Origin of the sequence: Actinomadura madurae (assembly GCF_047130825.1) — a bacterium.
GTDB lineage: Bacteria > Actinomycetota > Actinomycetes > Streptosporangiales > Streptosporangiaceae > Spirillospora > Spirillospora madurae.
Genome location: NZ_CP083237.1, coordinates 9,994,704 through 10,217,610, shown reverse-complemented (window position 1 = coordinate 10,217,610; position 222,907 = coordinate 9,994,704). Strand labels below are relative to the sequence as shown.

The window sequence follows — 222,907 nt, the reverse complement described above, 5'->3', positions numbered from 1 at the left end:
TCCACCCGGGTCATGCCGGTCCGCCCGGCGCGACCGCGGCGAGGAACGCGCGGGCCCGGCGGCGCAGGCCGGCGAGGTCGCCGCCGCGCGGCGCGTCCCCGCACAGCGGCGAGCCGACGCCGACCGCGACGGCGCCGCGCCGCAGGTACTCGGCGGCCTCGGCCTCCCCGACCCCGCCGACCGGAACGAACGGGACGTCCGGGAACGGGTCGCGCAGCGCGGTGAGATAGCCGGGCCCGTGCGCCGCCGCGGGGAACAGCTTGACGGCGGTCGCGCCCGCGGCGGTGGCCGCGGCCACCTCGGTCGGGGTCAGGGCTCCGGCGAGCACGGGAAGGCCGAGCCGCAGCGCCTCGTCGACACCGGCGCCGAGCGCGGGCGTGACGGCGTACTCGGCGCCCGCGTCGCGGGCACGGCGCGCGTCGTCCACGGTCAGCACCGTGCCCGCGCCGAGCCGCGCGGTGCCGGCGGCCTTGCCGGCGACCTCCTCGATGACGCGCAGGGCGCCGGCGCCGCTCAGCGACACCTCGATCAGCGCGACGCCCTCCTCGGCGAGGGTGAGGGCGGTGCGGGCGGCCGCCGCGGGGTCCGGGCCCCGGACGATGGCGACCAGCCGGCGCCGCCGCAGTTCCCCGGCGATCGTGTTCACCATTCCGCGTGTCCTCCGTCCGGGTGCCGCCAGACCGGCGGGCGCCACCGGTGCCCGACCTCGTCGGCGCGCCGCACCGCGTCCTCGTCGATCTCGATGCCCAGGCCCGGCGCGTCCCAGCGCTCGATCGAGCCGTCCACGAACGCGAACGGCGACCGGTCGACCAGGTAGTCCAGCACGTCGGCGCCGGTGTTGTAGTGGATGCCGATGCTCTGCTCCTGGATCAGGAAGTTCGGGGTCGCGAACGCCACCTGGAGGCTCGCGGCGAGCGACAGCGGGCCGAGCGGGCAGTGCGGCGCGAACAGCGCCCCGTACACCTCGGCGAGCGACGCGATCCGCCGCACCTCGGAGATCCCCCCGGCGTGCGACAGGTCGGGCTGGACGACCGCGACCCCGGCCTGCAGCGCGGGCAGGAAGTCGGCGCGGGAGAACAGCCGCTCGCCGCACGCGATCGGGGTGGTGGTGGACGCGACGACGTCGCCGAGCCGGTGGGTGTGCTCCGGCAGCACCGGCTCCTCCACGAACAGCGGGCGGTACGGCTCCAGCAGCGGGATGAGCCGCCGCGCGGCGGGCACCGTGATCCGACCGTGGAAGTCGACGGCGAAGTCGGCGCCGTCCCCGATCGCCTCCCGCACGGCCGCGGCCCGCCGGACGACCGCGTCGATCTGCGCGGGCGGCGGCAGCGCCCCGATCCGCCCGGAGGCGTTGATCTTCACGGCGGTCAGCCCGGCGGCGATCTTCGCGGCGGCCTCCTCGCCGACCTCGCCGGGCTCGTCCCCGCCGATCCAGCCGTACACCCGGACCCGGTCGCGGACCGCGCCGCCGAGCAGCTGGTGCGCCGGGACGCCGAGCGAGCGGCCGAGGATGTCCCACAGCGCCTGGTCGAGGCCGGCCACGGCGCTGGACAGCACCGGGCCGCCCCGGTAGAACGCCGCCTTGGTCATGGTCTGCCACAGGTCCTCGACGCGGCGGGGGTCGGCGCCGAGCAGCAGGTCCGCCAGCTCGTGCACGGCGGCGCGGGTCGTCTCGGCCCGGCCCTCCACGACCGGCTCGCCCCAGCCGACGAGGCCGTCGTCGGTCTCCACCCGGCAGAACAGCCAGCGCGGCGGGACGAGGAACGTCTCCACTCGTGTGATCTTCATGCGGATCCCTTGGTGATGCTCCAGCCGCCGTCCACCTGCAACGAGACGCCGGTGACGAACGAGGCGTCCGGGCCGGCGAGGAAGGCGATCGCCGCCGCGACCTCGTCCGGGCGGCCGAGGCGTCCCGCCGCGGTCTCGGCGGCGCTGCGGCGCCGGTCCTCCTCGCCGATCCCGTCCCACTGCGCGGTCAGGACCGGGCCGGGCAGCACGGCGTTCACCCGGACGCGCGGCCCGTACTCGACGGCGAGCTGGCGGGTCAGCCCGGTCAGCCCCGCCTTGGCGGCGGCGTACGCCGGGCGTCCCGGCAGCCCGAACGAGGCGTGCACGGACGAGACGATCACGACGGCGGCGTGGTCGCCGGCGCGCAGGTCGTCCAGGGTCGCGCGGACGCCGAGGAACGTGCCGGTGAGGGTGACGTCGAGCTGGGCCCGCCAGGACTCCAGCGAGATCTCGTCCGCCGCGCCCGGGTCGTAGCGCAGGGCGTTCGACACGAGGACGTTCACCGGGCCGAGGCCGGCGCGGCACGCGCGGACGGCGCGGTCCCAGTCGGCGGGGTCGCTCACGTCGCAGCGCAGCCCGAGCGCCGCCGCACCGTCCGCGGACAGCGCGGCGGCCACCTCGTCCACCTGCGCGGACACGTCGAGGAGCGCGACCGCGTATCCGTCGGCGGCGAGGCGGCGGGCGGTGGCCGCGCCGATCCCCCGCGCGGCGCCGGTGACGACGGCGACCGGGCGCGCGGCGGCGGTCACGGCGTCCCTCCGGCCTCGCCGGTCCGCTCCACCGCCACCCTGACGGCGAGCGCGGTGGCCGCGCCGGGCGCGAGCGTCTCCCACGGCCCGAGCGCCTCGCACTCGACGATCCGGGCGGGAGGCGCCAGCCCGCCGAGGTGCTCCAGCGGGCGGTCGAGGGGATGCTCCATCCACACCTCCGCGCGCGAGCCTCCGTCGGGGTACGGGGCGTCAGGGTGCACGTCGAACTCCATGGTCAGGTGATGCCCGGCCCGCGAGTAGGCCAGCCGCCCGGCCGCGTGCGGGAAGCCGAGCTTGCCGACCGTGTCCTGCGCGGGAACCTCCACCGTGTCCGGACGTGGCCGCGTCCAAGCGGGCGCGGCCGTGCCGACCGCGAGCTCGACCGGTTCGCGGAAGCCCGGCTCCACCGCGACTTGGACCGTTCCACCTCCCGGGTACTGGGTGACGTTCCACACCGCCCACCGCACCGGCACGGACGACGCGTTCACGGCCGAGACGCGCAGGTCGTAGCCGGCCTCGCCGGCGCGCAGCCGGATCTCGCGGCGCAGCCGCAGCCCGGTCCGCGGATCGTGCTCGCTCTCCAGCGCCACCGTCGCGTCCCCGGAGCCCGGTCCGACCTCGGCCTCGTAAGGGCCGGAGTCGAGCACCGGGTCGGGCGGCCCGGCCCACTCCCCCGGCGACGACCAGCCCTGCGGCGCGGGCCAGGTCTTGTCGCCGCCGTAGTTGCGCCAGTTCGCCATCGGGCCCGAGGTGCGTTCCGGCCGGTGCCCGCCGACCGGGTGCAGCCGGCCGTCCAGGAGCGCGGGATTGCGCCACAGCAGTTCCTCGCCGTCGTGGACGAGGCTCAGCAGGCGCCCGCCCAGCGCCGGGACGATCCCGAGCCGCAGCGTCCCGTTGTCGAGCCACACGACCTCGTACGGTCCGGACGCGTCGGTCTCGACGTCCACGGCCCCGTCCGCCGCACCGCTCGCGGCCGTCACCGCGGCGCGTCCGGGACGAGCACGACCTTGCCCTCGCTCGCGCCCGCGGCCAGCGCGTACGCCTCGTCCGCCCGCGACAGCGGGTAGACGCCGCTGACGGCCTTCTCCGGCCGCAGCCCCCACCCGACGAGGTTGCGCGCCAGCTCGCTCATCGCCGGCAGCGAGGTCACCCAGGACGCGTGGATCGTGAGCTGCTTGTGCAGGAGGGTGTCGGAGACCTCGGTGTGCAGGTCGCCGCCCTCGCCCACCAGCGACACGTGCCCCCACTCGGCCGCCGCCTCCAGGGCGAGGCTCCGGCCCGGCCGCGTCCCCGAGCAGTCGATCGTCACGGCCGCGCCGCCGCGCCCGGTCAGGTCCGCGACCGCCTGCACGGCGCCGTCATCGGGAGGCAGGGTCGCGTCGAACACGCCGAGCGCACCGGCCCACGTGCGGCGCGCCTCGGACGGCTCGACGCCGACGACCTTCCGGGCCCCCATGCCGCGCCCGACCATCCCGGCGGCCAGCCCCACCGGGCCGAGCCCGACCACCAGCAGGTCGGTGTCGCCGCTGACCCCGGCGCGGCGCAGCCCCTCGTAGGCGGTGCCGAACCCGCAGGCGATCAGCGCGCCGTCGACGTAGGACAGCTCGTCCGGCAGCGGCACGCAGGTCCGCTCCTCGGCGAGCAGGTACGGGGCGTGCCCGCCGTCCCGCTGCCACCCGTAGGACTCGCGGCCGAAGCCGCAGCTGATGTAGTGGCCGCGGCGGCAGTTGTCGCAGAGCCCGCAGCCCACGATGTGGTACACGATGACGCGGTCGCCAACGCCGAACCGCCGCACCCCCGGCCCGGCGGCCACGATCCGGCCGGACGGCTCGTGCCCGGCGATCACTCCCCGGTAGGCGGGACCGTCCACACCGCGGTACCCCTTGTAGCCCCGGTAGATGTAGCCGATGTCGCTGCCGCAGATGCCGGACGCGCCGACCTCGATCAGCACCTGGCCGTGGCCGGGCTCCGGCACGGGGTACTCGCGCAGCACGGCCGTGGAGTCACCGGGCAGGAAGACACCCTCCATGGTCTCCACATTCCCCCTCTCAGGCCGCGGCCGCGGCGGCGCGCCCGCGCCGCGCGACCACCACGTTGATCAGTACGGCGCCGACGATGATCACGCCGCGCACCACGTTCTGCAGGAAGGAGTCCACGCCGAGCAGCACCAGCCCGTTGCCGATCACGGTGATGAACACGACGCCGAGCAGGGTGCCGAGCATCCCGCCGCGGCCTCCGGCCAGCGCGGTGCCGCCGATCACCACCGCCGCGATCACGTCGAACTCCAGCCCGGCCGCCGCGCCGCCGCTGCCGGAGCCGAGCCGGGACGCCAGCAGGATCCCGGTGACCGCCGACAGCAGCCCGGTCGTGGCGAACAGCAGGACCCGGATCCGGGTGAGGTCGATGCCCGCCAGCCGCGCCGCGGCGGCGTTGCCGCCGATCGTGTAGACCGACCGCCCGTAGGCGGTGAACCGGGCGATGTAGGCGAACACCCCGAACAGCACCAGCATCACGATCGCCGAGGTCGGGATCCCGGCGACGTCCCCGCCGAGCACGTCGAACACGCCGCTGTCCGGCAGCGTCACCGGCAGCGCGTCGGTGAGGTAGAGCCCGAGGCCGCCGAGGACGCTCCACAGGCCGAGCGTCGTGATGAACGACGGCACGTCGAACACCGCGCGCAGCCAGCCCGCGGCCGCGCCCCACAGCACGCCGAGGAGCAGGGTCACCACGATCGCGCCGCCGGTGCCGAGGCCCCACTCGGTGGCGCCCTTGGCGACCAGCACCGAGGAGAACGCCGTCGCCGGCCCGATGCTGATGTCGATCTCCCCGGCGATGATGACCAGCGTGACGCCCCAGGCGGCGATGCCGACGGTGGCGGCGTCCCGCAGGATGCCGAGCTGGTTGTGCACCGTCAGGAACCCCGCGGCGGAACTCGCGAGCGCCACGTACAGCACGACGACCGCGACCAGCAGGCCGATCTCGTTCAGCTGGTGCGACCGGCCGTTCAGCAGGCGCCCCGCGACGCCGGTCATGCGCGTCCCGCCGGGCGGCGGGACGGTCCGGGTGGTGTTCATGGTCTCTCCTCGTCTTTCGGGCGGGTCTGTCAGGCGGCCATCGCGGCGGACAGGACGGCGTCCACGGTCACCTCGTCGCCGGTGAACTCGGCGGCGACCGTCCCTTCGCGCAGGGCGATGACGCGGTCGCACACCAGCGGAAGCTCCTCCAGCTCGCCGGACACGAACAGCACGGCGGCGCCCTTGGCGGCCAGCTCCCGGACCAGCCGGTAGATGCCCTCCTTGGCCTCCACGTCCACGCCGCGGGTCGGCTCGTCCAGCAGCAGGATCCGGCTGCCCGCGTGCAGCCAGCGGCCGATCACGGCCTTCTGCTGGTTGCCGCCGCTCAGCACGCCGATCGGGGTGCGGGCGGACGTGGTGGCGATCGACAGCCGCTCGATCAGCCCGCGCGCGGCCCGGTCGATCCTGGCCGGCACCACGGACGTGCCGCTGCTCACCGCCCGGAAGTCCGAGATCACCATGTTCTCCCCGACGCCGAGCAGCGGGACGATCGCCTCGCTCTTGCGGTCCTCCGGCGTCAGCCCGACGCCGCGGCGCTTCATGCCGGCCGCGGTCACCCGCGGCACCTCCCGGCCGTCGACCCGGACGGTCCCGGCGGCGGCCGGCTCGAACCCGGCGACCGCCCGCAGCACCTCGGTGCGGCCCGACCCCATCAGCCCTGCGAGCCCGAGGATCTCGCCCGGGTACAGGTCGAAGGAGACGTCGGCGACCTTCGGCGGGACGCTCAGCCCCGACACCGACAGCAGCGGCGTGGCGCCATGGTCCACGGCACGGGCCTGCGGCCGGACCGCCCCCTCGTACGCCGAGCCGAGCATCATCGCGACGGCGTCCTCGGTGGAGGTGGTCGCCATGTCGACGGTCCCGACGACCTCCCCGTCCCGCATGACCGTCGCGGTCCGGGCGATCCGCCGGATCTCGTCGAGCCGGTGGCTGACGTAGAGCACCGCGACGCCGCCCTCGGCGATCCGCCGGACGGCCTCCAGGACGGTGTCCACCTCGGCCGCGGCCAGCGCGCTGGTCGGCTCGTCCAGGATCAGCAGCCGCGGCTCCCGGCGCACCGCCCGGCAGATCTCCACCAGCTGCTGCTCGGCCAGCGGCAGCGTGCCGACCTGCGCGTCCGGGGCGATGCCGAGGCCGAGCCGGTCGAAGATCTCCCGGGCCGCGCGGCGCATCGCGGGATGGTCGACCCGCCCCGCCGCCCGCGGCCACGTCCCGAGGAACAGGTTCTCCGCCGCCGTCATCCCCGGCACCAGACTCAGCTCCTGGTGGACGGTCTGCACCCCGAGCCGGTTCGCGTGCCGGACGCCGCCGTCGAGCGGTACGCCGGCGATCTCCACGGTGCCCGCGTCGGGGCGCTCGACCCCCGACAGCACCTTGATCAGGGTGGACTTGCCGGCGCCGTTGCGGCCGAGGAGCGCGCGGACCTCTCCCGCCGCGATCTCCAGGCTCGCGCCCGTCAGCGCGCGGACGCCGGGGTAGTGCTTGGTGACGTCGCCGACGCGTACCAGCGGGGTGCTCATGCGGCTCCTTCTGTCGGGGTTACGGGATGCCATCGGAGTGCTCCTGGAGCCAGCGCGCCCCGTCCTTCGGGCCGAGGTAGGGGTCGATCGGGGCGGGGATGACGAACCGGCCGCTCGGCCGGCCCGCCAGCACGTCCCGGGCGGCCCGGCCGGCCAGCCGCCCGACCTTGATCCCGGAGATGTCGGCGACGCCCTTCAGGACCCGCCCGTCCTGGAGCTTCTTGGCGGCGTCGACCGACATGTCGCCGCCGAACACGGCGGTCCTGCCGGTCCTGCCGCGCGCCTCGACGGCCTGCACCGCGCCCAGCATCTGCGACCCGGCCTCGCCATAGAAGGCGTCGATGTCGGGGTGGGCGGTCAGCATCTGCTCGCCGCGCTCGACGGCCTCGTCCAGCTGGAGGCCCTGCTGGTTCGCCACGATCCTGGCGCCGGGCACCTTCGCCTTGAGCGCCTTCTCGAAGCCCTGGCGGCGCTGGATGCAGACCTCGAACTGCTCGCAGTTGATCACGGCGACCTTCGGGGCGCGGATCCCGGCGGACAGGAAGTGGGCGGCCATCTGGTCGCCGCTGATCCGGCCGAACTCGGCGGGGTCGCCGAGCACGAACGCGTGCACGTACCTGCGCGCCTGGGCGTCCTCGATGCAGGTGTTGTAGCAGATCACCGGGACGCCGCTCTCCTTGGCCAGGCGCAGCGCCGGGATCGACGCCGTCGCCGAGGCCGGGGACACGATGAGCGCGTCGACCTTCGCCGAGCTCATCGTGTTGATGAACGAGCTCTCCTTGGCCGCGTCCGACTGGATGTTGGTCTGGACGAGCTGCGGGTCCCGGTCCCCGTGGCCGAGCGTCGAGCGCAGCCCGCGCTCCACGCCCGCGTAGTAGCCCTCGGCGTTCAGGTAGACGACGCCGATCCGCCCGTGCTCGCCCACCCTGCCGCAGGCGGCGGTGACCGCCAGGACCGCCGCGACCGCCAGGAGCAAAGCCATCGGACGGCGGCGCTCGGCATGTTTCATCGACGTTCTCCTCGTTCGGCGACCTGCTGAGCTTGTCTAACGCGCCGGACCGGGTACTGTCAATATTAATTCATAATTTATGATTACTAGGTGACGGCTAGGGTACTCGGCGGGCGAACGAAAGAGGGGGGCTTCCGTGGTGCGCTACTCGGAGCGGGGTCTGCACGGCCAGACGGTGCGGGAGATCGCGCGCCGCATCCTCGGCGGGGAGCTCGGCCCCGGCGACACGATCGACGTGGCGGCGCTCGGCGAGGAGCTGAACGTCAGCCTGACCGCGATGCGCGAGGCGCTGAAGGTGCTGGCGGCGAAGGGCCTGGTCGCCTCGCGGCAGAAGCGCGGCACGTTCGTGCGCCCGCGCTCCGACTGGAGCCTCCTCGACCCCGACGTCATCCGCTGGCAGTTCGCCGACCGCGACGACCAGGCGTTCCTGCAGAACCTGGCCGAGGTGCGGGGCATCATCGAGCCCCAGGCGGTCCGCTACGCGGCCCTGCGCCGCACCCCCGACGACCTCGCCGCCCTCGACGCCGCCCTCGACGCCATGAAGGCCGCCGACGGCGACCTGGCCCGCGCCGTCCAAGCCGACCTGGACTTCCACCGGGCCCTGCTGACCGCGACCCACAACGAACTGCTGGAGCGGATGGAGGTCGTGATCGAGGTCGGCCTCGCCGAACGCGACCGCCTCGTGCACGGCGTCCGCCCCCACGACGACCCGGTCCCGAGCCACCGCGCGGTGCTCGACGCCGTCCGCGGCGCCGACCCGGACCGCGCGGAGAAGGCCATGCACGACCTTCTCTCCAAGGCCGCGCGCGACCTCGACACCCTCACCGCCGACTGACGGCCGCCTTCACCCCGCGTCCGCGGCGGCTCCCGACGTCAGGGAGACGGCGTGGTGGTCGAGGAACAGCCGGGCGATCAGGTCGCCGCGCGAACCGCTGCCCGACTTGGCGAAGATCGACTTCAGGTGGTCCTGGACGGTGTACGACGACACGTGCAGCCGGTTGGCGATCTGCTTGGTCGACAGGCCCTTGGCCACCAGCTCGGTGACCCTGCGCTCGCTGTCGGTGAAGCCGTAGGCGTCGACCATCATGGGCGCCATCTCGGCGGGGCGAGCGGCTTCCAGCATCACCGCGACCCGCGGTTCCGGGCCGTCGTCCAGCAGCGAGCCCCGGACGATCAGCCACCGGCCGGCCCGGGTGCGGGCCCGGGCCCTGGCCGGCCGGGCACCGGCCGGCGCGGGTGCCGCACCCGGTGCCGGGGCGAAGAGGGAACGCGCCTGGCGGGCGACGGAGGAGATCACCAGTGGCAGCCGAGCGCCCTCCCTGCCGCCGGTGCCCAGCTCGTCCAGCAGGTGTTCCGCCGTCCTGTTGGACATGCGCACGCCGTCATCGGCGTCGAGGACCAGCAGGCCGACGTCGTCGTCACCGGCCCGCGCGTCGCCGAGCAGCAGGCCGCGCCGCAGTCCATCGGTGATCACGTCGGCGATCGACGCCGCGAACTCCACCTCGGCCGGGGAGAAGTACGGGCGGCCTGCCTCCCGGAACACGGTCAGCTGGCCCCAGGTCCCGGTGCCGTCGGCGAGCACCACCCGCAACTCGTCGGAGAATCCCCCGGGGCGGCGGATCTCCCGCTGACGCGGGCTGCGGTCGAGGTCGCCGGCGGTGGCGTCGCTCAGGCTCCCGGCCGGGCGGGCGGCACGGGCGAGCCGCGCCCAGGTGTTGAAGTCCGGCTCACGCACCTCGATCTCCACGAGCCTGAGCAGCTCGGCCGCGGGCAGGCCGTTCTCCACGAACTCCGCGGTCGGGAGCATGGTCGCCGGGTCGGTCGTCATCAGGCAGGTGCCCTCGGCGGGCACGGCCCGGGCCAGGGCATCGCCGACGGCCCGCGCGAACTCCGGCACCGGCAACCCGCGGTGAACCAGCCTGACGATCTCGTCACGGACGCGCGCGTGCGCCGCCGATGTGTGGGCCACGACCGGGATCCTATGGCGATCGACGGCGTCATCCCAGAAATCTGGGATACACCCTGGCTTCACGATCCCGGATGCTGGGCGAACGCGTCAGCATCCGCGGCTTCCCGGCCGCACAAGGAAGGACCGGAACCGTGAGCAAGACCGTGTTGTACATGTCGATGTCGGTGGACGGGTTCATCGCCGGACCGAACGTGGCGAAGGGCAACGGGCTCGGCGACGGAGGCCATCGGCTGCACGAGTGGTTCCTGCCCGATGCCGACGCCGCGCGCCGGAAAGGCGACCACCTGACGGGTGTGAACCGTGAAGTGATGGACGAGGTCTCGGCCACCGGGGCGGTCGTCGTCGGCCGCCGGACGTTCGAGCTCGCCGGCGGCTGGGGCGGCGACCACCACGACGGCGTGCCGATCTTCGTGCTGAGCCGCCGTGAGCCCGATCCGGAGTCGCGATGGCCCGGAGTCACCTATGTCGGAGACGTCACGGCCGCGATGAGCATGGCCAAGGACGCGGCCGGCGGCAAGGACGTGCTCGTCCACGGGGCCCGCACCGCTCGGCTCGCACTTGCCGCAGGCGTCCTGGACGAGCTGCAGATTCACCTGGTCCCGGTGCTGCTCGGGCAGGGGGAACCGCTCTTCGAGGACATGCCGCCCGACCACATCGAGCTCGAACTGCTCCGTGCCGTGGACGGGTCGGGTGTCGCGCACCTGCGGTACCGCGTGAGGACGGAGGGCTGAGGCGATGGCGATCATCCGGCTGTACATGACCATGTCCCTGGACGGCTACGTCACCGGGCCGCAGGACAGCATGGAGAACCCGATGGGCATCGGCGGGTTCCGCCTCTTCAACTGGCTCGACCGGCGCAACGACCCGGGACCGAGCGGACAGGTCCACGCCGAGGCGATGGCCACCCGCGCCGTCATCTCCGGTCGCCGCACCTACGAACACGCAGGCCGCTGGCAGGGCGACCATCACGACGGGGTCCCGATCTTCGTCCTGACCCGGGACGTCCCGGACGACCCGCCGCCGGGCAGCGTCCGCTATGTCACCGATGCCGACGAGTGCGCCGCACAGGCCCGCGCGGCGGCCGGAGACGGCGAGGTGCTGGTGCACGGTGCGGGGGCGGCGCAGGCGCTGCTGCGGGCCGGGCAGCTCGACGAACTGGAGCTGCACGTCGTACCGGTCCTGCTCGGGCAGGGGCGAAGGCTGTTCGACGATCTGCCCGCCGAGCACATCGAGCTCGACCCGGTCCGCCGCTTGACCACTCCGCAGGGCGAGGACCCCGCACGGCACGTCACGCACATGCGCTACCACGTCCGCCGTCCGTGACCCAGAGCTCAGCGGGTCAGGACGACCTTGAGCGCGCCGGTGTGGGCGGCGTCGGAGAACACCTCGTAAGCCTTGGGGAACTCCTCAAGGGTGAAGGTGTGGGTGACGAACGCGGCGGCGTCGAGCTGCCGGCCGGCGACCAGGCGCAGCAGGGTCGGGGTGGAGAAGGTGTCCACCAGGCCCGTGGTGATGGTGATGTCCCGGATCCACTGCTCCTCCAGGTGCAGCGCCGCCGGAGCGCCGTGCACGACGTCCCTGCCCGCTCTGATGCGGCGCTAGCCGCCGGACCGGTCGTCCTCGATGACGGTGCGGATCCGGCTCCACGCGTGTTCGGCATCGGTATCGGGGGCGGGTTCGAACACGAGCACGCCGTCGCCGAGATCGAGGGTGAGGACCGGAACGCCCGCCTCGCTGAGCATCGGCTCGGTCACCTCCACCCCGTACGGTGCCTCCAGGACGCTCAGCTCGCCCTCACCATGCGGATCGAACATCAGCAGCCCGGGTGCCACCCACAGGGCACCGCGGACCAGCGCGTTCTCCGGCACGGCGACCCGGTCATAGGGCAGCGGCCCGCACAACCGGCCGATCAGGCAGAGACGGGGACGGCGGCCCGCGGTCAGCTCGGCGACGATCTCGTCGGTGCTGCCGAGGCTGGGCGGGACGACGTAGAACGCGAGCCCGGGTCGCGGCCCCGCCAGTTCCCGGCGGTAGGACCGCAACGACGGAGTCCTGCGAAACAGCCGCTCGGCCATAGGCCGTAGGAACATGCCGCCCGTGAATCCCAGTGCACCCGCGATGCCGACCGCTACAGCCAAGGACACCCGGACAGCCTAACCGTCGCCCGGGAAGGCACGAACCGGCTGCAATTCGGGTGGCCTACTTCTCCTTCCATTTCACGGAGGACGGTGTCCGGGTCGGCCTCCTCGGAAGGTTCGCGGGTCAGCGCCGGCGTGGATGCGCGCCGAAGGAGTAGCGGCCGGAGGCCAGCTCGACGACGAGGACCTGGGCCTCGGGAAGGACGTCGATGATCTCGATGCCCTCGCGTGCGGCGAGAGCTTCGCCGCCTTCACGGACACCGCCGGGATCGGCGGTCGGGATGTGCAGGGTGGCCGAGGCTCCGGGCGGGATGGCGGCCTCCAGACGGAGTTCGCCGTCCTCGATCGACCAGCCGCAGGAGACGTCCCCCAGCGGGGTCGCCTGCCGGGCGCGGGCCCACGTAGGTGTGCCGCCGATCCGCGGCCGGAGCAGCAGACGCTCGTAGGCGACCGAGCCGGGGCGCTGGTCGATGCCGGCGACGCCGCCGTAGAGCCAGTCGCCGATCGAGCCGAGGCTGTAGTGGTTGAAGGAGTTCATCTCGGGCGACTGGAATCCGCGGTCCTCGGTCCAGCCGTCCCAGCGCTCCCAGATCGTGGTGGCGCCGTGCCGGATCGAGTAGAGCCAGGACGGAAAGCTGTCCTGGTGCAGCAGCGCGTAGGCCAGGTCGGCGCGACCGTGCTCGGCCAGCGTCGGGCACAGCAGCGCGACGCCGACGAACCCCGTGGTCAGGTGCCGGTCGCGGGCCTCGATGTCGGCCGCGAGGTGCCGGACGGCCGCGGGAACGAGCCGGTCCGGCATGAGCTCGAACGCCAGCGCGAGGAGGTAGGCGGTCTGCGTTCCGCCCTCGACGCGCCCGTCGGAGGTGTCGACGAAGGCGTCCACGAACGCCTCGCGGATGTCGGCGTGCAGGGCACCGTGGCGTTCGGCGTCGGCGTCCTCGCCGAGCACCTCGGCCGCCTGCGCGACGATCCGCGCGCTGCGTGCGAAGTACGCGGTGGCCAGCAGGTCCCGCGGCGTCGTCGCGTCCACCTGGAGCCAGTCGCCGTAGTGGTTGCCGACCCGGTGCCGCCACACCAGGTCGGGGTTGTGCCGATGGATGTAGTCCACCCACGCCTTCATGGCGGGATACGACCGCTCCAGCACGCGGCGGTCGCCGTAGGTGCGGTACAGGTGCCAGGGGATGATGACGCCGCCGTCGCCCCAGGCCGGGGCCCCTTCGCGCTCGACGCAGACCTTGGGGGCGACGTCGGGGAAGGCGCCGCCGGCGTCCTGGGCGTCCACCACGTCCCGCATCCAGCGGGCGAAGAACGCGGCCACATCGGCGTTGCGGCACGCGGTGGGCAGGAACACCTGGGCGTCGGCGAGCCAGCCGAGCCGCTCGTCGCGCTGCGGGCAGTCGGTCGGGACGGCGACGAAGTTGCCGCGCTGCCCCCAGACGATGTTGGCGTGGAGGCGGTTCACTGCCTCGTCCGAGCAGGCGAACTCGCCGGTGAACGGGGTGTCGCTGTGCAGCACCCGCCCGGTCACGTCCTCCGGCGCCAGGTCGCCGGGGTACCCGGTGATCTCGGCGTACCGGAACCCGTGGAAGGTGAACGTCGGCTCGAACACCTCCACCGGCTCGCCCGCGGCGACGTAGACGCCGGTGGCCTCGGCGGTGCGGAGGTTCTCGACGTACAGTTCCCCGTCGTCGAGCATCTCGGCGTGCCGGAGCCGGATGCGGCGCCCGCGTTCGGCGCCCCGGACGGTGAGCCGTACCCGCCCGACCATGTTCTGGCCGAAGTCGACGATCAGGCGGTCGCCGGGCCTCGCGTCGATCGACCGGGGCGCCAGCTCCTCGGTGACGCGGACGGGAGGGTCGGGGACGGCGCACAGCACCTCCGTGGATCGGTCGAGGACGACGGCCGGGGCCCAGATGCCGTCGTCGTATCCGGGCGCGTCCCAGCCGGGGAGAGCGTCACGGGCGTCCACGTACTCCCCCATGAGCAGGTCGGCGTACTTGATGGCGCCGTCGCGCTCCCGCCAGCCGCCGTCCGTGCCGATCCAGCGCCGTGACCCGTCCGGGAAATCGAGCAGGACCTGGACGATGAGCTGCGGCGCCTGCCCGTAGTGGAGGGCCTGGTGACGGGAGTCGAACCCGACGTACCCGCTCCACCAGCCGTCCGCGAGCACGGCGCCCAGCACGTTCTCGCCGTTCCTCAGCAGGCCGGTGACGTCGTACGTCTGGTAGAGGACGCGGCTGTGATACTCGGTCCAGCCCGGCGCCAGCTCGGCATCACCGACGCGATGCCCGTTCACCCTCAACTGGTAGAGGCCGCGCGCGGAGCAGTGGGCGCGCGCCCGTACCGGCATCCGTCCGTCCAGGTCGAAGGAGCGCCGCAGGTGGGACAGGGGCGCCAGGTGCCGGGTGCGGTCGGTACGGCCGCCGCTCTCGGGGCCGCCGGGCGGTTCCACCACGCCCGCCGCCTTCGGGTCCCTTCCGATCCACGCGGCACGCCATTCGCCGGCATGCATCAGACCGGTCTCGAACCAGGATTCCGCCTTCCCCGCCTGTGACTCCTGGGAATCCCAGACCTCGACGCGCCAGTGGTACCGGGTGGAGGACTGAAGCGGCGGACCGTCATACGGGACCAAGACGCCGTCAGCGGACTCGCGGCGGCCGGTGTCCCAGACAAGCCGTTCCGCATCGTCGAGGTCCCGGCGCTGGAGCGCCACGGTCAACCTGTAGGTGGTCTGCCCGTCTCCCCTGCGGGACGACCGCAGTTTCCAGGAAAGGCGCGGAGACGCCTCGTCCAGGCCCATCGGCGTTTCCAGATGCTCGCAGGTGAGCCCGTAAGGTTCCAGCACTGCGGCGGTCGTCCCATCGGAACCGGTCATCCCTTCAACCCCCGGCGAAGCCCTTGATGCTGTGGCGTTGCATAGCAAGCCCCAGCATGATCAGCGCGAACGTCCACCGCGACCACCGTGCCGGCCGGCCGGTCCGGCGCGGCCGACCGTTTCCTTCCCGACCTTCTGCGCCGTCTCCCCGCCCTTCGCCAGATGATCCGCGTGGCGATCTAGGCAGGAATCCTGCGCGAAGGCACCCCGTCCGGATAGCCCGATACCGGCCTGCACTAGCACGATGTTCGCTTCCGGGCCCGGCGCTAGAGTGTGGGGCCCATGAGCGAAGTGCCAGTTCAAGAGGCCAAAGGGCTCGCCTACATTACCGACGGCTCAGTGGCCTACGCCGGGCGCCATTTCCACGAGACGGGGCACCCCGTGCACACGCACAGCTTCGTCGAGGTCGCCGTCGTCACCGGCGGGCACGGCGTGCACAGATCGCTCACGGGCCGCATGGACGTGAAGGTCGGGGACGCCATCCTGCTGCGCCCCGGAGTCTGGCACGGGTACGAGGACTGCCAAGGGCTCAACCTGTACAACTGCTGCTTCAGCAGCGACCTCCTCCAGCGCGAGTTCGCCTGGACACGCGAAGACCCGCTCCTCGGCTACCTGCTGTGGACGGGCCCCAATTCAGTGCAGCGCCGGGGCATCCTGACCACCCGCCTGGATCCGCAGGCGCTCAAGACATGCGCGGTCCATCTGGACGAGCTGGCCGAGCTGAGAGGCCGCCCAATGGACCGGCACCGGGCGGACATCATCGGACGGCTCTCACTGTTCCTCGGCCACCTGGCGCGAGCCGTCGCGAAAGAAGTCGGAGACGTTCCCGGCGTGGAGGCCCGCACCCACCCGGCCGTCCTGGACGCCATGCGCCTGCTGGAGTCACGGCTCGCCCACAAATGGACCCTCGACGAACTCGCCGAAGAACTGCACCTGACGCCCCGCTACATCATCCGCCTGTTCAGGGCGGCCACCGGCCTGCCGCCCATGGCCTATCTCGCGCAGCACCGCGTTGAGAGGGCGGCCTACCTTCTGCTGCACACCGACCAGCCGATCACGCAGATCGGCCGCGCCGTCGGCTGGGCCGACCAGAACTATTTCGCCCGCAGATTCAAAGCCCACTACGGTCTCACGGCCAGCACCTACCGGAAACGATTCACCCACCCTTCAGTCCTGCTCTGAACGACCGCGGCAGTACACGGTGATCCCCCGGGTGCGGCGCCGACACTGAGCCCGTTCAGCGGCACGCCCTGGAGCGGCAGCCGGTCGGCAACCGTGCCGAACAAGCAGGTCACGCCGGTGCGCGCGGAGCCCCCGAGCAGCGTCCGTGTGCGCGCAGGACCGGTCAGGAATCAAGAAGCGCCGCTCGCCGCCCGTGCGTAGCGTGATTCTCGTAAGGGCGCAGGCAGCGCATTAGCTCCGAACAAAAGGAGACAGGAAATGAAGGCGAACGTCAGCGCGATCCTCCTCGCCGTCCGGGATATGGACCGGGCCAAGGAGTTCTACACCCAGGGGCTCGGCTGGAAGGTCCAGAATGACTGGGGAATCTCGGTCTTCTTCGAAACGGACGGGGCCACCCCGGTCGGCTTCTACGGCCGCGAGGGGCTGGCCGAACAGGTGGGCACCAGCCCCGAGGGCAGCGGCTTCAGCGGGTTGGTCCTCACCTACGTCGTCCGCAGTGAGGCACGCGTCGACGAGGTCCTCGAAGAGGCGCGGAAGGCCGGCGCCACGATCCTCAAGCCCGCCGGCAAGCTGCCGTGGGGCGGGTACGGCGGCTCCTTCGCGGACCCGGACGGATACATCTGGAACCTCGCCTACAGCGACCAGAAGGCCGACCAGCCCTACGCGGAATAACCACCGAGTAGCTGTTCCGCTACCCGTCCCCGAGGTCTGCGGTCAGCCCGTAATGATCGCTCGCCTGGACACCGCCGACCGGATGGACGAACACGCGCCGGCAGTCGTCGATGGGGAGCGTCGGCCCGCCCGTGCAGGCCACAGCGCCCGAGCACGTAGTCGATCCGGCGGAACGGCCAATCTCCGTCCTCCATCAGCGGGTTGTCCGGGGCGTAGGTGACCCCCGGTTCGCCGGGGTGGATCCGGTCCCAGGCATCTCGGTAACAGACGCTCGTGTTCTGCAGAGAACGGCGTCCCGTCCAGAATCGCACGCTGGCCGCGTCGGGCGCCGCGTCGAGGCCTCCGGCGAGCACGACGTGCATGTCGCGTCCGTCCAGCATGGTCTCGATGAGCCGTGCGGCGGCGACGGCCCGCAGTTCGCGCTCGTACTCCATGTCCAGCCGCCAGCTGGGGAAATGGTTGACGAGCAGCAGCGGTCCAGCCGGGTCCGGTGCCATGACCTGGGCGCCCAGGGTGGTGCAGGCGAACCCCGCCGTCCGAGGCGTGAGGTCGAGGTCGGCCTCGCGGACGCCGTCGAACGGCCATCGGCTCCCGATCCTGTCCCCGCGCGTTCCCCAGAGGTTCATGGTCATCACCCGCATGGGCGGTTCGTTACCCGGTCTGCGAGCGGTCACGCGGGCGGTTCGGGGTGGTGGCAGACTGCGCGGCATGAGTGGATCGGATCCCAAGGCCGACCTTCGGCTCTATCTGCAGGCCGGGCGGGACGCCCTGCTGTGGAAGCTCGAGGGGCTCTCGGAGTACGACGTCCGCCGTCCGGTGATGCCGACCGGCACCAACCTGCTGGGGCTGGTCAAGCATGTGGCCAGCATGGAGCTGATCTACTTCGGTGACACGTTCGGGCGGCCGTCCGGCGAGGCCATGCCCTGGTTCGCCGAGGGCGCCGAGACGAACGCGGACATGTGGGCGACGGCCGACGAGTCGCGTGCGGAAGTCATCGGGCTGTACCGCCGGGCGTGGGCGCACTCCGACGCCACGATCGGCGCGCTGGCGCTGGACGCGATCGGCCGGGTGCCGCACTGGCCGGACGAGCGGAGCGAGACCACGCTGCACCGGATCATGGTGCACATGATCGCCGAGACCGACCGGCATGCCGGTCACGCCGACATCGTCCGGGAACTGATCGACGGATCCGTGGGCTTGCGGCCCGCCAACGACAACATGCCGTCCAGTGACAAGGCCTGGTGGGAGGACTACCGGGCTCGGCTGGAACGCGTGGCGCGGGAGGCGGGCACGGGCTGACGCGCGTGGGTCGTTCGGCCCGGCCTCACTGGCGGAGGTCGATGCCCAGTGCGCGGGCCGCCGTCGCGGCGATTGTCGCCAGGGTCGAGGCGTCCGGGGCGGTACCGGTCGGGAGTCGCTGGTTGTAGTGCAGGACGGGGACGAACTCCCGCGTGTGGAAGGGGTGGCCGATCGTCGGGTCGTTGCCGTGGTCGCCGGTGACGATCAGGTGATCGTCGGGGCCCACGATCGCGAGGAGGGAGGCCAGTCCGGTGTCGACCTCCTCCAGGAGGGATCCGAACCGGCGCGCGTCCTGCTGGTGCCCGGCCAGGTCCGTTTCCTGGACGTTCGCCACGACCAGGGCGTCGGCCGTGCGGGCGAGGGCCTTGGCGGTCTGTGCGAGGACTTCTCCGGTCTCGACGGCCGGCCGGTGCTCGGCGGACGGGCACGTGATGATGTCGGCGGCCTTGCCGACGAGGGTCACCGGCAGGCCCGCCGCGGCGGCGCGCGAGGGGAGCTGCCGGGCGTGGTCGATCTCCACGGCCAGGTGGGCGACCCGGAGGCCGTCGTTGACGTAGAAGCCCGAGGCGGGCGTGTCCAGGCCCGCCGTCCCGCCCGCGCCGGACCGGACGGCGCGCGGGAGCGGCGCGGGGCCGTGGCCGCCGACCGCGATCACCCGGGCCGTCGGGGCCACCGCCCGGACCGTCCGCGCGATGGCCAGGACCGCCTCGAACGGAAGGTCGTCGAGGCGGGCGCTGACGTTCCAGCCGAGGCCCGGGTCGGCTTCGAGGTTGTCGCCGACGACGGCACTCCCGTCGACGAGGAGGACGGGGAGGTCGTCCAGCGGACGTGCCGTGTGCCCGGCCGCGCGCAGTGCGGCGGCGACCGTGTCGATGTGGTCGGAGAACAGGGCGAGGGCCGTCCCGCTCATGTCGGTGCCCATCATCGTCTGGTGTCCGCTGAAGGTGTCCGCGCCCGGGTATCCGAGGGCGGCCCGTCCCGCGGACGCCCCGGCGGCGACGGGGAAGGCCAGGCTCTCGTGCGGATGCAGCAGCCCGAGTCCCAGGGCGCCGAGCGTGGGAAGGCGCGGTGTTCCGCCGGCGGTGTCCAGGACGTGGCCGAGGGTGTGCGCGGCGGCGTCGCCGGCGCGCAGGGCGGACGCGTCCGGCATGGCGCCGATGCCGAGGCCGTCGACCACGAGGACGGCGACGCGCGTCACCAGGGCCTCCCGTGCGAGTCCGCCAGGCCGAGGAGCCGGGGCCTGCCCGAGGAGACCCCGCGCAGGGCGCCGACCGAGCTGCGGGTGACGAAGATCTGGGTGCGGAAGGCGAGGACGGCGGTGTCGCCGACGCGCAGAGGCGACCCGGAGGGCGGGGCGCCCAGAAGGCGGTAGTAGTCGATGTTCTCGGGCGGAGCGGGTTCGACGGGGAGGGTGAACGGCTCGCCGGTACTGGGGAACACGAGGGCCTCGGACGGCCGGCCCCGGGGGTAGAAGCCGCCGCCGAAGACCGCGGGCCGGCCGTCCGGGAGGATGTGCGCGATCTCGGAGACGTACACCATCGCGGGCAGTTCGGGCTGGGTGAGGTCGGTGGCGTGCAGCGGGGTCGTCGCCGTGAGCGCGTGACCGGGCTCCCCGTGGGTGGCCCCGTGCGCGGCCAGCACCGGGATGCTGGCGGCGGCCGTCGCGCTGGGCGCGCTGACGACGCTGACGGGCGACCCGGCCGCGGCGAGACGGGACCTGGCGGTCAGGAGCGTCTGGAGGTTCGGAGTGGGTGCGATGGCCGCGGACGGCTCGTCGTAGAGCAGGCAGGGGAACGAGGTGACGCCGTCGAGGGTCACGGCGTCCATGCCCTCTACCTCGGCGGCGAACTTCTCCACATCGTCCAGGGGCACGCCGCCCTCCTGCCCCGGGTAGAACCGGTCGGTGGCGGCGACCACCCGGGCCAGCAGCGGCTGCGTGATCCCGAGGTGCTCCGCGGCGGCGGACACCGCGCGGGCCTGGTCGGCTCCGAAGACGGTGACGTACGAAGGGCGCCGGGCCAGCACGTCCCGCATGGCGCCGACCGGAAGCTGGACGAGGTGGCCGACGTTGCCCAGCCCCGCCCCGGCGTCCTGGATCGCCCGGACGCCGCGCAGGTCGATGGCCGCGGCGAGCGGGAGATGCTCGGCCACCGTCCGGATCACGTGCGGGTTGCGCCCCACCTGCTTGAACACCGGCCACAGCCGGACGTCGTGGGCGGCGGCGACCGCGGCGAGCGCCGCGGCGTTGGCGGCGACCGCGTCCAGGTCGATCAGGTAGGTGTCGGGCGGGATGCGGCCGGTGCGGTGGAGTCCCGCGGCGGCCTCCACGAGCCGCGGGTTGCGGGCCAGCGTCGCGGTCAGGAACACCGCGCCTCCCGCAGCGCGTCGGCCAGGATCGTGAGGACGAGGTCCGCGCCCGCCCGCATCGGGTTGATCCGGATCGTCCAGTCGGCCAGCTCCGGGGTGCCGGCGAGGAAGGTCCCGGAGAGCCGGTAGAAGAGCGGGGCGATCTCGTAGCGGGAGTTCGCCCCGACCGGGTAGGGAGCGGCCCCGAGCCGTGCGGCCCCCTCGATGACCCGCCGGGCCACGGGGGCGTCCAGCCGGACGAGCACGCACCGGTCCTGCGCGTTGGCGACGCGGACCTGGGCGACCCCGGGCACCTCGCCGGCCTCCAGCCGCTCGGCGATCTCGGTGACGACCGCGGACTGCACCGCCCACAGCACGGGGACGTGGGTCAAAGCGCGCAGGGCGTCGAGCGCCTGCGGCCCCTGCACCTGGCCGCCGCCCGAGTAGTTGAGGGCGTGCACGGTGTCGACGAGATCGCGCGAGCCGACGACCAGCCCGACGCCTTCGGGGCCGAGCAGCTTGAACAGCGACAGTGCCGACGCCTCCGCGCCCATCTCGACACCGGTCCGGGGGACGCGGAACGCCGCGTAGTTGTCGTCGACCAGCGCCCGGACGCCCACGGCCGCGTACCGGGCGATCACGTCGGCCGGGTCGTAGTGATCGCCGGGGCTCTGCCGGGAATGCTGGATGTAGACGCAGGTGGCCGCCGCCTCGGCGGGAGAGGTGTTGAAGTCGGTCTCGACCAGGTCGAGCCCCATGGACCGGAAGGTCGCCGCGGTCGTCGGGTAGACGGGCGAGGTGTGCACGATCAGGCGGTCGCCCGGTATGACGGCCGCGGCGAGCATGGCCCTGATCGCGCCGCTGCCCGCGCCCTGGACGAGGGCCGCCGCGGGGGCGCCGAGGAAGTCGGCCAGCACGTCCTCCGTCCGGCGGGTGGCGTCGGGCCGTCCCCACTGCGGCGTCACCCCGACGTCCGCGGAGAACAGCCGGTGCCCGTCGAAATGGGCCGCCACGCACTCCAGCAGCCGGAACTGCCGGGCGATCGCCTCGTCCAGGGGGACGGTGGGCAGCGGGTGGGTCTCGCGCAGCTCCGGCGCGGTCATCGGGCCTCCCCCGAGGTCAGGAACCGGACGGGATTGTCGTGCAGGATCAGGCGCAGGGTCGTCTCGTCGACGCCCGCCGCCGCGAGCCGGGGGGCGAACGACCGCAGGACGGTGCCGTAACCGCCGCCGCCGTGCGCCGTCAGGTAGCCGGCGCGGGAGACGTCCGCGCTGAGCAGGAGCCGGTCGGCGTGGCCGGCGCCGATCAGGTCGAGCGCCCGCCGGAGCCGGACGTCGTCGCTCTGGTAGGAGGCCTTGCCGACCGTGTCGAAGGCGACGTACGCGCCGGCTTCGGCGATCTTGCGGTGTGTCCGAGCGTCGTCCAGGAGGTCCTGGTGGCCGATGCTGATCCGGCCGGGAGGCAGGCCCTCTGCGGTCAGCACGTCGAGCTGCGCGAGCCCGCCGCGGCCGAGGTGGGCGTGCGTGGCGAGCGGCAGGCCCGAGCGGAGGGCGGCGCGGGCGGCGGCCCGCAGGCAGCGCTCCTCGTCCCCCGCGGGCGTCCGGCCGGTCGTGCCGATCTCGCCGATCACGCCCGGCCGGACGGCGGTGCCGTCCAGCCCGTTCTCGATCTCGTCGAGCAGCCGGCGGGCCAGGTCCGCGACGCTCGATCCGGCGACGTAGGACGGGTGGAACGCGGCGTGGTAGAACCCGGTCGCCGCCACCACCGCCACGCCGGACCGCTCGCTGATCCGGACGAGCGCGGCGGCGTCCCGTCCCATGCCGAGGCAGGTCAGCTCCACGACGGCCGCGAGGCCGTGCGACCGCCGCAGCTCCGCCAGCTCACCGGCGACCTTCGCCTCCTCGTCGAGGAGTGCCGCGGGATCCGGTGCCCGCCCCGCGGGCCCGCGCAGGTCGACGCGCAGATGCTCGTGGGCGAGCACCGGTCCGTCCGGTACTGGGACCTCCCCGAGTACGGTCCTCAGCCTCATGTCATCCCTTCAGCGGAGTGAACAGGTCGAGCCAGTGCAGGACGTTCAGGGCGATCCCGGCGACGACGACCGCGGCCGGGCCCGCCGCGAGCCGGACGATCGGGCGTCCGAGCGACTCGTTCAGCAGGTAGAGCCCGCCGACGAGGGCGATGCCGAGCCCGCCGCCCATCTTCGCGGCGGCGGCGATCGCGCCGAACAGGATCGCGATCTCCAGGGTCTTGCCGATCGCGTTGCGCAGATGGTCCGAGGCGTCCCGGATCGACGGGAGCATCGCCAGGCCCTTGCCGATGTAGGACAGGGCCAGGATCTCCAGCGTGAGCAGCACGGCGCCGCCCACGGCGGCCACCGCCACGTTGGGCGCGAGGTAGGCCAGCGGATAGATGAAGGTGAAACCCACGATCTGGTAGGCGCCGCTCGCCAGCGCGGTCGTCGCGATGAGGGGCAGGAAGCCGAACGCCCGGTAGAAGTCGACCTGCGCGGCCTCCCCGTAGTCGCCCTTGGCCACCAGGAAGCTCGTCGCCTCGCCGCCGCCGAAGATGTGCAGGTTCACCATCGCGGCGAGGGCGGCGCCGAGCAGCGCGAACCACGGCAGGTGGCGGCGGAGCCGCTCGGCGTTCGCGCCGAACAGCGACGCGACCGGGTCGCCAGCGGGCTTGCCGTCCGCCGGAATGGTCGCGGCCCCGGGCGCGTCCGCTTTCTCCGCGGCGCCCGCGGCCCGGGCCGTGCGCCGCTCCCGGAGGTCCTTGGCCAGGGAGAACCCGAGCAGCATCAGCACGCCCGCGGCCATCGCCAGCGCGCCGGGGAACTGGTCCGGCCAGACTTTCATGGACAGCACCACGATGGCGATCTCCACGACGAAGCAGGCGATGCCGTGCACCCGGCCGAACTGGGTCGCGATCGCGATCACCGGGAACAGCAGGAACATGAACAGGATCGGCGTCGCCATCTCCTGCATCGCGGTGAGGAAGTCCACCGGCAGGTCATGTGCCGCGTTGTTCGCCCCGGACAGCCCGAAGACGACCAGCGCCCCCCAGGCCCCGCCGAGGATGGGCGCCAGCCAGCGCCGCGGCGCGAAGAGGCCGAGGATGTCGGTCGGCAGGAACAGCAGCCAAGGGTTCAGCACCCCGGTCGACAGGGCCATCGGGGCGCCGAGCCCGAAGACGAACCCGGCCGACAGACCGAACGACACCGCGGTCATCTCGCCGCGGTTGGTGTTGCCCCGGATGAAGTCCAGCAGGAAGGGGCGGACGCCGTCGTTGAAGACGGCGAGCGCCATGTTCGAGACCAGCGCGGTGAGCGCGCAGACGGCGACGACGGTGAGGGCCTGCGGCACGGAGAAGTCGAGCTTGTCCGCCGCGGCGTAGGAGAGGGCATAGGGCATGGCTGCCTCCGAGGGGAAGGATCAGGACGGGCCGATCACCCGTTCCGCCGCCGTTCGCCGATGGCGCCGGCCAGGACCGGGACGACCTGGTCGGCCTGGTCGATCGAGAAGCCGAAGGCGACCTTGCCGTCGGCGAGCGCGGCCTCGGCGTCGGCCGCGGTGGCCTGGCCTCGGCCGAAGGTGAAGCACCGGGCGGCGCCGAGCAGCCCGACGAGCACGCCGAGGGAGCCCCCGGCCCCGGTGTGGCACGTTCCGACGTAGTAGTCGGCCCGCCCCGTCATCAGGCGCGTGGCGGCGTCCATGTCGTTGGTCACGACGACGTCGAAGCCGCCGATCTCCTCCAGCCGCCTCGCCACGTCGGCCTTGCCGACGCCGCCCACCAGGATCGTCGTCATCGTGTCGCCTCCCGTTGTCCGAGCAGGGCCAGGTGCAGGGCGAGGAAGCGCACCTCCTGCTCGGGCAGGCCGGTGCCCAGCACCGACCGGGCCCGTGCGGCCAGCGCCCTCGCCCGTTCCACCGCGTCCGGATGGCCTTCCAGTTCTGCCCGGACGGTCTCGTCCGCGGGGAAGTCGCTCAGTGCCGCGCCGTCGCGGGCTCGTTGCAGGGCCATCAGCAGATGGCTGACCAGCGTTCCGGCGCTGTCCTCGGTGACCGCGCCGCCCCCCGCGTCGAGCGCGTGGAGCTCGTCCCGTACAAACCGGCAGATGTCCGGCGCGGCCTGACCGGTCCGTTCGAAGATGTCGAGCCGCTCCGCCAGCAGCCGATCCATGGTGGTCTCCTTCAGTACGAGGGCAGCCGGTCGCCGGTCAGGACGGCCTGCTGCGTGCGGGTCACGAGATCGGCCGAGATGCGGCCGCGGATCGCCTCCAGCGCCGGGGAGTCGTCGGCGCGGACGGCCAGGACCGCGCTGGAGTTGCGGTCCGCGAGGTCCGCGGACGTCAGCTCGTCGAACGGGATGGTCGTGCAGTCCTCGTCGATGTGCTGGTGGACCTCGTCCAGGTTCCACACCGAGGCGTCCACCTCGCCCCGGCGGAACAGCTCGCCCAGCTGCATGTAGGAGGTCTCGACGTACCGGACGGACCTCCCGGAGAAGACCAGCCGGGTGAGCTCCTGCTGGTCGGCCGAGCTGGTGTCGACCGCCACGGCCAGGTCCGGATCGTCCAGCGACACCCCGGCCCGGAGCAGCACCCCGTGCGCGCCGACGTACGTCCGCGGGCCGAGGTCGGCGAGCCTGGCGAGGGGGAAGCCCTCGCCGAACTCCTCGAACGCCAGCCGGGACACCGCGATCAGGTCGACCTTCCCGTCCATGAGCGCGTCGAGCCGCGCCTGCGCCCCGCGCATGAACGTCAGCGCGAACGGGATCCCGGCGTCCTCGAACGCCGCCCGCAGCCCCGTCGCGAGCCCTTCGTACCGGCGCGAGTACGGCAGCGGCATCGCGGCGAGCATCGTCCCGAGCCCGGCCAGCTGCCACAGCCCGGCCCGGTCGACCTCGCGGAGGTAGGTGCCGAGGTGCCCGCGCGCCTCCGTACGCACGGCACCGGTGGTCTCCAGCAGCTGCAAGGCCGCCTGCACCGTGCCGTTGCCGACCCCGAGCCGCTGCGCGTAGTCGCGGATCCTCGGCAGCCGCGAGTCCGGCTGCTGGTTGAGCAGCTCCGCCGCCAGCCGCCGAGCCGCCAGCCCGTTCCGCGTCAGGAACCGTGCGTCCAACATGGCTCGGAACAATATCCAGGATCCTGTACATGCACAAGAGGCGCTGGGACGATGCCGACGACGGGGTCCGTCAGGAGGGTGGTTCGTAGCGGGCGGCCAGGGCGGTGGCGCGCTTGTGCAGGGAGGTGCGCAGCCACTCCGGGGCCAGGGCTTCGGCGCTGGTGGCGAGCTGCCACAGCGCCCATTCGGCGTGCCTCGGGTCCTGGAAGGTCACCTTCAGCCGCAACCGGCCGTCGGCGCCGGTCTCTTCGGCGAGGACGGCCAGCGCGGTGTCCAGCAACTCCTCCCGCCGTGCCGGGTCCAGCCGGACCAGGACGGCGACCTGGTCGCCGCCGGTCCGGAACCGCGTGCTGCGTTCCTGCCAGGCCCGGTCCAGATCGATCCGGTCCGGCCGCTGGGCGGGTTCGCGGAGCTCCTCGGCGGCCACGACGCGGGACAGCCGGTAGGTGCGGTCCTCGCCCGATCTCGTGGCCAGCAGGTAGCCCTGGTCGCGCACGGTGACCAGGCCGACCGGGTCGACCGTGCGCCACCGCGGCGCCTGGCCCGTGGCCGCGTAGTGGATGCGCAGCCGGTGCCCGGCGAGCACCGCGCGCCGGATCTCGGCCATCACCGCGTCGGGCGCCTCCTCGGCGGCCACGCGGCGGGCGAGCAGATCGGTCTCCGGGTCGATGAGCAGCCGTTCCGCCGCGCCGACGGCGGTGTCCCGGTGGCTCTCGGGCAGGGCGTCGACCACCTTGAGCATGGCCGAGGCGAGCGCCGAGCCGAGGCCGAACGCCTGCGCGCCGCGCCGCGATCCGGCGATCAGCAGGGCGAGGGCCTCGTCGTGGTTCAGTCCGGTGAGCCGCGTCTGGAAACCGGGCAGCAGCGAGAACCCGCCGTGCCGGCCGCGTTCGGCGTAGACGGGGACCCCGGCCGCGGACAGCGCCTCGATGTCGCGCAGCACGGTGCGGGTGGACACCTCCAACTCGCGGGCGAGCGCGGCCGCCGGCAGCCGGCCGTGCCGGCGGAGCAGCAGCACCAGCGAGACCAGCCGGTCGGCGCGCACGCGGAAACCGTACCGAAATACGTGACACAGGATGTCGTGATTAGTTGCGAGGCTTCCATCACCGCGACGTCAACGGATGGAGCTGATGTGACCATAGAGCGAACGGCGGTCAACCCGTGGACCTGGTCGATCGAGATGGGGTACAACCAGGGCGAGATCGTCTCCGGGCACGCCCGGACCCTGTACTGCGCCGGGCAGACCGCGATGAGCGGCGACGGCGAGCCCCTGCATGCCGGCGACATGGCGGCGCAGCTGGCGCTGAGCCTCGACAACCTTGAGGCCCTTCTCGGCAAGGCGGGGATGTCCCTCGGCGACCTCGTCCGGCTCAACGTCTACACCACGGACGTCGACCTGCTCTTCCAGCACTACGCGGTGCTGGCGTCGCGGCTGGGCGCCGCCGGGGCGGCACCGGCCACCACGATGCTCGGGGTGACGCGGCTGGCGATCCCGACCCTGATGGTCGAACTGGAAGGAACCGCCGTCTCCGGACGCGACCTCGCCTGACCCGACCTCGCGGCCTCCGCCGGTGCGGGGGCCGCGAGCGGTCAGGCGACCCTGGCCTCGGTCTCCAGTCGCACGCCGATGTTCGGCGGCGTGAGGAGCGCGTTGTCCACCGTGCAGACTTCGACGGCCGCCAGGAGCGCGTCGGCGTCCCCCTCGGAGAGCCGGGTGGGAGGCCGCAGCCGCAGATCGATGCGCGAGACCCGGGCGGGAACTCCCGGCCCCATCACGTAGCCGGCGGTGACCTCCAGCCCGGTGGCCGGCAGGCCGCGCCGCGCCAGGAATCGCCGCGCGTAGTACGCCGCGCGGGCGGCGAGTGACGCCACGAACAGCTCGACCGGCGTCGGGCCGATGTCCATGCCTCCGGCGCCGTACGGCTGGTCCACATGGATCACGTGGTCGCGGACGAGCACCGCGAACGCGTCGTTCTCTCGGTGGACCACCAGCATCTCGCCCATCAGGGCCACCTCCTCCCGCTACCGGTTCCTTTCCGCCCCAGTGTCGGCGGCGGACGTTTGCGCAGGTAGAGCCAAAGGTCCCTTCCTTCAGGACAGCTGGACATGAGGTACCTCACCCTGGGCAGACAGTCCCTGCCGGCCGCGGCGTACATGGCTGAGGGGTAGAGGGGTGACCGCAGATGGCGCATGTCGAGGTGGTGGAGACCTCGTCGCTGGGCGACCGCAGCTACCTGGCCCACGACGGGCACGTGGCACTGGTCGTCGACCCGCAGCGCGACATCGACCGCTTCCTGGCCCTGGCCGGACGGCTCGACGTCCGAATCACCCACGTGGCCGAGACCCACCTGCACAACGACTACGTCTCAGGCGGTCTGGCGCTGGCCAAGGCGACCGGTGCGACCTACCTGCTCGCCTCCGACGAGGACGTCCGGTTCGACCGGACGGGCATCGGCGACGGAGACGAGGTCGCCGCCTCCGACGCGCTGGTCCTGCGGGGCGTGGCCACCCCGGGGCACACCTTCCATCACCTGTCCTACGTCCTGTCCGGTCCGGGCGGGCCCGAAGGGGTCTTCACCGGCGGCTCGCTGCTGTTCGGCACCACCGGCCGCACCGACCTGCTCGGCGCCGAGCACGCCCACGACCTGGCCCGCCGGCAGCACGCCTCGGCACGGCGCCTGGCCGACCTGCTGCCCGACGGCGCGCAGGTCTGGCCCACCCACGGATTCGGGAGCTTCTGCTCGGCGAGCCAGTCCGACGCCGCGTCCTCGACCATCGGCCGGGAAAGGCGGACCAACCCGGTCCTGCGGCTGGAAGCCGACGACTTCGTCACCCGGACCCTCGACGGGCTGGACGCCTACCCCGCCTATTACGCCCACATGGGGGTCCGAAACCGCGCCGGCGCCGACCTGATCGACCTCACCCCCGCCCAGGCCGCCGACCCCGCCGAACTGCGGAACCGCATCGCCGCCGGGGAATGGGTCGTGGACCTGCGCTCCCGCAAGGCGTTCGCCCAGCGGCACCTGGCCGGGACGCTCAGCTTCGGCCTGGACGGATCGATGGCCACCTGGCTCGGCTGGCTGGCTCCCTGGGGCGAAGCCCTCACCCTGCTCGGCGACAGCCCCGGCCAGCTCGCCGACGCCCAGCGGGAACTGGCGCGCATCGGCATCGACCGGCCGGTCGCCGCCACACCCGGCACGCCCGAGCAGTGGGCAGGGGGCGACACCGCACGGCTGGAGGCCACGCCCGTCGCATCGTTCGCCGACCTCGCGGCGGCCCGCTCCGGCCGCGTCCTCGACCATCTGCCCCCGCCGGACGTCGTGCTGGACGTCCGCCTGCCCGGCGAGTGGAGGGACGGGCACATCGACGGCGCCGTCCACATACCGCTGCCCGAGCTGGCCCGCCGAGTGGACGAGATACCCGAAGGAACCGTCTGGGTGCACTGCGCCTCCGGCTACCGGGCCGCCGCCGCCGGCAGCCTGCTCCAGCGCGCCGGACGCCGGACCGTCCAGATCGACGACGCCTACTCCGGCGCCGCCACCGCTGGCCTCGCCGAGCCTCGATGACCGGCGACAGGACGCGAGCGACCCCCGCGAGGCCGTGGGCCGAAGGTCCCTTGTTCGCGGGACGCTCGGCACTGACCCGCGAGCGGTCAGGGACGGAAGGGTGGAGGGGAGCGAGGGAGGTCACGATGTGGGTCATGCCCGAACAGCGTTCCGTCGTCGTCGGCGTCGACGGATCCCCGAACTCCATGGCCGCGCTGCGGCGTGCCGCCCGGGAGGCCGGCGACCGCCACGCGCGGCTGGACGTCGTCCGCGTCCTGGAGCCGGACGGCGCACCCATGCGGCGCGCCCTGCGCACCTTCCGGGAGTGGCTGCGGCTCCGCCGCCTGGCCGCCCGCCCGGTCCCCCGCGCAAGGCACATGACCACCCGGCTCCGCATCGTCCACGGGCGGCCGGGCGAGGCGCTGGCCGAGGCCGCCGAGCACGCCGAACTGCTGGTGATCGGCGCCCGCGCGCACTCCGAGCACGGCAACCCGCTCGGCGGCGACACCGTCCCGGTCGTCCGGGCGAAGGCGCGGTGCGAGGTCGTGATCTGCGCGGACCACACCGCCGCCACGAGCGAGAGCCGCTGAGGCGCGGCGGAGGCCGGGGAGGAGCACCATGCGAAGCAGAACCGCCGGGGCCGTCATGACCGGCGAGACCAGCGGCAGGCCGGTGGAGGGAGCGGACCTCGCCGAGACCCACATCGGCATCGTCTTCTTCGTCGGCGACCGCGCCTACAAGCTCAAGAAGCCCGTGAACCTGGGATTCCTGGACTTCAGCACCCGTGAGCTGCGCGAACGCGCGTGCCAGGAGGAGGTCCGGCTGAACCGGCGGTTCTCCTCCGACGTCTATCTCGGCGTCGCCGACGTGCACGGACCCGGCGGCGACGTCTGCGACCACCTGGTGGTGATGCGGCGGATGCCCGCCGACCGGCGGCTGTCCACCCTGGTCCCGGCCGGCGCGCCCGTCGAGGACGCGCTCCGGGACGTCGCCCGGACCCTGGCCGCCTGGCACGCCAAGGCACCGCGCGGGCCCGGCATCTCGGCCCAGGAGACCCGGGACGCCGTCCGCGGCCGCTGGCAGGACAGCTTCGATCAGGTCCGGTTCTTCCACGGCCGCGTGCTGGACGCCGAGGCCGCCGCCGAGACCGAAGAGCTGGCGAAGGATTTCCTCGCCGGCCGGAAGGCCCTGTTCGACGCGCGCATCGACGACGGCCGCGTGGTCGACGGCCACGGCGACCTGCTGGCGGGCGACATCTTCTGCCTGGACGACGGGCCCCGCATCCTCGACTGCCTGGAGTTCGACGAGAAGCTCCGCTCTCTGGACGGCCTCGACGACGCCGCGTTCCTGGCCATGGACCTCGAACGCCTCGGTGCCTCGAAGCTCGCCGAACGCTTCATGGACTGGTACGCCGACTTCGCCGCCGACCCCGCGCCGGCGTCTCTGCGCCACCACTACGTGGCCTACCGCGCGTTCGTCCGCGCCAAGGTCGCCTGCCTGCGGCAGGCCCAGGGCGCCCCGGACGCGGCCGGGGAGGCGCGCGCCTACGCCGAGGTCGCGCTGCGCCACCTGCGCGCCGGGCGGGTGGGGCTGATCCTGGTGGGAGGGCTCCCCGGCACCGGGAAGACCACCCTCGCCGGCGAGCTGGCCGACCGGCTCGGATGCTCGCTGCTCAGCAGCGACCGCGTCCGCAAGGAGCTCGCCGGGCTGGCACCAACCGAATCGGCCGCCGCCTCATACGGCGACGGCATCTACAGCGCGGAATGGACCCGCCGCACCTATCGCGAGCTGGCCGAGCGCGCCACCCGGCTCCTCCGCATGGGTGAGACGGTCATCCTGGACGCCTCCTGGACCTCGCAGGAGAGCCGCGACCTCCTCGCCGTCGTGGCGGAGCGGGAACACGCCCACCTCACGGCCCTGCGCTGCGAAGCTCCGGCGTCCGTGTGCGCCGAGCGCATCCGGACCCGTCCGCGCGGCAGCTCCGACGCCGACGCCGAGGTCGCCGCCGCGATGCGCGCGCACGCCGCGCCGTGGGAGGTGTCGACCCCCGTCGACACCGCGGGCGCCCTGGCCGCCGCGGTCGACGCGGCCCTCGCCGCCGTCCGCCCGCACGGCGCCGAGCACCTCTGGCCGCACCCCCCCTACATGGCCCCCGGCTGAGACGGTTCCTGCCCGGCCGCTCGCACGATCTGCCGGACGACCGAGACGGCTCGCGCCAGGTGCGGTTCCGTGCGGTCGGTCCGGTGGGCGATCGCGAGGTCGACCTGGGCGGAGGGCCGTACCAGGGGCCGGAAGACGACACCGTCCAGCGCCAGGACCGCCACCGGTTCGGGGACGACGGCCACCCCGAGGCCGCCCGCGACGAGGGTGATCAGGGTGGAGGTCTCACCGACCTCGTGCCGGATCCGGGGCTCGACGCCGGCGTCGCGGAAGAGCCCGAGCACGACGTCGTACATCACCGAGCGGCGGTCCGCGGAATGCACGATGAGATCGGCGTCCGCCAGGTCCGTGACCCCCACCCGGAGAAGGGCGGCCCCGGGGTGGTCGGCGGGGACGGCGACGACCAGCCGGTCCCGGCGCAGCGGCAGGACGGTGAGCGAGAGGTCGGCGATCGGCGGACGCAACAGCGCCAGGTCGATCTCGCCCGTCCGCAGCGCGGCGACCTGGTCGGGCACCAGCATCTCGCCGCGGAAGGAGAAGTCGACCCCGGGCAGCTCCTGGGAGAGGCCGCGGGAGAGCGCGGGCAGCAGGCTGTAGGTCGCCGACCCGACGCAGCCGACGGCGAGATGCCCGACCGCTCCGGCCGCGACCCGGCGGGCCTCGTGCGCGGCCTCGTCCACCTCGCCGAGGATCTGGCGGGCGCGCGCCAGGTAGGCGCGCCCCGCGTCGGTGAGGTCGACCCGGCGCGTACTCCGGTGGAGCAGCTCCACGCCGAGCTCGGCCTCCAGCCTGCGGATCGCCTGCGACAGCGGCGGCTGGGCCATGGTGAGCCGTTCGGCGGCGCGCCCGAAGTGCAGCTCCTCGGCGACTGCGACGAAGTACCGCAGGTGACGCAGATCCATATCGTGAGCATATTAATCAGAGCGGATACTGATACTTCACTGTATCAGGGCAGGTCTCTAGCCTCGATGTCATGACCTCCTACCTGTATTCCGCCGTCCGGACGCCGTTCGGGCGGTTCAACGGCGCGCTGGCCGGTGTCCGGCCGGACGACCTCGCGGCCGGCGTGATCACCGCGGTGCTGGACCGGGCGCCCCGGCTGGATCCGGCCGACATCGGCGAGGTCGTCTGGGGCAACGCCAACGGCGCGGGCGAGGAGAACCGCAACGTCGGCAGGATGGCCGCGCTGCTGGCCGGCCTGCCGACCAGCGTGCCGGGCACGACCGTCAACCGGCTGTGCGGCTCAAGCCTCGACGCGGCGATGATGGGCTCCCGGACGATCGAGACGGGCGACGCGGGCATCGTCCTGGCCGGCGGGGTGGAGTCGATGACCCGGGCGCCGTGGGTGCTGCCGAAGCCCGCCAAGGGCTTCCCGCCCGGCGACCTCGCCGCGGTCTCGACCACGCTCGGCTGGCGGCTGGTGAACCCGCGGATGCCGAAGGAGTGGACCGTCTCGCTCGGCGAGGCCAACGAGCAGCTCCAGGAGAAGTACGGCATCGGCCGGGAGCGTCAGGACGCGTTCGCGCTGCGCTCCCACCGGCTCGCGGCGGCCGCCTGGGACGAGGGCTTCTACGACGACCTGGTGGTCCCCGCAGGCGAGCTGAAGCGCGACGAGGGCATCCGGGCCGACACCTCGCCGGAGAAGCTGGCCGGTCTGAAGCCGAGCTTCCGGCCGGACGGCACGATCACCGCGGGCAACGCCTCACCGCTCAGCGATGGCGCGGCCGCGCTGCTGCTCGGCTCGGCCAGGGCCGCCGACCGGATCGGCCTCGACCCGGTCGCGCGCATCGCCGGGCGAGGCGCGTTCGCGCTCGACCCGCAGGACTTCGGCTACGCGCCCGTCGAGGCGGCGAACCGCGCCCTCGCGCGGGCCGGGATCGGCTGGGACGAGGTCGGCGCGGTGGAGCTGAACGAGGCCTTCGCCGTGCAGTCGCTGGCCTGCGTCGACTCCTGGGGCATCGACCCGGAGATCGTCAACACCCGGGGCGGCGCGATCGCGATCGGGCACCCGCTCGGAGCCAGCGGCGCCCGCGTCCTCGGCACGCTCGCGAAGGTGCTCCGCGAGAGCGGCGACCGCTGGGGCGTCGCCGCGATCTGCATCGGCGTCGGGCAGGGCCTGGCGGTCGTCCTGGAGAACATGGAGGCGGGAGCGTGAGCCGCGCGGAGATCTTCGACAGCGTCGACGAGGCCGTCCGGGGGATCGAGGACGGCGCCACCGTGCTGGTCGGCGGCTTCGGCTTCGCCGGCATGCCGTTCGACCTCATCGACGGGTTGATCCGGCAGGGCGCGAAGGACCTGACCATCGTCTCCAACAACGCCGGCAACGGGGACGTGGGGCTGGCCGCGCTGCTCAAGGCCGGGCGCGTGCGCAAGGTGCTCTGCTCGTTCCCCCGGCAGAGCGACTCCCACGTCTTCGACGAGCTCTACCGGGCCGGCAGGATCGAGCTGGAGGTCGTGCCGCAGGGCAACCTCGCCGAGCGGATGCGCGCCGCCGGCGCGGGCATCGGCGCCTTCTACTGCCCGACCGGCGTGGGCACGCCGCTGGCCGAGGGCAAGGAGACCCGGACGATCGACGGCCGCGTCCACGTCCTGGAGTACCCGATCAAGGGCGACGTGGCGCTGATCAGCGCCCACCGCGCCGACACGATGGGCAACCTGGTCTACCGCAAGACCGCCCGCAACTTCGCCCCCGTCATGGCCACGGCCGCGACCACCACCATCGTGCAGGTGGGCGGGGTGGTCGCCGCGGGCGGCATCGACCCGGAGACGGTCGTCACACCCGGCATCTTCGTCGACCGCGTGGTGCGGGTCGAGGAACGGCACTACACCGTCCAAGGAGCGCGCTGACCATGTCCCACACCACAGGGCCCCTCTCCCCGGACGAGCTGGCCGCGATCGTCGCGCGCGACATTCCGGCCGGCTCCTACGTCAACCTCGGCATCGGCCGCCCCACCAAGGTCGCCGACCATCTCCCCGAGGGCTCGGGCGTCGTGCTGCACACCGAGAACGGCATGCTCAACATGGGCCCCGCCGCGACCGGCGAGCAGATCGACCCCGATCTCACCAACGCAGGCAAGGTCCCGGTGACCGAACTGCCCGGCGCTTCCTACTTCCACCACGCCGACTCGTTCGCCATGATGCGCGGCGGCCACCTCGACGTGTGCGTGCTGGGCGCGTTCCAGGTCTCGGCCACCGGCGACCTCGCCAACTGGAGCACCGGCGCCCCCGACGCCATCCCGGCCGTCGGCGGCGCGATGGACCTGGCCATCGGCGCCAAGCAGGTCTTCGTGATGATGACCCTCTTCGACAAGAAGGGCCGGTCCAAACTGGTGCCCGAGTGCACCTACCCGCTGACCGGCGTCGCCTGCGTCGGCCGGGTCTACACCGACGTCGCCGTCATCGACGTCGGCCCGGACGGAGCGTCGGTCCGCGAGACCTTCGGCGTCACGCTCGACGAGCTCCGCGACCGGCTGCCCGTCCCCCTCAAGGGGGCCTGACGCACGGTCTCAGCGGCACGGTTTCAGCGGCACGTCGCCGTCATCGCGCCGGGCCTCGCCGAGGAGAGCGGCACCGGCGTGAACATCGGCGGCTCGTCGGACGGCTCCAGCGCGGTCGGCCCGTAGAGCCAGTCCACGAACGAGTAGTCGTAGGTGTCGCGTTCCCGCAGCAGGACGTTGCGCCGCTCCCGCGGCGTCCCGTCGAGGTGCCACAGCTCGCCCCAGGCGCGCGAGGTGGTGAGGACGCGCCGGCAGTGCTCGGGCCGCACGGCCTGGTAGGCGGCGAGGACGGCCGGCCAGTCCACCGCCCCGTCCGCGCCGCGCCGCCGGGCGACGTGCTCGCCGAGCACCCAGCCGTCCTCGAGCGCCATGATCGCGCCCTGGGCGATGTACTGCAGCGGGGGGTGCGCGGCGTCGCCGAGCAGCGCGATGCGGCCGTCCACCCAGGTCATGATGGGGTCGCGGTCGTACATCCGCCACCACTTGCCCTGCCACATGTGGGGCAGCCCGCCGCGGACGAAGTCGCAGGCCCGCTCGAACGCCGCGTCCAGCTCGTCCGGCGTGCCCCAGTCCCGCTCGCCGGCGCGCGCCTTCGGCGACTCGAAGACGGCGACCTGGTTGAGCAGTTCGCCGCCGCGCAGCCCGTAGTGGACGAAGTGGCAGCGCGGCCCGACGTACACGACGACCTCGCTGAGGTCGACGCCCGCCGCGCGGCCGCTCGACGTGGGCACGGTGCCGCGGTAGGCGACGTACGCCGACGACACCGGCCGGTCGTCGGCGACCAGCTCCCGCGCGACCGAGTGCAGCCCGTCGGCGGCGATGACCACCGCGGCCTCCTCGGTGTGACCGTCGGCGAGCGTCACGCGGGCGCCGCGGGGGGTGTTGCCGTAGGCGACCGCCCGCCGCGACGTCACCAGGTCGACCCCGGCGCTCTCGCAGGCGCGCAGCAGCATGGCGTGCAGGTCGCTGCGGTGGATGACCAGGTACGGGTGGCCGTAGCGCCGCTCCAGGTCGCGCAGGTCGAGCCGGGTCAGCTCCGCGCCGTCGACGGCGTCGCGCATGACCATCGCGTCCGGCGGCACGCCGAGGCTCCTCGCCTCGTCCAGCAGGCCGTAGTCGTCGAGGATGCGCGTGCAGTTGGGGGCGAGCTGGATGCCGGCGCCCACCTCGCCGAAGTCGGCGGCCTTCTCCAGCACGCGGACGGCGAGCCCGCGGCGGGCCAGGGCGTACGCGGCCCCGAGCCCGCCGATCCCGCCACCGACGACGATCGCGTCCATACGGAGATCGTGCTGGCCGGCACGCTATGAAGAACAGGGATTTCTGTTCTCCAGAACGAGGCCGGATGGTCGTGTCAGGGCTTGCGGCCGACACCGCCGAGGGCCCAGACCGCCCGGGGCTCCATCTCGCGCTCGGCCGCGTCGGGACGCCACTTGTTCAGCGGGACCAGGCCGGGGGGCAGCAGCTCCAGGTCCCGCACGAACTCCGCGACCTCCGCCGCGGTGCGCAGGTTGGAGCGCCTGGTCGCGCCGCGGACCGTCTTCTTCTCCTGGTAGAGCGCGGCGAGCCGGGCGGTCGTGTCGGGGGCGAGGTCGCTGATGGCGTGCGTGAGCAGCAGGTGGCTGCCGGACGGCACCCGCGCCAGGAGCCCCTGGACGATGTGGTCGGCGACGTCGTCCTCCGGGATCACCGCAAGGATCGAGTGCAGGACGAGTCCGACCGGCTCGTCCAGCTTGATCGTCGAGGTGACGATCGGGGCGTCCATCAGGGCGTCGGGGTCGCGGGCGTCGGCCGCCAGGATCCGGGCCGGTCCGCCGATGCCGAACACCGAGGCGGCGTGGGCCGCCACGACGGGGTCGTTGTCCACGCAGACCAGCCGGTAGCCCGGGGCGATCTTCTGGAGGATCTGGTCGACGCTGCCCTGGGTGGGCAGCCCGCAGCCCACGTCGATGAACTGCCGCAGGCCCTCGTCGACGAGCGCGGTCACCGCGCGGCGCAGGAACCGGCGCGACTGCAGGGCGACGGCCCTCAGATCCGGTGCGATCCGCAGCGCCTGCTCGGCGAACTCGCGGTCCACGGCGAAGTGATCCTTGCCGCCCGTGAGGTAGTCGAGGATGCGCGCCTCGTTGGGGATCTCCGGGTGAAAGCCGGCGTGTGCGTCGGACCAGCGCGAGGACATTGCCCGAAGGTAGCGCTTCCCCCGGGCCGCGGGTGATTGATTCCGGCGTATCGCCGGGACGGCCGCGGTCCTCCGCCGGGTCCGCGCCTGTTCGGCGGCCGCCGCGAGCACAATCGGCCCAGGTGGCGAGAGCCCTGTCCCGTCCGGTGGGACGTCGCGTCCGCGCTTCCGGCGTGTCGCTTGACATCTCCGTGACGAGGGATGACTATGCGCTTAGTCAGGCACGTCGCGCCGACCCCAGGGGGACTCATGCGCACCGGAATCGTGGTGACCGCCCGGCCGGGTGTCGAGGAACTCGCCGTGCTGGCCGAGGAGCTGGGGTTCAGCAGCTTCTGGGTGTACGACACGCCCATGGTCAACGGGGACCCGTTCATCTCGCTCGGTCTGTGCGCGAAGGCGACGCGTCGCATCAAGCTGGGGATCGGGGTCACCTCCCCGGCGCTGCGCTCGTCTCCGGCCGCGGCCGCCGCCGTGGCGAGCCTGAACGCGATCGCTCCGGGCCGCGTGATCTGCGGGATCGGCACCGGCAACACGGCACGGCGGACCCTCGGCATGCTCCCGACGAAGATGGCGGAGCTGGAGGCCTTCACCGCCTCGATGCAGGATCTCACCGCCGGGCGGGAGACCGGGTACACCGAGGGCGACCTCACGCGGACGATCAAGTTCCTGCACGTCGGGCCGTACGTGAACGTCACCGACCCGGTGGAGTTCGTGGTGGCCGCCTTCGGGGCCAAGGCCGCGCAGATCGCCGGGCGCCGCGGCACGGGAGTGATCTCCTTCGGGGTGCTCGCCCCGGAGGCGTGGACCGCGTTCGACGCGGCGCGCCGGGAGGCCGCGCGCGAGGCCGGCCGGCCCGAGGAGGCCGAGTCCTACGTGATGACCTCGCTGCACCTGCTCGGCGAGGGCGAGGACCGCCACGGCGACCTGGCCAGGGACAAGATGGGGCACATCGCCATGGCCCTGCTGACGTTCGCCGCCGACAACCCGTCGTTCGCCGGGTCGCTGGAACCGGCGGAGACCGACGCCATGCGGCGGCTGCTGGAGCGGCGCGGCACGGCGGCGGACGACCCGGGCCGGCACGCCACGCTCTACCGCAACTACCTGGGCCGCATCGACCCCGAGGACCGCGATCTGATCGTCCCGTCGCTGATCGACAAGCTGGCGCTGGTCGGTACCCGCCCGGAGCTGCGCGAGCGCATCGCCGGTCTGGAGAAGGCGGGCATCGACGAGATCGTCATCCAGCCCGTGGTCGATCCGGAGGCGGAGATGCGCGAGCTGGCCGGTTTGCAGGCCTGAGCGGGCTCGACCCGCGGCGGCTCCGGCGGCCCGGCTCAGGTCCGGGGAAGCCGGACGGTGACCACCGCGCCGCCGAGCGGGCCGCCGTTGGCGGCGGTGACCGTCCCGCGGTGTGCGGCGATCACCGCGTGGACGATGGACAGGCCGAGCCCGGCTCCGCGGGAGCCGCGGGCGTCGTCGCCGCGGGTGAACCGGGTGAACGCCGCGGTCGCCATGCCGTCCGGGAACCCCGGCCCGTCGTCGGCCACCTCGACCGTCGTACCGTCCCCGCCGGTCCGGACCTCGACGCGGACGTTCCGCGCTCCGGCCGCGGCGCTGTTGCCCGCGAGGTTGGCCAGAACCTGGCGGAGCCGCTCCGGGTCGGCCTCGACGACGACCGGGTCGCCGGACGCCTCGATGGCCAGCCCGTGCAGCCCGCCGAGCCGCCGGGCCTCCTCGGCGGCGAGGTCGAGCAGGTCCACCGGCTCCGTCCGGACGATCGGCGAACCGGCCCGTGCGCGGGCCAGCAGCAGCAGGTCCTCGGCCAGCCGGGCCAGCCGGTCGGTCTCGCCGAGCGCGGCCCGCAGGGACTGCCGGACCTCCTCCCCCGGCCCGGCCGCGCCGGCGAGCTCCAGCTCGCCGCGGATCACCGCGATCGGGGTGCGCAGCTCGTGGCTGGCGTCGTCGACGAACGCGCGCTCGCGCGCGGCGGCCGCCTGGAGCCGGGCGAGCATGTCGTTGAGGGTGCGGGCGAGACGGGCGATCTCGTCGTCGCCGTCCGGCACCGGCAGCCGCCGCTCGGCCTCCAGGGACGAGATGTCGGACGCCTCGCGGGTCAGCGCGTCCACCGGCCGCAGCGCGGTCCGGACGACGGCCCGCGCGGCGAGCGCGAGCAGGAGGACCAGCAGCGGCGCCGCGACGAACAGGACGAGCTGCAGCCGGTCGCGGGCCGCGTGCACCGGCCCGGCCGGCACGCCGACCACGAGCACCCGGCCCTCCGGGACGAGGCGCCGCGCCAGCACCCGCGCGGAGCCGCTGCCGGAGCGGGAGCCGAGCGGCACCGTCCGGGTGGTCGGCACGGGCTCGCGCACGCCGCGGACCTCCCCCGGGTCGAGCAGCCGGCCGCGCAGCGCGGCCGAACCCGCGATCAAGCGCCCGTCGGCGGAGTAGAGCTGCGCCATCGGGTCGCCGCCCAGCTCGGTCAGGTCACCGGCGCGCACCGCGGCGGCCAGATCGTCCGCGCGGGTGCGCAGCCCGGAGTCCAGCGCGGCCCACAGCTGCCGGTCGAGGGCCGTGTACAGCAGGAGCAGAGCGATCGCCAGAGCCGCGCCCGCGCCCACCGCGGAGACCAGCGTCACGCGGGCGCGCAGCGAACCGGGTGCAAGCCGCATCCTCGACCTCCCGGCCTCGATCCTCTCACCTGCGTCGTCGCCGGTGGACGGCCTCTCATGCCCTTCTCATCCAATGCCTCGCAGGCTGGGCACCGGGCAGCCGTATCCGGTCGCCCCGGTGGCTTCGACCAGGACGGAGGAACGCCGGTATCGACGAGGTTCGGATGACGTCCCCGGGCGGTTCTAGGCTGGCGGGCATGAGGCTGCTCGTCGTCGAGGACGACCCCGGCATGGCGGCGCTGCTGGTCCGCGGCCTGCGCCGGGAGGGGTACGCGGTCGACGCCGTGGCCGGCGGGCAGGACGCGCTGTGGAGCGTCCGGGAGAACGACTACGACGGCGTCGTCCTCGACGCCATGATCCCGCCGCCGGACGGCTTCGAGGTCTGCCGCCGCATGCGGGCCGAGGGACGCTGGGCGCCGGTGCTGATGCTCACCGCCCGCGACACGGTGCCCGACCGGGTCCGCGGCCTCGACGCCGGGGCGGACGACTACCTCACCAAGCCGTTCGCGCTCGCCGAGCTCCTCGCCCGGCTGCGCGCCCTGACCCGCCGCGACCCCCTCGAACGCCCGGCCGTGCTCCACGCCGGCGACCTGGTCCTGGATCCCGGCACCCGGACGGTGCGGCGCGGCGGCACCGGCATACGGCTGTCCCCGAAGGAGTTCGCGCTCCTGCACGAGTTCATGCGGCGGCCCGGCGACGTGCTGAGCCGCACCCACCTCATCGAGCACGTCTGGGACTTCGCCTACGACGGCGGCTCCAACGTCGTCGACGTCTACGTCCGCTACCTGCGCGACAAGGTCGACCGTCCGTTCGGGCGCGACACGATCCAGACCGTCCGGGGCGCCGGCTACCGCCTCGCCCCCGACGCCTGACGCTCTCATCTTTCTCTCATCCGGCGCTCGGCACCCTGAATGCGACCGGCACGTCCGGCCCCCCGGACCCGAGAAGGAGACGTCATGAAACGGCTCGCCGCCCCTACGGCACCCGACCACCCGCTGTACAGCCCTCCGGCTTACGGGTACCCGGCCTACGGGTATCCGGCGGAGAGCCGGCCCGTCTACGGCCCGCCCGAACCCCGCGGCCACGCGCCGCTCGCCGCCGCACCGGCCGCGCGCGGCCCCAGGCTCCTGCGCCGGTTCCGCTGGACGGGTGTCCTGCTGACCGGCGTCGCCCTCTACGTGGCCGTCCTCGCCGCGCTGGTCGCAACGCAGGATCCCGTCTATGTGCCGTCGCTGCTGCTCATCGGCGCCGCCCTCGTCCCGGTCACCTTCACCACCTTCGTCGGCGACATCGGCATGCGCACCACCCTGCCGTTCTCGCGCGTCGCCGCCGCGGCGGTGCTCGGCGGGGTCGTCGGCACCGTGCTCGCGGGCCCGCTGGAGTTCGAGACCGCCCGCGCGTTCGGCTCGCTCCCCACCGCGTTCATCGGGTTGATCGAGGAGTCGGCCAAGCTCGCCGTCCCCGCCCTCATCATCGCCCGCCGTCCCGGCCGCACCATCGACGGCCTGGTCCTCGGCGTCGCCGTCGGCAGCGGCTTCGCGGCCCTGGAGACCATGGGGTACGCCTTCGTCACCCTGCTCGGCACGCACGGCGACCTGCTGTCGGTGACCCACATCCTCCTCACCCGCGCGCTGGCCGAGCCCGGCGGGCACGCCGCCTGGACCGGCCTCGCCACCGCCGCCCTTGTCGCCGTGCGGAACAGCCGGCACCGCGGCGTCGCGCTGCTGCGCTTCGGGCTCGTCTTCGCCGGGGTGGTCACCATGCACGCCCTCTGGGACGCCAGCGCGGGCGGGAACGCCTACCTCGTCATCGGCGGCGTGAGCCTCGCCGCGCTTCTCCTGGTCACCTGGATCCTGAACCACAACGAGCGCACACGCGCGGGACGATGAGGGGAGTGCCGGCGCTAGTCGTCGGGCCACGTCGGCGCGGTGCTCGGGGCGCGGAGAACGATCCTGGTCGCGGAGTCCGTCGTGAGGGAGAACTCGACGAGCTGCTCGCCACGGTCGTTGCGGTACATCTCGGCCTCCACGCGCACATCGTCGGCGACGTCCGCGACCAGAACCTCGACGTCCGTGCCGAGCAGCGGGGTCCAGGTGTTCGGCCGGACGATCTGGAGTTCGCTCATCCCCTCACCATGCCGCGTCCTGGGCGCCGGCGGCGATCTTCCTGTACATCGTCACGACGCATGCGCCGCCGAGCCCCGTGGCCCCCAGAGGGTGGCCCTTGGAGATGAGAGCCGCCGGACGGGTTCACCACCCACGCACCGCCGTAGTCGGTCGCCCCCTCGTCGATGAGCGCGCCGCCCCCTCTCCGCCATGGAGCGCATGACCCCGCTCGGCCGGGCCGGCTCCCCGCGGGAAGCGGCCGGCGCCGTCTCCCTGCTGTGCGTTCCGGAGTCCGACTACATCACCGGCCAGACCCTCGTCTGCGACGGCGGATTCACCATGTGACGCCCCGCCTGTGGACCTGTGCGGGCGGTTCGGGGGACCGTAAGGACTGGGAGGTCTTCAATGCACGACGTGGTGCTGCGGGGCGGGAGCGTCCATGACGGGCTGGGCACGGAGCCCCGGACGGCCGATGTCGCGATCGACGGGGACCGGGTCGTGGCCGTGGGCCGGGGCGTGGGCGCGGCGCGCCGGGTCATCGACGTCGGCGGGCTGATGGTGGCGCCGGGGTTCATCGACGCCCATTCCCACTCCGACATGGTCCCTGTACTGCCTGAGCCGCAACCGTTCAAGCTGTTCCAAGGGGTGACGACCGAGATCGTGGGCAACTGCGGGCTCTCGTTCGCCCCGCTGACCGAGCGGGCGCTGCCGGAGGCGCGGACCAAGTTGAGCAACCTGTCCGGCGGCGCGGAACCACGCGTGCGGAAGTTCGGGGACTATCTCGACGAGATCGAGGCGGCGGGGCTCACGAACCACATGGCCGCCATGGTCGGCCACGGCATGCTGTGGATGTCCGTGGCCGGCATGGAGCCGCGGCTCCCCGCGGGCGGCCTGGAAGAGATGTCCCGTCTGGCGGACGAGTCCTTCGCCGCGGGAGCGGTCGGCCTGTCGAGCGGTCTCATCTACACCCCCGGCGCCTACGCCGCCACCGGCGAGCTCGTGGCGCTGGCCACGGTGGCGCACCGGTGGAACCGCGTCTACGCCACGCACATGCGGGACGAGGGCGAGGCCCTCCTGGCCGCGCTCGACGAGGCGATCGAGGTCGCGTCCCGCGCGCAGGTTCGTCTGCAGGTCTCGCACTGCAAGGCCGCAGGCCGGGCCAGTCACGGGAAGGCACGACTACTGCTAGACAAGCTGCACGGCGCGCGCGTCGCCGGAGTGGACGTCCGCGGGGACCAGTACCCGTACCTGGCCGGCGGCACCGGGCTGGCCGCGCTGCTTCCCGCCGCCGCGCACGCCGGCGGTGTCGCCGCGCTGCGCGCCCGCCTGCGCGATCCGGACGAGCGGCGGCGCCTGCGAGAGGCGGCCGAGGACCCGTCCACCACGGCCGGCGTCGGGCTCTGGCGGTCGGCGGCACCGTCGGACATCCTCGTCACGGCCCACGCCGACGCGAAACTCGTGGGCAGGACGCTGGAGCGGCTCGCCGGCGGCCTCGACCCGTGGGACGTCCTGTGCGCCATGGTCGACGCCGACCCGGGCGCCGCCATGGTGATCACGCTCATGGCGGAGGACGACGTGCGCACGATCATGGCCGACCCGCTGATCGCCGTCGGGAGCGACAACGGCGTCCCGGGAGACTACGGGCATCCCCGCACGTGGGGGTCCTTCCCGCGCTTCCTCGGCGCCTACGTCCGCGAGCTGGGCGTCGTGTCATGGCCGGAGGCCGTGCGCAAGATGACGTCCGCGACGGCGCGGCAGTTCGGCCTGGCGGGGCGCGGGTGGCTCGGCCCCGGCGCGATCGCCGACGTCGCCGTCTTCGACCCCGGGACCGTGGGCCACGGCGGAACCTACGAGGACCCCGCGGTCACTCCCGACGGCATCCCGTACGTGCTCCTCGCCGGACGCGTCGTCGTGGACGACTCGGCCTTCTGCGGCGAGCGGCACGGGCGGGTGCTCAGAGCCGGGTGCCGCCAAGGGCGCGGCACCCGGCGCGCCGTCAGCGGTGAGTGAACACCGGAACCCAGGACCCGTCCCGGTCCGACCTGCGGTACCCGGTGAGAGGGGTGATCTTGCCCCTCAGGTCGACCAGGAGCAGCCGGTTGCGGAACTCGTGCTTGCCCGTGCACTTCCGCGGGTCGCAGCCGATCGCGAACAGCCGCTGATCGTCCGCCCAGGCCTTGGCCTGCTCGATCGGGAGCACCGCCGCCTTCTTCCCGGTGACCACGTTCGTGATGGTGACGGCCGGGCCGGGCCTCGGACCGTCCGTGGGCAGCAGGGTGCCGTTCGGGGACAGGCCGGCCTCTTCGTCGTCCCAGTAGTCGGCCTCGTGCGCGGGCGCCGGCCGCCGCTCACCGGACGGGGTGAAGAAGACCTTGGTCGGCACGGTCGCGGTGGGCGCCCAGATCAGGGTTCCGTCCCGGCTCCACCCCAGGTCCTGCCGGGCGTTCGGATTGTCGCGCAGGGGCGGCATGGGGTGGAACGCGCCCGGCCTGGACGCGCTTTCGGCGAGGTAGTAGCCGGTTCTGGGAGACGCGCCCGGATCGGCCTGGACGTCGGGGTTCTTGTCATAGGCGGTCATTAGCAGCCGGCGACCGTCGGGCGACCAGGCCGCTCCGCCGACGGGGTGGTCGACCGGGATCCAGTCGGTGACCTTCTGCGTCCTCATGTCGAGCACCCCGACCCTGGTCGTGGGGAGGGGCCCTTGCAGGACGGCCGCCCGCGCCATGCCGGGGGCGACGCTGACGTACGCCCAGCGGGTCCGCTCGTATGTACCGGTCGACGGGTTGTACAGGTGCCACGTGCGTTCGAGCGTCCGCCGGCCGTCGTCCGTGTGCGTGCGGAAGGTGAAGTAGGCGGCCACGGCCGTGTGCCCGGCGGCGACGAGGTGGCGCGGGAAAGCGCTGCCCGGATCCGTGCGCAGCGTCGTGTCCGACGACAGGGCCACCGGTTCGAACGCGGGTGCCGAGGGCCGGTGCCGCTGGGCCGGGCCGCCGGCGGAGGAGACGACGGCCACGGCCGCCGCACCGACGAGGAGCGCGGTCGCCCCTCCCGTCAGCGCCATCCTGAGCGGACGGCGCCGGGGGCGTGCGCGCAGCGCCCGGTCGGCCAGGTCGGCGGGGACGCGCGCCTCCGCGGCCCAGTCCTCGCACGCGCTCTTGACGATCGGCTCCGCCTTCATCGCCCGACCTCCTCGGCCAGTTCGGATTCGTTCAGTTCGGGAGCCAGCCGGCGCAGGCGCGCGAGCGAGCGGTGGGTCGTGCTGCGCACCGTGCCGATGCTGCATCCGAGGATCTGCGCCACCTCCGCCTCGGGCCGGTCCTCCAGGAAGCGGAGCGCCAGCACCATCCGCTGCCGGGGAGTGAGGCGGGCCAGGGCGCCGCGGACGGCGAGCTTCAGATCGACCGCCGATATGTCGTCCCGTGCGATCTCCTCGGGCAGAACCCCCCGCTGCGTCTCGCGCTGCTTCCACTTGAGCCGCCGGAAGCTGGCCTGCTGCCGGTACATCACCCGCCGTACGTAGGCCTCCGGGTTCTCCACGGCGGTCCAGCGAGCGGCCGTCTTCGCCAGGGCGATCTGCAGGACGTCCTCCGCCGCGTGCTGGTCGCCCCCGGCGAGCAGGTACGCCAGGCGCATCAGCGCCGCCGATCTCGATGTCACGAACTCACGGAAATGTCGCTCTGTGGCGGCATCCATCGTCACCTCCGAAATGATGTCGTCTCTGAGACGCCTCCGGAGGCTCGCCACTATGCCTGCGCCGCGGAACTTTCCGCGGGCGTGTTCAGAAGTGCGACGGGTCGCGGAGGGTGGCCTCGGCGCCGCCGTCCACGTAGATGACCTGGCCGGTCATGTGGGTGTTGACCGTGGAGACCAGCCAGCGGAGCGCCTCGGCGATCACCTCCGGTCCGGCGTGGCCGTTCAGCGGCATCGGGACGGCCTCGTTCATGATCTCCAGCATGGCCTCGTCCTCGAACAGCGGCCTGGTCATCGGCGTCCTGACGACGCCCGGCGCGATCGCGTTCAGCGGGATGCCCGCGCCCGCCCACTCGGGGGTGGTGCAGGCGCGGCGCAGCCACTGGGCGAGGGCCGACTTCGACGACGGGTACAGCAGGCCGCCGGCGCCGCTCTCCTCGATCTTCGCCGCCGCCGCGATCGCCGCCGGCTCGTCGCGGTCGAGGCAGGCGCGGACGACGTCGCCGTCCACCGGGTGCGTGCCGGAGATCGAGGCGACCACCGCGGCGCGCGGCGCCTCGGCCTCCGCGAGGAGGGGACGCAGCCCCTCCAGCAGGTCGACGGCGCCGAAGAAGTTCACCTTGACCGGCGTGACGGTGAAGTCGGAGACGCCGGCGCAGGCCACGGCGGCGTCGAGCCGCCCGCCCGCCTTCTCCAGCGTCTCCTCGACCGCGCGCGCCCGGCCGTCCGGGACGCCGAGGTCGGCGCACACGTCGGTGCGGTGCAGGTCGATGCCGATGACGGTGTCGCCCGCTTCCCGGAGAATCTCGGTGAGGGCCTTGCCGATGCCGGAGGCCGCGCCGCTGACGGCGATGGTGCGTGCCATGGCGGCACGGTAGCCGCGGCCCGGGCGCGTACGACTGGACCGTCCCGATCACCGGGAGGTCCCCCGTTCCTCCCGCTGAGCGGGAGTCGCGCGGCGCGCCCGCCCGGAGTGCGGCTGTGATCGTGGGATGGCGGCACGGAGACCGGTCGCGCTGGTGACAGAGGCGAGCCGGGGCATCGGCCGGCGGACGGCGCTCGCGCTCGCCGCCGCCGGGCACGACGTCGCGTTCACCGCGCGGACCGTCGACGAGGGGACGGGCCGGGTCCCTCCCCGGCACGGCCTGGCGGAGGCGATCCCCGTCCCCGGGAGCCTGGCGCGGACACGGGCGGAGATCGAGGCGCTCGGGGCGCGGGCCCTCCCCGTCCGGATGGACCTGCTCGACCGCGGGAGCGTCACCGCCGCGGCCCGGACGGTCCTGGACGCGTGGGGGCGGGTGGACGTCCTGGTCAACAACGCGATGGCACATGTCGCGGGCACCCACGAGCGGTTCCTGGACCTGGACCTGACCGTCGCCGAGCGAACGGTCACCGGCAACTACCTGAACCAGATCGCGCTCCTGCAGGTCGTGCTTCCGGCGATGCTCGACCACGGCGCCGGGACGATCGTCGACCTGTGCTCGGGGTCGGCGGCCAGCGACCCGCCGGGCCCTCCCGGCGAGGGCGGGTGGGGCGTCGCGTACTCGGCGTCCAAGGCGGCGTTCGGTCGGCTCGCCGGAGCGATCAACGCCGAGTGCCTCGGGCGCGGGATCCGGGCCTTCAACCTCGACCCGGGCTTCGTCGTCACCGAGGCCGGCGCGGCGCGCGGCGGGCTCGGCCCCCTGCGGGAGAAGGGGTTCGAGCCGACACCCGAGGAGGTGCCGGCGGCGGCCGTCGTCTGGCTCGTCACGGATCCCGCCGCGGACGAATACCTCGGCCGCGTCATCCGGGCACCCAAGCTCGTCACCGACCTGGGCCTGCTCCAATAGCCACACTTCTGCGAATTCGCACCGTCCGTCGCAGGGGCCGTATGTGGCCACGCTGATGGTCATCTTCCCCCCGCGGTGATACGAGTGACGTGATTGACAACGTTGTCGTACACCGGACGGTGCGCAGTGCGATCCCGCCATTCCCTCACCCGCAGAAGTGTTCTCACCGCCACGGCGGGCCTGGTCGCCGCAGGCGCGATCCCGGCGCCCGCCCACGCGGAACGGCTCTCCCCCGGCCGTCCGAAGGACTGGCGCCCGGTGGCCAGGGACGTGCGCCGCGAAATGCTGCACACGTGGAACTCTTACAAGCGGCTCGCCTGGGGCCACGATCACCTGCTGCCGGTGAGCGGCGGGCACAGCGAATTCTTCGACCAAGAGCATCCCGTGGGGCTGACCATTGTCGAGGCCCTCGACACGCTCTACCTGATGGAGCTGGACGACGAACTGGCCGAGGGCGTCGCCTGGGTGAAGGAGAATCTCGATTTCTCCGCCGTCAACGCCGATGTCCAGGTTTTCGAGACCAATATCCGGATGGTGGGCGGCCTGCTGTCCGGCTACCTGGCCACCGGTGAGCGGGCGCTGCTCCGGCACGCCAAGCAGATCGCCGACATCCTCATGCCCTGCTTCGACCGGTCGCCGACCGGCATCCCGTACCGCTTCGTCAACCCGAGCACGGGCGAGATCAGCGGGGCGACCAACCCGCTGGCGGAGGTCGGCACCATCATCACCGAGTTCGGCACGCTCTCCCGGCTGACCGGCGACCGCAGGTACCACCGGGCGGCCAGGAAGGCGATGAAGGCCGTCATCGAGCGGCGTTCCGACCTGGACCTCCTCGGCACGGAGATCAATGTCGAGACCGGGGAGTGGGTCAACGACACCGCGACCGTCCACCCGCCGGTCGACTCGTTCTACGAGTACGTCTGGGACGCCTGGGATCTGTTCGGCGACACCGAGTTCCGCGACCTGTACCGGATGCTGACCCGGGCCATCATCAAGCACGAGGCCACCACCATCAACGGTCACGTGTGGTTCGCCCAGGTCGACAAGGACGACGCCGAGCAGGTCACGGCCGAGCAGTCCGAACTCGGCTCGTTCTACGCCGGCCTTCTCGGCCAGAGCGGCCATCGGCGGCTCGGCGACGCCTACCTCGCCTCGTGGACCTCGGTGCTCGACCGGTTCCCGGTGCTTCCCGAGGGCTATGACCCCACGTCCGGTGCCGCGACCGCGAAGGGCAACCAGCTGCGGCCCGAGTACGTCGACTCCTGTTTCAACCTGTGGCTGGTCGAAGGGCCGGGCCGGCACGCGTCGGAGCGGTACCGAAAGCTCGCGTACGACTACTACCTGCGGCAGAAGAAGCACTCCCGCGTCCCGAACGGGTGGACCATCATCGACGACGTCACCACCTCGCCCGTGAAGCACGGCGATCTCACGTCGGGTTACTGGTGGTCGGAGCAGATGAAGTACTGGTACCTCATGTTCGCCAAGGCCCCGCGCTTCGACTACCGGAACAACTACCTCTCCACGGAGGGCAACGCTTTCCGCGGACTTCGCCGACGCTGAGGCTTACCCTTACCGGCATGTCGTTCGCCGCTCTGCCCTCGGTCGCGTCCTGGCGGCACGAGGGGGCTCGCGCAGGGTTCGAGGTCGCGTTCTTCTCCGTCGACGCTCGTGGTGCCCGGGTCACGGGCACCACGGCGGCGACGGAGGACGGCGTGTCCTGGGTCGTGGACTACGCGATCCAGCTGGACACCTCGTGGCTGACCAGGTCCGCGCGGATCACCGGGCGCAGCGGCGGCTCCGCCACCGTCACGGAGATCGAGGCCGACGGTGCGGGGAACTGGCGGATCGGCGGGGTCGCCGCACCCCACTTGCAGGGGTGCCTCGACCTGGACCTGGAGGCGTCGGCGATGACCAACACCTTCCCGGTGCACCGGTTGCGCTTCCCCGACGAGCGGCCGGTCGACGCACCGGCGGCCTACGTCCGCGCGGTCGGGCTGGACGTGGACCGTCTGGAACAGACCTACTCCCGTTCCAGCGAAGAGCACTACGACTACGCCGCACCCGTCTTCGACTTCGCCTGCCGCCTGGTCTACGACCGGCACGGCCTCATCCTCGACTACCCCGGCATCGCCACCCGTATCCAGTGACCCGACGGCACGCATGACCCGCCCGGAACGGGCGGCTCAGGCCAGAGCCGCCCCGAAGCGGACGGCGTCCGCGGGGATCCCGCCCTGGCCCGGGACGAAGAGCAGGGGCGTCCCGGACGTGCCCGGCCACGGGATTCCATGCACGGCGCCCTTGCCGTAGGTCACGTCATCGGGGGTCGCGACGAGCACCTGGCCGTAACGGCTGGAGAGCGCGGCGCCGAAATGGTCCCCGGCCTGCGGGACCTGTCCGATGCTCTCCTGGGTGAGGGAGACGTCGCCGTTTCCGGGCGCGCTCGCCGCCTCGCCGAAGATCTGCACTCTGCCGGCGTCCGCGGCGGTGCCGACGTCCTCACGGGGGACGCCGACCACCAGCGGCTCGCCGAGGCCGTCCCGCCACGGACCGCCGAGTTCGAGCACGGACCCGAACTGGTCCCCGGTCTCGGCGGTCCCGGCGACATCGGCGCTGTCCTGGGTGACGCTCCACCGCTGGGGCAGCGGCAGTTCGTCGTCGTCCGTGGCGAACAGGTGGACCATCCCGGCGTCGCCCGCCGAGCCGATGTCCTCCAGCGGGACGCCGACCGCCAGCGTGACGTGCGACGGACCGTCGTGCTCGCAGAATGAATCGAGCGCGAGGCGGGCACCGAACTGGTCGCCGGGTTCCGTGGCGCCGTCCACTCCCGGAGAGTCCTGCGTCAGGGGCGTGTCGCTGCTCAGATCTCTGGCCAGATGCACCATGCCGGCATCCCGGTCGCCGCTCAGATCCTCGCCCGGCGCCCCCACGACCAGCGTGTAGCCCTCGACGCCGGTGACGCTGCAACTGAAGCCGCCGGGCCCCTGGAACAGTTCGACCGCGGCGCCGAACCCGTCACCGGCCTCCACGCCGCCGCCGATGCCCGGGCTGTCCTGCGTGAGCGCGGCGACGGTCGCGACGTCGCCGGTGTCCCCGTCGAACGTCACGACGCCCGCGGCGCCGGCGTCCGCGACGCTCCCCACGTCCTCGCCGGGCACGCCGAACGCGAGCGCGGGGGCGGGCCGGAAGTCGCCGCTGGTCCTGTTGACGGCGAGCCCGGCGCCGAACCGGTCACCCGCTTCGGGGCCGCCGGGTATGCCGTGGGTGCCCTGCCGGAGCACGATCCCCGCGCGGCCGCCGCCCAGCCCGTCGGCCGATCCGAAGATCACCTGGATGATCCCCGCGTCATCGGCATCGCCGGCGGACTCCGAGGGCACGCCCACCACGAGATCGGTGCGGTCGTCGAAGTCGACGTCCATCGTCCGGATGACGGCGCCGAACCCGTCGCCGGACTCGGGGCTCTCGCCGACCCCCGGCCCTCCCTGCGCCAGCACGGCCCGCTCACCCGTCCCCGGATCGCCCTCCGCGCCGTAGAGCACGGTGATCCGCCCGGCCCCCGGCACTCCCCCCACGGCGGCATCGGGGTCACCGACCACGACGTCGCCGCACCGGTCCCCGTTGAAGTCGGGGCCCTGCGGGGTGCACGCCGCCGCCCGGCCGGGCACTCCCGCGACCGCCGCTCCGGGCGCCGCCACCACCGTCACCGCCGCGACCGCCAACGCCGCGGTCACCACTGCCAGCCCGTCGCGTCCCACCGGGATCCCCGTTCGCTCGGTGACATCCGTCACATGGGTGACGGGCCAGGAGGCGAAGCGGTTTACGCGATCTCGGTCCGTGGCGCGGTCACGTGGCCGTGCCGTGCAGGACGACGTCGCCGGGCGGGTCGGTCCCGAACACCACGTCGCCGTGGAAGCTGGCCCGACCGGATGACCCGTCCAAGGTGAAGACCGCGTGGTCGAAGCCGCTGCCGTCGAACCGGGTCGTGCCGTGGAACTGAGCGCCGGCGAAGTCGGCGTAGTCGGCTTCGCAGCCGCTGAAGTCCAGGTCGACGAACGTGGCACCGCAGAGCCACACGTCCATGCCCTTCCACTGACCGGGGCCGGGCCGGAGCCGTTCGGCGAGCGTCCGCTGCGCTTCCCGCCGCAGCCGCAGCAGCGCGTCCTGCTCGGGTGCGCGGCCGTCCACGCGCAGGTCGAACGGGAGGGGGATCCGCAGGAAAGCGCACAAAGTGGCCACGACGCGCTGCCGCACCTCGGGCCGGTCGTCACCGAGCCGGGCCAGGATCTGGAGCCCGGCCGACCGGACCTCCGGGTCGGGGTCGGCGAGCTGCCCGGTGTACGGCGCCACCGAGGCGTCCGGCACCAGGTCCGCGGCGCCGTCCCGCGCCCCGGCCGTGACCGGTCGCGTGGTCCAGCCGAGCGGCCACACCGACTCGCCGTCACCGGTGTCGCCGCCCCAATACGCCCCGGTGAGGTCGACCGCGGGCTGGTCGAGGTGGGCGCGTCCGGCGAATCGCGCACCGGCGAACGTCGCCGCCGCGCCGAAGCGGGCGTAGTGGAACCAGGCGGGGCCGTCGAAGCGGACGTCGCGGAACGACGCGTCGCCGAGGAACCGGGCGCCGTCGCCGCCCTCCTCCCAGTCCTGGTAGTCCTCGATGAGCACCGCGACGGGCCAGTTCGGGTCGTCCTCGTTCGGCTCCTCCCACGGCGCCGGATCGATCTCCTCGACCGTCTCCCAGGCCTCGTCGTCGTCCCACCAGGTGTCGGCGCCCCGGCCGAACCAGGCCGTCCCGGAGAACACCGCGCCGGTGAAGTCCGCCCGCCGGCGGAACCGCGCCCGGCCGAACTCCGCGTCGCCGCCGAAACGCGCCCCGGTGAAGACGGCGTCGCCGTAGAAGACCGCGCGCTGGAACGCGGCGTCTGCGAACGCCGCGCCGGCGAAGACCGCGGTGCCGTGGAAGCGGGTGTCGGCGAACTCGGCGGCGTCGAGCCGGCAGCCGCTGAAGTCGGCATCGCCGAGCGTGCAGCCCGACAGGTCCACGCTGATGTCGTCCCAGGGAGCGGGGCCACCGGCGCGCAGCCGGTCGATGAGCGGTTGCAGCACCGCGTGGCGCTCCCCGGCCGCGGCACCGTCCGCCGGCGGGGTGCGCAGCCATGAGCAGACGGCGTCCGTGACCGGTTGCCGCCGCTCGGGATCGGTCTCCGCGTGCGCGATCAGCGCGTCGACCTCCGCGCGTCGCGTGCCCGGCGCGGCGGCTTCGAGCCGGCCGAGTGCCGCCCTGTAGGCGGCCGAAGGCTCCTCCACGGCCAGAGCCTAGCGGCGGCGGCCGCCCGGAGGGGCCGTTCCGCCATTCGCCCGCGGGGCCTAGAGGCGCAGGCGGTAGCCGGTGCCGCGGACCGTCTCGAAGCGGTCGGCCCCGAGCTTGCGGCGCAGATAGCGGACGTAGACGTCCACCACGTTGGAGCCGGGATCGAAGTCGAAGCCCCACACGTGCGCCAGCATCTGCTCGCGGGTCAGCACCTGGTCGGGGTTGCGGCAGAACATCTCGGCGAGGGCGAACTCCCGGGAGGTCAGCTCGACGGTCCGGCCCGGCACGTGGGCCCGGCGGGTGCGCAGGTCCAGCACGAGGTCGCCGACCCGCAGCAGCGTCGGCTCGCGCGCCCCGTCGGCGCGCAGCCGCAGCCGCACCCGGGCGAGGAGCTCGGCGAAGGCGAACGGTTTCGCGATGTAGTCGTCGGCGCCGCCCTCCAGCCCCGCGACGGTGTCGGCCACCCCGTCGCGGGCGGTGAGGATGATGACCGGGAGCGTGACGCGCTCCTCGCGGAGCCGGCGCAGGACGGTGAACCCGTCGCGCAGCGGCAGGCCGACGTCCAGGATCATCAGGTTGAACGCGCCGCCGCGGGCCAGCTCGTAGGCGGTGATCCCGTCGGCCGCCACGGCGGTGCGGAAGCCGGCGCCGCCGAGGCCCTTCTCCAGGAACGAGGTGATGCGCGGCTCGTCCTCGGCGATCAGGATCCGGCCCATGCGGCCTCCTCCCTGGGCTCGGCGTCCAGGGCGAGCGGCTCGCCCTGCGGGATGCACAGGGGCAGCTCCAGGACGAAGCGGGCGCCCCCGCCGGCCGGGTGCTCGACCCGGGCGCCGCCGCCGTGGGCGCGGGCGATCGAGGCGACGATGGCCAGCCCGAGGCCGGCGCCCTCGGTCGGCCGGGGGCCCGGCACGCCGCGGACGAACCGGCCGAAGATGCGCGCGGCGTCCTCCTCCGCCACGCCCGGACCGGTGTCGCGGACCCACAGCGTCACCACCGAGCCGTGCACCGCCGAGCCGACCTCGATGGTGTCGTCCGGGACGGTGTGCTGGACGGCGTTGGCGGCCAGCTGCATGAGCGCCTGGGTGAGCCGCTGCCGGTCGGCGATGACCCGCACTTCCGCCACCTCGCCCACCCGCCACCGCCGCGCGCCCAGCCCGCGCGCCTTGGCGACCGTCTCGACCGTGAGGTCGGCCAGGTCGACCTCGGACTGGGTGAGGAAGTCCGAGCGCTCGGCCTTGGCCAGGATCAGCAGGTCGTCGACGATGCGGTTCATCCGGTCGAGCTCGTCGATGAGCAGCTCGCGCGTCTCGGCGCGCTCGCCGGGGTCGTCGCCCATCAGCTCCAGATGGCCCCGGATCACCGTCAGCGGCGTGCGCAGCTCGTGCCCCGCGTCGTCGACGAACCGGCGCTGCGCGGCGAAGGACGCCTCCAGCCGGTCGAGCATCACGTTGAACGTCGAGGCCAGGGCGGAGACGTCGTCGGTGCCGCGCACCTCCAGCCGCCGGGCCAGGTCGGACGCGCCGATCCGCTCCGCCGTCCGGCGCACCATCCGGATCGGCGCCAGCACCCGCCCCGCGATCAGCCAGCCGGCCAGCCCGGCGACGGCGAGCGCGCCGAACGCGGTGACGGCGAGGACCCGCGTCGTCTCGGCCACCTCGTCCCGCTGCGCGTCGCGGAACTCGGCGACGACCAGGGCGGCGCGGGCGGGGTCGCCCTTCATCCGCACCGGGATGGCGGCGTACCGGACGCGTCCCGCCGCGCTGTCCGCCCACCCGTGGACGGGCCGGTCCGCGCCGGCGACCCGGGCGATGAACGCGGCGTCGTGGTCGAGCCTGGCGGGCGGCGGGTAGGGGCTGCGGCGGTCGGCGCGGCCGTCGACGACGGTGAAGAACGTCTCGCCGTCGTCCGGGAGGTTGTGCCCCAGGTAGCCGGTGAGCAGCGCGCGGACGTCCCGGACCGGGCGTCCGGTCGCCGGGTCGGCGCCGTTGTGGGCGTACTCGCGCAGCTTCTCGGCCTCGTGCCCCAGTTCGGCGGCGATCCGGTCGTCCAGGCGGGCCGACAGCACCGACCAGGTGACCGACACCGACCCGCCGAGCGCCAGCGCGACCAGCAGCAGCATCCAGCCGACGATGCGGGCGCGGGCGCTCAGGCCGCGGCGGACCTCCCGCGCGCCCTCAGTCGTCGGCATCGCGGTCATCGGCCTCCACCTCCACCTCGTCATCGTCGTCGCTGGCCGGCGGCACCGGCGACGGGGCCGCCCGGACGTCCTGCCGCGGCGCGGGGCGGGCGGAGCGGGCGGGATCGGCGGGCCCGGCGGGCCCGGCGGGCCCGGCGGGCGCCCTCGCCGGGCGGGAGGCGGCCGGGGCACGGCCGCGGGACGCGGGCGGCGGGGACACCTGGACGGTGTCGCCGAGCCGCGGCGGATGCGAGTTCTGGGCGTGGGCGAATCCGGCGGCGAGGCCGAGGGTGGCCATGGCCGCCGCCGTCATGCCGGCGATCGCCGCGCGGGTGGCCATGGGGCAACTATCTCCCGGTGGCCCGCCGCTCACGACGCCGCGGCGATGAGAACCCTCTCATCGTGTGCGGATGAAAGTGCTCTCATGGTCATCTCATGGTGATCTCACCGGGCGGGGGGAGTCTCCCCTGAGCAGGAATCCGCCGTCCAGAGGGGTAACCGTGCGCACTGACGTCATCTACGGCCTGGCCGTGGACCTGGTCGCGATCACGATCCTCGCGCACCTGATCTACTTCTACCGGCACTACCGGCGGGACCTGCGGCTCGCCTACGTCTCGGTCAACGCCGGCGTCTTCACGGTCGTGACGCTGCTGCTCGTCCAGCGGGCGGACCTCGCGATCGGCTTCGGCCTGTTCGGGGTGCTGTCGATCATCCGGCTGCGGTCCAGCGCGCTGACCCAGGAGGAGGTCGGCTACTACTTCGTCTCGCTCGCCCTCGGCCTGGTCAACGGCCTGGCGGCCCAGGCCCCGTGGGTGGCGCTCCCGCTGGACGCGGTGCTGCTCGGCGTCATGTACGTGGCGGACCATCCCCGGTTGCCGCCCCGCACGGTGCAGCGCGTCGTGACGCTGGACGTCGTGCACCCCCACGAGGGGGCGCTGCGCGCCGACCTGGAGAACCGGCTCGGCGGCACGCTGCTGCGGCACTCGGTGATCGAGGTCGACTACGTCCGGGACATCACGGTGGTGGACGTGCGCTTCCTGCCCCGCGCCCCGCGGCGCGAGACCGTCCGCGTGCCGGCCACCAGGGCCTCCGGCCCGGAGGACTCGCTGCCGGGGAGCACCACGTGACGGACACCGCCGCGCTGATCGGCGCCGCCGCGGCGCGCCTGCCCGCCATCGGGCTCGACGGCGTGCTGGCCCGGTCGGCGCTGCAGCTCCGCATGGACCGCAAGTACATCCTCCCGGCGCGGCTGGCGCCCGAACTGCTCGACAGGATCGCCGGGACGCACGCGGTGCTGGAGATCGGCGGGCTGCGCACGTTCCGGTACACCTCGACCTACTTCGACACCCCCGGCCTGCTCACCTACCGGCAGCACGTGCAGGACCGGCGCCGGCGGTTCAAGATCCGCACCCGGACGTACCTGGACAGCGACGAGTGCATGTTCGAGGTGAAGGTGAACGGGGCGCGCGATGCCACCGACAAGCGCCGGATGCCGTACGACCCGGCCTGCCGCACGCGGATCACGCCGCCCGCCGAGGACTTCCTCTGGGAGACGCTGCTGGCCGCCTACCGGATGAACCCGCCCGCCCCCCTGGTCTCCTCGGCGACCACGTCGTACCGGCGGCTGACGCTCGCCCAGCGCCGCGGCACCGGGCGCGTCACGCTCGACTTCGGGCTCGTCTGCACCCGGCCGGGCGCGCGGGCTTGGGGCCGCGACGACTGGCTGCTGGTGGAGTCCAAGTCGGCGGCGGTGGACGCCCCGGCCGACCGGCTGCTGCGCCGGATGGGCGCCCGCCCGGTCAGGATCAGCAAGTACTGCCTGGCGGTGGCCGTCCTGTACCCGGGGGCGGTCGCCAACCCGTGGCACCGCGTCCTGCGCCGCTGCTTCGACCCCGCCGACGCCGTCTTCGACCCCGCCGGGCACGCGCTGGACCCCGCCGGCCCCGCCTGCGGCCGCGGCGCCGGCGGGTCGCCCGCCGGCGTCACGCCGGGCCGCTGACCTGCGCCTCCACGAGAGCGTCCCCGGCGGCCGTCCGGTAGTACAGGACGGATCGCCCGGCGCGGCGGCGGTCGACCAGGCGGGCGTCGCGCAGCACCTTGAGATGGCGGCCGACCGAGCCGAGGCCCTGGCCGGTCAGCGCGACGAGCTGAGTGGTGCTCAGCGGCGTCGCGAGGTGGACGAGGACGCTCGCGCGTGCCGGCCCGAGGAGCCGTCCGAGCGCTTCGGGGACGGCGGTGCCGCCCGCGCCGGCCAGCGGTGCCGCGCAGGGGTAGACGATCACGTACCGGTCGGGGTCGGGCTCTTCCCAGGCCACCCACCCCAGGCGCGGCGTGACCGGGACGAAGAGCAGCTGCGCCCCGGAGATGTCGCGCGGCGGGAAGTCGTGCGCGGTGATCTGCAGGCGGCCGTCACCGAGCCACCGCATCCCCGGGCGCATGTCGTCCAGCGCGGCGGCCCAGCCGCCCCGGCTCAGCTGCCCGGCCCGCGCGACCGCGTCGGCCTCGAGGAGGCGGCGGCGGCGTTCCCAGTCGGGCTCGACGGCGTGCGTCCAGACCCACTCCAGCAGGGCGGCGATCCGCTCGGGCACGTCGGGGCGGCGCAGCTCGGCGGGCAGCGGGTGCCCGAGCGAGACCTCCAGGTCGGCGAGCGCCCGCTCGGCAGGGGTCCGGCGGATGGTCGCGAGCTCCTCGTGGAACTCCGGCGAGCCCGTGCCCGGATGCGGCGGGGTGAGGAAGTCGGCGCTCCACTTGGTCCGGGCGCCGAGGGCCGCCTCCAGCAGCGCGGCGGTGACCGGCTCCCGCCGGAGGACCTGCCGGTACGCGGCCAGATGGGCGTCGAACCAGGCCCGCTCCCCCGGATGCGCCGCGGTCCCCGCGTGCAGGGCCCGCAGGCAGGCGGTCGTCTCCGCCAGGGCCGAGACGACGAACCGCCCGCCCGCGAGGGTGTCCGCGTTGATCAGCCACCACGACCCCATGTTTCGCCTCCCTGCGAAACATTAACGGCCGCCCGGCGCCGGGCCGGAGCCTTTCGATCATGCGCACGTATCGGGAGCTCTTCCGCGCACCGGAGTACACGCCGCTCTTCGCGTCGTTCACGGTGCACGTGTCCGCCCAGACCATCGGCGCGCTGGCGCTCGGCACGCTCGTGTACGACGCGACCCGGTCGCCGCTGCTCTCGGCGCTCAGCATGTTCGGGGGCTCGTTCGCCCAGATGGTCGGCGCGCTGACCCTCCTGTCCGCCGCCGACCGCCTGCCGCCCCGGAACGCGCTCGCCTGCATGGCCCTGGTCTTCGCCGCGGGCACGGCCGCGATGGCGGTCCCCGGGCTCCCGGTGGCGGTCCTGCTGGTCATCGTGCTGGCCCTCGGCCTGGTCGCCTCGCTCGGCGCCGGCGTCCGCTACAGCCTGCTGAGCGAGATCCTTCCCCGCGAGGGCCAGATCCTCGGCCGCTCGGTCCTGAACATGTCCGCCGGGACCATGCAGATCTGCGGCTTCGCCATCGGCGGCGTGCTGGTCGCGACGTTCTCGTCCCGGGGCACCCTCCTCACCGGGGCCGTCCTCTACCTCCTCTCCGGGGTCCTGGTGCTCGCCGGCCTGAGCCGGCGCCCGCCCCGCGCCACCGGCCGCCCGAGCGTCGCGCAGACCTGGCACGGCAACGTCCGGCTGCTCTCGTCCGCCCCGCGCCGCGCGACCTTCCTGGCGATGTGGGTGCCGAACGGGCTGATCGTCGGCTGCGAGGCGCTCTTCGTCTCCTACTCCCCGGACCACGCGGGCCTCCTGCTCACCGCGGGCGCCGCCGGCATGCTGATCGGCGACACCGCGGCGGGCCGCTTCGTCCCGCACCACCTGCGCGAACGTCTGGGCACACCACTGCTCCTGCTGCTGGCGGCGCCCTATCTGGTCTTCGCGGGCGGGCCGCCGCTCCCCATCGGCGTGGCGGCCGTCCTGCTCGCCTCCGTCGGCTATGCCTCCACCCTGCTGTTCCAGGACCGCCTCATGGCCCTGACGCCGGTCTCCATGCACGGCCACGCCCTGGCTCTGCACGCGTCCGGCATGCTCGCCATGCAGGGCGTGGGCGCGGCGCTGGGGGGCGGCGTCGCCCAGCTCACCTCCCCCGCGCTCGCCATGGCGATCATGGCCGCCGCCTCGGTGACCGTCACCCTCGCCCTCGCCTCCGGCCTGCGTCCTCTCCCCCGCCCCCAGCCCGCGCGGTGAGGGGGCTACTCCTGAAAGCCCCGGGCGAGGGCGCGCAGGGACGTGTCGAGCAGATCGCCGAGGTCGCTTCCGGGGCGCCGGAGCCACTGCTCGTAGGCGGCGACGGCGGCGCCGAGGCAGGTGGCCGCGACCGCCTGCGGCATCAGGTCGTCCACGGGACGTCCGAGGCGGGCGGCGGCGAACCCGGCGACGACGGCGCGCCAGTCCGCGTAGCGGAGGGTCGAGTGCGCCTGGAGCGCGGGGACCTGGAGGATCAGCGTCATCCGCAGCCGGTGCCAGGGGACCTCGGCCGGGTCGAGCCGGTTGAACTCCACGATCGCCTCGCGCAGCGCGTCCATCATCGGGGCCCGCGGCGGCCAGGCGGCGAACCGCTCGCGCATGCGCTCCAGCTCGCCCTCGAAGTCCCCCCAGACCACGTCGTTCTTCGAGCCGTAGTACCGGAAGAAGGTGCGGCGGCCGATGCCGGCGGCGGACGCGATGTCGTCGACGGTCGTCTCCTCGAAGCCGCGCTCGTCGAAGAGCCGCAGCGCGACGCGCTCCAGCTCGCCGCGGGACGTGCGCGGCCGGCGGCCGACGCGGGGCGCGGACGGTCCCGTCACCGGGCCCCCTTCCTTTCGGCACTCGGTGCCATTATTGTGGCGGCCACGACACGCGATCGTGCGTGCACGATTTTCAGGGAGTCTCCCATGAGCGACGCTTCCCAGACCGCGACCGCGTCCACGGCCCCCGCCGAGGACGAGACCGCGACCGGCCCGGAACTCGTCGAGGAGGACCTGCTCGTCGAGGAGGTCTCGATCGACGGCATGTGCGGCGTCTACTGACCCGCCGATGGACCGGACACCCGCCGCGAGCGACTTCGACCTGGACGCCGCCTGGGACCTGCATCCCCAGGTGGCGGTGCGGCCGGAGCCGTTCGGGGCGCTGCTCTACCACTACGGCACGCGGCGGCTGTCGTTCCTGAAGGACCGCAGGCTGCTGGACGCCGTCCGCGCCCTGGGCGACCAGCCCCGGGCCCGGGACGCCCTGCTCGGGGCCGGCGTGCCCGAGGACGATCTCGGCCGGTACCGGACCGCGCTGTCCACGCTGGCGTCCTCCGACATGCTCGTCCCGCGGCCTTGAGCCGTCCCCCCGAAGGAGCCGTTCTTTTGAAGGAGCAGGCATGGTGACCAGCACCGCGACGGCACCCCGCCCGTCCGCCGGCCGCCTGGTGGACCACTTCCAGCACGGGCTCCAGGCCCCGATCTGCCTGACGTGGGAGCTGACGTACGCGTGCAACCTGGCGTGCGTCCACTGCCTGTCCAGCTCGGGCCGCCGGGACCCGCGGGAGCTGACCACCGCCGAGGCGAAGGGCGTCATCGACGAGCTGCAGCGGATGCAGGTCTTCTACGTCAACATCGGCGGCGGCGAGCCCACGGTCCGGTCCGACTTCTGGGAGCTGGTCGACTACGCCACCGAGCGCGGCGTCGGCGTGAAGTTCTCCACCAACGGCGTGAAGATCACGCCGGAGGTGGCGGCGAGGCTGGCCCGCAGCGACTACGTGGACGTCCAGATCTCGCTGGACGGCGCGACGGCGGACGTCAACGACGCGGTCCGCGGCGGCGGCTCCTACGCCACCGCGATCCGCGCGATGGAGAACCTGCACGAGGCCGGGTTCCGCGAGTTCAAGGTGTCGGTCGTGGTGACCCGCCACAACGCCGGGCAGCTGGACGCGTTCAAGGCGATCGCCGACCGGTACGGCGCGCAGCTGCGGCTGACGAGGCTCCGGCCGTCCGGACGCGGCGCCGACGTGTGGGACGAGCTGCACCCCACCGCGGCGCAGCAGGAGGACCTGTACCACTGGCTGGTCGAGCACGGCGAGCGCGTCCTGACCGGGGACTCCTTCTTCCACCTGTCGGCGTTCGGGTCGGCGCTGCCGGGGCTGAACCTGTGCGGCGCGGGCCGGGTGGTGTGCCTGATCGACCCGGTCGGCGACGTGTACGCCTGCCCCTTCGCCATCCATGACCGGTTCCTGGCGGGCAACGTGCGGGACGAGGGCGGCTTCGCCACGGTCTGGCGGGAGTCGGAGCTGTTCACCGAGCTGCGGCGGCCCGACACCGGCGGCGCCTGCACGCGCTGCTCCGCCTACGACGCCTGCCGGGGCGGCTGCATGGCGGCCAAGTTCTTCACCGGGCTGCCGCTGGACGGTCCCGACCCCGAGTGCGTCAAGGGACACGGCGAGGCGGCGCTGCGGTCGGCGGACCGCAGCGGGGCGCCGCGCCCGAGCGGCGACCACTCCCACACCGGGCCGGTGCGGGCCCGGCCGGTCGCGCTCGGCATGCCCGCGATGCCCGCTTCCGGGCGCCCGGACCGCTTCTGCGACGAGAGCCCGCTGGCCGGGCACGACACAAGAGGACGATCATGAGCGGTGGCTGGTTCGAGACGGTCGTCGAGGCGCAGCGACGAGCGAAGCGGCGTCTCCCGAGGTCGGTGTACAGCGCGCTGCTGGCGGGCTCCGAGCGTGGGGTGTCCTACGACGACAACACGAAGGCGTTCGGCGAGCTGGGGTTCGCCCCGCACGTGGCCGGCCTGTCGGCCAAGCGCGACATGGAGACCACCGTCCTCGGCCAGCAGATCTCGCTGCCGGTGATCATCTCCCCGACCGGCGTCCAGGCCGTGCACCCCGAGGGCGAGGTGGCGGTGGCGCGGGCCGCCGCCGCGCGCGGGACGGCGATGGGGCTCAGCTCGTTCGCGAGCAAGCCGCTGGACGAGGTCGTCGCGGCCAACCCCCAGGTGTTCTTCCAGATGTACTGGATGGGCACTAAGGACGAGATGGCCCGGCGGATGGAGCAGGCGCGCGCGGCGGGGGCGAAGGGCCTCATCGCCACGCTCGACTGGTCGTTCTCCCACAGCCGCGACTGGGGCAGCCCGTGGATCCCCGAGCGCCTCGACCTCAAGGCCATGGCGAAGCTCGCGCCGCAGGCGGTGACGCGCCCCCGCTGGCTCTACGAGTACGCCAAGACCAGGCGCCTGCCCGACCTCACCACGCCGAACCTCGCCGATCCGGGAGCGGAGCCCCCGACGTTCTTCGGCGCCTACGGGCAGTGGATGCAGACCCCTCCCCCGTCATGGGAGGACGTCCGCTGGCTGCGCGAGCAGTGGGAGGGGCCGTTCATGCTCAAGGGCGTGTGCCGGGTCGACGACGCCCTGCGCGCGGTGGACGCCGGGGTGAGCGCGATCTCGGTGTCCAACCACGGCGGCAACAACCTCGACGGGACGCCCGCGCCGATCCGCGCGCTGCCCGCCGTCGCGGACGCGGTGGGCGGCCAGGCCGAGGTCCTGCTCGACGGCGGCGTCCGGCGCGGCGGCGACGTGGTCAAGGCGCTGGCCCTCGGCGCGAAGGCCGTCATGATCGGGCGCGCCTACCTGTGGGGCCTCGCCGCGAACGGGCAGGCCGGCGTGGAGAACGTGCTCGACATCCTGCGCGCCGGGATCGACTCGTCCCTGCTGGCACTGGGCCGCTCGTCCGTCCACGAGCTGACGCCCGGCGACGTGCTCGTCCCGCCGGGGTTCACGCGGACGCTCGGCGCCGTGGAGGAACCGCGGCCGTGAGCGCGGCGGGGCGCCCGGTCGCGGTGGTCACCGGCGCCGCCCGCGGCATCGGCGCGGCGGTCGCCGGCGCGCTCGCCTCCGCGGGCTACGACCTCGTGCTCGGCGACGTCCCGTCCCCCGACGCGGTCGAGGGTCTCGGCTACCCGCTGGCCGGCGCCCGCGACCTCGCCGAGGTGGAGGAGCGCTGCCGGGGCCTCGGCGCGGGCGTCGCGGCGCTGCCCTGCGACGTCCGGTCGCTCTCGGACACGGCGCGGCTCGTGGACGCCGCGGACGGCCGGCTCGTCGCCGCCGTGGCCGTCGCCGGGATCATCGGCGCCGAGGGGCCCGCCTGGGAGCTGGCCCCGGCCGACCTCGACCGCGACCTGTCGGTCAACCTGCACGGGGTGGCCAACCTCGCCCGCGCGGCCGTGCCGCGCCTGCTGCGCGCCCCGCGCGGCCGGGGGCGCTTCGTCGCCGTCGTCTCCTCCGCCGGGGAGCGGGGGCTGCCACGGCTGGCGTCCTACGTCGCCGCGAAGCACGCGGCGCTCGGGTACGTCCGCGCGCTGGCGGCCGACCTCGGGCCGAGCGGCGTCACGGCCAACGCGGTCCTGCCCGGCGGCACCGCCACCGCGCTGCTCGACCGCACCGCCGGCGTCTACGGGCTCTCCGGCGCCGGCGAGCTGGCCCGGCACCAGCGGCTGGGCCGGCTGCTCGACCCCGCCGAGATCGCCTCGGCGGTGGTGTGGCTGTGCTCGGACGGCGCATCGGCGACCACCGGTGCGGCCCTCCACGTCGACGGCGGTTTCACCGGATGAGCCGCCCGCTCGTCGACGCGACATGGCCGGAGGCGCAGAGGCCGGGCCGGGTACTGCTCGTCCCAGCGGGCTCCCTCGAACAGCACGGGCCGCACCTGCCGCTGGACACCGACACCCGCATCGCCTCCGCCGTCGCGGCGCACGCCCACCGGGCCCGCCCGGCGGCCGACCTCGGCCCCGCCCTCCCCTACGGCGCCAGCGGCGAGCACGCCGGCTTCCCCGGCACGCTCAGCATCGGCACCGAGGCCCTCGCGCGGCAGGTCACCGAACTGGCGCGGGACGCGTCCCGGCACTGGCCCGCCCTGCTGATCGTCAACGGGCACGGCGGCAACGTCGACGCCCTCCGGCAGGCGGCCGAGCTGTGCTCCCGGGAGGGGCGGCGGCTCCTCGTCCACCACCTGGACGTCCGCGGCGGCGACGCGCACGCCGGGCGCACCGAGACCTCGCTCCTCCTGCATCTGGCGCCCGAGGCGGTCCGCCTGGACCTCGCCGAGAAGGGGGCCACCGAGGCGCTGCCCGCCCTCATGCCCAGGCTGCGGGCGGGCGGGGTGCGCGCGGTCAGCCCCAACGGCGTCCTCGGCGACCCGGCCGGCGCGAGCGCCGCCGAGGGCGCGCGCCTCTTCCAAGCCCTGACCCGGTCACTTCTCGACAGGCTCGACGATGAACTCGGCTAAGACCCCGATGCCCGCCGGCTTCCGGCTCCGTCCTGATCCGGGCCTGGCACCCCTTGAGGACGGGCGCGTCCTGCTGGGCGGCGCGCCCGCGCGCATCGTCCGGCTGACCCCGGACGGCGCCGGCCTCGTCCGGAGGTGGAGCGACGGCGCCCCGGTAGGACCCGGCCGCGGCGGCGGGCTCCTCGCCCGGCGGCTCGTGCAGGCGGGCATGATGCACCCGATCCCGCCGGAACGGGCGGCCGACCCGGCCGAGGTGACGGTCGTCGTGCCCGCCTACGGGCGAGCCGAGCAGCTCGCCGGATGCCTGGCCGGGCTGGGACCGGGCCACCCGGTCATCGTGGTGGACGACGGCTCCCCCGATCCCCGGCCCATCGCCGAGGCGGCGGCCCGGGCGGGCGCCCGGCTGATCCGCCGCGACGCGAACGGCGGGGCGGGCGCGGCCCGCAACACCGGCGCACGCGCGGCCCGGACGCCCTTCATCGCGTTCGTCGACTCCGACTGCGTGCCCGAGCCCGGCTGGCTCGGGGCGCTGCTGCCGCACTTCGCCGACCCGGCCGTCGCGGCGGTCGCGCCCCGCATCACCTCGCACGTCACCGGCTCCGGGGTGCTGGCCCGCTACGAGGCCGAGGGCTCGGCCCTGGACATGGGCGCCGCGGAGAGCATCGTCCGGCCCCGCTCGGCCGTCTCCTACGTGCCGAGCGCCGCCCTGGTCGTCCGGCGCGCCGCGTTCGGGACGGGCTTCGACGAGGGCATGCGCGTCGGCGAGGACGTCGACTTCGTGTGGCGGCTCGCGGACGAGGGCCACCACGTCCGCTACGTCCCCGGGTCCGTGGTGGCCCACCGGCACCGGACGCGGCTGCGGGCCTGGCTCGCCCGCAGGCACGACTACGGGACGTCGGCCGCGCCGCTGGCGATCCGGCATCCCGAGGAGCTTCCCGCGCTGACCATGTCCGGCTGGAGCGCGCTGGCCTGGGGCCTCGCGGCGGCCGGCTCCCCCGTGGCCGGGCTCGCCGTCACCGCGGGCGGCACGGCGCTGCTGGCCCGCAAGTTCGCCGCCTGGACGGACCGGCCGTGGCCGCTGGCGGTCCGCATGGCGTCCGGCGGCACCCTCGCGGCCGGGGAGGTCCTCGGCCGCACGGTGACCCGGACGTGGTGGCCGCTGGCCGTCCCGGTCGGCGTCGCCGTCCCGCGCCTGCGCCTCCCCCTCGCGGCGGCCGTCCTCGGGCCCGCCGCCGCCGCGCTCCGCCGCCAGGGCGGCTCGTCCCTCGGCCCCCTGACGTGGACGGGCCTGCGCGTCCTGGACGAGTTCGCCTACGGCCTCGGCGTCTGGCGCGGCTGCGTCGAGGAACGCACCGTCGCCCCGCTCCTCCCGCGGCTGTGGTGGACGTCCAAGGACGGGCTCGGTTCCCGCTCCGGGTGAGCCCGCCCGGACGGCTCCGCGGCGCGCGGGACACCGGTAGCGTCGGGGCCATGCGGCTTCATGTGGGGTGCGCGATGTGGGCGCACGCGCGGTGGCAGGGGCGCTTCGTGCCGCCGTCGCTGCCGCCGGGCGAGCGGCTCAGGGCCTATGCGAGCTGGTGCGACGCGGTGGAGGGGAACACGACCTTCTACGCGACGCCGTCGCGCGCCACGGTGGAGTCGTGGGCGGAGCAGACCTCCGAAGACTTCCGCTTCGTGCTCAAGCTGCCGAAGCAGGTCACGCACGAGGGCCGGCTCGCCAGGGGCGGCGAGGAACTGCGGACGTTCCTGCACGCGATCGAGCCCCTGCGGTCACGGGCGCACGCCCTCTGGGTGCAGCTGCCCGCCTCGTTCGGCCCCGGAGACCTCGGGACGCTGGCCGGCTTCCTGCACGGGCTCCCCGCGGAGCACAGGTACGCGGTCGAGGTGCGGCATCGCGCGTTCTTCGAGGACGCGGGGTGCGTCCGCGACCTCGAACGGGTGCTCTCGCGGGCGGGGGCCGAGTGGGTGCCGTTCGACACGACCGTGTTCTTCCAGAGCCCTCCGACCAGTGACGCCGAACGCGACGCGTGGACGAAGAAGCCGCGCGTGCCGCGCCGTTCGGCGGCTCTGACGGACCGTCCGATCGTCCGCTACCTCGGACGGGACGACACCGGGCGCACCGTCGAGGGCTGGCGGTTCTGGGTCGGCCGGGTCACCGAGTGGCTGCGGGAGGAACGCTCGCCGACCGTGTTCGTCCACACCCCGGACAACGCCGACGCGCTCGACCTCGCCCGCCGCTTCCACGCCGAGGTGAGGGCCCGCGTGCCGGAGCTGGAACCGCTGCCGGAACCCGTCCCGGCCGAGCCGCCCACGCTCTTCTGACGGGCGGCCGCTGAGCGCGCCGCGGCTCGGTCAGTCGCGCGGATCCAGCATCGCCTGGGTCGCCTCGTCGACGATGTCGCGCATGGCCCGCTCGGCGGCGTCCGCGTCGCCGGACTGGACGGCCTGCGCCACCTCCGCGTGCCAGCGGATCGCGATCGGCTCGGGATGCGCGGGCATCAGGTGGTGGTGGGTGCGGCCGGCCAGGACGGCGGCGACCACGCCGCTCAGCGCGCCGATCATCTCGTTGCCGGACGCCTCCAGGAGCGTCCGGTGGAAGAGGATGTCCGCGGTCAGGTAGGCCTCCAGGTCGCCGGACTTGCCGTGCACGGCCATCTCCATGACGGCGCCGGTCAGCGTCCCGCACTGCGCGGGGGTCGCGCGGCGGGCGGCCAGGGCGGCGGCCATCGGCTCCAGCCCGCGGCGCAACTCCCCGAGCGAGCGCAGCTGCTCTTCCCGCCCGTCGCCGTCGAGCCGCCATCCGATGATCTGCGGGTCGAAGAGGTTCCAGCCCTGCCGCGGGGCGACCGTGACGCCGACCCGGCGGCGACTGGTCACCATGCCCATCGACTCCAGGACCCGGATCGCCTCCCGGACCACCGACCGGGACACCCCGAGCCGGGACTCCAGCTGCTCGATCCGCAGCACCTCGCCCGCGGGCAGCGCTCCGGACGTGATCAGCGTGCCGAGCGTGTCGAGGACGCTGCCGTGCAGTCCGGTCTGCGGGGTCTCCGTCATGCCCCAATCATCACACGAAGCGAGGGCAGGTCCCGATAAAGATATGTTTTTTCCGCTCCATCTCTTGTTAAGAGCAGGTCATAAGCGTCACACTCGGGCGACCATCGTCATTTGCACCGCTCCCAGGAGGATGACGCCATGCACCCGATCGTGCTGGCCGCAGAGCCGGCCGCGTCGAGCGGGCGGCTGGTGCCGGCCGCGCTCGCCGGCATCGCGCTGATCGTCGTACTGATCACCTACTTCAAGGTGCACCCGTTCCTGAGCCTCACGCTCGGCTCGGTGCTGGTCGGCGCCATCGCGGGCCTGCCGATGGCCGACACCATCGAGGGGTTCGGCAAGGGGTTCGGCGACACGGCGGCCGGCGTCGGCGCGCTCATCGCGCTCGGCGCGATGTTCGGCAAGCTGCTGGCCGACTCCGGCGGCGCGGACCAGATCGTCGACACCATCGTCGGGCGGTCCGGGCGCAGGTTCCTGCCGTGGGCGATGGCCCTCGTCGGCGCGCTGATCGGCCTGCCGATGTTCTTCGAGATCGGCCTGGTCCTGCTGATGCCGGTCATCTACCTGGTGGCGCGGCGCTCCGGGCTGTCGATCATCGCGGTCGGCATCCCCGCCCTGGCCGGCCTGTCGGCCATGCACGGGCTCGTCCCGCCGCACCCCGGCCCGCTCGTCGCCATCGACGCCCTCAAGGCCGACCTCGGCATCACGCTCGGCCTCGGCGTGCTGGTCGCGCTGCCGACCATCGCGCTGTCCGGCCCCGTCTTCGCCCGGTACGCGTCCCGCTGGGTGGACGTGGCTCCGCCGCAGATGTACGTCACCGGCGCCGCGGACGACGAGGAAGAGGTCGCGAAGGGCGAGGGCCGGCGGCGCCCGTCGTTCGCCGTCACCCTGCTCACCGTGCTGCTCCCCGTCGTCCTGATGATGGGCAAGGCGTTCGCCGACATCCTGCTGGACGAGGGCGACCGCGTCCGGACCGTCCTGGACAACCTCGGCACGCCACTGGTCGCGCTGCTCATCGCGGTCGTCGTCGCGATGTTCACCCTCGGCCTCGGCGCCGGCATGAACCGGCAGTCGATCACCACCTCGGTCACCGAGTCGCTGCCGCCCATCGCCGGGATCCTGCTGATCGTCGCGGCGGGCGGCGGCTTCAAGCAGACGCTCATCGACACCGGGATCGGCGACCTCGTCGCCGACTGGGTCAAGGACAGCGGGCTCTCCGTGCTGTTCCTGGCCTGGGTGGTCGCCGTCCTCATCCGGCTCGCCACCGGGTCGGCGACCGTGGCCACGGTGACCGCGGCCGGCATCCTCGCGCCGCTGGTCAGCGGCCTGGACAGCGGAGAGACGTCGCTGCTCGTCCTCGCCATCGGGGCCGGCTCGCTGTTCTTCTCCCACGTCAACGACGCCGGATTCTGGCTGGTCAAGGAGTATTTCGGGCTCACCGTCGGGCAGAACATCAAGACGTGGTCGCTGATGGAGACCGTGATCTCGGTGTGCGGCCTGGTGTTCGTCCTCCTGCTGAACCTGGTGGTGTAGATGACCTATCCCGACGCCCGCTACTTCGCAGACGCCGGCGAGGCGAGCGCGACGCTGCGTCCCGCGGACGCGCCGCCCGACCTGCTCGTCGGCGCGGCGGACGACGACCGCGTCCACCGCGGTACGCAGGTCCACTACCTCGCGACGGGCGGCACCACGAACGGCGCTTTCGGGCTCTACCGGTGGGAGATGGGGCCGCGGCCCTCCGGCCCGATGCCGCACTTCCACCGGACGATCACCGAGTCGTTCCACATCCTGTCCGGGACCGTCCGGCTGCACGACGGGACGGGCTGGAAGGACGCCCGTCCGGGCGACTTCCAGTTCGTCCCCGAGGGCGGCGTGCACGGTTTCCGCAACGAGTCGGGCGAGCCGGCGTCGATGCTCCTGCTGTTCACCCCGGGCGCGCCGCGCGAGGCGTACTTCGAGGAGCTGGCGGAGATCGCCGCCACCGGACGGCAGCTCGGCGACGACGAATGGACCGACCTCTACCGGCGCCACGACCAGTACATGGTGTGACCGCGGGGGGCGCCTGGGTGGGCGTCCCCCGGGCGGCGCTACCGGCCGGCCTTGGCGGCCTTACCGGGTTTACCGGCCTTGGCGCGCGCCTTCGCCTTGCCCTGCTTCTTCTTCGCCGGGGCGGAGGCGGCCTTGGCCTGCTTGGCGTTCTTCTTCTTCGCGTCCGGCCCCTTCTTGGCCTTCTTCCCGCCGTTCTTCGCCTTCTTCGGCCGGGGCGGCTCGACGGCGACGGACACCACCGGGGCCGGCTCGGCGGCGGCCTGCACCTCGGCGGCCTGCACCTCGGCGGCCGGGGCGCTCGCGGCGACCCGGGTCCGGAACGTCTGACCGGACCGGAACCGCGGCACCTGCGCGGCGGGCACCTCGACCGGAAGGCCGGTCCGCGGGTTGCGGGCGCTGCGCGCGGGCCGCGACAGCCGGTCGAACGTCCCGAAGCCGGTCACGATGACGCGCTCCCCGGCGGACACCCGGTCCATCACGGTGTCGAACACGGCGTCCACGTGCCGGCGGGCGGCGGCCTCATCGCCCCCCGCGCGTTCCGCCACGGCCCTGACCAGTTCGGTGCGGTTCATTCGCCATGCCCTTCACTCCGGCGACAGGTAGGGGCAAGGGTAGCCGCGCCGGCGCCGTCCGGACGGTCATCCCCCGATGAAGCCCTTGGACTTCAGCCAGGTCTCGGCGACCTTCTCGGGCTGCTCGCCCTCGATGTCGACCTTGCCGTTCAGCTCCTGCAGGACCGGGTCCGTGAGCTCCGCGGCGATCGGATTCGCGATCTCGCCGATGGCGGGCGCGTCCTTGTAGACCTGCTCCCGGACGGTGAGCGCCGGGTTGTAGACGGGGAAGAACCTCTTGTCGTCCGGGACGGAGGTCAGCCCCAGCGCCTTGATGCGCCCGTCCGTCGTCGCCACCTCACCGAAGGCGCAGGGCCTCCCCTTCCCGATCGCGTCGTAGATCGCGCCCTCGGCGAGCGTCGCGACGGCGGGCTTCGGCAGCGTGAACCCGTAGGCCTTCTGCAGGCCGGGCCACCCGTCGCTGCGTCCCGCGAACTCGCTGGCGACGCAGGTCGACGCCTTGGCCGGGTCGCGCTTCGCCAGCGCCGCGTAGTCGGACAGGTTCGCGATCCCGAGCTGCCGCATCGTGGTCGTCTTCACCGCGATCGCGTAGGTGTTGTTGGCGGGCGCCGCGTCCAGCCACCTGATCTTGTTCTTGGCGAGGTCCTGCTCGGCGACGGCCTTGTACTGCCCGGCGGGATCGCCGATCGGCTCGGTCTCCTTGAGGTAGTTGATCCAGGCCGTCCCCGTGTACTCCCAGTACATGTCGATGCCGCCGGACGTCAGCGCGGCGCGGGTCGTGTTGCTGCCCTGCAGCCCGCACTTCTCGTTGACCGTCGCGCCCGCCGAGCGCAGCGCGAGCGCGGTGACCTGGCAGAGGACGAGCTGCTCGGTGAACTCCTTGGACCCGACGGTGACGGTGACGCCGTCCAGCGAGTTGCCCTCGGCCAGGCTGCCCGCCTCGGCGTCGGTGCCGCTGGAGCTGAAGCATCCCGCGGTGAGGGCGACGGCGGCGAGGGAGGCGGCGGCGGCGGGGAGCGTGCGCATGGTGACTCCTCAAGGTGATTCAGATCCCGCGCGGGCGCAGGACGTACTCGGCGATGCCGATGAGCCAGTCGGCCGCCATAGCGAGGACGGCCGTCAGGATGCTGCCGGTGAGCAGGATCGGGGTCCGGTTCAGCGAGATGCCCGTGTTGATGAGCTCCCCGAGACCGCCCGCGTTGGTGAACGCGGCCAGCGTCGCGCTGCCCACGTTGAGGATCACCGCGACGCGGACGCTGGCGAGGATCACGGGGACGGCCAGCGGCAGCTCCACGCGGAACAGCACCGCCGTCCTCGACAGCCCGATGCCGCGCCCGGCGTCGACGAGCGAGCGGTCGACGCCCCGCAGGCCGACCATCGTGTTGCGCAGCACCGGCAGGGCCGACACGAGGATGAGCGCGATCACCGCCTTCTGGAACCCGATGCCGACCGTGACGGCGAGCAGGACGAGCACCCCGATGGACGGGACCGCCTGCCCCACGTTCGCGAGCGCCAGGAACGGCGCGGACAGCCGCCGCAGCCGCGGCCGGGTCAGCAGCACGCCGAGCGGGATCGCGATCGCCAGCACGAGCGCCGTCGACACCGCGACCAGCTTGACGTGCTGGACCGTCTGGCCGGCGATCTCCGACCGGTTGATGGAGCGGCGCTCGATCGCGTCCAGGTCCAGGCCGCGCACGTACACGTAGAGCGCCACCGACACGACGACGAGGAACAGCGGCGTCACGAGCAGCCCGGCGAGCGAGCGGCCGTCCGTCTCCGTCCGCTCCGGCACCGCCGTGACGGTCATGGCTTCCGCTCCGGCGCCTGCCGCACGATCGCCGACCAGGAGACGGTGCCCGCCGCGCGCCCGTCCCCGTCCAGGACCGTCGCGGTCTCCGCACCCGCCCGCAGCATCGCGTCCAGCGCCTCGTACAGGGACTGGTCGGCCCGGACGGTCGCGCCGCCGGCGTGGCCCTCGACGGGTTTCAGCTCGACGGACCCGACCTCCACGAGCCGCAGCCGCCGCATCGCGGCCCCCGCGCCCACGAACTCCGCGACGAACGCCTCCGCCGGCTCGGCGAGGATCGCCGCGGGCGTGTCGTACTGGACGAGCCTCGCCCCCTGCCCGAGCATCGCGATGCGGTCGCCGAGCTTGAGCGCCTCCGTGAGGTCGTGGGTGACGAGGACGATCGTCTTGCCGATCCGCGCCTGCAGTTCGAGGAACGCGTCCTGCAACCGCTCCCTCGTGATCGGGTCGAGGGCGCCGAACGGCTCGTCCATCAGCATCGCCGGCGGGTCCGCGGCCAGCGCGCGGGCGACCCCGACGCGCTGCTGCTGCCCGCCCGACAGCTCCTTCGGATAGCGTCCGCGATAGGTGCCGGGGTCGAGGCCGACCATGTCGAGCAGCTCGTCGACGCGGGCGCGCGCCCGCTTCTTGTCCCAGCCGAGCGTCCGCGGGATCAGGCCGACGTTGGCGGCGATCGTCATGTGCGGGAACAGCCCGACCTGCTGGATGACGTAGCCGATGCGGCGCCGCAGCCCGTCCGGGTCGACCCGGGTGACGTCCTCGCCGCCGAGCAGGATCCGGCCCGACGTCGGCTCGATGAGCCGGTTGATCAGGCGCAGCGTCGTCGTCTTGCCGCAGCCGGACGGGCCGAGCAGCACGACGATCTCCCCCTCCCGGACGCCGAGCGTGAGATCCTCGACGGCCGCGGCGTCCTGCCCCGGGTACCGCTTGCTCACCCCCTCCAGCCGGATCATCTCCGTCATCGCAGCCCCCTGGAGGTGGTGAACCGGGACAGCACGACGAACAGCACGTCCAGCACGAGCGCCAGGACGGCGACGCCGAGTGTGCCCGCGACCGTGTCGTTCAGGGCGTTGGCGCCGCCGATGCGCGACAGCCCGCCGAAGATCAGCTCCCCCAGCCCCGGCCCGGCGACCGCCGCCGCGATCGCCGCGATCGCCACCGTCATGATCGTCGCGACCCGGACCCCGGTGAGCACCACCGGCCAGGCCAGCGGCAGCCTGATCCGCAGCATCCGGCTCGCCCGGCTCATCCCCATCCCCCGCGCCGCCTCCTCGACCGCGCTCGGCACGCCTTCGAGACCGGTGATCGTGTTACGCAGGATCGGGAACACCGCGTAGAGCGTCAACGCGGTGATCGTCGGGGCCAGCCCCAGCCCGAACACCGGGATGAGCAGCCCGAACAGCGCCAATGAAGGAACGGTCAGCATCGTCCCGGTGACCCCGAGCGCGAGCCCCTTCGCCCGGGGCCGCCCCTCGACGGCGGCCCCGAGCCCGATCCCGATCACGGCCGCGATCGCCACGGCGATCAGGACCACCTCGGCATGCTCGGCCATCATCACGCCGATCGTGGGCCAGCGGTCGGCCAGGTACTCGGAGAAGCTCACCGCCGCCTCCCGCCACCGCACCGCGCGGCGGGAGCGCGGACATGACTCTCGTGTCCCATACCACCAGAGGCTGCCTACGGATGATCAGCAAAACAACCCCAGATCCCCGAACCCCACCCCCGCCGGCAAAGCCACCCTTCAGGGCTGACAGCCGACGAACACCGCCAACGCGTACGCTCCACACGACCACTGAAGGAGTACCCGCAGAGCACCGAGCCCGCGGCACCTGGTACACGGTCCAGCCCGGAGAACAGCGTGTTCGGCAAGGCCCGGCTACGGATTTTCCTTGGGCCGCGGCTGGGCAAGGGGGTGATCGGCAGTCGACACTGGTGACGGTCACCCCCTGAGAGGAGCACCGAGGTGTCGTACGCCTTCGATCCGGAACTCGCGCCATGGATCGCGACGATCCCGCATCTTTCGATCGCCGACGTTCAGCAGATCCGCCGGAACGAAGCGGAGTTGTTCGCGGGAGCAGCGAAATACGAGCCGCCGGTTCCGGTCGAGACCCGCGATATCACGGTGCCGGGGCCGCAGGGCGCACCCGAGGTCCAGGTACGCATCTTCGCCCCGGTCGAACGGTTCGACGACCTGCCGGGCCTCGTCTACTTCCACGGAGGCGGGTTCGTCATCGGTAGCGTCGACATGTCCCAGGACGACACCACCGCCATCGCGGCCGAGGTCGGCGCCGTGGTCTTGTCCGTCGAGTACCGGCTCGCCCCCGAACACCCGTTCCCGGCCGGCCTGGAGGACTGCTACGCCGTGCTGACCTGGGCGGCCGCGCACACGGCCGACCTCGGGATCGACCCGGATCTGCTAGCGGTGGGCGGCGAAAGCGCCGGCGCCGGGCTCGCCGCAGCGGTCTCCCTGTTGGCGCGCGACCGTGGCGGCCCGGCACTCTGCTTCCAGCTTCTCGGCATTCCGGACCTGGACGACCGGCTCGACACCCCGTCCATGCGCGCCTTCACCGACACGCCGATCTGGCATCGACCCAACGCCGAACTGAGCTGGGATCACTACCTCGGCAAGGAGGTCCGCGGCACCGACGGCGTCTCCCCCTACGCTGCTCCGGCCCGCGCCGAAGACCTGACCGGGCTACCGCCCGCCTACATCACGACCTGCGAGTTCGACCCGCTCCGCGACGAGGGCCTGAACTACGCGCAGCGACTCATCCAGGCAGGCGTCGCGACCGAGTTGCACCACTACCCCGGCACCTTCCACGGCTCCACCAGGATCAAGGAGGCGGGCGTGTCCAAGCGCATGCGCGCCGACCGCTTGGACGCCATCCGCCGCGCCCTGCATCCCACCCACTAGAGCTCTAGAACGAGACGGGAGCCGCGGGCGCGCGACACGCAGATCATCATGAAGCCGCCGTCCGCGCGCTCCTCCTCGGTCAGGACGGAGTCGCGATGTTCCGGCTCCCCGTCGAGAACGGGCGTCTCACACGTCCCGCACGTCCCTTCGCGGCAGGACGACAGGACGTTGACGCCCGCCTTCTCCACGGTCTCCAGAATCGATCGTCCAGGTTCGATCCGCAGCGTCCGGCCGCTCAACGCGAGCTCGACCTCGAAGGCCTCGTCCACTCCCTCGACGGGCTTCGGTGAGAACCGTTCAGTGCGCAGCGCACCGACCCCGAGTGCAGCGCACCGCTCCTCGGCCGCGGCCAGCATGGGTTCCGGACCGCAGCAGTACACGAGCGCCTCGTCCGTCCAGTCACGCAGCGCGCCCTCAAGGTCGAGCAGCCCGAACTGATCCTGCGGACATATCTCGACCCGGTCGCCATAAAGGCTCAGCTCGTCCAGGAAAGCCATGGCAGAGCGCCGCCGCCCACCATAGAGAAGCCGCCACTCGGCCCCCGCCGCCTCCGCTGCCGCCACCATCGGAATCATCGGCGTGATCCCGATACCTCCAGCCAGGAACAGATAGCGCGGCGCTTCCTCAAAACGGAAATGATTCCGCGGCCCCCGCACAATGAGCCGATCCCCCACCCGAACCCGCTCGTGGACGAACGTGGACCCGGGCCCCTCCTTCAACACACCGATGCGCCACGCCCCCGCATCACCCGGATCCCCGCACAACGAGTACTGCCGGACAAGCCCGTCCCCCAACACCAGATCAATATGCGCCCCAGGCTCCCACAACGGCAGCCCCCCGTCCCCCACCGCACAAAGCGTCAACCCCACAACCCCATCAGCAAGAACCTTCTTGCCCTCCACAGAAACCCGGATATCACTCTCCACAACCGCCACCTCCCAAAACCCAATCACTTACACACGCAACGCCATTACGCAGGGCGTGCAGGGCCGCACCGCCATCGCCCCACCACCACGCAACCGCGACCACCTCAACCCGCCACTCCACCGGCCGCCCTTGGCACCGCCTCCCCCGCACACCTCGCCAACCAATCCTCCTGACACGACTCGCGCGAGGCACCACCCAACACAGCCGCCACGCACGGGCCGATGATCTCGACAGCGAGGACCTTGCGGCGGGCGGCAAGGCGGCGCAGGGGCATTCCCAGGCGGGTCGTAGAAGCCGTCCGGGGGGACGGGCAAGCACCGTCCGGTGTGAGGAAGTCGAAGATGACGACACGCAGGCCGCGGCAGGCCTGCCCTCCCTGACATCGGCCTCGTCGAGATGACGCCCCCGAGACCGAAACCGTCCACGAGACGCCAGCGGCCGAACAGTTTCGCGCGACAACCCCACCGGCACACCCCAGACACCCCGTCGAGCACCCCCGGCAGGCCCAGAATGCAATGCCCACAACACGCCGCCGACAACCCGGGGCAGTCGGCACCACGGGCCGCGCCGTGCTGAACACAGCGGCCAGGCGTGGCTCCGCGAGGACCATCCATCGACCAAAGACTGCGGCGTGCAACCACCCCGCCGTCGCCCGCCCTGGCAGCGTGCGACCACCCGCCATCGCCCGCCGTGGCGGCGGGCGGCCGGGTACTGGGCGAGTGGAGCGGCTTCGGCAGGGTCGGGCGAGTGGGCGTCGGTGCCGCAAAGGCGCTCGTCGCGACCGTTCGCTTGGCGCTGGCCAAGGTTGGGCGGGAGCACCCGAGTGCAGTTGGCTCCTTCTGCCCCAGATCGGGCGGCCGCAGGCCTGCCGATGGCCCGTGATCTCCGAACGCATGCCGGGACGGCGACATTTGCGTGGTTACCGCCGCGCCAACCTGCTGAACCTGCCAACGGCTCGGTGCCATACGACCCGGCGTAAGACACCCGGCTTGAACCACCGAGGCCGCCGTCCACCACCAGCGCATCGGAACACCGCATGCCATCGCCTTGAGCACGTTGACGTCTAATCACCTCAGCTACCTGCTCCGCCGTAGATCTACGCAACGCCGGGCCACCGCCGGGTAGCGCCGACTCGTGTCAGCGTCATGGCTGGTAACCGCCCACCAGTGCCAGGGCACCGGGGCGGCCTAATCACGACGATCGTTCGTGGTCGGAGGCTCAGTCAGCACCGCTTCCGCAGAATGGAAGAACCCACGCCGGGCTTCGCTCGTCCCGGCGAGGATCGCAGGAACCGCTTCCGTCCATGTGACCGCACGGCCCCCTCCGGCCCTCGGGATGGACGCGGCCCACTGGCTTCCCAGGGCCGCGTCTATCCCGCACGGGCTACTCCCAGACCATGGCCGCGCTTCCCTCACCTGGTCATCCCGCTTCCACGAGCCAGCGTCAGGCCCGCGCGAAGAACACGCAGGCAATCGGCCGTGTCTGCGGCCCCGCCGTCGCCGGAACCATGGCTTCGAGGACTTGCTCGATAGCAACTCCGGACATCATCAGCTCCAGACGCCAGCAGCCCTAGACGCCAGCAGCCCTGGACACCACCGCCCTGGACACCACCGCCCTGGACACCACCGCCCTGGACACCACCAGCCTGGACACCACCAGCTCTGGACGTCTCAGCTCTGGACGTCTCAGCTCTGGACGTCTCAGCTCTGGACGTCAGCGGCCCTGGACGTCAGCGGCCGCGGAAGGGCGAGGTGGGAATAGCCGCAAGCCAGGTCGTCGCGCTGCGGGAGCTGTCCGAGGCGGCCGCGGAAGGTGACGCGGTACGCCGACGGCGACACCCGACCGCAGCCAGATGCCGCGGCAGCGAGGCCGCCGTCCCGAACCCGGCCCGCTCGGCGACTCCGGACATCTGTCCTCGGCGGGTCAGTCTTCTACCGTTCCGGGCATGCGATGATCACGGGCGCTGACCTGCACGGCTGTCCGGGCCGGCGACTCCGTCTTCCGATCCACAGCCACCGCCGCGACACCGACGGTGCCCGCGTCATGGCCAAGGAACCGCGTCCACGCCGCCACACCCGCCAGCGATAGATCCAGCAGCACATCCACCAACCGCCCGCTCGTGCGTACCCATCCGCCCTCCACCCGGCGGCGGACGGTCGACCGCTCACATGTTCGGAGGCAGGGTGTGCCTCGCGAGGACGATCCGAACGAGAGCACGTATCACCTACACGGCCAGCAGCCTGGGTGGTGGCGGCGACTCGGGACGACGGGGGACGGCCGCGGCACCGGGGGCGGCCCGGGGGCGGCGGCCGCCCGCGCCGCAGCCGGCTGGCGTGGATGCCCACGGGACCAACGCGCTGAGCAGCGGCCGGGATGTTGGAGCAGGCGCAACCGGCCTCGGCACACCACCCCGGTCATTGCGCCGTGCCGTCACGGATCTGGACCAGGATGCCCACGGATCCAGGGTCGAGGCATCGTCCGTTCGGACGCCTACCGGACGGCATCGGCCAGTCTGCTGACGTCCTTTGGGAACCAACGCCAGCCTGGCGACGACCTGCAGCGCAGCTAGGCTTGCGGCGCCCAGCACGCTGGGCTGCGCGTCCAGTACGCGTGGGCTGGGGGCAGGCGCAAAGGTGGCGGGGTTCTGGCCACGCATTGGACGGCCGGACAGTACACCGCTCACACGTTCGGAGGAGGGGTGCGTCGCGAGGACGATCCGAACTAGAGCACCTAGCGCTTACACACGGATTTGGACCAGGACGGCCACGGATCCAGGGGCCGGGCATCGTGGTTCGGACGCCTACCGGGTGGCATCGGCCAGTGTGTTGACATCCCTTGGGAAACGACGTCGGCCCGGTGACGGCCTGCAGTGCAGCCCGGGTGCAGCGTCCAGTACGGGTGGGCTGCGGCGCCCAGTACGGCGATGGTCGGGGTGCGGGCGCAAGTTGACGGGGAGGCGAGGTGCGTCGCGAGGATGATTCGAACGAGAGCACGTCTCGCCTGCACGCGGATTTGAAGCAGGATGGCCACGGAGGCGGGGTTCGGGGCTGTTTGATCGAAGTGACACTCCAGATCCGCCGAGCGGATCGGCTATTGGAAGGAACATCGGTATGGATGATCGGGACGTGTCGGCACTGATACGGAAGATCTGCCTAGCGCTGCCTGAAACGACGGAGAAGCCGTTCGGCGGTCACACCGCGCCCTCCTATCGGGTTCGCGACAAGCTCTTCGTGATGACCTCCGAGGACGGGCTCTCCATGACGTTCAAGGCCGGACCCGGCGTTCAGGAGGCGCTCGTGGCGGAGGCCCCGGAACGGTTCTTCGTCCCGAAGTACGTGGGTGCACGGGGCTGGGTCGGGGCGCGGCTCGACGTCGACCAGGACTGGGACGAGATGGCCGAGCTCATCGAGGACAGCTACCGCCTCATCGCACCGAAACGCCTGGTCAACCTCCTCGACCGTGACTAGCCCGGCGCCGGGCTCCGTTGCCTTCACCTCGCCGGCGTCGCAGGAGTGCCAGGCGGGCGGCCACGTGGTCCATGGTGGCGTCGTCAGCTTTCCAGCCGCGCTGGAGTAATGCCGTCAGGAGAGCCTCCAGATAGGGCGCTGGGCGGGTCAGGAAGTTCTTGCTCACGGGGATGACGTCCCAGCCCGCCTCCTTGGCGAGCCAGCGCCGGCGCTCGGTGTCGTGGGCACGGGCTTCGCGGCCGGTGTGGTGCCTTTCGCCGTCATATTCCAGGCCGACTCGGTATTCCGGGTAGCCCAGGTCGATGTACCACCAGTGACCGCGGGGCCCCATCACTTGTACCTGTGTCTTCGGCGGCGGGAATCCGGCCTCCACTACGGCGACGCGGGTCCAGCTCTCGCCGGGGGACGCCGCGCCTCGATCGCCGAGCCGGACGATCTGGCGCAGCCGCTTGTTGCCGCGATACCCCGGAAGGGTCCGGGCCATCGCGGTGAGTTCGCCGGGGTCCACTCCGCGCCGGAGGAATTGATCGAGGGCCGCGACAGCCTCATAGCGAGGAAGCCATCGCGCACAGTCCAGTGCGGTGCGGGCAAGGCACGTGACGCGTACATCGGATCTCTCCACGACATGGTCGGCCGGAAGTGCCGCGTTCTCGGCGGTGAACGCAGGCACGCCGGAGTCGGTCCCGGGTGATCGGGGAGTGATGAGCTCGACGTCCCAGTCGGCTTCGTTCACTCCCGGAGGTAATACGTCGAGGCCCCATATCCACGCGGCCGTACGGCGCGCGATGACGACGTCGTCCGGGAGGAGGCCGCTCAACGCGGCGGCGCGAGCCGTGAGGGAGGCGCCCTTCACGGGGACGAAGTACGCGCCGGGGCCGACGGGGACGATGCCGGCCGCCGTTCGCTTCCAGGTCAGGCTGAAGCCGTTCATGTGAACCGATGATGCCCGCCGGGGCGGTCACCGCGACGAGCGCTGCAAGAATGTGGATAACTTTGAGTTTCCGCAGGTCAGAGCCAAATGGCTCGCGGGGTGTCACCCCGGGGATTCCGCCGGGGTGCCGCCGCGGCCTCCCGTCGTGGAGACCGCGCCCGTCGCCCAGGCGCCGATGCGCTTGATCAAGCCAGGGGTGGCGGCCGTCTCGGCGTGCCCGAAGGCGGGCTCGATCCACAACTCCCTCGGGTCGGCCGCGGCGCCGAACAACTGACGTCCGTGTTCGAGGGGGAAGAAAGGGTCCGCGTCCCCGTGGACGACGAGGAGCGGCACCGGCGCGATCCGGCCGACGACCTCGTGCGGCGCCTCTGGCACTGGGTCCCATCCGTTCGGCGCGATCCGTGTCCCCCGCGCCAGCCGGACCGCCATCCGGCCCACCCGCCGCTCGATCACCCAGTGCACGCGCCGCATCGGAACCGTCCCGCGGTAGTACCAGCGTGCGGGCGCGCTGACCGAGACCACCGCGTCGACCCCACCGTGCAACGCGGCATGCCGGACGACGATTGCGCCACCCATGGAGAAGCCTGTCAGGACGACCCGTTCGTACCCGCGTCGGCGTGCCGCCGCGACCGCCGCGTCGACGTCGAGCACCTCCCGGTCACCGACCGTGGATCGTCCGCCCGACCTGCCGTGCCCGCGGAAGTCGAGCCCGATCACGCCACCGTGCCGGTTGAGGGCGCCCGCGATCCGGCGGAGTGCGGGCTGCCTCCACGAGCACGTGAACCCGTGCGCGAGGACGAAGCACACATTTCCGTCACCCCTGATGTGACCTGCGTCGATTCGCACGCCGTCCGCGGTGTAGAGGGTGAGGGGTTCGGGAATCACCACGCCTCCATGATCGTCCATCACGTCCTCGCCGATTTTTTCACTCCCACCCGTCGGAGAATCGGCCCGCCGAGCGATGGAGGGATATGAACCACCCGGGACGACTCCAGCCCGACCCGGGGCCGGCGCTGCTCGATCTCTACGACGAGGCCCTGCCCGAGGTCTACGGCTACCTGCTGTCCCGGTGCGGTCGGCGGGCGCTGGCCGAGGACCTGACGGCGGACACCTTCCTGGCCGCGGTAGAGGCCGTGCGGAAGGAGCCCCCGCCTGTGCTGTCCGTCGCCTGGCTGGTCGGCGTGGCGCGACACAAGCTGGCCGACCACTGGCGGCGGGCGGCACGGGAGCAACGCGGCCTTCAGGCGATGGACGGGGGCGCCTCAGACGCCACGGAGGACCCATGGGACGAGCGCGTGGACGCACTCCTCGCCCGGGAGGTCCTCGAACAGCTGGGGCCCCACCATCGCGCCGCGCTGACGCTCCGCTACCTGGACGGGCTCCCAGTCCCCCAGGTCGCCGAGCATCTCGGCCGGACGCTCCACGCCACCGAGGCCCTGCTGACACGGGCCCGGACGGCCTTCAGGCACGCCTACAACGATCACTGTTCACCAGGAAGACCGAGACCCGGAGACCGCGGAAAGGAGGGCCACGATGACTGATCCGCTGGAGGCTCTCCGTACACCGGTCGTCCCCGTCGATCCGGACCCGGCCTTCGCAGCGCGCCTGCGCGAACGTCTGCGGCGCGCGCTGCTTCAACCCACGGGAGACACCATGACCACGAGCACCGTCCAGGAGTCGGAGGCCCGAGTTCGAACGCTGACCCCGTACCTGTGCGTTGACGACGGGCAGCATGCCCTGCGCTGGTACGCCGACGCGTTCGGTGCGGAGCTCCACAGCGAACCGACGATGATGGAGGACGGGCGGGTCGGCCATGCCGAGCTCGCCATCGGCGACTCCGTGCTGATGCTCGCCGACGAGTGGCCCGAGCTGGGTCTGCTGGGCCCGAAGGCCCGCGGCGGCCCCAGCCAATCGCTCTACCTGTCGGTCCCGGACGTCGACATCGTCTTCTCCCGCGCCGTCGAGATGGGCGCCGCCCCCGACCGTCCCGTGGCCGACTACCCCTACGGCCGGAACGGCGTCGTCATCGACCCGTTCGGGCACCGCTGGATGATCTCAAGCCCTCCCCCCGCCGCCACGCGAACGTAGGCACCGCGATGTCAGCCATGCCTGGCTCTGGACCGAGCGGGGGCGCTGCCCAGGGGCGCGGGCTGACCTGCGGGCCGGAGCCGCAGCGGTGGAACCGCAGAGCAGAGTCCAGACTGGCCGGAACGTGGAGCGAGGGCGCCGACCAGAGGCGCGGACTGCGGCTCGGGGCTGAACTACCGGCCAGAGGCACGGTCCAGCGGCACCGACCAGGCCCCCGCGGGCCAGAAACACAGAAAACGGCTCAGGGCCGTACCACAGGCCGGAGGCGCCGGCCAGCGGCACCGGCCAAGCCCTGCCGACCGGAGGCACGGAAAAGCGGCTCGGGCTGAACTACCGGCCGGAGGCGCGGGGCCGCGGGCCGGCCAGGCGCCCGCGGGCCAGAGGCGCGGAAAGGGCTCAGGGCTGAGCTACGCGCCGGAGGCGTGGGCGGGGGTTTGGGGCTGGCCCGGGGCCGGAGGCGTGGGCAAGGGAGTTGGCTGGTTACGCGGGGTAGGGGCTCGGGGCCCAGTTGCGGGGTGGGTGGGGGTGGGTAGGTAGGGGATGTGGGTGGAGGGCTGGTTCTTCGGTGGGCTCGGGCGTCGGAGTGGCTGGTATGGACGGCGACGAGCGTGCGTCTCGGCTGAGGGCGCGGCGGGGCGGTGAGCGCCGTGCCGCCGAGGCCGACGGGGCTGGGGCGCGTGCGGAGCAGAGGCGCGAGGCCGAGGAGTACGCGCGCCAAGCGATGGTCTCCTCGGCGCGTGCCCACGATCGGGCCGCTTCCCTGCTGGAGGGGATGGCCGCCGCACATCCCGAGGAGGCGGAGCTGCATCTCCAGTCGGCCGCTCGCCATCGTAAGTGGGCGGAGAACGACAGGGAGCTGGCGCGGAAGTACGCGCCGCGCGGCGGCGGCCCGGACGCATTGTGATGGTTGACCTCCACTACAACGCGGAGTTGCCGGCGTCCTGGTTGATCCCCAACGGGCTCCGCTAAGCAATCGAGCGGCGACTCCTGCTGGAGCGCATGCTGGTGACGACGAGGGCGGTGGGGGCGGCGCGGATTCCGCGGGTACGGGGAAGAATGGGGGCATGACCGTCGATGCGGAGACTTTGGCCACGGCTCGCCGTTCGTTGCACGGGGTCGCGGAGCTCGTACTGGCAGGGCCCCAATACCGGCAAAGCGGGACGATACGGCTGCGTGTCGTGCCGGGCGGGTTCGGGACGGTCCAGGCCCCCGACCTGCGGGTGAACGAGACCGAGCTGGTGTGCGGCGACCGTGAGGTGCCCTTGAACGGGGCCACCTGCCGCGAGCTGGGCGCGGCTGTCAGTGTTGAGGCAGGGGGTGTTGGAGACCTGTACAAGGATGGCAGCGGTGTCGGTCTGGACGAGGTCCTGGGAGTCGACGCGGAGGCGGCGCATCAGATCGTCCGGGCATTCGGGCAAGGACAGGAGGCTCTGACCAGGTTCGCGCCGGACATCACTCCCGTGCTCTGGCCGGAACACTTCGATCTGGGCATCGCGGTCGATGCCGTCAATTACGGAGTGTCGCCCGGAGATGAACAGGTGACCGAGCCCTACGCGTATGTCGGCCCGTGGGAGCCGCGGCACGGGGAGTTCTGGAACACCGCCTTCGGTGCCGCGCGGCCCTTGCGTGTCCTGCCCGGTGCCACGGCTCTGCTGGACTTCTTCATGGAGGGCCGAGACCGCGCGATCCGCGACGCGTGACTTCCCAGGGCGCCCCGGTGTCGTGAGCCTGTTAACGGACCTCGCACTTTGTACCGTCGGTGCGGGGCTGCGTTGAGCTCAAGGGTGAAAGCGTGGAGGTGAGGCAAGTCCTGGCGTCACCCCGGCACGATCTTCGAGACCGCGTGGGGCCTCGCGTCGTCCCGGGCCGGGCAATGCCGGCGGCTGGAGTCAGCGGGTTATGGCGGCCGCGCGGAGGTGGCCGTCACCGGCGCCGAAGTAGACCACCCCGCCGGACACCACCGCGTTGGGGTCGCGGCCGTCCGCCAACCTGACCTTCCCCAGGGAGGCGCCGTCACCGGCGTTCAGGAGGTGCAGTTCGCCGGTCTTCGTGCTGACGTATGCCGTCCCTGACGAGACGGTGGGCGACGAGCTCACCTGGGGAAGGTCGCGCCGCCACATCATCGCGCCGGTCTTCGCGTTGAACGCGACCGCCTGCCCGGCATCTCCCTGGGAGTCGGCGTTGCCGCTGACGTAGAGAACCCCATCGGACAGCACGGGCAGCCACGAGTCTGAGAAGTCGCGGAGGCCGGTTGGGGTGTTCCACAACAATGCCCCGTTACCCGGGTCGCGGGCCGAGACGGTGCCGTCCTCACCGATCGCGTAGATGACGCCGCCGGTCACGGTGAGCGACTCCGGCCGGCTGCGGATGTCGCCGGAGAAGGGGGCCTTCCACAGCCGCTCGCCGGTGTCGGCGTTCAGCGCGTGGAGTTGCGGGCCCGGCTCGTCGTAGGTGCTCGCGACGTAGTAGACGACGTTCCCGTGGGCGGTCATCTCCCAGACGATCCCGGCTTCGTGGCTCCACGCCTTCTTGCCGGTGCCGGTGTCCAGCGCGTACACCGACGTCTTCTCCTCATCGGACGTCCGGTGGAAGAGGTACATGTGCCGGCCGGACACCGCTTCGCCGAGCAGCAGCGTGCCGCCGTGGGACTCCCACAGCCGGCGGCCGGAACCGGCGTCCAGCGCGAACACGCGGCCGCTGTCGCTGTCGCGGGAGGAGTCGGTGTAGGCGCTGACGTAGATCCTGTCTCCAGCGATGATCAGGGAGTTGCCGCCGCCCCACGCCCGGTCGCGTTTCCAGCGGGCTTCGCCGGTCCGGGCGTCCACGGCGTGGATGACTCCGCCACCGTCGCCGAAATACACCGTCCCGTCCTTGACCTGCGGTGGCCAGGCCGTGTCTCCCCCGTAGGACCACAACTGCTTCAAGACCGGCGGGCTGGGCTCAGCGCCACGATCGGTGCGGCCTGCCCGGTCGGCGTCCGGATCTCCACCGGTGAGGAGCAGCGTGGTGGCGACGCTGACGAGGACGGTGACGGCGGCGAGTCCCGCCAGGGCACGCCTCCGAGTGAGCAGCCGCCGGGGAGCGGGTGCCTGAGGCGGGCCCTGGTACGGCGCCGTCACGACGGCGGTGGGAGTGGGGGGCGGGGCGACCGTGCGGGTGATCTCGGCCGTCAGCGGTTCGGGCAGCCAGCCGGCCGGCCACGCCCGCGACGCGCGGCCCAGTTCCGCGACCAGGTCGGGGACGGTGGGACGCCTGCCAGGGTCCTTGTCCAGGCAGCGTGCCACGACGTCCGCCAGCCCGGACGGCACGCCGGTGAGGTCGGGGTCCCCGTGGACGATCCGGTAGTTCAGGGCGTGCACCGAGCCGCCGCGGAACGGTGCGGTCCCGGTCGCCGCGTACGCCAGGACGGCGCCGAGGGAGAAGACGTCGCTCGCCGGGCCGACCGCGCCGCCCCGCAACTGCTCGGGGGACATGAAGCCGGGCGTGCCGACCATCGCCCCCGTCACCGTCAGCCGCGTGCTCTCGGACGCCAGCGCGATCCCGAAGTCGATCAGGCGCGGGCCGTCCGCCGCCAGCAGCACGTTCGACGGCTTGAGGTCGCGGTGCACCACACCCGCCGCGTGCACGCCCTCCAGCGCCTCCGCGAGCGCGGCGCCCAAAGCCCGGACCGTCCCGTCCGGCAGGGCGCCGTGCGCGTCGAGCGCGGCCTTCAGCGACAGCCCCGGCACGTACTCGGAGGCCAGCCACGGCGGCGCCCCGCCCGGGTCGGCGTCCACCACGGCGGCGGTGAAGGGACCGCTCACGCGGCGGGCCGCCTCGACCTCCCGGACGAACCGGCGCCGGAACCCCGGATCCTCCGCCAGCTCGGCCCGCACCGCCTTCACCGCGATCGCGCGGCCCCCCGGCGACGACGCCAGGAAGACCTGACCCATCCCGCCGCCGCCGAGCCGCCCGACGAGCCGGTACGGCCCGAGCCGCTCCGGGTCGCCCGCCTCCAGCGGCGCGTACACCTCCCCGCGCCCCATCAGCGGGCGTCCGAGAGCACGCGCAGGACGTCGTCTTCCTCGACATAGAGTCGACCGTCGATGACGCCCGGACTCCCGCCCACGTGCTCCTTCCACAGGCGGGTGCCGTTGCGGGCGTCCAGGGCGTAGAGGTTCCCGGCGTCCTCGTCGTCGCCGTCGCCGTCGCCGAAGAGCACCGTCCCGTTCTCGACCGACAGCAGATGGGCCTCGTCCACTCCCGGCTTGTGCCGCCACAGCGGCTTGCCGGTGTCGGCGGCGAAGGCGCACACGTAACCGTCGTTCTCGAAGTAGGCGACGCCGTCCGCGATGATCGGGGCGCCGGCTCCGCCGGCGATGGCGGGGTCCCAGGAGGCGCCCTCGAAGCCCTGCTTCCACGCGTACCGGCCCGTCGCGGCGTTCACCGCGTGCAGGGAACCGTCCCGGACGCCGAAGTAGACGGTGCCGTTCGCGGCGACGGGCGATGACGCGAGCCGGTCCCCGGCCTCGATGCGCCAGAGGTCCGCGCCGGTCTCCGCATCCACCGCGCGCAGGGTGCCGTCACTGATCACCGCGAAGACGACTCCTCCGGAGACGACCGGCCCCTGCTTCGAGAAGCCCTTGTAGGTGTTGGTCCACGTCTCCCGCCCGGTTCGGGCGTCGCGCGCGATCAGCCGGACGTCCGACGCGTAGAGCTTTTCTCCGACCACCTCGATCGACGGATGGATGCCGTGGTCCTTCCACTTCCACAGTTCCTCGCCGCTGCCGGCGTCCCGGGCGTAGGTGTACTCTCCGGCGCCGTAGTACACCGCCGAATCGGTGGCCCCCAGGAACAGCGGGCCCGTCGGGACGTCGCCCAGGGAGTGCGCGTACTTCCAGCGCAGCCGGCCGTTCTCGCCGTTCAGGGCGTACAGGCCGCCCTTCTGGTCGTCGATGTACGCTGTGCCTCCGACCACTTGCGCCAGATGCATGCCCTCCTCCAACGGGAAGGTCCACAGCTCCTTGCGCCGCGGCGGCCCGGCGGCCTCGGCCTCCCCGTCGTCACCCGACAGCCGGACGGTGAGGACGACCGCCGCGACGACGAGCGCGACCGCCCCCGCGCCGGCCACGGCGGCCAGGATCCGGCGCCGCGCGGGGCCAGGCGCCCGCGTCCGTCCCACTGGAACAGGCGACACGCGCGCACCGGGCGAGTCCGGCGGGGCGGCGGCGGACGGGGCGGAAGCGGGCGGGGGCGGAAGCGGCGCGGACCTGATGCGGAGGACATCCGCGGCCACCGGGGCGGGCAGCCAGCCCGCCTCCGTGAAGAAGCCCGCGGCCTGCCCTGTCCCCGGCATCCGGCTCAACTCCCCGACCAGGTCGGGGACGGTGGGACGCCGGGCGGGGTCCCTGGCCATGCAGCGGGCGGCGACGTCCGCCAGCGCGGTCGGCACACCGGTCAGCTCCGGTTCCTCGTGGACGACCCGGTAGTTCAGGGCGTCGGCGTGCCCTGCCCCGAACGGGCCGGTGCCGGTCACCGCGAACACCAGCACGGCGCCGAGGGCGAAGACGTCGCCGGCGGCGGTGACCTCGTCGTCCACGAGTTGCTCGGGGGCGATGAAACCGGGCGTGCCGATGACCATGCCGGTCTCGGTGAGCTCGGTGGCCTCGGCCGCCCGCGCGATCCCGAAGTCGATCACGCGCGGGCCGTCCGCCGCCAGCAGCACGTTCGACGGCTTGAGGTCGCGGTGCACCACACCCGCCGCGTGCACGCTCTCCAGCGCCTCCGCCAGCGCGGCGCCCAGCGCGAGCACCGTTCCCTCCGGCCAGGCGCCGTGCGCGGCCACCGCCGCCTCCAGAGAGACCCCGGGCACGTACTCGGTGGCCAGCCACGGCGGCCTCCCCTCGGGGTCGGCGTCGACCACGGCGGCGGTGAAGAAGCCGCTCACCTGGCGGGCCGCCTCGACCTCCCGGACGAACCGGCGCCGGAACCCCGGATCCTCCACCAGTTCGGCGCGCACCGCCTTCACGGCGACCGCGCGCCCGCCCGGCGACAGGGCGAGGAACACCGTGCCCATCCCGCCGCCGCCGAGCCGCCCGACGATCCGATACCGCCCGAGACACCCCGGGTCGCCCGCCCGTACCGGCGCGACACCGCTCACTCGGCTCCCTCCCCGGCCGCGGTGCCGAGACCCGGCGGGGCCGTGCCCGGCATCAGGCGCATGATCATAAGTGTGGTTCTCCATCATCGACGGGGCATGGGGCGGCTCGCATCCAAATAGACGGTTCTGTTCGACAGAGAGTTCGCTCGCACCCTGACGCAGTAGGGGCCCGCGCCATGACGGAGCACGGCGACCCCGGAGCGGCGGGCCTCGTCCAGCCCGATGCCGAGATCGTTGCGCAGCTGGACGGGCGTGAACGCCGGCACCCGGCCGAGGTTCACGAATGCGGGCGACGGAATCAACGGGCGAGGCGCCGCCGCCGGATGATGGCTGTGGCAAGGATCACGAACGCCTCGCGCACACCGCACCCGGCCGTCACCACATGCCGCGCCCTGCACATCTTGTGGCGACCTCTTCATGATCGGCATATGCGGGGCGTGTGTAAGGATCGGGTTATTCCGGTTCTGGGGAGGGTGCTGTGCGGGTCGGTGTGTTGCTGAACGATCGTGGCGGCGCGGACGCGCTCGCCAAGCTGGCGGACGATGTGCGGCGGGCGGCGGACGACGGGTTCCCCTCGGCGTGGCTGTCGCACATCTTCGGGCTGGACGCGCTGACCGCGCTGGCCGTGGCGGGGCGCGAGGTGCCGGGGATCGAGCTGGGGACCGCCGTGGTGCCGACGTATCCGCGGCACCCGGCGGCCATGGCGCAGCAGGCGCGCACGACCGCCCTGGCGCTGCAGGGGCGGCTGACGCTCGGCATCGGGCTGTCCCACAAGATCGTGATCGAGGACATGTACGGGTACGATTTCGGCCGGCCGCTCCGGCACATGGACGAGTACCTGTCGGTGCTGGCGCCTTTGCTGAACGGGGAGAACGCCGCGTTCACCGGTGAGACGGTGACGGGGAACATCGGGCTGAGCGTCCAGAACGAGGGGCGCGTGCCCCTGCTGCTCGCCGCGCTCGGGCCGAAGATGCTGAAGCTGGCGGCGGAACGCGCGGACGGGACGGTGCTGTGGATGACCGGTCCGGTGACCGTGCGCGACCACATCGCGCCGACCATCACGGCGGCGGCCCAGGCGGCCGGACGGGACGCGCCGCGGATCGTGTGCAGCCTCCCGCTGTGCGTGACCGGCGACGTGGAGCGGGCGAGGGAGCAGGCCGCGAAGACGTTCGAGGTGTACGGGACGCTGCCGTCCTACCGGGCGATGATGGACCGGGAGGGCGCCGAGGGGCCCGGCGACCTGGCGGTCGTCGGGGACGAGGACGCGGTCGCGGCGAAGTTGGAGGAGCTGGCGAAGGCCGGCGTCACCGATTTCGTCGCCGGCGAGTACATGCCGGGCGACGACCGCAGGCGCACCCGGGAGTTCCTCAAGACCGTCACGGGGCGATGAGCTCGTAGAGGTTGCCGCTGGAGTCGGAGAAGAAGAGGCCGCGTCCGCCCAGCGGGTGGTCGTCGTCGACGCGGCCGCTGTCCGGGTGGGCGGGGTCGTCGCCGTAGGGGATCTCGCGGGCGTCGAGGCGGTCCCGGACGGTGTCGAAGGTGGCGGCGTCCACGTCGAAGGCCAGGTGGTGGCCCTGCGGGTAGGCGACGGTCATGAAGTCGAGGGTGAGCCCGTCGTTCACGCGGATCGGGACGAAGTGCCGCGCGTGGGGGTGGACGCCGGTGTAGCGCAGGCCCATCACGGTGGCGAAGAAGCGGGCGGCCTCGTCGTTGTCGGCGGCGGTCACGATCGTGTGGTTGAGCGTGATCGTCATTCGGGGGTTCCTTCCTTGAGGGCTCCGTGGAGGAAGACGTCGAGGTAGGCCTCGACCGGCAGGGGGTCGGGCGTCTCGGGGCCGCCGGGCGGGCGGGAGCGCGTGAAGAGCAGGCCCATGAACAGGCTCGCGATCTGCTCGGCGGGCAGGCGCAGCCGGTCGCGTTCCGGTTCGAACAGGTCGGCGAGGGCGTCGCGGGTGCGGGTCATCGCGTTCTCGCGGCCGGCGCCGGGATGCTCGCGGCCGCCGGGCAGGCCGCGGTTGCCGCGTCCGGTGGCGTGCAGCGCGCCGATGACCAGGCCCATGCGGGTGAGGTAGGCCTCCACCGCGGCGGCGGCCTCGGCGAGCCGGGCGGGCAGCGGCTGGTCGAGCGGGATCGCCTCGATCTCCGCGAGGACGTGCTCGCCCCGGAGCGCCTCGGCGACGCACGCGTCCAGCAGTTCCTCCTTGTCGGCGAACACCCGGAAGATCGTGGCCTCGCCGATCCCGGCCGCGCGGGCGATCTGCCCGGTCGTGACGGCGGTGCCGTGCTCGGCGACCAGCGGCAACGCGGTCCGGACGATCATTTCGCGGCGCTCGGCGGGGCTCATCCCGGGAGCGCGCCGCCGTCTCTTCGGCTCCATGCACGCCAAGCTACGGAGTGAGCACTCACTCCGTCAACTTCGAAGTGAGTACTCACTCCGGAGATTCCGACAGACCCGCACTCATGGGCTGATACCGTTGCGATGCTGCGCGCCTGGAGCGAAGTCCGGTGTGAACCCGGCGCTGTCCCGCAACTGTGGTGCCCTTCCGAGTGGCCGAGCCAGGTCGCCTCCTCGCGCGCCGACGACCATCGACCCCGTGGAAGGGCGATCCGTCCTGAGCGGGCCGCGGCTTCCCGCAGCATGGAGGCTCCAGTGAGACCCGTACGCACCCTCGGCGCGGTGATGGCGATCGGCGCCGTCATGTTCGCCTCCGCATGCGGCGGCGACGACGCGACGTCCGGGGACGGGACGACGTCCGCCGAGCAGTCCGTCACCGTCCAGGCCGGGAACGGCGCGGTGACGGTGCCGGCCAGGCCGAAGCGGATCGTCTCCCTCTCCCCCACCCACACCGAGACGCTGTTCGCGATCGGTGCCGGGCCGCAGGTGGTGGCGGTGGACGAGTACTCCAACCACCCGGCGAACGCGCCCAAGACGAAGCTGTCCGGCTTCAAGCCGAACGCCGAGGCGATCATCGCCTACAAGCCGGACCTCGTCGTCCTGTCGGACGACCTGAACGGCGTGGTCAAGGCGCTGGAGAAGGTCAAGGTGCCGGTCCTGCTGGAGCCGGCGGCGACGAAGCTGGACGACGCCTACGACGAGATCACCGACCTCGGGCAGGCCACCGGCCACACCGCCGAGGCGAAGAAGGTCACCGACGACATGCGCGCCTCGATCCAGCGGACGGTCGCCGCGTCGTCCAAGGCCAAGGGCCTCACCTACTACCACGAGCTCGACCAGCAGCTGCACTCGGTGACGTCCCAGACGTTCGTGGGCCAGGTGTACGGGCTGTTCGGCCTGCAGAACATCGCCGACAAGGCGGGCAAGGCGTCCGGCGGGTACCCTCAGCTGTCCCGCGAGTACCTGCTCAAGCAGGACCCGGACCTGATCTTCCTGGCCGACACCAAGTGCTGCGGGCAGAACGCCGCCGCCCTCGCCAAGCGCCCCGGCTGGTCGGACCTGGAGGCCGTCAAGGGCGAGGGCGTGGTCGAGCTCGACGACGACATCGCCTCCCGCTGGGGTCCCCGCCTGCCCGAGTTCGTGAAGGCGATCGGCGACGCCGCCCAGAAGGTCCAGTGACCGGGAACGCCCGCCCGTGAGCAAGGCCCGCTCCGGAGACGCCCCTGACGACCAGACCAAGACGTCTGCGCGACGCGGGCCGGGCTCGGACGCCCCGACCGACGAGGCCGGGACGTCCGAGCCCCGCGGGCACACGAAGAACGCTCCAAACGACGAGACCGTCGAGGCCGAGACCGGGGCGCCCTCTCAGCAGGGGGATCTTTCGGACGCCGGGGCCGGTGTGATCGGGTGGCGCGGGTGGAAGGCGCGGCGCGGGCGGAGGGAGGCGCGGCAGCAGGCCAGGTTGCGGCCGTTGCCACTTGCGGTGGCGGTCGGGCTGCTGGTGGCGGCGCTGCTGGCCGGGGTGCTGGTCGGGGCGGCCGGGCTGCCGGTGGCGGGGGTGCTGAAGGCCCTCGCCGACAAGATTCCGTTCGTGCACGTCGACTCGGGGTTCGGGGTGATCGACGAGAACGTGCTGTTCCAGCTGCGCGTGCCGCGGGCGCTGATGGCGGCGCTGGCCGGCGGGATGCTGGCGGTGGCGGGCGCCGGGTACCAGGGGGTGTTCCGCAACCCGCTCGCCGACCCGTACCTGCTCGGCGCGGCGGCCGGCGCGGGGGTCGGCGCGACGCTGGTGATCGTGCTGGTGCCGGGCGACCCCGGGTACGGGGTGCCGCTGGCCGCGTTCGCCGGCGCCATGGGCGGGGTGTTCCTGGCGTACACGCTCGGCAGCGTCGCGGCGGGGCGCGGGAACGGGGCGGCCACGCTGGTGCTGGCGGGGGTGGCGGTGTCGTCCTTCCTGGCGGCGGTGCAGACGTTCGTCCAGCAGATGAAGGCCCAGGAGCTGCAGCGGATCTTCTCGTGGATCCTCGGCGGCGTCGGGACGGCCGACTGGCACCAGCTCGGGCTCGTGGCCCCGTACGCGCTGGTGTCGACGGTCGTGCTGCTCGCGCACGGCCGGCTGCTGGACGTGCTGAGCGTCGGGGACGAGGAGGCGGCGTCGCTCGGGCTGTCGGCGGCGCGGGTGCGGCTGACGGTGCTGGTGGCGGCGTCGCTGGCGACGGCGTCCGCGGTCGCGGTGAGCGGGCTGATCGCGTTCGTCGGCATCGTCGTCCCGCACATCGTGCGGCGGCTGGCGGGCGGCTCGTACCGGATCGTGCTGCCGCTGTCGCTGCTCGGCGGGGCGGCGTTCCTGGAAGCGGCGGACCTGGTTGCGCGGACGGTGATCAAGCCGGGGGAGCTGCCGCTGGGCGTCGTGACGGCGTTCGTCGGCGGGCCGTTCTTCGTCGTGGTGCTGCGCGCGTCCCGCAGGCAGGTGGACACGTGACGGTCGCGGTGCGGGGCCTGGACGTCGCGCTCGGCGGGCGGCCGGTGCTGGAGGGGGTGTCGCTGGACGTCCCCGCCGGGTCGTGGACGGCGGTCATCGGGCCGAACGGCGCGGGGAAGTCGACGCTGCTGCGCGCGGTCCTCGGGCTCGTCCCGTCCCGTGGCGGGATCGCCCTCGCGGGCGCGGACCTGCAGACGCTCAAGCCGAGGCAGCGTGCCCGGCTGGTCGCCTACGCCCCGCAGAGCCCGCACCTCCCGGTCGGCATGACGGTGTTCGACTACGCCCTGCTGGGCCGCTCCCCCTACATCCCGCATCTCGGGCGGGAGAGCGCGCGCGACCGGGCCATCACCGGCGAGGTGCTCGGCAGGCTGGACCTCACCGCCTTCTCCGCCCGCCCGCTGGACCATCTGTCGGGCGGGGAGCGGCAGCGCGTGGTGCTGGCCCGCGCGCTCGCCCAGCAGGCCTCGGTGCTCCTGCTGGACGAGCCGACGACCGCGCTGGACATCGGCCATCAGCAGCAGGTGCTGGAGCTGATCGACCAGCTGCGGCTGTCCGACGAGCTGACCGTCGTGACCACGATCCACGACCTGACCCTGGCGGGGCAGTACGCCGACGGCCTGGTCCTGCTGTCGGGCGGGCGGGTCGCCGCGGCGGGACGGCCCGAGCAGGTCCTCACCCGCGCGACCGTCGAGGAGCATTTCGGCGCGCGCGTGCACGTCACGTCCGGTCCGGGCGGCCGGCCGATCCTGTCACTGGAGCGTCCGTGAACATCGAGACGGTGTGGCGCGAGGAGGACGGCGCGCGGCTCGCCATGACCGTGTGGCGGCCGGGCCCCGGGCACCGGATGATCTCCTCGGCGATGCTCGGCGGCGGCATCGGCCCGGCCCGCTGGGTGCTGAACGCGCAGGTGCCGGGCGCCTACGCGCGGACGGATCCCGTCGCGCACCTGGCCGAGCTGGCGGCGTCGCAGGGGCTGGACGGCCGGGGCGCCGGGATGCTCACGGCGGCGCCGGTGGCGCGCACCGTGCGGCGCGACGACGAGGGGGTGAGCGTGTCGGCGACGGTCGGGCTGCGCGTCCCGACCTGGGCCGCCGCGCCCGCCGGGACGGCCGATCCCGAGCTGGCGCCGCTCACGACGGACGGCGCGTCCGAGCCCGCCCCCGCCCCCGGGACCGTCAACATCGTGGTCGGCGTGCCCGTGCCGATGAGCGACGCGGCGCTGGTGAACGCGGTCGTCACCGCCACGGAGGCCAAGACGCAGGCACTGCTCGAAGCGGGGTTCCCGTGCACGGGAACGGCGTCCGACGCGATCTGCGTCGTGGTCACGACCGGCGGGCAGGAGGAGATCTTCGCGGGGCCGCGCTCGACGTGGGGGGCGAGGATCGCCCGCGCCGTGCACGCCGCCGTGCGCGCCGGGGCCCTCGACTACGCCCGGCTCCTGGCGGGCGAGGACTAGAGGACCGGCACCGGCCGCCGTACCACCCCGGTGCGGTACGGCGGCCGGTCTCAGGGCCAGTGCAGTGTGGGGTTGGCCTCACCTCCTACATGTGCGTCCTCCGACCGGCGTGACCGTCAGCCGGCATAGGGAAGGCGATGTCCGCTGTATCCGTTGTGGCCGTTGTGGCGGAGCGGGTCGGTGGCGAGCGGGTCGCCCCCGATGTCCAGCAGGGACCCGTTCATCGGCGGCAGGGCGTGCAGCCCCGTCGGCGGCTCCCGGTCGACGGGCGGGCGCGGGCCGGGCTCGGGGCGCCCGTCGGCCGTCGCGGTGAGCGCGTCGACGCGGCGGCGGGCGCGGTCGGCCTCGGCGCGGGCGGCGTCGCGTTCGGCGGTCAGCGCCCGGACCGCGGCGCGCAGCTCGTCGGCGGTGCGGGTGAGCTGCCAGGTGTGCTGTTCGAGCTCGCGGGCCCGCGCCTGGATCTGGTCCCGGTCGGCGACGGCCTGCCCCCGCTTGGCCTCGGCGTCCCGGACGGCCGAGCGCAGGTCCTCGGCGGCGCGGGTGGCGGCGTCGGCCTCGACGCGCTGCCCCTCGACGAGGGTCTCGGCCTCCGACAGCCGCCCGTGCAGCGCGACCAGCTCCGCGCGGGCGCTCTCCAGGGAGGCGAGCAGCTCGCCCTCCCGGGAGGCCATCCGGTCGCGTTCGCGCTCGGCGGCGAGGCGGGCCGCGCGGTCGCCGTCGGCGCCGTCCTTGGCCTCCTGGCGCTCCTGCCGCGCGGCGTCCAGTTCGGCGGCGAGGCGCTGGGCCTCCGCGCGCGCGGACGCGGCCTCCTGCTCGGCGGCCTCCGCCCGGGCCCGCGCGGTGGCGGTCTCCCGCCACGCCAGCTGGGCCTGCTGGTGGGACTCGTCGCGCTCCCGCTGCGCGATCGCGACCTGCCCGGCGGCCTCGGCGCGGACGTCGGCGAGCCGCCGCTCGACGCCGGCGACGCTCAGCTCGGACATCAGCGACCCGGCGAGCCGGTCGGCGAGGCCCTCCAGCCGGTCGACCATCTCCCACGTCCAGGCGACCTGGCCGGTGAGGCCGGGAGACTCCAGGCCGCGTTCGCGGCTCGCCAGCGCGGCCTTCTCGCACGCGCCGTCCCCGTCCTGGCAGTAGCGGACGGTGCGGGCGCCGCGCACCGGCTGCGGCACGGGCCGTCCGCAGCCGGCGCACGGCCAGACCGCGACCGGGTCACCGAGGCGTGCGATCCCGGCGCGGTCGTCTTCGGCGGCCGGCGGCTGCCCCGCGCCGGCCCGGGTGGTCGGGTCGGCCGGCGGGTCGGCCTGCCGCGCGGGCGAGCGGGCGGCGTCCGACGCGGCCTGGAGCAGCGCCGCGGCGTCGGCGGACGCCCGCGCCGCGTCCACTCCCTCGACCTGGCCGCCGGAGGGCGCGGGGTCGCCCTCGGCGTAGGCGGCCGGGTCGGTGATGACGGGAAGGTCGGTCTGCGTCGTGGCGGCGGGGGTCGGGGCGACGTTGTCGATCGGGGCGACCTTCTGGTCTTCCATGTGCCGTGGTACGCACGAACACCGGGAGGCGTTCGACGTTTCCGGCAACGACTTGCGGCCCGTTCGCCCCGCAGGGCTCAGCCGGCGTGTTCCCGCAGGTAGTCCTCCCGAACGCGGCGGCGGCTGAGTTTGCCGGACGGGGTGCGCGGCAGCGTCTCGCGGAACTCCACGCGCCGCGGGTGCTTGAGTTTCGACAGGCGCGGCCCGCAGTGCGCGAGGAGTTCGGCGGCGAGGGCGTCACCGGGCTCGGCGTCCTCGGCCGGTTCGACGAGCGCGACGGCGCTCTGCCCCCAGTCCTCGTCCGGGACGCCGATGACGACGACGTCGCCGACCGCCGGATGCTGCAGCAGAGCCGACTCGATCTCGGCCGGGTAGATGTTCACCCCGCCGGAGATGATCAGGTCGGTGCGGCGGTCGCTCATGTAGAGCCAGCCGTCCTCGTCGAGGTGGCCGAGGTCGCCGGGGGTGTAGTACTCGCCCCGCATGCTGGAGGCGGTCTTGTCCGGGTCGCCGTGGTACTCGAACCCGGGCTGGCCGGTCGCGTAGATCAGCCCGGTCTCCCCCGGCGGCAGCTCGGCGCCCTCCGGGTCGAGGATCTTGATCTGGACGCCGTCGACCGGGCATCCGACCGTCCCGGGGCGGGCGAGCCAGTCGTGCGGCCTCGCGACGACGACGGGGCCGCTCTCGGTGGAGCCGTAGTACTCGTAGAGGACGGGCCCCCACCAGTCCATCATCCGCTGCTTGGTCTCCACGGGGACCGGCGCGGCGCTGTGGAACACCTGCCGCAGCGACGACACGTCGTAGCGGGCGCGGACGTCGTCCGGCAGGGCCAGCATCCGGTGGAACATCGTCGGCACCATGAAGGTGTTGGTGACGCCGTGCCGCTGGATCAGCTCCAGGGTGTGCTCGGGACGGAACTGCGGGGCGACGACGACGGCGTGCCCGAGGTTCAGCGCCATCATCGCGTGGACGCACGGCGCGGAGTGGTAGAGGGGCCCGATGGCGAGGTGGACCTCGTCGCCGGGTCCGAGGCCCAGATGGCGCATCAGCGTCTGCCGCATGACCTCGATGAGCATCTCGGGCGGGATGTCGAGCAGCGGCCGCCGGACGCCCTTCGGGCGTCCCGTCGTCCCGGACGTGTAGAGCATGATCGAGCCCATCCGCCGTTCGGCGGGCGGGCCGGCGCCGGCCGAGGCGCACAGCGAGGCCGTCGAGCGGAACCCCTCGGCGGGGTCGACGCTGAGGCGCCCGCCGGCCGGAATGCCCGCCTCCTCGGCGGCGCCCGAGACCGCGCCGGCGAGCGCGCTCTCGGTGATGACGGCCTTGGCGCCGCTGTCGGCCAGGATGTAGCCGATCTCGGGCGCGGTCAGGTGGCGGCTCGCCGGGACGAGGTAGAGCCCCGACTGCGTGGCGGCGAGCAGGACGGTGAGGAACTCGGGCCGGTTGCCGAGGACGGTCGCCAGGGCGTCGCCGGGCCGCAGGCCGAGGCCGTCCAGCGCGTTGGAGAGCCGGTTCACCTCGGCGTGCAGCTCGCCGTAGGTCATCGGCACGCCCGGAGCCAGCACGGCGGCACGATCGGGGTGGTTGCGCGCGATCTCGTAGAAGCCGACGCCCTCAACGCCCATGAGGCTCTCCTTTTGTCCGGTCCAGGCGGCCCTTTGTCCGATCCATGGGGTGACCCGCGTCCATCTGACCTATGTTGCTGGCGGCCCGTCAAGAGGGCGGGCCCCGTGCCCGCCGGGCGGCGGATCGCCCGTCTCGGTCGGCGAAGCCGCTGACCGCGACCGTGCGGCTACGTATCATGTGATCTCAAGTGCCGGGGGGCCGAAGAAACGAGACCTACGCGGCGATGGGGCGTGATGACGGGACCGCACGGCGACGGCGACCGGTCACGGCCTCCGGCACGCCGGGACGGCTTACCGGGCTGGCTCCGCCGGCTGCTCCAGGTGCTGGTCCTCGACCTGGTCTCCACCGTGGTCATCAGCCTCGGAGTGACGCTCGTCCACGGCGCGTTCTGGCTCAACGCGGCGATCTCGCTGCTGGTCATCGCGGCGGTGACGGCGGGCCTGTTCGCCTTCTACCCCGACCACGCGCACGCCGTCATGGAGCGTGTGTCGAAGACGCTGAAGTGGGGCGGCGCGGCGCTGGCGTGGGGGGTCGCCGGGGCCGCGGCGATGGCGCTGGTCCTGCTCGCCGGCGTCGGCGTCCACCGGCTGGGTGAGCGGACGGGCGCGTGCGGGCAGCCGCTCGAACTGCGGGTGCTGACCGCCCCGGAGACGCTCACGCCGCTGCGCGCCGCGGCCGCCGAGTTCGCCAACGACGGCCGGGACGACCGCGGCTGCCGCAAGTACAGCGTCACCGTGGTCCCCGAGACGGGGCCGGTCCCGCTGTACGACGGGTTCCGGCTGCTGTGGCGGCGCAGCGAGCCCGCCGACGAGCGGCACAGCGACGCCCAGCAGCTCTTCGGCCCGCAGCCCGACATCTGGGTCCCGTCGTCGACGGCCGAGTACGACTTCGTCCCGAAGGGCGCGGGCCAAGCCGGGGCGGCGGAAGCGGGGGCGGCGCAGGCGGGCGCGGCGAAGGGGGATCCCGTCTTCCGCCCGCGCGGGACGCTCGGGACGTCGCCGCTCGTGCTGGCGCTGTTCACCAAGGCCCACGAGTCCGTCGCCGACCCGATCGCGGCGCCCATCGCGACGGACACGGCGGCGCTGCTGCGGCGGTTCGCGGACGCCGGGGTGAAGCTGCGCGCGATCGCCCGCCCCATCCCCGAGACGTCGGCGGCGGCGCTCGCGGTCACCCCCGCGCTGTACGACGCGACGCCGGACGGCGACGACCGGGAGGACGAGCGGTTCGCCGAGCCCGCCGACCTCGTGGCGCCGGACGCGGTGTCGCTGCTGTGCCGGTTCCGCCAGCAGGCCGCCGCGCAGGCGTCCGAGCCGCCGGACGACATCGCCGTCGCCGTCCCCGAGCAGGTGCTGCACGACTACGACATGGGCCGCCCGCTCGGCGACCGCTGCGGCGCCGTCGACGCGGACGCGTACGCGGCGTGGCGGCTGCACCCGTACTACGCGACCGACCTGCCGACGCTCGACTACCCGTTCGTCCAGGTCCGCTGGCGCGGCCAGGACACGCGTGAGCGGGACGCCGCGGTCGCCGGGTTCCGCCGCTGGCTCCAACGCAACCCCTTGACGGCGCAGGGCTTCCGGGACGAGCGCGGCGTGATCCCGCCCGCGAACGAGGGCGACGCCGGGCACCACTACCTGTCGCGGCTCCAGAGCGTGGTCGGCAACCGGGTGATGCCGCCCGTCGTGGGGCTGCAACCGGCGGAGGGCGTCCAGCGGACGCTCGACCGCATCGGCGCCGCCCGCCCGAGGATCCCGGTGTCGCTGATGCTGGACGTGTCCGGGTCGATGGGCGGCGCGACCCAGGGCCGCGACGGCTCGCGCCTCGCCCGCGGGACGTCGTTCCTGCGCAGCCTGGTGACGCAGTTGCAGAGCAACGACCGCGTGGGCCTCCAGGTGTCGTCGTCGACGGCGCCGGCCGGCAGGCGGGAGACGTTCGGGAACGTTCCCCCGGACCCGGCGTCGCCGGACCAGAAGAACGAGGTGGCGAGCCGGCTGCAGGCGGTCGCGTCCGGCGGCGCCGACCAGCCGCTCAGCGACGCGATCGCGGCGGCCGACGTCGGGTCGGGCAGGCAGAACCTCATCCTCGTCACCGACGGGCAGTCCCCCGCGACCAACCCCGGCATCGGCTCCCGCGCGGAATGGCTGTCGGGCCAGTTCCGCGACCGGCACCCGGGACTGCGCCTGACGGTCGTGCTGACCGGCCCGGCGGCGTGCGGCTCCTCGCCCGTGCGGCAGATCGTGGACGCGTTCGGCCCGGACGGCGGGCGGTGCGTGCGGCTGACCGACGCGCCCGAGGCCGAGCAGGCGGCCGAGCTCCTGTCGGAGCTGCGATGAGGGGACGGCGGTTCCTGCCGAGGGGCCGGCGGGCGTGGGTCAGCGCCGCCGCCGGGGCCGCGCTGGTGCTGGTCGCGGGCCTCGTGCTCTTCCTGTGGCCGGACCCGTCCTACCGGGCGATCGAGGGCGGCTGCGACCGCTCGGAGCTGCTGGTCGCCGGCGGCACCGACGTCAGCCTGAAGAACCAGCGCCGGGCGCTGATCCGGCAGTGGAACGAGAGCCGCTATCCGGGCGGCCGCCCGCACCCGCACGCGACGCTCGTGGAGGTGTCGGAGTCCACCGACCTCCAGCACAGCCAGCTCAAGGCGGTCCAGGAGTCGGGCGGCTGCGCCTACGACGTCCTGATCATGGACAACACGTGGACGGCGCAGTTCGCGGGCGGCGGCTACCTGCGGCCGCTCGACGACATCGAGAACCGGGACGACTTCTTCCCGGCCGCGCTGCGGACGGGCGAGTACGACGGCGAGCAGTACGCCGTCCCGTTCAACGTGGACGTCGGCCTCCTCTACCACTGGGAGGGCGTGACGCCGCCGGCGGCCTGGCCGGGACTGCTGTCCGCCGATGTCGCGATGCAGCTCGCCGACTACGAGGGCCTCACCGTGAACGCGCTGGAGGCGGTGTGGAACGACGGCGCCGCCGGGCGCCTGACGGGCGCGGGCCGCCCGGACGAGGACGATCTGCGCGACGCGGTGTACCCGGCGCTCACCCGGCTCGCGCCGCGGGCGCACGGGTCGCTCGCGCCCTCCCGCCAGTACGGCGAGCTGGAGAGCATCGAGGCGTTCGCGTCGGGGACGAAACTGATGCGCAACTGGCCGTACGCGTTCTCGGTGCTCGCGTCCGAGCCCCGCATGCGGGACGGCACGCGCCTGCGGTTCGGGGTGACCGCGCTGCCCGGCCGGACCGTGCTCGGCGGGCAGAACCTCGCGGTGTCCACGTTCTCCCCCAACCCCGATGACGCGGCCGATCTGGTGGCGTTCCTGAGCGGGACGGGCAGCCAGCGCCTGCTGTTCTCGTGCGGCGGGTTCGCGCCCGGCCGCTACTCGGCGCTCGGCCTGTCGCCGGGCCGCAGCTCGCCCGCCGACGTGGGAGTACGGACGTGCTCGTCCCTGACCGGGGAGCCGCTCGGCCCCGGCGAGACCGACGTGCCCGACGCGGCGCAGCTCACCCAGCTCGGCCGGGCCGTGGTGACCGCGCTCGGCCGGGCCGAGCCGCGTCCGGTGACCCCGCACTACAGCACGTTCAGCGGCACGTTCCGCGGCTGCGTCCAGAAGATCTTCGACCAGGCGGGGACGGACGCCGGGACGTTCGCGCGGGCGATCGAGCGCTCCCTGGACGGGCGCACGGCGTCCTGCTGACGGGCGCCGTCCGGCTTCGCTAGTGGGCCCCTTCGAACGCCGCGCGGGCCATGCCGTGCAGGAGGTCGCCCATCGCGTCGCGGTCGAGCCCGGCGGCGCTGCGCGGGGTGGAGTTGAGCAGGCCGAAGCACGCGTGGACGGCCGCGCGGGTCCGGTCGTCCGGCAGGCCGGGGCTGAGGCGGCGCAGGACCCGGACCCATTCCTCGACGTAGGCGCGCTGGAGCCGGCGGATCCGGTGCCGCTGCGGTTCGGGGACGTTGTCCAGCTCCCGCTCGTGCACGGTGATCAGCGCGGGGTTGTCGAGGGAGAAGGCGATGTGCCAGCGCAGCAGCGCGTCCAGGGCCCGCCGGGGATCGGGGTCGGCGGCGCGGCGGGCGCCCTCGGCGAGCAGCCGCTCGCTGATGTCGAGGAGCATCTCGGCGAGCACCGCCTCCTTGCCGCTGAAGTGCCGGTAGAGGGCGGGCCCGGTGAGCCCGACGGCGCGGCCGAGGTCGCCGATGGAGGCCCCGTGGAAGCCGCGGCGCGCGAACAGCTCGGCGGCGGCGCCGAGGATCTCGGCGCGCCGCGGGTTCGGCGGGCCGGCGGGCTCCGCGGCCGCTGGGGAGGTCATGCCGGCCAGTCTAGACTAGAGTTGTTAACGGACGTTAACATCGGCATTGTTAATGAGCGTTAACCGGGAAGGGGGGTCATGAGCGGACCCGAGATCGGCACCCGCGCCGACGTCGCGGGCGAGGCGTTCAAGGCGAGCGCCGCCCACAACGAGGCCCTCGCCGCGGAGTTGCGCGACCGCATCGACCGGGCGGGGCGCGGCGGGCCGGAGCGGGCCCGCGAGCGGCACGTCGCGCGCGGGAAGCTGCTCCCCCGCGACCGGGTCGACACGCTCCTCGATCCCGGCTCGCCCTTCCTGGAGCTGTCGCCGCTGGCCGCGAACGGCATGTACGGGGACGAGGCGCGGGGCGCGGGCATCATCACCGGCGTCGGGCGGGTCTCCGGCCGCGAATGCGTCGTCGTCGCCAACGACGCGACGGTCAAGGGCGGCACGTACTACCCGATCACGGTGAAGAAGCATCTGCGCGCGCAGGAGGTGGCGCTGCACAACCGGCTCCCCTGCGTCTACCTGGTCGACTCCGGGGGCGCGTTCCTGCCCCGGCAGGACGAGGTGTTCCCCGACCGCGAGCACTTCGGTCGCATCTTCTACAACCAGGCCACGATGTCGGGGCGGGGCATCCCGCAGATCGCCGCGGTGCTGGGGTCGTGCACGGCGGGCGGCGCCTACGTCCCGGCGATGAGCGACGAGGCGGTCATCGTCCGCGGCCAGGGGACGATCTTCCTCGGCGGCCCGCCGCTGGTGAAGGCCGCGACCGGCGAGGTCGTGACGGCCGAGGAGCTGGGCGGCGGCGAGCTGCACTCCCGCACGTCCGGGGTGACCGACCATCTCGCCGACGACGACGCGCACGCGCTGCGGATCGTCCGCGACATCGTCGGCACGCTGGGGCCGCGCGAGCCCCGGCCCTGGGACGTCGCGCCGCCGGAGGAGCCGGCCGCCGACCCGGCTGAGCTGTACGGGATCGTCCCGCCCGACTCGCGCACCCCCTTCGACGTGCGCGAGGTCATCGCCCGGATCGTGGACGGCAGCCGCTTCCAGGAGTTCAAGAAGGAGTACGGCGCCACCCTCGTCACCGGCTTCGCGCGGATCCACGGGCATCCGGTGGGGATCGTCGCGAACAACGGGATCCTGTTCAGCGAGTCGGCGCAGAAGGGCGCGCACTTCATCGAGCTGTGCGACCGGCGCAGCGTTCCGCTGGTGTTCCTGCAGAACATCACCGGGTTCATGGTCGGGCGCGAGTACGAGGCGGGCGGCATCGCCAAGCACGGCGCCAAGATGGTCACCGCCGTCGCGTGCGCCCGCGTCCCGAAGTTCACCGTCGTGATCGGCGGCTCGTTCGGCGCCGGGAACTACGCGATGTGCGGGCGGGCGTACTCGCCGCGCTTCCTGTGGATGTGGCCGAACGCCCGCATCTCGGTGATGGGCGGCGAGCAGGCGGCGAGCGTCCTCGCGACCGTCCGGCGCGACCAGCTGGAGGCGCGCGGCGAGGAGTGGTCCGCGCAGGACGAGGAAGGGTTCAAGGCGCCGATCCGCGAGCAGTACGAGGCGCAGGGGAACCCGTACTACTCGACGGCGCGGCTCTGGGACGACGGAGTGATCGACCCGCTCGACACCCGGCGCGTGCTGGGGCTCGGGCTGTCGGTCGCGGCCAACGCACCGCTGGAGCCGGTCGGCTACGGCGTCTTCCGGATGTGAGGGTGTTGATGTTCGACAGCGTCCTGGTCGCCAACCGCGGGGAGATCGCCGTCCGCGTCTTCCGCACGCTGCGGCGGCTCGGCGTCCGGTCGGTGGCCGTCCACACCGACGCCGACGCCCGGTCGCGGCACGTGCGGGAGGCGGACGAGGCGTTCCGCATCCCGTCGTACCTGGACATCGAGGCGGTGGTCTCGGCCGCGCGGACGGCCGGGGCGTCGGCCGTCCACCCCGGGTACGGGTTCCTGGCCGAGAACACGGCCTTCGCGCGGGCCTGCGGCGAGGCCGGCCTGGTGTTCATCGGTCCGCCGGCGGAGGCCATCGAGGCGATGGGCGACAAGATCCGCGCCAAGCGGACGGTCGCGGCGGCCGGCGTCCCGGTCGTCCCCGGACGGGACGAACCCGGCCTGTCCGACGCGGAGCTGAAGTCCGCCGCGCTGGAGGTCGGGCTGCCGGTGCTGCTCAAGCCGTCGGCCGGCGGCGGCGGGAAGGGCATGCGGCTCGTCCGGGACGCGGCCGACCTGCCGGAGGCCATCGCGTCCGCCCGCCGCGAGGCGCGCGGCTCGTTCGGCGACGACACGCTGCTCGCCGAGCGGTTCGTCGAGAACCCGCGGCACATCGAGATCCAGGTCTTCGCCGACGCGCACGGGAACGCGGTCCATCTGGGCGAGCGCGAGTGCAGCCTGCAGCGCCGCCACCAGAAGATCATCGAGGAGGCGCCGTCACCGCTGCTGGGGCCCCCGGCCCGGGAGCGCATGGGCGCCGCCGCCGTCGCCGCCGCGCGTGCCGTCGGGTACGTGGGCGCGGGGACGGTCGAGTACATCGTCTCCGCCGACCGCCCGGACGAGTTCTTCTTCATGGAGATGAACACCCGGCTCCAGGTCGAGCACCCCGTCACGGAGCTGGTCACGGGCCTCGACCTGGTCGAGCTCCAACTCCGGGTGGCCGCGGGCGAGCCGCTGCCGTTCGCGCAGGACGACGTCCGCCTGGACGGCCACTCCATCGAGGCGCGCGTCTACGCCGAGGATCCGGCGCGGGGGTTCCTGCCGACGGGCGGGCGCGTGCTGTCGCTGACCGAGCCCGACGGCGTCCGCGTCGATTCCGGCCTCGACGCCGGGACGGAGGTCGGGGGCTCCTACGACCCCATGCTCGCCAAGGTCGTCGTGCACGGCGCCGACCGCGCCGAGGCCCTGCACCGCCTCGACCGCGCGCTCGCCGGGTACACGCTGCTGGGCGTCCCGACGAACGTCGCGTTCCTGCGGGCCCTGCTCCGGCACCCGGCCGTCGTGTCGGGCGAGCTCGACACGGGGCTGGTCGAGCGATCCCTGGACGACCTGCTCTCGGGCACGGCCGTCCCGCCGGAGGTGCTCGCCGCCGCGGCGCTGGAGCGGATGCTCGCCCTCGAATCCGGCGACGACCCGTGGGACGTCCCGGACGGCTGGCGTCCCGGCGCGCACGCGTGGGCGCCGTGGATCATCACCCCGTCCGGCGGCGACCCGGTGGAGGTCCGCGTGCAGGGGCGGGCCGCGTCCGCCCGCGTCGCCGTCGGCGGCGACCCGCCGGTCGACGCGTCACTGACCAGGCCCTTCACGCTGACCTACGGTGGAAGGACGACCTCGTTCGAGGCCGCCCACGACGGGCGGACGCTGTGGCTCGGCCGGGACGGGCACGCGTGGGCGTTGAGCGAGCACGTCCGCGCCGAGGGCGGCGCCGCCGCGGGCGCCACGGGCGACGGGGTGCTGCGCAGCCCGATGCCGGGGACGGTCCTGGCCGTCAAGGCGGCCGAGGGCGACCACGTCGACGCCGGGCAGCCGCTGGTGGTCGTCGAGGCGATGAAGATGGAGCACACGGTCACCGCGCCGCTCGCCGGCGTCGTGGCGAAGCTGCCGGTCCGCGCGGGCGCGCAGGTCGCCCTGGACGCGGTGCTGGCCGTGATCGAGGAGGCGTGAGGATGCCGGTACCGCTGCCCGGCCTTCCCGAGCGGGTCACGATCTACGAGGTCGGGCCCCGGGACGGGCTGCAGAACGAGAAGGCGGTCGTCCCCGCCGGGGTCAAGTCGGAGTTCGTGACCCGGCTCGCGGACGCGGGCCTGCGCACGATCGAGACCACGAGCTTCGTCCACCCCAAGTGGGTGCCGCAGCTCGCGGACGCCGAGGAGCTGCTGGGCGTCCTGCCGCGCTCGCCCGAGCTGCGCTACCCGGTCCTCGTCCCGAACGAGCGGGGCCTGGACCGGGCGCTCGCCAACGGCGTCACCGAGATCGCGATCTTCGGCAGCGCGACCGAGACGTTCGCGCGCCGCAACCTGAACCGCACCGTGGACGAGTCGCTCGCGATGTTCGCCCCCGTCGTCGAGCGGGCCCGCGCCGAAGGGCTCTGGGTGCGCGCCTACGTGTCGATGGCGTTCGGCGACCCGTGGGAAGGCGACGTCCCGATCGAGCAGGTCGTCTCCGTGGCGTCCCGCATGATGGACATGGGCTGCTCGCAGCTCAGCATCGGCGACACCATCGGCGTCGGCACGCCCGGCCACGTCACCGCGCTCATCGAGGCCTTCGCCGCGGCGGGCATCGGCACCGACCGGCTCGCCGTCCACTTCCACGACACCTACGGGCAGGCGCTCGCCAACACCCTCGCCGCGCTCCACGCGGGCGTCACCGTCGTGGACGCGTCGGCGGGCGGCCTCGGCGGCTGCCCGTACGCGGAGAGCGCCACCGGCAACCTGCCCACCGAGGACCTCGTCTGGATGCTGGACGGACTCGGCGTCGAGACGGGCGTCGACCTGGCCGCGCTCGTCGCCACGAGCCGCTGGATGGCCGGCCACCTGGGCCGGCCCAGCCCGTCCCGCGTGGTCCAAGCACTGTCACCGTCACCGGATTCGGAGTAGCCCAGATGATCGACTTCACGCTCACCGACGAGCAGGAGGAGCTGCGGCGCACGGTCGAGCGGTTCGCCCGCGAGACGGTCGCCCCGGTGATCGGCGACCTGTACGAGCGCGGCGAGTTCCCGTACGAGATCGTCGCCGCCATGGGCAAGATGGGGCTGTTCGGGCTGCCGTTCCCCGAGGAGCACGGCGGCATGGGCGGCGACTACTTCGCCCTCTGCCTCGCCCTGGAGGAGCTGGCGCGCGTCGACTCCTCGGTGGCGATCACACTGGAGGCCGGGGTGTCGCTCGGCGCGATGCCGATCTACCGGTTCGGTTCGGCGGAGCAGAAGGAGCGGTGGCTGCCGCAGCTCACGTCCGGGGAGAAGCTGGCGGGCTTCGGGCTGACGGAGCCGGGCGGCGGGTCGGACGTGCCCGGCGGCATGCGCACCACGGCGCGGCTGGACGGCGACTCGTGGGTGATCAACGGCTCGAAGGCGTTCATCACCAACTCCGGCACCGACATCACCGCGTTCGTGACCGTCACCGCGTTCACCGGCGACGGCGAGATCTCCACGATCATCGTCCCGAACGGCACCCCGGGCTTCACCGTCGGGCGCAAGTACTCGAAGGTCGGCTGGTCGGCGTCCGACACCCGCGAGCTGTCGTTCGACGACGTCCGGGTGCCGGCGGAGAACCTGGTCGGCGAGCGGGGCCGGGGCTACGCCCAGTTCCTGCGCATCCTGGACGAGGGCCGCATCGCGATCGCCGCCCTGTCGGTCGGCCTCGCCCAGGGGTGCGTGGACGAGTGCCTGCGCTACGTCCACGAGCGGCAGGCGTTCGGCAAGGAGATCGGCCGCTACCAGGCCATGCAGTTCAAGATCGCCGACATGGAGCTGCGCGCGCACACCTCCCGCCTCGCCTACTACGCCGCCGCGGCGAAGATGCTGGCGGGCGAGCCGTTCAAGAAGGAGGCGGCGATCGCCAAGCTGGCCGCCTCGAACGCCGCCATGGACAACGCCCGCGACGCCACCCAGATCTTCGGCGGCTACGGCTTCATGAACGAGTACCCCGTCGGCCGCTTCTACCGCGACGCGAAGATCCTCGAAGTGGGCGAGGGCACCTCGGAGGTCCAGCGCATGCTGATCGCCCGCGCCCTCGGCCTCCCCCCGTCCTGACCCGGGCCGGGGGCGCCGGGCCCGGAGGCCCGGCGCCCGCCGGCCGCGCCCTCAGCGGATCTTGGAGAAGTCGATCACCTTCGTCTCCTGGTCGCCGATGACGAAGGCCATCGTCTGGCCGATCCGGAAGTTGCTGAAGCCCTTGCCGATCTCGGCGTCGAGCAGCTTTCCGCTCCGCAGGTCGTAGAGGGTCATGCTCGAGGACATCATCCCAGGGGCCCGGTAGAGGACGAACCGGTCGCCGATCACGTTCTGGTCGATGAGGTGCTCCGTGAGCAGCAGCCGCCCGGCCTTCCCGTCCCTGCGCTGGACCGCGTTCTGCATGGGCTTACCGTGGTAGCCGGTGTCCGTCGGCCTGCCGAGGCACCAGGTCACCCCGCACGACCACGAGCCCTTGAACGGCGCGAGGACGGCCTTGCGCCGCTCCCCCGTCCGCACGTTCCACAGGTCCCGGTAGCGGATGCTCCCGGCCTTGTCCGCGACCGTACCCGGCAAGCCGAGCCAGGGCCAGGAGACGACCCGGAACCCCGTGCTGCCCGCGATCTTCGCGGCCGGTCCGCCCGCCAGGGGCACCCGGTACACGCCCTGATCGGTCTCCCAGATCACGGTCCCGTCCTCGATGAACAGGCCGGACGTCGGCGACCCCGCCTCAGCGATCTTGCGCGCCGGGCCGCCCGCCAGCGGGGCGGTCCAGATCTCCGTCACCGTGCGGCCGCCGGTCCTGCGGGCCAGGCCCCAGGCCACCTGGTCGTCTCCCACGGCGAAGGCCGCGTCATAGGACTTCGGCCCCTTCGGAGGGACGATCCGGGTGATGACGTCCGCCTTGCCGGTCTTGAGGTCGTACGCCCACACCCGGTCGATGATCCCGGACGCCGAGGTGGTCGTCCCGATCAGCCGGTGGCCGTCCAGCAGCGTGAGCGGGTCCAGCGGACGCCCGTTGGGCAGTCTCCGCGGCACCGTGCGCACGGCGTCCGGCCACCGGTCGCTCACCTTCACGGGCGGGCCGAGTTCGGCGGCGGTCACCGGCCTCAGCTTCCCGGGCCCGGCGGCGGGCGGCGGATCGTCGCCGGAGCGCAGCACCGCGCCGGCCGCGCTCGTCCCGCCGAGGACCATCGCGACGGCGAGCGCGGCTGCCGAGACCCGGCGGCGCGCCCTCCTGCGGTGCCCCGCCTCCACCTGTTCCAGCAGTCCCGGCGGGACGGTCGGGGCCTCGTCCGCCGCGGTCGCCAGGGTGCCGCGCAGCGCCCGGCTGAACTCATCGGCCATGGTGTCCTCCCGGCGTCGGCGCGGCGGCCGGACGCCAGTCCGCGCGAAGCTTGTCGAGTGCGCGGGCGGCCTGGCTGCGCACCGTCCCGCGCGATATGCCGAGCGTCCCGGCGATCTCCTCGTCGGACAGGTCCTCGTAGTAGCGCAGCACCAGCACCGCGCGCTGCCGCGGCGGCAGGAGGGTGAGCGACTCCCATAGCCGCGGGTCGTGCTCGGCCCTGTCCAGGCCCGGGTCGTCGTAGCGCCGCTCGGGGACGCGGCCGACCAGCTGCTCGCGTCTTCTCCGCCGCCAGGCGCTGATGTGCTGCCGCGCCATGATCTTCCGGACGTAGCCTTCGGGGTCGCTCTTGTTCGCGACCCGGCCCCACGCGCCGCGCAACCTGATCAGCCCTTCCTGCAAGAGGTCCGCCGCGTCATGGGCGTTGCCGGTGAGCACATAGCCGTAACGCAGCAAGGCCTGGGCACGGGTCGCCACGAATTCCTCGTATGTCACGCCGTCGTCGTCCACGAAGCCGTCCCTTCCATCACTCCGAGGACGCCCGGCGCTCCCGATCTGTTGCACGGCCGGGCGGATCGGGGTCAGGTGCGGCAGGCGGTGAACGTGGTGAGGTCGGAGAGGTCGCGGCGGGTGACGATGGCGAAGCGGCGGCGCAGTTCGCGCTCGACGCGGTCGAGCTGGTCGTCCGGCAGGGCGAGGCGGCGGGCGAGCCTGGACGACCCCTTGCCGCCGTGCTCGGCGATCACGACACGTCCTCCGGGGCGCGTGACGCGGCGGAGCTCGTCCAGTCCGGCCTCAAGGCAGGGCCAGATCCCGACGTTGTTGACCGAGACGACGCAGTCGAACTCGGCGTCGCCGAAGCCGGTGTCGGCGGCGGTGCCGAGGCGCAGGTCCGCCCGCGGCGCGTGTTTCAGGGCCATCCTCCGCATCTGCGGGGACGGGTCCACGCCGCACACCCGCCCGGTGGCGGTGCGAGCCAGGCGGCGCGTCAACGCTCCCGGCCCGTACCCGACCTCCAGGACGTCCTCTCCCGGCCGGACGTCGAGCAGGGCGGCCACCTCGTCCTGCCTGTTCATCCGGAACATGACGCGTCCGGCGAGGTGCCCGCGCAGCCCGCTCGGCAGGACGAAGGGCGATCGGGTGGCCTTGCCCGTCGTCCACGGTCTCGGTTCCACACCCGGGGTGTTCCCCGGCGTGGAGCCCGGAATCCGTCCCGGACGAGGCCGCGCGCGGTAGGGTCGGCGAATGCTGCTGCGCGCGTACGGGATCGCCCGGTCGCTGGTCGTGTACTACGGCATTCCAGGGAAGCACCGGCGCGCGAAGCGCCTCTACGGTGAGTTTCTCGGTGCCGGCGACGTCGCGTTCGACGTCGGCGCGCACGTGGGCGGGCGCGTGCGCGTGTGGCGCGGCCTGGGGGCGCGCGTGATCGCGGTGGAACCGCAGCCCGACTGCCTGCGCGTCCTGCGGCTGTTCTTCGGCCGTGACCACGAGGTCACCATCGTGCCGGGGGCCGTCGGGGCCAAGCCGGGGCGGGCGCAGCTCGCGATGTCGACGGCCACGCCGACGGTCTCGTCCATGTCGCCCGGCTGGATCACGTCGGTGACCCGGGACGACAGCTTCGCCCGCGTCCGCTGGGACCGCTCGATCGAGGTCGGGGTGACGACGCTGGACGACCTCATCGCGGCGCACGGCGTCCCGGCCTTCTGCAAGATCGACGTCGAGGGCTTCGAGGCGGACGTGCTGGCGGGCCTCACCCGGCCGCTGCCCGCCCTGTCGTTCGAGTACGTCCCGTCGGCGCACGACGCGTCCATGGAGGCGCTGCGCCTGGTGGAACGGCTCGGCGACTACGTCTACAACTACTCCCCCATCGAGACGATGCGGTTCGCGAGCCCGCGCTGGCTGGAGGCGGGGGAGCTGCGGCGGCAGCTCGAACGGATCCGTCCCCGCGGCCGGTCCGGCGACGTCTACGCTCGCCTCCGGACCGGCGGGGACCGTCCCTCAGCCTGACGCCTTCACTGACCGTTCTCCTTCGCGACCGCCTCGCGCACGGCCGGGACGATCTCCTGCGCCCAGCGCGCGAGGGACACCGGGTCCTGCGTCCCGCCCCCGGGCGAGAACAGGATGAAGCCCGACGCGCCGTGCTCCAGCACCGCCCCGGTCAGCTCCTCGACCCACTGGTCGGCGGACCCGCCGGTCCACCGGCCGTCGCGGTTCCGGGTGGCGGGCCGCGGCAGGTCGGTGATGCGTCCGGGGAGATTGAAGACCGTGCGGACCTCGCCCGGGTCGCGGCCGGCGGCGGCGGCCGCCTCGTCGATGATCGGCCGGGACGTCCGGTAGCGCTCGCTGAGCCAGTCCGCCGCGTGGCCGGGGAGCCAGCCGTCGGCCACCCGCCCGGTCGCGGCCAGGGACTTCGCGCCGACCGACCCCGTCCACACCGGGGGTGCGGGGACCGGGGCGGGCTCGATCTCGTCCACCCGGTAGTGGCGTCCGTGGAAGGTCACCGGCGGGCCGCCGCCCGACAGCTTCCTGACCAGGACGATCGCCTCCTCGAAGGCCTCCACGGCATCCGACGGCGAGAGCTTGGGGACTCCCATGTCGGAGATCCGGTCCCACAGGCCGCCCGCGCCCATGCCGAGGACGACCCGCCCGCCGGACAGCGCCGACAGGGTCGTCACCATCCGCGCGAGCATGGGGGCCGGACGGGTCGGCAGGTTGGTGACGTTGGCGAAGCCCGCCAGGTGCTCCGTGCGCCCGAGGATGAACCCGAGCGAGGCGTAGGTGTCCAGGCGGGTGCCGATGTAGGGGTGGTCCGACAGGGAGAAGATGTCGAGCCCGTCCTGGTCGGCCTGCCGGGCCAGTCGCAGCAGCTCGGGACCGTCGTCGATCCCGCTGTGCGCGCCGAAGCCGAAGATGATGTCGCGTACCGGCATCGCTCCTCCTCTCATTCGGAGCCGGCCGTGCCGAACAGCTCGGCGAAGCGGCCGGTGAACAGGTCGGCGCCCTTGTACTCGACCACCGTCGCGGTCGGGACGACCGACGGGCCGTCGGGCGTGGGCAGCTGGCCGACGCCTCCGCGCGGGCCGAGCGGGAGCAGGATCATGGGGTCGGCCGCCGCCCGGTAGACCGCCGCCGGCCGCTCGCCGCGCAGCTGCGCCGTGATGTTCCGCGCCACGACCTCGGCGTGCTGCATCGCGTACCCGGCTCGCTTGGTCTCGGCCAGGTCGGTGATGTCGCCGACCGCGTAGACGTGGTCGTGCCCGCTGACGTTCAGGTTCTCGGTGACGGGGACGTGGCCCCGCGCCGTCCGGGCCGTGAGCCGGCCGTCGGCGAGGTAGCCGCTGTTGACGTCCACGCCGTGGGCGCGGAACCAGATGTCGGCGGTGATCTCCTCGCCGCCGGCGGTGGTCACGGTGAAGGTCTCGGCCCGGCCGCTCTCGACCGCCGGCGGCGCCGTCAGGGCCGTGCCCAGCCGCAGCCGGACGCCGAGTTCACCGAGCTGGCGGTGCAGGTCCTCGCGCATCGCGTCCTCGAAGCCGGGGAGCACCTCCCCGGCCGGGTCGATGATCGTCACCTGCTTGCCCGGCCACACCTCCTTGATCTCCCCCGCCAGCTCCAGCCCGACCGCCCCGGCACCGGCGATCAGCACCCGGTCGGCGCCGGCCAGCTCCTTGTGCGTGCGGCGCAGGTCGTCCAGAGCCTCGCCGGTCGAATGGGCGGCGGGCTTGGCCGGGTAGGCGTAGCTGGAGCCGGTCGCCAGGACCAGGTAGTCAGCGTCGACCCGCCGCCCGGAGGCCAGCGTGACGCCTCCGGGGTCGGCGGAGACCGCGCGGTCCCGGATCACCGTCCCCCTGGCGAGCAGCCGGTCATAGGGAAAGAACATGTTCCCCGCCCAGTCGGGCCGGGTGAGCGCCCGCAGCGCTCCGGACGCGTTGGCGAACGCGTCCCGTGGATCGATGAGGATGACGTCGGCCTCGGCGTCCAGCGCCTTGGCGACCGCCGCTCCCCCGTAGCCACCGCCGATGACCGCAACCGTACGGCTCATGGTGCACACTCCGAAAGGCAAGGTTGAGTTCGTAGTACGAACCATATTAGTTCGTACTACGAACTGCAACCTTCGGTCTCCGGGAATGCGGTCTCACCGCGTGCGGGCGGCTCCTTCGTCGGGCTCCGCGAACACCACCGGGACCTCGTTGTCCGTCACGACGCGGCCGAGCAGACCGGCGAGCGCGTCACGCTCGGCGTCACTGAACCCCACCGGGAGCTTGTCGATCCGCCGGCAGGTCTCGTCGTAGAACGCGTCCACGAGCTTGGCGCCCTGCGCGGTCAGCGCGACCCGGACGGCGCGCATGTCCTCGGGGTCCGCCTCCCGCCGGACCAGGCCGTTGCGCTCGGTGCGGTCCACCAGGCCGGTGAGGCTCGACTTGGCCAGCCCGAGCATCGCCCCCAGCTCGCTCATCCCGCGCGGCCGCGCCATCAGCACGCACATCAGCTGCCCCTGCTGCGCGGTGATGCCGTACTCCCGCGCCGACTCGGCATAGACGGCGTTCACCAGGAAGGCGCCCCGCACCAGCGCGGAGACGACTCCGATCTGCTCATCATCCTGCTTGCCCACGCGACCAGCATACCCCCGCGACCTTCGAAAATTCGTGCAACGAACTACCTGCCTACCCCTCTCACCCTCCGGCCGCGGCGCCAGCACCCTCCCATAGCTTGACAGCTAACTACATTAGCTTTACATTGAAGCTAACGACATTAGCCACCGCCTGGGAGGGCCCCATGAGCGCCGTCACCGCTCCCGCCACGTCCACCGCCGTCCGCACCGCGCGCCGCGTCGCCTGGTCCGCCGGCGCCCTCTTCTGGACGGCCTTCGCCGTCCTCGAAGGCGTCAACCACGGCTGGCTCGCCGCGGCCTTCGCCCTCGCCTTCTTCATAGCCCCGGACCTGACCTTCCTCGCGGGCCTGCGGGACGCTCACACCACCGAGCGCGGCCAGCTTCCGGCCCGCGCGGTGCCGTACTACAACGCCGCGCACCGCGCGCTGGTCCCGTTCGCCCTGATGATCGCCTACGCCGTCGGGCCCATCTTCTGGCCGCCGATCTTCGCGGGCCTGTGCGGCTGGATGGCCCACATCGCGCTCGACCGGGCCCTCGGCTACGGCCTCCGCGGCAAGGATGGCTTCCAGAGGTCCTGACCTGGGAGGATCGGTCCGTGAGCTACGACGAGAAGCTGGCCGAGCGCGTACGGGACATCCTTCAGGACCGCCCTGGCCTGACGCAGAAGCGGATGTTCGGCGGGATCGCGTGGCTGGTGGACGGCAACATGTCCGTCGTCGTCCGAAGCGAGGGCGACCTGATGGTGCGGGTCGCTCCCGAGGACCATGACGCGATGCTCGCCGAACCCGGCGCCGCCACCATGGTCATGCGCGGCCGCCCGCTCCGCGGCTGGATCACGGTGGCCCCGGACGCCTGCGCCACCCCGTCCGCCCTCACCACCTGGGTGGAACGCGGCCTCGCCTACGCCACGACGCTGCCCCCGAAGTAGCGCCACGCTCCGGCACTGCGCAGATCGTGCCGCCGACCGCACCCCGGTCACAGGCGGGTCACAGGTCCTGGCTCCGTGCTGTGACCGTCCGCCGGATAGAAATCGCGGCGGAAGGTGAGTCCGGATGGGCCACCTTGCGCCGGTTTCTTCGGTTCTGGGAGCTGTGCGTATCGCGGCCCATCACTTTCGTCGATCGAGAGGATGGGTGTGATCATGAGCCCCGATTCGCGTGGTGTCGACCGGCGGCGGCTGCTCGGGTGGGGCGGGCTGGCGGCCGCCGGCGCGGTGGCGGCCGGCGCGTCGCTGGGTGCCGCCCGGCCCGGCCACGCCGACCCTGCCCCGACCGGCGGCGACATCCCGCCGGACACCCGGCCCGGCGGGGCCTACGACCGGTACGTGGCGCGGCTGGCCGCCGAGGACCGGTTCTCCGGCGTGGTGATGCTGTCGCACAAGGGCCGGACGGTGCTGTCCCGCAGCTACGGCATGGCCGACAAGGAGAAGGGGATCCGTAACCACGAGGGCGTCGCGGTCAACCTCTCCTCGGGGATCCAGCCGTTCCTCTCGGTGGCCGTCCTGCAATTGGCGCAGCAAGGCAAGGTGGGCCTGGCGGACACGGTCGGCGCCCACCTGACGGGCTTCGCCAGGGACATCGCCGAGCAGGTGACCATCCACCATCTGCTCACCACGACCTCCGGTCTCAACGCCCCGGAGCTGGATCTGCAACGCGTCTTCCACAGCAAGGAGGAAGTGCACGAGTTCAACCGGCAGTGGACACGGCAGGCGGAGCTGGCGGCCCCTCCCGGCACGGACAACCAGGCCCACACCAACGGCGCCGGCGCCGGGCTCTCCATCGCCGCGCAGATCGTGGAGGCGGTGACCGGCACCACGTACTGGGATTATGTGCACGAGCACGTCTTCAGGCGCTGCGGCATGACCGGCTCGGCGTTCTACACCAGGCCGCAGTGGCTCACGGACGAGCACATCGCACACTCGTACATGCGGCAGGCCGACGGCAGCCGGGTGGACGCCGTCCGCAACCTGGACAAGGGCAGCATCCACCCGGCCATCCAAGGCAAGAACCCCGGCCGCGCCTTCATCGGCTATGCCACGGACGACGGCTTCGCCACCGCGCCGGACCTCGTCCGGTTCGTGCAGGCGCTTTATGACGGCACCGTCCTGGACAAGCCCTACGCCGACCTGCTGACCGGTGCAAAGTTCCCCCGGGCGGCGGCCGGGAACGGCACCCCACTCCCCCGACCGTCGTTCACGGGGTACACGGGGCCGATCAAGATCATCGCCGGGCAGTGGCTGTTCGGGCGCGGCGGCGGCACCGGCGGCAGCACCGCCAACTGGAACGTCTACCCGGACAGCGGCTGGGTCGGCGTCGTCCTCAGCAACTACGACGACGTGCCGATCCAGGAGATCACCCAGCAGGAGCTGCGGGCCATCACCGGCCAGAGCTGACGCGGGGTGAAGGTCGACCTTCAGGCAACCGTCGCGTCCGTTCGGACATCGAAGTGATCGTAGAACCGCGGGTGGATCTCACGGTCGGAGGAAAGCGGAGGCAGCGTGATCATCAGGGACTTGCACGGCCTGGTCGGCACGATCACCGGCGTGGTGCTCATCACGGTGGCCGCCCTGCCGTTGGCCGCGCTGGCGGTGTGGGTCCTGGCGCGCCGCCGGAGCCTCACCGGCACGCGGGCGCGAGCGTGGAAGACGTCGCTGGCCGATGTCGGCATCGTCTACGGGACGCTGCCGTGGGTGTGGATGATCATGTTGCCGGGGGGCCGGGCGGGCGACGTCCCCGGCCGGGTGAGCCTGGTGCCGCTCCGGGACCTGGTCTCCATGTCGACCACCCAGGTCATCGGCAACCTGCTGGTGTTCGCAGCGCTGGGATTCTTCGCCCCGCTGCGCTTCCGGGCGCTGGCGTCGCTTCCGCGGATCCTGGTGCTCGGGGCGGCCGGCTCCGCCCTGGTCGAGACCGCGCAATACGTCCTGCGACTGGACCGGGTGTCCTCGGTGGACGACATCCTGCTCAACGCCGCGGGCGCCGGTCTGACCGCCCTGGCGTCACGCCACTGGTGGCGCACCACGGCCAACGCGTCGTCAGACCGACTCCCACCGACCCCGAAGCCGCACGAAGGAACCCCGGGCAATGCCGTTGTCAGGACTCCGAGTCGAACACACCGGCCTTAACGTCCGCGAGCAGCGAAGCCCACGCGGACGGCGCGATGGAGAGCATCGGCCCGTCAGCATCCTTGGAGTCACGCAGCGCCACACCATGCCCGCTCATCGGGGCCGCCTCGACGCACTGACCCTCGCTGCCTTCGCTGTAAGTACTCTTCCGCCATATCAGAGCGGCCTCAGCTTCACTGGAGCCGCTCTGTCGCCATCCCATGCTGGCATTCGCCTGATCGGTCATATCTTTGACCTTAGCTTCTCGATCAGTTCTAGTGAATCCTCCACGGACAGCGAGGATTTCAACAGTTGCACGTAAGACCAATCGTACCGACGCACGTCCTTGTCCGCCTCCAGGTACCACCCTGCGGTGAGGTTCTCGACCAGCACGACTGAAAGATCACGCGTGCTGATAACGCTGAAAGATCCATTGATGCCAGCATGCGCCCCGGCGGAGAACGGGAGCACCCGGACGGTGACGTGCCCCAGTCGCGACGCCTCGATCAGGTGGCCTAGCTGGGCCTCCATTGTCGCTTCTCCTCCGATCCGCTGCCTGAGGGCCGCTTCACTGACTATCGCGTTGAACTGCGGCGGGCGCGGTTTCGAGAGAACCTCCTGTCGCCGGAGCCTCACCGCCGTCATGGCGTCCACCTCCACCGATTCCCCTTGCGAGCCCCCGACTTGCATGATCGCGCGAGCGTAGGCCTCGGTCTGCAAGAGTCCGGGAATTAGATGGAGCTGGAAGCTCTTGATGGAGTTGGCCTCACTTTCGAGACCGATATAGTCGACCGTGCTCGACAGAAGCCTTCCCTCGTAGCGATGCCACCACCCCTTCTCCGCCACGTGTTCGGCTAAGTCGAAGAGACACTCCCGATCTCGAGAATCGGTAACCTCGTAGCGGTCGAGCATGTGCTCCAAGGCGGGGCGGCGGATGCCGCGCTTGCCTGTTTCAAGCTTGCTCAGGGAGGAGGGGGTCCGGTGCAACAAGCGCGCCGCCCCCTGAAGCGTGAGGCCTCTCTCCTCACGGAGAGCGCGCAGCCGCTGGCCGAGCTTGCGGCTTCGCATGGTCGGGCGCTGCGGGTTGTCCATGGCGTAATCATTACCTGACGTTGAGTGACCATGGGGCGACGTCCGTCAAGTTGGCCAAAGTGACTCAGTCAAAAGTGACTCGGGCCATCGTGCCCGGGGACCTGGGGACGAGACGCGCGAACGTATCGCTCGCCACAGATCGTCCTGCCCACCCTCTTCGGTGACGACGACCGAGAGGAACGAGCGATGACGGTGCCGACGGTGAGGTTCGACGCGCTTCTGCTGCCGGGCGTGGAGCGGGCGGCTGGGCACGCGCGCCGGTGGCTGAGGGACATCCTGGACGGGCACCCGTGCTTGGACGACGCGTCGCTCTGCCTGAGCGAGCTGGTGACGAACGCCCTGCGGTACACCGACTCGGGGCGCGGCGGTCAGATCCTTGTGGAGGTGAGCCACTCGGACCTGTCCGTTCGCATCGAGGTCGTGGACGACGGCGGCGCCGCGACCGTCCCGCACCTCGCCGGGCCGGGCGAGACGGCGATCGGCGGCCGGGGCCTCCGCATCGTCGCCTTCCTCTCCGGCGGCTGGGGCGTCGTTCGGCGCGCGAGGGGCCACTCCGTGTGGTTCGAGATCGGCCGCGGCTGAGGGCCCGACGGCTCAGCGGGCGCTCGGCCGGTTCGAGGGCGAGGGGCTCTCGGTCTGCTCGCGGATCAGGGCGAGGGTGCAGGCCCGTTCGTGGCGGGCACCGATGCGCTCGAACCGCCGGGCCGCGTCCGTGAGCTCGCCGACGTCGCGGTGGAGGCGCCCGGAGGCGCGGGTGAGGCAGGCGGCGGCCCACGCGTTCTCCGCGGCGGCGTCCAAGGCGGCGGCCAGGCGGCTCGGGGCGTCCGGCAGGCCGGCGGCGACGGCGAGTTCGGCCCCGGCCGCGCGGGCGTAGCCCCGGTACCAGTCCTGGGGCGGGAAGGCGGCGAACGCCTGCTCCACCAGGGCCGGAGCGTCGCGGGACCGCCCGGACCGCAGGGCGGTGCGGGCGTCGACGAACGCCGCGTAGGAGGCCAGGTAGCGGGACCGGGCGTCTCCGGCGATCCGCTCCGCGCGGGCGCGCCACAACGGGAGACCGTCCTCGTCGCCGAGCAGCCCGTGGGCCAGGGCGACGGCGGCGACCGAGGGCGCCATCCAGGCGAGCGGGCCCCCGGCGTGTTCGCAGACGTCCCACAGCGTCGCGGCGCGGGACAGTGCCCCGTCGAGGTCGCCCATGAGGACCAGCGCCTGGACGAGGGTGCTCATCGCGACCGGCGACCGGGTGCCGATGAGGTCGTCGGACGCGGCGAGGCCGACCGCCGACAGCGCCGCGCGCAGGTCGCCGGCCGCGACGGCGCAGGCGGTGGCCATGTGGTAGGTGTCGGTGATCTCCGGGGCGGAGCTCGGGACGTCGCGCGGCATCGCCGGAAGCAGGCCCAGGCGTTCGGTGGCGATCCGGTGCGCCTCCCGGAACCGGCCCGTGGTCAGGGCGGCGATGCCGGACGCGTCCAGCGCGGCCGACAGCAGGACCGGGTCGCGGGTGGTCCGGGCGGAGGCCAGCGCCTCCTCGGCCAGGGAGGGGTCCGGGGTCACCTTCTCGGCGCCGTGGTTCCACGCCCTGGCGGCGGCGACATGCGCGGCCACGATCGGGTCGCGGGCGTTCCCCGCGGCGACGGCCCGGGCCAGCAGGTCCCGCAGGCGCTCGTGGGGGATCTCGGTGTCGAATCCGGACGGGTGCCGCTCGGCGGTCACCACGGCGAACGCGAGGGTGACCGCCTCGCCGTCGCCGTCGCCCGCCCTGCGGGACTGCTCCGCCGACTCCAGGAGGAGATCGAAGGCCCGGCCGGTCTCGATCAGGGCGTGCGCGGCGTCCGCGGCGTCCCGAAGGTCGAGGGCCGCCTCGTCCGGCGCGGGCGCCCGCCGGGCCGCCTCCTGGTAGTGGCCGGGTGCCTCGCCGAGGAACCGGCGTGCGTAGGTGAGATGTCCGAGGGACCGGGCGAGGCGGTGCGGCACGTCCGCACGGCCGGGCGGCGCGTCTGCGAGCGCCGCGCGCAGGTCGGCGGCGACGGCGTCGAAGCGGTCGCGCCAGTCGCCGTCCAGCAGGGCCTCCAACTCGGCGGCGGTGTCGGCGGCCCACCGCAGGTACCGTCTCCGGACGGCCTCATGCGCGGCACCGGCGGCCAGCCGCTCCGCGGCGAACGCGCGGACCGTCTCCAGCATGCGCCACCGGCCCTCCGCGGTGCGGACCACGAGGCTCTTGTCGACCAGCCGCCCGAGCAGGTCCGCGGCCGTCCCCGCCCCGAGGTCCGGGACGACGGCCCCCACGGCCGCCAGGTCGAACCCGCCGACGAACACCGAGAGGCACTCGAACAGCATCTTCTCGTCGTCGGTCAGCAGGTCGTGGCTCCAGCGGATGACCCCGCGCAGGGACCGGTGCCGCTCCACCGGCCCGCGGCCTCCGGTCAGCAGCCGCAGCACATCGTCCAGTGCCGCCAGCAGTCCGGTCGTCCCGAGGGACGCGGCGCGCGCCGCGGCGAGCTCGATCGCCAGCGGCATCCCGTCCAGCCGGCGACAGATCTCGGCGACGTCGGCGCGGGCGGCGGTGAATCCCGGATCGGCCGCCGCGGCGCGGTCCAGGAACAGCCGTTCGGCGTCGGAGTCCACCGGGAGCGGGCGGACGGGGACGGTCCGCTCGCCCTGCACGCCGATGCGCTCACGGGCGGTGGCCAGGACGGTCACGGTCGGGCATGCCGTGAGCAGCCGCTCGACGAAGCCGGCGGCCGCGTCGAGGAGATGCTCGCAGTTGTCCAGGACCAGCAGCGTCCGGCCCCGGGCGAGGCGGCGGGCGATGATGTCGTCCAATGACCGGCCGGGCCGCTGGGTCACGCCGAGCGCGGACGCCACCGCCTGCGTGACCAGCGCCTCGCCGACCGGCACGAGGTCGACGAAGGCACCGCCGAGCGGGAACGCGGGCGCTGCCGCCTCGGCGGCCACCGCCGCCAGCCGCGTCTTGCCGACCCCGCCGGTGCCGAGGAGGGTCACCAGCCGCTCCTTCTCCAGCAGGGCGAGCACCGTCGCGATCTCCTCGGCACGTCCGAAGAACGCGGTCCGTGCGGCCGGCAGGCCGGCGACGTGCCCCGGCGGAGGCGTGCCGCGCCGCGCCTCCTCCGCCAGCTCCCAGCGGTCGGCCACGCCGTACTTGCGCAGGAGCGAGGAGATGTGGCTCTCGACGGTCCGGACCGAGATGTGGAACCTGCCGGCGATCTGGACGTTCGACAGCCGCTCGGCGAGCGCCGCGAGGACCTCCGCCTCACGTTTCGACACCTGGACCGGACGATGAGGAGTCACCACGCCAGTTTCCCCGACCCCGGAGCCGTGACGGCCCTGCGAGCCACCGCGGTCGTTGCCGGAACCGCAAGTTCTCGTGCCAGGTCATCCCGCGTCTGGCAAGACTGGGCAGGTCAGGAAGGAGACCACCGTGCCCAGCACCACGCGCGGCAAGCGCCGCGGCGACACCCCGCCGCCCAGGACCGGGAACGACGAGGCCGAGACCTTGCGCGGATTTCTCGACTATCTGAGAACATCGATCGCCGCGAAGGTCGAGGGGGCGCCCGAACCGCAGGTGCGAACGGCCGCGGTGCCGTCGGGCACGAACCTGCTCGGCCTGCTCAACCACCTGACCTTCGTCGAGCGCTCGATGTTCCTCGGCGACAGGGTCACGAACTGGCAGGCGACGTTCCAGGCCGCGTCCACCGACAGCGTGGCCGACGTCGTCGCCCGCTACCGGGAGGCGGTCGAGCGCGCGAACGACGTGCTCGACGGGTGCGCCGACCTCGGGGCCCCGGTCCCCCGGCCGGCGTCCGGGAAGCCCGCCCCCAGCGTCCGCTGGGCGCTCACCCACATGATCGAGGAGACCGGCCGCCACGCGGGCCACGCGGACATCCTCCGCGAGCTGATCGACGGCGCGACCGGACGCTGACACCCCCGCACGCCAGGTCTCCAGGGCCTCAGACGGCCGACGGCGCCTGGTCGAGGTCGATGACCCGGGCGAGGGCGGTCGCGGTGGCGAGGGTCGCTCCGCCGGAGTCGGTGAGTAACGCCTCCAGATGGGCCAGGTCGCCGTCGCGGCGGACGACGCGCCCGCGGCCGAACACCCAGCCCGGACGAGCCGGACGCTGGAACTCGGTCTTCAGTTCGAGCGTGGACTGGAACTGGCCGGGCCCGAGCGTGGCCAGTAACGCGGGTCCGACTGTGTCGTAGAGCATCGCGGCGAGGAACGCCCCCAGGACATTGCCCACGGGATTGGTGAAGTCCTCGGAGGCGTTGAACGCGAGCTCGACGGTGCCCCGAGGATCCGCTTCCAGGATCTCCATCCCCAGCGTGGCCGCCGCGCGAGGCAAGGGCGCCCTGCCCTCGACGGCGTCCCAGAACGGCCCGGAGCGTTCACTCGTCGGTTCGTCGTTCATTCGGTCCCTTTCTTGCCGAAGTACCAGGGTGGGGCGGGGCGCCGCACGCGCTTTGGACGTATTCGGCCGGCCGCGGCGTTCCCTCCGTCACGGCCGCGCGGATCGTCTCGCCCGGCCGCCGAGACCACCGAGACCGTCGACGATGACGTCGGCGAGGAACCGCGCGTGTTTCCCGTCGGGATCCAGGTCGGGGTCGAAGATGCACACCTCGGCTCCGACCGCGTCACCGGCCAGCTCCGCGAGGAGTACGGTCAGCTGCCGGGCGTCGAGACCGCCGGGGGCGGGGCTGTCGACGGCGGGCATGAAGGCCGGGTCGAGGACGTCCACGTCGACATGGAGCCAGTACCCGTCGAGTCCTTCGGCGGCGAGCGTGCTGCGGATCCGGTCCAGCGCGGCGGCGGGATCGGCGATCCACCGGCTCGCCGGGACCACGGTGCCGAGGACGCCGCGCACCTCGTTGATCGCGTCGTCGTCATCCCGGCAGCCGACGTGGACGACGTGCTCGGGGGCGAAGTACGGGGCCAGTCCCTCGATGTCGGACACCGCCGGGTAATGCAGGCCGACGGCGGCCGCGAGGTCCTCGCCGGCGACGCTCGCGCAGGCCTCCGAGTTTCCGGGATGGCGGAAGTCGGTGTGCCCGTCGATGTGGACGAGACCGTGGCGGCCCGTGCGGGACAGCGCGACCCCGGCGCCTATCAGGACGCTGCAGTCGCCTCCGAGGACGAGCGGGGCTCCCCCGCCGGCGATGATCGACTCGATGCGGTCGCCCAGCCGGACCGCGTGGTCGACGAGCGCGTCCTCATTGCGCACCCTCCCCGTCCCGGCGCGCCAGTCGTCGACGTAGCGGCCCGCGAGGACGGTCCCGGCGTCCTGCGCTCCCTCGTCCAGGAGCCGGCGATGGAGGCCGGCCTCGCGCAGGGCCTCCGGCGCCTTGGCGCATCCGGGGACGCTCGTCGGTTGCGGCGGGCGCAAGCCGAGGTTCGTCGGCGCGGCCAGAATCGAGAGGGTCATCGGTCCTCCCCGGTCAGGCGTCCTGTGAGCCATTCCATTGCCATCGGCCCCACACCTCCCGGGACGGGCCTGCCGGTCACGGGATCGAACGGCACGTCCACCCATGCCACGACGTCTTCGCACAGGTAGGTGTGGTAGTCGCCGATCGCGGGCGAGTCGAGGTACTGGCTACCGCCGTGGCTGGTCCTCGCGTCCACGTACACGACGAGCGCGGGCGCCGCGTCCTCGCGTGCGAACAGCGCGTCCACCAGTTCGGGGAACTTCCGCCGGAAGGGCGTCCTGTTGCGCCACATGGAGACGGTCCCGCAATAGCCGTGCTCGCGCAGCTCGCCTTCGAGGTCTGTCCATGGCGGCATTCGGTCTCCTGACTTCCCGGTCAGATAACCTGCGAGGAAGTTAGGCGGTTATCCGGAGCAGTGTCAACCAGTGACTCACTTTACCGGTTAGGGCCTCGGAGGCAGAGCGTGCGAGAGCTTCCCCCGTCGATGCGCCTCACCATCGACTTCCTCAACACCGTCGACGTCGAGGAGGGCACCGACATCCTCGGCGACGGTCCGGCCGCGCTGGCGGACTGGCTGGTCGAGAAAGAACTGTGCCGCTCCAGACCGACACTGACGGCGGCGGACGTCACGGCGGCGACGGACCTGAGACGCGGCCTGCGCGCGCTGGCACTGGCCAACACCGGGGAACCGGTCGCCACAGATGACGTCCATGCCGCCCAGAAGGTTCTCGCCACGCTGCCCTTCGAGATGCGCCTCCCGGTCGACACCGCGACCGGCCCCGTCTTCACCACGACGTCCGACGACGTCCTGTCCGACGCTCTGGGACAGATCGCCACCGCCTACCACGCCGCCGCGATCCGGGGCGACTGGTCGCGCGTGCGGCGCTGCCCGGCATCCGACTGCGCCTGGGTCTTCTGGGACTCCTCCAAGAACGCGTCCAGGCGATGGTGCTCCATGCGCGTCTGCGGCAACCGAGCAAAAACCCGAGCCTTCGCCGAACGCAACAAACCCACCCCCACCTGAGCGGGTCGCCGTACCTTCGAGGTCGAGCGGAAAGGCACCGGAGCGTCGGCCATCCTGAGACGGGTTGTACTGTGTTCCGGGCACTTGGGAAGCTTTGCCGCGAACGAGCCGGCAACGTCCGGCGCAGTCTCCACATCGTCACTTTCGCGGCCGTTGCCCGTTGCATCACGTCTTGCGACGTATCACCGCATATCCCTTTCTCGCGTGGCGCATGGCGTTGCACCTTAGATCGACAAATATGTATCCCTTCCGGTATTGCCCGATCACTGCGCGGCAGGCACCCTGGATACTCGCGCCACTGCACTCCCACTCGGAACACCTGGCGCACCAAAAGGGACATTGGGTACATATAGCCCACTACTCCCTTTGCTCGGGCGGCGGCCGATACTACCCGGTATAACCGACACGCCCGACCCGACTGCGCTACACATGGACGCGCCAGGCGGATCAATCGCCTCAAAACCGTGGGTCGACACGAAGGACCACCACTATGCCCGATGAATGCGCGCAGACCAAAACACCTGATCCCGATCCAAATATCAACGATTTGGAGTGGCGCCGAAGTTGCTCTAATGACTCAAACTGCCTCGAGATAGCTTCAACGCCTTCAGGCGAGATCTTGGTACGAGTCTCCACAAACTCCTCTGTTGTCCTCCGCTTCACCCAGGCGACGTTCTCGCAATTCATAAAGAAAATAAAAACTCACACATCCTGACCGGACATCAACCCGGCCGCCGGCGGCTCGCCGGAGTTCCACTCATCGGCCAATTGAGATATCCGAAGCATGGACTCGTCCGCCGAAAGCGAGATCGACCTCAACGCGTCCCAGCACATTCGGTACATGTGGGTGATGCTGTCGTCCTGCAGTTCGGCCATCGTCGATAGATTGTCTATATAGACGACATCGGGGAATTTCACGTCGTAGGTCGGAGCGAACTCCAGAAGCGTGAAGGTTTCCGAGAAGACGGGCTCCCTGGGCTTGTCCAGTGGAAGAACGTGGATCTGCACGTGCGGCAGGGCCGCCAGCTCCAGCAGACTCGCCAGCTGCCGTCTCATAACACCTCGATCGCCGATGAGCCGCAGCAGGACGGACTCATCGATCACGGCGGAGATGGCGAGCGGTCGCTCCCGATGCAGCAGTTGCCGGCGGCGCATCCGCAACTCCAGGCGTCGCGCGACCTCGCGGGGGGTGGAAACGGCGATCACCCGTCCGCTCTCCAAGACGGCGTGCGCGTACTCCTCGTCCTGGAGAAGCCCCGGGACTGCGTACGCCGTGAAGGTCATGGCCACCCGAGCCTCGTCCTCCAGCGCCACATAGGCACCGAATTTCTCGGAAAGCACATCACGGTACTCGGCCCACCACCCCGGTTGCGTCGCCGACTGAGCGAGGGCCAGGACCTCGCCCATGTGCGCTTCGTCCACTCCGTACAACTCAAGGAGCAGGCGCACGTCAGAGACACGGACACCGATACGGGCTGTCTCTATCCGGCTTAGTTTGGAGGACGACCAATCGAGTCGTGCCGCGGTCTCCTCGACCGTGTCGCCGAGTCGCTCTCTCAGACGTCGCAACTCGGCGCCGAGCCGGCGTCGGCGGACGGTCGGCGCTGCTGCCACCTTGCCTCCCAGCGGATCGGGTTCGGCCTCCCACGGCCCGGACAGTCACCGTCGAGCAAGTTGCACTGCAAGGATACGTCTACAAAACGGGAGTAACCAGACCTCGCTGGAGCCGATCCTCTCCCTCTGACATCATCGGATCTCCCGTGGTCCTAACAACTTTCCCCATGGATACACAAGCGAGCCTCGACGATGCATCTGGCCATGCACCTTGCATCAAGCACGGAAAGGCCGCAAACTACAAATGGTCGCTCTTCTCTCCGGCGACCGACCTTCGTCGCACCATCCGGGTCCCCCCGAATCCGAATGGTCTGCGCGATCATGTCCCCCGGGACGACTCGTCTCGGCACGGACGCATTCCGGCTGTTGATTCGCGCGGCCGATCCTCCCGAGTCCGATCCGGGATGCGGGGGGGCACCGGCATACCGGCCGCGCGGGATTGGGGGCGCTCGGTGAGCAGCAACCCTGTGCACAGGAGCATTCTCGTCGTCGATCTGGAGAACTCGACGGCGGCACTTCGCACGAATCCGGTCAAGCAGGAGCTGCGGAGCCAGATCTACGGGCACCTACGGAAAGCCATGGCGAACACCGGGATCGACGATCGGTGGTGTGACCGGTTCGAGGATCGTGGAGACGGTGTTCTCGCCCTGTTCCATCCCGTCGATGAGTTGCCAAAAACATACCTGCTGTCAAGACTGATCCCGGGCCTCGCCCAGCAACTCATCGACTACAACCGGTCCCTCCCGGAAGCCGAACTGCCCAGCCGGAGCATGCGCATGCGGGCCGTGCTGCACGCGGGGGAAGTGCACCGGGACGAGAACGGGCCGTTCGGGGAGGCCATCGATCTGGCGTGCCGGTTACTGGATGCCCAGCGGGTGAAGAAGTGCCTCCGCACGAGCCTGTCGCCTCTCGTGCTCGTGGTCTCGGAGGACATCTACTGGGGCATCGTGCGCCATGGGTACGACGGGATCTGTCCCGCGTCGTACAAGTCGGGGCTCCGCGTCTTGGTCGGCGATCGGCGGCGGCAGGGCTACGTCCACGTGCCGCCGGCGCCGGACGCGGAGGGGAAGCGGTCCATGGCCGTGGCTTGAGTCAGGCAGGGCGGGCTTCCAGGACGGTGAAGGCGGGGGCTTGGGCGGGGGTGCCGGTGGGGCGGAGGCCGGCATCGTGGAAGAGCCGCTCGTACTGGGAGCGGGTGCGTTGCAGGCCGCCGCTGGTCATCGCGAGCACTTCGAGGTCGAGCCACTTCATGCGGGACGGGGCACGGACTCGAAGAAGTCGCCGCCGGCCATCCGGCAGCGGCCCGCCGCGACGGCCTGGCCGATGGGGCCGGCGTCGACGTCCACGATCGTCTCGCCGTGGGCGAACTCGCAGGCGGCGACGACGGGGGCGATGAACCGGCCGGGCCGCCACGCTGACCGCCTGGGAGACCCAGCCGCGCGTGAGCAGGCCCAGATGGTGTGGAGTTTCTCTCGCCGGGGGCGATGAGTTTCGGGCGGGACGCGGGTCGGCCCTCGTGGAGCGCGAGGGAGGTTGTGATGTCAGGTCCGTCACACTTCGTTGACCTCGATCGCGATTGAGGTCGGAGGGTGAGGGACGTGGAGCAGGGCGGATTTGTCGGACCCCGCTGGAATACTCCCGGAGAGCGCCAAGTTTAATGGTTCGCGAAAGTGTCAGTCGCTGCAGTATTTTGCGACGGTATCCCCTGAGACGTGCCCGACGGCCCCCGCGTGCCCGCATGCGGGGCTTGACGATTGGATGAGAGTTGACCGCTCCCGCATCTCCAAAGATGGCGGACGGCCCACTGAAGGAACCCGCCGCCGGCGATGGTCTCGACCGCGGCGTGCTCGCGGTCGCCGGTGTCGTCGTCCTCGGCGCGATCATGTCGATCCTGGACGTGACCGTCGTCAATGTGGCCATCAACGACCTGGCGAAAGAGTTCAACACCCCCCTGGCGACCATCCAGTGGGTCGCGACGGGCTACACGCTGGCACTGGCCACGGTGATCCCGATCACCGGATGGGCCTCCGCGCGGTTCGGCACCAAGCGGCTGTACATGATCTCGATCGGGCTGTTCGTGATCGGCTCGATGCTGGCCGGGATCGCCTGGTCTGCGGAGTCGCTGATCGCGTTCCGGGTGCTGCAGGGCCTCGGCGGCGGCATGATCATGCCGGCCGGCATGACGATCCTCACCCAGGCGGCGGGGCCGCAGCGGGTCGGCCAGGTGATGAGCATCGTCGGCGTGCCGATGCTGCTCGGCCCGATCCTCGGCCCGATCCTGGGCGGCTACCTCGTCGACGACGTCTCGTGGCGCTGGATCTTCTTCATCAACCTGCCGATCGGGATCGTCGCGCTGCTGCTGTCGGCGCGGATCCTCAAGCGGGACGAGCCGAAGCCGGCCGAGCGGCTGGACTTCATCGGCCTGCTGCTGCTGTCCCCCGGCCTGGCCACGCTGATCTACGGGGTGGCCCGGGGCGCCGAGATGAAGGACTTCCTGAAGACCGAGCCGCTGGCGTTCACTGTCGTCGGCACCGTGCTGGTCCTCGGCTTCGTCGTCCGGGCGCTGAACGCCCGGAACCCGCTGATCGACCTGCGGCTGCTGAAGCGGCGCTCGGTGGCGGCGGCGTCCGGCACGATGGTGCTGTTCATGATCGCGTTCATGGGCGCGATGCTGCTGCTGCCGCTGTACTACCAGATCGTGCGCGGCGAGGGCGCCCTGCAGTCCGGCCTGCTGCTGGCCCCGCAGGGCCTCGGCGCGATGGTCACGATGCCGATCGGCGGGAAGCTCACCGACCGGATCGGCCCCGGCCGGGTCGTGCTCGTCGGCATGGTGGTCGTGGTGCTGTCGGTGTCGGGCTTCGCCGCGATCCTCGAGGCCGACACGTCCTACTGGGCGCTGGGCGGGGCGCTGTTCGTGATGGGCCTCGGCATGGGCATGACGATGATGCCGACCATGGCGGCCGCGATCCAGACGCTCGTCCACGACGAGGTGCCGCGCGCGAGCACGATGCTGAACATCATCCAGCAGGTGTCGTCCTCCATCGGCACCGCGATGATCTCGGTGCTGCTGGCCAACCGGCTGGCGTCCGAGCTGGGCGGCGGGGCCGGCGGTGAGATCGGCAGCACCGAGAAGGTGCCGCCGGCGATCATGGAGAAGATCGCCGGGCCGATGGCCGACGCGTTCCAGCACACCTACTGGTACTCGGCGGGGCTGCTGCTCCTGGCCTTCCTGCCGGCGCTGCTGCTGCCGCGCAGAAAGCCGGAGACCGCGGGCGTCGACGCGCCCATGCCGATGCACTGAGCCGTCTCCCGGCGTCCGGACGACGCCGGGAAGGGCCGTTGAGAACGTCTCTGGCGCGTTCCACGCCCCGGCCGGACCCCTGGGGGACCCGGCCGGGGTTTCGCCTTCCTGGGCGCTCTCAGGACTTGGCAGCGGCCCAGTACTCGTCCTTCAGCAGCCGCTTGTAGAGCTTGCCGGTCGGGTGGCGCGGCAGCTCGGCACGGAAGTCGACCGAGCGCGGGCACTTGTAGTGGGCGAGCTGGTCGCGGCAGTACGCGATCAGCTCCGCTTCGAGCGCGGGGCCCGCGTCGTCCATGGACAGGGGCTGGACGACCGCCTTGACCGCCTCCCCCATCTCCGCGTCCGGGACGCCGAACACCGCCACGTCGGCGACCTTCGGGTGGACCGCGAGGACGTTCTCGGCCTCCTGCGGGTAGATGTTCACCCCGCCGCTGATGATCATGTAGGCGCGGCGGTCGGTGAGGTGGAGGAAGCCGTCCCCGTCCACGTAGCCGACGTCGCCGAGGGTCGTCCAGCCGTGTCCCCACGGGTCGCGGGACGCGGCGGTCTTCTCCTCGTCGGCGTGGTACTCGAACGTGGGGCCCTTGCCGAAGTAGAGCGTCCCGGACTCCCCCGGCGGAAGCTCGCGGCCGTTCTCGTCGCAGACGTGGACCTCACCCAGGATGGGGCGGCCGACGGTGCCCTTGTGGGCCAGCCAGTCCTCGGAGTTGGTGTAGACGAAGCAGTTGCCCTCGGTACCGGCGTAGTACTCGTGCAGGATCGGCCCCCACCAGTCGATCATCTGCTCCTTGACGGGGACGGGGCAGGGCGCGGCGGCGTGGACGGCGGCGCGCAGCGACGACACGTCGTAACGGGCGCGCGTCTCCTCCGGGAGCTTGAGCATCCGGATGAACATGGTCGGCACCCACTGGCTGTGCGTGACGCGGTACTTCTCGATCGTCGCGAGAGCCTGCTCGGGGTCGAACTTCTCCATCACCACGACGGTCGAGCCGCACCTGTGGAAGACGAGCGAGTAGCGCAGCGGCGCGGCGTGGTAGAGCGGCGCCGGGGACAAGTACACCGAGTCGGCGTCGGCCTGGAACAGGCCGGTGATGAGCATGTAGAGGGCCCCTGGCTCGCCCATGGGCGCCAGCGACAGCGGCGGTTTCACGCCCTTGGGGCGGCCCGTGGTGCCGGACGAGTAGAGCATGTCCGAGCCCTCGCACTCGTCCTCGACGGGCGTGGCGGGGTGGCCCGCCACGCGCTCCTCGTAGGACTCGTAGCCGGGAGCCGTGCCGCCGAGCATGAGGCGCAGCGGCACGTCCGGCGGGGTCTGCGCGGCGGCCTCCATCGACGCGCTGGTGATGAAGGCCTTGGCCTCGCAGTTGTCCACGATGTAGGCGAGCTCCTCGTGCTGGAGCCGCGAGCTGATGGCGGTGTAGTAGAGCCCGGAGCGCTGTGCCGCCCAGGCGATGGCCAGGTAGAGCGGATGGTTCTCCAGCATGAACGCGATGTGGTCCCCCGGGCGCAGCCCCTCCGCGCGGAGCAGCTGCGCGAGCCGGTTGGACTCCTCGTTCAGTTCCCGGAAGGTGACGACCCGCCCGGAGCCCGCCATGATCACGGCGGGCTTGTCGGGCGTCTGAGCTGCGATCTGCCCCAGGTGCATGGCCGCAACCTACCGGGCCGGACCACCTAATGGAATCACATTCGGTTTCTGGGGTGGGTCACACGAGCATGTGGTCGAAGTCACCGTCCTTCGCTCCGCCCACGAACGCCTCCACCTCCTCGCGCGTGTAGACGAGGATCGCTCCCTCAGGGTCCCTGGAGTTGCGCACTGCGATCTCCCCGTTGGGGAGTTCGGCCATCTCGACACAGTTGCCGGACGGGTTGCTCCGCCGGCTCTTCTGCCAGACGAGCGCGCTGCGCCGGACGTCCGACATGTGGTGGCCGTCCATCTTTGCCCCCTCTAGGCGTCTCGGCCTCCCTCGTCGGGAGACCGGCGATCTCGCCCCACCCCACACAATGGTACGAGATGCACGTGCATTCGTTCTTGCATTGGTTCATGCAGACGGTCTTGCATCTGCACGGCTTGGGGAGCAAGATAGCGAACGCTCACCGGTGACAACCCCGCACGCCTCTGAGGTTTGACCATGACCGTTGACCAGGCAGACGAAGTCGCAGTCCCCGCCGCCATGGGGCGTGGCCGGCCGCGGCACGCCTCGGACGTCCACGCGCCCTGGCCGGACGCGCCGCCGATGACGATCGGCCCGAACGTCCCCGCGCCGGCCGCGAGCGTCCCGGCCACCGCGCCCGGGCTCGCCGGGCTCTGGCCGGCCCCGCACGCGGGCCCCCCGCGCACCGCGCGGCGCGTGCTGCCCGCCGAGATCACAGCGCCGCGGTCGGCGCGCGAGTTCACCCAGGTCACGCTGGACGCGTGGGGCCTCACCGGCGACGCGGGCGACGTGGTCGTCGCGGTGTCGGAGCTGGTGACCAACGCGCTCCGGCACGGCCTGGAGGGGCTCCCCCAGCCGCTGCCGCTGTGCCCCATCCAGCTCGTCCTGATCGGGCACCCGCGCCGGCTGCTCGTCTCGGTGACCGACCCGGGCGCCCGCGCGCCCGAGCCCGCCCCGAGCGACCCGGGCCGGTTCGTCGAGGGCGGCCGCGGGCTCCTCGTGGTCGGCGCGATCAGCGACGCCTGGGGCTGGGCGCGGCTCGCGACGGGCGGCAAGGCCGTCTGGGCGGCCTTCGACCTGCGGGTCAGCTCTCCAGAGCCGCGGGAAGCGCCGGCTGGGCGGGCACCGGCCGCGCCGGATTCTCCAGCTCGCTGAGGAAGTCCTGGGCCCACCGGTCCACGTCGTGCTCGATGACGCGGCGGCGCATGGAGCGCATCCGCCGGGCCTGCTCCGCGGGCTCGGCGTGCAGCGCGTCCAGCAGCGTGCCCTTGAGGCCGTCGATGTCGTAGGGATTGACCTGGAACGCTCCGCGCTTCAGCTCGGCCGCGGCGCCGGTGAACTCGCTGAGCACGAGCGCGCCGCGCAGGTCCCTGCGGCAGGCGACGTACTCCTTGGCCACGAGGTTCATGCCGTCGCGCAGCGGGGTCACCACCATCACGTCCGCGGCCAGGTAGAGCGCGGTCAGCTCGGGTCGGTCATACGAGCTGTGCAGATAGTGGATGACCGGAAACCCGATCTCGCCGTGTTCCCCGTTGATCCGCCCCACCAGCTGCTCGATCTCCTCCCGGAGCAGCTGGTACTGCTCGACGCGCTCCCGGCTCGGCGTCGCGATCTGCACGAAGACGGCCTGGCCCGGCTTGATGTGGCCGTCCTCGAACAGCTCCCCGAAGGCCTGGAGCCGCTGGGTGATGCCCTTGGTGTAGTCCAGCCGGTCGACGCCGAGCAGGACGGTCGCGTCGCCGAGGTCGGTGCGGATCTCCTGCGCGCGCTCCCGCACGTCCTCGCGCCCCACCAGGTCGTGCAGCTCGCCCACGTCCACCGAGATGGGGAACGCGCGGGCGCGCACGACCCGGTCGTCCCAGAAGACGTCCTGCTTGACGTAGCGGGCGTCGAGGAGCCGGCGGCAGAGGCGCACGAAGTTGGCCGCCGCGCCCGGGAGCTGGAAGCCGACCAGGTCGGCGCCGAGCAGCCCCTCCAGGATGCGCCGCCGCCACGGCAGCTGCCAGAACAGCTCCACCGGCGGGAACGGGATGTGGAGGAAGAAGCCGATCCGCAGGTCGGGACGCAGCTCGCGCAGCATCCGCGGGACGAGCTGGAGCTGGTAGTCCTGCACCCAGACGATCGCGTCCTTGGCGGCGACCTTCGCCGCGGCCTCGGCGAACCGCTGGTTGACGCGCACGTAGGCGTCCCACATCGCCCGGTCGTAGACCGGCGTGGCCACGACGTCGTGGTAGAGCGGCCAGAGCGTGGCGTTGGAGAAGCCCTCGTAGTAGAGCCGCACCTCGTCGGCGGACTGCGCGATGGGGTGCAGCGCCATGCCGTCCTCCTCGAACGGCTCCAGCTCCTCGTCGGGCGCGCCCGTCCACCCGATCCACGTGCCCTTCCTGCGCCGCATCACCGGGGCGATCGCGCTGACCAGGCCGCCGGGACTGCGCCTCCACCGGGGGACGCCGTCGGCGCCGACGTTCCGGTCCACCGGCAGCCGGTTGGCCACCACCACGAATTCACTACCGCTCGACACCTGCGACCCGCCTCTCCAGGAACTCTCAGCGATCACTCATGCCCAGAAACGGTCATCGGGAACATTGTGTCATTTCGACGCAAAGGACCCGGTATCCGCAAAGGCGGATGTCAGGCGGGCGGGGCGGCGGCACGGGCGTATTGGAGCGGGCCATAATCCTTTCCCGGCAGGTGACCGCTGTCGAGCCCGCTGTCACGGCGGCCACCCGGACACCGAAAAAGTTACCCAGATCACACCGCGGCAGGCCCCCGCACGCGCGAGCGGCGGAGACCTGTTGATCACGCGTTGACGGACGCCCGGCCGGAGGCGCTCTCGGGGCGGCGCCCCCAGAGGACGGCGTCCAGGGAGAAGCGCCCGGCGCCCGTGAGGGTGAAGAGCAGCGCGGCGGCGGCGAGGACGAGCACGTACTCGTACCCGCCCTCCTGGGAGAACAGGCCCTTGCCCATGTGGACGTACCAGAACGCGCCCGCCATGTTCAGCGCGATGAGCACGCCGGCGACCGGCACCAGGACGCCGGCGACGAGCGCGGCGCCCCCGAGCAGCTCGACCCAGGTGGCGTAGCCGGCGGCGAGTCCGGGCAGCGGGATGCCGAGGTGGTCGAAGGACCGGGCGACCTCGGCGTGCCCGGTCTCGGCGAGCTTCTGCCAGCCGTGCGCGATGAAGATCACGCCGACCGCGAGCCGGCCGATGAGCAGCCCGGCGTCGGGGAGCGCGGGAGGGCGGCGAGTCGGGAGCATGCCTCGTCTCCTTCACGTGGGGGGTCCCATGGAACCGGCGGAGCGCCGGCCGAAATGATTCAAATTCAGACCATCTAGAAACTTCAAGGGTGTTTTCATGCCAACTAGAATCACCGCATGGACGATGCCGGGGCCCCGCTCGAACCGCGCGAGCTGCGCGCCTGGATGGCCTTCCTGGCGGCGGGCCACCTGATCGAGCACGAGGTCGAGCGGCAGCTCAAGCGGGACGGCGGGCTGTCCCACCCCGAGTTCGAGGTGCTGCTCAGGCTGTCGGCCGCCGAGGGCGAGCGGATGCGCATGTCCGACCTCGCGCGCGAGGTGATGGTCTCCAAGAGCCGGCTCACCTACCAGGTCACCCAGCTCGAACGGGCCGGGCTCGTCAAGCGGACGGCCTGCGAGTCCGACCGCCGGTCGGTGTGGGCGGAGCTGACGGACGCGGGCACCGCCGCCCTCGCCGCGGTCCGTCCCGGGCACCGCGAGGTCGTCCGCGAGGTGCTGATCGAGGTGCTGACGCCGGAGGAGATCGACCTGCTGGGCGACGCGCTCAGCCGCGTCGCCGGGCGGCTGCGGGAGCGGTGAGCGCGCGGCTCGGCTACCGTGATCGGCCTGAGCCGCGACGGAGCACACGACCGGCGGGAGCGCGACGATGCGGGACTTCGGGGGGATCGTCGAGGCCGCGCCCGCGCGGACCGTCCGGCCCGAGTCGGCGGACGAGGCCGCGGCCGCCGTCCGCGACGCCGCCGCGCGGAACCTCGACATGGTGCCGCGGGGCCTCGGGCACTCCACGTACGGCCAGTCGCTGACGGCCGGCGTCTCCCTCGACCTGCGCGGCCTCGCGGGCGTCCGGGTGACCGGCGCCGACCGGGCGGTCGCCGGCGCCGGGGCCACCTGGCGCGAGGTCCTCGCCGCGACGCTTCCGCTCGGGCTCACCCCTCCCGTGCTGACCGACCATCTGGACGTGACGGTCGGCGGGACGGTCTCCGCGGCCGGCGTCGGCGGGACGTCCCACCGGCACGGCACGCAGGCGGACAACGTCCTCGACCTGGACGTCGTGGTGGACGGCGAGCCCGTGACCTGCTCCCCCGCCGTCCGGCCGGAGGTCTTCGACGCCGTCCGCGCCGGGCTCGGGCGGCACGGCGTCATCACCGGGGCGACGCTGCGGCTCGTCCCGGCACCGGAGCGGGTGCTGTCCTGCACGGTTCCGTGCCGGGACGCGGCCGACCTGCTCCGCGTCCAGCGCGAGGTACAGGCCGAGCACATCTCAGGGCAGGTCAAGCCATCGGACGGCGGCTGGGTGTTCGAGGCCAAGGCCGTCCTGTACGGGGACGAGGGCGAGCCGCCGCCCGGCACCACCGAGACCGAGGAGCTCTCCTACCTCGACTTCTGCGACCGCCTGCGCCCCGACGTCGAGGAGCTGATCGCGCTCGGCGAGTGGGCGCGGCCGCATCCCTGGGGCATGGTCTTCCTGCCCGGCTCAGCCGCCGCCTCCGTCATCACGGCGACGCTCGCGGGCATGACCACGGCGGACCTCGGCCTCAGCGGGGTGATCCTGGTCAAGGCGCTGCGGGTCGGGCACGTCCCGATGCTGGCCGCGCCGGAGGACCCCGTCCTGTTCAGCCTGCTGCGCACCGCGTCGCCGGGCTGCGCGCCCGTCCCGGACATGCTCGCGGCGAACCGGGCGCTGCTCGACCGCGCCACCGCCGCCGGCGGCACCCGCTACGCCGTGGACTCCGTCCCGGCGGGGTAGGCGGACTGGAAGGCCAGGCGCCGGTCGGCACCCGCGGCGAGCCGGTCGCAGACGTCGTCCAGGTCCATGAAGACCTGCCACTTCTCCTGCCCGGACACGGCGGCGAGGACGTCCACGAGCCGCTGCTCCAGGTCGGGGACGCGCTTGGCCTTCCACACATTGTCGGCGAGGCTGACCAGCAGGTCGCCGACGCCGATGTCCGGCCCGTCCCAGGACGCGTGGGTGCGCGCGAAGCGGGCCAGCCGCTCCTCGACGCCCCGCTCGCGCAGGAGGGCGTGGCCCGCCCGCTCGTGCTCGGCGCCCGGGCCGGTCAGCTCGGCCGGGTGCAGCGCCTTGCCGATGTCGTGGGTGGCCGCGCCGAACAGCACCGCCTCCGCGTCGACGGCGAGGGCCGGGTAACGGTCGGCCGCCCAGGCGACCAGGTCGGCGGCCACGTCGTGGACGGCGCGCAGGTGCGCCGCGAGGCGCGGCGGGGCGCCGAGGTCCTCCAGGAGGCGGGCGGCCCGCTCCGGCAGCGGGCGCGGGCCCGGGTCGGTCAGCGCGCGTCTCAGGCCGTCGGACGTCATGCGCGGTCGCCCGCGCTCACAGTGCCAGGGCGAGGACCTCGGCGCCGGGGAGGGCGGCGACGGCCTTGCCGGGGAGGAGGATCTTGGACTTGCGCAGGCCGCTGCCGATGACGACGTGCGGAGCGGCGGCGACGGCCTCGTCCACCAGGATCGGCCAGCCCTCCGGGAGGCCGACCGGGGTGATGCCGCCGTACTCCATGCCGGTGAGCGTGGTGGCGTCGGCCATCGGCGCGAACGACGCCTTCCGGGCGCCGAGGTGCTTGCGGACGACGCCGTTCACGTCCGCGCGGCCGGTCGCGAGGATCATGCACGCGGCGTAGGTGACCTCGCCGCCCCGCTTCGCGGCGACGACCACGCAGTTCGCGCTGGCGTCGAGGGGCACGCCGTAGCGCTCGCAGAACGCGGCGGTGTCGGCGAGCTCCGGGTCGATCTCGGCGGCCTCCGCGCCCGGCAGCCCGCCGATCGCGGCGGCGACCGGATCGGCCAGCAGGTCGCGCCGGCCGTCCGCCGGTTGCCAGTCGAGCGTGCCCACCATGTCTCCGTCCCCTCTCGTGATCCCGGTCTCCACCCTGCCACGCCCTTGACGCCAATGCCCGTGGCGTGGTCCAGTGGCTGAGCCACTGGACCTCTGGAGGTAGCGTGCCGTCCACACCGATCCCCCGCGACACGGTCGTCGACTCGCTCGTCGACCGGCTGCGCGACGACGTGCTGAGCGGCCGCTACCCGCCGGGCTCCTACCTGCCCCCCGAACGCGACCTCGCCGCCGGCTACGCGGTGACCCGCACGTCGCTGAAGCACGCGATCGTCCGGCTCGCGCAGGCGGGGCTGCTGGAGACGCGGCACGGCGTCGGGACCCGGGTCCGCGACTACGAGCGGCTCGGCGGTCCCGAGCTGCTGCCGATGCTGGTCAGCACGGTCGGGCCGGCGTGGATGGCGGAGATCTTCGAGGTGCGCCGCGAGGTCGGCGCGCAGGTGGCGGCCAAGGCGGCGGCCAACGCGACCGGCGAGCACCGGGCCCGGCTGCGGGACCTGGCCGCGCAGGTCCGGGACGCCGCCGACGGCGACGCGGCCCAGCTCGCCGAGTGCGAGATCCACCGGGTCATCGCGGCGGCCACCGGCAACCGGGTGTACGGCTTCATGGTCAACGCCCTGCTGAACGCCTACCTCGCCGTCCGGGACGGTTTCGCGCACGCCTTCAAGGACCCCGCCGCGGCGGCCGGCAGGCTCGCCCCCCTCATCGACGCCCTGTGCGACGGCGACGCGGACCGGGCGCGCGCCGCGGCGACCGCCTACTTCACCGAGACCGAAGCGATCATGACGGGCCGACGATGACCGAGAGCGTGACGAAAGCCGGCCGGAGCACGGTGTTCCGAGAGGTGATGGAGGGGGTTCTGCGGGTCGCGGGCGAGGACGCCGAGCGCCCGATGCGGCTCGAACTCGAGGCCACTCTGCCCGAGGTCCTCCGGCCCTGGGGGGACGTGGAAGGCGAGCTGACCGGGCGCGTGCACGTCCCCGGCTTGGCGGACGACCGTGCGGCGGTGGGGACGCTGCGCGTGGCGCCGATCGCCGCGCGCCGGATCCGCTACACGCTGGAGTTCACGGCGGACGGCGGCCGCAGGATGCGCCTGGACGGCTGGAAGACCGTCAGCGCGCGGCGGCCCGTCCGGTCGATGACGGTCCTGCCGCTCACGGTGACCGGCGCGGACGGGACCGTGGCCGGCGAGGCGCGGCTGCGCTTCGACGTCCGGCGGGACCTCGTGCGCTTCCTCCGCGGCTTCCGCTTCCCGGGCCCCGATCCGATGCGGTCGCGCTGGCGGGGGCAGGCCGGGCGGCTGGAGGTCTGGTACACGACGCTGACCGACCCGGCGACCGGCACGGGCTTCTGGATCCACCACGAGCTGGTCGCGCCGGACGAGGGCGAGGCGCGGGCGCACGGCTGGGCCGCCGTCTTCCCGCCCGGCGAGCAGCCCGTGCTCGCGCGGTTCGGCCCGCACGGGTGGAGCCGTCCCGCTGACGCCGCGTTCGCGGCCGGGCCCGTCGCGCAGACCGGCGGCGGGCTCACCGGCTCGGCGGGCGCGATCACCTGGGATCTGCGCGAGTCGGGCGGCGGGCGGCCGCTGTTCACGTTCCCGCGCTGGGCGTGGGCGTCGGAGCTGCTGCCCGCCGCGCAGATCGTCCCGAAGCCCGCGGCGGCCTACGACGGCGAGGTGCGGTTCGGCGACCGCGTCCTCGCCCTGGACGGCGCGCCCGGCGCGTCCGCCCGCATCTACGGGCACGGGAACGCGCGGCGCTGGGCGTGGCTGCACGCCGACCTCGGCGGCGGCGACGTGTGCGAGATCGTGGCGGCCGTCTCGACGCGCCCGGGGATGAACCGGCTGCCACCGCTGCCGTTCGTCCGGCTCCGGGTGGACGGCGCCGACCTGCCCTCCGGCGACCCGCTGCTCGCGGCGCTCCGGCTGCGCGCCGACGTCCGCCTGCCCACCTGGACGGTCCGCGGCCGCATCGGCGACCGGGGCCTGCACGTGACGGTGACGCTGCCGCCGGAGGAGACCGTGCCGGTCGACTACGACGACCCGGACGGCGCCCCGGCGGTCTGCCACAACTCCGAGCGCGCCCATGTCCGGATCGTCCTGGCCCGGCGGTCCGGGGACGGCTGGGAGACCGAGCGCGAGTGGCGGCTCGACGGCACCGGGCACGCGGAGGTGGGGCTGCGATGAACGCGATGACCGGGACGGTCGCGGCGCTGCTCGGCATCGAGGACGCCGACGACCTGGCCCGCGTCGCGGCCCGCGCGGAGGCCCTCGGCCGGGCGCTGCCCGCCCCCGCGCGGCTCGGGCTGCGCGCCGGGGCGGGCACGCTGGACGCGCTGTCGCGCCTCGCCACCGGGCACCCCCTGGAGGCCCTGGACGCCGACCGCCGGGACGCGTTCTGCGCGCTCCTGACGTCCCGCGAGCCGGGGGCCCGGCTCGTCGAGACGCTGAAGATCCCGCTGCTGCTCGCCGCCGGCACCGAGCTTCTGCCGCCGCCCCGGGCCGCGGGCGACCCGCGCCCGGACGCGCCGCTGGACTGCACGCCGTCCGCGGACTGGCCGTCCTGCTCGACCGCCGACGCCGTCGTCATCGGGTCGGGGGCGGGCGGGGCGATGGCCGCGCGGACCCTCGCCCGGCGCGGCATGTCGGTCCTCGTCCTGGAGGAGGGGCGGCGCTTCACGGTGGCCGAGTTCCGCGACCGGCCGCCGCTCGACCGGTTCCTCGACCTGTACCGGGACGGCGGCTCGGCCGTCGCGCTCGGCCGCCCGCCCGTGCTGCTGCCCGAGGGCAGGGCCGTCGGCGGGACGACCGTCGTCAACAGCGGCACCTGCTACCGGACGCCGGACCGCGTCCTCCGGCGGTGGGCGGGGCTGGGCGTCCCGGTCGACGGCTTCGGCGCCCACCTCGACGAGGTGGAGGCCACCCTGCGGGTCACGCGGCAGCCGGTCGCGCCGCTCGGCCGGAACGGGCTGCTCGCCCTGGAAGGCGCGGAGCGGCTCGGCTGGCGGGCCGCGCCGCTGCGCCGCAACGCCCCGGACTGCCGGGGCAGCGGGCAGTGCGCGGCCGGCTGCCCGCACAACGCCAAGTACGGCGTCCACCTGAACGCGCTCCCCCAGGCCTGCGCGGCGGGGGCGCGCATCGTGACCGAGGCGCGGGCCGAACGCGTGCTGGTCGAGCGCGGCAGCGCCACCGGAGTGCGGGCGCGGCGCCCGGACGGCACGTCCTTCGAGATCCTCTCCCCGCGCGTCGTCGTCGCGGCGGGAGCCACGCAGACCCCGCTGCTGCTGCGGCGCTCCGGCCTCGGCGGGCACCCGCGGCTGGGGCGCGGGATGGCCGTCCATCCCGCCACGAACGTCGCCGGGCGCTTCGCCGAGCCGGTCGTGTCGTGGTCGGGGGTGATGCAGAGCGTCGGCATCGAGGAACTGCACGGCGACGGGATCCTCATCGAGGCGACGGCGAGCCCGCCCGGCATGAGCTCCTTCCCGCTGCCCGGCGCGGGACGGGCGCTGCGCCGCGAGCTGGAGAACGCCGACCACCTCGCCGTGCTCGGCGCGATGATCGCCGACGCCCCGTCCGGCCGCGTGCACGGCCGGAACCGGGCCCTGGTCCGCTACGACCTGGCCCGGGAGGACGCCGCCCGGCTGCGGCGCGCGCTCGTCGCGATGGGCCGGATCCTGTTCGCCGCCGGGGCGGCCGAGGTGCTCACCGGCCTGCCCCGCCGCCCGGTCGTCCGGGACGAGGCCGAGCTGACGCGCGCGGTGGCGATGGCGCCCGCCGCCGACCTGCATCTGGCCGGGTTCCACCCGACCGGCACGGCGAAGCTCGGCGCCGACGGCGCGCGGGCGCCGGCAGACCCGGCCGGACGGCTGCGGGGCGTCCGCGGCGTGCACGTCGCGGACGCGTCCGTCCTGCCGAGCTGCCCGGAGGTGAACCCGCAGCTCACCATCATGGCGATGGCGCTGCGGATCGCCGAGGGCATCGGCTGAGCCGCGGCGGGTTCGCGAGCGCGCCGGTCCGCGAGCCCGCCGCACCCGGGGTCAGACCCCGGCCCCGACCAGCCCGTGCGGGTCGAGGATGACCTTCTCCGCCGCGCCGCGGTCGAACTCGGCGTAGCCCTGGGGCGCCTGCTCCAGCGGCATGACGATCGCGTGCACGTTGCGCGCGATCTGCACCTTGTCGTGCAGGATCGCCATCATCAGCTGCCGGTTGTACTTCATCACCGGGCACTGGCCCGTGGTGAAGACGTGCGACTTCGCCCAGCCGAGGCCGATCCGCAACCCGAGCTGCCCGACCTTGGCGTTCTCGTCCGGAGCGCCCGGGTCGCCCGTCACGTACAGGCCGGGGATGCCGAGCGCGCCGGCCGCGCGGGTGATGTCCATCAGCGTGTTGAGGACGGTCGCCGGGTGCTCCTTCGCCGCCCCCTCGGGACCGTGGCCGCGCGCCTCGAACCCGACGCAGTCGACGGCCGCGTCGACCTCGGGGACGCCGAGGATCTGCTCGATCTGCTCGGCCACGTTGGCGTGCTGCGACAGGTCGATCGTCTCGCAGCCGAAGGCGCGGGCCTGCGCCAGCCGCTCCGCGTTCATGTCGCCGACGATCACGACGGCGGCGCCGAGCAGGTGGCAGGCGGTGGCGCAGGCGAGCCCGACCGGGCCGGCCCCGGCCACGTACACGGTGGAGCCGGTGGTGACGCCCGCGGTGTAGGCGCCGTGGTAGCCGGTCGGGAAGATGTCCGACAGCATCGCGAGGTCGGGCAGCTTCGCCATCACGGTGTCGCGGTCGCCGGGGAACTTCAGCAGGTTGAAGTCCGCGTACGGGACGACCGCGTACCGGGCCTGGCCGCCGTGCCAGCCGCCCATGTCGACGTAGCCGTACGCCGCGCCCGGACGCTCGCGGTTGACGTTCTCGCAGACGCCGGTGTTGCGCTCCTTGCAGTTGCGGCAGCGCCCGCAGGCGATGTTGAACGGGACGCTGACGAGGTCGCCCTCCTTGACGAACTCGACGTCCCTGCCGGTCTCCACCACCTCGCCGGTGATCTCGTGGCCGAGCGTCAGCCCGGCGGGCGCGGTGGTCCGGCCGCGCACCATGTGCTGGTCGGACCCGCAGATGTTGGTGGCGAGGACCTTGAGGATGACGCCGTGCTGGAGCTTGCGGCCCGACTGCTCGGCCAGCTCGAGCTTGGGGAAGTCCAGCTCCTCGACCGTGACCTTCCCCGGCCCCTGGTACACGACGCCCTTGTTGGTGTCCGTCACGACCTTCTCCCTTCTAGTCGAGGGTCGGTCGTGGCCATACCCGTTTCCTACCTGTTAGTCCGTTTCTGCGAGGACCGGTTCAGGAACCCAGGTAGCGCAGGACGGCGAGGACCCGGCGGCTGTAGCCGGACGCGTGCGACAGGTCGAGCTTGTCGAAGATCGCATTGACGTGCTTCTCGACCGCGCTTTGCGAGATGTGGAGGGTCGCGGCGATCGAGGCGTTGGCATGCCCCTGCGCCATGGTGTCGAGGACGTCCCGCTCGCGCGGGGTCAGCCGGGCCAGCGGGTCGGCGTGCGTGCTGTGCGCCAGCAGCCGGCGGACCACCTCGGGATCGAACGCGGCGCCGCCCGCCCCCACGCGGTCCAGGGCGTCCAGGAACTCGTCGACCTGCGCGACCCGGTCCTTCAGCAGGTAGCCGACGCCGGTGGTGTCGGCCGTGATCAGCTCGGTGGCGTAGCGCTTCTCCACGTACTGCGACAGGACGAGCACGCCGACGTCCGGCCAGCGCCGCCGGACCTCCAGCGCGGCGCGCAGCCCCTCGTCGGTGTGCGTCGGCGGCATCCGGACGTCCACCACCACGACGTCGGGCGGGCCCTGCGCCACCGCCGCGATCAGGGCGTCGCCGTCGCCGACCGCGGCGGCCACCTCGTGGCCCTCCTCGGCGAGCAGCCGCACCAGCCCCTCCCGGAGGAGCGTCGAGTCCTCGGCGAGCATCACCCGCACGGCAGCTCCGCGGTGATCACGGTCGGGCCGCCGGGCGGGCTGTCCACGGTGAACGCGCCGTCCAGCGCCGCGACCCGGCGGGCCAGCCCGGCGAGACCGCCCCCGGCCGGGTCGGCTCCGCCGGCTCCGTCGTCCTCGATGCGCACGCCGATCATTGTCGCCGATCCCTCGACGGCGACCCGCACGGACCGGGCGCCGGAGTGCTTGGCGGCGTTGGTCACCGCCTCGCAGACGACGAAGTACGCGGCGGTCTCCACCGCGTGCGGGGGGCGTCCGGGCACGTCGAACTCGATCGTCACCGGCAGCGCCGACCGCTCGGCCACCGTCTCCAGCGCCGCCCGCAGTCCCTCGCCGTCCAGCGCGGCCGGGTAGACGCGCCAGGTGACCTCCCGCAGGTCGGCGAGGGCCCGCTGCGACTCCTCGTGCGCCTGCCTCAGCAGCTCCGCCGCCCTGTCCCCGCTTCCCGCGCGGCGGGCGCGGCCGATCAGCATGCCGAGCGCCACGAGCCGCTGCTGGACGCCGTCGTGCAGGTCCCGCTCGATGCGGCGGCGCTCGTCGTCCACCGCGTCCACGACCTGCGCCCGCGTCACCGACAGCTGCGCGATGCGGCGCTCGTACTCCTCCAGCGGGCTCGGCCCGAGGCAGCGCCGCGCCACGGCCTTCTCCAGCGCCACGACCCCGACCAGGCCCTGGAGCCCGAGGAAGAGCAGCACCAGGCCCACGACGGTGATGTAGAGGACGATCCACCAGGTCGGCGGGATGCCGTCCGCATAGTCGCCCGTGATCCACCAGCCCGCCGCCAGTTGGATCCCGGCCGCCGCCCCGTAGGCGATCAGCAGCAGGATCACGCCGCCGAGCAACCCGACCGGGACTCGCAGGACGAGGTACGCGAGCGCCTTCAGCGGGCCGTACTCGACGGCCCTGTCCTCGCCGAGGAACGTGCGGAGCCGCCGCCGCTCCAGCTCGACCAGGAGGCGGGCACCGCGCGCCGCGGCGCCCGGCACCGTCCGGCGGCCCCGGGAGAACGCCAGCGAGTAGGCCATCAGGGGCGCCGCGACCGCCAGCAGGACCAGCTCCGCCCCGGCGGTGAACGCGCCGAGCAGCAGCCCCGCCGCGGCCCGCGAGGCCGCGCGGAGGCCGCGGCGCGCCGCGTCAGAAGATGCGATCACGTTCGAACTCTCGTGTCTCCGCCCGATGGGCGCCCGGCCGCGGTTCGCGGGCGGGCGTGCGCGCCTTCACGATACGGACGGCCGCGAACACGAGCACCGCCGCGCCGGCCACGGCGACCGTGGCCTTGGAGTAGACGCCGACGTACTCCTCGACCGTCCGCCAGTTGTCACCGAGCCCGTACCCGGCCAGCACGAACGCCGTGTTCCACAGCAGGCTGCCCAGGGCGGTGTAGAGCAGGAACACCGTCATCCGCATCCGCTCGACCCCGGCCGGGACGGAGACCAGGCTCCGGAAGATCGGGACCATGCGGCCGAGGAACACCGCCTTGGCGCCGTGGCGCGCGAACCATGCCTCCGTCCGGTCCAGATCGGCGAGCTTGACCAGCGGAAGCCGGGCCACGAGCGCGCGGATCCGGTCGCGTCCGATCAGCGCTCCGATGCCGTAGAGGGCCAGCGCGCCGGCGACGCTGCCCACCGTCGTCCAGACGATGGCCGCGACCAGGCTCATCCGGCCCTGCGCGGCGGCGAACCCCGCCAGCGGCAGGATCACCTCGCTCGGCAGCGGCGGGAACAGGTTCTCCAGCGCGATCGCCAGGCCCGCACCGGGCGCGCCGAGCTTGTCCATCAGGTCGGTCGCCCACCCCGCGATGCCGCCGGCGGGCTCGGCGCCGGACGCCGCGCTCATCATCTCGATCATGCTCACGACGCTAGGAACCGGCGTCGTCCCGGACCATGGAGCGCACCGCCCGGTCGCCCGGCCGCGCACCGCAGCCCCACCCTGCGGAAAACCGCACCCTGCCGGACCGAATGCCTGACGAGCGGGGCCGGCCGCCCTACGCTGGGGTTCCACCCCCCGCCGCCCGTCCACGGCATCCGGGCGCACGACCGAAGGAGCCGCACGCGTGGCCGACGACCCACCCGAGAACGCGCCGGCCGGCATCGACCCCTCCACGCCGACCTTCGCGCGCGTGTACGACTACTTCCTCGGCGGCAAGGACAACTTCGCCGCCGACCGCGAGGTGGCCGACATGGTGATGGAGCTCGTGCCGGAGGCGCCGGTGGTGGCGCAGGGCAACCGGGTCGCGATCGAGCGGGCGGTGACCTACCTGGCCGGCGAGCTCGGGATCGACCAGTTCATCGACATCGGCTCGGGGCTGCCGACGGCGTCCAACGTGCACCAGTTCGCCCGCGCCGCGAACCCGGCCGCCCGCGTCGTCTACGTCGACAACGACCCGATCGTCCTGGCGCACGGGCGGGCCCTGCTCACCGAGACGGGCGTCGCGACGTTCATCCAGGGCGACCTGTACGAGGCCGAGAAGATCTTCACCGACCGGGCGCTGACGGGACTGCTCGACCTGTCGCGTCCCGTGGGGGTCATCCTGGCCGCGATCATCCACCACGTGCCGGACGAGCGCGACCCCGCGGGCGTCGTCCGGTCGCTGCTCCCGTACCTCGCACCCGGAAGCCACGTCATGCTCACCCACCTGCACGACTCGGGCGAGGACCCGCGCGTCGAGGAGGCCAAGCGCATCCTGCAGTCGGGGCTGGGCGGCTCGTACTTCCGGCACTCCTCGGAGATCGAGGGGTTCATGGCGGGCCTCACGATCCTCGAACCGGGGGTGGCGCATGTCACCGAATGGCGCCCGGACGGCCCCGCCGGGCCGCTGGAGCACCCGCTGCACACCCAGATGGTGGCCGTCCTGGGCAGGAAGGCCTGACGGTCCGCCGCCATGATCGGACGATTCAGCGGAGAGTGAACGGGGCCGCCGGCCGGTGTCCGGCGGAGCGTCCCAGGGGCCCTGGTTCCCGCAGGCTACGGGGTTCCGGGCGGCGGCCCGCCCGGGTTTCGGGCCACCGCCCCGGTATGATCCACGTAAAGAATCTTTTTGATCGACTTTTCCGTTAAGAGCCTTTCTTGTAGCGTTCGCAGCGTTTTGTGAAGTGCATTCATGATCGGACTTCCCCGCCACAAGATCATGTGAGGACGCCGCGATGCCCCTGCCGACCGGCCTGGCCGCGGCCGCGCTCCTGGGCCTGCTGACGCTCCTGGCCACCGCGCGGCGCGGCAGGCGCCGACCATGCCCGGAGACCGGGCACCCCGAGTCCCTGACGGCCGTCCTGGACCCGGGCGACGAGGAGTACCTCGCGTGGCTGGCCGACCACCACTGGCCGGGGGACGAGTACCTCGACCTGGAGAACGAGTGGCTCACCGAGCTGGAGTTCGGGGAGCCCGCCGACCACTACGAGTCCCCGATGTGCCCCCGGTGCAACCTGCGCCGCGAGGACGTCTGGCCGTGCCCCACGTGCGGCCGGCTGCTGCACTCGTCCTGCGGGCACGGCATGCGGCGCAGGACGGTCGACCGCCCCTACCGGACGCACGGCACGAACGAGGCCGTCATCGCCGAGTGGATCTGCACGGGGTGCACGTCCGTCGTCGGCCTGGACGTGGATCACGGCGGCGAACCGGACGAGGGGCTCTTGCGGTGAAACATCCCGATTGCCCGATCTATCCGATGTTCACACGTCCTGGACGGTAAAGAATCCGCCATCCACTTGCATATTTCGGACGCAACGCGGCAGGCTGCATTATGTCCTTAATCACGAGGACACCCGTGGAGGAACCCCGTGACCGCTGAAGCGCACCCGACCATCTGCCCGCACGAGCCGCCCTGCCCGACGCCGGACGACCTCGACCGGGAGGCCGCACGCATCGTGGCCGCCCACCCCGAGCAGGGCTGGAACCTGCTCTGCAACGGCGTCGTCGTCTTCGACGACACCGGCGAGCTGCTGCCCGACGGCCGCGTCATCGCGCCGCACCGCCCCACGACGGCCGCCTAGACACGCGGGTTCCTCCCCCCGCGATCACCTGATCACGTGCCTGTCGTAGCCGAGCCGGGCGAGCTCCTCGTACGCCGCCCAGGCCGCCGCGGGCACGGGCATCGGCACCTGGTAGCCCCGCTCGGCGTAGACGACCATCCGCTGCAGGTCGCCCACCATCAGCTCGATGAACTGGCGCTCGTCCGGACCGAACGCGTCGAACCCGAGCTCGGGCGCTGAGGCCGTCCACTCCACCCCCGGCCACTGGCGCCGCGCCGTGGCCAGGGCCCGTCGCGTCATGTAGGGCTTCGCGACGAGGATCCCGCTGCGCACCGCCACTCCCCGCCCGTCCAGCAGGCGCCTGGAAGCGGTGATGTTCTCCCCCGTGTTGGTCGCCGTCTCCTCCAGGACCAGAGCGTCCGCGGGGACCCCGTGCTCGCGCACGACCCGCCCGAACACCCGCGCCTCCGCCTCGTCCCACCCCGACGTGATCTTCCCCCGGCCGCCCGAGACGACCACCAGGGGACTCCAACCCCCGTGCCAAAGCCTGGCCGCGTGCACCGCCACCCGCGTGTCGTGGCTCCCCAGCGCGAGGATCACGTCAGCCTTGGAGAGAGGTCCGGACAGGACGAGGTGATCCCAGATGATCCTCGCCAGCTCGCGCGCACGCGCGTCCACGTGAGGGTCCACGGGCTCATTGTCCCCGGCGCCTCGCATGTCGGGGCTCCCATCCGGCGGGGGATCCCGATAGCGTTCAACTGTTTTGCTACTTACGCAAGATTCATGCGGAACTCGACCGTGATGAAAGGACGGTGCGGTGTGGTCACAGTCCTGGTCCTCGTGTCCCTGCTGGCCCTGCTCGGGCTCTGCCTGCCCAACCTGCTCCGCCCCATGCCGCCACGGCACGCGCCCGAGCCGCCCCCGGATCCCGGCACGCACCCCGAGTCGATGACGGCCGAACTCGACCCCGGCGACGAAGAGTATCTCGCCTTCCTCGCCGACCGCCTCTGGCCCGATGACGAGTACCTGGAACCAGAGCACACCACCGACGGCGAAGAGGAATCCGGCGGCACCGACATGCTCCTGTAAAACCCCCGCCACCAGAGCTCCCGGTAAACCCCACCCGCCACCGACCCGTCCAAGAGACGTCGAGCGCTCCCCTCGACTGTCCGATGAGACGGCGGCACGGGGAACGACTCGCCGGCAACGGGGTCGACCTGTTCTGCCCAGAGACAACGCGCGAGGAAGCGATGACGGTGCAGAACATCCCCCGGCCGGGCTATGTCGGTGTCGAGGTGGATCCCATCGAAGCCGACGACCTGATACGGCGGATGAGGTTCTTCCTGCGGGACGGCGAGTCGGTTCTGGCGCTCGCGTCGACCGTGAAAGCCCTCCCGAAGTTAACGCACATCGCCGTCACCGATCGGCGGGTCCTCGGGCTCTCCGCGCCCGACCTCGTCCGGGAGGGGCCCCGCCAGGAGGTCTCCACCGCCGACGTCACCGCCGTCGAGACGCGCACGTCGTACAAGCAGCGCTGGTTCCTGGTGGTGCGGGAGGCGGACGGAACCGAGACCGATTTCGGCGATGTGCACGATCAGGACGCGGCCCATGTCCGGCGGATCATCGAAGGGGCCGCCCGGCCGGCTCCCGTTCCGCCGGTGCCGCCCCAAGCGCCGCCCGTGGAGCCCGTCCAGCAGCCGCCGGCGCAGCCGGGAACCTTCACAGGCCCCGCAGACACGTCCGGATGGCGCTACAACCCTCCGCCGACCTGGCCGGCGCCCCCGCCCGGGTGGAAGCCCCCGCCCGGCTGGCAGCCCGACGCGGGCTGGCCGCCGCCCCCGGCCGGCTGGCAGTTCTGGCTGCCCGCGGCACCGGCGGCCCCCATGCCCGCCGCACCGGCGCATCCGGCGCCTCCCGTCCCGCCGGTGGCGGCACCGCACTCGGGCCCCAGGCCGCGGCCCGTGTTCGGAGGCAAGCGGCAGCGCATCGAGGAGCTGGAGGCCGAGAACGCCGGACTGCGGCAGTGGCTGGAGCGCCTCGGAGGGCTGGAGGCCCCGCAGGTGGCCGCGGAGATCGAGCGGCTCCGCGGCGAGGCGGCCGACGTCCGGCGGGAGACGACACAGAAGCGCAAGGAGCTCGCGCGGCTGCGCAAGGAGATCGTCGAGACCCAGGACCTCGCGCTGCTCCAGGAGGCCGGCGTCTACGAATACCAGCACCCGCTCGCGGACGTCGTCGCGTACAAGGCCGAGCTGGCGCGGGTCAAGGACCGGATCAAGTCGATGGCGAGCGGTGGGAAGGCGGTCGTCGGGGCCACGAACTGGACGGTGAACGGGTCGGCGGCCCAGGGTTCCAGGATGGTGCGCGACTTCTCCAAGTTGATGCTCCGCGCGTACAACGCCGAGGCCGACAACCTCATCCGGACGATGCGGCCCTACAAGCTGCAGTCGGCGATCGACCGCCTGGACAAGACCGCGCAGACCATCGAACGGCTCGGGAAGACGATGGACATCCGGGTGAGCCGCCAGTACAGGGAGGAGGCCAACGGGGACGCCGCCGGCGCCGCGGAGCTGCGCGCGAAGCTGGCGGACGTCGAGTCGGCCATCACCGACGTGGAAGGGCGTGCCGCGAAGACCCGCGCCGGCTACGTCTACGTGATCTCCAACATCGGCGCTTTCGGCGAGCGGATGGTGAAGATCGGCATGACCCGTCGGCTGGACCCGCTCGACCGCGTCCGCGAGCTGGGGGACGCGTCCGTGCCGTTCCGGTTCGACGTGCACGCCCTCATTTTCAGCGAAGACGCCGTGGGCCTGGAGGGCAGGCTGCACCAGGAGTTCGCGGAGAAGCGCGTCAACCAGGTCAACCTGCGGCGGGAGTTCTTCTACGCGACGCCGGGCGAGGTGCGCGGGGTGCTGAAGCGCATCGCCGACACCCACCTGCTCGAATACACCGAGGTTCCGGAGGCCGAGGAGTACTGGGCCAGCCGGCGGTAGCGGGCGGTTACGGGGTGGGGAGGGGTTCGCCCGTTTCCATGAGGGTCTTCAGGGCGGACACGAGTTGCGGCCAGCCGTGGCGGGACATGCCGAGCAGGGTCTCGCCGCCCTCGTGGACGACGGTGAGCTTGACCGTCTCGCCGGCGGGCTCGATCTCGAAGGTCACCTTGGAGCGCGGTTCCTGGAGCAGCCGGGCGCGGGTCTCCTCGTCCACGCCGACGGCCTTGGCCCACTCGGGCGTGAAGGTGTGCCAGGTGTAGGCCAGGCGGCGGCCCGGCTCGGCTTCGAGGACGACCTGCTCGGGGTCGGCGATGGTCGCGCCGTCCTCGTGCCAGGTGATCGTGGAGCCGGGCTTCCAGTCCGTCTCGAAGGAGACGCCCCAGTAGCGGCGGGTGAACGCCGGGTCGGTGAGGGCCTCCCAGAGCCGCTCCGGCGTGGTCTTGATGTAGGTGGTGTAGACGAACTCGTTCATCGGGTCCTGCTCCAATGCGGTCTTCAGGTCGGCGAGCGCACGCGCGCGCTCCTGGTCGTACCGGCTCATCCAGCGGTCGGCGATGGCGTTGATCGGGGCGGCGTCGAGGTAGTGGAGCTTCTCGCGCCCCCGGCGCGCGGTCGTCACGAGGCCGGCGCCCTCCAGGACCGCCAGGTGCTTGCTGACGGACTGCCGGGTCATGTCCAGCCCGGCGCACAGCTCCCGCAGCGTCTGCCCGTTGCGGGCGTTCAGGCCGTCCAGCAGCCGGCGCCGGCTGGCGTCGGCGAGCGCCTTGAAGACCTCGTCCATGCACGCCCCTTATGCAGCCATCTGGTTGCCTTTGACTATAGGCAGCCAGATGGTTGCATGTCAAGGGAGGCGCTAGGGCTTGCGTCCGACGGCGCCGTAGGCGTCCACCGGCTCCTGGTCGGGCGCCGCGTCCGGCCGCCAGTGCGTCACCGGGACGACGCCGGGCTCCAGCAGGTCCAGCCCGTCGAAGAAGCGGGCGATCTGCTCGGGCGTCCGCAGCACTAGCTCGGTGTTGCCCGACGCGTTCCAGACCTCGACGATGCGATCGGACGCCTCGCCGTGGATGACGTTCGTCCCGTCGTACATGGCGAAGTAGCTGCCCGACGTCGCGGCGTCCAGCAGCGTGCGCACGATGCCGTAGGCCTGCTCGTGGTCGGGGATGAACTCCAGGACGCCCATCAGGGTGAACGCGACGGGTTCGCCGAAGTCGAGCGTCTCGGCGGCGGCTTCCAGGATCGTCTCGGGTTCCCGCAGGTCGGCGTGGATGTAGGCGGTGCGCCCCTCTGGGGTGCTGGTGAGCAGCGCCCGCGCGTGCTCCAGGACCAGCGGGTCGTTGTCGACGTAGACGACCTTCGTCTCGGGCTCGGCCCGCTGGGCGACCTCATGGGTGTTGTCCACGGTGGGCAGGCCCGTCCCGATGTCGATGAACTGGCGGACGCCCGCCTCGACGGTCAGGTACCACACGACCCGGTTGAGGAACAGCCGGGACGCGCGGGCCAGCCGGGCGACGTCCGGCAGCATCCCGAGGATCTGGTCGCCGACCTCGCGGTCCACGGGATAGTTGTCCTTGCCGCCCAGCCAGTAGTTCCAGATGCGCGCCACGTGCGGGACCGCCGTGTCGACGCCGGGCGCGGGCTTCTGCTCGGTCATGCGCACCCCCTCGGCGGTTCTCTTCCCGCTGCGGGTCGCGTCAGTCCTGATCGGTCTCCTTGGAGAGCACCCCGCCGGTCGCGGCGTCCACGGTGACCTCGTAGGCGGTGCCGTTCCGGCCGGTCACGTCGGCCACCCAGACGGCCCGGCCGTGCTCGCGCTCGAACTCCGTGGACGTGGCGCGTCCGGAGACGGCCTTCTCCGCCGCGCCGACCGCGTGCGCGATGGTGATCTTCGCGCCGCGCACCGCGCCGGCCGGCTCGGAATCGTCGTCGTCCGGACGGTCCGCGCGGTTGGCGGTGACCTTCCCGTCGCCGGCGTCGACGACCACGTCGCGCGGGGTCCCGCGGTCGGGGAGGACGCCGACCTCCCACACGGCCCGGCCGTGCTCGTCGTCGAGTTCCGCCTCCTCGACCGTGCCGGGGACGGCCTTGAGCGCCGTGTCCACCGCCTGCGCCAGCGACACCGCCTGCGCCGGCGACGCGGACGTCGTGACGGACGGGTCGGCGGCGGGGGTCCCGTCGTCGCCGTCCGCGGCGGCGGCCGCGCCGGCTCCCCCGGCCGCGAGGAGACCCGCCGCGGCCACCGCGACCAGCGGCCGGCGGGCGGAGAGCATGCGTCGTGCGTCGAACCTCATCGGATTCCGGCCTCCAGTTCTCGGGTCGGCGGCCGGTCCTCCCGGCCACCCGTTCGCCATGGACGATGCCGGGCATTCCTGTAGCGGTGCTGAAGCAACCTGAAGCCGGCTTCAGGTGCGGTTTGGCACGCTATGAGCATGCGCCTCCTGATCGTCGAGGACGAGAGACGCCTCGCCACGTCCCTCGAACGGGGGCTGACGGCCGAGGGGTACGTCGTCGACACCGTCCATGACGGCGCCGAGGGGCTGCACCGGGCGCTCGGCGGAGAGTACGACCTGATCGTCCTCGACATCATGCTCCCCGGGCTGAACGGCTACCGGGTGTGCGCGGAGCTGCGCGCCGCGGGCGACCAGACGCCGATCCTCATGCTGACCGCCAAGGACGGCGAGTACGACGAGGCCGAGGGCCTGGACACCGGCGCGGACGACTACCTCACCAAGCCGTTCTCCTACCTGGTGCTGGTGGCGCGCATCCGGGCGCTGCTGCGCCGCCGGACGCGGGGCGCCGCGCCCGTGATCACGCTCGGCGACCTCACCGTGGACCCGGCGGCGCGGCGGGTGTTCCGGGACGGCACCGAGGTCGAGCTGACCGCCAAGGAGTTCGCCGTGCTGGAGCACCTGGCCGCGAACGCCGGGCGGGTCGTGTCGAAGGCGCAGATCATCGAGGCGGTCTGGGACTTCGCCTACGACGGGGACCCCAACATCGTCGAGGTGTACGTGAGCGCGCTGCGCCGCAAGCTCGACGTCCCGTTCGGGCGCCGGTCGATCACGACGGTGCGCGGGTCCGGGTACCGGCTCGCCCGGGACGGGGGCGGCTGAGGTGGCCCGCCGCCCGGCGTCCGTCCGGGCCCGGACGACCCTGGGCGCGACCGTCGTGGTGGCCGCCGCGCTGGTCGCCGCCGGGCTCGCGGTGGTGGTGCTGCTGCGCGCGAACCTCGCCGGCCGGGCCGAGCTGGAGGCCGAGGTGGCGGCGCGGGAGGTGGCGGGGCAGCTCGCCACGGGGACCCCGTACGCCTCGCTCGACCTCCCGGACCCGGACGAGCATCCGGTCCAGGTCGTGGGCGAGGACGGCCGCGTGCGCGCGGTGAGCGAGGACGTGGAGGCGATCGGCGGCACCGGCTCCCCGGCCGTGCGGCCCGGCCCGCCCGCGCGCGGTGACGACGACGAGGGGCGCGGCGGCGAGGGGCGGGACGACGACCCCGGGCGCGGCGAGGTGGCGGACGGCGACCCGGACTTCGCCACCGGCAGCGTGACCGTCGACGGCCGGACGGCCGACTACCGGTTCGCCGCCGTCGAGGTGACGACCCCGCGGGACGACACGGTGACCGTGTACGCGGGCGCCGACCTGGGCGCGGCGCGGGAGGCCGCCGGCACGGCCACCCGGGCGATGCTCGGCGGGCTGCCGCCGCTGCTCGCGGTGGTCGCGGGGGTGACATGGCTGGTGACGCGGCGGGCGCTGCGGCCGGTGGAGGCGGTCCGGGCGGAGCTGGCCGCGATCACCTCCTCCGGCGACCTGGCCCGGCGGGTACCGGTGCCGGACGCGCGGGACGAGATCGCCGGGCTCGCCGTGACGACGAACGAGACGCTCGCCGCGCTGGAGGAGTCGGTGGCCCGGCAGCGCGGGTTCGTGGCGGACGCCTCGCACGAGCTGCGCAGCCCGATCGCGTCGCTGCGCACACAGCTGGAGGTCGCCGCCGCGCACCCGGGGCTGCTGGACGTGGACGGGCTCGTCGAGGACGTCGTCAGGCTCCAGCACCTCGCCGCCGACCTGCTCCTCCTCGCCCGCATCGACGCCGGGGACCGTCCGCCGGCCCGGCCCGTCCTGCTCGGCGGGCTCGTCCGGGACGAGCTGGAGCGGCGCACGGGGGACCGGATCCCCGTCGAGCCGTCGATCGAGGGGGACCCCCGGGTCATGGGCGTCCCGGGGCGGCTGTCGCGGGTGGTCGGCAACCTGCTCGACAACGCCGAGCGGTACGCGGGCACCGCCGTCCGCCTGTCGCTGCGCGAGGAGGCGGGCGCGGCGGTGCTGCGGGTCGCCGACGACGGGCCGGGGGTGCCGCCCGGCGACCGCGAGCGGATCTTCGAGCGGTTCGTGCGGCTGGACGACGCCCGCAGCCGGGACGACGGCGGCGCGGGCCTCGGCCTGGCCATCGCCCGGGACCTGGTCCTGGCGCACGGCGGGGCGATCACCGTCGGCGACGCTCCCGGCGGCGGCGCGCTCTTCGAGGTGCGGCTGCCGGTTACTTCAGGAGCTGGCGGGCGATGACCATCCGCTGGATCTGGTTGGTGCCCTCGTAGATCTGGGTGATCTTGGCATCGCGCATCATCCGCTCCACCGGGAACTCCCGCGTGTACCCATAGCCGCCAAGCAGCTGGACCGCGTCGGTGGTGACGTCCATCGCCACATCCGAGGCCAGCGCCTTGCACGCCGACGAGACCAACGTCAGGTCCGCGACCTTCTCCCCCGCCATCGCCCGCTCGGACTTGATCGCCGCGTGATACGTCAGCTGCCGGGCACCTTCGAGCCGCATCGCCATGTCCGCCAGCATGAACTGCACGCCCTGGAAGTCGGCGATCGGCTTGCCGAACTGGCGCCGCTCCTTGACATAGCCCACCGCGAAATCCAGCGCGCCCTGCGCGATGCCCAGTGCCTGGGCGGCGATGGTGATCCGGGTGTGGTCCAAGGTCGCCTGCGCCGTCTTGAACCCCGTCCCCTCCGCACCGATCAACCGGTCCGCCGGGATGCGGACGTCCTCCAGGATCACCTGCCGGGTCGGGGACCCCTTGATCCCCAGCTTGCGCTCCTTGGGCCCGAACGACACCCCAGGGTCGTTCTTCTCCACCACGAACGCCGAGATCCCCCGCGCACCCGCCGCCGGATCGGTCACCGCCATCACGGTGTAGAACTCCGACACACCGGCATTGGTGATCCACATCTTGGTGCCGTTCAGCACCCAGGCATCACCGTCGCGGACCGCGCGGGTCTTCATCCCCGCCGCGTCCGACCCCGCATCGGCCTCCGACAGCGCATAGGAGAACATCGCCTCCCCCTGCGCCACCGGCGCCAGATAGCGCTTCTTCAGCTCCTCCCCGCCGGCCAGCAGGACCGGAACCGTGCCCAGTTTGTTCACCGCCGGGATCAGCGAGGACGACGCGCACGCCCGCGCGACCTCCTCGATCACGATCACCGTGGCCAGCGCGTCGGCCCCCGCTCCCCCGTACGATTCGGGCACGTGCACCGCGTGCAGCCCGTTGGCCACCAGCGCCTCCAGCGCCTCCCGCGGGAACCGGGACTCCTCGTCCACCTCGGCCGCGAAAGGAGCGATCTTGGCCTCGGCCAGTTCACGCACCGTGGCCCTCAGCAGCTCATGCTCCTCGGACGGGGCGTACGCGGGAAAGTCGCTCATCGGGTCCTCCACGGCACCGGGCGCACGGCGCGCCTCAATACTTTGACGGTCAATATTTGGACGCCAAAATAAAACGAGCCGGCGGGCGCCGTCAAGCGGGCCCCCGCCGGAACCGCCCGGACGATTCCCCGCGGGTATCACTGGATGCCATTTTCGTGTTGGACCTGGATCAATCGGCCATCCTAGCCTCGGAGCATGAAGCAGACTGCGCCCGACGACATCGCCCGCCGGCTCGGGTCCGGGCTCCTCTCGTTCCCCGTCACCCACTTCCGCGACGACCTGGCGTTCGACGAGGACGCCTACCGGGCGCACATCGCCCGGCTCGGCGGGTACGACGTGGCCGGGCTGTTCGCCGCGGGCGGGACGGGCGAGTTCTTCTCGCTGACGCCGGCCGAGACCGGGCGGGTCGTGCGCGCGGCGGTCGCGGAGGCGCGCGACGGGCTCCCGGTGATCGCCCCCGCCGGGTACGGGACGGCGACGGCCGTGGAGATGGCCAGGGACGCCGAGCGCGCCGGGGCCGACGGCCTGCTGCTGTTCCCGCCGTACCTGACCGAGGCCTCGCAGGAGGGCCTGGCCGCGCACGTCCGGGCGGTGTGCGCGGCGACCGGGCTCGGCGTGACGATCTACAGCCGGGCGAACGCCGTTTACCAGGACACGACGGTCGCGGAGGTCGCCGAAGACTGCCCCACCCTCGTCGGCTTCAAGGACGGCGTCGGCGACCTGGAGCTGATGACGCGGGTCCGGTCCCGGCTCGGCGACCGGCTCGTCTACATCGGCGGGCTCCCCACCGCCGAGACGTTCGCGCTCCCCTACCTGGAGCTGGGCGTCACGACGTACTCGTCGGCGATCTTCAACTTCGTCCCGGAGTTCGCGCTGGCGTTCTACGCCGCCGTCCGCGCGGGCGACCGGGACGAGGTCCGGCGGCGGCTGGCCGAGTTCGTCCTGCCGTACTGCGACATCCGCAACCGCCGCAAGGGCTACGCGGTCAGCATCATCAAGGCGGGCCTGCGGGTCACCGGGATGCCGGCCGGCCCCGTCCGCCCGCCGCTGACGGACCTGACCGAGACGGAGACCGCCGACCTCGCGGCGCTGGTGAAGCGGGCGGTCTGAGGTGGCGGGCGTCCCGGCGGGCGAGGCGACCCTGGACCGGATCGCCTGGATCGAGCTTTCCTCGGTCACGCTGCCGCTCACCGCGCCGGTCAGCGACGCGAAGGTGCTGACCGGGCGGCAGCGGCCGATGACCGAGGTCGTGTTCCTGTTCGCCGAGATCGGCACCGAGGAGGGCCACGAGGGCGTCGGCTTCGGCTACTCCAAACGCGCCGGCGGCCCCGGCCAGTTCGCGCACGCCGCGGAGATCGCGCCCGACCTCCTCGGCGAGGACCCGAGCGACATCGGCAGGCTCGGGACGAAGCTGCTGTGGGCGGGCGCGTCCGTCGGCCGCAGCGGGCTCGCCGCGCAGGCGATCGCCGCCATCGACATCGCGCTGTGGGACCTGAAGGCCCGGCGGGCGGGCCTGCCGCTGGCCAAGCTCCTCGGCGCGCACCGCGACTCCGTCCGGTGCTACAACACCTCGGGCGGGTTCCTGAGCGCTCCGCTGGAGGAGGTGCTGGAGAACGCGGAGGCGTCGGTGCGGGCCGGCATCGGCGGAATCAAGATCAAGGTCGGGCATCCGGACCACGCCGAGGACCTGCGCCGGGTCACCGCCGTGCGCGAGCGCCTCGGCGACGCGTTCCCGCTGATGGTGGACGCGAACCAGCAGTGGGACCGGCCCGCCGCCCTGCGGATGGGACGGGCCCTGGAGGCGTTCGGCCTGACCTGGATCGAGGAGCCGCTCGACGCCTACGACGCCGAGGGCCACGCCGCGCTCGCCCGCGCGCTCGACACGCCCATCGCGACCGGTGAGATGCTCACCAGCGTCGCCGAGCACTGCGAGCTGATCGACAAGGGCGCCGCCGACATCCTCCAGCCGGACGCTCCGCGCATCGGCGGCATCACCGGGTTCCTGCGGCTCGCCGCGCTCGCCGACCACCGGCACCTGGGGCTCGCGCCGCACTTCGCCATGGAGATCCACCTCCATCTGGCCGCCGCGTACCCGGGCGAACCGTGGGTGGAGCACTTCGACTGGCTGGACCCGCTGTTCGAGGAGAGGCTGACGATCAAGGACGGGCGGATGCACGTCCCGGCCCGTCCCGGCCTCGGCATCACGCTCAGCGAGCAGGCCCGCGCCTGGACGACGGCCCGCACCCGGGTCGGCGCCCGGCCGTGAGACCCGGGCTCCGCGGCTGCTGGAGCAGGGGTCGAACCTGCATGACGTGATTCAGAGTCACGCATCCTGCCATTGGATGATCCAGCATGGGTGCCCGCCGGCGGGCGGTGGCGTCCGCCCGCCTCGGGCACGTGCAGAACCAGCCGGGGGTCGTTACTCCCGCCGGTCCAGTCCAGAGCCGCACGCGGGAATCGAACCCGCTCCCCCTGGGTGGAAGCCAGGTGCCTCACCATTTCGGCCTGTGCGACGTGACAATCCCGGATGTGCATGAAAAAGGCCGCCGGGATCTTTCCCTGACGGCCTCCGGAGAACCTGGCGGTCCTATCCAGAGGCGATTCCGGCAACGGCGAAACCTCGACGCGGCCCGGCCCCGGCGGGCTGCGGCGCCTGCTGCGCGTTGATCGCGGTCATCTCCGCCGCTCCCTTCCCGTCCGTTCCGTTCGGCTCGTTACTCATATGATGCGCAACCCTGCCCGATGGTTCAACGCATTTTCACATGGGGCCGCCCCGGGCCATTCTGGATGAGTGGCCCGGGGCGGTCGGTCATCGCGTCACAGCGCCCTGCGGCGAGTGCGGGCGGGGCGGCCGCGCGAGGGGGTCAGCAGCCGCTGCAGAACGCGGAACGGCAGGGTCACGATGCTGACGATCGTGCCGACGATGGCGCTGAGCGCTGCGCTGATGCGGCGCATCTGGGTTCACTCCTTCAGGTCGTCCTGTACGACCCGTACCCGTGCGTCGCGTTTTACACGGATTTGGCGCCGGCAATGACCGTGGCGGAGAATTCCCCGGACGTGGCGACCGCGGCTACCAGGCCGCCGCGCTCCACGGCGACGACCGCATCGGCGACCTGCCGCTCGCTCGTCTCGAACAGCAGGTGGCCGCCGGGCGCGAGCCACCCCGCCGCCTCGGCGGCGACGCGGCGCAGGACGCCGAGCCCGTCCGGGCCGCCGTCGAGCGCCACCCGCGGCTCGTGGTCGCGCGCCTCCGGCGGCAGCAGCCCGACCTCGCCGGTCGGGACGTAGGGGACGTTGCAGAGCAGCACGTCCACGCGCCCGCGCAGCGCGTCCGGGAGCGGCTCGAAGAGGTCGCCCTCGTAGGCCAGCCCGCCGAAGGGCGCGATGTTGCGGCGGGCGCACCGCACCGCCGCGGGCTCGATGTCGGCGGAGTGCAGGGCGGAGCCGTCCAGGCGGGAGGCGAGCGCGGCGCCGAGCGCGCCGGAGCCGCAGCACAGGTCGAGGACGACGGGCCGCGCCGGGGCGAGCCCCTCGGCCCGCCGGACGAGGAACTCGGTGCGCCGGCGGGGCACGAAGACCCCGGGCTCGACGGCGATCCGCAGCCCGCAGAACCCGGCCCAGCCGAGGACGTGTTCGAGCGGCTCCCCGGCCGCGCGCCGCTCGACCATGGCGGAGGCGTCGCCTGGGGTGCGGGCGGTCGAGAGGATCAGCCGCGCCTCGTCCTCGGCGAACACGCAGCCCGCGGAGCGGAGCCGGGCGGCGATCCCGGATTCGGTGAAGGACTCTGTCATAGGCGCCGGAAACTGTATCCCACGCCCGCAACCGTCCTGGCGCGGGCGGTGTTCACCCGATATGAGCATCTATGCGAGCAGGGCCGCGGAGGCCGGCTGGACCGCGCTCGCCAGCGAGATGGACGCGTACGGCAGCGCACTGACGCCCCCGCTCCTGACCAAGGACGAGTGCGCGGACATCTCCGCCCTCTACGGCGAGGCGGGACGGTTCCGCTCGACGATCGACATGGAGCGGTACCGGTTCGGCGCCGGGCAGTACCGCTACTTCGCCGAACCGTTCCCGGAGCCGGTCGGCGAACTGCGCGCCGCGCTGTATCCGCATCTGCTGCCGATCGCCCGGGAGTGGGCGGGCAGGCTGGGGCGTCCCGCTCCCTGGCCTGACACGCTCGCGGAATGGCTGGAGATGTGCCACGCGGCGGGCCAGACGAAGCCGACACCGATCCTGCTGCGCTACGGGCGGGACGACTGGAACGCGCTGCACCGCGACCTGTACGGCGACCTGGTGTTCCCGCTGCAGGTCGTGATCGGCCTGGACGAGCCGGGCGCCGACTACACCGGCGGCGAGTTCCTGATGGTGGAGCAGCGGGCCCGCGCGCAGTCGCGCGGGACGGCGACGCTCCTGCCGCGCGGCCACGGGCTGGTCTTCACGACGCGGGACCGGCCGGTGCGCACCAAGCGCGGCTGGTCGGCGGCGCCGATGCGGCATGGCGTCAGCGTCGTCCGGTCCGGCCGGAGGCGCACACTGGGGCTGGTGTTCCACGACGCCGCGTGACCGTACGGACCACGTATCCCGGGGCGCGAGAATGAGGCGTCGTCCAGATACGGGGGTCACGGGTTGCCGGAGAAGCTCGACCTGAAGGCCGACTGCGCGCGCTGCGCCGGGCTGTGCTGCGTGGCGCTGCCGTTCGCGAAGTCGGCCGACTTCGCGTTCGACAAGGACGCGGGCGAGCCGTGCCGGAACCTGCTCGCCGACTTCCGCTGCGCCGTCCATGCCGATCTCCGGCGGCGCGGGTTCACGGGCTGCACGGTCTTCGACTGCTTCGGCGCCGGTCAGAAGGTGTCTCAGCAGACCTTCGGTGGCCGGGACTGGCGGAAGGATCCCGGCCTCGCGCGCCGCATGTTCGAGGTGTTCCCGGTCATGCGGCGGCTCCACGAGATGCTCTGGTACCTGGACGAGGCGGTGGCGATGCCCGCCGCCGAACCGATCCGGCCCGAACTCACGGCCGCCTACGACGAGGTCGACCGGCTCACCCGCGGAGAGCCCGGCGACCTCGCCGGACTCGACGTCGGGGCCGTCCATGAGCGCGTGAACGTCCTGCTGGCGCGTGCCGGCGACCTCGCCAGGGCCGGCGTCCAGGGGCCGAAGCGGAACCGGCGCGGGGCGGACCTCATCGGGGCGAGGCTGAAGGGAGCCGACCTGCGCGGGGCCGACCTGCGCGGGGCGTACCTGATCGCGGCCGACCTCCGGGGCGCCGACCTGCGCGCCGCCGACCTGATCGGGGCGGACCTGCGGGACGCCGACCTGCGCGGCGCCGACCTCACCGGGGCCGTCTTCCTGACCCAGCCGCAGCTGGACTCGGCGCGGGGCGACGCCGCGACCGGCCTGCCGCCGGCGCTCCGGCGGCCCGCCCACTGGGCGTCCCGCGCGACCTGATCTTGTTTAGGGCGCCGGTCCAGGGGGCATTTCCGCAGCGCACGTCATCGGGGGGTGCGCGTGGCACGGGTGAGATGGTGGGGCACGGGTGCCGTGGCGCTCGTGATGCTCGTCCTCGGCGCCGGGCTGCCGCTGCTCGACCGGGCCCTCGGGAGCCGCGGGAAGCGGCTGGCCGCGGGGACGGTGGTGGCGGTCGGAGCACTGCGGAACGGCGTCCGGCCGGTGACGTTCTCCGTCCCGTCCGGCGGCTGGGTGCTGAACCGGGCCGGCAGCTCGCTCTCCTCCAACGCGGAGCTGACGAGCGGCGGCGTCGTCTTCGACCTCAGCGTGGTGGTGCCGCTCGGCACGCTGGACTCGCGGCGGCTGTGGCACGGCCTCGGGCGGATCGTCGCCGCGGGCGGGCACGCGCGGCTGCGCGCCGAGCCCGTCGCGATCACCACCTCGCACGGCCTGCCGGGACTGACGGGACGGCTCGCCGGGCGGGAGCGCGTCGGGACGGCCGCGGTGTTCGCCGGGGACGCCCTGGGCGCCACGGTGACGGCGGCGGGGCCGCCCGCCGCCTACCGGAAGGCGGCCGCGGAGGTCGAGGCGATGGTGCGGACGGTCAGGATCGCGGCGCCATGGCACTGACCCGCGACGCGACGGCACCGGCCCGCGAGGCGATGGCGCGCCGCCCGGCGTTCTGGCTGTGGGCGGGCGCGTGCCTGCTCGGCGCCTGGATCGCGTTCCGCGGGATCGGCGCGCACGTCGCGGCGTTCCCCGGCGGCTCCATCGCCGGTCTCGCGCTGCTGGCGCCGTCGCTGGCCGCCGGGGTGTGGCTGCTCCGGCGGCTGCATCCGGTCCGGTCGCGCCCGGTCGGGTACGCGCTGATCGCCGTGGCGTGGGGCGGGCTGGCGGCGTTCGGGACGGCGCTTCCCGCGAACGCGGCGTTCCGGGCCGTCCTCGCCAAGACGGCGGGGCCGGACTTCACCGCGGTGTGGGGCGCGGCGATCGCCGCGCCGGTCGACGAGGAGATCCTCAAGCTGCTCGGGGTGGCGGCGCTGGCGCTGATGGCGCCGTCGGCGATCCGCGGCCCGCTCGACGGCTGGGGGTACGGCGCGCTGTCCGGGCTGGGATTCCAGTTCGCGGAGAACTTCCTGTACGTGCTGAACACGATCGTCCTGACGGGCGCGACGCAGGACGCGAACGCGGCGTTCTTCTCCTTCGGCAGCCGGGTGGTGGGCGGGGCCTGGTGGAGCCACTGGGCGATGACGGCGGTCGGCGGTGCGGGCCTCGGCTGCCTGCTCGGCCGGGCGTCCCGGACGGCCTTCCTGGCCGCCGCCGGGGCGTTCGTGCTCGCGATGGGCCTGCACTCGTGGTGGGACGCGCCCGTCCTGTCCGGTCTCGCGCTGATGCCGGTGAAGGGGGCGCCGATCCTGCTCACCGCGATCGTCACGTACCGGCTGGCCCGCCGCCGCTACCTCTCGCACTTCCGGCGGACCGTGCACGCGGAGACCGCGAGCGGCGTGTTCGTGCCCGGCGAGGGCCATGTGCTGGCCTTCCGCAAATGGCGGCGGAAGGAGCGGTGGGACGTGCCGGCCGGGGAGCCGCGCCGGCTGCTCGCCCGGCTCCGGGCCGCCGAGCTCGACCTGATCGAGGAGGGCCTCGGCGGCCTCGAACCCGACCCGCTGGCCGCCGCCCGGCTGCGGGCCCGCATCCACGGCCTGCGCCACGATCTCAGGGCGTCCGCCGCGAACCCGCGCGTGGCGTGACGAGCAGGACGGCGCCGCACACGGCGGCGGCGAGGAACATGGCCCGGGCGGAGTCGCCCGCGCCCGGTCCGACGGACGCGAACGTCCCCATGATCGCGACGCCGAGCGTGGCGCCGAGCTGCCGGACGGCGTTGAGCAGGCCGCCCGCCGCCCCCGCCGTCCCGCCGGGCGCCGCGGCGACGACCATGGTCGCGAGGGCGGGGAGCGCGAACGAGACCCCGAAGCCGGTGCAGAGCAGCCCGGCGACGAAGGCCGGGTAGGGCGCGCCGCTCAGCAGCGCCGCGCCGAAGAGCACTCCCCCTGCGGTCAGCAGGCCGAGCCCGGCGAGGACGGGCGGGCGTGCCCCCGTCCGCGCGACGATCCGGCCGGTGAGGAGCGGGTTGCACGCGAACGGCAGCGTCATCGGCAGGAACGCCAGCCCGGTCTGGAACGGCGTCAGGCCGAGGGCCTGCTGGAACACCAGCGGCAGGACGAACAGGACCCCGGTCATGACGAAGGTGACCGCGGCACCGGCGGCCAGCGCGGCCGGCATGCCGGGGGCGCGCAGCACGGCCGGCACGAGGACCGGGGCGGCGCTCCGCCGCTCCCGCGCCGCGAACGCGGCACCGGCCGCGACCGCGCCGGCGGCCGAGCAGGAGGCGTGCACGCCCGCGCCGTCCCCGAGGGCGATGAGCGCGTCGGTGAGCAGGCCCAGCGTCGCGCAGGCGAGGAGCTGCCCCGGCCCGTCGATGCCGCTCCGGCCGCGCGGGCAGTGCACGGACCGCCCGGCGACGAGGGCGAGGACGACGGCCGCGATCGGCACGTTGATCAGGAAGATCGCCCGCCAGCCGGCCAGGCCGACCAGCGCGCCGCCCGCGAGGGGGCCGGCGGCGAGCGCGGCGCCGCTGGTCGCGGCCCAGGCGGCCACGGCGCGGGCGCGTTCGGCGGGCACCGGGTACAGCCGGGCGATCATGGCCATGGACGCGGGCACGCAGGCCGCGGCGGCGGCGCCCAGCACAGCGCGCAGCGCGACGAGCGCCCACAGGTCCGGCGCGGCGGCGCTGAGCAGGGAGGCCACGGCGAAGGCCGCGATGCCCGCGCGGAAGACGCGGTGCGCGCGGTACCGGTCGGCGACGGCACCGGCCGACAGGAGCAGCGCCCCGAACACGACGGTGTAGCCGGTGACGGCCCATTGCAGGCCCGCGACCGTCCCGTGCAGCGAGCGGGCCAGGTCGGGTTCGGCCACGGCCAGGACGGTCGTGTCGAGCAGCACCATGAAGTACCCGAGGGAGACGCCCAGCAGGGCGAGGCGGCGCCGCCCGCCGGAGACGTCCGCGGGCGTGGGTGAGAGAACCGAGGTCATGGCCGCCCAGTCTCGGGATCCGGGGCGCCGGGCTCCACCGGCGCGACCGGACGGAGCGTTCGGAATATCCGAACGGAGGCCGCCGGTTGCCACCGGCATGGAGCTGCGCCAGCTGAGGACGTTCGAGGCCGTCGTCGACCACCGGACCGTCACCGACGCCGCCGACGCGCTCGGCCTGGCGCCCTCGTCGGTGTCGGAGCAGATCCGGTCGCTGGAGCGGTCGCTCGGGGTGGCGCTGTTCGAGCGCGGCCCGCGGGGCATGGCGCCGACCCCGGCGGGCGAGCGGATGCGCGGATGGGCCCGGCGGCTGCTCCGGCAGGCCGAGCAGGCCCGCGCCGAGGTCGCCGGGGAGCGGCCGGCGCTGCGGCTCGGCGCGCTGGAGTCGATCGCCGCCGCGTACGTCCCGGACGTCCTCGCGAGGCTGGCACGGCGCCGTCCGGACCTGCGGGTGGAGGTCCGCTCCGACGCGGCCCGCGACCGGCTCCTGGACGCGGTCGCCGCCGGCGACCTGGAGGCCGCGCTGCTGCTGGACGCGGGCGACGGCGTCGGCGGCCTCGGCTTCACCCCGCCGCCCGCCCCGCTGGACCACGTCGACCTGGAGGCCGTCCCGCTCGCCCTCGTCGCCGCGCCGGACCACCGGCTCGCCGGCGCGGGCCGCGTCTCCGTCGAGGACCTGCGGGGCGAGAGGCTGCTGGTGAACATGCCGGCCTGCTCGTTCTGGATGGCGGGCGAGCGGCTCCTCGGGTCCGCGGTCGAGCGGGTGAGGGCGGGGAGCGTGACCGTGATGGCCGCCTGGGCGGAGCGGGGCCTCGGCATCGCGCTGCTGCCGGAGTTCGCCGTCCGGGACCGCCTGGAGGCCGCGACCCTCGTCCGGCTGGCCCTCGACACCCCCGACCTCGGCCTGCGCCTCGTCTGGCGCGCCGACCGGGAGGCCCTGCCGGGCATGCGCGAGATCCTGTACGCGGCCAGCGCCTGAGCCGGCCTGACGTGCCCGGAGACCGTCTCCGGGTGGCGTTTGCCCTACCCCGCCCCGGGTACCGGGCCAGCGGAACGGTGCTCTGCCTGGGAGAGGCGCGATGGCGGGACGGAAGAGGCGCGGGGCGGTGGCGGCCGACCGGCTGGAGAAGATCGTCTGGGGCGTCAACGACCGGCTCGGCTCGGGCGAGTTCCTGAACAGGAACATCCGCAAGGCCTTCCCCAAGCACTGGTCGTTCCTGCTCGGGGAGATCGCGCTCTACTCGTTCGTCATCCTGATCCTCACCGGCGTGTTCCTGACGCTGTTCTTCAAGCCGAGCGGCGCCACGGTCGTCTACGACGGCTCGTACACGCCGCTCAAGGGCGTCACGATGAGCGAGGCGTACGCGTCCACGCTGCACATCTCGTTCGACGTGCGGGGCGGGCTGCTGATGCGGCAGATCCACCACTGGGCGGCGATCATCTTCATCGCGGCGATCTGCGTGCACCTGCTGCGCATCTTCTTCACCGGGGCGTTCCGCAAGCCGCGGGAGATCAACTGGCTGATCGGCACCACGCTGTTCGTGCTCGCCATCGCCGAGGGGTTCGCGGGCTACTCGCTGCCCGACGACCTGCTGTCGGGGACCGGGCTGCGCATCATGCAGGGCATCGTGCTGTCGATCCCGGTCGCCGGGACGTACCTCGCCCTGTGGGTGTTCGGCGGGGAGTTCCCCGCGAGCGAGGAGTTCCTCCCGCGCCTGTTCACCGTGCACATCCTGCTCGTCCCCGGCATCCTGCTGGCGCTCGTCGCCGCGCACGTGATGATCCTCTGGCACCAGACGCACACGATCTTCCCGGGACGGGGCCGGCGCGAACGGGCGGTGACCGGCGAGCCGACGTTCCCGCACTTCGCCGCGCAGAGCACCGCCTACTTCCTCATGGTCTTCGGCGTTCTGGCCGGGATGGCGGCCTTCCTCCAGGTCAACCCGGTGTGGCTGTACGGCCCGTACGACCCGGACCAGATCTCGGCCGGCTCGCAGCCCGACTGGTACGTCGGCTTCCTCGAAGGCGCGCTGCGCATCATGCCGGCCTGGTCGACGACGCTGTTCGGCCACACCGTCTCCTGGAACGTCCTGCTCCCGGCGGTCGTCCTGCCCGGGGTCTTCTTCACGCTCATCGCGCTGTACCCGTTCGCGGAACGCTGGGCCACCGGCGACGAGCGGCTGCACCATCTGCTGGACCGGCCGCGCAACGCCGCGACCAGGACCGCGATCGGTGTCGCGGTCGCCGCCTGGTACGGGAACCTGTGGGCCGCCGGCGGGAACGACGTCCTCGCCGAGACCTTCGGCATCCCCCTCTTCGTGACCACGTGGATCTTCCGGATCGGGTTCTTCGTCGCGCCCGTCATGGCGTTCGTCGTGACCCGGCGGATCTGCCTCGGTCTCCAGCGCCGCGACCAGCAGGTCCTCGAGGAGGGTGTGGAGAGCGGCCTGATCATGCTGCGGCCCGACGGGTCCTACGCCGAGCGGCACGTGCGGCCGCCGGAGGAGACGGAGGCGGTCCTGAACGTCCGCCGGCCCCGCGAGCTGGTCGCGCCCTACCCGAACCACATCGTCCCGCTGCCGACCCCCGACCGCGTCCGCACGCAGGTCCGGACCCGCGTCAACCGCTTCTACATGAACTACCAGTCCGAGTCGCACGGCGGCGGCCAGGGCGATCTGGAGAAGGATCCCGCGGAGGACGGCCGGAACGACACGTGACCGGGTTCACCGGCCTCGCCGTCACCGGCCCTCGGGCGGCGGCAGCGCGGGCGCGGCCTCCGGGGGCGGCCCCGCCAGCGGGTGGTGCAGGTCGAACGCCGGCCGGACGGAGCGGATCCGCGGCATCGACGTGAAGTTGTGGCGCGGCGGGGGGCAGGAGGTCGCCCACTCCAGCGAACCGCCCATGCCCCACGGATCGTCGGTCCCGACCTTCTCGCCGCGCCGCCACGTGCGCACGACGTTCCACAGGAACGCGAACGTCGACGCGCCGAGGACGAACGACCCGATGGACGAGACGAGGTTCAGTGTGGAGAACTCGTCCGCGTAGTCGACGACCCGGCGCGGCATCCCCTCGGCGCCCAGCCAGTGCTGGACGAGGAACGTGGTGTGGAAGCCGGCGAACAGCGACCAGAAGTGGATCTTGCCCCAGGTCTCGTCCAGCTTGGTGCCCGTCATCTTCGGCCACCAGAAGTAGAAGCCGCCGAACATGGCGAACACGACGGTGCCGAACAGGACGTAATGGAAGTGCGCGACGACGAAGTAGGAGTCGGTGACGTGGAAGTCGAGCGGCGGGGAGGCCAGGATGACGCCGGTCAGCCCGCCGAACAGGAACGTCACGAGGAACCCGACGGCGAACAGCATCGGCGCCTCGAAGCTGAGCTGCCCCTTCCACATGGTGCCGACCCAGTTGAAGAACTTGATGCCGGTCGGCACCGCGATCATGAACGAGGTGATCGAGAAGAACGGCAGCAGGACGCGCCCGGTCGCGAACATGTGGTGCGCCCACACCGTCATCGACAGCCCGGTGATCGCGATGGTGGCGGCGACCATGCCGAGGTAGCCGAAGAGGGGCTTGCGGGCGAACACGGGAATGATCTCGGTGACGATGCCGAAGAACGGCAGCGCCACGATGTAGACCTCGGGATGGCCGAAGAACCAGAACAGGTGCTGCCACAGCAGCGCGCCGCCGGTCGAGGGGTCGAAGATGTGCGCGCCGAGCCTGCGGTCGGCCTCCAGCCCGAGCAGCGCGGCGGCGAGGACGGGGAAGGCCATCAGCACCATCAGGCTGGTCAGCAGCGTGTTCCAGGTGAAGATCGGCATCCGGAACATGACCATGCCCGGGGCGCGCATCGCGATGATCGTGGTGATCAGGTTCACCGACGTGAGGATCGTCCCGAGGCCGGACAGCACCAGGCCCATGATCCACAGATCTCCGCCGTGGCCGGGCGAGTACGTCTGCGACGTCAGCGGCGCGTAGCCGAACCATCCGAACGCGGCCGCCCCGCCGGGGGCGGCGAAGCCGAGGAGCACGATGATCGCGCCGAACAGGAAGAGCCAGTAGCTCAGCGTGTTCAGCCGCGGGAACGCGACGTCCGGGGCCCCGATCTGCAGCGGCACGACCACGTTGGCGAACCCGGCGAACAGCGGCGTCGCGAACAGCAGCAGCATGATCGTGCCGTGGATCGTGAACAGCTCGTTGTACCGCTGGGCGCCCACCACCTGCAGTCCGGGCTCCAGCAGCTCGGACCGCATGACCACGGCCATGACCCCGGCGATCAGGAACATCGTGAAGGAGGTGGCGAGGTACAGGTAGCCGACGACCTTGTGGTCGGTCGTCGACAGGATCCTCCCGAGCCTCGTGCCCTTGCGGTGCCGCGCGAGCGCGTCGGCGACGCTCGTGTCCTGCACGGCCGTCATCCCGGCCCTCCCCTCCCTCGTCCCAGCCCATCCGGGCACTTGCCGCGCAGGACGGTTCCAAACGCGAAGGCGCCGGCGCGGCGGTGGTCCGGGGGATGAAGCCGGGATGTTCGGGAAGGGCGCCCGGAAAGCACACGCGAAGGAGCTCCCCCCGTGCGACAGGACAAGCTCACCCCACGGGCCCGTGAACCGGACGCCGCGCGGCGCGCGGAACCGCGCGACGCCGGCGCCATGGCCGGGGTCACCGCCGCGCGGGACGAGGCCGCCGGCGCGCTCCACCGGCTGGACGCCGCGCGCAGGGCCGCACTGGCGCGCCGCGAGACCGGCACCGCGCTGGAGGGCGTGGTGCGTCCCGTCCAGGAGGAGCGGCTCGCGGAGGCGGCGCGTGCCCTGGCGGAGGCCGCCCGGGAGCTGACCCGGCTCCTGCGCGACCAGGCCCTGACCCCCCGCACGGCTCCCCGCTCCGCCCCCCGCTCCGCCCCCCGCTCCGCCCCCCGCACCGCCGCGCCGTCCCGCGCCGGGGACGACCCGCTCGTGACGCTCGACCTGGCGCACCGCATCGCGCCGGGCTGGCGGCTGTGCCAGTTCACCACCGCCGACCGGGACGCCCACCGCTGGCATCTGCGGCACGACGGGCACGCGGCCGGCGCGGTGACGCACGTCCTCGACCTGCGCGGGCGCCGGACGGGCTGGGAGGCCCGCGACGCGCGCGGGTTCCGGCTCCGCCCCGGTCCCGGCCCGGAGGCGTACCGGCCGGCCGCACCCCACCTGTGGGCGACGCGGACGGCCGCCGTGCGGGCCGTGGCGCGCGCCCACCGCTGCCCGTGAGGCCCCCGGCCGCGGAAGTTTCGCCGCGGACACCGGGGTAGGGCCGCCTGGGAACCGGGCCCGTCCACGGGAGGAGCACGATGAAGGCTGTCACCTGGCACGGCAAGCGCGACGTCCGCGTCGACACCGTGCCCGACCCGGAGATCAAGGAGCCGGACGACGCGATCATCCGGGTCACCTCGTCCGGCATCTGCGGCTCGGACCTGCACCTGTACGAGGTGCTCGGCCCGTTCCTCACCGAGGGGGACGTGCTCGGCCACGAGCCGATGGGGATCGTCGAGGAGACCGGCTCCGAGGTCACCCACGTCAAGCCCGGTGACCGTGTGGTCATCCCGTTCAACATCTCCTGCGGGCGCTGCCACATGTGCGAGATGGAGCTGTTCGCCCAGTGCGAGACGACCCAGGTCCGCGAGCACGGCATGGGCGCGGCGCTGTTCGGCTACACCAGGCTCTACGGGCAGGTGCCGGGCGCGCAGGCGGAGTACCTGCGGGTGCCGCAGGCGCACTTCGGGCCGATCAAGGTCCCGGAGGGGCCGCCGGACGAGCGCTTCGTGTACCTGTCGGACGTGCTGCCGACCGCGTGGCAGGCCGTCGACTGGGCCGACATCCCGGCGGGCGGCTCGGTCACCGTGCTCGGCCTCGGCCCGATCGGGCAGATGGCCGCCCGGATCGCCCGGCACCTGGGCCACCGGGTGATCGCCGTCGACCTCGTCCCCGAGCGGCTGGAGATGGCGCGCCGGCACGGCGTCGAGGTGATCGACTCCGACGAGGCCGACGACGTCCCGGACGCGGTCCGGCAGCTCACCGGGGGCCGCGGCACCGACTCGGTGATCGAGGCGGTCGGGATGGAGGCGCACGGCTCGCGCGGCGCCAAGCTGGCGCAGACCCTCACCGGCCTCATGCCCGGCACCGCCGCGGCGCCGCTCATGCAGCGGGTCGGGGTGGACCGGCTGGCCGCGCTCGGCACCGCCATCGAGATCGTCCGCCGCGGCGGGACGATCTCCGTCATCGGCGTCTACGGCGGCATGACCGACCCGCTGCCGATGCTGCGGATGTTCGACAAGGGCATCGGGCTGCGGATGGGCCAGGCGCACGTGAAGAAGTGGATCGGCGACCTGATGCCGCTCGTCACCGACGACGCCGACCCGCTCGGCGTGATGGACCTCGCGACGCACCGCCGGCCGCTGGACGAGGCGTCCCGGGCGTACGAGATGTTCCAGAAGAAGCAGGACGGCGCCATCAAGGTGCTGCTGCAACCCTGACGCCCGGCCGCGTCCCCCTCCGTCAGCGGGCCCACCCGATCGCGAGGTGACCGGCGAGCGTCAGCAGCAGGTAGAGGGGAGGCGCGGCCGGCGGCCATCGGGTCCGGCCGCGCCGGAAGCCCCACGCGGCGAGCGCCGGGACGATGAGCGGGAGCACCGCGAGGAGCGTCCACCCGTCCGGTGCCTGTGAGAAGACCGCCAGCAGGCAGACCGACGGCACCGGCACGGCCAGGGCCAGGACGACCGTGCCCGGGACGCCGAGCGTCGTCACGTAGGTCCGCTCCCCCGGCCGCGGCGCCCGCGTGATCTTCCCGGCGAGCTCGGGGTGGCCCGCCGCCAGCACGACAACGGCGACGGCGACGAGGCCGTACCGGTCCGCCCCGTGCCCGGCCTCCTCCAGGTAGCCCGCGTACAGGTAGAGGTGGAGCAGGACGGGCACGGGCAGGCTCACCAGCAGGCTGGTGAACAGCTTGTCGGCGGACGGACGCCGCCACCGCCGGTGGACACCGATCGCCCCGGCCGCGTAAGCGAGCTGGGCGAGGAGGATGCCCGCCCGCCATGGCCAGGCCGCGTTGAGCAGGCCCAGCACCACCGCTCCCGCGCCGTACAGCACCGCCAGGTCGCCGGTGCGCACCGCCCCGGCCGCGAGCGGGCGCCCGGGGTGGAACCGCCGGTCGTGGTCCAGGTCGCGGATGTCGTCCAGCGCCCGCATCAGCAGCAGGTCGGCGAAGAGCGACACCGCCGCCACCGCGGTCCCCGTCCCGGGCCGCCAGTCCGGAGCGTCCGGGTCGACGGCGGCGAACAGCCCGCCGACCCCGCAGGCCCACAGCACCGCCACCGCCAGCGACGGCAGGGGCGGATGGCTCCCCCGGACGAACCGGGCGATCCGCCCGCTCCAGCCCCTCACCGCCGGCGGGACCAGGTGACGGGCAGGTGCCATACGCCGCGGACGAACATGTGGTCGCGCCAGGCGAGCCGGGCCGGGTCGACCGCCAGGGCGAGGTCGTCGAAGCGGCGCAGGAGCGCGGCGACGGCGATCTGCAGCTCCGCGCGGGCGTGCGGCGCGCCGAGGCACCGGTGGCGGCCGTGCCCGAAGCCCAGGTGGGGGTTCGGGGAACGGCCCGGATCGAACGCGTCGACCCCGGGGAAGGCGGCGGGGTCCCGGTTGGCCGCGTCGGTGAGCGGCACGACGACGTCGCCGCGCGCCAGCGGCGTCCCGGCCAGCTCGGCGCCCGCCAGCAGGACGTGGGGATGCCCGCCCGTGCCGGCGAACCACACCCAGCGCAGGTACTCCTCCACGGCGGCCGGGATCAGGGACGGGTCGGCGCGGAGCCGGGCGGCGAGACCGGGGCGCGTGACCAGGTCGAGCACGCAGGCCGCCAGGAAGTTCGACGTGGTCTCCCCGCCCGCCATCAGCAGCCCGTACCCGAACACGACGATCTCGTCCTGGGACAGCGCCCAGCCGTCGACGAGCGCGGTGAGCAGGTCGTCCCCGGGCAGGGCCCGGCGTGCCGCGACCTTGCCGGCGAAGTAGCCGCGCATGCCCTCGTGCGCGGCCCGCACCTCGCCACCCGTGTGGTGCCCGGCCGACATCATCGCGCTGACCCAGGGCAGCAGCAGCCCGAGGTCGGCGGTGGGGACGCCGAGCATGTCGCAGATCACCGCGTACGGGAACGGGGTCGCGAACCGGGCGATCAGGTCGGCGGGCGGGCCGTCCGCCTCCATCTCGTCCAGGAGCCGTTCGGCGATGGCCTCCATGCGGGGCCGGTCCGCCTCGGCACGGCGGGCCGTGAACCAGGGCCGGACGGCCCTCCGGCGCCGGGTGTGCGCCGGAGGGTCGCTCGCGGCCAGGGCGAGGGACGCGGGTGTCCGGGCGAACAGCGTGCCGCCGTTCCAGGCCTCCCGGCTGAACCGGTCGTCGGACAGCACCGTCCGGACGTCGGGGTGCCGCGTGACGAGCAGGGCCTTGTGCCCGCCCGCCAGCACGACCGGCACCAGCGGGCGCTCGCGGAGCCGCCGCAGGTGGTCCTCGTCCAGCGGGACGCCGGGACGGCACGGCAGGGGAAAGTCCATGGGTCTCCTTCAGGCGCTCAGCGGCGGGGGCAGCGAGGCGTCCTGGGCGCTCTGCCCGTCCCGTTCCAGCCCGGCCAGCCGCGCCGAGGTGAGGGCCGCGCGGAACAGCTGGATGCCGCGGGCCGAGCTGGGGTCGACGCCGGACAGGTCCCGGATGCGGTCCAGCCGGTAGTGCAGGGTGCGGCGGTGGATCCACAGCTCCCGCGCGGCGCGCTCGCGGTCGAGGTTGCAGGCGAGCAGCACCTCCAGCGTCCGGCGCAGGTCGGTGCCGGCGTCGAGCGGGGACAGCACGGCGGCGAGCCGGCCGCGGATGCCGGGCTGCCCGAGGATGGCGAGCTCGACCAGCAGCTCGTCCGCCCGGTAGGGGCGGTCCTCGGCGTCCGGGATGGCCTTGACGATCGTCAGCACCCGGGACGCCTCCTCCAGCGCGGCGGGGATGTTCGCGACGCCGCGGCGGAACGACTCGGCGGCGTGCACCGGCCCGCGCGTGCAGGCGGCGAGCCCGGCGGTGAACTCGGCCGCCTGGTCCTCGGCGCGCAGCTGGTCGGCGGCGGGGAACAGCACGACGAGGCCGGACAGGTCGCCGGAGTACAGCACGTCCTCCCACGCTTCGAGCAGCTCGCCGGCCCGCTCCCAGTGCGCGTCCGCCACGCGCCCGGGGACCTCGCAGCGCAGCGCGAGGTACGCCGGCGCCAGGCGGACGCCGGCCGCCTCGGCGATGACGCCGGCCGGGGCGCCGTCGATCAGGGTCTCGGCGAGGAGCCGGCGCAGCGGGCGCGACCGCGCGCCCTCGCGGGGCGCCTCGGCGTAGCCCTGGATGCAGGCCTCCCGCGCGCCGACGGCGAGCCGTGCCGCGTGCGCGGTGAGCTCGGCCATCTCGGCGAATCGGCCGGGCGGCGCGATCGTCCAGCAGGTGCGCGCGGCGGCGGCGAGCGCGAGGTCCCACGCCTCCGACAGCACCGGCAGCGGGATCGCCTGCCGGGCCGCGAGGACGCCGAGGTCGCGGAACCGCCCCCAGTCGTCCTCGGGGAGCGGACCGCCCGCGAGGACGAGCCCGAGCAGCCGCGCGCAGGTCTCGCGGCCCCCGCCGAACATCGGGCCCGCCGCCCGCCTGATCGGCTGGTAGGCGGGGTGCCCGTGCAGGGCCTCCCGGACGGCCGCGGCGACCCGCGGGCAGTGCGCGGTGAGGATCTCCGGGAGTGCGCCGGAATCGGTCATCGACGATCCCCCCTACGCGACGGCCAGCCGGAACCTGGGCAGGTGGCCGGCGGTCTCGTCGACCAGCCGGTGCAGTTCCCGGACGCAGCCCGGATCGCCGCCCAGCCCGTCGAGCAGGCCGTGGGCGCGCTCGACCAGCGGCGCGACGGAAGCGGCGTAGGACTCGATGATCTCGTCGTCGAGCATCCAGGCGGTCAGCTCGGCGCGCGCCGACGCCGAGCGGCGGGCGGCGGCGTGCAGGGCGAGCGCCTCCCGGCGGCGCGCGGCGGGCAGCGCGGCCAGCAGGTGGACGAGCAGGTAGGTCGCGGTGCCGTTGGCGAGGTCCTCGTGCCGGCCGGAGGCGAGGTCGCGCTGGTCGTTGACGAGCTGGCGCAGCACGCCGAGCGCGCGCCCGTACGCGCGCCAGCCGTCGACCCGGCGGTCGCCGACGCCGGCCAGGCACGCCGCCGCGGCGGCGGCCATGGCGTAGGGGGCGCCGGTCTTGCCCTCGTACCCGCGCAGCACCGACCCCGGGGACGCCACCGGCGGCCGCTCGGTGAGGTCGCGGAGCTGGCCGTCCACCGCGTCCAGCCACCCGCGGGAGACCTCGTCGGCGAGCGCGGCCCGGACCGCGGCGCCGGCGGGCAGCCCGGCGATGATCCGGCCGGGCAGCTGGCCGCCGACGGCGAGCGCGGTGAGGATCTTCTTCCCGGCGGCCGGGGCCTCGACGGTCCGGGACGCGGCGCCCTCGGCCGGGGCGGCGTCGGTCAGGTCGTCGAGGTAGCGGGCCGACGCCCACCAGAGCAGGTGGATCACGGCGACGGGCGCGGCGGGGGCGGGATCGCCGGTCTCCGCGCCGTGCACCAGCAGCGGCAGAGTGATCATGCCCTTCACGCCGGGACGCGAGCCCTTGGCCCGGACGAGGTCGAAGAACTCGACGAGGAACTCCGACATGGCGCCGCCGACCATCTCGCGGCCCTCGTCCAGGCCCATCGCGAGGCCCTCGGCCAGCAGCTCGCACAGCCGCGCCATCTCCGCCTCGACCTCGGCGATCGCCCGTTCCTGGGCGGCCCTTCCGAACACTCCTTCGTCCACGTGCCAAGCTCCTCTGCTGCTGCGGGGTGTATCCGGGCCCGGCCCGGAGGTCGCGGCGCGCCGGGCTCGCCCGGCGGCGCCCGTCATCGGGTGGCGCGCTCGTCCAGGACCCGGACCGTGCCGGCGCGCCCGTCCAGCTCGATCCAGGCGCCGTCGGGGATGCGGGCGACGGCGCCGCCGACCGCGACCGCGGTGGGCACGCCGAGCAGCCGTCCCGTGACGGCGGTGTGCGAGAGCAGGGTGCCGCGCTCGACCACCAGGCCGGACGCGGCGATCATGAGGGACAGCCAGCCGGGGTCGGTCTCCCGCGCGACGAGGATCCGGCCCGCGCAGCCCACGGGGGCGATGCCGGGGTCGAGGACCACCTTGGCGCGGCCCCGGACGGTGCCGCCGCTCGATCCGAGCCCGCGCAGCAGGTCGCCGCCGTCCGCGGGCGGCCGGGGCCCGACCGGGCGGGCGTGCGCGAGGGCCGCCGCGACGGGCCGTCCGGCCGGGACCGAGAACAGCGCCGGCGGGAGCGGGACGTCCAGGTGGCGGACGCGTTCCGCGCGCCGCACCGCCGCGAGGCCGCGCAGGTCCGCGCCGGGGAGGGTGCCGTCGAACGCGCCGGTCACCTCGTCGGCGGTGAGGTCGAGGACGTCCATCGGGTCGTCCAGCGCGCCGGCCGCGGCGAGCTCGGCGCCGAGCCGCCACAGCACCTCGCGGGAGAGCCCGAACAGCTGGGTGCGGCAGAACCGGGTGTCCTCCCGCGCCCGGACGAACCACCGCATCAGAGACAGCAGCGCGTGCAGCACGGCGCGGCGCGCGGGGCTGCGGCACGCCGCCCGCAGCCGCCGCCGGGCCTCCGCCGCGGCGCGCGCCTCGTCCGCCCGGCTGCCCGCGACGGTGGCGCCGCGCCGGACCAGCGGGGCGATCGTCCCGGCGAGCATCCAGGGCCGCTGCCGCGGGGTGGGCTCGTCGAGCTTGAGGTCGTGGAGCGCGCGGTCCCCGTACCGCCGCAGGTGGGCGCGGGCTTCGGCGGCGATGGCGGAGCCGTGCCGGCCGGCGGCGATGTCGTCCCAGACGGCCCGCAGGTGCTCCTCCTCGGCCCCCCCGGCGGGGTCGGCCAGCAGCGCGGCCTTCAAGGCGGGGATCCCGGCGGCACGCTCGGCGAGGGCGATCGCGGCGCGGGCCGCGGCGAGTGAGCGGTTTTCGCGGCCCCCGCACAGCAGGCCGGCGAGCAGGCCGGGACCGGCGCCCGCCCACCGCCGCAGCAGCGCCGTGCCGGCCCGCATGACGAGCAGCCCGTAGATCCCGTTGGCGAGCGTGACGCCCCAGCGCACCGACGCCTCGGCCCACACCCGCCGATACAGGGCGATCAGCTCGTCCGGGGACCGCTCGGCGAGGGGGCGGGCGGCCGGGTCGTACATCTCCGCCATCAGGCCGTCCCACCAGCGCAGGAACCGGGCGGTCGCGCGGCGGTGCCCGGCCGCGCGCCAGGCCGTCGCGGGCAGCGCGGCGGCGACGCGCGCCCGCGGCCACCGCCGGGACGCCCGCGCCTCGCCGGTCACGCCCATGGCCTCCTCCCAGCCCGCGCGGACGAGCTCGAAGGCGGGGAGCTGCCCGTGCAGTTCCTGCCAGTCGTCCAGCCGGTAGTGGACGCGGCCGTCGAGGAGCCCGACCATCCGCCCCGGCCGGTGCGCGTTCGCGCGCAGCCGCCGGGCCGGCACGCCCATCCGGCGGTAGAGGTCGGTGAAGGCCAGCTCGTAGAACGCGCGGGCCTGCGAGTAGGTGAGCGCGCCGGACACTCCGGGGAAGCTCTCGGTGATGTTGTGGTTCCCCCAGTACACGCGGGCGCCCGCGTCCCGCACCGCCCCGGCGAGGGGCCGCGCCTGGACGAGGTGGACGGTCCCGTCGGGCGTGATCGCCCCCTCGATGTCCTGCGGGCGGCCGAAGTGCTCCTCCACGCGGGCCGCGAGATCCGCGACGTCGCGGGCCTCGGAGTCGGTGAGCACCGGCGCGTGCCGCAGCCCGTCCGGCACGGCGACCACACGGGTGCCGCTCTCGCCGGCGGCGGGCGGCCCGGCCATGCGCCGCTTGAGGACGATCTCCGCGCGGACCCCGCCGGTCTCCGGGTCGACGAAGAAATGATCGACGTCGGCCTTCTCCTGGACGACGCCCTCCCCGATCCCGTGCGCCGCCGCGACGACGTGGCGGCGCGTCCCGTCCCTGGGGTCGCGGGTGAACGCGACGAACGAGCGCGTCCCGGGAACCATCCGCTGGATCCCGACGGCGACCCTGGCCCTCGCGGGGTCGGCGCCCTTCAGAAGCCGGTAGCGGACGGCCTCGGGCTTGAACGCCGACGCCCAGCAGCGCGCCACCGCCGCCAGGAGGCCGGCGCGGGGCACGTACAGGAAGCTGTCGCTCATCCCCGCGAACGGGTCGTCCTCGCCGTCCTCGCCGCCGCCGTCCTCCCCCGGCACCGCGCAGGCGCGGACGGCCGCCGTCCCGCCGGGGCCGACGAGCGCGTCGAACGCCTCCAGGAGCCCGTCGGCGAGGTCGCCGGACGGCACGGCCCGGGACAGGGCCGACGCCGCCGAGGCGCACCAGTCCGCGGCGGGCGGCGAGGCGGCCGGCGGGAGCGCGTCCCGCAGGGAGGCGAGCGCCCGGTCGAACTCGTCCGCGGGCAGGCAGAAGAAGCCGGGGACGGGGAAGCCCGCCGCGCGCAGCGCCTCCAGCCGCGCGAACTTGTGGCCGATCTCGTCCATGGTCACCACACCTTCGGCAGGACGCGCGGCGTGCCCGCGGCGTACTGCGCATAGCCGGGAACGTCCGAGAGCGCGCTCTCCTCCACCCGGATCCGCCAGGCCACGGCGGCGGCCAGCAGGAGCAGCGCCGCCGCTCCGGCAGGGCCGAGGAAGAAGCACGTGAAGCCGATGTGGGCGAGCAGCATCCCCGCGTAGGCCGGATGCCGGACGATCCCGTAGAGCCCGCCCGTGACCACCCGATGGCCGTCCTGGCGCATCACGTGATGGGAGTAGAACCGCCCGAGCGCGCGGATCGCCGCCTGCCGCAGCGCCACGCCGGCCGCGAAGGCGGCGGACGGGACGAGCAGCCACGGCGACCAGCGCTCCCAGGGCAGGGGCCCGAACGACGCCGCCGCGACCAGCAGGAGGCGCGCCAGACCGTACGGGAGCAGCGTCCGCGCGTCGGACGGCGGGGCGGCGGCACGGCGGAACGTCACCGGGGCCTCCAGCAGGAGCCAGCCCAGGTAGCCCGCCAGCAGGAACGCCGCGTGGGCCTCCGCCCCGCCGTCCCGTCCCGCGTGCAGGACGATGCCGGCGGCCGCCGTGCCCGCCCCGGCGGTGAACAGCAGGCGCGGCGCGAGCGGCAGGAGCCTCATGGCGCCGCTCACCGCGCCCTGGCGCGCTCGTACTGCTCGGGATCCACCGCGTACGCCTCGTACGCGAGCGACCCGAGATGGGCGCCCGTGGCGGCGTCCGCCAGCGTCGCCGCGCAGTGCGACCGGCGCCCCGGGACGCGGGCGACGGGCCAGCGCAGCAGCAGCGGGACGTCGCGGGCGACGCGGTAGGGGATGTCCAGCCGCAGCCCGACCCACAGCAGCGTCGTGTCCATGGGCCGGCCGTGCTCCGCGTGCTCCAGCAGGGTGGCGAACTGCCGGCCCGCCTCGACGATCTCCACGGGCGACCGGAACGCGGGCGGCGGCCCCTCCCCCGCGGGCGGCTGGAGGACCGCCGCCTCCACCACCGCCCTGCCCCGCCGCACCGGCTCGCCGACCAGGACGTTCCCCGGACGGTGCCGGTGCACGAGATCCGCGGGCGCGCTCCGGGACGGTGCCGCCGCTCCGGCGGTGCCCGTCCGCGTGCCCGTTCGCGCCGGCGGGCGCGGCGTCTCGCCGTTGAACGCGATGGAGCCGCCGCACACTTCCTCGCCGCCCTGCCGGGCGGCGACCGTCCACGCCCGGTTCCGGCCCGGCACCGGGCGGCACGACAGCGTGGTGCCCCGGTCCAGCTCGCAGAACCGGGTGAAGCCGAGGCCGGCGACGACCCGCTCCGGGCGCCGGCCGCGCGCCCGCAGCCGATCCGCGCGGGCGGCCAGGTCGAGCAGGCCGCTGAACAGCAGCATCCCCGGCACGTGGTCGAGCGGATGGTCGAAGTAGAAGGGATCGGCCTCGTCGACGACCAGCTCGCGGAATCGATCGATGACGGACCCGTTCATGCGCCGCTCCTTCCATTTGCCGGCCCCAAGTGCATCGGCACGCGCCGAAAACGGCGCCGCCGCCCTTCTCGGGAAGCGCGGATAAGCCGACCGGACGGCCGTCATCTTGCTACAGAATTGCGCGGGGCTGTACTGCACTACCGGGCAGTCCGGGCCGTGCCCGGTTGCCGGGCCGGGCAGCCCGGCGCGGCCCGGACACGCTCCGTGCAAGGCCTTCCGGGGACGAAAAGCGCATGTCAGCGTCCGCTTGCAGGACGCGGCCGGGCGGCGGGCGCGGCCGACCGCGCACGTCACCCGGCTCCGCGGAGATCGACCGCCGCGCGTTTCCGAGAGATCAGCGGCACTTTTTCTCGCGCGAATCTCACAAGGTATATTTTCAAATTATTGAGAGTTTGACCGGATACCGACTCGGGCTGTGATGTTGCCCACAATTAATTGGCAGAATGCGGCCAGTCGCGGCGGGCCGGGCGGCCGGGCCCGCCGGTGCGCCGCCCGGCGCGCTCGGGCGCGCCGGTTGTCAGCGGGCTGACAAACGCCGTCCCGGACGGTGAAGGCCGGTGAGTGTCGCGGATCACCTCGCGTGCCTAGGTTGGGACGACCCGGGCCGAGGCCCGCCGAGCACTCGCGATGGAGGTGCCACCGTGACGACGGCGTACGACGACGCGCGCCCCGGATCGCCGGCCATCGAGGGCCTCACGGACGAGCCGTGGCGCGACGTCCCGGCGGAGGAGGCGCGGTGGATGCGCCCCCGGCTGCCGGACCTGCTCGGCGTGATGGTCGAGGGCGTGCTGCGGCACGTGCCCGAGTACGACCGGCCGGGCGACGCGGCGTACTGGCGGGTGGCGGAGGCCGCCGTCGCGCAGGCGATGGAGCACTTCGTGCAGGTCATCGCCGACCCGGACACCTCGTGGGCGGAGGTGTACCAGGTCTTCTTCGACGTCGGGTACGGCGAGGCCGTCGAGGGCCGCAGCCTGGAGCACCTGCAGAACGCGATGCGGATCGCGTCGCGGCTCGCCTGGCGGCACCTGGCGGTCGAGGCCGAGCGGCTCGGCCGCCCCCCGGCGCTCGTCAGCCTCCTCGCCGAGGCGAACTTCGCCTACCTGGACGCGCTGGCCTCCGCCGCGGCGCACGGCTACGCCCGCGCCCGGGAGAAGGCCGCCGGGGAGCGCGAGCAGCGGCGCGGGCGGCTGCTGGCCCTGCTGCTGTCGGACCCGCCCGCGCCGCCCGAGGTCGTCCGCGAGCAGTCCGCCCGCGCGGGCTGGCCGCTGCCCCGGCGGCTGGCGGTCATCGTGCTGCGGCCGCGGCCGGGCAGCGGCGGGGAGGGCCCGGCCGGGCTGCCGCCGTCCCTGCTGACCGGCCTGGACCACGGCCGCCCCTGCCTGGTGATGCCCGACCCGGACGGCCCCGGGCGCCTGGACGAACTCGGCGCGACGCTGGCCGGCTGGACGGGCGCGATCGGCCCCGCCGTGCCGCCCGAGGAGGCCGCGACGTCGCTGACGTGGGCGCGGCGCGCGCTCGACCTGGCGCCCGCCGCGCCCGCCTCCGCCCGCGGCACATCCAACTCCGCCCGCGGCGCATCCGCCTCTGCCCGGGGCGGTGGGCGGCGCGCGCGGCGCGGCGGGGTCCTGGTGCGGGCCGAGGAGCATCTGCCCGGCCTGCTGCTGCGCGAGGGCGCGTCGCTCGCCGCGATCGTGGCGTCCCGGCGCCTCGCCCCGCTGGACGAGGCCGGCCCGCGGCAGGGCCTGCGGCTCGCGGTGACGCTGCTGGAGTGCATGAAGCACGGATTCAACGCCACCGGCGCCGCCGAGGTCCTGTGCGTGCACCCGCAGACGGTCCGGTACCGACTGGCGCAACTGCACCAGATGTTCGGTTTCGACATCGAGGACCCGGAGATCCGGCTCGAGATGATGCTGCTTCTGTACACCTGGATCCAGCGCAACGGCGGCTGATCCGCCCGCCCCGCCGCTCCCCGCGCCGGGCCCGGAAATCCGCTACGGTCGGGGTCGCCGCGTAGGCGAGGGGAAGGAAGTCACAGAACACATGGCCGAGAAGGTCATTCGGGTGGACGACATCGACGGCTCCGAAGGAGCCGATGTCGCAAAGCGAGACTTCGAAGTCTTGGACCGCACGTTCACCATCGACTTGAGCGACGACAACTACAAGCGGCTGAACGAGATGCTGGACGCCCTCGCGCCCTTCATCGAGAACGCCGCGGAGGTGAAGCCCGCGGGGAAGGGCCGCAAGTCCCGCGTCGCGAAGATCAAGGGCTACACGAACGGTGATGTCCGCGACTGGGCATTGCGTCAGGACATCGAAGTCTCCGAACGTGGCAAGATATCGGATGAGGTCTATGCTGCATTCATCGAGGCACATCCGGACGCCAAGCCGGACGCATAGCTAGAGGGAGTCCCCGCATGGCACAGAAGGTCGAAGTCCTTCTCGTCGACGACATCGACGGTGGAGAGGCCGACGAGACCGTCAGCTTTTCCATCGATGGCACGTCATATGAGATCGACCTGAGCAAGAAGAACGCCGCCAAGCTGCGCGGCGGTCTGGAGCCGTTCGTGGCCGGCGCGCGCAAGGCGCGCAAGACCCCGGGCAGGGGTGGTCGCGGGACGCGTACCGCGGGCAGCCGCGAGCGCTCCGCCGAGATTCGCGAGTGGGCGAAGGGCCAGGGCATCAAGGTCAATGAGCGGGGCCGTATCCCCGCCAATGTGATCGAGCAGTACGAGGCCGCGCACTAGCGGCGCGCGCCGCGCGGCCGGCGGCGTTCCGGCGCGACAGCGAGGGGCCGGGGTGAGGATTTACATCACCCCGGCCTCTTGCGCGCGCAACGGGCAAATCGCCCTCATTCTCGGGCGAATGCCGGGAATGGAGCGGCATCGCAATAGGCGGGCGCGCGGCGCGGCTCACCCGGGCGGCGGGCCCAGTTCGCGTCCCGCGCGCACCGCGCCGGCGACGCGGTCGCGCAGTGCCATCTCGGCCCTCCGGGCGTCCTCGGCCATCCCGCGGATCTCTTCGCCGGCCATCTCGTCGCCGACGGTGCTCGCCAGCAGGTCCCGGTAGCGGGCGTTCTGCTCGGGCAGGCCCTGCAGGACGCGCGCCTCGTGGTAGGCGTCGTCGGCCTCCCCGGCCCGGCGCGCGTACGCCTCCAGCGCCTCGATCCGGCCGGTGACCGAGCGGACCGACAGCGCCAGCGCGCGGTCCTGCGGCTCCAGCAGGGCCCGGACGTCCGCCGACAGCCGCTCGGGCTGCTGGGCGAGGCGCTCCCGGCGCAGCCGCGTGTGGGTCGCGAGGGCCTCCGCGATGGCCCACTCCTGCCGGGGCAGGACGACCGCGTTGTTGATGTCGTCCAGCAGCCCGGCGCCGTGCGACTGCGACCCGAGGACGGCGTCGACGGCCCGCTGCGCGCGGACGAGGAGCCGGGCGGCGGGCCGGTCGAAGTCGCCGGGCAGCAGGTAGCGGCCGTGGTGCTCGCGGGCGGCGCGGGCGGCGGCCGGTTCGCGCACGTGGCGCAGCGCGCCGAGGGCCCAGCCGGCGAAGCTCGCGGCGGTGAGGACCACCGCGGCCTCGGCCTGGCCGAGCAGGAGCAGCAGGATCTGCAGGGCGGGGGTGAGCATCATCGCGAGGACGGGCAGCCTCCCCCACCGGCTCGCCTCGCCCACCAGGCCGTCCTCGTCCAGCGAGGCGACGAAGCAGACCCGCAGCCACCCGCCGGGCAGCACCCCGTAGAAGATCGCGAACGCCGGGATCCACACCAGCCGCGCCACCACCGTGGCGGCGCGCAGCCGCGGAGGCGGCGGCGCGGGCATGCAGGCGGGGACGAGCCGCTCGGGCGCGGCGGCCAGCAGCGCCCTGTGATCGCCGCCGATGGCGGGATCGAACACCGGACGAGGACGGTCCTGCTCGTTCATCGCCACTCCCCCACCGCGTCTGGGAACCCTGGTGCCCGCGGTCGGTTCCGAGCCTTCCACCCGGAACGCGGCTCATTCCACTGTGTCACGGAATCCGGACATGTCCCTTCGGCTCCGGCGCCGCACCCGCGACACACCCCGCTAGTCCTGGAGTTCCGCCCACACCTGCCGGTCGCGCTCGGCCGTCCAGATGCGGGGGCGCTCGACGCCGTCCATCTCGTCCCAGAGGCGGGAGACGTCGAACGGCAGGCAGTGCTCGAAGATCGGCCAGTGCCCGTACTCGGGGGCGAGCGCCTTGTGCACGGCCGCGAAGGCGTCCTTGAGCGTGCCGCCGTCCCGCCGGACCAGCCCCACCTCGTCGATCATGGTGGTCAGGAAGGCGCGGGTCTGCGCGACCGCGGCGTGCGCGGCGTCCCGGCCGTGCGCGACGGCGCCGCGCCCGCCGACGAGCGTCTCGGCGCCGAAGGAGCCGACGTGGTCGAGCGTGCCGGACGCCCATTCGCGGTGGAACGCGTCCCCGGTGTAGAGCGCGGCCTGCGTCTCCACGAGGTCGCCGGCGAACAGGATCCGGTGCCGGGGGAGCCACGCGACGATGTCGCCCTCGGTGTGGCCGCGGCCGCAGTAGGCGAGGTCGAGGTCGCCGCGATCCCCGCCGAGGTCGATGGTGAGGGTGCCGGAGAACGTCACGGTCGGCCAGGTCAGCCCGGGGATGCCGTCCGGGTCCTTGAACAGCCGGGGCATCCTGCCGTACTCCGACTCCCAGTCCTGCGCGCCGCGCTCGGCGATCAGCGCGCGGGTCAGGTCGTGGGCGATGACCACCGGGGCGCCGAACGCGCTAGCGCCGAGCGTGCGGACGGCGTGGTAGTGCGACAGGACCAGGTACCGGACGGGCTTGTCGGTGTGCTCGCGCAGGACGGCGAGCCAGTCGCGGGCCGCCGCCGGCGTGGCGAGGGCCTCGAAGCAGACGACGAAGTCCTCGCCCTCCACGGCGCCGACGTTCGGGTCCCCCTCGGCCGTGAGCGCGTACACCCCGTCGGCCAGGACCTCAAGCGTCTGCGTCTTGTCGCCCAGGTCAGCGGACGACGCGAACGGTCTGGACATCGGCGCCCCCTCGCACTCGTGGCCGCGGGCACTTCCCGTGCACAGATTTCATTCCACGCATAGCGGGTGATAACCGTCCCGGTCGCCAGGTGGGGAGGACGGCGCCCGCGGGGTAGGAGGGATCTTGAACGCGCCGCGCGGAAGGAGGGGGCCCGGTGAACGCCGCGCTCGGACTGCTGGCCGTCCTCGTGCTGACCGCCGCGACCGGCTACTTCGTGGCGCAGGAGTTCGCCTTCGTCACCGCGGACCGCCCGGCCCTGGCCCAGCGGGCCGCGGAGGGCGACCGCGCCGCGGACCGCGCCCTGAAGGTGATGGGCCGGCTGTCGTTCATGCTGTCCGGCGCGCAGCTCGGCATCACGGTCACCGCGCTGGTGGTCGGGTTCATCGCCAAGCCCGCGCTGGCCGACCTGATCGCCCCTGCGGTGCGCGCGGGCGGGGTGCCGGACGCGGCGTCCGGCGGCGTGGCGGTGGGGCTCGGGTTCGCCCTCGCGACCGTGGTCCAGATGGTGATGGGCGAGCTGTTCCCGAAGAACCTGGCGCTGGCGCGGGCGGAGCCGCTCGCGCGGGCGCTGGCCGCCTCCACGCTCGGCTACCTCGCGATGGCGGGGCCGCTGATCCGGCTGTTCGACGCGTCGGCGAACCGGCTCGTCCGCGCGGTGGGCATCGAACCGGTGGAGGAGCTGCGGCACGGCGCGACGCTGGAGGAGCTCGGGCACATGATCGGCGAGTCCGGCGAGCAGTTCCAGGAGGACCACGCCGACCTGCTGGAACGCGCCCTGGTCTTCTCCGAGCGGGACGCCGAGGCGGTCATGGTGCCCCGCGTCGACGTGGTGACCGTGGCCGCGACCGCCGACGCCGCCGAGCTGAGCGACGTCATCGCGGCGAGCGGGCACACCCGCTACCCCGTCCTCGGCGAGGGCGTCGACGACGTCGTCGGGGTCGTCGGGCTGGAGGAGCTGGTCGGGCTCGGGCCGGACGAGGCGGCGCGGACCGCGGTCGGCGCGATCGCCCGGCCGCCGCTCCTGCTGCCCTCGACGCTCCCGCTGCCGGACGTCGTGCTGCGCCTGCGGGGCGCCGCCGAGCCGCTGGCCTGCGTGGTGGACGAGTACGGGGGGTTCGCCGGGATCCTCACCTGGGAGGACGTCGCCGAGGAGCTGGTCGGGGAGATCGCGGACGAGAACGAGCCCGACGACGACCTGGCGATCCGCACCGGCGAGTGGTGGACGACGGACGCGGGCCTGCGGATCGACGAGGTCGCCCACGAGACGGGGATCGCGCTGCCGGAGGGCGACTACGAGACGGTCGCCGGGCTGCTGATGCGGCGGCTCGGCCGGATCGCGCGGCCGGGCGACGTCGTCCGGGTGGAGCTGCCGCGCGACCGGCTGGACGAGCCGTCCCGCACCGCCGTGGTGGAGGTGCTGACGATCAACCGGCACGTGCCCGAGCTGATCCGCGTCCGCGCGGTGGAGGAGGACCGGTGAACCTCGCCCTGGGCGCTCCCGTCACCCTGGCGCTGCTGGCGGGCAACGGGTTCTTCGTCGCCGCCGAGTTCGCGCTGGTCGCGGCCCGGCGGCCCCGGCTGGAGCGGGCCGCGGCGCGGGGCTCGCGGGCCGCCGGCGCGGCGGTCGCCGGGATCGACGAGCTGTCGCTGACCCTCGCGGGCGCCCAGCTCGGGATCACCATGTGCTCGCTCGGCCTCGGCCTGGTGTCCGAGCCGGTGTTCGCGGAGACGCTGACGCCGCCGTTCCACGCCGCGGGCCTGCCGGAGGGGGCGGCGCACGCGGTCGCCTTCGTGCTGGCGCTGGCGCTGGTGACGTTCCTGCACATGGTCGTCGGCGAGATGGCGCCGAAGTCGTGGGCGATCGCGGGGCCGGAACGGTCGGCGACCGTCCTCGGCCTGCCGTTCCGCGCGTTCACGACGGTCGCCCGCCCGGCGCTGGCCGCGCTGAACGGCACGACGAACCTGCTGCTGCGGGCGGTGGGCGTCCGGCCGGCCGACTCGCGGGAGGTGTCGCGCACCCCCGAGCAGCTGCGCAGCATCGCGCAGGAGTCGCGGCGGCTCGGCCTGATCGGGGAGACCGAGCTGACGCTGCTCACCGCCGCGCTGGACGCGCCGCGCGCCCCGCTCGCCGGCCTGGTCGTCCCCGTCTCCGGGATCGTGTCGGTCCCGCCGGAGGCGTCCCCGCAGGAGGTCGTGGACGTCGCCGCGCAGACCGGCCACACCCGGCTGATGGTGCGGGGCGCCGGGGCGCGGGGCCGGGCGGCGCGCATGGTGCACGTCCGCGACGCCTACCTGGCGCGGGCGCGGGGCCGGGCGACCCCGGCCGGGGAGCTGGCGCACCCGGTGCCGGCGCTGCCGGTCGGGACCCCGGTCGGCGAGGCCGTCGCGACCCTGAAGGCGAACCACAGCCACCTCGGCCTCGCCATCGCCCCCGACGGCCGCGTCGCCGGCCTGGTCAGCCTGGACGACCTCCTGACCACACTGCTGGCGGTCCGCTGACGCGCCCAACCGTCAACGTTGGTTGACATGAGATGGCTGTCAACCTACATTGACAGCCATGAGCGATGGAGTGACGCTCGCCCAGGAGGCGAGCAGCCGGGACCCCGCGGTGGGCCTGCGGGCCGTGCGGGCGCTGCGCGAGCTGGCGGAGCGGCTGGAGGCGCTGCAGGTCCAGAGCGCCCGCGACCAGGGCTGGTCCTGGCAGGAGATCGCGGTCTGCCTCGGCGTGAGCAGGCAGGCCGTCCACAAGAAGCACGGCGGCGGCCGCCGCCTACTCAAGAAGGAGCAGTAGAAGGATGTTCGAGCGATTCACCGAGGGCGCGCGGCGAGTGGTCACCGGTGCGCAGGAGCAGGCGCGTGCGCTCGGCACGCCCTTCATCGGCACCGAGCATCTGCTGCTCTCCCTGCTGGACGGCGACGACGCCACGGCACGGGTTCTCACCGAACACGGGGTGGAGGCGTCCGCCATCGGGCGGCGGATCGCCCGGAAGGGCGAGGATCCGCTCGACCCGGAGGCGCTGAGCACCCTCGGCATCGACCTGGACGCCGTCCGCGAGGCCACCGAGGAGGTCTTCGGGGAGGGCGCGCTCGACGTTCCCGCGGGTCGACGCCGACGCTTCCCCAAGGGCCACATCCCGTTCACGCCGAGGGCCAAGAAGGCGCTGGAGCTGAGCCTGCGGCACGCGATCCGGCTCAAGCAGAAGCAGATTCGCAGCGGGCACGTCCTGCTCGGCGTCCTGCACGACGAGGAGTTCATGTCGGTGAGGATCCTGAGCGAGGCGGGCGTGGACGTCGCGGCGCTGCGCGCCCACGTGGAACGGCTGCTCTCCGCCGAGGCGGCATGACCGCGATCATGTGATTACGTGGGGACATGCCCGAACCGCTGGATTCGCTGCGCCGCCTCGTCCCCGCCGACCGGATCGTCACCGACTCCGACGTGATCGCCTCCTACGCGCACGACGAGGCGGAGTGGGCGCCCTACGGGGCGCCCGCGGCGCTCGTCCGGGCCGGTTCGACCGAGGACGTGCGGGCGGTGGTCACCGTGTGCGCGGAGCAGGGCGTGCCGATCGTCCCGCGCGGCGCCGGCACCGGGCTGTCGGGCGGCGCGAACGCGCTGGACGGCTGCGTGCTGCTGTCCCTGGAGGCGATGGACGAGATCGTCGAGATCGACGCCGCCGAGCGGCTCGCGGTCGTCCAGCCGGGGGTCGTCAACGACGCCCTCCGGCTGGCCTGCGCCGAGCGGGGGCTCTGGTACCCGCCCGACCCGGCGAGCGCGCCCTGGTCGACGATCGGCGGGAACGTGGCCACCAACGCGGGCGGCCTGTGCTGCGTCAAGTACGGCGTGACCCGCGACTACGTCCTCGCGCTGGAGGCGGTCGTGGGGCGCGGCGAGGTGGTCCGGCTCGGCCGCCGGACGGCCAAGGGCGTCGCCGGGTACGACCTGTGCGGGCTCATGGTCGGCTCCGAGGGCACCCTCGGCGTGATCACCGAGGTCACGGTGCGGCTGCGCGGGGCCCGCGCCCCCGAGCACACCGTCGTCGGGTACTTCGACACCCTCCAGGCAGCGGGCGAGGCCGTCGCCAAGGTCACCGCGGCCGGGATCGTCCCGAGCGCGCTGGAGCTGATCGACCGGCACTGCCTACGAGCGGTCGACGCGTGGCGCAACATGGGCCTGTCCGCGGACGCGGACGTCCTGCTCCTCGGCCGCACCGACCTGCCCGGCGAGTCCGGGGAGGCGGAGGCCGACGCGATGGCGCGGCTGTTCAAGGAGGCGGGCGCGACCTGGAGCGCCCGGTCGTCCGACGAGGCCGAGGCGGACGCGCTGTTCGCCGCGCGCCGGCTCGCCTACCCGGCGCTCGAACGGCTCGGCCCCGTCCTGACCGAGGACGTGTGCGTGCCGCGCGGCCTCGTCCCGGAGATGCTGACCCGCATCGAGGCCGCCGCCGCGGACACCGGCACCCACATCGCCAACATCGCCCACGCGGGCGACGGCAACCTGCACCCGCTGATCATCGCGCCGGCCGGGGACGACGCGGCCCGCGTCCGGGCCCAGCGCGCCTTCGACCGCATCGTCGCCGACGCGATCGCCCTCGGCGGCACCGTCACCGGCGAGCACGGCGTCGGCCTGCTCAAGCGGCGCGGCCTGCACGACGAGCTGGACCCGGCCGTGATCGCCCTGCACCACGCGGTGAAGGACGCGCTCGACCCGGCGGGCGTGTTCAACCCGGGCAAGGTCTTCGGGACGCCCTGACCCGATCAGCCGCGGGCGGCCTCCCAGCCCTGGACGAGCTCGGCGGTGTGGTCGCCGACGAGGCCGACCTGGAGGCGCTCCCCGTCCTGCTCGACCTGCACGCCGACCGGCCGCAGGTCCGGGACGCGCCCGGAGAACAGCGCGTCGCGCTCCGCCATCGCCTCGTACTGGCCGGGCCGCCACCAGTACACCTGCGCGGTGATCGGCTTCTCGCCCGACCCGGCGAGCCTGGCCGCGACGTCCTGCACGGTCTTCAGCGCGAGGACCAGGTGCTGCTCCGTCCCGATCTCATGGACCGTCACGTACTCCGGCAGCGGGAACGCCACCAGCGCGCCGAACGGGAGCGGGCCGGGGAAATGGCGCCGCAGGACCTGCGCGTGCGCGCCGATGTAGCGGTGCTGCTCCCCGATGTTGGACATCTTGACCCCGTTCAGGTCCTGGGGCTGGACGTAGTGGGGCTCCCGCTCGATCGACTGCGCCAGCGCGTGCCCGAACGCCGCGGCCTCGGCGAGCCCGCCGAGGTCCGCGCGGTTCAGCGGCACGATCGAGTCCGGGTAGTCGACGACGACGGCCTGGAGCAGGCCCGGCGCGAACGGCCGGGTCACCAGGGCGGCCTGCATCCGCTCGTCGAGGGCGTTCTCCGGGTAGAGGCGGACGCGCAGGCTCGCGGTGTCGAGCCCCCCGCCGGAGGGGGCGGGGGGCGCCTGCCGCTCGAAGGCCTGGACCGCCTGGTCGGCGTACTGGGCCGCGATGCCGGGCAGCGCGGACCGCGGGTTGCGCCCGGCGTGCTGCCGCCACTGGGCGATGTCCGCCTGCGCGCGGTTGCCGTCCTTGAGCGTCACGGCGACGGTGTCGGGAGCCGTCAGCTCCGCCCGGTAGCCGCGCTGCGCGAAGGCGTCTATGAGTGACATGCCGATGATGTCGTGTCCGCTGGGGTTCATGGTCATGTACGACTCCCCGGGTGGCCGGTGAGTTCCCTCAGCCTCCGAAAGCCTCCGTGAGCGCGGCGACGCACGCGGACCTGCGGAAGGGATCGGCCGGGTACCTCCGCCGGCACTCGGCGGCGATCCACGACGGGGCCGCCGGACGGACGGCGCGCGGCGTGCGCGTCTTGGCCGGGCGGGGCCGGTGCGCGGGCCGGCCCTTCTCGCGCGGTGACGGGGCCGCGCGCGTCCGGCGGGGGACCCGCCGCGGCACCCGGGGACGGTGGGCGGACGACCGGGCATGCGGCTCCGCCGCGGTCCGCCCGGTGCGGGACGAGGCGGGTGAGGGCCGGGCGGGCGACGGCCGGGCGGACGCGGCCGGGGTGGCGGCGTCCGGCGTCACCGTGCGGGCCGGGACCGTCCGGGCCGTCCCGTGGCCGACGGCCAGGAACAGTCCGGCGCCCAGGACGAGCGCGACGGCGACGACGGCCGCGCGAGGAGGGCGGCGGGCGGGCGGCCTCGGTTCGGCGCGGGTGAATCCGGCGGGCGGGAGGCTGGAGGAAAGGCGCACCCACCGATCGTCACGCTGAGCGCACGCCCGGACACGCGGAACCGGCTCGACCGTTGCCGGCTCGATACACCGGCGGCCGTCACCGACCGGCGAGCAACTCCACCACGGGCGCGAACTCCTCGACGAACGCGGAGGAGACCGACACGTACGACACGCCCAGCTCGTCGCGCCGGCGGGCGAGCGTGTCCGCCATCTCCCGGGGCGTCCCGGACAGCTTCGCGATCACGTCCGATGTCGCCATGGCGGTGAGGTCCACGTCCATCTGGCGGCCCAGCCACTCCGGCACGTCGTCGCCGACCACGTGGACCTGCGTGCACAGCTCCAGGTCGTCGAACCGCTCCCCCGCCGCCTTCCGGACGACGTCCACGTATCCGGCGAGCTCGGCGTCGCCGGTCATCGGCGGGACGCCGAACGCGACCGTGTCGGCCCGCCGCGCCGCCAGGTCCAGCATCCGGGGCCGGGACGCCGCCACGACCACGCGCGGCGGGCGGCCGGTCCCCGCGAACAGCCCCTCCGGCGGGTTCGCGACCGCGTCCAGCGCCGCCTCCACCCGGGCGATCCGCTTGGCGCCCGATCCGTACGGAACGCCGAAGACCGCGGCGTCGTCCTCCCCGCCGGGACGGCCCGCGCCGATCCCGAGCTCGAACCGGTCGCCGGTGGCGAGCGCCATCGAGGCCGCCTCCCACGCGATCATGTGCGGCGGCCGGGTCGCCGCGGAGAGCACGAACGTGCCGACCCGCAGCGTCGTCGTGGCGCCCGCCGCCGCGGCGAGCGTCGCCGCGGGCATGGCCGTGCCGGACGTGTCGGGGGTCAGCAGGGTCGCGTACCCGAGCTCCTCCGCCCGGCGCGCCTGCGCCGCCCAGTCGGCGCCGCTGCGCGCCCACCCCACCATCACCGCGAACCTGAACCGCCGATCGGCCATCGTCCCGCCTCCCGTCCACCTCGGATGCCCTCCATTTGAGTGAGTGCTCACTCATTTGTCAAGGACCCTCGGCCGCGCCGCGCCGCCGAGGCGGTGTCCTAGCCGGCCGGGGTGACGGTGAAACGGCGCAGGGCGAGCGCCGGGTTCTTCCCCCGGACGGCGCCCACGCGCTCGGGCGAGACCTCGCCCGCCGCGATCCCCGGCCCCTCCCCCAGGGCGGCCGTGACCACGCCCATCGGGTCGACGATCATGCTGTTGCCGGCGCCGGTCGGGGCGCACTGGTCGGCCGCCGCCACGTAGATCGTGTTCTCGATCGCGCGGGCCCGCACCAGCGTCCGCCAGTGGTCCTCCTTGAGCGGGCCCGGCACCCACTCGGCGGGCAGCGCGAGGACGTCGGCGCCGGCGTCCACGATCCGCCGCGTCACCTCCGGGAACCGCACGTCGTAGCAGGTCTGCATGCCGAACGTGACGCCGTCCACCGTGAAGGTCTCCGGCTCGCCGATGGCGCCGTGCCGGACCAGCGCCGACTCCTCGTACCCGAACGCGTCGTACAGGTGGATCTTGCGGTACTCGGCGACGACGCCGCCGCCGGGCGCGAGGGCGACGAGCGTGTTGGAGATGCGGTCCGGGTCGTCCAGGCGCTCGTTGACCCCCGCCACCAGGTGGACGCCGTGGCGGCGCGCCAGGTCGCCGAGGCCGGTCACGAACGGACCGTCCAGCGGCTCGGCGGAGTCGACGAACCGCCGGTCCATCTTCGGCGCGGTGAACATCGCGAACTCGGGGAACACGACGACCTTCGCGCCGCGCCCGGCCGCCTCACCGGCCAGCTTGCCGATCGCCGCCAGGTTCTCGTCCTTGCCCGTGCCCGGCGCGAACTGCGCCACCGCGACCTGCACCATCATCGGCCTCCTACATCCGGTCGACGCCGGTCACCCGGACGACGGCCTCGCCCTCCTGGTCGGAACCCGCGAGGTCGACCTCGGCGCTGATGCCCCAGTCGTGATGGCCCTCGGGGTCGTCGAACACCTGCCGGACCCGCCACAGGGCGTCCTCCGGCACCTCCTCGATCTGCAGCAGCTTCGGCCCGCGCGCGTCCGGCCCGGTGAGCAGCTCGTCGTGCTCCTCGAAGTAGCCGTCCATGGCGTCCGCCCACGCGCCGGCGCCGAAGTCGGGGTCCAGCTCGCCGAGCTCGGCGTAGCGCTCCAGCGCCGCCAGCTCCACCCGCCGGAACATCGCGTTGCGCACCAGCACCCGGAACGCCCGCGCGTTCGCGGTCACCTTCGCGACCCGCTCCTCGATCGGCTCGTCCAGGTCCTCGTCGGCGGGGTTGGCTAGCTGCTCCCACTCGTCCAGCAGGCTGGAGTCCACCTGCCGGACCAGCTCGCCCAGCCACTCGATCAGGTCGATCAGGTCATCGGTCTTGATCGACTCCGGGACGGTCTGCTGCAGCGCCTTGTACGCCCCCGACAGGTACCGCAGGACGAGGCCCTCGGCCCGCGCCAGCTCGTAGTACCCGATGTACTCGGTGAACGTCATCGCGCGCTCGTACATGTCGCGCACGACCGACTTCGGCCGCAGCGGATGGTCGCCGACCCACGGATGCCCGGCCCGGTAGATCTCGTACGCGGCGTCGAGCTCGTCCTCCAGCGGCTTCGGGTGGTCGACGTCCTGGAGCAGCTCCATCCGCTCCTCGTACTCGATCCCCTCGGCCTTCATCTCCTGGACGGCCTCGCCGCGCGCCTTGTTGACCTGCGCGGCGAGGATCTGCCGCGGATCGTCCAGCGTCGCCTCGATCACCGACAGGACGTCCAGCGCGTACGTGGGCGACGCCGGGTCGAGCACCTCGAACGCGGCCAGCGCGAACGTCGACAGCGCCTGGTTGAGCGCGAAGTCCTCCTGGAGGTCGACGGTGATCCGCGCGTACCGTCCGGCGTCGTCCGGCTCGGGCAGCGCCTCGACCACACCGCCCGCCAGCAGCGACCGGTAGATCGCGATCGCCCGCGAGATGTGCCGGCGCCGCGCGGCCGGCTCCTCGTGGTTGTCGGTCAGCAGCCGCTTCATCGCCTGGAACGCGTTGCCGGGCCGCGCGATCACCGACAGCAGCATCGCGTGGCTGACCTGGAACCGGGACCGGAGCATCTCCGGCTCGGCCTCCTGCAGCTTCCTGAAGACCTCCTCGTCCCAGCCGACGAACCCCTCCGGCGGCTTCTTGCGCTGGACCTTCCGCCGCTTCTTCGGGTCATCGCCGGCCTTGGCGAGCGCCTTCTCGTTCTCCACCACGTGCTCGGGCGCCTGCGCGACGACGAACCCGACCGTGTCGAACCCGGCCCGCCCGGCCCGCCCGGCGATCTGGTGGAACTCCCGCGCCCGCAGCCGCCGCACCCGGTGCCCGTCGTACTTGCTCAGCGCGGTGAACACCACCGTCCGGATCGGCACGTTGACGCCGACGCCGAGCGTGTCGGTCCCGCAGATGACCTTCAGCAGCCCGGCCTGCGCCAGCCGCTCCACCAGCCGCCGGTACTTGGGCAGCATCCCGGCGTGGTGCACCCCGATCCCGTGCCGGACGAACCGCGACAGGTTGCGCCCGAACTTCGTCGTGAACCGGAAGTTGCCGATCAGCTCGGCGATCCGGGCCTTCTCCGCCTTGGTGCACACATTGATGCTCATCAGCGACTGCGCCCGCTCGATCGCCGCCGCCTGCGTGAAGTGCACCAGGTAGATCGGCGCCTTCTGCTCGGCCAGCAGCTCCTCGATCGTCTCGTGCAGCGGCGTCACCCGGTAGTCGTAGATCAGCGGGACCGGCCGCTCCGCCGACGTGACCAGCGCCGTCTGCCGCCCCGTCCGCCGCGTCAGGTCCTTCTGGAAGAACGCGACGTCCCCCAGGGTGGCCGACATCAGCAGGAACTGGGCCTGCGGCAGCTCCAGCAGCGGGATCTGCCACGCCCATCCCCGCTCGGGCTCGGCGTAGAAATGGAACTCGTCCATGACCACCACGCCGATGTCGGCGTCGGCCCCGTCCCGCAGCGCGATGTTCGCCAGCACCTCGGCCGTGCAGCAGATGATCGGCGCGTCGGCGTTCACGCTCGCGTCGCCGGTCATCATCCCGACGTTCTCGCGCCCGAACATCTCGCACATGTCGAAGAACTTCTCCGACACCAGCGCCTTGATCGGCGCCGTGTAGAACGCGATCTGGTCCCGGCCGAGCGCCGCGAACAGCGCCCCCGCCGCCACCAGGCTCTTCCCGGACCCGGTCGGCGTCGACAGGATCACGTTGGCGCCCGACACGACCTCGATGAGCGCCTCCTCCTGCGCGGGATACAGCGTGATCCCGCGCCCGGACACCCACCGCTCGAACGCCTCGAAGAGCGAATCGGCGTCACTGTCGTCTCTGGAGGGCAGCTCATCGATAAGGCTCACCCCTCCATCCTGCCCCCGATCCCCCACTGCCCGCGTCACCGCCGGCATCAGACCAGGGCGTGACCGAAGCCGTCCGCCAGCGACGCGACATCCGGCTCCCCGAAGAACTCGCGCATGGCCTCGAACACCGCCACCTTCTCCTCGCCGTACCGGCGCACCCGGACGGCATAGGTCTCCGCGGACACGAAGGTGGGCGGCTCGGTCTTGCTGTGGAACTTGTCGGCGTACATGACGAGCCGCTCTTCCCCGGTCTCGGCCACGAGATCGGCGTCGGGAACCGGAAGCCCGAGACGCACGATGTCGTCCCGCGTCAGCCCGACCCCGGTATGCCGGGAGCAGAACCGGCAGATCTCCTCGGGGAACCCCTCGTCCCGCAGCAGCCCGTGCCCCAGCAGCCCGTGCCGCACATACCGCTGGTGATCGAGCCGTCCACTGGCGTCGTACAGCCGGTAGACCCCGATGTCGTGCAGCAGGCACCCGGCCCGGACAAGGTCCTTGTCCACGTCCAGCCCGCCGCCCTGCATCAGCTCCTCGGCGATCTCGCACACGATCGCGCAGTGCGTCCAGACCAGGTCGAACGCCTCCGTACTAGGCGCGTGCCGCTCATGTAAAGCCCGGATCTCATCGTCTTCAGGAACCCGCATCCCGCCACCCTATGGCGTCCACCGACAACGAGCAGTGACGATCCAGATCGACGTCGTGGTCTAGAAGGCGAGATGCCCCCGGGATGTGGTTCCCAGGGGCATCGTCATGCGATCGCGCTACTTGTCTATACCGTCGACCTTGGCGACCAGGCGGGCCAGCGTCCTGGACATCTCTACCTGCTGGGCGGCCAGCTTGCCGAGCTCACCCATGATCAGGTTGACGGCCGACCCCAGATCCTGCTTGGACTCCTGTCGGAGCTCTTGCTTGAGCGAGCCGAGCTGCTGCGCGAGCTCGTCCTTGGTGACCAGGTTCTTCAGGTCGTCCTTGGTGGCCAGGTCACCGAGAGTGACCTGGTCGAGGGGCTTGGGCGCCATGACGGGCATGCTATCTCTCCTTCGGGTCACGCGCTCTCCTTCGGGTCCTGTCTCCGTCGGAGAGCGCCCCCTCAACCTGCCATGGCATCGGGACGCTCGGTCATCAATCGATCACGGTTAGCCACAACGAGCTATCCGGAGATCACCCCACCTTCCGACACTGTTTTTACCTTCTCCCAGGCGACGGTGTAGCAAGACGGACGCGTCAGGAGGTGACTTCGGTGCGGGGGCCGCCCCAGAGGGTGTGGAAGGAGCCTTCGCGGTCTACGCGGCGGTAGGTGTGGGCGCCGAAGAAGTCGCGCTGGCCCTGGGTGAGCGCGGCGGGAAGGCGGTCGGCGCGCAGGGAGTCGTAGTAGGCCAGTGCCGTGGAGAAGCCGGGGGCCGGGATGCCGAGGCGGGCGGAGGTGGCGACCACGTCGCGCCAGGCGTCCTGGGCGTCGCCGACGGCCTCGGCGAAGTGGTCGTCGGTCAGCAGCGTCGGCGTGCCGGGGTCGGCCGCGTAGGCGGCGCGGATGCGGTCGAGGAAGCGGGCCCGGACGATGCAGCCGCCGCGCCAGATGGTGGCCATCGCGCCGAGGTCGATGTTCCAGCCGTACTCGGCGCTGCCCGCCTGGATCTCGTGGAACCCCTGCGCGTAGGCCACGATCTTGGAGGCGTAGAGGGCCTTCTCCACGGCGTCGGCGAAGCCGGAGCCGGCGACGGCGCCGCGGGACGGGCCCGGCAGGCCCTGCGCCGCCTCGCGGAGGGCGGCGTGCCCGGAGACCGAGCGGGCGAAGACGGCCTCGGCGATGCCGCCGACGGGGACGCCCAGGTCGAGCGCGGTCTGCACCGTCCAGCGGCCGGTGCCCTTCTGCTCGGCCTGGTCGAGGACGACGTCCACGAACGGCTTGCCGGTGGAGGCGTCGGTGTGCGCGAGGACCTCGGCGGTGATCTCGATGAGGTAGGACTCCAGCCGGCCGGTGTTCCAGGTGCGGAAGACCTCGGCGATCTCGGCGGGCGCGAGGCCGGCGGCGTGCCGCAGCAGGTCGTAGGACTCGGCGATCAGCTGCATGTCGGCGTACTCGATGCCGTTGTGCACCATCTTCACGAAGTGCCCGGCGCCGTCGGGGCCGACGTGGGTGCAGCAGGGCGTGCCGTCCACCTTGGCGGAGATGTCCTCCAGCAGCGGGCCGAGCGCCTCGTAGGACTCGGGGGAGCCGCCGGGCATGATGCTCGGGCCGTGCAGGGCCCCTTCCTCGCCGCCGGAGATGCCGGTGCCGACGAAGTGGACGCCGCGCTCGCGCAGCGCGGCCTCGCGGCGGCGGGTGTCGGCGAAGTTGGCGTTGCCCCCGTCGACGATCATGTCGCCGGGCTCCAGCAGCGGGGCGAACTCGTCGATGACGGCGTCGGTGGGCCCGCCCGCCTTCACCATGATGACGAGGCGGCGGGGCCGCTCCAGGGACGCCACGAACTGCTCCGGCGTGTCGGCGGGGAGGAACGTGCCCTCGTCGCCGAACTCCTCCACCAGCGACTTCGTCCGGGTGGGAGTGCGGTTGTGCACGGCGACGGGATGCCCGTGCCGGGCGAGGTTGCGAGCCAGGTTCCGGCCCATCACCGCCAGTCCCGTGACACCGATTCGCGCCTTCTGCATTGGCTCACTCCTCCTCGTGTGCGACCCTGACCAAGGGTTGTACGTGGATCATGATCCGCCCGTTCGGTCGACGGGGTGCGCATGACCGCGTTCGGCTGCGGAAACGGGACGGGATTCAGGAACATTCCGATGGTGACATTCTGCAGGGGGTGCGGATGCTGGGACTGCCGGACGAAGCGGCGGCGTGTCTCTTCGATCTGGACGGGGTGCTGACCCGGACGGCGTCCGTCCACGCGGCGGCGTGGAAGGAGATGTTCGACGGTTTCCTGCGCGAGCGCGCCGGGCGGACCGGTGAGCCGTTCACCGAGTTCGACCCGGTCCACGACTACGGCCGGTACGTCGACGGCAAGAAGCGCGAGGACGGGACGCGCTCGTTCCTGGAGTCGCGCGGCATCACCCTGCCGGAGGGCGATCCGGACGATCCGCCCGAGGCCGAGACCGTGCGGGGGCTGGGGAACCGCAAGAACGCCCTCGTCCTCAAGCTGATCGAGGAGAAGGGCGTCGAGACGTTCGACGGGTCCATCGACTACGTCCGCGCGGCGCGCAAGGCCGGGCTGAAGACGGCCGTGGTGTCGTCGAGCGCCAACACCGTCCAGGTCCTGCGGACCGTCGGGATCACCGACCTGTTCGACGCCCGGGTGGACGGGGTGGTGGCGGCCGAGCGGCATCTGCCCGGCAAGCCGGCGCCCGACATGTTCCTGGAGGGGGCGCGGGAACTCGGCGTCCCGGCGGAGCGGGCGGTGGTGTTCGAGGACGCGCTCGCCGGGGTCCAGGCGGGACGCGCCGGCGGGTTCGCCCAGGTGGTCGGCGTCAACCGGGTGGGCGAGGCGCATGCCGAGGCGCTCGCCGAGCACGGCGCCGACGTGGTGGTCAACGATCTATCTGAGCTGCTGGAGAACCATTGAGTGACCGGGACGGGCAGAGCGCCGTGGACCGGCCGGTGTTCACGGTGGAGCCCTGGTGCGTCCGGGAGCCCGAACTGCGGCTGGACCGGCTGGCGCAGACCGAGTCGGTGTTCGCGCTGTCCAACGGGCACCTCGGCATGCGCGGCAACCTGGACGAGGGCGAGCCGCACGGGCTGCCCGGCACCTACCTGAACTCCTTCTACGAGCAGCGCCCGCTGCCGCACGCCGAGACCGCCTACGGCTATCCCGAGTCGGGCCAGACGGCGATCAACGTCACCAACGGCAAGGTGATCCGGCTGCTGGTGGACGACGAGCCGCTCGACGTGCGCTACGGCCGCGTCCACCACCACGAGCGGGTCCTCGACATGCGGGCGGGGACGCTCACCCGGCAGGTCGAGTGGACGTCTCCGGCGGACCGGACGATCCGGGTCACGTCGGTGCGGATGGTCTCGCTGACGCAGCGGGCCGTCGCGGCGATCTGCTACGAGGTCGAGCCGGTCGACGAGGCGGTCCGCGTGGTCGCCCAGTCGGAGCTGGTGGCCAACGAGGCGCTGCCGGGCGGCGGCAAGGACCCGCGCGCGTCCGCGATCCTGGACAGCCCGCTGGTCAGCGAGGAGCACGTCGCCAACGGCAAGAAGGTGCTGCTGCTCCACCGGACGCGGCGCAGCGGCCTGCGGATGGCGGCCGGGATGTCGCACGACATCGAGGGCCCGGAGTCGCTGGCGATCGACACCGAGAGCTCCAACGACGTGGGCCGGCTGACGGTCGCGACCCGGCTGGAGCCGGGCCAGCGGCTCCGCATCGTCAAGTACATCGCGTACGGGTGGTCGAGCCGGCGGTCCCGGCCGGCGCTGCACGACCAGGTGGTCGGGGCGCTGGCGGGCGCGCGGCAGACCGGCTGGGACGGGCTGCTGGCCGAGCAGCGCGAGTACCTCGACGGCTTCTGGGAGGGCGCGGACGTCGAGGTCGAGGGCGACGCCGAGATCCAGCAGGCGGTCCGGTTCGGGCTGTTCCACGTCCTGCAGGCGGGGGCGCGGGCGGAGCGCCGCATGATCCCGGCGAAGGGGCTGACGGGTCCCGGCTATGACGGGCACACGTTCTGGGACACCGAGACGTTCGTGCTTCCCGTGCTGACCTACACCTCGCCGGGCGCCGCGGCGGACGCGCTGGCGTGGCGGCACATGACGCTGCCGCTGGCGGTGGAGCGCGCCAACCAGCTCGGGCTGGGCGGGGCCACGTTCCCCTGGCGGACGATCCGCGGCCACGAGTGCTCCGGGTACTGGCCCGCCGGCACCGCCGCGTTCCACATCAACGCCGACATCTCCGACGCCGTCGTCCGGTACGTGGACGCCACCCGGGACGAGCAGTTCGAGCGGGAGGTCGGCCTGGACATCCTGGTGCAGACCGCCCGGCTGTGGCGCAGCCTCGGCCATCACGACGTCGGCGGCGTCTTCCGCATCGACGGCGTCACCGGACCGGACGAGTACAGCGCGGTCGTGGACAACAACGTCTACACCAACCTGATGGCGCGCCGGAACCTCCAGGAGGCCGCGGAGATGGCGATGCGCCACCCCGACGTGGCCGACCGGCTGGGCGTGAACGCCGAGGAGGCGGCGTCGTGGCGGGACGCGGCGGCGGCCATGCTCATCCCCTACGACGACCGGCTGGGCGTCCACCCGCAGAGCGAGAGCTTCACCAACCACGCCCGCTGGGACTTCGCGGCGACGAAACCCGACCACTACCCGCTGCTGCTGAACTTCCCCTACTTCGACCTCTACCGCAAGCAGGTCGTCAAGCAGGCGGACCTGGTGCTCGCCCTGCACCTGTGCGGGGACGCGTTCACCGAGGAGCAGAAGGAGCGCGACTTCGCCTACTACGAGGGCCTGACCGTCCGGGACTCCTCGCTCTCGGCGCAGACGCAGGCCGTGGTCGCCGCCGAGGTCGGCCAGCTGGAGCTGGCGCACGACTACCTGGGCGAGACCGCGCTGATGGACCTGCACGACCTGAACCACAACACCCGCGACGGGCTGCACATCGCCTCGATGGCGGGCGCGTGGAGCGGCCTGGTCGCCGGGTTCGGCGGGATGCGCGCGGGCAAGGGCCGGCTCCGGTTCGCGCCGCGGCTGCCCGGCGGGATCAGCCGGCTGACGTTCCGCATGCGGTACCGGGGCAGCCTGATCAAGGTGGCGGTGACGGCGGAGTCGGCGTCCTACGAGCTGCTGGACGGGCCGGGCATCACCCTGTGGCACCACGGCGAGGAGTTCAGCCTCTCCGACGACGAGCCGGCGGAGCTGCCGATCGAGCCGATCCCGGTGCGTCCGGCGCCGGCCCAGCCGTCCGGGCGGGAACCGGCGCCCCGCCGCATCGACCCGCACGGCCGCGTCCCGCTCCGCAGGTAGCGCGGGTCAGCCCTCGGGGGCGCAGACGCCCCCGCACTCCGCGTGGTGGGCGGCCTCCGAGACGGCGCGGGTCTCCTCCGCCGGACGGGACGGGGCCGCCTGCCGCGCACCATGCGGCGCCTCCGCGTCGTGCACCGCCTCCGCGCCCCGGTTCACCAGCAGGCGGCGCGGTCCGGGCCCCTCGTCGCCGAGCCGGTCGTAGGGGTTGGCGAGCGCGCACCTGCTGATCGACAGGCAGCCGCAGCCGATGCAGTCGGTGAGGTCGTCGCGCAGCCGCTCCAGCTGCCGGATGCGCGCGTCGAGGTCGCTGCGCCACGCCTCCGAGAGCCGCGCCCAGTCCTCCACCGTGGGGGTGCGCTCCTCGGGGAGGGTGGCGAGGGCGTCGCGGATGTCGCTGAGCGGGATGCCGACGCGCTGCGACACCTTGATGAACGAGACGCGGCGGAGGGTGTCGCGGCCGAACCTGCGCTGGTTGCCCGCCGTGCGGCGGCTGCTGATCAGCCCCTTGGACTCGTAGAAGTGCAGCGCCGAGACGGCCACGCCGCTCCGCTCGGCGAGCTGCCCGACGGTCAGTTCGTGTACCCGGTGCTCCAGCCGCGTCATGCGCCGCATCCTATGCGACCTCAAGCGCGGTCGAGGTTTCCGGTGCGGCGGCGGCGATCAGGGGTGGGCGGGCCTGGGGCCGCCGAGGGCGCCCTCCGTCCGCCGCACCTCGCGGCCGAGCCTGCGCAGCCGGAACGCGGCGCCGACCATGGCGGCGCCGAACAGGATCGCGAACAGCCCGATCAGCCAGACGATGGCGACCGCGCCGGACACCGGCCAGGCGAACAACAGGATGCCGAAGATCACCGAGACCGCGCCCGTCAGCACGTACGCCCACTCGCCGCGCAGCTCCTTGCGCAGCGCGACCGCGGCGACGATCTCCAGCACGCCGGTGGCGACCGCCCACGCGGCGATCAGCATCAGCAGGACGAACGCGGTGATGCCGGGCCACACCAGCGCCACGACGCCGAGGCCGACCCCGGCGACGCCGGACAGCAGGAGCATGCCGCGCGGCCCGCCGGTCGTGTCGCGGAACGCCGCCGCGAGCGCGAACACGCCGTCCACCAGCGCGTACGCGCCGAAGAGCACGACGAGCGCCCAGACGGTGATGCCGGGCCACACCCAGGCGGCGATGCCGAACAGGATCGCGAACGCGCCGCGCAGCGCCAGCACCCACCAGTGGCGGGTCATCGGCTCGAACATGCCTGCCTCCCGGGGCCGCGGACGGCGATGTGCGTACCTCATCTGGTTGCCGCCCGGTGCCACGGGGAAGCCCAAGACCACCCCTAAATTGGGCAAATTTGACAATTCAAAGAAATCGCCCAGGAGGGGTATCTACGCGTCGTGCCCGCCCCCGGCGGTGGAACGCCGGGGGCGGGCACGCGGAGAGCGGACGGCCTAGTGCTCCAGGCGGCGCACCAGGTCGTGGTACTCGTCCCACAGCGCCTTCGGCGTGTGGTCGCCGAACCTCTCGAAGAACTCCGGCACGAGCGCGGCCTCCTGCTTCCACACCTCGGTGTCGACCGACAGCAGCATGTCCAGGTCGGCGTCGTCGAGGTCCAGGCCCTCGGTGTCCAGCGCGTCCTTGGTCGGCAGGTGCCCGATCGGGGTCTTGACCGCGTCGGCCTTGCCGTTGAGCCGCTCGACGATCCACTTCAGCACGCGGCTGTTCTCGCCGAAGCCGGGCCAGACGAACCTGCCGCCGGCGTCCTTGCGGAACCAGTTGACGTAGTAGATCCGCGGCAGCTTCTCGGGGTCGGTGGCCTTGCCGATCTCCAGCCAGTGGCCGAAGTAGTCGCCCATGTTGTAGCCGCAGAACGGCAGCATCGCGAACGGGTCGCGGCGCAGCTCGCCGACCTTGCCCTCGGCGGCGGCGGTCTTCTCGGACGCGACGTTGGCGCCGAGGAACACGCCCTGCTGCCAGTCGAACGACTCGGTGACGAGCGGGACGGCGGAGGCGCGCCGGCCGCCGAACAGGATCGCCGAGATCGGGACGCCCTTCGGGTCCTCCCACTCGTCGGCGATGATCGGGCACTGGCCGGCCGGGGTGGTGAAGCGGGCGTTCGGGTGGGCGGCCGGGGTCTCGGACTCCGGCGTCCAGTCGTTGCCCTTCCAGTCGGTCAGATGCGCGGGCGGCTCGTCGGTGAGGCCCTCCCACCACACGTCGCCGTCGTCGGTCAGCGCCACGTTGGTGAAGATGCTGTTGCCCCAGAGCGTCTTCACCGCGTTGGCGTTGGTGCTCTCGCCGGTGCCGGGCGCGACGCCGAAGAACCCGGCCTCCGGGTTGATGGCGTAGAGGCGGCCGTCGTCGCCGAACCGCATCCAGGCGATGTCGTCGCCGATCGTCTCGACCTTCCAGCCGGGGATGGTCGGCTCCAGCATGGCGAGGTTGGTCTTGCCGCACGCCGAGGGGAACGCCGCGGCCACGTAGCGGGTCTCACCGGAGGGCGGGGTCAGCTTGAGCACGAGCATGTGCTCGGCCATCCAGCCCTCGTCGCGCGCCATCGTCGAGGCGATCCGCAGCGCGTAGCACTTCTTGCCGAGCAGGGCGTTGCCGCCGTACCCGGAGCCGTAGGACCAGATCTCCCGGGTCTCGGGGAAGTGGGTGATGTACTTGGTGGAGTTGCACGGCCACGTGGCGTCCTTCTGGCCGGGCTCCAGCGGGGCGCCGACCGAGTGGACGGCCTTGACGTACGACCCGCGCTCCTCGATCAGCCGCAGCGCGCCCTCGCCCATCCGCGTCATGATCCGCATGGACACCGCGACGTAGGCCGAGTCGGTGATCTCAACGCCGAGCTGGGAGATGTTGCCGCCGAGGGGGCCCATGCAGAAGGGCACCACGTACATGGTGCGGCCCTTCATGCAGTCCTTGAAGAGGCCGCCGAGGGTCTCCCGCATCTCGGCGGGCGCGACCCAGTTGTTGGTGGGGCCGGCGTCCGACTCCTTCTCGGAGCAGATGAACGTCCGGTCCTCGACGCGGGCGACGTCGGTGGGGTCGGACGCGGCGTGGAAGCTGTTCGGCCGTTTGGCCGGGTCGAGGCGCGTGAGCGTGCCCTGCTCGACGAGGAGGCCGGTCAGGCGCTCCCACTCGGCGTCCGAGCCGTCGCACCACTCGACCCGGTCCGGGCCGGTCAGCTCGGCGATCCCGCGTACCCACTCAATCAGTTCGGTGTGGCCGGTTGGGGCCTGGTCGAGGCCGGGGACCTGGTTGGACACGGGCATCTCCTTCAGCTGTTCACAGGATGCTCGCATAATGAACAACACCCGTCGTTTTTGCCATTTGGTCTGGACCAATCCCGTCGGCTTATCGGAGTTCCTGCCCGATTTGTGATGGATATCACCCGTACGCGGGCGGGCGGCCCGCTGCCCGTGCGGACGGTCTCAAGCTGGGTAAACGTGAGTTTCGGTGGCCTTCACGGCCGCCCATATGGAGCTGCCCTCCGACAATTGGAGCTCGGCCACGGCCGCCGGCGTCACGTCCGCGACGGCCTCGAAGGGCGGCCCGGACAACCGCACCCGGACCCGGTCGCCCTGCCGCTCGATCGCGCCGACCCGCGCGCGCCAGAGGTTGCGGGGGCTGCCGTCGGGGCGGGTCCGGTACAGCGCCACCGCGGATGGCGCGAAGGCCAGAAAGACCTCACCGTCGAGCGAGTCGACACTGTCGAGCGTCGCGCCGCCGTCGCCGATCGTCACGGTGCCGCCCTCGGCCCGGCCCCGGTACAGGTTCAGCCCGACCAGCCGCGCCACGTACCCGGTGCGCGGGCGCCGGGCGACGTCGGCGGGCGTTCCCTCCTGGACGAGCCGGCCGTCCTCGACGACGACGATCCGGTCGGCCAGCACCATCGCGTCCAGCGGGTCGTGGGTGACGAGCACGGCCGCTCCCGGGAACCCGGCGAGGTGGCGGCGCAGCGCGGCCCTGATCTCCATCCGGGTGTGGGCGTCGAGGGCGGCGAGCGGCTCGTCCAGCAGGAGCAGCCCCGGGTCGACGGCCAGCGCGCGGGCCAGCGCGACGCGCTGCGCCTGCCCGCCCGACAGGGCGCGCGGACGGGCGGACGCGTACTCCGCGAGCCCGACCCGCTCCAGCCACCGCGCGGCGGTCCGGCGCGCGGCGCGGCGTCCGGCGCCCTGGCAGCGCGGCCCGAACGCGACGTTCTCCAGCGCGCTGAGGTGCGGGAACAGCAGGTAGTCCTGGAATACCATGCCGATGCCGCGGCGGTCGGGCGGCAGCGGGCGCAGGTCCTCGCCGTCCAGCCGGACGTGCCCGCCCGCCATCGGGACGAGCCCGGCGAGGGCGCGCAGCGCGGTGCTCTTGCCGGCGCCGTTCGGGCCGAGCAGCGCCACGACCTCGCCCGGCCCGGCGGTGAGCGCGAGATCGAGGTCGAACGCGGCGCGCCGCACCACGACCCGCGCGTCCAGGCCGGCGCTCCCCGCGCCCCGCGGCCCCGCCGCGCGGTTCACGAGCCGCCCGCCCAGCGGTCCCGGAGCGCGGCCAGGACGAGGACGGAGACGGCGAGCAGGACCAGGCTGAGCACGATCGCCGCCTGCGGATCGGTCTCCAGCGCCAGGTACACCGCGAGCGGCATCGTCTGCGTCCGGCCGGGGAAGTTGCCCGCGAACGTGATCGTCGCGCCGAACTCGCCGAGCGCCCGCGCCCAGCACAGGATCGCCCCGGCCGCGACGCCGGGGGCCACGAGCGGCAGCGTGACCCGCCGGAAGATCGTCCAGCGGCCGGCGCCGAGGGTGGCGGCGGCCTCCTCGTAGCGCAGGTCGGCGGCGCGCAGGGCGCCCTCCACGCTGATCACCAGGAACGGCATCGCCACGAACGTCTCGGCGAGGACCACCCCGGCGGTGGTGAACGGGAACGTGATCCCGAAGGTGGCGTCCAGCCAGCCGCCGACCAGCCCGCGGCGCCCGAGCGCGAGCAGCAGCGCGACGCCGCCGACGACCGGGGGCAGCACGAGCGGCACCGTCACCAGCGCACGGACGAGCCGGACGCCGGGGAACCGGACGCGGGCGAGCACCCAGGCCAGCGGCACGCCGAACAGCAGGCACAGGCAGGTGGCGAGGGTGGCGGTGACCAGCGAGAGCCGCAGCGCCTCCAGCACCTGCGGCTCCATGAGGCGGGTGCCGAGCGTCGACCACGGCGCCCGCACGAGCAGGCCCGCCAGCGGCAGCACCAGGAACGCGAGCCCGGCCAGCGCGGGAAGGAGAAGGATCCACGGCGGCCGCCCCGGTAGCGGGTCCCGCTCACCGGCCCGTGTCCGCCGCGCCCGCCGGGCTTCCCAGGACGCCTCCGGCGCGGGGCTCATGGCGCCTCGAAGCCCGCCCCGGTCAGCGCCGCCTTGCCCTGGCTCCCCAGGACGAGCCGGATGAACTCCTTGGCGAGCGCGCTCTGCGGAGCCTTGGCGACCTCGACGATCGGATAGTCGTTGACCGCCTTCGCCGCCTCGGGGAACTCGATGCCGGTCACCGTGCCGCCGGCTGCCCTGGCGTCGGTGCGGTAGACGAGCCCGGCGTCGGCCTCCCCCAGCCCGACCTTCGTCAGGACGGCCTTGACGTCCTGCTCCCGCGACGCCGGCCGCACCCGCACCCCCGCCGCGCCGAGCGCGGTCTCCGCCGCCGCCCCGCACGGCACCCGCACCGCGCACAGCACGATCTTCAACCCCGGCCGGGCCAGGTCGCCGACCGCCGCAACCCTGCCGGGGTTGTCCTTGGGGACGGCGATGACCAGGCGGTTCTTCGTGAAAACCGCGGGCGCGCCGGCGGCGTCCCCGGCTCCGGTCACCGTCGTCATCGTGGCGGGGCTCGCGGCGGCGAACACGTCCGCCGGCGCGCCCTGCGTGATCTGCTGTGCGAGCGTCGAGCTCCCGCCGAAGTTGAACCTGACCTTCACGCCGGGGTGCGCCGTCTCGAACGTCTTCCCGAGCGAGCCGAACACCTCGGTCAGCGACGCCGCGGCGAAGACCGTCAGCGTCCTGCCGCCGCCTCCGGATCCCGTCCCCGAAGCACCGCCGGTGTCGCCGCAGCCCGCCGCCGCGGCGAGCAGCAGGGCCGCTGCCGGCGCGATGCGCTTGTCCACGATCCTCCTCACCGGCCCTCCTCACCGGCCGGGGGTCAGCCCGGCTCCGGCACCTCGACCACGACGTTCGTCGACTTCACGACGGCGTCGGCGACCACGCCCGCCTCCAGCCCGAGGTCGTCCGCCGCCTCGCGGCTCATCAGCGACACGACCCGGAACGGACCCGCCTGGATCTCCACCTGCGCCATCACCCCGTCCCGCACGACCTCGGTGACGATCCCCCGCAGCCGGTTGCGCGCCGAGGAGAACCGCTCGGCCTGGTCGGACGGCCCGCTGCCGCGCGCCTGCTCGCGGACGAAGGCGGCGAGGTCGGCGCCCGGCACCCGCCGGTGGCCGTGCTCGTCCCGGGACGCCGGGAGCCGCCCCCCGTCCACCCAGCGGCGGACGGTGTCCGCGCTGACCCCGAGGAGCGCCGCGGCCTCGCCGATCCTGAACGTCGTCACGCGGCCTAGCCTAGCCATCCGCAGATGCGAGGAGAAGCCGACTCCACGTCCAGAATCTGCAAATGCTTATGGAGGAATACCTAGCATATGCGTTCATCACCAGGGCGGGTCAGCACACCTCCAGGAGCACCTCGGCGATCATGCCGAGGTTGGCCGCGTCGACGAGCCGCTCCCGCCTGATCCGCCCGAACGCGGTCACCTCGACGTAGGTGCGCTCGCCGTCGGCGGCCACGCCGTGCGGCCCGGAGGCCCGGAGCCGGTCCGCCTCGGCCGCGGTGATCTCGGCGGAGAACAGGTGCGCGCGGTGCGCGGACAGCGTGGCGTTCACCTGCCGGCTCCGGTGGGCGCGCAGCCGCCCCGGCTCCAGCGCCAGCCCGGTCTCCTCGGCGACCTCCGCGAGCGCGACGGCGGCCGGGCCGCCCGTCCCCGAGCCGCCCGGCAGCTCGTGGACGAACCCGTCCGCGCACGGGCTGCGGAACTCCCGGACGAGGACGACCTCCGTCCCGTCGAGCGTGGCCCCGCGCCGGTACAGGACCACGGCCGAGATGTCGGGCCGCCCGATGACGATCTCGTTCTCCTTGACCCGGTCCTCGGCGGCGACGCGCATCCGGACGTGCAGCGCCCAGCACACACCGAACCGGAAGACCACCCGGGCGCCGGTCAGGGTGTTTCCGGCGGCCCGCTGCCCTTCGTACCAGCGCTGGAAGGACGGCTCGCGCCACAGCAGCAACGGGACCTCGCGCTCGCCGCCCGCCCGTGCCGCGCCCGCGCCGATCCGCGCGAGCGCGGCCGTGACGGTTCCCGCCAGGTCGGCCGCCGTCGGCACGCCGAACTTCGCGGCGTAGTGCAGCAGGTAGCGGTTCCCCGGCGCCTCGGGCGGTGCGCCGAACACGACCCGCCCGCTGTCGTGCCACACCCCCCACTCCACGTTCGTGGTGAACGCGGGCATGGTCGCGATCTCGCGCGGGACCCAGAAGACGACCTCGTCGGCCAAGTGCAGGCAGCGCTCCTCCCACTCGACCTGGTCCACGTAGTCGTCGTAGCGGCCGTGGCGGTGCTCGGGGACGAACACCACGAGCCGTCCGCCACCGCGCCACCGTCCGCGCAGCTCGGCGACCGCGTCCGGCCGCCACGAGGCGACCTCCGGCGAGCGCGGGGACGGCCCGGCGAGGAAGACGGCGGCGTCCCAGTGATCCGGCGGCTCCTCCCGCGCGTAGACGACGGTGATGTCACCTTCCATTCGCCCTTGCCCCTCTCCGACCGTGTGGACCGTCTTGCTCCGGGTAAAGCCTGATTCAAACCAGAATCACCCGCCCGGTCAGGAGGATCGATCATGACTGGGACCATGCGAGTACCACGCTCCCGGGGCGCCTTCTGTGGATTCCTGCTGGTCCTGCTGGGCCTGTGGGGCGCGCTCCTGCCCCTCGCGGGGCCCTATTTCGACTTCGGGTTCGCACCGGACGACCCCTGGGTCTACAACACCGACCGGCTGCAGCTCAGCATCGCGCCCGGAGCGGCCGCCGCGCTGGGCGGGCTGATCGTCCTCCTCAGCGCCAACCGCGCCTTCGGGATGGCCGGCGCCTGGCTGGCCGCGCTCGGCGGCGCCTGGTTCGCCGTCGGCACATCCGTCGCGACGCTGTGGGACGTCCCCGGCGTCGGCGCACCGCTCGGGACGGAGGAGGCCCGGCACCTCGGCGAGCAGCTCGCCGGCTTCACCGGGCTGGGCGTCGTCGTCGTGTTCCTCGCCGCGCTCGCGCTCGGCCGGTTCGCCGTGGCCGGCGTCCGGGAGCAGGAGCCGCCGGACGAGGAGCCGGTGTTCACCGGCGCCAACAGCACGCAGCCGCTCGTCTACGGCCGCTACGCGCGGGAGAACCCGCCGGGGCACGGTCCCCCGCCCGCGGGGGACCAGCCCGTCGCGGGCGACACGCGCTTCGACCGCTAGCGGTCCCGGCTGCGCATGTTGCGGACGGCCTTGGTGGTCTCGTAGTTCCCGCGCTCGTCGTCGCACCGCACGTCGTCGCGGTCGGTGAACATCGCGACGAAGGCGACCAGCAGGCCGACGCCGCCGATCCACGGTTCCCGCCAGGCGAAGCTGAGCGCCACGCAGACGCCGGCAACGCAGATCAGCAGCAAGAGCTTCACGTCGCACCTCTCGGCCGCACCCCAGTGTCCGGGAGGCCCGCCCCCGGACGAGAGCATGTGTCCGTACCGCGATCCAGCGAGTAATGGAAGACTTACTCGCGGCCCACAGGTGCATCCTGACATGCCGCGGCCCGCCCGGGAAAGATCCCGGGCGGGCCGCGTGCGGGATATTTCCGCTACTTCTTCGCCTTGCCCCGCTTTTCGCGGATCTTCATCGCGATGTCGAGCGGCGTCCCGGCGAACCCGAACTCCTCCCGCAGCCGCCGCTCGATGAACCGCCGGTAGCCCTCCTCCAGGAACCCCGACGTGAACAGCACGAACCGCGGCGGCCGCACCCCCGCCTGCGTCGCGAACAGCACCCGCGGCTGCTTGCCGCCGCGCACCGGATGCGGATGCGAGTTCACCAGGTCGGCGAAGAACTGGTTCAGCTTGGACGTCGGGACCCGCGTCCCCCAGCCCTCCAGCGCCGTGTCGATCGCCGGCACCAGCTTCTCCATGTGCCGGCCGGTCTTCGCCGAGATGTTCACCCGCGGCGCCCACCGCGCGTTGTGCAGCTGCCGGTCGATCTCGCGTTCCAGGTAGTGGCGGCGCTCCTCGTCCAGCAGGTCCCACTTGTTGTAGGCGATCACCAGCGACCGGCCCGACTCGATCACCATCGAGATGATCCGCAGGTCCTGCTCGGCGAGCGGCTGGTCGGCGTCCACCAGCACGACCGCGACCTCCGCCCGCTCCAGCGCCGACTGCGTGCGCAGCGTCGCGTAGAAGTCGGCGCCCTGGTTCTCCTTGTGCCGCCGCCGGATCCCCGCGGTGTCGATGAACCGCCACGTCCGGCCGCCGAGGTCGATCAGCTCGTCGACCGGGTCGCGGGTCGTGCCCGCCACCGAGTCCACGACCGCGCGGTTCTCCCCCGCCAGCTTGTTCAGCAGGCTCGACTTGCCGACGTTGGGACGGCCCAGCAGCGCCACCCGGCGCGGACCGCCCACCTCGCCGAACGTCTCCGCCGGCGGCTCCTCCGGCAGCGCCTCCAGGACCGCGTCCAGCAGGTCGCCGCTGCCGCGCCCGTGCAGCGCGCTGACCGGATGCGGCTCGCCGATGCCGAGCGACCACAGCAGCGCCGCGTCCGACTCGGCGCCCACGTCGTCGACCTTGTTGGCGACCAGCACCACCGGCTTGCCGGACCGGCGCAGGATCTCCACCACGGCCTCGTCCACGTCGGTCGCGCCCACGGTCGCGTCCACCACGAACATCACGACGTCGGCCAGGTCGACCGCCAGCCGCGCCTGCTCGGCGATCGCCGCGGCCAGGCCGGACGAGTCCGGCAGCCACCCGCCGGTGTCGACGACGGTGAACCGGCGGCCGCTCCAGGTCGCGTCGTAGGCGACCCGGTCGCGGGTCACGCCCGGGACGTCCTCCACGACGGCCTCGCGGCGGCCGAGGATCCGGTTGACGAGGGTGGACTTGCCGACGTTCGGCCGCCCCACCACCGCCACCACCGGTGCCTGGCCCTCGTCCGCGGCCACGTCGTCGACCACGTCGACGGTCTCGATCTCGTAATCGCTCACAGCTCACTCATGCTCTTTGGCGAGGCGGACGACCGCCTCGATGACCTCGGCCAGGCTCAGCCCGGTCGAGTCGATCTCGTGCGCGCCCGCCGCCTTCGCCAGCGGCGACGCCTTCCGGGTCGAGTCGAGCCGGTCCCGCCGTGCCTGCTCGGCCTGCGTGACCGTCACCGACGCGCCCGGATCGGCCGCGAGGTCCTTGGCCCGGCGCGCCGCGCGGGCCTCCTCGCTCGCCGTCAAGTACACCTTCACCGGCGCGTCCGGCACGACGACCGTGCCGATGTCGCGCCCCTCCACCACGATCCCGCCGGCCCCGATGATCTCACGCTGCAGCTCGACGAGCCGCGCCCGGACCGCCGGGACGGAGCTGACGGCGCTGACCGCGTTCGTCACCTCGCGGGTGCGGATCGGGCCGGACACGTCCATCCCGTCCACGGTGATCGTGGGCCCGTCCGGGTCGGTGCCGGACACGATCTCCGGCTCCGCCGCGCGGGCCGCGACGGCCTCGCCGTCCTCGACGGGCACGCCGTGCTCCAGCATCCACCACGTCATGGCGCGGTACATCGCGCCGGTGTCCAGGTACCGCAGCCCGAGCGCGCGGGCGACGCCCTTGGACGCGCTGGACTTGCCGGACCCCGACGGGCCGTCCATGGCGATGACGAGCGGCACGGTCGCTCCCTCTCTGGTCGTCACGAAGCGGGCGGCGCTCGTCGTCGCGCGGGCGCGCGGGTCCCCCGGACAAGCTCCAGCGAACCAGGCTACCGGCCCGCGCCCACCGTTCCGGCCGCCGCAGAACTCCGCTCCAGGCGTCGGTCACCGCCACTCTGAGAGGACGACCCCCCAGACCCCCCGACAAGAACGGCTGACCGCCACCCTCCACTCCGCAGAGCCCCGCTCCAGGCGTCGGTCACCGCCACTCTGAGAGGACGACCCCCCAGACCCCCCGACAAGAACGGCTGACCGCCACCCTCCGCTCCGCAGAGCTCCGCTCCGGGCGTCGGTCAGCCGGGTACCGACCAGCCGCGCGCGCGCAGTTCGGCGGCGAGGCGCTCGGCGGCCTCGGGGACGACCGTCAGCTCCAGCACGCCCAGCGGGCGGCCGGGCGAGTGCTCGATCGTCACGTCCTCGATGTTGACCTGCGCGATCCCCGCCGCCTGGAAGATCATCGCCAGCTCGCCCGGACGGTCCGGGATGACCACCTGCACGGTCGCGTAGGCGGGCTGGTCGCCGCCGTGCTTGCCGGGGATGCGGCCCCGGCCCGCGTTCCCGCGCAGCAGCAGGTCGGCGACGTGCGCGGCGGCCTCGTCGCTGCCGTCGCGCAGCAGCGACGCGGCCACCGCGAGGTCGGTCGCGACGGCCTCCAGCACGTCCGCGACGGGCTGGGAGTTCGCCGACAGGATCCCGATCCACAGCCGCGGGTCGCTCGCCGCGATCCGGGTGACGTCCCGGACGCCCTGCCCGGCGAGGCCCAGCGCCACGTCGTCCGCGCCGGTCAGCCGGGCGGCGACCGCGGCCGACACCACGTGCGGGCCGTGCGAGACCAGCGCGACGGCCCGGTCGTGCTCGGCCGCGTCCACCTCGACCGGCATCGCGCCGCACGCCTTCGCCAGCCCGGTGACGGCGGCGACGGTGTCCGGCGTCGCCTCCGGCGTCGCGCACAGCGCCCACGGGCGGCCGAGGAACAGGTCGGCCCGCGCCGCGCTCGGCCCCGACCGCTCGCTGCCGGCCAGCGGATGCCCCGCCACGAACGTCGTCAGGTCGCAGCCGAGCTCCGCCGCCTGCGCCAGCGGCAGCGCCTTCACGCTCGCCACGTCGGTGTAGGCGGTGGCAAGGCCGCGCTTCTGCGCGTCCAGCAGCGTCACCGCCACCGCCGCAGGCGGCACGGCCAGCACCGCCAGGTCGGCGGGCTCCTCGTGCGCCCCGTCGGGCAGCGCCTCGCCCGCGCCGAGCTCCACCGCCAGCGCCAGCGCCGCCGCGTCCCGGTCGGTCAGCAGCACCTCGGCGCCGCGCTCCCGCATCGCCAGCGCGATCGACGTCCCGATCAGTCCCGTCCCGACCACGACGATGCGCCGCGCCACCACGTCCTCGCTCACGCCGGTCACCCTACTTGCCCGGCACCACCGCTACTGCGCTATGTCGAGCCGCAGAGCCGTCGCGCCGCGCAGGTACACGTGCTGGACGCCCGAGCGGGGGCGGTCCGTCTCGATGTGCGCCATCAGCCGGATCACCCGCGGCAGCGAGCCGGGGACGCCGATCTCCGTCGCGCACAGCAGCGGCACCTCGTGGAAACCTAGCTTGCGGGCGGCCAGCGCCGGGAACTCCGCGGTGATGTCCGGCGTCACCGTGAAGATCACGCTGATGACGTCGTCGGTGGTCAGCTCGTTGCGGGCCATCACCTCCGCGACCAGTTCCGTCGTCGCCTCCAGGATCTGGTCCCGGTCGTCGGCGTCGATCTGCGTCGCCCCCCGGACCGCGCGTACCGCCACAGTCGCCTTCCTTTCCACACCCGGTGTCGTTTACAGCCCGACCGTCTTGTACAGCTCCCCGACCTCCTGCACGGTCAGCGCCCGCATCCCGCCCGGCTTCAGCGAGCCCAGCCTGATCGGCCCGAACTCGATGCGGGCGAGCTGCTGGACGGGGAACCCGACCTCCTTCAGCAGGCGCCGCACGATGTGCTTGCGCCCCTCGTGCAGGGTGATCTCGACCAGCACGCGCCGTCCGACCTGGTCGAAGACGCGGAACCGGTCGGCCTTCGCGGGCCCGTCGTCGAGCGTCACGCCGGCCTTCAGCCGCCGGCCGAGGTCGCGCGGGATCGGCCCGTGGATCTCCGCCAGGTAGGTCTTGGCCACGCCGTAGCTCGGGTGGGTCAGCCGGTGCGACAGCTCGCCGTCGTTGGTGAGCAGGATCAGGCCCTCGGTGTCGGTGTCGAGGCGCCCGACGTGGAACAGCCGCTCGGGCACCTCCACGTAGTCGGCGAGGGACTTGCGGCCCCGCTCGTCCGACATCGTGGACACCACCCCGCGCGGCTTGTTGATCGCGTAGTACCGCATCTCGGACCGGGTCTCGACCCGCTTGCCGTCCACATGGATGACGGCGCGCCGCGGGTCGACGCGCTCACCGAACCGGAACACCTTCTTCCCGTTCACGGTGACGCGGCCCTCGCCGATCAGCTCCTCGCAGTGGCGGCGGCTGCCGATCCCGGCCTCGGCCAGGACCTTCTGCAGACGCACGCCATCGTTCTCGGTCACGTGTCCTCAACTATGTCGTCCGGCAGGTCATCGGGCAGGTAGGGGGCGAGCTCGGGCAGCTCGTCGAGGTCGCGCAGGCCGAGTCGCTCCAGGAAGTACCCGGTGGTCCGGTACAGGTGCGCCTGCGACTCCGGGTCCTGGCCCGCGTCCTCGATCAGGCCGCGCAGCGTCAGCGTCCGGATGACGCCGTCGCTGTTGACGCCGCGGATCGCCGACACGCGGGCCCGGCTCACCGGCTGCCGGTAGGCGACCACGGCGAGCGTCTCCAGCGCGGCCTGGGTCAGCCGCGCCTGCTGCCCGTCGGTGACGAACCGCTCCACGACCGGGGCGCACACGTCCCGGGTGTAGAACCGCCAGCCGCCGGCGACCTCCCTGAGATCGAACCCGCGCCCCTGCTCGGTGTATTCCGCGGCCAGCTCCCGCAGCGTCTCCGCGACCTCGCCGCGCGGACGCTCCAGCAACTGCGCCAGCGCCATCTCGGTGACGGGCTCGTCCACCACCAGCAGGATCGCCTCGATGGACGCCCGCAGCCCGGGGAGCTCCGGCGCGTCCGCGCCGGGTTCCTCAGTCATCGTCTCCCTCGTCCTTCCGGGTCTTCTCGTCGTCCTTCGCGGGCGCGCCCTCGTAGTCGTCGCCGACCTCGACGTCGCCCTCGTCCGTGCCGGTCCACGTGATGTGCAGCTCGCCGAGGGGCTCCAGCTGCTCGAACGTGACCACCTGCTCCCGGTACAGCTCCAGCAGCGCCAGGAACCGCGCGACCACCTCGTAGGTGCCCTCCGCGTCGGACGCGAGGACGCGGAACGTCGTCCTGCGCAGCCTGCGGAGCCGCTCCACGACGATCGCGGCCTGCTCCTTGACGCTGGCCCTCGGCTGGTACATGTGCTCGACCGACACCGCCGGCGGCGCCTTCGGGGTGAGCGCCCTCGCGGCGAGCCGGGCGAACTCGTCCGGACCGAGGCCGAGCAGCACCTCCGGCAGCAGGTTCGCGAACCTCGGCTCCATCGGCACCAGGCGCGGGTACCGCCGGCTCGCGTCGGCGATGTGCCCGGCGATGACCTGCGCGACCTCCTTGTAGGCGCGGTACTGGAGCAGCCGCGCGAACAGCAGGTCGCGGGCCTCCAGCAGGGCCAGGTCCTCCTCGTCGTCGACCTCGCCGGACGGCAGCAGCCGGGCGGCCTTCAGGTCCAGCAGGGTCGCGGCGACGAGCAGGAAGTGGCTGGCCTGGTCGAGGTCCCAGTCGGCGCCGTGCGAGCGGATGTGCGCGATGAAGTCGTCGGTGACCTTGTGCAGGGACACCTCGGTGATGTCGAGCTTGTGCTTGGAGATCAGGCCGAGCAGCAGGTCGAAGGGGCCCTCGAAGTTGTCCAGGTGGACGCGGAAGCCCTGCTCCTGCTCGTTCTCCTGCCCCGGCTCCGGCGACGTCTCGGCCACGTCGCTCACGGTAGCGGAGGACTCCTTCCGCGCTGTGCTCACCGGCCCCATCGTCCCATGCCCGGCGGGTCCCCCGCGCCACGGACGATCACGAGCGGTGACGGGCCGCCGGGGCGTTACCGCCCGGTCAGCCGCCCGACGATGCCCTCCGCGTGGGCGCGGTCGAACGTGCCGGCCGGCCCGCTGATCTGCACCTCGCCTCCGGTGATGGCCTGGGTCACCTGTGCGGGCTCCGACACGAGGCCGCCGCCGACGAGCATGCCCATGAGCCTGGCCGGCAGCTGGGAGGCGGACGCCTCGGCGGCCTTGCGGGTCAGCTCGGCGAACCCGGGCGCGTCCGCGGAGGTCAGGGTGATCTCGACGACCCAGCCGGGGTTGCCCTTCGCGGGGTCGGGGGCGGCCGCCCGCACCTTCTCCAGCCTGCGCACGGTCAAGTCGTCCTCGCCGAACGTGTAGCAGGACCGAGCGCCGGTGACGGTCACCGCCCCGCCCGTGCACGGCGGCGCGGACTCCTTCTCGACCAGCGCGAACGTCAGCGGCACGCGCAGGTCGAACGGCCCCGACGACGCGGCCGGCGTTGGCTCGCCGCCGTCGCCGCCGGTCGCCACGAGATAGCCCACGACGACCGCGACCAGCAGGATGAAGCCGGCGATCACAGCGCCGATCACGATGAGCGCCGTCCCCGGCCCGCGCGCGGGCGGCGGGGGCGGCGGCGCGCCGGGCGGCGTGTCATGGGGAAAGGGCGGGGGGTGACCCATGTGCGCTCCGTCGCTCAGGGGGTGCCGGACGGCCTCACGCGGCCTGCGCGGCCCACCTGATGAGCACCTCCCGCGCCAGGCTCCGGTACGCGTTGGCGCCCATCGAGCTCGGGTCGAAGAACGTGATCGGCTCGCCGGCCACGGTCGCGTCCGGGAACCGGACCGTCCGGTTGATCACGGTGTGGAAGACCTTGTCGCCGAACGCCTCGACGATCCGGCCGAGGACCTCGCGGGTGTGCAGCGTCCGCGAGTCGTACATGGTGCCGAGCACCCCGTCGATCACCAGGTCGGGGTTGATCCGGCCCTGCACCTTCTCGATGGTCTCCATCAGCAGCGCCACGCCGCGCATCGCGAAGTACTCGCACTCCAGCGGGATCAGCACGCCCTCGCTGGCGGCCAGCGCGTTGACGGTGAGCAGGCCGAGCGACGGCTGGCAGTCGATGAGGATGTAGTCGTAGTGGTCGACGGCCGACTTCAGCGCGCCCTGCAGGATGTACTCGCGGCCTACCTCGTGGACGAGCTGGACCTCGGCGCCGGACAGGTCGATGTTGCTCGGCAGCAGGTCCATCCCGTCGACGCCGGTCTCGATGACGACGTCCTCCCACTCGGTGTCGCGTTCGAGCAGCAGGTTGTGGATCGTCACGTCGAGCTGGCGCGGGTCGCCCTTGCCGAGGCCGACCGACAGGGCGCCCTGCGGGTCGAAGTCGACGAGCAGGACGCGGCGGCCGTACTCGGCGAGCGCGGCGCCCAGGTTGATCGTCGTGGTGGTCTTGCCGACGCCGCCCTTCTGGTTGCAGACGGCCACGATCCGCCCCGGCCCGTGCTCGTCCAGGGGTTCCGGTTCCGGGAACACCGGCACGGGTCGCTGAGTAGGCCCGAGGGCCCGGCTCGGATCGGTCTCGATGGTGGCGGAGGAAAGGACTCCATCCGCACCGTTAGTGCTGGTCACCAGATCCCTCCCCGGCGGCCTGGAAATGCCATCCAGAACGGGGACTCTAGGCCCGTCGACCCCGTCGCTCAAGCCGACGCGCGCCGAACGTCGCGATTTGTCGGCGCACCGGTCCGTCCGGTTCGTCCCTCCGTGCGCCGCTCCCGGGTCAGGTCCGCGCCCGCGGGTGCGAGGTGGCGTAGACCTCGCGGAGCAGCTGGACCGTGACGAGGGTGTAGACCTGCGTGGTGGTCACCGAGGCGTGGCCGAGCAGCTCCTGGACGACGCGGACGTCGGCGCCGCCGTCCAGCAGGTGGGTGGCGAACGAGTGCCGCAGGGTGTGCGGGGACACCTCCGACAGCTGCGCCCGGTCGGCGGCGGCGCGCAGCACCATCCACGCGCCCTGCCGCGACAGCCGCCCGCCGCGCGCGTTGAGGAACAGCGCCGGGCCGCCACGCCCGGCCCCGGCCAGCTCGGGCCGGGCCCGCACCAGGTAGGCGTCCACGGCCTCGCGGGCGTAGTCGCCGATCGGCACCACCCGGGCCTTGCCGCCCTTGCCGGCGACGCGGGCGAACCCGTCGCGCAGGTCGAGGTCGTCGACGTCCAGGCCGACGGCCTCGGAGATCCGCGCGCCCGACCCGTAGAGCAGCTCCAGCAGCGCCCGGTCGCGCAGGCCGCGCGCGCCGCCGGGGTCGCCGGACGGCCCGGCCGCCGCGGCGAGCAGCCGCTCGACCTCCGCCAGCGAGATCGCCTTCGGCAGCCGGCGCGGCGGCGTCGGCGGCTTCACGTCGTGCGCCGGGTCGGTCGCGGCCAGGCCCTCCCGCAGCGCGAACCGGTGCAGCCCCCGGACGGCGACCAGCGCCCGCGCCGCCGAGCCCGCCGACAGCGGCGGATGGTCCGGGTCGCCCTCGCGCAGCACCACCAGGAACGCCCGGACGTCGTCCTCGGCGACCTCGCCGATGGCCGCGCGGCCCCGGCCGTCCAGCACCTGGGCGTACCGGCGCAGGTCGCGGCGGTAGGAGCTGAGCGTGTTGGCGGCCAGGCCCCGCTCGACCGCCAGATGCGCCAGATAGGCGCGGACGGCCGAGTCGACCGCGGACTCCGCGGCGTCGGCCGCGTCCCGCGTGCTGCTCCGGGAGGACGGGCTCGGGGACAGTGCGGCACCTCTTCCGGCCGTGGGCTCCGGGGACCCGCCCATCATGCCCCCTCCGGCGGCCGGAGGGGGACCTCATCCGGGGCTCAGTGCTCCGGCGCGTCGACCGGGCGCAGATCGGCGTACCCGGAGTCGCGCGCCGCGCGCACCGCGAGGACGCCCATGCAGGCGATCATGTTGTGCAACTCGCCCGCGAACACCTTGCGGACCGCTTCCTCCAGCGGCACCCAGACGACCGGCATGTCGGCCTCCTCGTGGACCCGCTCGAAGTCGATCTCGTCGGCGGGCACCTCGGTGAGGCCCCGGGCCAGGAAGATCCGGACGCGTTCGTCGGCCATGCCGGGCGTGGGGTACACGTCGAGCAGGGTGTCCCAGCGTTCGGCGCGGTACCCGGACTCCTCCAGCAGCTCCCGCTCGGCGAGCTTGTGCAGGGGCTCGCCGTCCACGTCCCGCAGGCCGGCGGGCGCCTCCCACAGCAGCCGCGCCACCGGGTGCCGGTACTGCCGCAGCAGCAGCACCCGGTCCCGGTCGTCGACGGCGATGACACCGACGGAGCCGATGTGCTCGATCACGTCACGCTGGACGGCCTCCACACCGTCGCCGACCGGCATCTCCACCTGGTCGACGCGGACACTGAAGACGCGTCCCTTGTAGGGCGTGGACGTTTCGACGACCGTCCAGCGCTCCGGACGGTCACGGACGTCGTCCGGGCCGAGCTCCTCGCCGCTCATGACGTGGCCACGGTCCCCGTCCCGCCCTCGCGCGCCTCCGCGTAGTCGAGGGCGGCGGAGATGAGACCGGTGAACAGCGGATGCGGCCGGGTCGGGCGGGACCGGAACTCCGGATGCGCCTGCGTGCCGACGAAGAACGGGTGCTGCTCGCGCGGCAGCTCGACGTACTCGACGAGCCGTCCGTCCGGCGACAGGCCCGAGAACCGCAGCCCGGCCTGCTCCAGCCGGTCGCGGTAGGCGTTGTTGACCTCGTAGCGGTGCCGGTGCCGCTCGGACACCTTCGCCTCCCCGTACAGCAGCCGGACCACGGAGCCCTCGGCGAGGTCGGCCGGGTACAGGCCGAGCCGCATCGTGCCGCCCATGTCGCGCTCCCCGGCGACCACGTCGAGCTGGTCGGTCATGGTGGCGACGACGGGATGCGCGGTGGTGGCGTCGAACTCGGCGCTGCCCGCGTCGGTCAGCGCGCCGAGCGTCCGCGCCGCCTCGATGACCATGCACTGCAGCCCGAGGCAGATGCCGAGCAACGGCACCCGGTTCTCCCGGGCGTGCCGGACCGCGCCGAGCTTGCCCTCGATGCCGCGGACCCCGAACCCGCCCGGGACGAGGACGCCGTCCACGCCGTCCAGCTCCCGCTTGGCGCCCTCGGGCGTCTCGCAGTCGTCGCTCTTCACCCAGCGGATGTGCACCCTCGCGTCGTTGCCGAACCCGCCGTGCCGCAGCGCCTCGGTGACCGACAGGTACGCGTCCGGCAGGTCGATGTACTTGCCGACCAGCGCGATCGTGACCTCGCGGGCCGGCTTGTGGACGCGGCGCAGCAGCTCGTCCCACGACCCCCAGTCCACGTCCCGGAACGGCAGGTCGAGGCGGCGCACCACGTAGGCATCCAGCCCCTCCGAGTGCAGCACCTTCGGGATGTCGTAGATGCTCGCGGCGTCCACCGCCGACACGACGGCCTCGCGGTCCACGTCGCACATCAGGCTGATCTTGTGCTTGAGCCCGTCGGTGATCGGCCGGTCGGACCGGCACACGATCGCGTCGGGCTGGATGCCGATGGAGCGCAGCGCCGCCACCGAGTGCTGCGTCGGCTTGGTCTTCAGCTCCCCGGACGGCCCGATGTAGGGCAGCAGCGACACGTGCAGGAAGAAGCAGTTCTCCCGCCCGATCTCGTGCCGGATCTGGCGCACCGACTCCAGGAACGGCAGCGACTCGATGTCGCCGACCGTCCCGCCCACCTCGGTGATGACGACGTCGACCTCGCCGTCCTCGCCCATCCCGCGGATGCGGTCCTTGATCTCGTTGGTAATGTGCGGGATCACCTGCACCGTGTCGCCGAGGTACTCCCCGCGCCGCTCCTTGGCGATCACGTTGGAGTAGACCTGCCCCGTGGTGACGTTCGCGGACCCGTGCAGCTCGGTGTCCAGGAACCGCTCGTAGTGCCCGATGTCCAGATCGGTCTCGGCGCCGTCATCTGTGACGAACACCTCGCCGTGCTGGAACGGGTTCATCGTCCCGGGATCGACATTGAGGTAGGGATCGAGCTTCTGCATGGTGACCCGCAGGCCGCGGAGAGCGAGAAGCCGCCCAAGGCTGGACGCCGTCAGTCCCTTGCCGAGGCTGGAGGCGACACCGCCGGTAACGAAGAGATGCTTGGTAGGACGCGGCCTACCAGTGGCTGCCGAAGGCAAGAAGAGACTCCCGTGGTCGTTGCGAGGCGGACACGCTCACTGTCCACGGGCCTCTAGCTTATGGCATTTCTCTCCTCCTTCGGGCGCTGGGCGCCCTCTATCGTCGAGAAACGCGGGCGATCGCTGCATCGCTCCGGCTCGCCTTGCGGCTCGCTTCGCGATCAGGGTCTCGCTTCGCTCGCCCCTGCCTTCGGACGCGATCGCAACCATTTCGGTTGTCGCGTGGCTGGGCCACCGGCTGGCGTCCGCGCGCCCGTACCGCCACAAACGGCTCTTGGCTGAGCAGCACCCGGCACGCCTCTTGGCTGAGCACGCCGCCCACGCTTCCGCATGAAGACGTTCGCAACGCTCTTGGCTGAGCCCAAACTCGGCACACTCTTGGCTGAGCACGACCCGCAACGCCTTTGCGCAGGCACGGCCCGCGCACGACCCGCGACGCGACCCCGCGAGGCCCTTAGATGAGCGCCATCCCGCAACGCTCTCGGACGAGCACGACTCGCAAGGCTCCTTCGTGGACAAGACCCGCGACGCCCTGGATGAGCAGCGCTCGCGCTGCCCTGGGAGAACCTGGCTCGCAAGGCTCTTGCTTGACATCATTCGCGACGCTCTTGGATGTGGACGATTCGTGCGGCTCTTGGTAGTGGGGGCTGAGATTGAGTGCGGGGCTCAGCCCGTGACCCGCGGGTCGGGTGGCCGGAGGGCGCCCTGGCGCCCGGAGGTCGCCCGACCCGTCGAGCCGGGCGACCGCAGCGACACGCCGCCGACCTGCACGGTCGCTACACACCCGCACCGTGGCGTGAGGATCGGCCGGCTCGTGACGGGGGGTGCAGGGGGGTCGTCCCCCCTATAGGCGGGGCGTAGCCGCTGTGGGCATGATGGTGCGGAGTTGTCTGGTCAGTTCGTCGATCAGGCTGCGGGCCTGGTCGGCGGCCTGGCGGGCGGCGTCGCGTTCCTGGGAGAGTTCGGCGATCTGGGCGCGCTGCTCGGTGACGGCCTGGGCGAGCTGGTCGACCCACTGGTCGCGTTCGGCGAGCTTCTCGGCGACGGCGTCGCGTTCGGCGGCGAGCTGGCGCATCGCGGCGACGGTCTTGTCGCGTTCGCGGCCGGCCTGGTCGGCGCGGCCGCGGGCGAGGGTGAGCTCGGACTCGGCGCGGGCCTGCGCCTGGACGGCGGCCTCCCGGTTCCGGTCCGCGGACTCCCGCGCCTTGGCGGCGGCGTCGCGTTCCCGCTCGGTCTTCTTGGCGGCCTCCAGGGACTGCGCGGCGGTGTCGAGGGCCTGCTGCCGCTCGGCCTCGGCGGAGTCGGCGCGGGCGACGGTCTCCTGGATGCGGCGCTCGGCGTCCTGGGCGCGGCGTTCGGCGTCCTGCGCGCGGCGCTCGTTCTCCTGGGCGCGGCGTTCGGAGACCTCGGCGCGGCGGCGGCTCTCCTCGGCCTCCTTGCCGGTGGCGGCGACGGCGTGCTGGAGGTTCTGCGCGGTCATCTCGGCGTCGGTGACCTTGGCGCGCAGCTGCGACAGCTCGGCGTGCGCGGCCTCCAGCGCGCGGGACAGCTCGGCGGCCTGCTCGGCGACGCGGTCGCGCTCGGACTCGGCGGAGCGGCGGCCGCCGACGGCGTCCTCGACGGCGCGCAGGGCGTCGTCGCGGGCCTCGCTCATGGCGTCGCGCTGCTGGATCGCCTGGCGGACGGTGGCCTCGGCCTCGGCGACGCGGCGCTCGGCCTGCTCGACCTGGGCCTGCACCTGCTCCAGCTGCGCGCGGGCCTGGTCGGCCTGGGCGCGGGCCTGGTCGGCCTGGGCGCGTCCCTGCTGGGCCTGGTTCCAGGCGGCGGCGGCGTCGCGCTGCGCGTTCTCCTTCTCGGTCTGGAGCGCGGCGATCTGCGTGACGACCTCGGCGGCCTGGCGCTCGGCCTCCACCGCCCGGCGGTCGGCCTGCTCGGCCTGGCCGCGGGCGCGCTGCACCTCGCCCCAGGCGGCGGCCGCGTCGCGCTGCGCCGACTCCTTCTCCTGCTGGACGGCGGCGACCTGCGACGACGCCTCGTTCTGGGCTTCGGCGAGGCGGCGCTCGGCCTCGACGGCGC

At 73.2% G+C, this 222,907-nt stretch carries 223 protein-coding genes, 2 tRNA genes, 1 pseudogene and 1 riboswitch (2 of these 227 only partly in view); of the genes and pseudogenes, 96 read left to right on the top strand and 130 right to left on the bottom strand.

Features of this window, described 5'->3' with window-relative positions:
• The 9 genes in view from K8Z49_RS47955 to K8Z49_RS47915 are tightly spaced (at most 29 nt apart) and all read right to left on the bottom strand, a layout consistent with a single transcriptional unit that may run on beyond the window.
• Window positions 1–14, bottom strand: the 5' portion of a protein-coding gene (locus K8Z49_RS47955; RefSeq protein WP_412517206.1) for a sugar kinase. It extends 925 nt beyond the left edge of the window; the window shows 14 of its 939 coding nt (coding positions 1–14); the start codon lies at window positions 12–14; the stop codon falls past the left edge of the window.
• Complete coding sequence (locus tag K8Z49_RS47950; RefSeq protein ID WP_412517205.1) at window positions 11–649, bottom strand: bifunctional 4-hydroxy-2-oxoglutarate aldolase/2-dehydro-3-deoxy-phosphogluconate aldolase; 639 nt, start codon at window positions 647–649, stop codon at window positions 11–13. Before K8Z49_RS47950 ends, K8Z49_RS47955 begins: the two co-directional genes overlap by 4 nt.
• Window positions 643–1,788 (bottom strand): galactonate dehydratase, encoded by a 1,146-nt coding sequence (dgoD, locus tag K8Z49_RS47945; RefSeq protein ID WP_021600377.1) that lies wholly within the window; start codon window positions 1,786–1,788, stop codon window positions 643–645. The genes K8Z49_RS47950 and dgoD overlap by 7 nt, the downstream gene beginning before the upstream one ends.
• A complete protein-coding gene (locus tag K8Z49_RS47940) occupies window positions 1,785–2,537 on the bottom strand; it encodes an SDR family NAD(P)-dependent oxidoreductase (RefSeq protein ID WP_024935689.1) in 753 nt (250 codons plus the stop codon). The genes dgoD and K8Z49_RS47940 overlap by 4 nt, the downstream gene beginning before the upstream one ends.
• Window positions 2,534–3,484, bottom strand: coding sequence for a DUF4380 domain-containing protein (locus tag K8Z49_RS47935; protein WP_033332444.1), 951 nt, complete (start codon window positions 3,482–3,484; stop codon window positions 2,534–2,536). The genes K8Z49_RS47940 and K8Z49_RS47935 overlap by 4 nt, the downstream gene beginning before the upstream one ends.
• Before the next feature lie 29 nt (window positions 3,485–3,513).
• A complete protein-coding gene (locus tag K8Z49_RS47930) occupies window positions 3,514–4,566 on the bottom strand; it encodes a zinc-dependent alcohol dehydrogenase family protein (protein WP_075020067.1) in 1,053 nt (350 codons plus the stop codon).
• A 19-nt stretch (window positions 4,567–4,585) separates the two neighbouring features.
• Window positions 4,586–5,611, bottom strand: coding sequence for an ABC transporter permease (locus K8Z49_RS47925; protein WP_021596544.1), 1,026 nt, complete (start codon window positions 5,609–5,611; stop codon window positions 4,586–4,588).
• A 29-nt stretch (window positions 5,612–5,640) separates the two neighbouring features.
• On the bottom strand, window positions 5,641–7,131 hold the full coding sequence (locus tag K8Z49_RS47920; RefSeq protein ID WP_412517204.1) for a sugar ABC transporter ATP-binding protein: 1,491 nt from the start codon (window positions 7,129–7,131) through the stop codon (window positions 5,641–5,643).
• A 19-nt stretch (window positions 7,132–7,150) separates the two neighbouring features.
• The gene (locus K8Z49_RS47915) at window positions 7,151–8,140 is read right to left on the bottom strand and encodes a substrate-binding domain-containing protein (protein ID WP_075020065.1); all 990 of its coding nucleotides are present in this window, start codon (window positions 8,138–8,140) and stop codon (window positions 7,151–7,153) included.
• Between the two features lie 136 nt (window positions 8,141–8,276).
• Between K8Z49_RS47915 and K8Z49_RS47910 the strand changes: the two genes are divergently transcribed.
• Entirely contained in the window at window positions 8,277–8,975 is a 699-nt protein-coding gene (locus K8Z49_RS47910) for a FadR/GntR family transcriptional regulator (protein ID WP_075020064.1), read from the top strand.
• Between the two features lie 9 nt (window positions 8,976–8,984).
• Here K8Z49_RS47910 and K8Z49_RS47905 read toward each other — a convergent pair whose 3' ends face one another.
• Window positions 8,985–10,109 carry a helix-turn-helix transcriptional regulator gene (locus tag K8Z49_RS47905; protein ID WP_412517203.1) on the bottom strand — a complete coding sequence of 375 codons (1,125 nt, stop codon included), beginning with the start codon at window positions 10,107–10,109 and terminating at the stop codon, window positions 8,985–8,987.
• 131 nt (window positions 10,110–10,240) lie between these two features.
• Here K8Z49_RS47905 and K8Z49_RS47900 point away from each other — a divergent pair, with 131 nt between their 5' ends.
• Together K8Z49_RS47900 and K8Z49_RS47895 are read left to right on the top strand one after the other, a co-directional pair.
• Window positions 10,241–10,840, top strand: a complete 600-nt coding sequence (locus K8Z49_RS47900; protein WP_024935694.1) for a dihydrofolate reductase family protein — start codon at window positions 10,241–10,243, stop codon at window positions 10,838–10,840.
• 4 nt (window positions 10,841–10,844) lie between these two features.
• Window positions 10,845–11,432: a dihydrofolate reductase family protein gene (locus K8Z49_RS47895; RefSeq protein ID WP_412517202.1), complete on the top strand. Its 588-nt coding sequence runs from the start codon at window positions 10,845–10,847 to the stop codon at window positions 11,430–11,432.
• Between the two features lie 8 nt (window positions 11,433–11,440).
• On the opposite strand, the gene K8Z49_RS47890 is transcribed toward K8Z49_RS47895, so the two are convergent.
• The 3 genes from K8Z49_RS47890 to K8Z49_RS47880 form a co-directional block, all read right to left on the bottom strand.
• Window positions 11,441–11,680: a hypothetical protein gene (locus tag K8Z49_RS47890; RefSeq protein ID WP_021596551.1), complete on the bottom strand. Its 240-nt coding sequence runs from the start codon at window positions 11,678–11,680 to the stop codon at window positions 11,441–11,443.
• Window positions 11,681–11,707: 27 nt separating this feature from the next.
• The gene (locus tag K8Z49_RS47885; protein ID WP_021596552.1) at window positions 11,708–12,151 is read right to left on the bottom strand and encodes a hypothetical protein; all 444 of its coding nucleotides are present in this window, start codon (window positions 12,149–12,151) and stop codon (window positions 11,708–11,710) included.
• 220 nt (window positions 12,152–12,371) lie between these two features.
• Complete coding sequence (locus K8Z49_RS47880) at window positions 12,372–15,122, bottom strand: family 78 glycoside hydrolase catalytic domain (protein ID WP_412517201.1); 2,751 nt, start codon at window positions 15,120–15,122, stop codon at window positions 12,372–12,374.
• Between the two features lie 282 nt (window positions 15,123–15,404).
• Between K8Z49_RS47880 and K8Z49_RS47875 the strand changes: the two genes are divergently transcribed.
• Window positions 15,405–16,304 carry an AraC family transcriptional regulator gene (locus K8Z49_RS47875; RefSeq protein WP_024935696.1) on the top strand — a complete coding sequence of 300 codons (900 nt, stop codon included), beginning with the start codon at window positions 15,405–15,407 and terminating at the stop codon, window positions 16,302–16,304.
• A 258-nt stretch (window positions 16,305–16,562) separates the two neighbouring features.
• Entirely contained in the window at window positions 16,563–16,976 is a 414-nt protein-coding gene (locus K8Z49_RS47870) for a VOC family protein (protein ID WP_021596556.1), read from the top strand.
• Here the strand turns inward: K8Z49_RS47870 and K8Z49_RS47865 are convergent.
• Complete coding sequence (locus K8Z49_RS47865) at window positions 16,964–17,617, bottom strand: hypothetical protein (RefSeq protein ID WP_111833205.1); 654 nt, start codon at window positions 17,615–17,617, stop codon at window positions 16,964–16,966. The two genes, K8Z49_RS47870 and K8Z49_RS47865, sit on opposite strands and share 13 nt — an antisense overlap.
• A gap of 67 nt (window positions 17,618–17,684) precedes the next feature.
• Here K8Z49_RS47865 and K8Z49_RS47860 point away from each other — a divergent pair, with 67 nt between their 5' ends.
• Complete coding sequence (locus tag K8Z49_RS47860; RefSeq protein WP_412517200.1) at window positions 17,685–18,275, top strand: DinB family protein; 591 nt, start codon at window positions 17,685–17,687, stop codon at window positions 18,273–18,275.
• A 25-nt stretch (window positions 18,276–18,300) separates the two neighbouring features.
• Here the strand turns inward: K8Z49_RS47860 and K8Z49_RS47855 are convergent, their stop codons facing one another.
• From K8Z49_RS47855 to K8Z49_RS47815, 9 genes are all read right to left on the bottom strand, one after another.
• The gene (locus K8Z49_RS47855; RefSeq protein WP_024935697.1) at window positions 18,301–19,473 is read right to left on the bottom strand and encodes a phosphopentomutase; all 1,173 of its coding nucleotides are present in this window, start codon (window positions 19,471–19,473) and stop codon (window positions 18,301–18,303) included.
• Window positions 19,470–20,642 (bottom strand): alanine racemase, encoded by a 1,173-nt coding sequence (locus tag K8Z49_RS47850; protein WP_021597848.1) that lies wholly within the window; start codon window positions 20,640–20,642, stop codon window positions 19,470–19,472. The genes K8Z49_RS47855 and K8Z49_RS47850 overlap by 4 nt, the downstream gene beginning before the upstream one ends.
• Window positions 20,633–21,724, bottom strand: coding sequence for an aminotransferase class V-fold PLP-dependent enzyme (locus K8Z49_RS47845; protein WP_075020057.1), 1,092 nt, complete (start codon window positions 21,722–21,724; stop codon window positions 20,633–20,635). The genes K8Z49_RS47850 and K8Z49_RS47845 overlap by 10 nt, the downstream gene beginning before the upstream one ends.
• Window positions 21,721–22,650 carry a phosphotriesterase family protein gene (locus tag K8Z49_RS47840; RefSeq protein WP_075020056.1) on the bottom strand — a complete coding sequence of 310 codons (930 nt, stop codon included), beginning with the start codon at window positions 22,648–22,650 and terminating at the stop codon, window positions 21,721–21,723. Before K8Z49_RS47840 ends, K8Z49_RS47845 begins: the two co-directional genes overlap by 4 nt.
• Before the next feature lies 1 nt (window position 22,651).
• A complete protein-coding gene (locus tag K8Z49_RS47835; RefSeq protein ID WP_021597851.1) occupies window positions 22,652–24,031 on the bottom strand; it encodes a YhfT family protein in 1,380 nt (459 codons plus the stop codon).
• Between the two features lie 35 nt (window positions 24,032–24,066).
• Entirely contained in the window at window positions 24,067–24,426 is a 360-nt protein-coding gene (locus K8Z49_RS47830; RefSeq protein WP_021597852.1) for a DUF2620 family protein, read from the bottom strand.
• Entirely contained in the window at window positions 24,423–24,800 is a 378-nt protein-coding gene (locus K8Z49_RS47825; protein ID WP_021597853.1) for a PRD domain-containing protein, read from the bottom strand. Before K8Z49_RS47825 ends, K8Z49_RS47830 begins: the two co-directional genes overlap by 4 nt.
• An 11-nt stretch (window positions 24,801–24,811) precedes the next feature.
• Entirely contained in the window at window positions 24,812–25,741 is a 930-nt protein-coding gene (yhfZ, locus tag K8Z49_RS47820; RefSeq protein WP_021597854.1) for a GntR family transcriptional regulator YhfZ, read from the bottom strand.
• 70 nt (window positions 25,742–25,811) lie between these two features.
• Window positions 25,812–26,786 (bottom strand): helix-turn-helix transcriptional regulator, encoded by a 975-nt coding sequence (locus K8Z49_RS47815; RefSeq protein ID WP_111833198.1) that lies wholly within the window; start codon window positions 26,784–26,786, stop codon window positions 25,812–25,814.
• A 93-nt stretch (window positions 26,787–26,879) separates the two neighbouring features.
• Here K8Z49_RS47815 and K8Z49_RS47810 point away from each other — a divergent pair, with 93 nt between their 5' ends.
• Complete coding sequence (locus tag K8Z49_RS47810; RefSeq protein WP_412521304.1) at window positions 26,880–27,290, top strand: RidA family protein; 411 nt, start codon at window positions 26,880–26,882, stop codon at window positions 27,288–27,290.
• Window positions 27,291–27,331: 41 nt separating this feature from the next.
• On the opposite strand, the gene K8Z49_RS47805 is transcribed toward K8Z49_RS47810, so the two are convergent.
• Window positions 27,332–27,745: an OsmC family protein gene (locus K8Z49_RS47805; RefSeq protein ID WP_021597857.1), complete on the bottom strand. Its 414-nt coding sequence runs from the start codon at window positions 27,743–27,745 to the stop codon at window positions 27,332–27,334.
• A gap of 179 nt (window positions 27,746–27,924) precedes the next feature.
• Between K8Z49_RS47805 and K8Z49_RS47800 the strand changes: the two genes are divergently transcribed.
• From K8Z49_RS47800 to K8Z49_RS47790, 3 genes are all read left to right on the top strand, one after another.
• Window positions 27,925–29,307, top strand: coding sequence for an MBL fold metallo-hydrolase (locus tag K8Z49_RS47800; protein ID WP_412517199.1), 1,383 nt, complete (start codon window positions 27,925–27,927; stop codon window positions 29,305–29,307).
• A 134-nt stretch (window positions 29,308–29,441) separates the two neighbouring features.
• Entirely contained in the window at window positions 29,442–29,876 is a 435-nt protein-coding gene (locus K8Z49_RS47795; protein ID WP_161791031.1) for a universal stress protein, read from the top strand.
• 28 nt (window positions 29,877–29,904) lie between these two features.
• On the top strand, window positions 29,905–31,446 hold the full coding sequence (locus tag K8Z49_RS47790; protein ID WP_412517198.1) for an AAA family ATPase: 1,542 nt from the start codon (window positions 29,905–29,907) through the stop codon (window positions 31,444–31,446).
• Here K8Z49_RS47790 and K8Z49_RS47785 read toward each other — a convergent pair.
• On the bottom strand, window positions 31,428–32,348 hold the full coding sequence (locus K8Z49_RS47785; protein ID WP_075020051.1) for a LysR substrate-binding domain-containing protein: 921 nt from the start codon (window positions 32,346–32,348) through the stop codon (window positions 31,428–31,430). The two genes, K8Z49_RS47790 and K8Z49_RS47785, sit on opposite strands and share 19 nt — an antisense overlap.
• A 71-nt stretch (window positions 32,349–32,419) precedes the next feature.
• Between K8Z49_RS47785 and K8Z49_RS47780 the strand changes: the two genes are divergently transcribed.
• Genes K8Z49_RS47780 through K8Z49_RS47770 form a run of 3 tightly spaced genes read left to right on the top strand, consistent with a single transcriptional unit; the run spans window position 32,420 to window position 34,943 of the window.
• Window positions 32,420–33,601, top strand: coding sequence for a thiolase family protein (locus tag K8Z49_RS47780; RefSeq protein WP_021598803.1), 1,182 nt, complete (start codon window positions 32,420–32,422; stop codon window positions 33,599–33,601).
• Window positions 33,598–34,293 (top strand): 3-oxoacid CoA-transferase subunit A, encoded by a 696-nt coding sequence (locus K8Z49_RS47775; RefSeq protein WP_412517197.1) that lies wholly within the window; start codon window positions 33,598–33,600, stop codon window positions 34,291–34,293. The genes K8Z49_RS47780 and K8Z49_RS47775 overlap by 4 nt, the downstream gene beginning before the upstream one ends.
• Window positions 34,294–34,295: 2 nt before the next feature.
• Entirely contained in the window at window positions 34,296–34,943 is a 648-nt protein-coding gene (locus K8Z49_RS47770) for a 3-oxoacid CoA-transferase subunit B (protein WP_412517196.1), read from the top strand.
• A 23-nt stretch (window positions 34,944–34,966) separates the two neighbouring features.
• Here the strand turns inward: K8Z49_RS47770 and K8Z49_RS47765 are convergent, their stop codons facing one another.
• Window positions 34,967–36,220 (bottom strand): FAD-dependent monooxygenase, encoded by a 1,254-nt coding sequence (locus tag K8Z49_RS47765; protein ID WP_412517195.1) that lies wholly within the window; start codon window positions 36,218–36,220, stop codon window positions 34,967–34,969.
• A 74-nt stretch (window positions 36,221–36,294) separates the two neighbouring features.
• Window positions 36,295–37,119 (bottom strand): SAM-dependent methyltransferase, encoded by an 825-nt coding sequence (locus tag K8Z49_RS47760; protein WP_412517194.1) that lies wholly within the window; start codon window positions 37,117–37,119, stop codon window positions 36,295–36,297.
• A gap of 249 nt (window positions 37,120–37,368) precedes the next feature.
• Here K8Z49_RS47760 and K8Z49_RS47755 point away from each other — a divergent pair, with 249 nt between their 5' ends.
• Complete coding sequence (locus K8Z49_RS47755; protein ID WP_021598808.1) at window positions 37,369–38,415, top strand: LLM class flavin-dependent oxidoreductase; 1,047 nt, start codon at window positions 37,369–37,371, stop codon at window positions 38,413–38,415.
• A gap of 35 nt (window positions 38,416–38,450) precedes the next feature.
• Here K8Z49_RS47755 and K8Z49_RS47750 read toward each other — a convergent pair whose 3' ends face one another.
• Window positions 38,451–39,785, bottom strand: coding sequence for an ATP-binding protein (locus tag K8Z49_RS47750; protein WP_412517193.1), 1,335 nt, complete (start codon window positions 39,783–39,785; stop codon window positions 38,451–38,453).
• Window positions 39,786–39,982: 197 nt separating this feature from the next.
• Between K8Z49_RS47750 and K8Z49_RS47745 the strand changes: the two genes are divergently transcribed.
• A complete protein-coding gene (locus K8Z49_RS47745) occupies window positions 39,983–40,657 on the top strand; it encodes a response regulator transcription factor (protein WP_412517192.1) in 675 nt (224 codons plus the stop codon).
• Between the two features lie 84 nt (window positions 40,658–40,741).
• The gene (locus K8Z49_RS47740; protein ID WP_111833191.1) at window positions 40,742–41,674 is read left to right on the top strand and encodes a PrsW family intramembrane metalloprotease; all 933 of its coding nucleotides are present in this window, start codon (window positions 40,742–40,744) and stop codon (window positions 41,672–41,674) included.
• A 14-nt stretch (window positions 41,675–41,688) separates the two neighbouring features.
• Here the strand turns inward: K8Z49_RS47740 and K8Z49_RS47735 are convergent, their stop codons facing one another.
• Window positions 41,689–41,910, bottom strand: coding sequence for a hypothetical protein (locus K8Z49_RS47735; RefSeq protein WP_412517191.1), 222 nt, complete (start codon window positions 41,908–41,910; stop codon window positions 41,689–41,691).
• Between the two features lie 190 nt (window positions 41,911–42,100).
• Between K8Z49_RS47735 and K8Z49_RS47730 the strand changes: the two genes are divergently transcribed.
• On the top strand, window positions 42,101–42,235 hold the full coding sequence (locus K8Z49_RS47730) for an SDR family oxidoreductase (protein WP_412517190.1): 135 nt from the start codon (window positions 42,101–42,103) through the stop codon (window positions 42,233–42,235).
• Window positions 42,236–42,295: 60 nt separating this feature from the next.
• On the top strand, window positions 42,296–43,900 hold the full coding sequence (locus K8Z49_RS47725; protein ID WP_412517189.1) for an N-acyl-D-amino-acid deacylase family protein: 1,605 nt from the start codon (window positions 42,296–42,298) through the stop codon (window positions 43,898–43,900).
• On the opposite strand, the gene K8Z49_RS47720 is transcribed toward K8Z49_RS47725, so the two are convergent.
• The 3 genes from K8Z49_RS47720 to K8Z49_RS47710 all read right to left on the bottom strand — a co-directional run bounded on the left by K8Z49_RS47720 (window position 43,887) and on the right by K8Z49_RS47710 (window position 46,445).
• Window positions 43,887–45,068: a hypothetical protein gene (locus tag K8Z49_RS47720; RefSeq protein WP_412517188.1), complete on the bottom strand. Its 1,182-nt coding sequence runs from the start codon at window positions 45,066–45,068 to the stop codon at window positions 43,887–43,889. The genes K8Z49_RS47725 and K8Z49_RS47720 overlap by 14 nt on opposite strands.
• Window positions 45,065–45,547, bottom strand: coding sequence for a SigE family RNA polymerase sigma factor (locus tag K8Z49_RS47715; RefSeq protein WP_412517187.1), 483 nt, complete (start codon window positions 45,545–45,547; stop codon window positions 45,065–45,067). The genes K8Z49_RS47720 and K8Z49_RS47715 overlap by 4 nt, the downstream gene beginning before the upstream one ends.
• A gap of 121 nt (window positions 45,548–45,668) precedes the next feature.
• Window positions 45,669–46,445, bottom strand: a complete 777-nt coding sequence (locus K8Z49_RS47710) for an SDR family oxidoreductase (RefSeq protein ID WP_412517186.1) — start codon at window positions 46,443–46,445, stop codon at window positions 45,669–45,671.
• Between the two features lie 127 nt (window positions 46,446–46,572).
• On the opposite strand from K8Z49_RS47710, the gene K8Z49_RS47705 reads away from it, so the two are divergent.
• From K8Z49_RS47705 to K8Z49_RS47695, 3 genes are all read left to right on the top strand, one after another.
• Entirely contained in the window at window positions 46,573–47,409 is an 837-nt protein-coding gene (locus tag K8Z49_RS47705) for an SDR family NAD(P)-dependent oxidoreductase (protein ID WP_412517185.1), read from the top strand.
• A 126-nt stretch (window positions 47,410–47,535) separates the two neighbouring features.
• The gene (locus K8Z49_RS47700; RefSeq protein ID WP_412517184.1) at window positions 47,536–48,969 is read left to right on the top strand and encodes a glycoside hydrolase family 47 protein; all 1,434 of its coding nucleotides are present in this window, start codon (window positions 47,536–47,538) and stop codon (window positions 48,967–48,969) included.
• A 17-nt stretch (window positions 48,970–48,986) separates the two neighbouring features.
• Entirely contained in the window at window positions 48,987–49,556 is a 570-nt protein-coding gene (locus tag K8Z49_RS47695) for a putative glycolipid-binding domain-containing protein (protein ID WP_412517183.1), read from the top strand.
• A gap of 36 nt (window positions 49,557–49,592) precedes the next feature.
• Here K8Z49_RS47695 and K8Z49_RS47690 read toward each other — a convergent pair whose 3' ends face one another.
• From K8Z49_RS47690 to K8Z49_RS47670, 5 genes are read right to left on the bottom strand one after another with little or no spacing between them, the layout of a single operon-like run.
• A complete protein-coding gene (locus K8Z49_RS47690; protein WP_412517182.1) occupies window positions 49,593–51,194 on the bottom strand; it encodes a hypothetical protein in 1,602 nt (533 codons plus the stop codon).
• Between the two features lie 55 nt (window positions 51,195–51,249).
• Window positions 51,250–52,710: a pentapeptide repeat-containing protein gene (locus tag K8Z49_RS47685; RefSeq protein WP_412517181.1), complete on the bottom strand. Its 1,461-nt coding sequence runs from the start codon at window positions 52,708–52,710 to the stop codon at window positions 51,250–51,252.
• A gap of 60 nt (window positions 52,711–52,770) precedes the next feature.
• Window positions 52,771–53,430, bottom strand: a complete 660-nt coding sequence (locus K8Z49_RS47680; RefSeq protein ID WP_021597197.1) for a response regulator transcription factor — start codon at window positions 53,428–53,430, stop codon at window positions 52,771–52,773.
• Entirely contained in the window at window positions 53,415–54,911 is a 1,497-nt protein-coding gene (locus tag K8Z49_RS47675) for a sensor histidine kinase (protein ID WP_075020040.1), read from the bottom strand. The genes K8Z49_RS47680 and K8Z49_RS47675 overlap by 16 nt, the downstream gene beginning before the upstream one ends.
• Complete coding sequence (locus K8Z49_RS47670) at window positions 54,889–55,230, bottom strand: hypothetical protein (RefSeq protein WP_412517180.1); 342 nt, start codon at window positions 55,228–55,230, stop codon at window positions 54,889–54,891. The genes K8Z49_RS47675 and K8Z49_RS47670 overlap by 23 nt, the downstream gene beginning before the upstream one ends.
• 160 nt (window positions 55,231–55,390) lie before the next feature.
• Between K8Z49_RS47670 and K8Z49_RS47665 the strand changes: the two genes are divergently transcribed.
• The gene (locus K8Z49_RS47665) at window positions 55,391–56,017 is read left to right on the top strand and encodes a DUF4956 domain-containing protein (RefSeq protein WP_412517179.1); all 627 of its coding nucleotides are present in this window, start codon (window positions 55,391–55,393) and stop codon (window positions 56,015–56,017) included.
• Entirely contained in the window at window positions 56,014–56,889 is an 876-nt protein-coding gene (locus K8Z49_RS47660; protein ID WP_412517178.1) for a polyphosphate polymerase domain-containing protein, read from the top strand. The genes K8Z49_RS47665 and K8Z49_RS47660 overlap by 4 nt, the downstream gene beginning before the upstream one ends.
• Here the strand turns inward: K8Z49_RS47660 and K8Z49_RS47655 are convergent.
• Window positions 56,873–57,865 carry an ArsR/SmtB family transcription factor gene (locus K8Z49_RS47655; protein ID WP_075020037.1) on the bottom strand — a complete coding sequence of 331 codons (993 nt, stop codon included), beginning with the start codon at window positions 57,863–57,865 and terminating at the stop codon, window positions 56,873–56,875. The two genes, K8Z49_RS47660 and K8Z49_RS47655, sit on opposite strands and share 17 nt — an antisense overlap.
• 59 nt (window positions 57,866–57,924) lie before the next feature.
• Between K8Z49_RS47655 and K8Z49_RS47650 the strand changes: the two genes are divergently transcribed.
• On the top strand, window positions 57,925–59,103 hold the full coding sequence (locus K8Z49_RS47650; protein WP_075020036.1) for an MFS transporter: 1,179 nt from the start codon (window positions 57,925–57,927) through the stop codon (window positions 59,101–59,103).
• Window positions 59,104–59,108: 5 nt separating this feature from the next.
• Here the strand turns inward: K8Z49_RS47650 and mftR are convergent, their stop codons facing one another.
• Window positions 59,109–59,702: a mycofactocin system transcriptional regulator gene (gene mftR, locus K8Z49_RS47645; RefSeq protein WP_412517177.1), complete on the bottom strand. Its 594-nt coding sequence runs from the start codon at window positions 59,700–59,702 to the stop codon at window positions 59,109–59,111.
• An 87-nt stretch (window positions 59,703–59,789) separates the two neighbouring features.
• Here mftR and mftA point away from each other — a divergent pair, with 87 nt between their 5' ends.
• From mftA to K8Z49_RS47605, 8 genes are read left to right on the top strand one after another with little or no spacing between them, the layout of a single operon-like run.
• Window positions 59,790–59,924, top strand: a complete 135-nt coding sequence (gene mftA, locus K8Z49_RS47640; protein WP_021598934.1) for a mycofactocin precursor MftA — start codon at window positions 59,790–59,792, stop codon at window positions 59,922–59,924.
• Between the two features lie 7 nt (window positions 59,925–59,931).
• Entirely contained in the window at window positions 59,932–60,222 is a 291-nt protein-coding gene (mftB, locus tag K8Z49_RS47635) for a mycofactocin biosynthesis chaperone MftB (RefSeq protein ID WP_021598933.1), read from the top strand.
• Window positions 60,223–60,262: 40 nt separating this feature from the next.
• Entirely contained in the window at window positions 60,263–61,504 is a 1,242-nt protein-coding gene (gene mftC, locus K8Z49_RS47630; protein WP_412517176.1) for a mycofactocin radical SAM maturase, read from the top strand.
• A complete protein-coding gene (mftD, locus tag K8Z49_RS47625; RefSeq protein WP_412517175.1) occupies window positions 61,501–62,691 on the top strand; it encodes a pre-mycofactocin synthase MftD in 1,191 nt (396 codons plus the stop codon). Before mftC ends, mftD begins: the two co-directional genes overlap by 4 nt.
• A complete protein-coding gene (locus K8Z49_RS47620; protein WP_024936568.1) occupies window positions 62,688–63,485 on the top strand; it encodes a mycofactocin-coupled SDR family oxidoreductase in 798 nt (265 codons plus the stop codon). The genes mftD and K8Z49_RS47620 overlap by 4 nt, the downstream gene beginning before the upstream one ends.
• Window positions 63,482–64,159: a mycofactocin biosynthesis peptidyl-dipeptidase MftE gene (gene mftE, locus K8Z49_RS47615; RefSeq protein WP_024936567.1), complete on the top strand. Its 678-nt coding sequence runs from the start codon at window positions 63,482–63,484 to the stop codon at window positions 64,157–64,159. The genes K8Z49_RS47620 and mftE overlap by 4 nt, the downstream gene beginning before the upstream one ends.
• Entirely contained in the window at window positions 64,146–65,579 is a 1,434-nt protein-coding gene (gene mftF / locus K8Z49_RS47610) for a mycofactocin biosynthesis glycosyltransferase MftF (RefSeq protein WP_081842920.1), read from the top strand. Before mftE ends, mftF begins: the two co-directional genes overlap by 14 nt.
• 50 nt (window positions 65,580–65,629) lie before the next feature.
• Window positions 65,630–66,481: a DUF72 domain-containing protein gene (locus K8Z49_RS47605; protein ID WP_033334048.1), complete on the top strand. Its 852-nt coding sequence runs from the start codon at window positions 65,630–65,632 to the stop codon at window positions 66,479–66,481.
• A 30-nt stretch (window positions 66,482–66,511) separates the two neighbouring features.
• Here the strand turns inward: K8Z49_RS47605 and K8Z49_RS47600 are convergent, their stop codons facing one another.
• A complete protein-coding gene (locus K8Z49_RS47600) occupies window positions 66,512–67,216 on the bottom strand; it encodes a FadR/GntR family transcriptional regulator (RefSeq protein WP_021596608.1) in 705 nt (234 codons plus the stop codon).
• A 138-nt stretch (window positions 67,217–67,354) separates the two neighbouring features.
• Here K8Z49_RS47600 and K8Z49_RS47595 point away from each other — a divergent pair, with 138 nt between their 5' ends.
• Window positions 67,355–68,746, top strand: coding sequence for a GntP family permease (locus K8Z49_RS47595; protein ID WP_021596609.1), 1,392 nt, complete (start codon window positions 67,355–67,357; stop codon window positions 68,744–68,746).
• Window positions 68,747–69,262, top strand: a complete 516-nt coding sequence (locus K8Z49_RS47590) for a cupin domain-containing protein (protein ID WP_412517174.1) — start codon at window positions 68,747–68,749, stop codon at window positions 69,260–69,262.
• A 38-nt stretch (window positions 69,263–69,300) separates the two neighbouring features.
• Here the strand turns inward: K8Z49_RS47590 and K8Z49_RS47585 are convergent, their stop codons facing one another.
• The 5 genes from K8Z49_RS47585 to K8Z49_RS47565 form a co-directional block, all read right to left on the bottom strand.
• The gene (locus K8Z49_RS47585; protein WP_021596611.1) at window positions 69,301–69,834 is read right to left on the bottom strand and encodes an HU family DNA-binding protein; all 534 of its coding nucleotides are present in this window, start codon (window positions 69,832–69,834) and stop codon (window positions 69,301–69,303) included.
• A 66-nt stretch (window positions 69,835–69,900) separates the two neighbouring features.
• Window positions 69,901–70,860: a glycine betaine ABC transporter substrate-binding protein gene (locus K8Z49_RS47580; protein ID WP_412517173.1), complete on the bottom strand. Its 960-nt coding sequence runs from the start codon at window positions 70,858–70,860 to the stop codon at window positions 69,901–69,903.
• Window positions 70,861–70,879: 19 nt separating this feature from the next.
• Window positions 70,880–71,641, bottom strand: coding sequence for an ABC transporter permease (locus tag K8Z49_RS47575; protein ID WP_021596613.1), 762 nt, complete (start codon window positions 71,639–71,641; stop codon window positions 70,880–70,882).
• The gene (locus K8Z49_RS47570; RefSeq protein WP_412517172.1) at window positions 71,638–72,603 is read right to left on the bottom strand and encodes an ABC transporter ATP-binding protein; all 966 of its coding nucleotides are present in this window, start codon (window positions 72,601–72,603) and stop codon (window positions 71,638–71,640) included. Before K8Z49_RS47570 ends, K8Z49_RS47575 begins: the two co-directional genes overlap by 4 nt.
• Window positions 72,600–73,244, bottom strand: coding sequence for an ABC transporter permease (locus tag K8Z49_RS47565; protein ID WP_412517171.1), 645 nt, complete (start codon window positions 73,242–73,244; stop codon window positions 72,600–72,602). The genes K8Z49_RS47570 and K8Z49_RS47565 overlap by 4 nt, the downstream gene beginning before the upstream one ends.
• 360 nt (window positions 73,245–73,604) lie before the next feature.
• On the opposite strand from K8Z49_RS47565, the gene K8Z49_RS47560 reads away from it, so the two are divergent.
• A complete protein-coding gene (locus tag K8Z49_RS47560) occupies window positions 73,605–74,555 on the top strand; it encodes an alpha/beta hydrolase (protein WP_412517170.1) in 951 nt (316 codons plus the stop codon).
• On the opposite strand, the gene K8Z49_RS47555 is transcribed toward K8Z49_RS47560, so the two are convergent.
• Together K8Z49_RS47555 and K8Z49_RS47550 are read right to left on the bottom strand one after the other, a co-directional pair.
• On the bottom strand, window positions 74,552–75,481 hold the full coding sequence (locus K8Z49_RS47555) for a PDR/VanB family oxidoreductase (protein WP_412517169.1): 930 nt from the start codon (window positions 75,479–75,481) through the stop codon (window positions 74,552–74,554). The genes K8Z49_RS47560 and K8Z49_RS47555 overlap by 4 nt on opposite strands.
• Before the next feature lie 1,924 nt (window positions 75,482–77,405).
• Window positions 77,406–77,588, bottom strand: a complete 183-nt coding sequence (locus K8Z49_RS47550) for a hypothetical protein (RefSeq protein WP_412517168.1) — start codon at window positions 77,586–77,588, stop codon at window positions 77,406–77,408.
• Window positions 77,589–78,592: 1,004 nt separating this feature from the next.
• On the opposite strand from K8Z49_RS47550, the gene K8Z49_RS47545 reads away from it, so the two are divergent.
• A complete protein-coding gene (locus tag K8Z49_RS47545) occupies window positions 78,593–78,949 on the top strand; it encodes an MmcQ/YjbR family DNA-binding protein (protein WP_021596618.1) in 357 nt (118 codons plus the stop codon).
• Here the strand turns inward: K8Z49_RS47545 and K8Z49_RS47540 are convergent.
• A complete protein-coding gene (locus tag K8Z49_RS47540; RefSeq protein ID WP_412517167.1) occupies window positions 78,927–79,880 on the bottom strand; it encodes a hypothetical protein in 954 nt (317 codons plus the stop codon). The genes K8Z49_RS47545 and K8Z49_RS47540 overlap by 23 nt on opposite strands.
• Before the next feature lie 102 nt (window positions 79,881–79,982).
• Window positions 79,983–80,786 carry an alpha/beta hydrolase gene (locus tag K8Z49_RS47535; RefSeq protein WP_412517166.1) on the bottom strand — a complete coding sequence of 268 codons (804 nt, stop codon included), beginning with the start codon at window positions 80,784–80,786 and terminating at the stop codon, window positions 79,983–79,985.
• Between the two features lie 65 nt (window positions 80,787–80,851).
• On the opposite strand from K8Z49_RS47535, the gene K8Z49_RS47530 reads away from it, so the two are divergent.
• From K8Z49_RS47530 to K8Z49_RS47515, 4 genes are all read left to right on the top strand, one after another.
• Window positions 80,852–81,421 carry an RNA polymerase sigma factor gene (locus K8Z49_RS47530; RefSeq protein WP_024936561.1) on the top strand — a complete coding sequence of 190 codons (570 nt, stop codon included), beginning with the start codon at window positions 80,852–80,854 and terminating at the stop codon, window positions 81,419–81,421.
• A complete protein-coding gene (locus K8Z49_RS47525) occupies window positions 81,414–81,968 on the top strand; it encodes a VOC family protein (protein WP_111833178.1) in 555 nt (184 codons plus the stop codon). Before K8Z49_RS47530 ends, K8Z49_RS47525 begins: the two co-directional genes overlap by 8 nt.
• Window positions 81,969–82,560: 592 nt before the next feature.
• Window positions 82,561–82,872, top strand: a complete 312-nt coding sequence (locus K8Z49_RS47520) for a hypothetical protein (protein WP_024936559.1) — start codon at window positions 82,561–82,563, stop codon at window positions 82,870–82,872.
• 160 nt (window positions 82,873–83,032) lie between these two features.
• Window positions 83,033–83,668 (top strand): hypothetical protein, encoded by a 636-nt coding sequence (locus K8Z49_RS47515; RefSeq protein WP_412517165.1) that lies wholly within the window; start codon window positions 83,033–83,035, stop codon window positions 83,666–83,668.
• Between the two features lie 189 nt (window positions 83,669–83,857).
• On the opposite strand, the gene K8Z49_RS47510 is transcribed toward K8Z49_RS47515, so the two are convergent.
• Window positions 83,858–85,993: a protein kinase domain-containing protein gene (locus K8Z49_RS47510; RefSeq protein ID WP_412517164.1), complete on the bottom strand. Its 2,136-nt coding sequence runs from the start codon at window positions 85,991–85,993 to the stop codon at window positions 83,858–83,860.
• Window positions 85,993–88,107 (bottom strand): serine/threonine-protein kinase, encoded by a 2,115-nt coding sequence (locus K8Z49_RS47505; RefSeq protein WP_412517163.1) that lies wholly within the window; start codon window positions 88,105–88,107, stop codon window positions 85,993–85,995. Before K8Z49_RS47505 ends, K8Z49_RS47510 begins: the two co-directional genes overlap by 1 nt.
• Before the next feature lie 478 nt (window positions 88,108–88,585).
• Here K8Z49_RS47505 and K8Z49_RS47500 point away from each other — a divergent pair, with 478 nt between their 5' ends.
• On the top strand, window positions 88,586–89,497 hold the full coding sequence (locus K8Z49_RS47500) for an LLM class F420-dependent oxidoreductase (RefSeq protein WP_412517162.1): 912 nt from the start codon (window positions 88,586–88,588) through the stop codon (window positions 89,495–89,497).
• Here the strand turns inward: K8Z49_RS47500 and K8Z49_RS47495 are convergent.
• The gene (locus K8Z49_RS47495) at window positions 89,484–89,861 is read right to left on the bottom strand and encodes a hypothetical protein (protein ID WP_021599056.1); all 378 of its coding nucleotides are present in this window, start codon (window positions 89,859–89,861) and stop codon (window positions 89,484–89,486) included. The genes K8Z49_RS47500 and K8Z49_RS47495 overlap by 14 nt on opposite strands.
• A complete protein-coding gene (locus K8Z49_RS47490) occupies window positions 89,858–90,484 on the bottom strand; it encodes a TetR/AcrR family transcriptional regulator (protein WP_412517161.1) in 627 nt (208 codons plus the stop codon). The genes K8Z49_RS47495 and K8Z49_RS47490 overlap by 4 nt, the downstream gene beginning before the upstream one ends.
• An 83-nt stretch (window positions 90,485–90,567) precedes the next feature.
• Window positions 90,568–90,688, top strand: a riboswitch (cobalamin riboswitch).
• A gap of 69 nt (window positions 90,689–90,757) precedes the next feature.
• Between K8Z49_RS47490 and K8Z49_RS47485 the strand changes: the two genes are divergently transcribed.
• From K8Z49_RS47485 to K8Z49_RS47470, 4 genes are all read left to right on the top strand, one after another.
• Window positions 90,758–91,681 (top strand): ABC transporter substrate-binding protein, encoded by a 924-nt coding sequence (locus tag K8Z49_RS47485; protein WP_075020021.1) that lies wholly within the window; start codon window positions 90,758–90,760, stop codon window positions 91,679–91,681.
• Between the two features lie 283 nt (window positions 91,682–91,964).
• Complete coding sequence (locus K8Z49_RS47480) at window positions 91,965–92,984, top strand: FecCD family ABC transporter permease (protein WP_052357468.1); 1,020 nt, start codon at window positions 91,965–91,967, stop codon at window positions 92,982–92,984.
• The gene (locus K8Z49_RS47475; RefSeq protein ID WP_021599051.1) at window positions 92,981–93,751 is read left to right on the top strand and encodes an ABC transporter ATP-binding protein; all 771 of its coding nucleotides are present in this window, start codon (window positions 92,981–92,983) and stop codon (window positions 93,749–93,751) included. The genes K8Z49_RS47480 and K8Z49_RS47475 overlap by 4 nt, the downstream gene beginning before the upstream one ends.
• Window positions 93,748–94,440: an adenosylcobinamide amidohydrolase gene (locus K8Z49_RS47470; RefSeq protein ID WP_412517160.1), complete on the top strand. Its 693-nt coding sequence runs from the start codon at window positions 93,748–93,750 to the stop codon at window positions 94,438–94,440. The genes K8Z49_RS47475 and K8Z49_RS47470 overlap by 4 nt, the downstream gene beginning before the upstream one ends.
• Before the next feature lie 116 nt (window positions 94,441–94,556).
• Here the strand turns inward: K8Z49_RS47470 and K8Z49_RS47465 are convergent, their stop codons facing one another.
• Entirely contained in the window at window positions 94,557–95,963 is a 1,407-nt protein-coding gene (locus K8Z49_RS47465; protein WP_412517159.1) for a chromosome segregation ATPase, read from the bottom strand.
• A gap of 77 nt (window positions 95,964–96,040) precedes the next feature.
• Window positions 96,041–97,588, bottom strand: coding sequence for an AMP-binding protein (locus K8Z49_RS47460; RefSeq protein ID WP_075020019.1), 1,548 nt, complete (start codon window positions 97,586–97,588; stop codon window positions 96,041–96,043).
• A 234-nt stretch (window positions 97,589–97,822) separates the two neighbouring features.
• Here K8Z49_RS47460 and K8Z49_RS47455 point away from each other — a divergent pair, with 234 nt between their 5' ends.
• Window positions 97,823–99,922, top strand: coding sequence for a vWA domain-containing protein (locus tag K8Z49_RS47455; RefSeq protein ID WP_412517158.1), 2,100 nt, complete (start codon window positions 97,823–97,825; stop codon window positions 99,920–99,922).
• Window positions 99,919–101,277 carry an extracellular solute-binding protein gene (locus K8Z49_RS47450; protein ID WP_412517157.1) on the top strand — a complete coding sequence of 453 codons (1,359 nt, stop codon included), beginning with the start codon at window positions 99,919–99,921 and terminating at the stop codon, window positions 101,275–101,277. Before K8Z49_RS47455 ends, K8Z49_RS47450 begins: the two co-directional genes overlap by 4 nt.
• Window positions 101,278–101,296: 19 nt before the next feature.
• Here the strand turns inward: K8Z49_RS47450 and K8Z49_RS47445 are convergent, their stop codons facing one another.
• The gene (locus tag K8Z49_RS47445) at window positions 101,297–101,887 is read right to left on the bottom strand and encodes a TetR/AcrR family transcriptional regulator (protein ID WP_075020016.1); all 591 of its coding nucleotides are present in this window, start codon (window positions 101,885–101,887) and stop codon (window positions 101,297–101,299) included.
• A 78-nt stretch (window positions 101,888–101,965) separates the two neighbouring features.
• On the opposite strand from K8Z49_RS47445, the gene K8Z49_RS47440 reads away from it, so the two are divergent.
• Genes K8Z49_RS47440 through K8Z49_RS47425 form a run of 4 tightly spaced genes read left to right on the top strand, consistent with a single transcriptional unit; the run spans window position 101,966 to window position 107,611 of the window.
• Entirely contained in the window at window positions 101,966–103,579 is a 1,614-nt protein-coding gene (locus K8Z49_RS47440) for a carboxyl transferase domain-containing protein (RefSeq protein ID WP_412517156.1), read from the top strand.
• Between the two features lie 8 nt (window positions 103,580–103,587).
• Window positions 103,588–105,525 (top strand): acetyl-CoA carboxylase biotin carboxylase subunit, encoded by a 1,938-nt coding sequence (locus K8Z49_RS47435; RefSeq protein ID WP_111833400.1) that lies wholly within the window; start codon window positions 103,588–103,590, stop codon window positions 105,523–105,525.
• A gap of 2 nt (window positions 105,526–105,527) precedes the next feature.
• Window positions 105,528–106,457 carry a hydroxymethylglutaryl-CoA lyase gene (locus K8Z49_RS47430; RefSeq protein WP_412517155.1) on the top strand — a complete coding sequence of 310 codons (930 nt, stop codon included), beginning with the start codon at window positions 105,528–105,530 and terminating at the stop codon, window positions 106,455–106,457.
• Between the two features lie 5 nt (window positions 106,458–106,462).
• A complete protein-coding gene (locus tag K8Z49_RS47425) occupies window positions 106,463–107,611 on the top strand; it encodes an acyl-CoA dehydrogenase family protein (protein WP_021596029.1) in 1,149 nt (382 codons plus the stop codon).
• A gap of 51 nt (window positions 107,612–107,662) precedes the next feature.
• On the opposite strand, the gene K8Z49_RS47420 is transcribed toward K8Z49_RS47425, so the two are convergent.
• The 3 genes from K8Z49_RS47420 to K8Z49_RS47410 form a co-directional block, all read right to left on the bottom strand.
• A complete protein-coding gene (locus tag K8Z49_RS47420; RefSeq protein ID WP_412517154.1) occupies window positions 107,663–108,877 on the bottom strand; it encodes a hypothetical protein in 1,215 nt (404 codons plus the stop codon).
• Window positions 108,867–109,385, bottom strand: coding sequence for a SigE family RNA polymerase sigma factor (locus K8Z49_RS47415; RefSeq protein WP_021596027.1), 519 nt, complete (start codon window positions 109,383–109,385; stop codon window positions 108,867–108,869). The genes K8Z49_RS47420 and K8Z49_RS47415 overlap by 11 nt, the downstream gene beginning before the upstream one ends.
• Before the next feature lie 71 nt (window positions 109,386–109,456).
• On the bottom strand, window positions 109,457–110,050 hold the full coding sequence (locus K8Z49_RS47410) for a class I SAM-dependent methyltransferase (RefSeq protein WP_021596026.1): 594 nt from the start codon (window positions 110,048–110,050) through the stop codon (window positions 109,457–109,459).
• Between the two features lie 70 nt (window positions 110,051–110,120).
• Between K8Z49_RS47410 and K8Z49_RS47405 the strand changes: the two genes are divergently transcribed.
• Window positions 110,121–110,882, top strand: coding sequence for an FkbM family methyltransferase (locus tag K8Z49_RS47405; protein WP_412517153.1), 762 nt, complete (start codon window positions 110,121–110,123; stop codon window positions 110,880–110,882).
• 5 nt (window positions 110,883–110,887) lie between these two features.
• Here K8Z49_RS47405 and K8Z49_RS47400 read toward each other — a convergent pair whose 3' ends face one another.
• The 3 genes from K8Z49_RS47400 to K8Z49_RS47390 all read right to left on the bottom strand — a co-directional run bounded on the left by K8Z49_RS47400 (window position 110,888) and on the right by K8Z49_RS47390 (window position 113,487).
• A complete protein-coding gene (locus K8Z49_RS47400) occupies window positions 110,888–111,805 on the bottom strand; it encodes an LLM class flavin-dependent oxidoreductase (protein ID WP_412517152.1) in 918 nt (305 codons plus the stop codon).
• Between the two features lie 11 nt (window positions 111,806–111,816).
• Complete coding sequence (locus K8Z49_RS47395; RefSeq protein ID WP_412517151.1) at window positions 111,817–112,917, bottom strand: NAD(P)/FAD-dependent oxidoreductase; 1,101 nt, start codon at window positions 112,915–112,917, stop codon at window positions 111,817–111,819.
• A gap of 93 nt (window positions 112,918–113,010) precedes the next feature.
• Window positions 113,011–113,487: a MarR family winged helix-turn-helix transcriptional regulator gene (locus K8Z49_RS47390; RefSeq protein ID WP_021596022.1), complete on the bottom strand. Its 477-nt coding sequence runs from the start codon at window positions 113,485–113,487 to the stop codon at window positions 113,011–113,013.
• 164 nt (window positions 113,488–113,651) lie between these two features.
• Here K8Z49_RS47390 and K8Z49_RS47385 point away from each other — a divergent pair, with 164 nt between their 5' ends.
• The 4 genes from K8Z49_RS47385 to K8Z49_RS47370 all read left to right on the top strand — a co-directional run bounded on the left by K8Z49_RS47385 (window position 113,652) and on the right by K8Z49_RS47370 (window position 116,611).
• Entirely contained in the window at window positions 113,652–114,065 is a 414-nt protein-coding gene (locus tag K8Z49_RS47385; protein ID WP_021596021.1) for a DUF4260 family protein, read from the top strand.
• 17 nt (window positions 114,066–114,082) lie between these two features.
• The gene (locus tag K8Z49_RS47380; RefSeq protein ID WP_021596020.1) at window positions 114,083–114,415 is read left to right on the top strand and encodes a TfoX/Sxy family protein; all 333 of its coding nucleotides are present in this window, start codon (window positions 114,083–114,085) and stop codon (window positions 114,413–114,415) included.
• Window positions 114,416–114,628: 213 nt separating this feature from the next.
• On the top strand, window positions 114,629–115,879 hold the full coding sequence (locus tag K8Z49_RS47375) for a serine hydrolase domain-containing protein (protein WP_412517150.1): 1,251 nt from the start codon (window positions 114,629–114,631) through the stop codon (window positions 115,877–115,879).
• Window positions 115,880–115,984: 105 nt separating this feature from the next.
• Complete coding sequence (locus K8Z49_RS47370) at window positions 115,985–116,611, top strand: VanZ family protein (RefSeq protein WP_412517149.1); 627 nt, start codon at window positions 115,985–115,987, stop codon at window positions 116,609–116,611.
• On the opposite strand, the gene K8Z49_RS47365 is transcribed toward K8Z49_RS47370, so the two are convergent.
• Entirely contained in the window at window positions 116,580–116,837 is a 258-nt protein-coding gene (locus tag K8Z49_RS47365) for a DUF397 domain-containing protein (RefSeq protein WP_412517148.1), read from the bottom strand. The genes K8Z49_RS47370 and K8Z49_RS47365 overlap by 32 nt on opposite strands.
• A complete protein-coding gene (locus K8Z49_RS47360) occupies window positions 116,834–117,682 on the bottom strand; it encodes a helix-turn-helix domain-containing protein (protein ID WP_412517147.1) in 849 nt (282 codons plus the stop codon). The genes K8Z49_RS47365 and K8Z49_RS47360 overlap by 4 nt, the downstream gene beginning before the upstream one ends.
• 186 nt (window positions 117,683–117,868) lie before the next feature.
• Between K8Z49_RS47360 and K8Z49_RS47355 the strand changes: the two genes are divergently transcribed.
• Window positions 117,869–118,264 carry an ATP-binding protein gene (locus K8Z49_RS47355; protein ID WP_021596515.1) on the top strand — a complete coding sequence of 132 codons (396 nt, stop codon included), beginning with the start codon at window positions 117,869–117,871 and terminating at the stop codon, window positions 118,262–118,264.
• 12 nt (window positions 118,265–118,276) lie between these two features.
• Here the strand turns inward: K8Z49_RS47355 and K8Z49_RS47350 are convergent, their stop codons facing one another.
• Window positions 118,277–120,964, bottom strand: coding sequence for an ATP-binding protein (locus K8Z49_RS47350; RefSeq protein ID WP_412517146.1), 2,688 nt, complete (start codon window positions 120,962–120,964; stop codon window positions 118,277–118,279).
• Between the two features lie 154 nt (window positions 120,965–121,118).
• On the opposite strand from K8Z49_RS47350, the gene K8Z49_RS47345 reads away from it, so the two are divergent.
• Complete coding sequence (locus K8Z49_RS47345; protein WP_412517145.1) at window positions 121,119–121,619, top strand: DinB family protein; 501 nt, start codon at window positions 121,119–121,121, stop codon at window positions 121,617–121,619.
• A 28-nt stretch (window positions 121,620–121,647) separates the two neighbouring features.
• Here K8Z49_RS47345 and K8Z49_RS47340 read toward each other — a convergent pair whose 3' ends face one another.
• From K8Z49_RS47340 to K8Z49_RS47330, 3 genes are all read right to left on the bottom strand, one after another.
• Window positions 121,648–122,106 carry a PaaI family thioesterase gene (locus tag K8Z49_RS47340; protein ID WP_021596518.1) on the bottom strand — a complete coding sequence of 153 codons (459 nt, stop codon included), beginning with the start codon at window positions 122,104–122,106 and terminating at the stop codon, window positions 121,648–121,650.
• 87 nt (window positions 122,107–122,193) lie between these two features.
• Complete coding sequence (locus tag K8Z49_RS47335; RefSeq protein ID WP_021596519.1) at window positions 122,194–123,117, bottom strand: arginase family protein; 924 nt, start codon at window positions 123,115–123,117, stop codon at window positions 122,194–122,196.
• A complete protein-coding gene (locus tag K8Z49_RS47330; RefSeq protein ID WP_181663428.1) occupies window positions 123,114–123,473 on the bottom strand; it encodes a hypothetical protein in 360 nt (119 codons plus the stop codon). Before K8Z49_RS47330 ends, K8Z49_RS47335 begins: the two co-directional genes overlap by 4 nt.
• Before the next feature lie 108 nt (window positions 123,474–123,581).
• Between K8Z49_RS47330 and K8Z49_RS47325 the strand changes: the two genes are divergently transcribed.
• Together K8Z49_RS47325 and K8Z49_RS47320 are read left to right on the top strand one after the other, a co-directional pair.
• On the top strand, window positions 123,582–124,142 hold the full coding sequence (locus tag K8Z49_RS47325; protein WP_412517144.1) for a CGNR zinc finger domain-containing protein: 561 nt from the start codon (window positions 123,582–123,584) through the stop codon (window positions 124,140–124,142).
• A gap of 490 nt (window positions 124,143–124,632) precedes the next feature.
• Window positions 124,633–124,857, top strand: coding sequence for a DUF397 domain-containing protein (locus K8Z49_RS47320; RefSeq protein WP_111833163.1), 225 nt, complete (start codon window positions 124,633–124,635; stop codon window positions 124,855–124,857).
• Here K8Z49_RS47320 and K8Z49_RS47315 read toward each other — a convergent pair.
• Window positions 124,845–125,756, bottom strand: a complete 912-nt coding sequence (locus tag K8Z49_RS47315) for a helix-turn-helix domain-containing protein (RefSeq protein WP_412517143.1) — start codon at window positions 125,754–125,756, stop codon at window positions 124,845–124,847. The two genes, K8Z49_RS47320 and K8Z49_RS47315, sit on opposite strands and share 13 nt — an antisense overlap.
• Window positions 125,757–126,160: 404 nt before the next feature.
• Here K8Z49_RS47315 and K8Z49_RS47310 point away from each other — a divergent pair, with 404 nt between their 5' ends.
• Complete coding sequence (locus K8Z49_RS47310) at window positions 126,161–126,847, top strand: hypothetical protein (protein ID WP_412517142.1); 687 nt, start codon at window positions 126,161–126,163, stop codon at window positions 126,845–126,847.
• 1 nt (window position 126,848) lies between these two features.
• Here the strand turns inward: K8Z49_RS47310 and K8Z49_RS47305 are convergent, their stop codons facing one another.
• On the bottom strand, window positions 126,849–127,007 hold the full coding sequence (locus tag K8Z49_RS47305) for a hypothetical protein (protein ID WP_412517141.1): 159 nt from the start codon (window positions 127,005–127,007) through the stop codon (window positions 126,849–126,851).
• A 538-nt stretch (window positions 127,008–127,545) separates the two neighbouring features.
• Between K8Z49_RS47305 and K8Z49_RS47300 the strand changes: the two genes are divergently transcribed.
• Complete coding sequence (locus K8Z49_RS47300; protein WP_075019999.1) at window positions 127,546–129,057, top strand: DHA2 family efflux MFS transporter permease subunit; 1,512 nt, start codon at window positions 127,546–127,548, stop codon at window positions 129,055–129,057.
• Window positions 129,058–129,175: 118 nt separating this feature from the next.
• Here K8Z49_RS47300 and K8Z49_RS47295 read toward each other — a convergent pair whose 3' ends face one another.
• Together K8Z49_RS47295 and K8Z49_RS47290 are read right to left on the bottom strand one after the other, a co-directional pair.
• Complete coding sequence (locus tag K8Z49_RS47295; RefSeq protein ID WP_412517140.1) at window positions 129,176–130,702, bottom strand: acyl-CoA synthetase; 1,527 nt, start codon at window positions 130,700–130,702, stop codon at window positions 129,176–129,178.
• A gap of 58 nt (window positions 130,703–130,760) precedes the next feature.
• Window positions 130,761–130,991, bottom strand: coding sequence for a DUF397 domain-containing protein (locus K8Z49_RS47290; protein ID WP_021596528.1), 231 nt, complete (start codon window positions 130,989–130,991; stop codon window positions 130,761–130,763).
• 195 nt (window positions 130,992–131,186) lie between these two features.
• Here K8Z49_RS47290 and K8Z49_RS47285 point away from each other — a divergent pair, with 195 nt between their 5' ends.
• Complete coding sequence (locus K8Z49_RS47285; protein ID WP_024935225.1) at window positions 131,187–131,864, top strand: ATP-binding protein; 678 nt, start codon at window positions 131,187–131,189, stop codon at window positions 131,862–131,864.
• Here K8Z49_RS47285 and K8Z49_RS47280 read toward each other — a convergent pair.
• Both K8Z49_RS47280 and K8Z49_RS47275 read right to left on the bottom strand, forming a co-directional pair.
• A complete protein-coding gene (locus K8Z49_RS47280) occupies window positions 131,794–133,230 on the bottom strand; it encodes an alpha,alpha-trehalose-phosphate synthase (UDP-forming) (protein ID WP_024935226.1) in 1,437 nt (478 codons plus the stop codon). The genes K8Z49_RS47285 and K8Z49_RS47280 overlap by 71 nt on opposite strands.
• Before the next feature lie 278 nt (window positions 133,231–133,508).
• Window positions 133,509–133,967, bottom strand: a complete 459-nt coding sequence (locus tag K8Z49_RS47275; protein ID WP_111833158.1) for a DoxX family protein — start codon at window positions 133,965–133,967, stop codon at window positions 133,509–133,511.
• 117 nt (window positions 133,968–134,084) lie between these two features.
• On the opposite strand from K8Z49_RS47275, the gene K8Z49_RS47270 reads away from it, so the two are divergent.
• Window positions 134,085–134,546, top strand: a complete 462-nt coding sequence (locus tag K8Z49_RS47270) for a MarR family winged helix-turn-helix transcriptional regulator (protein ID WP_021599559.1) — start codon at window positions 134,085–134,087, stop codon at window positions 134,544–134,546.
• A gap of 67 nt (window positions 134,547–134,613) precedes the next feature.
• Window positions 134,614–135,714: an FAD-binding protein gene (locus K8Z49_RS47265; RefSeq protein ID WP_412517139.1), complete on the top strand. Its 1,101-nt coding sequence runs from the start codon at window positions 134,614–134,616 to the stop codon at window positions 135,712–135,714.
• On the opposite strand, the gene K8Z49_RS47260 is transcribed toward K8Z49_RS47265, so the two are convergent.
• Both K8Z49_RS47260 and K8Z49_RS47255 read right to left on the bottom strand, forming a co-directional pair.
• Window positions 135,684–136,280 (bottom strand): HD domain-containing protein, encoded by a 597-nt coding sequence (locus K8Z49_RS47260; RefSeq protein WP_412517138.1) that lies wholly within the window; start codon window positions 136,278–136,280, stop codon window positions 135,684–135,686. The genes K8Z49_RS47265 and K8Z49_RS47260 overlap by 31 nt on opposite strands.
• A 16-nt stretch (window positions 136,281–136,296) precedes the next feature.
• Window positions 136,297–136,815: a YbaK/EbsC family protein gene (locus tag K8Z49_RS47255; RefSeq protein WP_111833155.1), complete on the bottom strand. Its 519-nt coding sequence runs from the start codon at window positions 136,813–136,815 to the stop codon at window positions 136,297–136,299.
• Between the two features lie 104 nt (window positions 136,816–136,919).
• Here K8Z49_RS47255 and K8Z49_RS47250 point away from each other — a divergent pair, with 104 nt between their 5' ends.
• The 3 genes from K8Z49_RS47250 to K8Z49_RS47240 are packed head-to-tail and all read left to right on the top strand — an operon-like array spanning window position 136,920 to window position 140,796.
• Window positions 136,920–137,612 (top strand): FadR/GntR family transcriptional regulator, encoded by a 693-nt coding sequence (locus tag K8Z49_RS47250; protein ID WP_177287614.1) that lies wholly within the window; start codon window positions 136,920–136,922, stop codon window positions 137,610–137,612.
• Window positions 137,609–138,997 carry a hypothetical protein gene (locus K8Z49_RS47245; RefSeq protein WP_412517137.1) on the top strand — a complete coding sequence of 463 codons (1,389 nt, stop codon included), beginning with the start codon at window positions 137,609–137,611 and terminating at the stop codon, window positions 138,995–138,997. Before K8Z49_RS47250 ends, K8Z49_RS47245 begins: the two co-directional genes overlap by 4 nt.
• Window positions 138,994–140,796, top strand: coding sequence for a GMC family oxidoreductase (locus tag K8Z49_RS47240; RefSeq protein WP_075019995.1), 1,803 nt, complete (start codon window positions 138,994–138,996; stop codon window positions 140,794–140,796). The genes K8Z49_RS47245 and K8Z49_RS47240 overlap by 4 nt, the downstream gene beginning before the upstream one ends.
• Window positions 140,797–140,847: 51 nt before the next feature.
• Here K8Z49_RS47240 and fdhA read toward each other — a convergent pair whose 3' ends face one another.
• The 4 genes from fdhA to K8Z49_RS47220 all read right to left on the bottom strand — a co-directional run bounded on the left by fdhA (window position 140,848) and on the right by K8Z49_RS47220 (window position 144,652).
• Window positions 140,848–142,062, bottom strand: a complete 1,215-nt coding sequence (gene fdhA / locus K8Z49_RS47235; protein WP_021599984.1) for a formaldehyde dehydrogenase, glutathione-independent — start codon at window positions 142,060–142,062, stop codon at window positions 140,848–140,850.
• Window positions 142,063–142,141: 79 nt separating this feature from the next.
• Window positions 142,142–142,786 carry a response regulator gene (locus K8Z49_RS47230; protein WP_021599983.1) on the bottom strand — a complete coding sequence of 215 codons (645 nt, stop codon included), beginning with the start codon at window positions 142,784–142,786 and terminating at the stop codon, window positions 142,142–142,144.
• Window positions 142,777–143,955 (bottom strand): sensor histidine kinase, encoded by a 1,179-nt coding sequence (locus K8Z49_RS47225; protein ID WP_412517136.1) that lies wholly within the window; start codon window positions 143,953–143,955, stop codon window positions 142,777–142,779. The genes K8Z49_RS47230 and K8Z49_RS47225 overlap by 10 nt, the downstream gene beginning before the upstream one ends.
• Entirely contained in the window at window positions 143,939–144,652 is a 714-nt protein-coding gene (locus K8Z49_RS47220; RefSeq protein WP_021595919.1) for a DedA family protein, read from the bottom strand. Before K8Z49_RS47220 ends, K8Z49_RS47225 begins: the two co-directional genes overlap by 17 nt.
• Window positions 144,653–144,857: 205 nt before the next feature.
• Between K8Z49_RS47220 and K8Z49_RS47215 the strand changes: the two genes are divergently transcribed.
• The 3 genes from K8Z49_RS47215 (at window position 144,858) to K8Z49_RS47205 (ending at window position 146,793) form a co-directional block, all read left to right on the top strand.
• On the top strand, window positions 144,858–145,673 hold the full coding sequence (locus K8Z49_RS47215) for an SAM-dependent methyltransferase (protein WP_021595920.1): 816 nt from the start codon (window positions 144,858–144,860) through the stop codon (window positions 145,671–145,673).
• Window positions 145,674–145,947: 274 nt separating this feature from the next.
• Window positions 145,948–146,442: a hypothetical protein gene (locus K8Z49_RS47210; RefSeq protein WP_021595921.1), complete on the top strand. Its 495-nt coding sequence runs from the start codon at window positions 145,948–145,950 to the stop codon at window positions 146,440–146,442.
• A 162-nt stretch (window positions 146,443–146,604) separates the two neighbouring features.
• Window positions 146,605–146,793, top strand: coding sequence for a DUF5999 family protein (locus K8Z49_RS47205; protein WP_024935232.1), 189 nt, complete (start codon window positions 146,605–146,607; stop codon window positions 146,791–146,793).
• A 24-nt stretch (window positions 146,794–146,817) separates the two neighbouring features.
• Here K8Z49_RS47205 and K8Z49_RS47200 read toward each other — a convergent pair whose 3' ends face one another.
• Complete coding sequence (locus tag K8Z49_RS47200) at window positions 146,818–147,462, bottom strand: YdcF family protein (protein ID WP_177287613.1); 645 nt, start codon at window positions 147,460–147,462, stop codon at window positions 146,818–146,820.
• Between the two features lie 129 nt (window positions 147,463–147,591).
• Here K8Z49_RS47200 and K8Z49_RS47195 point away from each other — a divergent pair, with 129 nt between their 5' ends.
• Complete coding sequence (locus K8Z49_RS47195; protein ID WP_021595924.1) at window positions 147,592–147,861, top strand: hypothetical protein; 270 nt, start codon at window positions 147,592–147,594, stop codon at window positions 147,859–147,861.
• A 161-nt stretch (window positions 147,862–148,022) separates the two neighbouring features.
• Entirely contained in the window at window positions 148,023–149,762 is a 1,740-nt protein-coding gene (locus K8Z49_RS47190) for a DUF4041 domain-containing protein (RefSeq protein WP_412517135.1), read from the top strand.
• 7 nt (window positions 149,763–149,769) lie between these two features.
• Here K8Z49_RS47190 and K8Z49_RS47185 read toward each other — a convergent pair whose 3' ends face one another.
• The 3 genes from K8Z49_RS47185 to K8Z49_RS47175 all read right to left on the bottom strand — a co-directional run bounded on the left by K8Z49_RS47185 (window position 149,770) and on the right by K8Z49_RS47175 (window position 152,050).
• Window positions 149,770–150,543 carry an ArsR/SmtB family transcription factor gene (locus K8Z49_RS47185; RefSeq protein ID WP_021595928.1) on the bottom strand — a complete coding sequence of 258 codons (774 nt, stop codon included), beginning with the start codon at window positions 150,541–150,543 and terminating at the stop codon, window positions 149,770–149,772.
• 72 nt (window positions 150,544–150,615) lie between these two features.
• Window positions 150,616–151,413 (bottom strand): SAM-dependent methyltransferase, encoded by a 798-nt coding sequence (locus K8Z49_RS47180; RefSeq protein ID WP_021595929.1) that lies wholly within the window; start codon window positions 151,411–151,413, stop codon window positions 150,616–150,618.
• 40 nt (window positions 151,414–151,453) lie between these two features.
• Window positions 151,454–152,050: a PepSY domain-containing protein gene (locus tag K8Z49_RS47175; RefSeq protein WP_412517134.1), complete on the bottom strand. Its 597-nt coding sequence runs from the start codon at window positions 152,048–152,050 to the stop codon at window positions 151,454–151,456.
• Between the two features lie 138 nt (window positions 152,051–152,188).
• On the opposite strand from K8Z49_RS47175, the gene K8Z49_RS47170 reads away from it, so the two are divergent.
• Window positions 152,189–152,869 (top strand): response regulator transcription factor, encoded by a 681-nt coding sequence (locus tag K8Z49_RS47170; RefSeq protein ID WP_111833153.1) that lies wholly within the window; start codon window positions 152,189–152,191, stop codon window positions 152,867–152,869.
• A gap of 1 nt (window position 152,870) precedes the next feature.
• Entirely contained in the window at window positions 152,871–154,316 is a 1,446-nt protein-coding gene (locus K8Z49_RS47165; protein ID WP_412517133.1) for a sensor histidine kinase, read from the top strand.
• On the opposite strand, the gene K8Z49_RS47160 is transcribed toward K8Z49_RS47165, so the two are convergent.
• A complete protein-coding gene (locus K8Z49_RS47160) occupies window positions 154,291–155,457 on the bottom strand; it encodes an acyl-CoA dehydrogenase (RefSeq protein ID WP_412517132.1) in 1,167 nt (388 codons plus the stop codon). The two genes, K8Z49_RS47165 and K8Z49_RS47160, sit on opposite strands and share 26 nt — an antisense overlap.
• A 195-nt stretch (window positions 155,458–155,652) precedes the next feature.
• Between K8Z49_RS47160 and kdgD the strand changes: the two genes are divergently transcribed.
• On the top strand, window positions 155,653–156,567 hold the full coding sequence (kdgD, locus tag K8Z49_RS47155) for a 5-dehydro-4-deoxyglucarate dehydratase (protein ID WP_021595934.1): 915 nt from the start codon (window positions 155,653–155,655) through the stop codon (window positions 156,565–156,567).
• A 1-nt stretch (window position 156,568) separates the two neighbouring features.
• Window positions 156,569–157,723 (top strand): L-talarate/galactarate dehydratase, encoded by a 1,155-nt coding sequence (locus K8Z49_RS47150; RefSeq protein WP_412517131.1) that lies wholly within the window; start codon window positions 156,569–156,571, stop codon window positions 157,721–157,723.
• A gap of 16 nt (window positions 157,724–157,739) precedes the next feature.
• Here K8Z49_RS47150 and K8Z49_RS47145 read toward each other — a convergent pair.
• The 4 genes from K8Z49_RS47145 to K8Z49_RS47130 form a co-directional block, all read right to left on the bottom strand.
• Window positions 157,740–157,810, bottom strand: a tRNA-Gln gene (locus K8Z49_RS47145).
• Between the two features lie 89 nt (window positions 157,811–157,899).
• Window positions 157,900–157,971 (bottom strand) — tRNA-Gly (locus tag K8Z49_RS47140).
• A gap of 303 nt (window positions 157,972–158,274) precedes the next feature.
• Entirely contained in the window at window positions 158,275–158,412 is a 138-nt protein-coding gene (locus K8Z49_RS47135; RefSeq protein ID WP_021595936.1) for an LPFR motif small protein, read from the bottom strand.
• Window positions 158,413–158,465: 53 nt separating this feature from the next.
• On the bottom strand, window positions 158,466–159,248 hold the full coding sequence (locus K8Z49_RS47130; RefSeq protein ID WP_412517130.1) for a putative protein N(5)-glutamine methyltransferase: 783 nt from the start codon (window positions 159,246–159,248) through the stop codon (window positions 158,466–158,468).
• Between the two features lie 61 nt (window positions 159,249–159,309).
• Here K8Z49_RS47130 and K8Z49_RS47125 point away from each other — a divergent pair, with 61 nt between their 5' ends.
• From K8Z49_RS47125 to K8Z49_RS47110, 4 genes are all read left to right on the top strand, one after another.
• Entirely contained in the window at window positions 159,310–160,020 is a 711-nt protein-coding gene (locus tag K8Z49_RS47125; protein WP_412517129.1) for a 2OG-Fe(II) oxygenase, read from the top strand.
• A 63-nt stretch (window positions 160,021–160,083) separates the two neighbouring features.
• Window positions 160,084–160,902: a pentapeptide repeat-containing protein gene (locus K8Z49_RS47120; protein WP_412517128.1), complete on the top strand. Its 819-nt coding sequence runs from the start codon at window positions 160,084–160,086 to the stop codon at window positions 160,900–160,902.
• A 60-nt stretch (window positions 160,903–160,962) separates the two neighbouring features.
• Entirely contained in the window at window positions 160,963–161,532 is a 570-nt protein-coding gene (locus tag K8Z49_RS47115; RefSeq protein ID WP_143118276.1) for a hypothetical protein, read from the top strand.
• Complete coding sequence (locus K8Z49_RS47110; RefSeq protein ID WP_412517127.1) at window positions 161,523–162,653, top strand: PrsW family intramembrane metalloprotease; 1,131 nt, start codon at window positions 161,523–161,525, stop codon at window positions 162,651–162,653. Before K8Z49_RS47115 ends, K8Z49_RS47110 begins: the two co-directional genes overlap by 10 nt.
• On the opposite strand, the gene K8Z49_RS47105 is transcribed toward K8Z49_RS47110, so the two are convergent.
• Window positions 162,619–163,995, bottom strand: coding sequence for an MFS transporter (locus K8Z49_RS47105; protein WP_412517126.1), 1,377 nt, complete (start codon window positions 163,993–163,995; stop codon window positions 162,619–162,621). The genes K8Z49_RS47110 and K8Z49_RS47105 overlap by 35 nt on opposite strands.
• Window positions 163,996–164,092: 97 nt before the next feature.
• Here K8Z49_RS47105 and K8Z49_RS47100 point away from each other — a divergent pair, with 97 nt between their 5' ends.
• Window positions 164,093–164,971, top strand: coding sequence for a LysR family transcriptional regulator (locus K8Z49_RS47100; RefSeq protein ID WP_024935237.1), 879 nt, complete (start codon window positions 164,093–164,095; stop codon window positions 164,969–164,971).
• Between the two features lie 100 nt (window positions 164,972–165,071).
• A complete protein-coding gene (locus tag K8Z49_RS47095; RefSeq protein ID WP_412517125.1) occupies window positions 165,072–166,709 on the top strand; it encodes a cytochrome b in 1,638 nt (545 codons plus the stop codon).
• Between the two features lie 21 nt (window positions 166,710–166,730).
• On the opposite strand, the gene ctaD is transcribed toward K8Z49_RS47095, so the two are convergent.
• On the bottom strand, window positions 166,731–168,407 hold the full coding sequence (gene ctaD, locus K8Z49_RS47090; protein ID WP_412517124.1) for a cytochrome c oxidase subunit I: 1,677 nt from the start codon (window positions 168,405–168,407) through the stop codon (window positions 166,731–166,733).
• Window positions 168,408–168,560: 153 nt separating this feature from the next.
• Between ctaD and K8Z49_RS47085 the strand changes: the two genes are divergently transcribed.
• Window positions 168,561–169,235 (top strand): hypothetical protein, encoded by a 675-nt coding sequence (locus K8Z49_RS47085; protein ID WP_412517123.1) that lies wholly within the window; start codon window positions 168,561–168,563, stop codon window positions 169,233–169,235.
• An 80-nt stretch (window positions 169,236–169,315) separates the two neighbouring features.
• On the top strand, window positions 169,316–170,497 hold the full coding sequence (locus K8Z49_RS47080; protein WP_412517122.1) for a zinc-dependent alcohol dehydrogenase: 1,182 nt from the start codon (window positions 169,316–169,318) through the stop codon (window positions 170,495–170,497).
• 22 nt (window positions 170,498–170,519) lie between these two features.
• On the opposite strand, the gene K8Z49_RS47075 is transcribed toward K8Z49_RS47080, so the two are convergent.
• The 7 genes from K8Z49_RS47075 to K8Z49_RS47045 all read right to left on the bottom strand — a co-directional run bounded on the left by K8Z49_RS47075 (window position 170,520) and on the right by K8Z49_RS47045 (window position 179,080).
• The gene (locus K8Z49_RS47075) at window positions 170,520–171,404 is read right to left on the bottom strand and encodes a hypothetical protein (RefSeq protein ID WP_412517121.1); all 885 of its coding nucleotides are present in this window, start codon (window positions 171,402–171,404) and stop codon (window positions 170,520–170,522) included.
• Entirely contained in the window at window positions 171,401–172,570 is a 1,170-nt protein-coding gene (locus tag K8Z49_RS47070; RefSeq protein WP_412517120.1) for a cytochrome P450, read from the bottom strand. The genes K8Z49_RS47075 and K8Z49_RS47070 overlap by 4 nt, the downstream gene beginning before the upstream one ends.
• A 9-nt stretch (window positions 172,571–172,579) precedes the next feature.
• Window positions 172,580–173,788 (bottom strand): PucR family transcriptional regulator, encoded by a 1,209-nt coding sequence (locus tag K8Z49_RS47065; protein ID WP_075019982.1) that lies wholly within the window; start codon window positions 173,786–173,788, stop codon window positions 172,580–172,582.
• Window positions 173,789–173,800: 12 nt separating this feature from the next.
• Complete coding sequence (locus K8Z49_RS47060) at window positions 173,801–174,862, bottom strand: polyprenyl synthetase family protein (RefSeq protein ID WP_412517119.1); 1,062 nt, start codon at window positions 174,860–174,862, stop codon at window positions 173,801–173,803.
• An 83-nt stretch (window positions 174,863–174,945) separates the two neighbouring features.
• Complete coding sequence (locus K8Z49_RS47055) at window positions 174,946–177,609, bottom strand: PEP/pyruvate-binding domain-containing protein (RefSeq protein ID WP_412517118.1); 2,664 nt, start codon at window positions 177,607–177,609, stop codon at window positions 174,946–174,948.
• 2 nt (window positions 177,610–177,611) lie between these two features.
• Complete coding sequence (locus K8Z49_RS47050) at window positions 177,612–178,244, bottom strand: methyltransferase family protein (protein ID WP_412517117.1); 633 nt, start codon at window positions 178,242–178,244, stop codon at window positions 177,612–177,614.
• 8 nt (window positions 178,245–178,252) lie between these two features.
• Window positions 178,253–179,080, bottom strand: a complete 828-nt coding sequence (locus K8Z49_RS47045) for an AfsA-related hotdog domain-containing protein (protein WP_412517116.1) — start codon at window positions 179,078–179,080, stop codon at window positions 178,253–178,255.
• 641 nt (window positions 179,081–179,721) lie between these two features.
• Here K8Z49_RS47045 and K8Z49_RS47040 point away from each other — a divergent pair.
• From K8Z49_RS47040 to K8Z49_RS47030, 3 genes are all read left to right on the top strand, one after another.
• Window positions 179,722–181,029 (top strand): helix-turn-helix domain-containing protein, encoded by a 1,308-nt coding sequence (locus K8Z49_RS47040; RefSeq protein ID WP_024935244.1) that lies wholly within the window; start codon window positions 179,722–179,724, stop codon window positions 181,027–181,029.
• A 91-nt stretch (window positions 181,030–181,120) separates the two neighbouring features.
• Complete coding sequence (locus K8Z49_RS47035) at window positions 181,121–181,477, top strand: histone-like nucleoid-structuring protein Lsr2 (RefSeq protein WP_021599628.1); 357 nt, start codon at window positions 181,121–181,123, stop codon at window positions 181,475–181,477.
• Window positions 181,478–181,494: 17 nt separating this feature from the next.
• Window positions 181,495–181,824, top strand: coding sequence for a histone-like nucleoid-structuring protein Lsr2 (locus tag K8Z49_RS47030; RefSeq protein ID WP_075019977.1), 330 nt, complete (start codon window positions 181,495–181,497; stop codon window positions 181,822–181,824).
• A gap of 165 nt (window positions 181,825–181,989) precedes the next feature.
• On the opposite strand, the gene K8Z49_RS47025 is transcribed toward K8Z49_RS47030, so the two are convergent.
• Window positions 181,990–182,994, bottom strand: a complete 1,005-nt coding sequence (locus K8Z49_RS47025) for a hypothetical protein (RefSeq protein ID WP_412517115.1) — start codon at window positions 182,992–182,994, stop codon at window positions 181,990–181,992.
• Between the two features lie 141 nt (window positions 182,995–183,135).
• The gene (locus K8Z49_RS47020; RefSeq protein ID WP_075019976.1) at window positions 183,136–184,095 is read right to left on the bottom strand and encodes an MBL fold metallo-hydrolase; all 960 of its coding nucleotides are present in this window, start codon (window positions 184,093–184,095) and stop codon (window positions 183,136–183,138) included.
• Between the two features lie 155 nt (window positions 184,096–184,250).
• Between K8Z49_RS47020 and K8Z49_RS47015 the strand changes: the two genes are divergently transcribed.
• Genes K8Z49_RS47015 through K8Z49_RS46995 form a run of 5 tightly spaced genes read left to right on the top strand, consistent with a single transcriptional unit; the run spans window position 184,251 to window position 188,846 of the window.
• Window positions 184,251–185,576 carry a hemolysin family protein gene (locus tag K8Z49_RS47015; protein ID WP_021599632.1) on the top strand — a complete coding sequence of 442 codons (1,326 nt, stop codon included), beginning with the start codon at window positions 184,251–184,253 and terminating at the stop codon, window positions 185,574–185,576.
• Window positions 185,573–186,595 (top strand): CNNM domain-containing protein, encoded by a 1,023-nt coding sequence (locus K8Z49_RS47010; RefSeq protein ID WP_075019974.1) that lies wholly within the window; start codon window positions 185,573–185,575, stop codon window positions 186,593–186,595. Before K8Z49_RS47015 ends, K8Z49_RS47010 begins: the two co-directional genes overlap by 4 nt.
• Before the next feature lie 58 nt (window positions 186,596–186,653).
• Window positions 186,654–186,887, top strand: coding sequence for a hypothetical protein (locus K8Z49_RS47005; protein WP_024935247.1), 234 nt, complete (start codon window positions 186,654–186,656; stop codon window positions 186,885–186,887).
• Between the two features lie 4 nt (window positions 186,888–186,891).
• Window positions 186,892–187,440 carry a Clp protease N-terminal domain-containing protein gene (locus K8Z49_RS47000; protein ID WP_021600092.1) on the top strand — a complete coding sequence of 183 codons (549 nt, stop codon included), beginning with the start codon at window positions 186,892–186,894 and terminating at the stop codon, window positions 187,438–187,440.
• 26 nt (window positions 187,441–187,466) lie between these two features.
• Window positions 187,467–188,846: an FAD-binding oxidoreductase gene (locus K8Z49_RS46995; RefSeq protein ID WP_075019972.1), complete on the top strand. Its 1,380-nt coding sequence runs from the start codon at window positions 187,467–187,469 to the stop codon at window positions 188,844–188,846.
• Between the two features lie 5 nt (window positions 188,847–188,851).
• On the opposite strand, the gene K8Z49_RS46990 is transcribed toward K8Z49_RS46995, so the two are convergent.
• From K8Z49_RS46990 to gndA, 8 genes are all read right to left on the bottom strand, one after another.
• A complete protein-coding gene (locus K8Z49_RS46990; protein ID WP_075019971.1) occupies window positions 188,852–189,793 on the bottom strand; it encodes a hypothetical protein in 942 nt (313 codons plus the stop codon).
• 31 nt (window positions 189,794–189,824) lie between these two features.
• Complete coding sequence (locus tag K8Z49_RS46985) at window positions 189,825–190,340, bottom strand: hypothetical protein (RefSeq protein WP_024935249.1); 516 nt, start codon at window positions 190,338–190,340, stop codon at window positions 189,825–189,827.
• Between the two features lie 79 nt (window positions 190,341–190,419).
• Window positions 190,420–191,262, bottom strand: coding sequence for an LLM class flavin-dependent oxidoreductase (locus tag K8Z49_RS46980; RefSeq protein WP_412517114.1), 843 nt, complete (start codon window positions 191,260–191,262; stop codon window positions 190,420–190,422).
• A 98-nt stretch (window positions 191,263–191,360) separates the two neighbouring features.
• On the bottom strand, window positions 191,361–192,161 hold the full coding sequence (locus K8Z49_RS46975) for a carbon-nitrogen hydrolase family protein (protein WP_111833395.1): 801 nt from the start codon (window positions 192,159–192,161) through the stop codon (window positions 191,361–191,363).
• Between the two features lie 10 nt (window positions 192,162–192,171).
• The gene (locus K8Z49_RS46970) at window positions 192,172–194,679 is read right to left on the bottom strand and encodes a DEAD/DEAH box helicase (RefSeq protein WP_021597069.1); all 2,508 of its coding nucleotides are present in this window, start codon (window positions 194,677–194,679) and stop codon (window positions 192,172–192,174) included.
• Window positions 194,680–194,726: 47 nt separating this feature from the next.
• Entirely contained in the window at window positions 194,727–195,323 is a 597-nt protein-coding gene (locus K8Z49_RS46965; RefSeq protein ID WP_412517113.1) for an HDIG domain-containing metalloprotein, read from the bottom strand.
• Window positions 195,324–195,440: 117 nt separating this feature from the next.
• Window positions 195,441–195,698: a hypothetical protein gene (locus tag K8Z49_RS46960; RefSeq protein WP_143118273.1), complete on the bottom strand. Its 258-nt coding sequence runs from the start codon at window positions 195,696–195,698 to the stop codon at window positions 195,441–195,443.
• A 205-nt stretch (window positions 195,699–195,903) separates the two neighbouring features.
• The gene (gndA, locus tag K8Z49_RS46955) at window positions 195,904–197,328 is read right to left on the bottom strand and encodes an NADP-dependent phosphogluconate dehydrogenase (RefSeq protein ID WP_075019967.1); all 1,425 of its coding nucleotides are present in this window, start codon (window positions 197,326–197,328) and stop codon (window positions 195,904–195,906) included.
• Between the two features lie 155 nt (window positions 197,329–197,483).
• Here gndA and K8Z49_RS46950 point away from each other — a divergent pair, with 155 nt between their 5' ends.
• On the top strand, window positions 197,484–198,233 hold the full coding sequence (locus K8Z49_RS46950) for an HAD family hydrolase (RefSeq protein WP_075019966.1): 750 nt from the start codon (window positions 197,484–197,486) through the stop codon (window positions 198,231–198,233).
• Window positions 198,230–200,632 carry a glycoside hydrolase family 65 protein gene (locus K8Z49_RS46945; protein ID WP_083597240.1) on the top strand — a complete coding sequence of 801 codons (2,403 nt, stop codon included), beginning with the start codon at window positions 198,230–198,232 and terminating at the stop codon, window positions 200,630–200,632. The genes K8Z49_RS46950 and K8Z49_RS46945 overlap by 4 nt, the downstream gene beginning before the upstream one ends.
• A gap of 153 nt (window positions 200,633–200,785) precedes the next feature.
• Here the strand turns inward: K8Z49_RS46945 and soxR are convergent.
• From soxR to K8Z49_RS46905, 8 genes and pseudogenes are all read right to left on the bottom strand, one after another.
• Window positions 200,786–201,235 (bottom strand): annotated as a pseudogene (gene soxR, locus K8Z49_RS46940) (redox-sensitive transcriptional activator SoxR); the annotation flags it as partial.
• A 57-nt stretch (window positions 201,236–201,292) separates the two neighbouring features.
• A complete protein-coding gene (locus K8Z49_RS46935) occupies window positions 201,293–201,877 on the bottom strand; it encodes an HdeD family acid-resistance protein (RefSeq protein ID WP_021597076.1) in 585 nt (194 codons plus the stop codon).
• 195 nt (window positions 201,878–202,072) lie between these two features.
• The gene (locus tag K8Z49_RS46930; protein WP_256255210.1) at window positions 202,073–203,890 is read right to left on the bottom strand and encodes a phosphoenolpyruvate carboxykinase (GTP); all 1,818 of its coding nucleotides are present in this window, start codon (window positions 203,888–203,890) and stop codon (window positions 202,073–202,075) included.
• A 165-nt stretch (window positions 203,891–204,055) separates the two neighbouring features.
• Window positions 204,056–205,132 carry an ABC transporter ATP-binding protein gene (locus K8Z49_RS46925; protein WP_218163560.1) on the bottom strand — a complete coding sequence of 359 codons (1,077 nt, stop codon included), beginning with the start codon at window positions 205,130–205,132 and terminating at the stop codon, window positions 204,056–204,058.
• Window positions 205,129–205,983 (bottom strand): ABC transporter permease, encoded by an 855-nt coding sequence (locus K8Z49_RS46920; protein ID WP_083597237.1) that lies wholly within the window; start codon window positions 205,981–205,983, stop codon window positions 205,129–205,131. Before K8Z49_RS46920 ends, K8Z49_RS46925 begins: the two co-directional genes overlap by 4 nt.
• On the bottom strand, window positions 205,980–206,765 hold the full coding sequence (gene modA, locus K8Z49_RS46915; protein WP_412517112.1) for a molybdate ABC transporter substrate-binding protein: 786 nt from the start codon (window positions 206,763–206,765) through the stop codon (window positions 205,980–205,982). The genes K8Z49_RS46920 and modA overlap by 4 nt, the downstream gene beginning before the upstream one ends.
• Window positions 206,766–206,788: 23 nt before the next feature.
• On the bottom strand, window positions 206,789–207,196 hold the full coding sequence (locus tag K8Z49_RS46910) for a TOBE domain-containing protein (protein WP_021597572.1): 408 nt from the start codon (window positions 207,194–207,196) through the stop codon (window positions 206,789–206,791).
• 109 nt (window positions 207,197–207,305) lie between these two features.
• Window positions 207,306–208,436, bottom strand: a complete 1,131-nt coding sequence (locus K8Z49_RS46905; protein ID WP_412517111.1) for a nucleoside 2-deoxyribosyltransferase domain-containing protein — start codon at window positions 208,434–208,436, stop codon at window positions 207,306–207,308.
• A 93-nt stretch (window positions 208,437–208,529) separates the two neighbouring features.
• On the opposite strand from K8Z49_RS46905, the gene K8Z49_RS46900 reads away from it, so the two are divergent.
• On the top strand, window positions 208,530–209,138 hold the full coding sequence (locus K8Z49_RS46900) for a hypothetical protein (RefSeq protein WP_024935255.1): 609 nt from the start codon (window positions 208,530–208,532) through the stop codon (window positions 209,136–209,138).
• Here K8Z49_RS46900 and K8Z49_RS46895 read toward each other — a convergent pair.
• The 14 genes from K8Z49_RS46895 to K8Z49_RS46830 all read right to left on the bottom strand — a co-directional run.
• Window positions 209,135–209,338 carry a hypothetical protein gene (locus K8Z49_RS46895; RefSeq protein WP_412517110.1) on the bottom strand — a complete coding sequence of 68 codons (204 nt, stop codon included), beginning with the start codon at window positions 209,336–209,338 and terminating at the stop codon, window positions 209,135–209,137. The genes K8Z49_RS46900 and K8Z49_RS46895 overlap by 4 nt on opposite strands.
• A gap of 176 nt (window positions 209,339–209,514) precedes the next feature.
• Window positions 209,515–210,900 (bottom strand): ribosome biogenesis GTPase Der, encoded by a 1,386-nt coding sequence (gene der / locus K8Z49_RS46890; protein WP_021597568.1) that lies wholly within the window; start codon window positions 210,898–210,900, stop codon window positions 209,515–209,517.
• Window positions 210,901–210,903: 3 nt separating this feature from the next.
• Window positions 210,904–211,566, bottom strand: coding sequence for a (d)CMP kinase (cmk, locus tag K8Z49_RS46885; RefSeq protein ID WP_111833137.1), 663 nt, complete (start codon window positions 211,564–211,566; stop codon window positions 210,904–210,906).
• Window positions 211,567–211,898: 332 nt separating this feature from the next.
• On the bottom strand, window positions 211,899–212,999 hold the full coding sequence (locus K8Z49_RS46880) for a prephenate dehydrogenase (protein WP_021597566.1): 1,101 nt from the start codon (window positions 212,997–212,999) through the stop codon (window positions 211,899–211,901).
• A 21-nt stretch (window positions 213,000–213,020) separates the two neighbouring features.
• Window positions 213,021–213,383, bottom strand: a complete 363-nt coding sequence (aroH, locus tag K8Z49_RS46875) for a chorismate mutase (protein ID WP_021597565.1) — start codon at window positions 213,381–213,383, stop codon at window positions 213,021–213,023.
• Between the two features lie 30 nt (window positions 213,384–213,413).
• Window positions 213,414–214,145 (bottom strand): pseudouridine synthase, encoded by a 732-nt coding sequence (locus K8Z49_RS46870; protein ID WP_412517109.1) that lies wholly within the window; start codon window positions 214,143–214,145, stop codon window positions 213,414–213,416.
• Window positions 214,142–214,717, bottom strand: coding sequence for an SMC-Scp complex subunit ScpB (scpB, locus tag K8Z49_RS46865; protein ID WP_021597563.1), 576 nt, complete (start codon window positions 214,715–214,717; stop codon window positions 214,142–214,144). The genes K8Z49_RS46870 and scpB overlap by 4 nt, the downstream gene beginning before the upstream one ends.
• Window positions 214,710–215,585: a segregation and condensation protein A gene (locus tag K8Z49_RS46860; protein ID WP_412517108.1), complete on the bottom strand. Its 876-nt coding sequence runs from the start codon at window positions 215,583–215,585 to the stop codon at window positions 214,710–214,712. Before K8Z49_RS46860 ends, scpB begins: the two co-directional genes overlap by 8 nt.
• Window positions 215,586–215,692: 107 nt before the next feature.
• A complete protein-coding gene (locus K8Z49_RS46855; protein WP_075019959.1) occupies window positions 215,693–216,334 on the bottom strand; it encodes a SecDF P1 head subdomain-containing protein in 642 nt (213 codons plus the stop codon).
• A 34-nt stretch (window positions 216,335–216,368) separates the two neighbouring features.
• On the bottom strand, window positions 216,369–217,238 hold the full coding sequence (locus tag K8Z49_RS46850) for a ParA family protein (RefSeq protein ID WP_276330333.1): 870 nt from the start codon (window positions 217,236–217,238) through the stop codon (window positions 216,369–216,371).
• A gap of 193 nt (window positions 217,239–217,431) precedes the next feature.
• Window positions 217,432–218,463, bottom strand: a complete 1,032-nt coding sequence (gene xerD / locus K8Z49_RS46845) for a site-specific tyrosine recombinase XerD (RefSeq protein ID WP_024935258.1) — start codon at window positions 218,461–218,463, stop codon at window positions 217,432–217,434.
• A gap of 38 nt (window positions 218,464–218,501) precedes the next feature.
• Window positions 218,502–219,146, bottom strand: coding sequence for an NUDIX domain-containing protein (locus tag K8Z49_RS46840; RefSeq protein ID WP_111833133.1), 645 nt, complete (start codon window positions 219,144–219,146; stop codon window positions 218,502–218,504).
• Complete coding sequence (locus K8Z49_RS46835) at window positions 219,143–220,831, bottom strand: CTP synthase (protein WP_412517107.1); 1,689 nt, start codon at window positions 220,829–220,831, stop codon at window positions 219,143–219,145. The genes K8Z49_RS46840 and K8Z49_RS46835 overlap by 4 nt, the downstream gene beginning before the upstream one ends.
• An 844-nt stretch (window positions 220,832–221,675) precedes the next feature.
• Window positions 221,676–222,907, bottom strand: partial view of a hypothetical protein gene (locus K8Z49_RS46830; RefSeq protein ID WP_024935260.1) — the 3' portion only. The gene runs 418 nt beyond the window's last position; only the last 1,232 of its 1,650 coding nucleotides appear in the window; its start codon lies off the right edge, out of view; the stop codon is at window positions 221,676–221,678.

Bases quoted from the DNA above. Each gene is read 5' to 3' on its own strand.
- mftE (WP_024936567.1), top strand. From the start codon at position 63,482: ATGAGCCGCCCGCTCGTCGACGCGACATGGCCGGAGGCGCAGAGGCCG.
- K8Z49_RS47450 (WP_412517157.1), top strand. From the start codon at position 99,919: ATGAGGGGACGGCGGTTCCTGCCGAGGGGCCGGCGGGCGTGGGTCAGC.
- K8Z49_RS47765 (WP_412517195.1), bottom strand. From the start codon at position 36,220: ATGGACGCGATCGTCGTCGGTGGCGGGATCGGCGGGCTCGGGGCCGCG.
- K8Z49_RS47725 (WP_412517189.1), top strand. From the start codon at position 42,296: ATGCACGACGTGGTGCTGCGGGGCGGGAGCGTCCATGACGGGCTGGGC.
- K8Z49_RS47405 (WP_412517153.1), top strand. From the start codon at position 110,121: ATGCTGCTGCGCGCGTACGGGATCGCCCGGTCGCTGGTCGTGTACTAC.
- K8Z49_RS47245 (WP_412517137.1), top strand. From the start codon at position 137,609: ATGACCGAGAGCGTGACGAAAGCCGGCCGGAGCACGGTGTTCCGAGAG.
- K8Z49_RS47755 (WP_021598808.1), top strand. From the start codon at position 37,369: ATGCGCACCGGAATCGTGGTGACCGCCCGGCCGGGTGTCGAGGAACTC.
- K8Z49_RS47170 (WP_111833153.1), top strand. From the start codon at position 152,189: ATGCGCCTCCTGATCGTCGAGGACGAGAGACGCCTCGCCACGTCCCTC.
- K8Z49_RS47705 (WP_412517185.1), top strand. From the start codon at position 46,573: ATGGCGGCACGGAGACCGGTCGCGCTGGTGACAGAGGCGAGCCGGGGC.
- K8Z49_RS47535 (WP_412517166.1), bottom strand. From the start codon at position 80,786: ATGGACGATCATGGAGGCGTGGTGATTCCCGAACCCCTCACCCTCTAC.
- K8Z49_RS46920 (WP_083597237.1), bottom strand. From the start codon at position 205,983: ATGAGCCCCGCGCCGGAGGCGTCCTGGGAAGCCCGGCGGGCGCGGCGG.
- K8Z49_RS47220 (WP_021595919.1), bottom strand. From the start codon at position 144,652: ATGATCGAGATGATGAGCGCGGCGTCCGGCGCCGAGCCCGCCGGCGGC.
- K8Z49_RS47670 (WP_412517180.1), bottom strand. From the start codon at position 55,230: ATGGCCACCCGCGCGGCGATCGCCGGCATGACGGCGGCGGCCATGGCC.
- K8Z49_RS47355 (WP_021596515.1), top strand. From the start codon at position 117,869: ATGACGGTGCCGACGGTGAGGTTCGACGCGCTTCTGCTGCCGGGCGTG.
- K8Z49_RS47290 (WP_021596528.1), bottom strand. From the start codon at position 130,991: ATGGACGGCCACCACATGTCGGACGTCCGGCGCAGCGCGCTCGTCTGG.
- K8Z49_RS47950 (WP_412517205.1), bottom strand. From the start codon at position 649: ATGGTGAACACGATCGCCGGGGAACTGCGGCGGCGCCGGCTGGTCGCC.
- K8Z49_RS47770 (WP_412517196.1), top strand. From the start codon at position 34,296: ATGTCCCACACCACAGGGCCCCTCTCCCCGGACGAGCTGGCCGCGATC.
- K8Z49_RS47760 (WP_412517194.1), bottom strand. From the start codon at position 37,119: ATGTCCTCGCGCTGGTCCGACGCACACGCCGGCTTTCACCCGGAGATC.
- K8Z49_RS47545 (WP_021596618.1), top strand. From the start codon at position 78,593: ATGGATGATCGGGACGTGTCGGCACTGATACGGAAGATCTGCCTAGCG.
- K8Z49_RS47460 (WP_075020019.1), bottom strand. From the start codon at position 97,588: ATGGGCGTTGAGGGCGTCGGCTTCTACGAGATCGCGCGCAACCACCCC.
- mftC (WP_412517176.1), top strand. From the start codon at position 60,263: ATGGTGACCAGCACCGCGACGGCACCCCGCCCGTCCGCCGGCCGCCTG.
- K8Z49_RS47125 (WP_412517129.1), top strand. From the start codon at position 159,310: ATGAGCATCTATGCGAGCAGGGCCGCGGAGGCCGGCTGGACCGCGCTC.
- mftD (WP_412517175.1), top strand. From the start codon at position 61,501: ATGAGCGGTGGCTGGTTCGAGACGGTCGTCGAGGCGCAGCGACGAGCG.
- K8Z49_RS47300 (WP_075019999.1), top strand. From the start codon at position 127,546: ATGGCGGACGGCCCACTGAAGGAACCCGCCGCCGGCGATGGTCTCGAC.
- K8Z49_RS47030 (WP_075019977.1), top strand. From the start codon at position 181,495: ATGGCACAGAAGGTCGAAGTCCTTCTCGTCGACGACATCGACGGTGGA.
- K8Z49_RS47790 (WP_412517198.1), top strand. From the start codon at position 29,905: ATGCGAAGCAGAACCGCCGGGGCCGTCATGACCGGCGAGACCAGCGGC.
- K8Z49_RS47305 (WP_412517141.1), bottom strand. From the start codon at position 127,007: ATGAAGTGGCTCGACCTCGAAGTGCTCGCGATGACCAGCGGCGGCCTG.
- K8Z49_RS46975 (WP_111833395.1), bottom strand. From the start codon at position 192,161: ATGGTGCAGGTCGCGGTGGCGCAGTTCGCGCCGGGCACGGGCAAGGAC.
- kdgD (WP_021595934.1), top strand. From the start codon at position 155,653: ATGAAGCAGACTGCGCCCGACGACATCGCCCGCCGGCTCGGGTCCGGG.
- K8Z49_RS47270 (WP_021599559.1), top strand. From the start codon at position 134,085: ATGGACGATGCCGGGGCCCCGCTCGAACCGCGCGAGCTGCGCGCCTGG.
- K8Z49_RS47830 (WP_021597852.1), bottom strand. From the start codon at position 24,426: ATGACGACGATCCTGGTGGGCGGCGTCGGCAAGGCCGACGTGGCGAGG.
- K8Z49_RS47860 (WP_412517200.1), top strand. From the start codon at position 17,685: ATGAGTGGATCGGATCCCAAGGCCGACCTTCGGCTCTATCTGCAGGCC.
- K8Z49_RS47435 (WP_111833400.1), top strand. From the start codon at position 103,588: ATGTTCGACAGCGTCCTGGTCGCCAACCGCGGGGAGATCGCCGTCCGC.
- K8Z49_RS47805 (WP_021597857.1), bottom strand. From the start codon at position 27,745: ATGGGCGAGATGCTGGTGGTCCACCGAGAGAACGACGCGTTCGCGGTG.
- K8Z49_RS47360 (WP_412517147.1), bottom strand. From the start codon at position 117,682: ATGGACAACCCGCAGCGCCCGACCATGCGAAGCCGCAAGCTCGGCCAG.
- K8Z49_RS47295 (WP_412517140.1), bottom strand. From the start codon at position 130,702: ATGCACCTGGGGCAGATCGCAGCTCAGACGCCCGACAAGCCCGCCGTG.
- K8Z49_RS47875 (WP_024935696.1), top strand. From the start codon at position 15,405: ATGAGCGAAGTGCCAGTTCAAGAGGCCAAAGGGCTCGCCTACATTACC.
- K8Z49_RS47750 (WP_412517193.1), bottom strand. From the start codon at position 39,785: ATGCGGCTTGCACCCGGTTCGCTGCGCGCCCGCGTGACGCTGGTCTCC.
- K8Z49_RS46900 (WP_024935255.1), top strand. From the start codon at position 208,530: ATGACTGGGACCATGCGAGTACCACGCTCCCGGGGCGCCTTCTGTGGA.
- K8Z49_RS47180 (WP_021595929.1), bottom strand. From the start codon at position 151,413: ATGACCGAGCAGAAGCCCGCGCCCGGCGTCGACACGGCGGTCCCGCAC.
- K8Z49_RS47695 (WP_412517183.1), top strand. From the start codon at position 48,987: ATGTCGTTCGCCGCTCTGCCCTCGGTCGCGTCCTGGCGGCACGAGGGG.
- K8Z49_RS47680 (WP_021597197.1), bottom strand. From the start codon at position 53,430: ATGGGCCGGATCCTGATCGCCGAGGACGAGCCGCGCATCACCTCGTTC.
- K8Z49_RS47595 (WP_021596609.1), top strand. From the start codon at position 67,355: ATGCACCCGATCGTGCTGGCCGCAGAGCCGGCCGCGTCGAGCGGGCGG.
- K8Z49_RS47260 (WP_412517138.1), bottom strand. From the start codon at position 136,280: ATGACGTCCGACGGCCTGAGACGCGCGCTGACCGACCCGGGCCCGCGC.
- K8Z49_RS47095 (WP_412517125.1), top strand. From the start codon at position 165,072: ATGGCGGGACGGAAGAGGCGCGGGGCGGTGGCGGCCGACCGGCTGGAG.
- K8Z49_RS47795 (WP_161791031.1), top strand. From the start codon at position 29,442: ATGCCCGAACAGCGTTCCGTCGTCGTCGGCGTCGACGGATCCCCGAAC.
- K8Z49_RS47870 (WP_021596556.1), top strand. From the start codon at position 16,563: ATGAAGGCGAACGTCAGCGCGATCCTCCTCGCCGTCCGGGATATGGAC.
- K8Z49_RS47865 (WP_111833205.1), bottom strand. From the start codon at position 17,617: ATGCGGGTGATGACCATGAACCTCTGGGGAACGCGCGGGGACAGGATC.
- K8Z49_RS47135 (WP_021595936.1), bottom strand. From the start codon at position 158,412: ATGCGCCGCATCAGCGCAGCGCTCAGCGCCATCGTCGGCACGATCGTC.
- K8Z49_RS46990 (WP_075019971.1), bottom strand. From the start codon at position 189,793: ATGACCATGAACCCCAGCGGACACGACATCATCGGCATGTCACTCATA.
- K8Z49_RS47605 (WP_033334048.1), top strand. From the start codon at position 65,630: ATGCGGCTTCATGTGGGGTGCGCGATGTGGGCGCACGCGCGGTGGCAG.
- K8Z49_RS47490 (WP_412517161.1), bottom strand. From the start codon at position 90,484: ATGGAGCCGAAGAGACGGCGGCGCGCTCCCGGGATGAGCCCCGCCGAG.
- K8Z49_RS46965 (WP_412517113.1), bottom strand. From the start codon at position 195,323: ATGCGGGTTCCTGAAGACGATGAGATCCGGGCTTTACATGAGCGGCAC.
- K8Z49_RS47340 (WP_021596518.1), bottom strand. From the start codon at position 122,106: ATGAACGACGAACCGACGAGTGAACGCTCCGGGCCGTTCTGGGACGCC.
- K8Z49_RS47930 (WP_075020067.1), bottom strand. From the start codon at position 4,566: ATGGAGGGTGTCTTCCTGCCCGGTGACTCCACGGCCGTGCTGCGCGAG.
- K8Z49_RS47495 (WP_021599056.1), bottom strand. From the start codon at position 89,861: ATGACGATCACGCTCAACCACACGATCGTGACCGCCGCCGACAACGAC.
- K8Z49_RS47320 (WP_111833163.1), top strand. From the start codon at position 124,633: ATGCCCGATGAATGCGCGCAGACCAAAACACCTGATCCCGATCCAAAT.
- K8Z49_RS47185 (WP_021595928.1), bottom strand. From the start codon at position 150,543: ATGGACGAGGTCTTCAAGGCGCTCGCCGACGCCAGCCGGCGCCGGCTG.
- gndA (WP_075019967.1), bottom strand. From the start codon at position 197,328: ATGCAGAAGGCGCGAATCGGTGTCACGGGACTGGCGGTGATGGGCCGG.
- K8Z49_RS47035 (WP_021599628.1), top strand. From the start codon at position 181,121: ATGGCCGAGAAGGTCATTCGGGTGGACGACATCGACGGCTCCGAAGGA.
- K8Z49_RS47000 (WP_021600092.1), top strand. From the start codon at position 186,892: ATGTTCGAGCGATTCACCGAGGGCGCGCGGCGAGTGGTCACCGGTGCG.
- K8Z49_RS47730 (WP_412517190.1), top strand. From the start codon at position 42,101: ATGGAGCGCATGACCCCGCTCGGCCGGGCCGGCTCCCCGCGGGAAGCG.
- K8Z49_RS47520 (WP_024936559.1), top strand. From the start codon at position 82,561: ATGGACGGCGACGAGCGTGCGTCTCGGCTGAGGGCGCGGCGGGGCGGT.
- K8Z49_RS47055 (WP_412517118.1), bottom strand. From the start codon at position 177,609: ATGGACGAGATCGGCCACAAGTTCGCGCGGCTGGAGGCGCTGCGCGCG.
- K8Z49_RS47800 (WP_412517199.1), top strand. From the start codon at position 27,925: ATGGCGCATGTCGAGGTGGTGGAGACCTCGTCGCTGGGCGACCGCAGC.
- scpB (WP_021597563.1), bottom strand. From the start codon at position 214,717: ATGACTGAGGAACCCGGCGCGGACGCGCCGGAGCTCCCCGGGCTGCGG.
- K8Z49_RS47880 (WP_412517201.1), bottom strand. From the start codon at position 15,122: ATGACCGGTTCCGATGGGACGACCGCCGCAGTGCTGGAACCTTACGGG.
- K8Z49_RS47650 (WP_075020036.1), top strand. From the start codon at position 57,925: ATGCGCACGTATCGGGAGCTCTTCCGCGCACCGGAGTACACGCCGCTC.
- K8Z49_RS47440 (WP_412517156.1), top strand. From the start codon at position 101,966: ATGAGCGGACCCGAGATCGGCACCCGCGCCGACGTCGCGGGCGAGGCG.
- dgoD (WP_021600377.1), bottom strand. From the start codon at position 1,788: ATGAAGATCACACGAGTGGAGACGTTCCTCGTCCCGCCGCGCTGGCTG.
- xerD (WP_024935258.1), bottom strand. From the start codon at position 218,463: ATGATGGGCGGGTCCCCGGAGCCCACGGCCGGAAGAGGTGCCGCACTG.
- mftA (WP_021598934.1), top strand. From the start codon at position 59,790: ATGAGCGACGCTTCCCAGACCGCGACCGCGTCCACGGCCCCCGCCGAG.
- K8Z49_RS47785 (WP_075020051.1), bottom strand. From the start codon at position 32,348: ATGGATCTGCGTCACCTGCGGTACTTCGTCGCAGTCGCCGAGGAGCTG.
- K8Z49_RS47510 (WP_412517164.1), bottom strand. From the start codon at position 85,993: ATGGGGCGCGGGGAGGTGTACGCGCCGCTGGAGGCGGGCGACCCGGAG.
- K8Z49_RS47240 (WP_075019995.1), top strand. From the start codon at position 138,994: ATGAACGCGATGACCGGGACGGTCGCGGCGCTGCTCGGCATCGAGGAC.
- K8Z49_RS47925 (WP_021596544.1), bottom strand. From the start codon at position 5,611: ATGAACACCACCCGGACCGTCCCGCCGCCCGGCGGGACGCGCATGACC.
- K8Z49_RS47420 (WP_412517154.1), bottom strand. From the start codon at position 108,877: ATGGCCGATGAGTTCAGCCGGGCGCTGCGCGGCACCCTGGCGACCGCG.
- K8Z49_RS47070 (WP_412517120.1), bottom strand. From the start codon at position 172,570: ATGGACTTTCCCCTGCCGTGCCGTCCCGGCGTCCCGCTGGACGAGGAC.
- ctaD (WP_412517124.1), bottom strand. From the start codon at position 168,407: ATGACGGCCGTGCAGGACACGAGCGTCGCCGACGCGCTCGCGCGGCAC.
- K8Z49_RS47655 (WP_075020037.1), bottom strand. From the start codon at position 57,865: ATGGGGTCGTGGTGGCTGATCAACGCGGACACCCTCGCGGGCGGGCGG.
- K8Z49_RS47265 (WP_412517139.1), top strand. From the start codon at position 134,614: ATGCGGGACTTCGGGGGGATCGTCGAGGCCGCGCCCGCGCGGACCGTC.
- K8Z49_RS47745 (WP_412517192.1), top strand. From the start codon at position 39,983: ATGAGGCTGCTCGTCGTCGAGGACGACCCCGGCATGGCGGCGCTGCTG.
- K8Z49_RS47710 (WP_412517186.1), bottom strand. From the start codon at position 46,445: ATGGCACGCACCATCGCCGTCAGCGGCGCGGCCTCCGGCATCGGCAAG.
- K8Z49_RS47585 (WP_021596611.1), bottom strand. From the start codon at position 69,834: ATGAACCGCACCGAACTGGTCAGGGCCGTGGCGGAACGCGCGGGGGGC.
- K8Z49_RS47455 (WP_412517158.1), top strand. From the start codon at position 97,823: ATGACGGGACCGCACGGCGACGGCGACCGGTCACGGCCTCCGGCACGC.
- K8Z49_RS47835 (WP_021597851.1), bottom strand. From the start codon at position 24,031: ATGCCCTATGCCCTCTCCTACGCCGCGGCGGACAAGCTCGACTTCTCC.
- K8Z49_RS47285 (WP_024935225.1), top strand. From the start codon at position 131,187: ATGACCGTTGACCAGGCAGACGAAGTCGCAGTCCCCGCCGCCATGGGG.
- K8Z49_RS47735 (WP_412517191.1), bottom strand. From the start codon at position 41,910: ATGAGCGAACTCCAGATCGTCCGGCCGAACACCTGGACCCCGCTGCTC.
- K8Z49_RS46995 (WP_075019972.1), top strand. From the start codon at position 187,467: ATGCCCGAACCGCTGGATTCGCTGCGCCGCCTCGTCCCCGCCGACCGG.
- mftF (WP_081842920.1), top strand. From the start codon at position 64,146: ATGAACTCGGCTAAGACCCCGATGCCCGCCGGCTTCCGGCTCCGTCCT.
- K8Z49_RS47575 (WP_021596613.1), bottom strand. From the start codon at position 71,641: ATGACCGTCACGGCGGTGCCGGAGCGGACGGAGACGGACGGCCGCTCG.
- K8Z49_RS47025 (WP_412517115.1), bottom strand. From the start codon at position 182,994: ATGAACGAGCAGGACCGTCCTCGTCCGGTGTTCGATCCCGCCATCGGC.
- K8Z49_RS47375 (WP_412517150.1), top strand. From the start codon at position 114,629: ATGAGCCCCGATTCGCGTGGTGTCGACCGGCGGCGGCTGCTCGGGTGG.
- K8Z49_RS47895 (WP_412517202.1), top strand. From the start codon at position 10,845: ATGGCGATCATCCGGCTGTACATGACCATGTCCCTGGACGGCTACGTC.
- K8Z49_RS47780 (WP_021598803.1), top strand. From the start codon at position 32,420: ATGACCTCCTACCTGTATTCCGCCGTCCGGACGCCGTTCGGGCGGTTC.
- K8Z49_RS47740 (WP_111833191.1), top strand. From the start codon at position 40,742: ATGAAACGGCTCGCCGCCCCTACGGCACCCGACCACCCGCTGTACAGC.
- K8Z49_RS47570 (WP_412517172.1), bottom strand. From the start codon at position 72,603: ATGACGGAGATGATCCGGCTGGAGGGGGTGAGCAAGCGGTACCCGGGG.
- K8Z49_RS47515 (WP_412517165.1), top strand. From the start codon at position 83,033: ATGACCGTCGATGCGGAGACTTTGGCCACGGCTCGCCGTTCGTTGCAC.
- K8Z49_RS47395 (WP_412517151.1), bottom strand. From the start codon at position 112,917: ATGAGCCGTACGGTTGCGGTCATCGGCGGTGGCTACGGGGGAGCGGCG.
- K8Z49_RS47255 (WP_111833155.1), bottom strand. From the start codon at position 136,815: ATGGTGGGCACGCTCGACTGGCAACCGGCGGACGGCCGGCGCGACCTG.
- K8Z49_RS47110 (WP_412517127.1), top strand. From the start codon at position 161,523: ATGGCACTGACCCGCGACGCGACGGCACCGGCCCGCGAGGCGATGGCG.
- K8Z49_RS47720 (WP_412517188.1), bottom strand. From the start codon at position 45,068: ATGAAGGCGGAGCCGATCGTCAAGAGCGCGTGCGAGGACTGGGCCGCG.
- K8Z49_RS47430 (WP_412517155.1), top strand. From the start codon at position 105,528: ATGCCGGTACCGCTGCCCGGCCTTCCCGAGCGGGTCACGATCTACGAG.
- K8Z49_RS47530 (WP_024936561.1), top strand. From the start codon at position 80,852: ATGAACCACCCGGGACGACTCCAGCCCGACCCGGGGCCGGCGCTGCTC.
- K8Z49_RS47275 (WP_111833158.1), bottom strand. From the start codon at position 133,967: ATGCTCCCGACTCGCCGCCCTCCCGCGCTCCCCGACGCCGGGCTGCTC.
- K8Z49_RS47600 (WP_021596608.1), bottom strand. From the start codon at position 67,216: ATGACGGAGACCCCGCAGACCGGACTGCACGGCAGCGTCCTCGACACG.
- K8Z49_RS46855 (WP_075019959.1), bottom strand. From the start codon at position 216,334: ATGGGTCACCCCCCGCCCTTTCCCCATGACACGCCGCCCGGCGCGCCG.
- K8Z49_RS47100 (WP_024935237.1), top strand. From the start codon at position 164,093: ATGGAGCTGCGCCAGCTGAGGACGTTCGAGGCCGTCGTCGACCACCGG.
- K8Z49_RS47400 (WP_412517152.1), bottom strand. From the start codon at position 111,805: ATGCCGGTACGCGACATCATCTTCGGCTTCGGCGCGCACAGCGGGATC.
- K8Z49_RS47160 (WP_412517132.1), bottom strand. From the start codon at position 155,457: ATGAGCGACTTTCCCGCGTACGCCCCGTCCGAGGAGCATGAGCTGCTG.
- K8Z49_RS47190 (WP_412517135.1), top strand. From the start codon at position 148,023: ATGACGGTGCAGAACATCCCCCGGCCGGGCTATGTCGGTGTCGAGGTG.
- K8Z49_RS47845 (WP_075020057.1), bottom strand. From the start codon at position 21,724: ATGACCGCGCCGGAGCTGCGCGAGACCCACCCGCTGCCCACCGTCCCC.
- K8Z49_RS46935 (WP_021597076.1), bottom strand. From the start codon at position 201,877: ATGTTCGAGCCGATGACCCGCCACTGGTGGGTGCTGGCGCTGCGCGGC.
- K8Z49_RS47920 (WP_412517204.1), bottom strand. From the start codon at position 7,131: ATGAGCACCCCGCTGGTACGCGTCGGCGACGTCACCAAGCACTACCCC.
- K8Z49_RS47825 (WP_021597853.1), bottom strand. From the start codon at position 24,800: ATGGATCGGCTGCTGGCGGAGCGGCTCGACATCTTCGAACGGACCGGT.
- yhfZ (WP_021597854.1), bottom strand. From the start codon at position 25,741: ATGTTGGACGCACGGTTCCTGACGCGGAACGGGCTGGCGGCTCGGCGG.
- K8Z49_RS47310 (WP_412517142.1), top strand. From the start codon at position 126,161: ATGCGGGGGGGCACCGGCATACCGGCCGCGCGGGATTGGGGGCGCTCG.
- K8Z49_RS47330 (WP_181663428.1), bottom strand. From the start codon at position 123,473: ATGCCGCCATGGACAGACCTCGAAGGCGAGCTGCGCGAGCACGGCTAT.
- K8Z49_RS47915 (WP_075020065.1), bottom strand. From the start codon at position 8,140: ATGAAACATGCCGAGCGCCGCCGTCCGATGGCTTTGCTCCTGGCGGTC.
- K8Z49_RS47175 (WP_412517134.1), bottom strand. From the start codon at position 152,050: ATGAGGTTCGACGCACGACGCATGCTCTCCGCCCGCCGGCCGCTGGTC.
- K8Z49_RS47525 (WP_111833178.1), top strand. From the start codon at position 81,414: ATGACTGATCCGCTGGAGGCTCTCCGTACACCGGTCGTCCCCGTCGAT.
- K8Z49_RS47045 (WP_412517116.1), bottom strand. From the start codon at position 179,080: ATGAACGGGTCCGTCATCGATCGATTCCGCGAGCTGGTCGTCGACGAG.
- K8Z49_RS47210 (WP_021595921.1), top strand. From the start codon at position 145,948: ATGCCCCTGCCGACCGGCCTGGCCGCGGCCGCGCTCCTGGGCCTGCTG.
- K8Z49_RS47385 (WP_021596021.1), top strand. From the start codon at position 113,652: ATGAGCGCCGTCACCGCTCCCGCCACGTCCACCGCCGTCCGCACCGCG.
- K8Z49_RS47005 (WP_024935247.1), top strand. From the start codon at position 186,654: ATGAGCGATGGAGTGACGCTCGCCCAGGAGGCGAGCAGCCGGGACCCC.
- K8Z49_RS46980 (WP_412517114.1), bottom strand. From the start codon at position 191,262: ATGGCCGATCGGCGGTTCAGGTTCGCGGTGATGGTGGGGTGGGCGCGC.
- K8Z49_RS47080 (WP_412517122.1), top strand. From the start codon at position 169,316: ATGAAGGCTGTCACCTGGCACGGCAAGCGCGACGTCCGCGTCGACACC.
- K8Z49_RS47580 (WP_412517173.1), bottom strand. From the start codon at position 70,860: ATGCGCACGCTCCCCGCCGCCGCCGCCTCCCTCGCCGCCGTCGCCCTC.
- K8Z49_RS47840 (WP_075020056.1), bottom strand. From the start codon at position 22,650: ATGAGGCTGAGGACCGTACTCGGGGAGGTCCCAGTACCGGACGGACCG.
- K8Z49_RS47445 (WP_075020016.1), bottom strand. From the start codon at position 101,887: ATGACCTCCCCAGCGGCCGCGGAGCCCGCCGGCCCGCCGAACCCGCGG.
- K8Z49_RS47675 (WP_075020040.1), bottom strand. From the start codon at position 54,911: ATGACCGCGATGCCGACGACTGAGGGCGCGCGGGAGGTCCGCCGCGGC.
- K8Z49_RS47590 (WP_412517174.1), top strand. From the start codon at position 68,747: ATGACCTATCCCGACGCCCGCTACTTCGCAGACGCCGGCGAGGCGAGC.
- K8Z49_RS47130 (WP_412517130.1), bottom strand. From the start codon at position 159,248: ATGACAGAGTCCTTCACCGAATCCGGGATCGCCGCCCGGCTCCGCTCC.
- K8Z49_RS47540 (WP_412517167.1), bottom strand. From the start codon at position 79,880: ATGAACGGCTTCAGCCTGACCTGGAAGCGAACGGCGGCCGGCATCGTC.
- K8Z49_RS47465 (WP_412517159.1), bottom strand. From the start codon at position 95,963: ATGGAAGACCAGAAGGTCGCCCCGATCGACAACGTCGCCCCGACCCCC.
- K8Z49_RS47020 (WP_075019976.1), bottom strand. From the start codon at position 184,095: ATGTCCAGACCGTTCGCGTCGTCCGCTGACCTGGGCGACAAGACGCAG.
- K8Z49_RS46960 (WP_143118273.1), bottom strand. From the start codon at position 195,698: ATGGCGCCCAAGCCCCTCGACCAGGTCACTCTCGGTGACCTGGCCACC.
- K8Z49_RS47050 (WP_412517117.1), bottom strand. From the start codon at position 178,244: ATGAGGCTCCTGCCGCTCGCGCCGCGCCTGCTGTTCACCGCCGGGGCG.
- K8Z49_RS46905 (WP_412517111.1), bottom strand. From the start codon at position 208,436: ATGGAAGGTGACATCACCGTCGTCTACGCGCGGGAGGAGCCGCCGGAT.
- mftB (WP_021598933.1), top strand. From the start codon at position 59,932: ATGGACCGGACACCCGCCGCGAGCGACTTCGACCTGGACGCCGCCTGG.
- K8Z49_RS47105 (WP_412517126.1), bottom strand. From the start codon at position 163,995: ATGACCTCGGTTCTCTCACCCACGCCCGCGGACGTCTCCGGCGGGCGG.
- K8Z49_RS47365 (WP_412517148.1), bottom strand. From the start codon at position 116,837: ATGACCGATCAGGCGAATGCCAGCATGGGATGGCGACAGAGCGGCTCC.
- K8Z49_RS46840 (WP_111833133.1), bottom strand. From the start codon at position 219,146: ATGAGCGGCGAGGAGCTCGGCCCGGACGACGTCCGTGACCGTCCGGAG.
- K8Z49_RS47335 (WP_021596519.1), bottom strand. From the start codon at position 123,117: ATGACCCTCTCGATTCTGGCCGCGCCGACGAACCTCGGCTTGCGCCCG.
- K8Z49_RS46950 (WP_075019966.1), top strand. From the start codon at position 197,484: ATGCTGGGACTGCCGGACGAAGCGGCGGCGTGTCTCTTCGATCTGGAC.
- K8Z49_RS47425 (WP_021596029.1), top strand. From the start codon at position 106,463: ATGATCGACTTCACGCTCACCGACGAGCAGGAGGAGCTGCGGCGCACG.
- K8Z49_RS47065 (WP_075019982.1), bottom strand. From the start codon at position 173,788: ATGACCGATTCCGGCGCACTCCCGGAGATCCTCACCGCGCACTGCCCG.